This is a genomic window from Rhizobium sp. LEGMi-198b (genome assembly GCF_054114205.1).
This window is the reverse complement of the sequence record NZ_JBSYVH010000002.1, coordinates 846,004-1,069,122: the sequence shown is the minus strand read 5'-3', so window position 1 is coordinate 1,069,122 and position 223,119 is coordinate 846,004. Positions and strand designations below refer to the sequence as shown.

Below are 223,119 nucleotides of genomic sequence, written 5' to 3'. Positions count from 1 at the left end.
ATGTAGCGACAGCACCAACGGCGCCTTGCCCGTCGCGTCGGCGACCGATGTGATCGTCTCATCCACGGCGCGGTGATAGGGGCGGTGGAAGGCCTCGATGCGGTAATTCCACTCTTCCTCGGTGATCGGATGATTGCCTGGGATGATCGCCCCGTCGGAGATTTTCATGATCAGGGTCGGGTCGTCTTCGCCGCGGTTCGGGTCGATCAGCAGGCGGGAAAAGCCGCCCAGCACGGCGGGCACGCCGAGCCGCGCCGAAAGTTGGCGGCAAAGCCCCTCGATGCCGATGTCATAGGCGATATGCCGCGAAAAGGCAGTTTCGGGCAGGCCTAGCCGGCCATAGCGTTCGGGGAGGTGCCGCATCGCATGATCGCCGAGGATGACCATGCCTTTGTCACGATTGCCGGTTATGATTTCGAAAGATTTGAAGTCATTCATGTGGATTGTCGATTATCGCATTTTTCAGCCCGTTGTTTGATTGCATGCGCGGGCAGAAGGTGCAAGGCTCGGCCTCTTGATCGGGCGAGAGCGAGGCCGTAGGGCACTGCTACCATCCCGTGAAGAAAATATAATCGATTAGAGTTGCGTTGACATTCGTGGGATGGCAGCGCAAGAAGACGCAACAACGAATAACCGGGAGCCCATTGGAAGCCGTGTCCAGCCAAGTCGCGCCAAGTTTCGTTACGCGGTCAGGGCCGCTTGCCCGATTCGCATTTTTCATCCTTGCCGCCGCCGCGCCATTTTTCTTCATGCCAAATGCAGCCCATGCCGATTTCCGCGTCTGCAACGGTACGCAGAATCTCGTGGGTGTGGCGATCGGCTATCGTGCGAAGGAAGGCTGGGTGACCGAGGGATGGTGGCAGGTTCCGGCCACCACCTGCGCGACTTTGATCGAAGGGCCGCTTCAATCCCGCTATTATTACCTCTACGCAGAAGATGCAGCTCGCGGCGGCCGCTGGACGGGCGATATCGAAATGTGCGTGGCGGAAAATGAATTCAAAATCCCAGGCGTGAAGGATTGCTACGCGCGCGGTTACCAGAAAATGGGATTCAAGGAATACGACACGGGGCGTCAGGCGAGTTGGATGGTTCAGCTCTCCGATACCCCGGGCAGCCAAGAAAGCCAGAATTGATGAAACGCAACCGAAAAGTCAAAATCCTAGCGACGCTCGGCCCAGCTTCCTCCGAAGAGGAGATGATTCAGAAGCTGCATGAGGCCGGTGCCGACCTCTTCCGCATCAACATGAGCCATGCCAGCCATGACCTGATGCGCACGCTCATCCAGCGTATCCGCGCCGTCGAGGCCCGCTGTGGCCGTCCGATCGGCATTCTCGCCGACTTGCAGGGTCCCAAGCTGCGTGTCGGTAAGTTTGCCCAGGGCAAGGTCGATCTCAAGCCCGGCCAGACCTTCACGCTCGACAACAACGATACGCCTGGCGACAATACCCGCGTGTTCCTGCCGCATCCGGAAATCCTGGAGTCGGTTCAGCCCGGTCACCGGCTGTTGATCGACGACGGCAAGCTCGCGCTTCGCGCTGAAAAGTGCGACGGCAAGAGCATTGTCACGACCGTCATTTCCGGTACGAAGATTTCCGACCGCAAAGGCGTCAGCCTGCCGGATACGCTGCTTGGCGTCGGCGCGCTGACCGACAAGGATCGCACCGACCTTGACGCCGTTCTCGCCACCAACGAAGTCGACTGGGTTGCGCTCTCCTTCATCCAGCGTCCGGAAGACCTGTCCGAAGTCCGCAAGATTTCGCGCGGCCGCGTCGGCCTGATGTCGAAGATCGAGAAGCCGCAGGCTGTCGAGCGCATCGAGGAAATCATCGAGCTTTCCGACGCGCTCATGGTCGCCCGCGGCGATCTTGGTGTCGAAATGCCACTCGAAGCGGTTCCCGGCATCCAGAAGCAATTGATCCGCGCCTGCCGCCGTTCCGGTAAGCCGGTGGTCGTCGCCACGCAGATGCTGGAATCGATGATCTCGGCGCCGGTTCCGACCCGTGCCGAAGTCTCCGACGTCGCCACCGCCGTCTTCGAAGGCGCTGACGCCGTCATGCTGTCGGCCGAATCCGCTTCGGGCGACTATCCGGTCGAGGCCGTATCGACAATGGCTTCGATCGCCAGCACCATCGAGCGCGAGCCGCACTATCCGGGCATTATCTACGCTCAGCGCGCGCAGCCGGAAGCAACTGGCGCCGACGCTATCTCGCTCGCTGCCCGTCAGATCGCCGAGACGCTGAAGCTTGCCGCCATCGTCTGCTACACCTCGTCGGGCACGACCGGTCTGCGCGCTTCGCGCGAGCGCCCGCAGGTTCCGATCCTGGCGCTGTCGCCGATCATCCAGACGGCTCGCCGTCTGTCGGTGGTTTGGGGTATGCACTGTGTCGTCACGCATGACGCCACGGACCTCGACGATATGGTCAACAATGCCTGCCGCATCGTCGCCGAGGAAGGCTTCGGCAAGCCCGGCGACCGCATCATCATCTCCGCCGGCGTGCCGCTCGGCACTCCCGGTGCGACCAACATGCTCCGCATCGCCTATATAGGCTCTGACGGCCAATCAGGCGTCTGATTGCCGGTATTTACAAGTATCGAAGCCCGCTGCCTGAGAAGGCGGCGGGCTTTTGCGTTATGGGAAAGGCCAGGGCCTTCGCGCCAACCTTCATCTTGAAAAGATAACCGGTCGCTGTGGTGAGAATGGCGGCGAAAAAGGCTGCCCAAACCCGCCTTTATCTGAGATAATCGCGCGGGGAGGATTGCCTCTGCTGCATGTTCAGCGGAGAGGACAGTCGCAAATCAGTATCCCATTGAAGCATTTGATCCTGCCCCGTCCGCAGCGATGAGCCTGCTGTCGGCAAGCATCTAGCGAACATCTTCACTGTTCAGCAATCGCGAGCCAGGAGCACTTCACATGGTAACGTGGAAACCCGATCCGAGCTTTTATCCGTCACCGCGCATGGCCATGAAGGCGGCGCCGGAGACGCTTGCCTATGTCGTTGCCTTCGATCCGACGCGAGCGGTTCCCGACGAGCTCGCGGTCGTCGATGTCGATCCCAATTCAGCCTCTTACGGTCAGATCGTCACCTCCGTCGCGATGCCCAATGTCGGTGACGAGTTGCATCATTTCGGCTGGAATGCCTGCTCGTCCTGCCTTTGCCCGAATGCGCCGCATCCGCATGCGGAGCGCCGTTATCTGGTCGTGCCGGGATTGAGGTCTTCGCGCATCCACATCATCGATACCAAGCCCGATGGCCGCAAACCATCGATCGTCAAGGTCATCGAGCCCGGCGAAGTCGCCGAGCGCGCCGGATATTCCCGGCCCCACACCATTCACTGCGGACCGGAAGGGATCTATGTCGCCGCTCTTGGCAATGCCGAGGGGAAGGGACCGGGCGGGGTGTTCCTCATGGATCACGAGACCTTCGAGGTGCGCGGCCAATGGGAAATGGATCGCGGACCGCAGCAGCTTTCCTATGATGTCTGGTGGCACCTTGGTCACGATACGCTCGTCACCAGCGAGTGGGGTACGCCGGATACATTCGAAAATGGCCTGATTCCGGAAGTCCTGCTCGGCGCAAAATATGGCCGCCGTCTGCATTTCTGGGATCTGCACAAGCGCAAGCATCTGCAGACGATCGATTTCGGAGACAAGTATCAGCTCGTATTCGAACTCAGACCCGCGCATGACCCGACCAAGGCCTATGGTTTCGTCAACTGCGTTCTCAGTCTTGAGGACCTCTCCTCCTCGATATGGGTCTGGCATCGCGACGGCGAGAAGTGGGCGGTGACGAAGGTGATCGACATTCCAGCGGAGCCTGCCGATCCGGAGCAGTTACCGCCGATGCTCAAGGGTTTCGGTGCCGTGCCGCCGCTCGTTACCGACATCGATCTTTCGATGGATGACAGATTTCTCTACGTCTCCTGCTGGGGGACCGGCGATCTGCATCAGTATGATGTCTCCGATCCCTTCAAGCCGAAGCTGACGGGGAAGGTCAGGATCGGCGGCATCGTTTCGCGCGCGTCGCACCCGAAAGCGAAGAATGGCGCGCTGAATGGCGGCCCGCAAATGGTCGAGATCAGCCGCGATGGTCGCCGCGTCTATTTCACCAACTCGCTCTATGGCGCGATCGACGAGCAGTTCTATCCCGATGGCCTTTCCGGCTGGATGGTAAAGCTCGACGCGGGCGCGGACGGCGGCATTGCCTTCGACGAGAAATTCTTCGTCGAGTGGCCGAAATCGCATCGTCCGCACCAGGTCCGCTTGCAGGGTGGGGATTGCTCGTCGGATTCCTATTGCTATCCGTGAGCATAGGTCAGCCGGACGAGGCGCCCCATGAACGAACTCTGGCCCTGGATGCTGCTGGCGGGATTGGGCGCCTTTCATGGCCTCAACCCCGCGATGGGATGGTTGTTTGCCGTGGCGCTTGGCGTTCATCGGCAGAGTTCCGCAGCCGTGGTCAAGGCGGTGCCCGCCATTGCCCTTGGCCACGCCGTATCCATCGCGCTTGTTGCCGGAGCGGTGGTCGCTGTCGGTCTTTTTGTGGATCAGGGCGCCGTACGCACGGTCACGGGGCTGGGTCTCATCGCATGGGCTATCTGGCATCACTTTTATGGACACCGGCACCGCGTTCGCATCGGCATGCGTACTGGGCTTACGGGCCTCGTGCTCTGGTCGTTTTTGATGGCGACGGCCCACGGCGCCGGGCTCATGCTCCTGCCGGCCTTGATGCCGCTCTGCCTTGCGGGGTCACCATTGCATGACATCGGCGGGGATGCGTCCGCGGCGATGACGATTGCGGCCGTCGGTGTCCACACCCTTGCGATGTTAGTGGTCACAAGCCTCGTTGCCCTCGCGGTCTATCGCTGGGTCGGGCTCGAAATATTGCGCAGCGCCTGGATCAATGTGGATCTCGTATGGACGCTGGTTCTGCTTGGCACCGGTACTGTGCTGTTGGTCGTCTAGAGGTTGTGGAGATCCATCCCCATGCTTGCAAAGCGCAGCGGTGCATGCAAGTTTCCGACAGTCATGGGGAGGGAATCATGCACACTGCCACGCTGCTTGCCTTTGCCACTGTCTCCTTCATCGGCATCGCGACGCCGGGGCCGACCGTGCTCCTGGCATTGACCAACGGCTCGCGCTACGGCGTGCGCCGCGCCCTGGCGGGCATGGTCGGCGCCGTGCTGTCGGATTTCGTGCTGATCGGCGCGGTTGCCATCGGGCTCGGCGCGTTGCTGGCCGCCTCGGAATTCTGGTTTTCAGTGCTGAAATGGGCGGGTGCTGCCTATCTTGCCTTTCTCGGCATCATGATGCTGCGCTCCAAGGGAACGATCGACGGCATGCTCAAGGCCAGTGCCGGGCAGGCGAAAGGGACGATGCTGTCCATTGGAATGAAGAGCTTCATGGTCGCGGTGACCAATCCCAAGGGTTATCTGTTCTTCTCGGCCTTTTTGCCGCAGTTCATCGATCCTGCCGCACCGCAAATGCCGCAATATGCCATCCTCGCGGTGCTTTTCGCTTCGCTCGATTTCGCGATCATGTTCGGATACGCCGCTTTCGGCTCGCAAGCCGTGCGTTTCCTCAAGACGGAAGGTACGAAATGGCTGGAACGCGCCTGCGGTGGCACGCTCCTCGCCTTGGCCGGCTCGCTGGCGCTTTATCGTCGCGCGACGAATTGACGGTTAGTGGCGGTGCAGCGCCGTTTCGAAGAGGTCGGCATCGACATTGCCGCCGGAGGTGACCGCAATGACCGTGTCGCCGTCGATCTCCTTGCCATGAAAAAGGGCGGCCGCCAGCGCTACGGCGCCGCCCGGCTCGACGACGATCTTGAGGCGAGTGAAGGCGAGTGCCATGGCGTCCAGCGCTTCCTCGTCGGTCACGACAAGGCCGGGGCCGCAGAGGCGCTTCAGGATCGGAAAAGTAATATTGCCAGGCTGTGGAGTGATGATGGCGTCGCAGATCGAGCCCTGCAGAGCGGCGTTGCGTTCGATTTTGCCGGAGGCAAGAGAGCGGGTGGTGTCGTCAAAGTCCTTGGGTTCGCAGGGGCGGACCTTGAAGCCGGGCGCGCGGGCTTCCAGTGCCAGTGCAATGCCCGAGGTGAGGCCACCGCCGCCGCAGGGGACGAGCACGGTCGCGGCATCGATGCCCTCTTCGGCTGCCTGTTCGGCGATTTCCAGCCCGGTCGTTCCCTGGCCGGCGATCACCAGCGGCTCGTCGAAGGGCTTGATCAGGGTGAGGCCGCGCTCCTTGGAGAGCCGCGCACCGATCTCGTCGCGATCCTCCTTGATGCGATCGTAGAGTACGACCTCGGCGCCCAAGGCGCGGGTATTGGCGATCTTCAGTTTCGGTGCGTCCGTCGGCATGACGATGACGGCAGGGATGCCATGCAGTTGCGCGGCAAGCGCCACACCTTGGGCGTGATTGCCGGAGGAGAAGGCGATGACGCCCTTGGCGCGCACGGAGGGTTCCAGCCCGGAAACCGCCGACCAGCCGCCGCGAAACTTGAAGGAACCAGTATGCTGCAGGCATTCCGCTTTCACAAACAGCCGCCGCCCGGCGATCTCATCCAGGAATGGGGAGGAGAGAAGGGGAGTGCGTCGCGCGCGACCGTCGAGGCGATCGCGAGCGGCTTCAATCATTGCAATATCGACCATGGAAGGAACACTCTTCTGCTGCGGAAAGGCCGTTCATCCATAAAACGCCGTGGTTCTCTTTAAAACAACGACTTTGTCCCGGTGACACTTCAACCGGCATCCGACAAAGAAAGGTGGCCGACATCGTAGATCTGGACGCTAGGCCCCAAAACGTCTTTTGGCAGATCGGCAAGCAGACGGAAACGCACCTGCGTCCAACCGGCCGGCTCGAAGGCGGCGACGGAAGCAAGCGCTTCGCCGCGCGCGACCTCGCCAGCGGCTGCATCGCTTTCGCGCTGACGAATCTCGGAAAGCGGTGCGTAGGGCTCCATCTGAACGATCTCGCGGATGGCGAACCGGGCGTCGCGAATATCTGGCGAAATTGCAGTGTGCCAGACGACCCAGGTCTTCACCTGCGGCCAGCCGAAACTTTCCGTCACCCCGGCAAAGCCAGGACCGCAGATGAAATTGCTCAAGCCCTCATCCTTGTCCCAGACATAGAAGGGCGAATAGAGGTTCTCGCGGCTTCCTGTCCTGGCATCGCCTTTCCGGGCCGTGAGATAGGCCTTGAACTTCAGACCGGGAAAATTATCGAGCATAGGCCCCTTGTCGTGGATGCGGCGATCGATAATCGCCATGTCATAGTCGGCAGGCAGGGTGAAGCTGTATTGCATGGCAATCATGGTCAATCCTCCAGCCAGGTCACGGCGGCGCCGTTCTGTGCGGCCTGAATGCTGATATAGGCGAAGGTGCTGTCCGGCGTTGCGCCATGTCTGTGACGCTCGCCGGGTGCGAAGGTGATGCAGTCGCCGGCGCGCAGTTCCTCAGTCGGTTCGTCGTTACGTTGGGCAAGGCCGACACCCGACAGGACGTAGAGAATCTGGCCATGTGGATGGGTGTGCCAACGGGTCATGATGCCGGGTTCCAGCGTGCAGCGCATGGCAGTGAGCCCACCATCCTTGTTGTTTTCGACCAACATTTCGACCCAGAAGGGCGCATTGGCGATGCCCTCTGGCGAATGCTGCGTGGCGGTTCCGGCGCGATGGATCGGAAGTGGCTGTCGAATGCTTGTCTGGTTCATCGTCGTCAGGCCTGTTCGATCATCTGCGCGATGCCGTCTGCGAAGGACCAGTCCTCGCGCGTCGTCGTGATGATGTTGATCATGATATCTTCGGGCCGAATGCCCGGCGCATCCGCAAGCAGGGTGACGAGGCGGCGATAGAAGGCCTTCTTGACTTCGGTCGAGCGCGGTTTGCCGATGGTGATCTGGAAGAAAACGTAATTGTCCGAGCGCGGGCCGCCGAGATAGGTGCGGTCGAAGATCAGCTCGTTCGGCTCCAACTGATGGATTTCCTGAAAGCGATCCGTGGGCGGCACATCGAACGTTTCGACCATGGCGCGGTGGAAATTATCCGAGAGCGTCTGCAGATATTCCGGCGACTTGCCGCGGAGAAGGGAAATGCGGGTGAACGGCATGGGAAGCTCCTGTCATCTGTCCACTTGACGGGGCCACAATGCCACGGGATAATCATTCGGAAAATCAGATAATATTGGATCGATAGTCCCAAAAATGTGAATAGTTGATCATGCGGAAAGTTATCTTCGATCTCGACGTTCTGCGCAGCTTCGTGACAGGCATGGAACTTGGCAGCTTCGCCAAGGCGGCGGATCGGCTCGGGCGTTCGACGTCTGCGATCAGCGCGCAGCTCAAGAAACTGGAGGAACAGGCGGGCACGCCGATCTTCCGCAAGGCTGGGCGCGGGCTGGCGCTGACGGAAGCCGGCGAAACCATGCTCGCCTATGCGCGGCGGTTGCTGGATCTCAACGACGAGGCGGCGACTGCGCTTCAAGGCGCGGATCTGGAGGGATGGGTGCGGCTCGGCCTGCAGGAGGACTTCGGCGAGACACTCTTGCCGGAGGTGCTCGGCCGCTTTGCGCGCGCGCATCCGAAGGTGCGGATCGAGGCGCGCGTGGTCCGCAATGCCGAGCTGATCGAGCGCGTGACCTCCGGTAAGCTCGATCTGGCCCTTGCCTGGAGCGACGGGTTTCGCACTGCCCATACCGATCGGATCGCGGAGGTTCCGATGTGCTGGGTCGGGCCGGCGCATGGTGCCACCCATTGGCGTGCCGATAGCGGCGAACCGCTGCCGCTCGCGTCATTGGAAGCTCCCTGCCTGCTGCGGTCGATCGCGACCAAGGTGCTGGACCATGCGGGCATCGGCTGGCGCATTTCCTTCGTCAGCCCCAGCCTTGGCGGGCTCTGGGCTGCGACGGCGGCGGGGCTGGGCCTGACGGTGCGTACGCCGCTGGGTTTGCCGGACAAAGTGCGGCTTATGGTGTCAGGCGAAGCCGGTCTCCCGCCGCTGCCGAAGCTCGATCTCGTCTTGCATCGCGCCGAAGCGGAAGCGAGCCCGGCGACGGAGCGGCTGGCGTCGATCATGCTGCAGGCCGTGCGGCAAACGGTGGGCGCGACGCCACAGGGGCGGGTGTTTGTCGATGCGCCGGATTACGAACTCGTGACCGCCTGAGCGGCGGCGGCTTCGCTCGGTAGCACGGTCTTCAGGCGGGCGAGGCGGGCTTCCGCCTCCTGAGCGAAAGCCTGGAGGTCGCGTGACTGGCCGGCGAGGTGCTCCATCGCGGCGATGGCCACATCGGTCGCGAGATAGTCCGGCTTGTGGCCGAGATGGCGGATGGTGATGAGCTCGGCGCCCGCAATGTCGCGCGCAAGGCCTCGCGAATGCAGCTCTTCCATGACGATATCGTCACTATCGCCGGTGATGATGACGGTCGGCGCCGTGATCTCGCGGTAGCGTGGTGCTTGGGCGGAAACATAGGCGAGGAGATTGGCAACGTCGGCTGCGTTGTTGCGAAAGGCCCTTGGCCGCAACACCAGCTCCGGCGCGGTCTTCGCTATGTAATCGGCAGGCCGCTGATTGGGGCGGAAGACGCCGAGCGTACCGCTTTCGACACGGTGCAGGCCGAGCGGGATCACCAGCAGATGGGCAAAGAGCCAGCCGAAGACGGGAAAGGCGGCAAGCGTATAATACCAGTCGATTCCGCCCGGCCACGGGTGGGTCGCCGGTGCTAGGAAGAGCAGGCCAGCCGTCTTGTCGGGATGGCGCATGCCGAAGGCGGCGGCGATGGCGCCGCCGAAGGAATGGCCGACGATGATGGCGTTTTCGATGCAGCGTTTCTCCATTAATCTGGCAATCGCGTCGGCCTGGCCGGAGGGCAGGGCATTTTCCGGGCCGCCGCGTTCGGAATAGCCATGGCCGGGCCGATCAACGAAGAGCATTTCCGCCCGACCCGCGAGCGGACCGGCAAAGGCCTCGAATTGGTCGCGCAGATTGCCGCTGGCGCCGTGGATGAAGATCAGCGGCGGCAGATCGGCCGTGGCCGGGCGCGGCAAGTGCAGGGCGTTCATGCGGAATTCGCCGATATCGGTCAGCTCGCCGATATTGGGATAGGCCTGCTCGATCGCGCGTGTCTTATAGGCCGAGAATCCGGCTGCGGCGGCAAGAAGCAGAACAAGAGCACAAAATAGAACATCGATCATTGCAGTATGAAGTAGAGAATTGGACCACCAGCCTATCCGACGTTCATGACCTCTCGTCCGCCGTAGGCCTGCCCGTTGTTGTAAAACCCCAGATCATGCCGCTTACAGGTGGAATCACCAGCAAGCAGACAGATGCTCTAGGTGCGGCTGCCGGCGATTTTTTCAGAGAGGGTATTAAACTGGTCCTGGGCGGCGCGATTCGCTGGATAGATCTCAAGGAAGCGCTCCCAGGCCTTCAACGTCAGCTCGTCATTGCCGGTTTCGCTTAGGATCGCGGCCATGCCGGCAAGCGCGCCGAAGTGGCGCGGCTCTATCCGCAGCACCTGATTGATGTCTTCCATTGATTTGCGATAGTCGCCGATGGCATAATTCAGCGTCGCGCGGCGGTTCCAGCCCTCGGCATAATCCGGCTTCAGCGAGATCACCTGGTCCAAGAAATCCATGGCGGCGGCATTGCGCTTTTCCTGGATGGCCTTATCGGCCCACTGCATCAGGAGATTGATGGTGGCGCTGCCGGAATCGCTCCATTCCATGCGAATCTGGTCGGCGATAAGGCTCGCCTGGTCGGGATTGCGCTGGCGCTTCAACGCCGTGAAGAGATTATCGATCTGCTGCTTCGACGACAGGCTGCCGGACGCGGCGTTCGGATCTTTTTTCTCAACGATATTAGAATCATCCGCCATAGCGACATGCGGTGCGGCGGCGGTCAGAGCGAGGAGAATCGGCAAGGCCAGATATGACAAAGCAAAAATGCGCATGGCGGGCATAGTAGCCCGCCAATGTCGAAGATCAAAATAATTTTGATGTGATCATCTCAAGCGACCGCGAACGGTCCGCCTGGCCCATGGCCAGGCGCCACGCAAAATCAGCCCTGACGAGCCTTGTAGCGCGGGTTCAGCTTGTTGATGATGTAAATGCGGCCCTTGCGGCGGACCAGACGGTTGTCACGGTGACGCGCCTTGAGCGACTTGAGCGAATTCTTGATCTTCATTTTTCTGATCCGCGATGTTTGAGGGGGAATGTCACATTCGCCCGGTATCTTTAACAATCAAAAGCGCGCTCAGGGCGCGCTCTTTAGGGTGGGCAGCAAATACCCTGTCGCCTGGGCCCTGTCAACCATGTCAGGGGTTTTTTCCCAGGGCTGTTAGCGGCGAAGCTGCGTGACGTGGCCCATCTTGCGGCCGGGACGCGACTCCGTCTTGCCGTAGAGATGCACCAGCACGTCATCCTGGCTCAGCCAATCGGGAACCGAAAGGATATCGTCGCCGATCAGATTCTGCATCACGCAGTCGGAATGACGCGCCGGATTGCCGAGCGGCAGGCCGGCGACGGCGCGGATGTGCTGCTCGAATTGCGAGACAACGCAGGCCGCTTCCGTCCAGTGGCCTGAATTGTGCACGCGCGGGGCCATTTCGTTGGCAATCAAGCTACCGTCGGCAAGCGCGAAGAACTCAATGCCGATGACGCCGACATAGCCGAGCGCGGTCAAAATCTTCTCCGCCGCCACGCGTGCCGCCGCCGCCGTCTCCGCGGAGATTCTGGCGGGAAGGGTGGAGGTGTGGAGAATGCCGTTGCGATGGATATTTTCCGCCGGATCGTAGCAGGCGACGCTGCCGTCCAGGCCGCGGGCGGCAATGATGGAAATCTCCCGCTCGAACGCCACGAAGCTTTCGAGAATCAGCGGCACGCCGCCGAGCGCGGCATAGCCGCCTTTGGCGCTGTCGGCGGACGAGCGATAGACGCGCTGCCCCTTTCCGTCGTAGCCGAGACGGCGAGTCTTGAGCACGCCCTGGCCGCCGAAGTCGGCAAGCGCCGTTTCGAGATCGGCCTGGCTGTCGACGGCATGGAAGCGGGCGGTCGGAATGCCGCAATCGTTGATGAAGCGCTTTTCGGTCAGCCTGTCCTGCGCCATCTCCAGCGCCTTCGGCGGCGGGTAGACGGCAATATCTTTGGCAAGCCTTTCGGCGGCGGCGACCGGCACGTTTTCGAATTCATAGGTGACGACGTCGCAGCGCTTCGCCAGTTCGGCAAGCGCGATGGGATCGTCATAGGCGGCCACGATCTGGTCGTCCGCCACCTGCACGGCCGGGCAATCGGCTTGCGGCTCAAGGATGATCGTGCGGAAGTTCAGGCGAGCCGCCGCCATGGCCAGCATGCGGCCGAGCTGGCCGCCGCCGATGATGCCGATCGTTTTCGCCGTCATAGGTCGTCCATGGGATATTCTGCAACGGCAGCGCTCTGCCGGGCGCGCCATTCGTCCAGCCGCTCGGCGATATCCTCGTCGCCAAGCGCCAAGACGGCGGCGGCGAGAAGGGCGGCATTGATCGCGCCAGCCTTGCCGATCGCCAAGGTGCCAACGGGAATGCCTGCCGGCATCTGCACGATGGAAAGAAGACTGTCCTGGCCGGACAAGGCGCGGGACTGCACCGGTACACCGAAGACCGGCAGCGGCGTCATCGAGGCGGCCATGCCCGGAAGGTGGGCGGCGCCACCGGCACCCGCGATGATGACTTTAAAGCCCTCGTCGCGTGCGCCCTTGGCGAAGCTCACCAGCCGGTCCGGCGTGCGATGTGCGGAGATGATGCGCGCGTCATAGGTGATTTCCAGCGCTTCCAACGTGTCAGCGGCGTTCTTCATGGTTTCCCAGTCGGACTGGCTACCCATGATGATGGCGACGGGCGGTCTTTCTGTCATCATCGTCGCGTCTGCTCCTCAGGCGATAATGTCGGGAATGATCTGGTCTTCCAGCTTGGTGAGCTTGTCCTTGATGACGAGCTTCTTCTTTTTCATGCGCTGGATGCGGAGCGCGTCGCAGCCCGTCTGGATCATGGCGTCGATTGCGGCGTCGTAATCCTCATGTTCCTGACGCAACCGCGCCACGATCAGCCTGATTTCCGCCTGTTCCTGATCGGCCATTCCTATTTCCCCAATGCCCTGCGGACTCGTGCTCGTTCCGCCTCGTGAATTCCGCAAGCTCCTATCACCAAATGACGGTAACGGGAAGTTATCCTTCATCACGAATTTGCCGCTCATAAGCCACGTTTTGGCCTTCGACAAGGGTCCAATATTATGGCACAGTAGTAGGGTTGACACCTAGAGCTTTGGCGATGGATGGCCAAGGTTCGTAAGAGGAAGGAAGGGTCATATGACTGTTCAAGCTCATCTTGAATCGCTCGAAAAGAAACATGTCGCTCTCGAGGAGGAGCTACATTCTGCACTGACATCTCCCTCTATCAATGATAACGAAATAGCCGACATCAAGCGCAGAAAGCTGCGCCTCAAAGACGAAATCCAACGTCTGCGATCGTCAGTTCACTGACACAACGTCTTCCTGAGGACAGAAAGCCGCCGATCGTGGCAAGGAAGACAGGCGGGCCAAGAGGCCCTGAAACAATTCCTTTGTAATAGACGGTGACTACTCCAGTCGATATGGATGCGCCAACTTCAAAACGTGAGGAGTGGGAGTTGGCGCAACTTTCCTGACAAAGATCGGGAAATTGCTGCAGAGCGCGCGCAAGAGAGCCAGTCTCAGGCCCAGAACTGATCCAGCCACAAATTGAGCTTATCGAAACCGCGGCTGTTGACCGCGTAGATGCGTTTCGTGCCTTCGGTGGTGACGGAAACGAGATTGCTGTCGAGCAACGCCTTGAGATGCTGCGATACGGCAGGGCGGCTGATCGGCAGGCCCTGCGCCAGTTCGTTGACCGTTTTCGGTGCGCGGCGGAGCTCCTCCAGCAGGTGGCGCCGGTTCGGATCCGCGATGGCTGCGAAGGGGTCCATGATCGACATGGCGAGAAGCTACGTCAAACGCCAAAGAGCGGCAAGTCAATTGTGCGCCGCATGATGAATCATGTTGGTCGCGCCCTACTTTTGCTGTTGCGGAAGCAAAAGATTGGAAAAGTCGGGCATGTTCTCGTCGGATTTCTTCTTCCAGTAGGCCGCCTGCTGTGGGTCCTTGGGGACTCCTTGGCCCTGTTCGTACAGCATACTCAGCCAAAATGCGGAGAACGGTTCGCCCTGTTCCGCGGCTTTGCGAAACAATTCGGCCGCCTTGGCATAATCCTGATGTACGCCGCGGCCTGCGAGATACATCTCTCCCAATGCGAATTGTCCCTTAGCAATGCCCTGTTCCGCTAGCTTTTGAAACCAGAAGGCTGCCTGAGTGTCGTCCTGCTTAACGCCTCGCCCGTAAGCGTAGAGAGTGCCGACCATGCCTTGAGCCGTCACGTCCCCTTTCAGTGCTCTTTCGTGATAAAGCTTGAAGGCGGTGGCATAATCCGACTTCTGATAGGCTGTGAAGGCTTCATCTGGATCGGCCAGGGCGACCGTGCGAACCGCGCAAAGCGCTAGGCTCAATATTAATGCGAATATTATGCGCGCTAGTTTCATATGATTTATCACGAATCCCAACCAGTCGGCGATCAGTCCCCTAGCTTTATTTTGGTGCTGCGGCAAATATCAACTTGAGTCTTCCGTTGTCGGGCGGGCAATGCGCAGATCAGCGTCTGTTTCCCCTTGTCAGCAAGTGCTAACGGATTTACTCACAAGCATCGAATGGGTGCGCCATCCCTGATAAATGAACGCAAATATGGAAGCTTGCATGACCGTGCCCGAAGATCGCTGCCGCCTTGTTCTCATCGTTCCCGATATCGCCGATATAGAGGAGCAGGCGAAGGCGGTGGCTGACGCGTTGCGAGGCGGGGATGTGGCGTCGGTGATCATTCCGCAATATGGGCTCGACGACAGCACCTTTCAGAAGCATGCGGAAAAGCTGGTGCCGGTGGTGCAGGCGGCGGGTGCTGCGGCGTTGATTGCCGGAGATAGCCGTGTCGCGGGCCGCGCCAAGGCCGACGGGTTGCACATTACCGGCAATCTTGCCGAATTCACCGAGGCGGTCGAGAAATTCGTGCCGAAGCTGATCGTCGGCGGTGGCAGCGCCACGGACAGGCACAATGCGCTGGAGATCGGCGAACTGCGTCCCGACTATATCTTCTTCGGCAAGCTCGACGGCGACATCAAGCCGGAGGCGCATCCGAAAAACGTCGCACTCGGCGAATGGTGGGCCTCGATGATCGAGATTCCCTGCATCGTCATGGGTGGCACCGATCCGAAATCGGCGTTGGAGGTGGCTTTGTCGGGCGCCGAATTCGTGGCGCTGCGCACGGCCGTTTTTGCCGACCCTTCGGCGGCGCCGTCCATCGTTGCGGAAGTGAATGCGCTTCTCGACGAAAAAGCGCCACGGTTTGAAGATTGATAGCAATCCATGTCGCTCACGCCTCGATTCCGTCACCGTTTCTTTGTTGCTGCGCTCGCCGTTGAGCTGACGGCATTGCCGCCGCTGGCGGTGGCCCAATCGAACAACAGCGATACGTCGCTGCCCGGCATTACGACACAGCCGGAAAAGGGCAGCAGGCCCACCGATAGCGGCCAGTCCGACGATGCCGCGCAGCCGGATGAGACTGCGGCGCCGGACGATAGCGCGCCGGTGCAAAATGATAGCGTGGTGACGCGGCCATTGAATGCCACCGTCGGCACTTTCAAGACGGAGAAGGTCGGGCCCGGCGCCGAGCCGAAAGCCGACGATGCCATCAAGCCTTCCCAGGGTGTCGGCGTCTTTGATCGCATGGGCGCGAAGCTGCCCGACCTGCCGCCGGAAAAGCCCTTTACCGGCAAGGTCGACGAAGCTTATGGCGCTTTCCAGCGCGGCTATTACCTGACCGCGTTCCAGAAAGCCTTGCCGCGGGCGCAGCTCGGTGATCCCGCGGCGCAGACCCTGCTTGCAGAACTGATGTCGCAGGGCCTCGGCGTCAAACGCGACACCAAGGACGCTGCCTTCTGGTATGGCAAGGCGGCCGAGGGCGGCGATGCGACATCGATGTTCAAATACGCGTTGCTCCTAATGGAAGGGCGCGACGTGCCGCGCGACGAGAAGAAGGCGGACGAATGGATGAAGAAGGCGGCCGATGCCGGCCAGGCATCCGCCGAATTCAACTGGGGGCAGAGCCTGACGGCGGACAATCCCGGCATCAAGGGCCTGCAGATGGCGCTTCCATATTATGAAAAGGCGGCGCAGCAGGGCATTGCCGATGCGCAATATGCCGTCTCTCAGCTCTATCTCAATCTGCCCGACCTGCCGCAGGAGAAGAAGGAACAGGCCCGTGAATGGCTGTCGCGCGCCGCCAATGCGGGGTTCGACACCGCCCAGCTCGACATGGGCATTTGGCTGATCAACGGGATCGGCGGCAAGCAGGACCTGGAAAACGGTTTCAACTGGATGAAGGTCGCCGCCTATCGCGGCAATGTCGTTGCGCAGAATAAGCTGGCGCATCTCTATATCAACGCGCTCGGCACGAAGCAGGACCCGGTCGCTGCGGCTACCTGGTATGTCATCTCGCGCCGCGCCGGTCTCAAAGATCCGGAGCTCGAGGATTTTTACCAGGGCATCGAGGACTATCAGCAAAAGGCCGCGATCGACGCCGCGAACAAGTTTCGCAGGTCGCAGTAATGCTTAGAGCGCGCTGCGTTTATTTGAACGCATGGCGCTCTACGTGAAAGTGAATCCCGCTAGAACAAAGCATCCGCGAAAAGATCTTCGTCGTTTGTTTTGGCCGGCGCTGCCGCAACCGGTGCCGCGCTGACGTCCATGGCGATGATATCGCGATGGACGTTGCGTTCCTGCGCCATCGTGTAGGTCTTAAAGATGCGGGCGCTGAGCGGCGCGATGATTTCTTCCAAATCGCTGACATCGGCCATATCGCTGCCGGCCATGTCTTCGAGCGTACCGGCACAATTTGCCAAGGTTTCGCCGAGGTCGCGCTGGAAGTCGAGTTTGCCGATAGACAGCATAATCTTGTTTGCCACTTCACGGCCATGGCCCGAGAGGGTTTCCAACTCGCCATCCATGATGTTGGCGGCGGCGCGGATGGTGTCGACGGCCGAGATCAGCCTCTCGTCCAATCGATAGTCTGAGGCCTCCTGGCCCGAGGCGACGTGGCCGGCTGCCGTTTCGAGAGATGCGAGGCCGGAGACGATCGCGTCAGCGGATTCATCGAGCTTTGCCGCAAAGATACGTAGTTCGGCGGTGACGACGTTGATCGAACGGCCTTCTTCGCCCATGCGGCTGCAGCGCAGATTGGTGTTGAGCGCCATGTAGTGGATGTCGGTCTTGACGGCGCGGATGGTCTCGATGCGGTGCAACAGGTTCGAGGCCGTGCCGAGCGTCGACTGGCTGATGCCGTCGGCCTGAATGCGGGCTGTTTCGACCTGTTTGACGATCGTGTGGGCGGCGGAGACGCTCTGTTCCAGTGCGCGCAGCACATTGCCGTCGCCGCTTCTGCCGTCGGGCTTCATGGCGTCGCGCAGCTTCAGGATTTCCTGCGTGTCATGGCTGAAGCTGGCGATCGTCTTGACGACGCTACCGGACTCCCGCTGGAAGTCCGTGACCATGTCGCGCATTTGTGCCGCCGTCAGGTGATGAATGACATTTTCGAGCCGCTGGCGGGCATCGGTATCGAGCTTGCTGCCCTCGCCGCTTGCGAGAAATTCTTCCAGAAAAGCAAAGGCGCTTTGTATGTGCTCGATGCGCTGGCGGGTAATGTCGCCGATTTGCAGAGCCGAAAGGGTGGTCGCGACCTTGCTTTGCACGCCGCGGGCGATAGCGCCAACTTCGGCGGCGATCACAGCGAGTTCTTTACGGTGAGCAGCGATGGTGCGGGCATCCTTTTCCAGTGCTGCCACCACTTGCGGAACGTTGCGGTCATAGGCCTTCGCGGTGGTGGCGCCAAAGCCCATGGCGACCTTCAACTCGCGTTCGAGGGCGCCGAGCTGCTGGGCGAAGGTGTTGACTTCATCGGTGCCGGAGTGAATGCGCTCCAGAATTTCCTCGGCAAAACCGGCAAATTCGGCAATGCCCGCACCGGTGATCTTCACCGTGACGGCGAAGGTACGCAGGTAACGCATGGTCTCCTGCATATCGGTGACATGGGCATGCAGCTTGGTGCCGGCCTCAGCCAGAACGGCGAAATTCTGCTGACGCCTGACCTCAAGTCCGGGCAGGTCGGACAGGCCGCTCACCGTCTGCAACAGATCGGTGGTAGTGTCGCTGGCGCCATCGCTGTCGAGCGCCTTGGTCAACCTGTCGAGGGATGACAGGAGTTGGTTCAGAACCTCCATGACGGACAGGAGAACAGCGCCGCCGTCGAGAAAGCGTTTCTCAACCTCGCTGCGCGCCGCTTCCAGGGTGCGGCTGACATCCATGGCCTGCGGGAATCCCCGTGGGCGGTCGATGCGGCGTGCCAGCGCTGTTGCGTATGTCATGTCTGTCCCTTTACTTGGAAAAAGGCCTGTTTGACTCAACTCTTAAATGTGGGATGGAAAATTCCGGTAAATTCTCCGGACTCGTGGGCGTTGCATGCCGGACTTTCCCCGGCAGCGTTAATATTCACTCACCGGAAAGTGCGTGTTTTGATCTATTCGATTTAACCGCCTGAATCCCAATCATATTTTCATCGTAAAATTTGAGTGGTCATTTATGCCAGGTGAGAATTCACATCCCCTGAAACGACGAATTATACAACCTGTGTTTACTCCCTCTTAAGGCTGACATGAGATTCAATAGTTATTGCTCAAGTATTCGTTTGGTAGCGGGGCCAGATTTGAAATGGATGATAAATATTCCGAATCTATTTCCCTGCCGAATATCCTAAGCATCAGGAACATTTCCGAAATTTATCAAAGTATGACTTTGAAGCTTCGGGACGGCAAAATGCTTGTCCTCGAAGTCGCCGACGATGCGGAAGCCGATTTGAGCTTCGTGCAATTGGTCGAGTCGGCAAGGATGGAGGCGAAGGCCTCCGGCAAAACACTTCGTCTTTCTTCGCCGGCTAGCGGTTCTGTTTTGAAAGTCTTGCAGAGGGGCGGGTTCGTCGACGCCTTTACGGCGGAGGATGCGCAATTCTGGCTCCATAAAGAGGTACATTCATGAGTGCGAAGATTTTGACTGTCGATGATTCCGCCAGCATCCGTCTGACGACCAAGGTGACGCTGACCAATGCCGGTTACGAGGTCACCGAGGCGGAGAATGGTGCCGAAGGCCTGGATAAGGCCAAGGCCGGGCACTTCGATCTCATCGTGACCGATCTCAACATGCCCGTCATGGACGGACTGACCATGATCGAGGAGCTGCGCAAGCTGCCGGCTCACATGGGCGTTCCGATCATCTTCCTGACGACGGAATCCGATGCTGATCTCAAGGCGCGCGCCAAGGCCGCCGGCGCCACCGGCTGGCTGACCAAGCCTTTCGATCCGGAAAATCTCGTCAAAATCATCAAGAAAGTGCTGGGCAGATGAACTCGCTCGATCCAATTGCTGTCTTCCGTACCGAGGCTGCAGAATGCCTGGAGCAGATCGAGGCAGGCCTTTTGGATCTCACGCATCAGCTCGATGACAAGGCTTTGATCGATGCCGTGTTCCGGGGCCTTCATACACTGAAGGGTTCGGGCTCCATGTTCGGCTTCGATGCGCTCGCCGGCTTCACCCATCATTGCGAAACCGCCTTCGACCGCGTCCGTAAGGGCCAGGCGCCGGCAACGGCCGAGCTCGTCGCCGCCGTTCTCGACGCGCAGGACCATATGCGCGCCCTAGTCGACGATCCCAACGGCAATCACGAAGCCACCAGCCAACGTCTTCTGGCGCAATTGCATGCAGCAGTCGGCGGCGCCGGCGATGCTGCAAAGCCGGTTCAGGCCGTCGCCGTGACTGCGCCTGTTGTGACGGACAAGCGAAAGACCTGGCGCATTCGTTTCAGCCTGCCACAGAACGCGATGATCAACGGCACCAATCCGCTAGGGTTGCTGGATGAGCTGCGCGATCTCGGCGAATGCCGCATCCTCGCCAACACCTCGGCCATTCCGCCGCTGAGCGTGCTGGTGCCTACGGAATTGCATCTTTCCTGGGATGTCACTGTTACGACCGAGCAGCCGCGGTCGGCCATCGACGATGTTTTCATCTTCGTCATGGACGACATGCAGCTTGATGTCGAGGAAATCGATGGCAATGCAGTTGCTGCAACGCCGGATGAGCCCGCCGTTTCGGCTGCCCCGCAGGCGGTCGTTGCTCCCGCCGCGCCGGCGGCTGCCGAAATTGTCCCGGTCAAACGGGAAGTGGCGGCACCTGCAGCGCCGGTTGCCGACCAGCGACAGGCAAAGGCTGCCGAAAGCGTTCGCGTTCCGGCTTTGCGTCTCGATGAACTTATGGACCGTGTCGGCGAACTGGTCATCGCACAATCGCGCCTAAGCCAGTTGGCCAGTGCCAGCGCCGATATCGGGCTGAGATCGGTATCGGAAGAGATCGAGCGCTTGTCCGGCGAGTTGCGCGATACGATGATGGTGCTGCGCATGGTGCCGGTCGCAAGCCTCTTCAACCGTTTCCGCCGCCTGGTGCATGATCTGGCGCGAGAGACCGGCAAGGTCATCGAGCTCGTCACCGAAGGCGAGACGACGGAGGTCGACAAGACCGTGATCGAGCGGCTTGCGGATCCGTTGGTGCATCTGGTGCGCAATTCCATCGATCATGGCCTTGAGCCGCCGGAAGAGCGTCTTGCTGCCGGCAAGGCCGAAGCTGGAACTATTGTATTGTCGGCCCGGCAATCGGGTGGCGAAGTCATCATCTCGATCAAGGACGACGGCCGCGGTATCAATCGAGAGCGCGTTCGCGCCAAGGCGGAATCGTCCGGGTTGATCCAGCCGGGTCAGCAGCTCAGCGATGCCGAGCTCCTGCAGCTCATCTTCGCACCCGGATTTTCGACGGCGGCGCAGATCACCAATCTTTCCGGCCGCGGCGTCGGCATGGATGTGGTGAAGCAGACGGTGGAAACGCTACGCGGCACCATCGATATCGTCAGCCTGCCGGGGCAGGGGTCCGATGTATCATTGCGCATTCCGCTGACGCTCGCCATCATCGACGGTCTGCTCGTGCGCGTCGGCGCCGGGCGCTACGTCATTCCGCTGTCGGCGGTCGAGGAATGCCTGGAATTGTCGCTGGAAGAGGACCTGCGCTCGCGTGGCCGCAGTTTCATTTCGCTGCGCGACAGCCTGGTGCCTTTCCTGCGGTTGCGGGACGTATTCCGCACCGGCACCAAGCCGGACGTGCATCAGAAGGTCGTCGTCATCTCGACCGGCACGGAGCGGGTCGGCCTGGTGGTCGATCAGATCATCGGCGACCACCAGACGGTGATCAAATCCATGTCGAAGCTGCACAATGACGTCGCGCATTTCTCCGGGGCTACGATTCTTGGTGACGGCAGCGTCGCCCTCATTCTCGATGTCGTGCATCTGGTCGCGGCCGGCCAGCAACAGGAGGCGCATCTGCGTGCAGCGGGATGAGCGGAAAAGCCAGGAAATCCGACAATCTCTGGAATGGCACTCATTGGAATGAAAACGGCGAGGTCGAAGTTCTGACCTTCGATCTTGCCGGTGAAACCTTCGCCCTCGAGGCGGTCATGGTTCAGGAAATCCTGGACATTCTGCCGGAAACCGCCGTTCCCGGCAGCCAGCCCTTCGTGGGCAGCGTCATCAACTTTCGCGGCAAGGTGATACCCCTTGCCGATCTCCGTCTCGCTTTCGGCATGGAAGCGGCGGAAGCGACTATCGATAGCCGTATCATCGTTATCGAACTTGACCTGCAGGATGAACCCACGCTCGTGGGTCTGCGGACCGACAAGGTGAATGAAGTCACCACACTTGCAAAAGCTTCCAGTGAAGCACCGCCTAGCGTGGGGATGCGTTGGCGTCCCGACTACATCAACTGCCTGGTCAAGCGCGGAGGGGAATTCATCATTCTCCCCAATCTGCAGGCGATTTTTTCCGCCCGGCGAAACAAGGCGCTTTCCGCCTGAACATTGCCGCGGCCGAATTTTCGAGGGAAGCAAGACGATGCGTCTAACGATCAAAGCCAAGCTGGTGGGGGCGTTCGCCTTCATCATCCTCATGCTGATAGGCACGGCCGGCTACGGCCTCATGAGCCTCAGCGCTTTCAACGATACCATCAGCAACGTGCTCGAAGGCCCCGTGGAGCGACTGGAGTTGACACAGCAGGTCAACATCTCCCAGCTCCAGGTCATCCGTCAGCAGAAGAACCTTCTTGCGGCCCACAGCGACGATGAAGCCAAGGCTGCGCTCGCTGCCGGCGACGTGGCACGCAAGCAGCTTGCCGACACCTTGGCGGCCGTGGACAAGGTCGCTACCGAAGAAAGCCGCGCTCATTGGGACTCCGTCGAAGCCATCGCAACGAAGTTCATCCAGGCCGACGACCAGATTCGGCAACTGCTGAAGGCAGGCGACAAGGAAGGCGCAAGCAACATCTCCGTTACCGATGCCCGCCGGGCCGCCAACGAGATCGACAAGGCTCTCGAAGCTCTGCTCGCCACCGAGAAGCAGAAAATGAAGGAAGCGGACGACGGCGCCGATGTGCAATATGCCGGCACCCGCCTGACGATGCTCGTTGCCGCAGGTGTCGCACTGCTGATTGCAGCCGTGACCGCGTTTTGGATCGCAAACACGATCAGCAAGGGTCTCGCCCGCGCCAATACCGTCGTTCGAGAAGTTGCCGAGGGCGATCTGACCAAGACGGCGGAAATCACCAATCACGACGAAATCGGCGCATTGCTCGGCAACGTCAATGTCATGATCGAACGTCTGCGCGGCGTGGTTGCCGATGCGCTGGGTGCGGCTGACAACGTCTCCTCGGGCAGCCAGCAGCTTTCGGCAAGCTCGGAGCAGGTGTCGCAGGGTGCGACCGAGCAGGCGGCTTCGGCCGAAGAGGCCTCAGCTTCGATGGAGCAGATGGCGGCCAACATCAAGCAGAATGCCGACAATGCCGCCCAAACGGAAAAGATTGCCCGCCAGTCGGCCAGGGATGCGGAAGCAAGCGGCGATGCCGTCACTCGCGCCGTCAGCGCCATGCGCACGATCGCCGAAAAGATCGGCATCGTGCAGGAGATCGCCCGCCAGACCGATCTGCTCGCTTTGAACGCGGCCGTCGAAGCGGCTCGTGCCGGCGAACATGGCAAGGGCTTTGCGGTTGTCGCCTCGGAAGTGCGCAAGCTTGCCGAACGCAGCCAATCGGCTGCTGCCGAGATCAGCTCGATGTCGAGCGATACCGTCAAGGCTGCGGCGGAAGCCGGCGAGATGCTCGGCCGTCTGGTGCCGGATATCCGCAAGACCGCCGAACTCGTCTCCGAGATCAGCGCCGCCTGCCGCGAGCAGGACATCGGTGCCGCCCAGATCAACGAAGCGATCCAGCAACTCGACAAGGTGACGCAGCAGAATGCCGGTGCCTCGGAAGAGATGTCGGCCACTTCGGAAGAGCTGGCAGCGCAGGCTGAAGAGCTGCAGGCCTCTATTGCCTTCTTCAAGGTCGATACGGCAGGCAGCAAAGTCACGGCCAGGAAGTTGCCCGCCAAGGTCGGTCACAAGGCTGCCGCTGCGCCGGCTGCCAACCGCCGTGCCACGTCTGCCGCGGTAAATTCCGTGCAGACCGTCGCTGCCCAGCAGGCCCGGGCCAAGGGTTTTGCCCTCGATCTTTCCATGGGTGGCCCGGATGCCGGCGACGCGGATTTCCGCGAAAGCGCCTGAGCGCTTCTTCGAGACCTCCGCCGGGACCGTCATGGTCCCGGCGTTCTGATATCCCCAACGTGTGTATGCGTTGGCGTCGTGGTTCTTGAGATGTCCAGTGACGGGGAGGTGAATGGATCGCTTTCCCCGGTTCGACGGCTCTCTTTATCGGTACGACGCTGTCAAACGGTGACGCCGTTCCGCAATACTCATTTGCCTCTTTATCTCTGGGGATAGGACATGCGCTTTTCCATCAAACTGAAATTAGGCCTCGCCTTCGGCACCATGACGCTGCTTTTGATTGGCATAGCGGTCTATGGCAGCATCAGTCTCGGTCACCTCAACGACGCCAGCAACGAGATGACCGAGGGACCGGTCAAACGGTTGCAACTGGCGCTCGACGCCAACATTGCCGCAGTTGAAGCCGTTCGTGCGCAGAAAGATGCGCTCATATCCAGCGGTGAGGCGGAAACCGCCTTTTATAAGGAGTCCAGCACTCATCTGGACACGATGTTCTCACAAGCCCAGGAGGGTCTCGCTGCCTCGGCGGCGGAAGGCAAGCTACTTTGGGAGAAATTGATATCGCTTGGCCAGACTTTCCGCCAGCGTTCCACCGACCTGCAGGCCCTCGAGGCCAAAGGTGATCATGCCGGCGCCGAGGCGCTTTCGGACGGCGAGCTGAGCGACCTGAACAATCAGATGACCGACGTGATCAACAAGCTGGTCGACATCCAGAAAAGGGAGTTGGCGGCCACGGATGCGGGCGGCGACCTTCTCTATGAAGACACGCTGATGATCCTGGCGATCGCCTCCGCCGTCGCGTTGATCATTGCATTGAGCGCAGCCTTCTGGATTACGCTCGGGATCAATCGCGGCCTGACCAAGGTGTCCAACATCGCCAAGGCGGTGGCGCTCGGCGACCTTGATCAGAAGGTCGAGGTCAGGACCAATGACGAGATCAAGGATCTGATCGATACCGTCAATGTCATGACATCGAACCTGCGCATCACCGCTGGCGTGGCGGGCCGCATCGCCATGGGCGATCTTTCCGTTGCCGTGAAGCCGCTCTCCGACAAGGACGTTCTCGGTCTGGCAATGCAGAGCATGGTCGCCAACTTGCGCGCCACCTCCGATATCGCCACGCAGATTTCCGACGGAGACCTGACGGTGACGCCGAAGCCGCTTTCCGACAAGGATGTGCTCGGCCTGGCGCTGGAGCAGATGATCGAACGTCTGCGCGGCGTGGTTGCCGATGCGCTGGGTGCGGCGGACAACGTCTCCTCGGGCAGCCAGCAGCTTTCGGCAAGCTCGGAGCAGGTGTCGCAGGGTGCGACCGAGCAGGCGGCCTCGGCCGAAGAGGCCTCAGCTTCGATGGAGCAGATGGCGGCCAACATCAAGCAGAACGCCGACAATGCCGCCCAAACGGAAAAGATTGCCCGTCAGTCGGCCAGGGATGCGGAAGCAAGCGGCGATGCCGTCACTCGCGCCGTCAGCGCCATGCGGACGATCGCCGAGAAGATCGGCATCGTGCAGGAGATCGCCCGCCAGACTGATCTGCTCGCTTTGAACGCGGCCGTCGAAGCGGCTCGTGCCGGCGAACATGGCAAGGGCTTTGCGGTTGTCGCCTCGGAAGTGCGCAAGCTTGCCGAACGCAGCCAATCGGCCGCCGCCGAGATCAGCTCGATGTCGAGCGATACCGTCAAGGCCGCTGCGGAAGCCGGCGAGATGCTCGGCCGTCTGGTGCCGGATATCCGCAAGACCGCCGAACTCGTCTCCGAGATCAGCGCCGCCTGCCGCGAGCAGGACATCGGTGCCGCCCAGATCAATGAAGCGATCCAGCAGCTCGACAAGGTCACGCAGCAAAATGCCGGTGCCTCGGAAGAAATGTCGGCCACTTCGGAAGAACTGGCCGCCCAGGCTGAAGAGCTGCAAGCTTCGATCGCCTTCTTCAAGGTCGATACATCGGCCAATCGCCAGCGCAGTGTTGTTGCGGCCAAGACGACCGACCGGGCTCCGGCTGCGGTCGCTCGTCAGGCGAAAGCGCCGAAACCCGCCTCCGTTCAGGCGCAGCAAGCGCGTCTCAAGGGCTTTGCCCTCGATCTCTCCATGGGCGGCCCGGATGATGCCGACGCCGAATTCAAGGAAAGTGCATGACCATGGCTTCACCTGCTCTGGAAGCGCAATTCGTCACCTTCAGCCTCGGCGAGGAAGTCTTCGCCGTAGCGGTCGAAGTGGTCCGCGAAATCCTCGATTATGCCGAGGCTTTCAAGATCCCCAACGGACCGGATTACCTGCTCGGCCTGCGCGATGTGCGTGGGCAGGGTGTGCCGACCATCGATCTCCGGCTGAAGCTCGGTCTTACCAAGACCGTTCCGACCCCGCATACCCGTGTGCTGGTGCTGGATATTCCGATGGAGGCCAAGGTGCTGACGCTCGGCCTTGTCGCCGACCGCGTCTTCGAGGTGACGCCCTTTCGGCATGACCAGATCGAAGCGGCCCCCGATATCGGCGTACGCTGGCGTTCCGACTACATCGCCGGCGTCGTGCGCCGGGAGAATGGTTTCGTCGTCATCGTCGATCTCGCCCGCTTGCTGTCGCGGGAAGACACCGTCGCGCTCGATCCGCATCGCGCCGGCCATGCCGCATAAGAATTCGTAAGGGGGTGGGTGAATGGGAACGGTTGCCGTTCAGGAGAGCCAAATCATCGGTGACCGCATCAGCACGCGGAATTTCGAGAAGCTGGCGCGTTTCATCTATGACTACAGCGGCATCAAGATGCCGTCGACGAAACTGACGATGCTGGAGGGGCGGCTGCGGCGGCGGCTGCGCGCCACCAACATCACGTCGTTCGACGATTATTGCGATTTCTTGTTCAACCATGGCGGCTTGGAACAGGAGACTGTCTATCTCATCGATGCAGTGACGACCAACAAGACCGATTTCTTCCGCGAGGCCAAACATTTCGAGTTCATGCAGACTGTGGCCTTGCCGGCGCTGTTGCGCGCCGGCCATCGCCGCCTGCGCGCGTGGAGTGCTGCCTGCTCGACAGGGGCGGAGCCCTATTCGATGGCGATGGTGATGGAGGAATTTTCCGAAAGCGAAGGTCGCATCGACTATGCAATCCTGGCGACCGATCTCAGCACCGACGTGCTGCAATCGGCCAGGAGCGGCATCTACGCGGACGACATGGTGTTGCCGGTTCCGGCGGAACTGAAGCGCAAATATGTGATGACCGCCAAAGTGCCGGGTAGGCGGGAGGTGCGCATCACGCCGCGTTTGCGTTCGAAGATCGGCTTCGGCCGGTTGAACCTCATGGATGAGAAATACCAGGTGGGGGATGCCATGCACATCATCTTCTGCCGTAATGTTCTCATCTATTTTGACAAGCAGACGCAGGCCGGCGTCCTTTCGCGTCTCTGCGATTGTCTCGTGCCCGGCGGCTATATATTCATCGGCCATTCGGAATCGATCACCGGCTTTGACCTGCCGCTGAAACAGGTTTCCAACACGGTCTTCCAGCGAATCTAGGCAGGCCTTCATGCCAAAGAAAATCCGCGTCCTGATCATCGATGACTCCGCCAGCGTACGCCAAACGCTGGCGGCGCTTTTGTCTGAAGACCCCGAGATCGAGGTGATGGGGGTGGCGAACGATCCCTTCATGGCCGCCCGCCGGATCCAGGAGGAGGTACCCGATGTCATTACGCTGGATGTCGAGATGCCGCGCATGGACGGCATCACCTTCCTGCGCAAGTTGATGTCGCAGCGGCCGATCCCGGTCGTCATGTGCTCCTCGCTGACGGAGGCGGGTTCGGAAACTTTGCTGCAGGCCCTGGAAGCGGGCGCGGTGGATATCATCCTGAAACCGCGGATTGGCGCTGCCGATTATCTGGCCGACGAGGCGATGCGCATCCGCGAGGTGGTCAAGAGCGCTTCGCATGCCAGGATGCCGAATGTCCGCCGCGCTGAGGCGCGTTCGGCATCCGCTTCGGGACCGACGAAGAAGCTGACGGCCGACGCCATGCTGCCGCCGCCGACCGGCCGCGCCATGGCGAAGACGACCGAGATGGTCGTCTGTGTCGGCGCTTCGACAGGCGGCACCGAGGCACTGCGGCAAATGTTGGAGGCGCTGCCCGCCAATGCGCCGGGCATGGTCATCGTACAGCACATGCCGGAGAGGTTTACCGCCGCCTTCGCCAAGCGGCTGAACAGCCTCTGCGAAGTGGAAGTGAAGGAAGCGGCCGATGGCGATCCGGTTCTGCGCGGCCATGTGCTGATCGCCCCCGGCGACAACCACATGATGCTGGAGCGGCAGGGTGCGCGTTATCATGTGGCTATCAAGACCGGACCGCTGGTCTCGCGCCACCGTCCGTCAGTCGATGTCCTCTTCCGCTCGGCGGCGCGGGCGGCCGGATCGAATGCCATGGGCATCATCATGACCGGCATGGGCGACGACGGTGCGCGCGGCATGTTCGAGATGAAACAGGCAGGCGCCTATACCGTTGCCCAGGACGAGGCGACCTCCGTCGTTTTCGGCATGCCGAAGGAGGCGATCGCCCGCGGCGGCGTCGACCGTGTCGTGCCGCTCGAGCAGATCGCCCGCGAGATCCTGATGGCGCAGCAGAAATTCTAGGCTGGATAATCGTCGATTTGATCGGCGCGGACTGTGTTGCGAAGTCGGCCCGACGAGAAAACCAGGCCTTCCGCCTCGCTGTACTTGAAATTCCCCCGATTTTGTGGTCTTGAGGCCGCCAATCTTTATTGCGCTGCCGATCCCGCTCCGCCGGGGCCTGCTTTCGGGTCCGGTCAGTGCCTTCTATTTTACCCAAGGAAGCCCGATGGCCCGTTCTGCTCTTCTCAATGTCATGGTTCAGGCCGCCCTCAAGGCAGGCAAGTCGCTCAGCCGCGATTTCGGCGAAGTGCAGAACCTGCAGGTTTCGGTGAAGGGACCGGGCGATTTCGTCAGTCAGGCCGATCTCAAGGCGCAGAAGATCATCCATGACGAGCTGCTGAAGGCGCGGCCGACCTATGGCTTCCTCGGCGAGGAAAGCGAAGAGATCAAGGGCACGGACGGCGCGCATCGCTGGATCGTCGATCCGCTCGACGGCACGACCAATTTCCTGCACGGCATTCCGATGTTCTCCATCTCGATCGCGCTGGAGCGCAATGGTGAGATCGTCGCCGGCGTTGTTTTCAATCCGGCGACGGACGAGCTTTACACCGCCGAGCGCGGCGGTGGCGCCTTCCTCAACGATCGCCGCCTGCGCGTCGCCTCGCGTCGTGTCCTGTCGGACTGCGTCATTGGCTGCGGCGTCCCGCATCTCGGCCGCGGCAATCACGGCAAGTTCCTAGTCGAGCTGCGCCATGTGATGGGCGAAGTTGCCGGCATCCGCCGTCTCGGTTCGGCAGCACTCGATCTCGCTTATGTCGCAGCCGGCCGTTTCGACGGCTTCTGGGAATTGGGCCTGTCGCCCTGGGACATGGCGGCCGGTATCCTGCTGGTGCGCGAAGCCGGCGGTTTCGTCTTGGACTACGACGGTGGCACCGATATGCTCGGTACCGGCACGATCATCTGCGGCAACGAGCATATTCAAAAGGCGCTGGCCGAGGTCGTCAAGCGGCCTATCCCGACAAAATAAAGCTGATCTTTCAGCAATTGGCCTTCAGCAAAACAGCCTGTTGCCAATGGCTTGTTTTGTGTTTTCCGTCTCTTCAATTCGGCACAATGTTGCTCTAGTCTCCGCGGGCGGAGTATGCGGAGGCAAAGCGTGCGATGGAAAATGTGAATCTGGGGGATCTGGGGTCGACCGACAATGTGTCGGGCAGCTATACCTACAAGCTCTCCAGCCCGATGGCCTTCTTTTGGACGATGATCCTTTTCCTGGTCATCGTCGGTTTTATTGTGGCGATCCTGTTTCGCCAGGCTCAAGTCGCCTTCCTGCATAATCCCGGTCTCAACGGATTGATCCTTGGCGTGCTGGCCGTCGGCATTCTGCTGGTCTTCAATCATGTCCTGATGCTGAGGCCCGAAGTTCGCTGGTTCAATCATTTCCGCGCCGTCGGCAATGCTGCCGACAAGGTCGGCCGCAATCCGCGGCTTCTGGCGCCCATGCGGGCGCTCATCGGCAACCGTCGCGGCATGCAGTTGTCGACGGCGACGCTGCGCTCAATCCTTGATTCCATCGCCACCCGTCTCGATGAATCGCGCGATACTTCGCGCTATCTCATCGGTCTGCTCGTCTTCCTCGGCCTGCTCGGCACCTTCTGGGGTCTGATCGGCACGATCGGCTCGATCAACGATGTCATCCAGAGCCTCGATGTCGGCTCCGGCGACACCGGCGATATCCTTGGCGCCCTCAAGACCGGCCTTTCCGGCCCGCTGGTCGGTATGGGCACGGCGTTCTCGTCCTCGCTGCTCGGCCTTTCCGGCTCGCTGATCCTCGGTTTTCTCGACCTTCAGGCCGGCCGCGCGCAGAACCGCTTCTATACCGAACTGGAAAACTGGCTTTCCTCGGTTACCGATGTCGGCTCGGATATCGCTCCCGTGATCGAAGGCGCCAATGGCGCATCCTCCGAGGATGTGCGGGTGCTTTCGGAATATCTGCGCAAGATCGCGGAAGAAGGCGGCGGTGGCCAGCGCTCGGTGACGGCGATGGCGAACCTGGCCGAGGGCATCCAGGGTCTGGTGAAAAACATGCGCAACGAGCAGCAGATGCTGCGCGACTGGATCGAGGCACAGCAGGAAGAAGCGAAATCGATGCGCCGCACGCTCGACCGTCTCGCCGATCGCATCAGCCATACCGAAAAGACCGGGAGCAAGTAAATCATGGCGCTCGCGCGAAACAGTCGCCACAAGAGAACGGTCGACTATTGGCCGGGATTCGTCGATGCGCTCTCCACGCTGCTGATGGCGATCATGTTCCTGCTGACGGTGTTTGTCGTCGGCCAGTTCATCCTGAGCCGCGAGATTTCCGGCCGCGACGAGGTGCTGAATCGCCTCAATAGCCAGATTAACGAATTGACGCAGGCATTGGCGCTCGAAAAGAGCGGCAAGCAGGATCTCGAGGATTCCATCGCCAATCTGCAGGCGTCGCTTTCGGTGGCAGAGGGCGACCGCTCGCGTCTGCAGGCGCTTCTCGACGCCGGTTCCGGCAATAGCCAGGCCGCGCAGCAGAGGGTCGGCACGTTGACGCAGCAGCTTGACGATCAGAAGCAGGCGAGCGCCCGCGCTCTCAGCCAGGTCGATCTTCTCAACCAGCAGATTGCCGCGCTGCGCAGCCAGATTGCCGCTGTCGAGGCGGCCTTGCAGGCGTCGGAGGAGAAGGATCAGACATCGCAGGTGAAGATCGCTGATCTCGGCCGGCGGCTGAATGTGGCGCTGGCGCAGCGCGTGCAGGAGCTCAACCGTTATCGTTCCGACTTCTTTGGGCGCTTGCGCGAAATTCTCTCCGACCGCGACAATATTCGCATCGTTGGCGACCGCTTCGTCTTCCAGTCGGAAGTGCTGTTCCCTTCCGGTGCGGCTGATCTCAACCCGGACGGCCAGGCGGAGATGGCCAAGCTTGCGGCCGCGCTGATCGATCTTTCCAAGGAAATTCCGCCCGAGATCAACTGGGTGCTGCGCGTCGATGGGCATACGGACAACGTGCCGCTCTCCGGCAGCGGCCGCTATCCCGACAACTGGGCGCTGTCATCGGCGCGCGCCATCGCTGTCGTCAAGTTCCTGATTGCCCACGGCGTTCCTGCGGACCGGCTCGTCGCCGCCGGCTTCGGCGAGTTCCAGCCGATCGCTCCCGGCGATACGCCGGAAGCCCGCGCCACCAACCGCCGTATCGAGCTGAAGCTGACGGAGAAATAGTCGTCAGCTCCTCTCGGCCAGAATGGTATCGAGGCTTGCCTGCAGGAATTCTCGGACGGCAGAGCTGTGGCTGAGGCCGATCGCCGTGCGATAGGCCGTAACCGCGCTCTCCGTTTCTCCGGCTTCCGCAAGCAGATGGGCACGGACGGCCCAATAGGGCTGGTAGCTCAGGATATCGCTCTCAACCAATTGGTTCAGCTTCTGCAATCCCGCCATAGCCCCCTGCGCCCGGCCGATCACGGCGGCTTGACTCACGCGGGCGCCGACGGTCGGTTTCATCAGCACGAGTGCGTCATAGAGCTTTGCGAGCGCCGTCCAGTCGGTGACACCGGAGCGACGGCGTTCGGAATGGACGGACTGGATTGCCGCCTGGCATTGGAATGGGCCGAAGCGATCGAAAGTTCCCGCCTGCCACAGCAGGCTGTCGGCTTCGGCCATCATGATAGCGTTCCAGCGTGCGGTGTCCTGTTCGCCGAGCGGTACATAGCAGCCATCCGCATCCCGGCGGGCGGCACGGCGGGCTTCGCAGTAAAGCATCAGGGACAGCAATCCGATCGCCTCCGGCTCCTGCGGTAGGGTGGCAAGCAGGGCGCGGCCGAGCCAGATGGCTTCTTCTGCCAGAGCATGCAGCTTGCCGTCTTCGCCATCGAGCCCGTCCCAGCCGAGGCCGTAGGCAGCATAGATCGCCGAGAGCACGCCCGTCAGCCGCTCGGGCAGCACGGAACGATCGGGGACGCTGAAGGGAATATGCGCTTCGCGGATCTTGGTCTTGGCCCGAACCAGCCGCTGGCTCATCGTTTCCGGCGAGACGATGAAAGCCTGCGCTATGGTTCTGGCATCGATGCCAAGAACCGTCTGCAGCATCAGCGGCGTATGCACGGACCGGTCGATCGCCGGATGGGTGCAGGTAAACAGCAGCTTCAGCCGCTCGTCGGGGAAGGTGGGGCCATCCGCGTTCATGCGCTCCTCCGCTTCCTCGAAAGCGAGGATGATCGTATCGCGGGCGGCGGCCTTGACGTTTGCATGTCTTGCGGCGCCATAAAGATTGCGCCGCGCCGCGACCAATAGCCAGGCCTCGGGATTTTCGGGAATGCCGCGCGCCGGCCAAGCGCGCAATGCGGCTGCAAGAGCTTCGGACAGTGCATCCTCCGCCGCCGGCACATCGCCCGAGCGCGCCGCCAGGAAAGCGATTAACTTGCCGTAGGATTGACGCGCCACCCGTTCCGTGGCGCGTCCAACGTCATGGTCCATGGCCATGTCACATTTGCAGGCGCGGCCGCACTTCGACGGATCCCTTCTGGGAGATTGGCACGCGCACGGCCCATTCCAGGGCTGCGTCGAGATTCGGCACATCGATCAGATAGAAACCGCCGAGCTGTTCCTTGCCTTCCGGGAAAGGACCGTCCTGCACGTCATGGTCTTCGCCGCGGCGGCGGATGACCGTTGCGGTTTCCGGCTCGGTCAGCCCGGCACCGCCGGTCATGATGCCGGCCTGGACAAGCGCCTGGGTATAGGCGATCCAGCCGTTCTTATAGGCGGGATCCTCGCGCCGCTTAAAATCCTCGGCCGATTCACGGATGATCAAAGCATATTGCATGGGGAAACTCCTGCTCGCTGTGTTGGCGGTAAGCCGGACTGGACGCTGCATCTAAAGAGCAAATGCCAAGATGTGCAACGCCGCCGGCGAAACGGCTTCATGCCCGTTCCGATACTATGAGACACGAGCGAGGCTGATTTCGACAGGCCGAGCAGATTTTTTCGAAATTTTTTGATGGGCAAACGAAAACGGCCGGCGCGCCCGAAGGCTGCCGGCCGTAGAGGCTGTATAGCAGCGCTCGACGCGAAGTCTTAGGCGGCGGTCTGGTCGTCGATAGCGGCGGCGCCGACATGGGACTTGATCGATTCAATAGCGTGGAGGGCCGAAGCCTTCGCCTTATAGCCTTCGGAGGCAAACATGGTTTCGCCGTTCGAGGCCTTGAAGCGGAAGCGGAATTCGCCAGCCTTGTCCTTGTAGACTTCAAATTTATACATGGTTCCCGTCTCCTAGAATCGCGTCAGCGCGAGATAACGGGAAAAATCTAGCGCAACTTTAAAGCTATTTCCACCTGTTGTATTCGGCTTGCCCGATCCCCGTTATTTGACTGCGAGCATGCGGTCGTCGATGCCGGCGTCGAATTGCAGCCGCGCCAGCTTGGCGTAGATGCCGCCGTGATGGATCAGGCTTTGGTGCGTGCCTTCTTCGACGATGCGGCCTTGATCGAGCACAAGGATGCGGTCGGCCTTCAGAACCGTCGCCAGGCGATGCGCGATGACGAGGGTGGTGCGCGTTTCCATCAGGCCATCGAGGGCCCTTTGCACCAGCGTCTCGCTCTCCGCATCGAGCGCCGATGTCGCTTCGTCGAGCAGCAGGATCGGCGCATTCTTCAGGATGGCGCGGGCAATGGCGATGCGCTGGCGCTGTCCGCCGGAAAGGGTAATGCCGCGCTCGCCTACCTGTGTGTCGTAACCCTTGTCCAGGCGCGAGATGAATTCATCCGCCTGGGCGGCGATCGCGGCGGCGCGGACCTCGTCGCGCAAGGCTTCGGGGCGGCCGAAGGCAATATTGTCGTGGATCGAGGCGGCGAAAATGGTCGTGTCCTGAGGCACGATGGCGATGCGGTCGCGCAGGGCGTCGGGCAAAACGCGACGGGCGTCGATGCCGTCGATGGCGATGCTACCCTGCTGCGGATCGTAGAAGCGCAGCAACAGCGAGAAGACCGTGCTCTTGCCGGCACCGGAAGGACCGACGATCGCCACCGTTTCGCCCGGCTGAACGGAAAGCGACAGGCCATGCAGCGCTGATTTGCCCGGCCGGGACGGATAGGAGAAATGCACGTCGGAGAATTCCACCCGACCCTGCGGCGGCTGGGGAAGGGGCAATGGATTGGAGGGGGCGGCGATCGGCGAGACTTCGGCGAGAAGTTCGCCCAGGCGATCGGCCGCGCCTGCGGCCTGCGACAGCTCGCCCCAGACTTCCGACAGCGAGCCGAGCGACGTGCCGGCGATGACGGAGTAAAGGAGGAACTGACCGAGCGTACCCGCCGACATCGTTCCGGCGAGAACATTTTGCGCACCGACCCAAAGCACGGCGACGATGCTGCCAAAGACCATGGTGATGGCAAATCCGGTCAGCAGCGAGCGGGATTTGATCGCGGCGCGTGCCGCCTGATAGGCATCCTCGACCGCGGCGCCATAACGCTGCGCTGCCGCCGCCTCGCCGTTAAAGGCCTGGATGGTGCGGCTGGCGGCGATGGTCTCGTTGGCATAGGCGGATGCATCGGCAAGCGTATCCTGCGCGGCGCGCGAGCGCTTGCGCACGGAGCGGCCGAAGCTGACAAGCGGCAGCACGATGATCGGGATGGCAATCAGCACGATGCTCGACAGCTTCGGGCTGGTGATGATCATCATGCCCACGGCGCCAAGACAGAGAATGAGATTGCGCAGCGCCACCGAAGCCGTTGCGCCGACGGCGGACTTGATCTGCGTCGTGTCGGCCGTCAGCCGCGAGACGATCTCGCCGGATTGATTGACATCGAAGAAGGAGGGCGACAGCCGCGTCACATGATCGAAGACCTCGCGGCGCATATCCGAGACGATGCGCTCGCCGATGGTGATGACAAAATAATAGCGCAACGCGCTTGCGATCGCGAGAATGACGGCCATCGCCATGATCGCGGCGAAATAGCTGTCGATGAGACCGCGATCGGACTGATCGAAGCCATGGTCGATCATGCGCCGGACGGCCAGCGGCAGGGCGAGAGAGGTGACGGCAGCAACGACCAGGGCGATCAGCGCCCCCAGCACCATGCCGCGATAGCGCCTGAGATAGGGTGCCAGCCGTCCAAGCGGCCGAATGGATTTGCGCTTTTTGTCGTCTGCCTGGCCCGTCTCTGACAAGTCGTCTCCAATCCCCATATCAGCAAGGGACTTCGCTCTTTCGCCCCTTGTTATCCTTGCCGCCTTCATGTATAGGCACGCCATCTTAATTGGAAGCCGTGGCCTCAATCGGACTGCGGCTTCATTTATTCAATCGGTTCGGTTGCCGCAATGGCTTGCGACAAATGGACCCTGGCATGACAGGAAGATTGTTATGAAGGCCAACATCCATCCCGACTACCACACCATCAAGGTGGTCATGACCGACGGCACCGAATACGAAACCCGCTCGACCTGGGGTTCGGAAGGCGCTGTCATGAACCTCGAAATCGACAGCAAGTCTCATCCGGCTTGGACGGGCGGCAACCAGCAGCTCATGGACCGCGGCGGCCGCGTTTCCAAGTTCAACAAGCGCTTCGGCGGTCTCGGCATCTAATCGCTTCGCGATCTGGTGTTTTGAAAAGAGCCCGGCTTTGCTGGGCTTTTTTGTTGTCTTGATGCGATGCTCTTCGTAGAGCGGTCGCTTCTCAGGCTCATCGCCGCTATCATCTCAGACCGAACAAAATAAAACCGGCCGTGTGAAACACGGCCGGTTTTATTCGTCAGTTATAAGTTATTGAAACTCAGTTCGTCCCAAAAGCCGTCTGCAGCAGGGTGAGCTGTGCTTTGACGCTGTTCTGGTTGTCCGGAACGATCGGAGCTTCCGTCGGGCGATAGATTTCGCGGTCGAGCAGGGCGACGCGGTTCTGAAGGCGTAGCGAGCGCTCGACGAGATCGCGGAAGGATTCCGGAAGGTCGTTCCAGCCCGGAGCATTGCGGTCGACGTTGAAGCCGTCGAGGCGAACCTTGTTTTTTTCGGCCAGCACCTGATCGCGCGACATTTCGCCGTTGTTGACGGCGCGCTGCAGCAGCAGCCACGAGGCCATCTGCATCAAGCGGGTGGTCAGCCGCATGGATTCGGCGGCGTAGAGCACGGAGGCCATGCGCGGCAGAACCTTGGAGGCTGCCCGACCCTGGCCGTCGAGATAAGCGGCGGTTTCCTCGACCAGCGACATGCCTTCCGAATACAGCGTCCTGAACTGCGCCGACGAAGCTGCGTGGCCAGCAAAGCTGATCGTGTTCAAACCAAGTTCCGACATCGAAGAAATCCCAGCTAACGCAACACTTTTGTTCAGGAAAAGCCGGTGAAGTTCAGAAGAACTCTCGGCGTCCGTTCTTATGACTTCAAGATGGTGGTTTTAACTGAAATTCGCAAGGCGATTCTTAAGAAAGGGTTAATCTCCACAGTTTCCTCGGGAGCGCCGTGTCAAGGCGAAAAAGAAGAGCCGCAAACGCGGCTCTCAAGGTAAAACAGGGAGAAAAATCAGACCAATTCGCCAAGTGGAGGAACTGTCTGAGTCCAGAGCAAATCTGGATGGTCATAGTAATATGTCGTAAAGCTTAATATTCCGTTGAGCACGCCTCTGTCTGTACTTCAATCGCACAGGTTTCCGCCGATGGCAGGCTTACGAGCGGAACAGGTTTTCGGCCGCCTGACGGCCGGATGCCTTGGTGGCAATCTCCGCTTCCAGCCGGGCGATCTCCGCCTGCATCAGTGCGACGCGTGCCTTGAGCTCGTCGACGGAAAGCAGCGACAAATCGCTGCCGATTTCATGGGCGGACGGCTTTTTCGGGCGGTCATCATCGAAAATGCTCATTTTGTTTCCTCCTCGTCACTCCCCCGGCTCATGTGCCGTAATTTACCGTCATATCGTCCTTTTTCGAAGCCTCACTTTTCGAAGCCTCGCTGCGCGCCAACGACATGCTTTCCGGCGTGATCATCTGCGCATTCGCCGAAGGCATGTTGGTGTAGGCGTCGCGATCGCTCGCGGGCTTGGCGGCGCGCATGCGGCTGCGGAAGATCGCGTAGCTGGTGATCAGCACATGCGCGACCGCGGTGACGAAGAACAGTGCGTAGGGACCGATGGAGGACATGACCGGGCCACTCAGCGTCGGGCCGATGATCGTGCCGATGCCGTAGAGCAGCAGCAGGCCGCCGGAGACTTTGACGAAATCCTCGGGTGCTGCGAAGTCGTTGGCATGGGCGACGGTGATCGGATAGAGCGTGTTGGCGACGGCGCCATAGATGACCACCATGCCGATCAGGAAATAAGGACCGGCCGGCTGCAGCAGGAAGAGCAGCAGCCCGTCGATGGCGGCGACAGCGGCCATGCCGGCCAGCACGTAGCGGCGGTCGATGCGGTCGGAGAGGCGGCCGGCCGGAAACTGCATCACCGCCCCGGCGAAGATGGTCGAGCTCATCATCAGCGCGATATTGCTGTCCGAGAGACCGGCATTGGCGCCGAAGACGGCGCCGAGCGTGCCATAGGCACCATTGGCAATGCCGACCAAGAGGATGCCGATGGAGGCGACCGGCGAGTTGCGGTAGAGCGCCTTCAAATCCAGGCTGACGGCCTTCAGCGGCTGCGGCGAGGCAGCGGTCGAAAGCGTCGTCGGCAGCATGGCGATGCAATAGCAGATGCCGCAGCACATGAAGAGGATCGGCGTGTGGATATCCGCGAAGGGGATCATCATCTGGCCGGCAACGGCGCCGATCAAGGTAATGCCGATATAAAGCGAGAAGATCGCGCCGCGGCTTTCATTGGTGGCACGTTCATTGAGCCAGCTTTCGATGATCATCGAGGTGCCGGCGGTGCAGAAACCGGTGACGGCCCGCAGCAGCACCCACCAGGTCGCGTCGACGATGATGCCGGTCAGCAGCGCGATGATGGCGATGACGGAGATGAAGCCGGAAAAGGCGCGGACATGACCGATGCGCCGAACGAGTTTCGGCGCGGTCAGACAGCCGAGCACGAAGCCTGTCGCCCAGGTCGTGCCAAGCAGGCCGAGTGTCGTGGTGGCGTAGCCCTCGGCTGTGCCGCGCACAGGTAGAAGCAGGCTGTGCAGGCCATTGCCGGTGAATAGGAAGAGCGTACCGAAAAGCAGGGCAAGAACGGGTAAAATATTTCTCTTCATGTTCCTACTTTCATGCGGCTCCACTTAGAGAACCGATAAGGCAGGACCAAGCCCTGCCAGTTTTCACTATTGATTGTGCCCCGGATTGCCGTTATCGGCGTTAAGAAACAGTCTGTTGGCGCGGAAAAATGTCCGTCCTATGACGATTAGAGCATGATCATGAAAACTAGGCAGTGGTTTTTGATGAGGCAGTGCTCACTCTTGCGCAAACGGGGAAAAATACCGTGACAAAAGTGATCGCGGTGCTGCTATTGCTTGCCATGGCGGTGCAAATCATCAAGCCGCTCGGGCTGCCCGGCCTCAAACGGCGCGCCGATTTCTGGAAGATCGCCGTGATAGCCTTTGCAGCCTGGACGATCGCTTTGGTCATCAACGAGACGTTTTAAGGCATTGCAGGCCGGGATTGAGACCTTCGGAGGATCGTGCGGGGCGCCTTAAAGCAGGATTTCGCCGCGCATGACATGGACGCTGCTACCCGACAGCAAGACTTCGTTTACCGTGCCGGAAGATTTCCGGACTTCGACACCGATGACGCTGCGTCTTCCCATTTCCACGCCCTGCTCGATGGTGATTTTCACCTCCGCGTCCTGTGCCGGCAACAGGGAGGTCAGGTAGGCGCCGAGTGCAGCGGAGGCGCTGCCGGTCGCCGGGTCTTCCGTCACATTGTCCATGGGCGCGAACATACGGGCGCGGATGTGCCACGGATTTTCGGCGGAGCGTACGTAGAGAAAGAGCGAGAAGCCGGTCTTGTCCAGCTTGTGCCGGGCAGCCGCTTCGACAAAGATCGCCGCATTCGGCCACGCTTTTCCAAGCGTTTCCAGGCTGTCCAGTTCTGCGAAGGCGAAAGGCAGGCCGACGGAGGCGAAGGTCGGGGCGTGCGTTATCGTGCGGATCGATTGCGGACCGACCTGCACGCAGCGGGCAATCAGTTCGGGGGCAATCGTGTCGCCGACCGTCAGCTTTCCCGGCGCACGGATGCTGGCGCCTGTGATGTTGCCGCCCTTGCGCAACAGCGTCACCTCAACCAGCCCGGCATCCTCTTCGAAGATCAGCCTGTCGCCCGCGGGCTTTCCGAAGATTTCCTGTTGTTGTCCGAGAACGAAAGCGGTGCCGACATTGGGATGGCCGGCAAAGGGGATTTCGGCCGTTGGCGTGAAGATGCGGACGCGCGCGGTATGATCCGGGTTCTCCGGTGGCAGCACGAAGGTCGTTTCCGAATAGCCGAACTCGGCTGCGATCTTCTGCATGGCGTCGCTGCTCAGGCCGCGGGCATCGGGGATGACGGCCAGCGGATTGCCGACGAAGCGCTCCGATGTGAAGACGTCGACGGTGACATAAGCGACGGTATTCATGGCGGCTCCCAGAGTATTGATGGAATTGTGAGGATTTAGCCGCTGCTTGGGCGAGCCTGAAAGCGGGAACTTGTGCCGGTGACAAGTTCTTCGCTGTGGAGCAGGCCTCATCCATCATTTAAATTATTCATGAAGGCTTTCGAGCGGCGTGATGGATTCCATCGATATGCGGGATTAGCTTCGTCTGTATAAAATCACATAGCTAGAATGAAGCGGGATCTACTTCTGCGAAGTTACCGGCAATTTGAAAAGGTTTTCCATGCCTCTTCTTGACCCTAATGCAGTCCATCCAATTACTTTGCCTGATGGCACCCTCTATCGCGATACTGTCTACCTGAAGAACGTAATTGACCATCCGCGCATGGAAATCGGCGAGTTCAGCTATTATACCCATTCCGGAAGGCCGGAAGATACTGCCCAGATACTGGCGCCCTATCTCGGTGGTAGCGTTCGTGAGCGCCTGGTGATCGGCAAGTTTGTCCAAATTGCTCGGGGAAGCTACTTCATCACCAGTTCGGCTAATCATCCGATGACTGGCTTCACCACCTATCCATTTCGCATCTTTAGGCCTGAGACCTTCGGCTACACGGACCTACCGGTGAAAGATACCATCGTCGGTCACGATGTCTGGATTGGTCATAACGCGGCGATAATGCCGGGCGTGCAGATTGGGGTGGGCGCGATTGTCGCCGCTGCTTCGGTTGTCGCAAGTCATGTACCGCCTTATGCGGTTGTTGGCGGGAACCCGGCAACTATCATTCGGATGCGCTATCCGAGTGAGGTCATCAACGAACTTCTTGATATAGCCTGGTGGGATTGGCCGATAGACAAAATCGAAGCCAACTTAGCGTCTCTCAGTAGCGGTGATCTCGCTGCCCTCAAAACAGCTTGAGCGTGCTGCAATCTCATCTACCGCACAAAGCAAAAAGCCCCGACCGCATCGCGATCGGGGGCTTTCATCCATTCGAAGCGTCACCTTAGATCAGGCGGCCTTTTCGCTGTCCTTGGTCCAGCTACCCTTGGCGGCGAGGTAGTTCATCTCGGCGCGGTGGGCGAAGGCGCGCTGGCCGGCGGCGACGTTTTCCGCCTTGCCGCCCCATGCCTTCAGCGCGGCGTCCTGCAGGGCGCGGCCGTAGGAGAAGGTAACGTGCCAAGGCAGGTCATAGCCGTTGATGGCGGAGAGATGCGCGGTTGCTTCTTCCGGCGTCTGGCCGCCGGAGAGGAAGGCGATGCCGGGGACGGCGGAGGGAACGGTTTCCTTCAGCACCTTGACGGTGCGTTCGGCGACTTGCTCGACCGATGCCTTGCGCGCCTTCTTGCCGTCGATGACCATGCTCGGCTTGAGGATCATGCCTTCGAGGTTGATGCGGGCTTCTGCGAGCTCCTGGAAAACGATCTGCAGCGTCCAGCGGGTGACTTCCTCGCTGCGGGCGAGATCGTGGGTGCCGGGTTCGCCGTCCATCAAGACTTCCGGCTCGACGATCGGCACGATCTTAGCCTGCTGGCAAAGCGCGGCGTAGCGGGCGAGCGCATGAGCATTGGCCTTGATCGAGCCATGGGTCGGCAGCGTATCGGAAATGGCGATCACGCCACGCCATTTCGCGAAGCGGGCGCCGGCGTCATAATATTTCGCCAGGCGGTCAGCGAGGCCGTCCAGGCCTTCGGTGATGGTTTCGCCCGGGAAGCCGGCCATCGGCTTGGCGCCGGTATCGACCTTGATGCCGGGAATGCTGTCGGCAGCGCGGATGATGTCGACGAAAGGCGTGCCGTCGGCGGCCTTCTGAAAGAGAGTTTCCTCATAGAGGATGACCCCGGAGACGTACTTCTTCATCGCCTCTTCCGAGCGGAAGAGCATTTCGCGATAATCGCGGCGGCTCTCTTCGGTGGAAGCGAGAGCGATCGTGTCGAGACGTTTCTTGATCGTGGCGGTGGATTCGTCAGCCGCCAGCAGGCCCTTGCCACCGGCTACCATCTTTACGGCAATGTCTTCAAGTCGTTCGCTCATTTTCGTTCTCCAAGTCGATTTCAGTCAGCGACGGGGTCATATAGGTCGGCGATAACAGAAGTGTATAAAGAGGGAAATGGGCAGCTAAATTATTGAAACGATTGAAATGATTTCAACCGTTTGAAAGTTCGGACTATCATTTTAGCATCCTGTGGAAAGCTGCGAAAGTCCGGGTCGCAGCTCTCCTTTTTGTGTGAGATGCCGGTCTATTTTTCAGTATGGAGAACGGCGACGCCCGGCAGGACCTTGCCTTCCATCCATTCGAGGAAGGCACCACCTGCCGTAGAGACATAGGTGAAATCATCGGCGACGCCGGCATGGTTCAATGCGGAGACGGTATCGCCGCCGCCGGCAACCGAGGTCAGTTTGCCGGCTTTGGTGCATTCAGCGGCATATTTAGCGGCAGCCACGGTGGCGGCGTCGAAAGGCGTGATTTCGAAAGCGCCGAGGGGGCCGTTCCAGACCAGCGTCGTTGCGCGTCCGATCCAGGCCTTGACTGCTTCGACCGATTTCGGGCCGACATCGAGGACCATGGCATCGGCCGGAATGGCTTCGATCGAAACGACTTGATTGTCCGCGCCAGCCTTGAATTCGCGGGCGACAACGCCGTCTTCCGGCAGCACGATGGCGCAGCCCGACGTGGCGGCTTCGATCATGATCTGCTTGGCGGTGTCGGCCAGATCATGCTCGCACAGCGATTTGCCGACATTGGTGCCGCGGGCGGCGAGGAAGGTGTTGGCCATGCCGCCGCCGATCACCAGCGCATCGACCTTCTTCACCAGGTTCATCAGCAAGTCGATCTTGGTCGAAACCTTGGCGCCGCCGACGATGGCAACGACCGGGCGGGCCGGGTTACCAAGACCTTTTTCCAGCGCTTCCAGCTCGGCCTGCATGGTGCGGCCGGCATAGGCGGGCAGGTGATTGGCAAGGCCCTCGGTCGAGGAATGGGCGCGGTGAGCAGCGGAAAAGGCGTCGTTGACGTAGATATCGCCGTTGACGGCCAGTGCTTTCGTAAAGGCAGCGTCGTTTTTCTCTTCTTCCTTATGGAAGCGGGTGTTTTCGAGCAGCAGAATATCGCCGTTGTTCATCTTGGCGATGGCGTCGGCTGCCGGTGCGCCGACGCAATCGGAGGCGAAGAGGACGGCGTGATCGAGCACTTCTTCGATCGCGGGAATGATCAAGGAAAGCGACAGATCCGGCGACGGCCCATCCTTCGGGCGGCCGAAATGGGCAAGCAGGATGACCTTGGCGCCCTTCTTGGACAATTCCAGAATCGTCGGCGCCACGCGTTCGATGCGGGTCGCGTCGGTGACTTTGCCGTCCTTGACCGGCACATTGAGGTCGACGCGCACGAGCACGCGCTTGCCGGTGATATCGGTGAGATTGTCGAGGGTTTTGAAGGCTGCCATAGGGAGGATCCAATGTTGTTGGTGCCGCGAAGTGCGCCGACCATACTACGGATGATGCGAGACGCAAGGCGGTCAAGCGTCGTTTTTGCCGGTATTTGAATCGGTTGAAACGACCTCTTCGGCGTGCTCGCGGCGCTTGCGCAGGAAGCCGCGAATACCGTTCAAAATGTCGTGGAGATTGATGAAAATCGGCAGGATCGCCGGTGGTTCCAACGCTTCCAGCGACATGCCGACCGACTGGATATGGTCGTTTTCGTCGAGATCGCGGACGATCAGGATGATCTCGCCGAGACGAACGCGATCGGCATAATCGGCCTTGCCGCCGAGGCGTTGACGCATCAGCTCGGCGATCGTCAGACCTTTTTCCGCATCGCTCAGAAGCCCCGGACCATAGGCCGCGTCAAGATCGGCGGCGGGACGCAGCGGCGAGATCGAAAAGGCGCCGAAGAAATCCGCATCATCCGGATCAACCGGCGCGCGGCTGGCAAACAGGCGGTCGAGAAGGCGTGAATAGCTGGGCGAAATGAAGAGATAGACGAGATCGTGTTCGCGCAGGCGCCCGGCATATTGGTAGCGCATCGACTTGCCGTCCCTGACGACGAGCGATGGCATCGCCCAGCGCGGGATGCGTTCGCCGCGCAGAACCGGGCTATCCTTGACGACGCGATAGGAGAGCAGCTCGTGATTGACTGTGCCCGGCAGATCGACCTCGACTTTGTCGACGGCGCCCATGCGCGGCGGCACGATGAGGCCGAGCCGGCGCGCCATCGGCTTGATCGTCCAGCCCTGAACGAGCAACGACACCAGCACGACGATGAAGGCGACATTGAAATAGGTCTGGCTGCTCGGGAGATTGCCGAGGATCGGCATGATGGCGAGCAGGATGGAGACGGCACCGCGCAGGCCGACCCAGGCGACGAAACCCGTTTCGCGCTGCGTGTAGTCGAAAGGCAGCAGACAGAGCCAGACGGCAATTGGCCGGGCGATGAAGATCAGGAACAGCGCCAACGCCACGGCGGGGATGGCGATCGCCGGAAATTGCGACGGCGTGGCGAGCAGTCCGAGGACGAGGAACATGATGATTTGCGCCAGCCACGTCATGCCGTCCTGAAAGCGTTTGATGCTGGCCGAGGCGGGCATCTTGCGATTTCCGGCGTAAATGCCGGCCACATAGACGGCGAGAAAGCCGCTGCCACCGACGGCGCCGGTAAAGGAGAAGACGAGCAGGGCGAGCGCCAGCACGAAGATCGGCGTCAGACCGCGATCGGTCTCCAGATGGCTGACGATCAGCACGATCATCATGCCTCCGAGCAGGCCGAGAATGACGCCGAGGCCCATCTGCTGGATGAAGGTCGCCAGCATGACGAGATTGAAGCCGTGATAGCCGTCGCCGCTCGCCAGCAGCTCGACCAGCGCCAGCGTCAGGAAGATCGCCATCGGATCATTGGTGCCGGATTCGACTTCCAGCGTCGAGCGCACCTTGTCTCGGATGTTGATGCCGCCGATGCGCAGCAGGAAGAAGACAGCGGCCGCATCCGTCGACGCGACGATCGAGCCGAGGAGCAGGCCTTGCAGCCAGGTAAAGCCAAGGAGCCAGGTGGCGGCGAGGCCGAACAGTGCCGCCGTAACGAGAACGCCGATGGACGCAATGGTCAGGGCCGGGGCGGCGGCCAGTTTGAAGGCCTGGATCGGCGTGCCATAGCCGGAATCGAAGAGGATGACGGCGAGAGCGAGCGAGCCGAGGATATAGGCAAGATAGTTATTGCTGAATTCGATGCCGAGCCCGTCCGTGCCGGCCATCAGCCCGATCATCAGAAAAAGCAGCAGCAGCGGTGCGCCGAAACGAAAGGCAAGCAGACTCGAGAAGGCCGCCATCAGAATGAGGACCGTGCACACCAATACGACGACGTAAAATGCCTCCACGCCCTTCTTCCCCTTTCCCGCGCGCTCTTGCCCGGCCAAAGCCCGGGTCGTTCGCAATTCTCCCGCAACCACTATGCTGCCGCATGCTTAAAATTAGTACATACAAATATTCTTCGGAGAAGGCGCTGGTTCTATGCCCACTCCGACGATAGCGACTTCATGCTGTGATGCGTTTCGCCAGAACAGCGAAACGGCCCCGGAACGCTTTGGGAGAATTCCTGTCAAAAATTTATTTGTAAATCTGGACCATAGCAGGGCAGGGAGAGGAAAGATTTGCGGCGAATGGGAGGAATAACGTGGACCGCAGGCTGTTATCCGCGCGGCCGTATTAAACATCCACACGCTTGAAATAGATTGGATAGTCGATCACCAGCCCATCCTCGTCGACGGGCAGGTCTACGGTAAAGGTCCTGTCTTCGGCAGCATAGCGATAGAGTTTCTGCGGCGTGACGCAAGTGTAGCGCTGGCCGTCGCGCAGCGGCACGAAGCTGTCGAACGGGATATAGAGCGGACCTCGCTCATAATGTTCCGGTGATCCCTGGAGGTTCCGGAGGGTACTTCAGAAGTCCTTTGTCGACGCAGTAGTTTCTAAGTGATTCCCAGACCGCACCTCCAATAAGGTAAATGCTCAAGCAGATTTCCTTTAGCTCTTGCTTTGAGAGCACTAGCTCCTCTCCAAAAGCGAATTTGCGGCCATGCACCGCAAGTCTCACGGTAATTTTGCCCCCCTTGGGAAAGAAGACGCCCTTCAGGTCTTTTCCGTCAATGGAGGTTCCATCCGGAAAAACAGCCACTACGTCGAGGGCAACCCACTCCAGCCGGAATACTCCTGTTTCAGAATCTATATCATTCCCACCAACCACGCCTCGGCGATGTGCATAGCAATTGCGTGCCTGGTTTAACTGCCGGAGAACTCGGCGGTGATCTTCAGGAATGGGCAATATCTCGTTCAGCGCTTTTATTTGGTCAGAAATGCCTAGCTTCTCGAAGCGCGCTGAGGGAGGGCGTTGGGTCATACCCTCGGTCTGCGCAATTAAATCCAAGACCCAATAAACTTCGAGCAAATAGACGGAAAACGTCTCAAGGAGTTCACGCAGGCCGCTGGCTTGCGTCCATTTCGCATACTCTTCAGCAACATGTTTCGCTTCGTCTGGAGCAAGGTCCTCTTTGACTAATGTAATGTGGTGGAACGTATCTGGTACCAATACATGAGAGATGGGTGGATCGTGTTCCGCCGCGTTCATACCGATCCCCATAAACATGTCTGCACGCGTTATTCCGGTGTGCAGGATACGCAGTATGCCATCAAGATCGATGCGGATTGGACCATTCATATGCTCGTCCATTGGCTGTGGCGCAATATTGGTATGAACATAGAGGGATAGCGTTTGGCTTTTGGGGCCTAGTCAGCTAAATATCCTCATGGAGGCAGATAGGCTCCTCGCCAACTCTATTGCACCCCTCTAGGTCATCGCGGAAGTTATTTCGTCAAAAAGAAATAAACGCAGAATTCAAACATCCACACGCTTGAAATAGATTGAATAGTCGATCACCAGCCCATCCTCGTCGACGGGCAGGTCTACGGTAAAGGTCCTATCTTCGGCAGCATAGCGATAGAGTTTCTGCGGCGTGATGCAAGTGTAGCGCTGGCCGTCGCGTAGCGGCACGAAGCTGTCGAACGGAATATAGAGCATGGAAAGCTTTGCCGTTCCAGCTTCCGGCGTCAGCTCAAGCCGGCGGATCGGCAGGCTGTTTGTGAAAGGCGAGCCGGAGAGATCGATATCGATGCAGCCGTCGAATTGCGGCAAGGCAATGCCGTCTTCGGCGCGCCAATGTCCTTTGCCGTCGGAAAGCAAGGCAAGGCGCCGGCCATCGGTGGTTTCGATCGAGAAGGAGAGAACGGTCCAGTCGGCTGCGCAATCGATGCGGTAGAAGACGCCGTAGGGCGAGCCGCCGCGGCTGCCGATGATGGTGCCACAGGCGCGAATGGCTGCGCCCGTGGCGGTGTCGATGGGACCGATCGTCAGATGCTCCAGCCCGTCTCCTTCCAGCGGACGCCAGCGAACTGTCGTCGGAAGGAGAGGGCGGAAGGCCATGATCAGATCAGCTTGGCAAATGCAACGGCCGTGTCGGACATGCGGCTGGAGAAGCCCCATTCGTTGTCGTACCAGGACAGGACGCGCACGAAGTTGCCTTCCATGACCTTGGTCTGGTCGGTCGCGAAGATCGACGAGTGGCTGTCATGGTTGAAGTCACGGGAAACCAGCGGCTCGTCGGTGTAGCCGAGGATGCCCTTCAGCTTGCCGTTCGATGCAGCCTTGATGGCTTCGTTGATTTCGCCGACCGTCGTTGCCTTCTTGGACACGAACTTGAAGTCGACAACCGAGACGTTCGGGGTCGGAACGCGGATCGACGTGCCGTCGAGCTTGCCCTTCAGGTGCGGCAGAACGAGACCAACAGCCTTTGCGGCGCCCGTCGAGGTCGGGATCATGGACAGGGCTGCGGCACGGGCGCGGTACAGGTCCTTGTGCATGGTGTCGAGCGTCGGCTGGTCACCAGTGTAGGAGTGGATGGTCGTCATGAAGCCGTGGTCGATGCCGACGGCGTCGTCGAGAACCTTCACGACCGGCACCAGGCAGTTCGTGGTGCAGGAAGCGTTGGAGATGACCATGTGCTCCTTGGTGAGCTGGTCGTGGTTGACGCCGAAAACGACGGTCAGGTCGGCACCGTCGGCAGGAGCCGAAACGATAACGCGCTTGGCACCGGCCGTCAGGTGAGCGGCGGCCTTGTCGCGGGCAGTGAAGATGCCCGTGCATTCCATGGCGATGTCGACGCCAAGGTCCTTGTGCGGCAGCGTTGCCGGATCCTTGATCGCCGTGACCTTGATCGGCTTGCCGCCGCCAACGATGATCGTGTCGCCTTCGACCTTCACTTCGGCAGGGAACTTGCCGTGGATGGAATCGTAACGCAGCAGGTGGGCATTGGTCTCGACCGGGCCGAGGTCGTTGATGGCAACAACTTCGATGTCGGTGCGGCCGGATTCGACGATCGCGCGCAGAACGTTACGGCCGATGCGGCCGAAACCGTTGATGGCAACTTTTACAGTCATGTGTTCACTCCCGTTCACTCAGGGTATTTCTATTGAAATGGAGAGCGCCTTTCGACACCCTCAGGAAAGCTTTGCCTCAGCGGCAGCGACAACCGCCTCGGCGGTAATGCCGAAATGCTTATAAACGTCCTTGTAAGGTGCGGAAGCACCAAAGCTCTTCATGCCGATGAAGGCGCCTTCCGGACCGATGAATGCGTCCCAGCCTTCGCGAACGGCGGCTTCGACGGCGATCTTGACCGGCGAATTGCCGAGCACTTCCGAGCGGTAGGCTTCAGGCTGCTCGAAGAAGAGCTCCGTGCAGGGTACGGAAACGACGCGGGTGGAAATACCCTTGCCTTCCAGCGCCGTGCGGGCGGCGACGGCGATTTCGACTTCGGAACCCGAAGCGAAGATCGTCACCTTAGCATCGGCGTTGCCGGCGAGCGTGTAGGCGCCCTGCTCGCAGAGGTTCTTCTCGCTGTATTCGGTACGTGCAGCGAGCAGGTTCTGGCGGGTCAACGCGAGGCCGGATGGACGATTGTGCGTCTTGACCGCGATCTGCCAGCATTCCGCTGTTTCGGTGGCATCAGCCGGGCGGAACAACAGGAAGTTCGGAATGGCACGCAGCCCTGCGATCTGTTCGACCGGCTGGTGCGTCGGGCCGTCTTCGCCGACGCCGATCGAGTCATGCGTCAGAACGTGGATGGCGCGGATGCTCATCAGCGCAGCGAGACGGAGCGGCGGACGGCAATAGTCCGAGAAGATCAGGAAGCCGCCGGAATAGGGGATCAGGCCGCCATGCAGCGAAATGCCGTTCATGGCAGAGGCCATGCCGTGCTCGCGGATGCCCCAGTGGACGTACCGGCCGGAGAAATCGGTCGGGGTGATCGACTTCATCTGGCTGGTCTTGGTGTTGTTCGACGGCGTCAGGTCCGCGGAACCGCCCAGTGTTTCCGGCAGGAAGCCATTGATGACTTCGAGCGCATCTTCCGATGCCTTGCGGGTTGCGAGCGTCGGCTTGGTTTCAGCGAGCTTCTTCTTGTATTCGCTGATGGCGGCATCGAAGCCAGCCGGCAGCTCGCCGGCAAAGCGGCGATTGAATTCGGCCTTCTTGCCGGCTTCCGCAACAGCGACGCGGCCTTCCCAGGCTTCGCGGGTGCTGACGGAGCGCTCGCCGGCGGCGCGCCATTCGGTAAGAATGTCGTCCGGAATGACGAAAGCTTCGTAGGGCCAGTTCAACGCAACGCGCGTCGCTGCAATTTCCTCGGCGCCGAGCGGCGAGCCGTGAACCTTGTGGGTGCCCTGCTTGTTCGGAGCGCCGAAGCCGATAATCGTCTTGCAGGCGATCAGCGTCGGGCGGTCGGATTGGTGCGCGGCTTCGATGGCAGCGCCGATGGCGGCCTGGTCGTGGCCGTCTACTTCGATCGTGTTCCAGTGAACGGCCTTGAAGCGGGCAACCTGGTCGGTCGAATCCGACAGCGAAACGGCGCCGTCGATGGTGATCGAGTTGTTGTCCCAGAAAAGGATGAGCTTGTTCAGCTTCAGGTGGCCGGCCAGCGCGATCGCTTCATGGCTGATGCCTTCCATGAGGCAGCCGTCGCCGCACATGACATAGGTATAGTGATCCATCAGCTCGGCGCCGAATTCTTCACGCAGCTTGCGTTCGGCGATCGCCATGCCGACCGAATTGGCAATACCCTGGCCGAGCGGGCCGGTGGTGGTTTCGATGCCGGTGGCGTGACCATATTCCGGATGGCCGGCAGTCTTGGAGCCGAGCTGACGGAATTGCTTGAGGTCCTCGACCCCCATGTCAGGGTAGCCGGTCAAGTACAGCAGCGAATAGAGCAGCATGGAGCCATGGCCAGCCGAGAGCACGAAGCGGTCACGGTTCGGCCAATGCGGATGCTTCGGGTCGAAGCGTAGATATTTGCCAAAGAGAACGGTGGCGACATCCGCCATCCCCATCGGCAAACCGGGGTGACCGGAATTGGCCTTCTCGACAGCATCCATGGCAAGGAAACGGATCGCATTCGCCATCCGGTCGTGTTGTTCGCGAGAGATCATGGTTTTTCCGCAGGGTTCCGGGTTCGGGGGATGGCCACACGCTTGGGAGGCTGGGCCACCGGTTGAAAGGCGGCCGAAACGGAGGAGTACCTTACAAACTCCGTTTTCACTGCTGCCTCAGGCGGCTGAGACATAGCAGTTGGGGCGAGCAAGTCAATAAATCCGCGGGGCGATCAGGGGGTGGTGCGGCAATTTTTCGACATTTGCCCGCCGACTTATACAAAAGACGACAAGGGTAAGACAAAGGCCGCTTAAGCCATAAAGGCGACCTTCATCCACAGATTAGGTCCCCTGCCGTATGGCGGCCTTTATTGACGTTCAGTTGCCGAGTTGAATATTGTTGGGAAATCAGTCGAGTGGCCGGATATTTTGATTCGGGCCTTGCGCGGGGAATCGAAAGGCATGACGCCCTCAGGCAAAACGGTGGATGTGGCGCTCGCTCAGTTGCGCCAGGCGCTTTCGACTTTGGAGAGCGCCGTCGATGTGCGGTTCGAACGTGAACGCGCGCAAAGCGATGTTGAAGGCGAGGTTCGCCGGGTGCATGCGGATCGTTCGCGGCTCGCCCAGGAACTCGACCAGGCGGAGTTCCGAGCGAACCGGCTTGAAGAGGTCAATCGCGAAGTGTCGCGCCGGCTTGTGACGGCGATGGAAACCATAAGAGCCGTGCTCGACCGCTGATCCCTCGGGACGCAGCCGTCGCGATCAGCGGCAATGATCGGAAAGTCTCATGGCGCAGGTAACGGTAACGATCGATGGCAAGGCCTATCGCATGGCCTGCGAAGAGGGGCAGGAAGAGCATCTGACGGATCTCGCCACCCGCTTCGACCGCTATGTCATGCATCTGAAGAGCCAGTTCGGCGAAATCGGCGATCTGCGCGTCACCGTCATGGCCGGCATCATGATCATGGACGAGGTGGCGGAGCTGACACGTCGCGTTTCGGGGCTGGAGGCCGAGCTCGAAAACTTGCGCAACAACCGTGACACCGTGCTTGCGGCCAATGCCCGCAGCGAAGAGACGCTCGCAACCGTCATCGACGAAGTGACGACGCGCATTCGCGGCATCACCGAGAAGCTGACGGTTCGCCCAGGCGCCGAGCCGAACTGAGGCGTTCTTTTATTTCTCGGGACTGCACCGTAGCACCCTCTGGTACAAGGCGAGGATTCTCTTTATATAGGACTTGCGGTCTGCGCTTCCCGACAGGAACCACAATCCCTGGGGCCATACTCGATCCAAAGGGAGCTGTCCCTGACCAGGCCCGTGGGCCTGGACACACGGTGCCCACCTACGTTTGTAGGCGCCCAGGATCGTAAACATCCATCGGTCGTCGTGGATCGCTCTTCCTTTCCTGATTTTGCAAAGAAAGGCAGCGTTGCGGGATTCTTATTGTCTCGCTGACGCCGTTCCTCCTCCTCTTAACGTTTCGCGCCGAGATAGGCGCCGCGCTCGAATTCCGAGCGGTTGGCTGCGCTGCGCAGGCGCAACAGGTCCTTGCGGGCGATGAGACCGACAAGGACACCGGTCCGTTCGTCGACAACGGGAACACGGCCGGTATCGGCATGGATCATGATATCGGCGACGCGGCCAACCGTGTCTTCAGGATGTGCGACCGGAATGGACGTATCAGAGATCAAATCATAGAGCGTCTGACCGGCGAGATCGGGCTCATTCTGCCATCGTAGCGCATCCGCGCGCGAGATCATGCCGACCAAGCGGCCATCGGCCTGGACAACGGGATAGAAGCGATGGGCATCCGGCTGTTCGGTCAATTGCGCGAGAGCTCCTGCGACCGGCATGGTGGCGGGAAGCGTATTCACCTTCGCAATCATGATGTCGGCAGCGCGGGTCAATTCGAACGGATCGATGCCATATTCGCGGGTGATGTGCTGGCCGCGGCGCGCGATCTTTTCCGTCAGGATCGACCGCTTCAACAGCAACACGGTGACCGCATAAGCGGCGACGGTGGCGGCAAGCAGCGGCACGAGCGCATGCATGTCGCCGGTCAATTCAATGGCGAAGAAGGTGCCGGTCAGCGGCGCGCGCATCGTGCCGCCCATCATCGCGGCCATGCCGAGCAGCGCCCAAAAGCCGGGATCTCCGGGCAGAACGAGGCCGACAAGCCAACCGAGCGTGCCGCCGAGGATGAGCAGCGGCGCAAGCACGCCGCCCGACGTTCCCGATGACAATGCTACCAGCCAGATGCCAGCCTTGACCAAGAGAATGGCGACCACCGCAACTGCGACGACGTGGTCGTTCAGCAGATCGGAGATGATATCATAGCCGACGCCGAGCGCGCGCGGCTCGATCAGTCCGCCGAGGCCGACAACGAGGCCGCCGAGAGCGGGCCACCACATCCAGTGAATGGGGAGTTTCTCGAAGGCGTCTTCGATGCGGTAGAGCAGCGTCGTCAAGAGGCCGGATTGCAGGCCGGACACGATGCCGAGGCCGGCGGCCAGCAGGATGCTCCACCAGTTGAGCGCCATGTCGAAATGGGCCGGGAAAAGCGGGCCGCTGCCGATCAGCAGGGGCCGCCAGGTGATGGAGACGCAGGATGCGATCACGACCGGAATGAAGCTGCGCGGCTTCCATTCGAACAGCAGCAATTCGACGGCGAGCATGACGGCGGCGATGGGCGAGCCGAAGATCGCGGTCATGCCGGCGGCGGCACCTGCGACCAGCAGCGTCTTGCGCTCGGCGGCGCTCAGATGAAAGAACTGTGCGAACAGCGACCCGATGGCGCCGCCGGTCATGATGATCGGCCCTTCAGCGCCGAACGGGCCGCCCGTGCCGATCGAGATGGCGGAAGAGAGCGGCTTCAGGACCGCCACTTTCGGCGACATTCGGCTGCCGCCGATCAAGATCGCCTCGATTGCCTCCGGAATGCCGTGGCCGCGGATCTTTTCCGAACCGTAGCGTGCCATGAGGCCGATGACGAGGCCGCCGATGATGGGCGCGGCCACCATCCAGGGGGAGCGCGCGACGGTGCCCAGCGACAGCGGTTCGACGCTGATCTTGAACAGCCAGACCGCGTTGGTGACGAGCGCAATGAGGTTGATCAGCGCCCAGGCCGACAGGGCGCCGCCCGTGCCCACGACCAACGCCATGGCCGCAAGCACTAGTACGCGCTTGTCCGTTGTAAAATCCCCATTGTCTTTCCGCGAAGCGCCACCCGAGAAATCATGGGCGGGCCGATGATGTACGTTGATATCCTGCATGGAAGGCTTTCTGTGCTAAAGCGCGGCGGCAAACTAGCCGAAACTGCAATGGCAATTATATCGTAATGCGATATAAATCAACGGCTGAAAACAGAATGTATTTGTGAGGAAGATGGGATTGGCGCGGGAATTGGATGAGATGCTATCGCAGGCGGACTACGAGGCTCTGGCGACACTGCGCTACACGCTGCGGAAATTCATGGATTTCAGCACCTCCGCAGCCCATCAGGAGGGACTGCCGCCGCAGCAGCATCAGGCGCTGCTGGCGATCAAGGGCAATCCACAGAGCGAGACGATGACCATCGGCATGTTGGCGGAACGCCTGCTGATCGCGCCGCATACGGCGACTGAATTGGTCGGCCGGCTGATCGATGCCGGCTATGTCACCCGCCATCCCGATCCGGCTGACAAACGCCGGCAAACGCTGCAGCTGACGGAAAAATCGGAAGAGATACTGCGCCGGCTGACGGCCATTCACCTCAGGGAGATCCGGGACATGGCGCCGGAACTCATCGACATCCTGACGCATCTGCAGGCGGATGTCGGCGGCAAATGAAGCGCCATTGCCGACGATGACCGGCAATGGCGCGTTGCCGGTTATTGGCCGAGCCGGATGCCACCGTCGCAGATCAACGTGTGGCCGCTAACGAAGCCGTTGCCGATCAGGAAGGCGATGGCTTCGGCGATCTCTTGCGGCCGGCCGACGCGTCCGACCGGCGTGCGTGCGGCGAAGCTTGTAAAGGCCGGCGCCTTCTGTTCCTCGCCGAGGAAATCCCACCAGGGCGTGTCGACGACGCCGGGCGAGATGCAGTTCACCCGGATTGGCTTCAGCTCGACGGCAAGAACTGGCGCAAGGGCAGCGATGGCGGCGTTGACGGCTGCAAGCCCTGCTGTTCCCGGCAAGGCTGCCTGTGCCGAGACAGCGGAGACGAAGGTGATGCTGCCTTCTTTCGAGAGATAGGGAAGACAAGCCTGGGCGCAGGCAAAATGTGCCATCGTCTTCTGGTCGAAACCCTTCTTGAGATCGGCAAGGTCGACGGTTGCGAAGGGGCCACCGCCATTGCCGCCGCCGAGTGCCAGGACGAGATGATCCAAAGGTCCGATCGTCTGGAAAATCTTGGCAAGACCGGTGAGGTCGGCGGCGTCCATGGCGATCGTAGCGACATCGCCACCGAGGCTTTGTGCCGCCGCCCGGAGCTTTGTCTCATCGCGACCGGTGATCGTCACCCGATATTCTTTTTCGAGAAGATGGGCGGCGGTCGCAAGGCCAATACCGGACGAGCCGCCAATGATGACGGTGTGTTGGGACGACATGGTTGTCTCCTTGTTGGATGGCGAAGATGGAGAGGTCTGTTCAGGCGAGACCTGTGAGCTCGTCGCTGAGACTGCGCAGCCGCTTGCGCGCGGCTGCGTCATAGGCCTGGGCATTGGCGCGGGATGGGTACTGCCCGTCGTAATAGAGGCCAGAGCGTCCTTCGAGGTCGGCGCCCGCAACCAGATTAAGAATGGCGTCGGCGCCCTGATCGACTGTGCTCATGGGTGACACGCCGGCCTGGCGCACCATGGTGGTGTCCATGTAGGTTGCGGGGTGCAGGCAATTGACGATGACACCACAGCCCGCCAATTCCTTGGCGAGATCGAACGTGAACATGATCTGCGCCAGCTTGCTCTGGCAATAGGCGCGCACGCCGCTATAGCCGTGCGTCAGCATGACATCGGAGAAGTCGATCGGCTGTTGACCAACCGAGGAAACATTGACGATGCGGGCGAGGCTGCTCGCCTTCAACAGCGGCAGCAGGCAGCGTGTCAGCAGGAAGCCGGCAAGATAGTTCACCGCAAAGCGCAGTTCGTGCCCGTCGCGGCTGACCTGACGTCCCGCATCGCCGCCGCCGGTGCCGATGCCGGCATTGTTGACCAGAATGTTGAGGCGCTCATGATCGCGCTTGATAGCGTCGGCCAGGGCACGGACCTCATCCAGCGATGAAAGATCGGCGGGATAAAAGGTGGCTTTTCCGCCCGCGCCGCGAATGCTGGAAAGCAGGCTTGCAGCGCGTGCCTTGTCGCGCCCATGCAACAGCACCATGGCGCCGGACGCAGCGAGCCTTTCGGCAACCCGGCGGCCAACGCCATCGGTCGAGCCGGTGATGAGGATCGTCTTGTCGCTCATGTCCATCGCAATCACCTCTATTTTGTACATGCGGTGATATTTGGCAGTTTGCGAAAGCGACAAACAGTTCCGGTTTTATCCTAGTATTCATCCTGCTATGATGAGCGATGACCATCAATCAAAACCAAACTATTCTGGACGCCAGGCGCCGCGAGTTCGGTGCTTTCCTGCGCTCCCGCCGCGAGAAGCTGACGCCGGCAAGCGTCGGTCTGCCGGATGGATTTCGCCGGCGGACGCCGGGGTTGCGGCGCGAAGAGGTAGCGCTGCTCGCCGGAGTCGGGGCCACCTGGTACACCTGGCTGGAGCAGGGGCGGGATGTGCGTGCCTCGGCGGAAGTGCTGTCGGCGCTTGCCGATGCGTTGCGGCTCGATCCGGCGGAACGACGGCATCTCTTCACCTTGAGCGATCGGCCATCAACAGAAGTTCCCTCGCGTGGTCCGGAAGAGGTGCCTGAATCGCTGCGACGGATGCTCGCGAGCCTCACTGGGCAACCCGCCTATGTCCTCGGCCGGCGCTGGGATGTGCTTGCCTGGAACCCGGCGGCGGTGGCTCTTTTCGGCGATTACGGCTTGTTGCAGGGCGACGCGCGCAATAGCGTCCATCGGGTGTTCACCGATCCCGCGCATCGTGTGCTATTGGTCGATTGGGAGATCGTAGCGGCAAATTCGCTCGCCATGTTCCGTGCTGATAGCGCCCGCTACGCCGGCGATCCCGATTTCGAACGGCTGATCGCCACGTTGACGCAGACAAGCCCGGAATTTCGCGCCTGGTGGCCGAGACAGGAAGTGCTGCGGCCGCTCGCAGGCTGCAAGCGATTGCGCCATCCCCAAGGTGGGCTGATGACGTTCGAATATACCGCGCTTGCCGTCATCGACCGGCCGGATATGAAGCTCGTTGTCTATACGCCCCTGGAGGAGGACGGGACCGGCGGGAAACTGAAAACACTCCTGGGCGCGAAAACCTGATTGCGGTTCATACGACCGCATAGGGCCTCAGCCCTCCAGATCGCTTTTTAGCCGGTCAAGGATCGACAAGGCGTGGCCGGCATAGGCACTGATCCAACGGTCGTGAATCTGCTTGATCGGCAGGCTGTTGAGATGGTTCCAGCGCTCCCGGCCTTCCTTCTTGGCGATCACCAGATCGGCCTCCTCCAGCACCTTCAGATGCTGCATCACCGTGCAACGGTCCATATCCGCAAAGGTCTCGCAGAGCATGCCGGTCGTCCTCGGGGCTTCCTTGAGCAAGTCGAGGATTTCGCGTCGGCGACGGTGCGCCAGGGCTTTGAAAATGAGGTCGCCATCCGATTCGCTTGACATGTTATGTTTTTATAACATAAAATCCCTGATCGCAATGGAAAAGCAACCACACTCGGAAAGCGGAGGAGAAGTCATGACCTTGAATGTTCGTATTTCGGGACGCATCGGCCGCAAAGTGGATGAGGTCTTCGATGCCGTCGTCAATCCGAAGAAGCTCTCGAGCTATTTCACCACCGTCGGCGGTGCCAGCGCGCCGCTCGTGGCGGGGACGACCGTGATCTGGTGGAAGAACGCGCCGGTCGAGGTCAACGAGGTGGAAACCGACCGGCGTATCGTCTTTCATTGGGATGGTGGTACCGGCGAAGACGGCGCGCGCTACAGGACAAAAGTGGAGATGACGTTCGAACCGCTCGACGACGGCGGCACCTTGGTAACGATCGAGGAATCCGGCTGGCGTGAGGACGCAGCCGGCCGACGTGGCACCTATCTGAACTGCGAGGGCTGGACGCAGATGCTCTGCTGCATGAAGGCCTTCGTCGAATACGGCATCAATCTGCGCGAGGGTTTCTTCCTGAGTGAAATGCGCGGCGAGCCAGCGGAAGCGCCGGATCGGTAAAGTGGCGGCAGCGCTCATGCGCCGCAATCAGACATTCTTCTCGGCGGCGCGTGCCGCCAGAAGCAGCGCTGACCTGACGCCAGGTACGACGGTTGTCGCGTCGACCTGCTGATCACCATTTTTCTGGCAACCAAATTGGCGGATGTCGCCAAAAGATGTGACCTGGCCAGAATTTCCTGATAGAGGGCTGCGTTGATCGCAGGCCACACAGTTCACTTTTCTGTGTGGAAAAGCTCAAAATCCGGGTGAATGACAAATTCCTTTAAATAATAACAGATTCATTGCTGGCGGAACGGGTCCTGCGCCAAAATTGCCCAAATTCAGAATGATGGGAGCGCTCGAGAAAAAGAGCCCGTTGAAAGAAGTGCTGGCGGTAACACACACAGACGCAGATTGCCGTTACTGCATATCCGAGCAAACGGGACCGGCGAAAGCCATTTCAAACAGGTAGAGCATGTCGACCCCAATCGATCTGGAAAAAGCCGATGAGGACCTAGAGACGCGCGGCGGCATAAGTGGGTTCTTGAACCGCAATCGCACGCTGATTGTCGCTATCCTTACTGTCGCCGTCTTCGGTATCGCTGCCTATGCGATCTTCGATCTGACGAACGAGGTGCGCTATGACGATGTCGTGCACGCGCTGGCGACGACGAAAGTCTCATCCATCGTGCTTGCCCTGTTCTTCACGGGTCTCAGTTTCTTTTCGCTGATCTTTTATGATCAGAACGCGCTGGAATATATCGGCAAGCGGCTGCCGTTCCCGCATGTGGCGCTGACCTCCTTCAGCGCCTATGCCGTCGGCAATACCGCCGGCTTCGGCGCGCTCAGTGCCGGCGCCATCCGCTATCGCGCCTATACCCGGCTCGGCCTGTCCCCGGACGATATTACCCGCGTTATCGCCTTTGTGACGCTGGCCTTCGGCCTTGGCCTTGCCGCCGTCGGCGCCATCGCGCTGCTGATCATCGCCGACGAGATCGGCCCGCTGATCAATGTCGACGGCCTTTGGCTGCGCTTGATTGCCGGCGCCATCATCGCTGCGCTTGCCTTCGTTATCATCGTCGGCCGCAATGGCCGAGAGGTGCGGATCGGGCCGATCGCCATTCGCCTGCCGGATTCGCTGACCTGGTCGCGGCAATTCCTGGTGACCGCGGTCGACATCGCCGCTTCTGCGTCCGTGCTCTATGTCTTGCTCCCGGATTCGGCCATCGGCTGGCCGGGCTTCTTTGCCATCTACGCCATCGCCGTCGGCCTCGGTGTGCTGAGCCACGTTCCGGCCGGCTTCGGCGTTTTCGAGACGATCATCATCGCTTGGCTCGGCAGCTCCGTGAACGCCGACGCCGTTCTCGGTTCGCTGGTTCTCTACCGCGTCATCTACAACGTGATCCCGCTGGCGATCGCGATCCTTGCGGTCTCGGCGGCGGAACTGCGTCGTTTCGTCGATCATCCGGCCGCTTCCAGCATGCGGCGTATCGGCGGCCGGCTGATGCCGCAGTTGCTGTCGACCTTCGCGCTTCTGCTCGGCATGATGCTGGTATTTTCGAGCGTGACGCCGACGCCGGACAGGAACCTGGAATTTCTTTCCAGTTTTCTGCCGCTGTCACTTGTCGAAAGCGCGCATTTTATCTCCAGCCTTCTCGGTTTGGCGATGATCGTTGCCGCCCGTGGCCTCGGCCAACGTCTCGATGGTGCCTGGTGGGTTTCGATCATCTCGGCGGTTTTTGCGCTGTTGTTCTCGCTGCTGAAGGCCATCGCAGTGGTCGAGGCTGCGCTGCTCGCCTTCCTCGTTTTCGGCCTGATCGTCAGCCGCCGATTGTTCACGCGCCCGGCTTCGCTGCTCAATCAAGCCCTGACCGGGGGGTGGCTGACAGCAATCGCTGTGATCTGCATCGGCGCCGTCGTCATCCTGTTTTTCGTCTATCGCGACGTCGAATACAGCAACCAGCTCTGGTGGCAGTTCGAATTCACCGAAGAAGCGCCGCGCGGACTTCGTGCAGTGCTCGGCATCTCCATCGTCTCGTCGGCGATCGCGATCTTCAGCCTGCTGCGCCCGGCGACCGCGCGCCTGGAGCCGGTTTCCGACCATGCCGTCGAACGGGCCGTTGAAATCGTTCGCAAGCAAGGCATTGCCGACGCCAATCTCGTGCGCATGGGCGACAAAAGCATCATGTTCTCCGAAAAGGGCGATGCCTTCATCATGTATGGCAAGCAGGGCCGTTCCTGGATCGCCCTGTTCGATCCGATCGGGCCGCGGCACGCGCTTCCCGAGCTGGTCTGGCGCTTCGTCGAAACCGCCCGTTCGGCCGGCTGCCGTTCGGTCTTCTATCAGATATCGCCGATGCTTTTGTCCTATTGCGCCGATGCGGGTTTGCGTGCTTTCAAGCTCGGCGAACTGGCGGTGGTCAACCTTTCCAATTTCGAGCTGAAGGGCGGCAAATGGGCCAATCTTCGCCAGACGGCGAGCCGCGCTGTGCGTGACGGACTAGAATTTGCCGTTATCGAGCCGCAGCATGTGCCCGATGTTATCGATCAGCTTGCCGAGGTTTCGGAATCATGGCTTGCCGATCACAACGCCAAGGAAAAGGGTTTTTCGCTCGGCGCTTTCGATCCCGACTACGTGGTGTCGCAGCCGGTTGGCGTGTTGAAAAAGGATGGTAAGATCGTTGCTTTCGCTAACATCCTGATGACGGAGACCAAGGAGGAGGGGTCCGTCGATCTGATGCGCTTTTCACCCGATGCGCCGAAGGGATCGATGGATTTTCTGTTCGTGCAGATCCTCGAGTATCTGAAGCAGCAGGGCTTCCAGCGCTTCAACCTTGGCATGGCGCCGCTATCAGGCATGTCGAGACGGGAATCGGCGCCGGTTTGGGACAGGGTCGGCGGAACCGTCTTCGAACACGGCGAGCGCTACTATAATTTCAAAGGGCTTCGTGCCTTCAAATCCAAATTTCATCCCGAATGGCAGCCTCGTTACCTGGCCGTTTCGGGAGGTGTCAGTCCAATGATCGCGTTGATGGATGCCACATTCCTCATCGGGGGCGGACTTAAGGGGGTCGTGAGGAAATGATCTTGAAATACGCAATGTCATTGGCTTTCGCATTCATGTTGACAACGGGCCTACTGGCATCAGGCGCGGCGAGAGCGGACGAGGACGATACCAAATACGATCTCGGCATGATCTCTCCGCCGCATATCATGCGTCCGCAGGGCAAGGTGACGAGCGAGGTCGTGCTGATCTCCGACGCCGCCGGCTGGGGCGACAAGGAAAAGGGCGTCGCCGAAAAGCTTGTTGCCAACGGCACTCTGGTCATCGGCATCGATTACCCGTCCTTCCTGGCATCGCTCAATAAGTATGACGTCAATCAGAATGACGGCTGCATCTATATGGTCTCCGATCTGGAGTCGCTGAGCCAGCAGGTGCAGCGCTCCTTTGCCGACAGCACCTATCAATTGCCAGTCATCGCCGGTGTCGGCGCCGGCGGCGCCATGGCGCTGACCATCGCCGCGCAGACGCCGGACGCCACCGTTGCCGGCACGCTCGCCGCCGATCCGACCTTCGGCATCGCACTGAAACAGGAGCTTTGCACGCCGGCTGAAAAGAAGACCGATGGCGACATCGTGTCCTTCGGCCTGCAGGACGGCGCGCTACCGAATCCGATCCTTGCGACCTTCACCTCGAACGCACCCAAGGATGGACGCGAACATGTCGAGGAGATCCAGAAGGAGCATCCTGATGTTCAGGTCACCGATTCCGACGAGGATGACACCTATGCGGCGCTGAGCGCCGGGCTGGTGGATCTGATGAAGACGATCGACAGCGAAAAGTCGCCGCTCGGGCTACCGGTCGATGTCATGAACACCAAGCCGACGGAAGACACGCTGGCGATCGTCTATTCCGGCGACGGCGGCTGGCGAGATATCGACAAGGAAGTCGGCAGCTATTTGCAGGACCAGGGCATCCCGGTCGTCGGTGTCGATTCGCTGCATTACTTCTGGTCGGAGCGCGATCCACAGCAGACCGCCGACGATCTCGCCCGCATGATCCAGTACTATACCAAGCGCTTCAAGGTAAAGCATGTGGTGCTGATCGGCTATTCCTTCGGCGCCGACGTGCTGCCGGCGAGCTATAACCGGCTGAAGCAGCCGGACAAGGACAGAATCGTGCAGATGTCGCTGCTGTCGCTGTCGCGCAAGGTCGACTATGTGATCTCGGTCATGGGTTGGCTCGGCGCCGAAAGCGAAGGCAAGGGCGGCGATCCCCTCAGCGACCTGAAGTCGATCAATCCGAAGACGGTTCAATGCATCTACGGCAAGGATGACGACGAGGATGTCGCCTGCCCATCGCTGAAGGGCACAGGCGCTGAAGTCATCGCCATGGAGGGTGGCCATCATTTCGACGACGACTATGAAGCGCTGGCCAATCATATCATCGACGGCCTGAAGAGCCGGCTCGGCGAGTAATGTACCGATATGCGCGGCGGCCCGATCGTCGCGCATATCCGGCAATTGAGCTTCATGCCACGCGGAGCTCAGCGAGCGGAGCTTTTACCCGCCTGCCGCCCAGCATTCATTTGCTTCTAGCCGCCGCTATCGCTAGTCGGAGGAAGGACTACGCGAGTCAGACATGGCTTGTACCGACCAATCCCGCCAAAATGATCCCGCCAAACCGAAAGGGACTAAATCTTGTCCGTCGCATCGTCTCTCGCCTTCGACAAAAGCTATTCCGGATTCCTGTTCGACATGGACGGCACGATCATCAACTCGATCGCTGCCGCCGAGCGTGTCTGGGGCGATTGGGCGCGCAGCAAGGGGCTGGATGTCGCGGCATTCATGCCGACCATGCACGGTTCGCGCGGCGTTGATACGATCGGCCGCTTGAACCTGCCGGGTGTCGATCCGGTGGCGGAATCGCTGCTGATCATGGAAGCGGAAATCGCCGATGTCGAGGGCGTGGTGCCGCTCCCCGGCGCCATCGAATTCCTGGCCTCGCTGCCGCCGGAGCGCTGGGCGATCGTCACCTCCTCGCCGCATCGGCTGGCCCAGGCGCGCCTTGCCGCCGCCGGTGTTCCGGTCCCACGCTTCATCGTCACCGCCGAAGACGTCAAGATCGGCAAACCCGATCCGCAATGCTACATCCTCGGCGCCGAGCGTCTCGGTCTGCGGACGTCCGATTGTCTGGTCTTCGAAGACGTGATGGCCGGCATCAAGGCCGGCGAAACCGCGGGCGCCGACGTCATGGTGATTACGGCGACGCATTCCCATCCGGTCAACACCAATCATTCGACGCTGCTGAACTACGAGAATGTTCGCGCGCATATCGATGATGATGGTCGGATTTCGGTGATGCGTAGGGACGGTTGACGTCCACCCGACCAGCATGCAATCACGGCATGTCGCTTTCACGCATTGCAATGGGCCGCCGGCTCATTATGTTTTGGTGATATTGTCGAACTCCGCGAAAGCCTGATGAACCCCAAAGAGCTGAAAACCCTATATCGCAACGAGCGCCTGGCAGCGCGTGACGCCATTCCCCCAGACGAGCGGATCGAGAAAGGGTTGGCGATGCTTGCGCATGCCGGCAATGCGATCGAGCTTCAGCCTGGTGAGATCGTGTCCGGCTTCCTGCCGATCCGGTCCGAAGTGGACATACGGCCGCTGATGGCGCGGCTGCGTGAGCGGGGTGCGCGGCTTTGCGTGCCGGTCATTCTCGATAAACGCACCATCGTCTTTCGCGAACTCGTTCCCGGCGCGGAGCTGGTTTCCAGTGGTTTCGGCACGGCGGGGCCCGGACCAGAGGCTCCAGTGTTGGACCCGCATATCATGCTGGTGCCGCTTTCGGCTTTCGACAGCACTGGCCATCGTATTGGCTACGGCGCCGGCTACTATGATCGCGCCATTGATCATCTGCAGCAAAAAGGGCTGAATCCGCGGCTGATCGGCATTGCATTTGATTGCCAAGAAGTGCCATCAGTACCGGCTGAGCCGCATGATGTCCGTCTTGACGCGATTTTGACCGAGAGCGGCCTCAATTTCGTTTCCGTAGAGATTGGATAGGAAATGCGGCTGCTATTTTTAGGTGACATGGTCGGCAAGACCGGACGGGTTGCGGTATGGGATCGCCTGCCGGGCCTCATTTCCGATCTGAAGCTCGACTTCGTCATCGTCAACGGCGAGAACGCCGCCGGCGGCTTCGGCATCACCGAGGACATCTTTCTGGAAACGATCAATGCCGGCGCCGATGTGGTGACGACGGGTAATCACGTCTGGGATCAGAAGGAAGCGGTGGTGTTCTGTGGGCGCCACGACCAGTTTCTGCGCCCCGCCAATTATCCGGCCGGCACGCCCGGTCGCGGCTCCAGTATCTATTATGCCCGCAACGGCGCCCGGGTGCTCGTCGCCAACATCATGGGCCGCGTCTTCATGCATCCGGAGCTGGACGATCCTTTCAAGGCGGCGGAAGCGATCCTCGATGCCTGCCCGCTGAAAGAGCAGGCAGACGCCATCGTGTTCGATTTCCATGCGGAAGCGACAAGCGAAAAACAATGTTTCGGCCATTTCGTGGATGGCCGCGCCAGCTTTGTTGTCGGCACGCATACGCATGTGCCGACCGCGGACGCGCAGATCCTGAATGGCGGCACCGCCTACATGTCGGATGCCGGCATGTGCGGCGACTATGACTCGTCGCTCGGCATGGAGAAGGAAGAGCCGCTCAACCGCTTCATTTCGAAGATGCCGAAGGGCCGTTTCGAGGCTGCCTCCGGGCCGGCCACCATCTGCGGCGTCGGTGTCGAGATATCGGATGCGACGGGGCTTGCCGAAAAGATCGCGCCGCTCAGGATCGGGCCGCGCCTGGCGGAGACCATTCCAGAATTCTGGCGTTAGCTATTGTCCTGCCGTTGATCACGCGGCAGCGATGACGCGATTGTGAGCAATCCGATCGGATTGCGGCTGGACGCACCTCAGCTCATACCGCATCCTTCGCGGCTCTGTGGAGCTGAAGGGATGGCATGATGCTGCGATTTCCCGTCTTCGCTGTGATCTTCCTGCTGGCCGTGGCCGGTTGGAGTGCCGCAGGCGCCCAGCAGAGACCGTCCCGCCCACATGTCAGCCAATGTCAGGCGATCGCGCAGTCGCTGCCGAAAGCGACATTCGCCAGCTTTTCCGGTTCAGCCCCGCTTCCGGCCAACGATCCCGTCGGCGGCGATGTAAAAATCACCTTCCTCGGTCATGCCACCCTCTTCATAGAGACACCCGGCGGTGTGTCGATCGCGACCGATTTCAGCGGCGCCTTTGTCCCGCCTTATACGCCGACCGTCGTGACGATGAACAAGGCGCATCCAAGCCATTACACGCTGACCCCGGATCCGGCGATCAAATATGTGCTGCACGGCTGGAGCGATACGCCCGGCGAGCCGGCGAAGATCAATCTGACTGTCGGCGATACGCTGATCCGCAACGTGGTGACCGATATTCGTGGATGGTCGGGAGGTGTCGAGGCGAACGGCAATTCGATCTTCATCTTCGAAGTGGCCGGGCTCTGCATCGGCCATCTTGGGCACCTGCATTTCGAGCTCAACGACAAGCAATATGCCGAAATCGGCCGGCTCGATGTCGTCATGGTGCCGGTCGATGGCGGCCTTACCATGGGCGCGGACAGCATGAGCCGGGTGGTGAAACGGCTGCGTTCGTCGCTCATTCTGCCAATGCACCGCTGGGGGCCGCCGATACAGCAATTCCTGGCGATGTTCGGCCCGGATTTCGACATCGCCTATGCGCCCACCGCAAGCACCACCGTTTCGCTGAAAACCCTGCCGCGCAAGCCGCTGATTTACGTGCTGAGGGGGCTTTGAGCCGATCAGCACGATGCCCGGGCGGCCCTCTCCCTCCGCCCGGGCACACCTTCGAACGATATCGCTACCGGGCGCCCTGTCGTGGGCGTCCTTGCGGGCTTTTTGCTTGAATGAAAGCCACTTCGCTCTTATAAGGCGGCCCATTCCCAACAAAAGACGTGAACAGGGGTGCCATGGCTGGCCATTCACAGTTTAAAAACATCATGCATCGCAAGGGCCGTCAGGACTCGGTGCGTTCGAAAATGTTCTCGAAGCTGGCACGTGAAATCACTGTTGCCGCCAAGTCGGGTCTGCCTGATCCGAGCATGAACGCAAGTTTGCGCCTGGCGATCCAGAACGCCAAGGCGCAGTCGATGCCCAAGGACAATATCGATCGCGCCATCAAGAAAGCCTCCGGCGCAGATACCGAGAATTACGATGCGGTCCGCTATGAGGGCTACGGCCCCGGCGGCACGGCGATCATCGTCGAGGCTCTGACCGACAATCGCAACCGCACCGCGTCGAACGTCCGCTCGATCTTCACGAAGGCCGGCGGCGCGCTTGGTGAAACCGGCTCGGTCTCCTTCTCCTTCGACCATGTCGGTGAAATCACCTACAAGCCCGAGGTCGGTGATGCGGATAAGGTGATGGAAGCCGCGATCGAAGCCGGCGCCGACGATGTCGAGAGCGATGAGGAAGGCCACACCATCATCTGCGGTTTCGAAGCGATGAACGAGGTTGCCAAGGCACTCGAAGCAACGCTCGGCGAAGCCGAAACCGTCAAGGCGATCTGGCGTGCCCAGAACAATGTGCCGGTCGACGAAGAAAAGGCGCAGTCGCTGATGAAGCTAATCGACAGCCTGGAAGACGACGACGACGTGCAGAACGTCTATTCGAACTTCGAAGTCTCCGAAGAGATTCTGGCCAAGCTCTCGGCCTGATTTTTTCCTCTAAAAATAAGCCCCAGTCTCCCAGGTTTTGCCAAGGGAGACTGGGGCTTTTCTATTATTAGGCAGCCTTCTTGAATGACGGCAATTGCGCGAATAGCTCCACCGATCTCAGCCGCGCCTCGATGTCGTGGATCGGCATCGAAATGATCACTTCGTCCGCTTCCGTATCCTTGATGAACTGCGAAAGCTTGGCCTCCGCAGTCGCGGGTGAGCCGACAATGGCGTAACGCAGGGTGTGTTCGACATTCAGTTTTTCCATAGGCGTCCAGAAATCGTCCATGTCCCTGCGGGGGCGAGGGAAGGGGCCGCGGACATTGCGGCGCAGGTTGACGAATTGCTGCTGTGCCGAGGTGAAGTGATAATCCGCCTCTTCGTCGGTCTCCGCGGCCGAGCCCATGACGCCGACCATGACATAGGGTTTGTCGAGTGTTGCCGACGGCGTGAAGCGGTCGCGATAGATGGCGACGGCATCGAGCAAAGCTTCCGGCGCAAAATGCGAGGCGAAAGCATAGGGCAGGCCGAGCATGGCGGCGAGATGGGCGCTGTAGAGGCTCGATCCGAGCAGCCAGATCGGCACTTTGGCGCCGTTGCCGGGTACGGCAAGGATCGATTGGTTCTCGTCGGCCGGGCTGAACAGATGCTGCAGCTCGACAATATCATTGGGGAAGCTCTGGGCGCCGGCATCGAGGTTGCGACGCAGGGCCTGCGCCGTGCGCATATCCGTGCCCGGCGCACGACCGAGACCGAGATCGACGCGGCCGGGAAACAGGGCTTCGAGCGTGCCGAATTGCTCCGCTATCACCAGCGGCGAATGGTTCGGCAGCATGACGCCGCCCGAGCCGATGCGGATGCGCGAAGTGGCTGCTCCGACATGGCCGATAACAACCGCGGTCGCGGCGCTGGCGACGCCTGGCATGCCATGATGCTCCGCCAGCCAGAACCTGGTGTAGCCAAGCGCTTCCGCCTTCTGCGCCATGCGCTTCGAGCCTTCGAAGGATTGGCTGACTGTGCTGCCCTCGGCAACGGGCGAAAGATCGAGGATGGAAAAGGGGACCATGGCAAGAGACCTGCGTGGTGAAAGGGGAGGAGCAATTGTCTCCATGTAGGAGCGCCGACACTCCGTTCCAAACCCTGCCCGGCAATTTCGTCACCCTAATTTCAAAGCTGCAGAAAGAGGCTGGGTTTGGGAATTTGTTTTTGTTTCGTTCACATTTTGCTGGCACATCTGCAGCTCCAAAGATAGGTTGACGCATGCAGAATACGATTCGAATCATCGGCATCGATCCCGGCCTGCGCCGCACCGGCTGGGGCATTATCGACACGTTGGGCAATTCCCTGCGTTTCGTTGCCTCGGGGACGGTGACGTCGGACGGCGAGATGGATCTCGCGTCGCGCCTCTGCCAGCTTCACGATGGGCTTGCCGATATCGTCCACAGCTACAAGCCGGATGAAGCCGCTGTCGAACAGACCTTCGTCAATAAGGATGCGGTGGCGACGCTGAAGCTCGGCCAGGCGCGCGGTATCGCCATGCTCGTGCCCGCGCGTGCCGGGCTGCAGGTTGCCGAATATGCGCCGAATGCCGTCAAGAAGGCAGTGATCGGCGTGGGTCATGGCGAGAAGCAGCAGATCCACATGATGCTGAAAATCCTGATGCCGAAGGTGGAGTTCAAAGGCAACGACGCCGCCGATGCACTCGCCATCGCCATCTGCCATGCCCACAATCGTGGCGCCAGCCGGATGCGTCAGGCGGCGCTGGCGGGGTAGTTTGTTTTCGTTATCGCTCCTACTTTCCTTCACTTGACCTTATCTCTCCCGAAACCCATCCCTGACGGACATCATTCATGATCGGCAAGTTGAAAGGCACAATCGAAGAGATCGGCGAGGACTACGCGCTCGTGGATGTGCATGGCGTCTGCTACGTCGCCTATTGTTCGGCACGCACGCTGTCGAAACTCGGCTCCGTCGGCGAGGCCTGTGTTCTCTTCATCGAGACCTATGTCCGCGAGGACCAGATCCGTCTTTTCGGGTTCACGACGGTGCTTGAACGGGAGTGGTTCAATCTTCTGCAGACGGTGCAGGGTATCGGCGCGAAGGTGGCGCTGGCACTGTTGTCGACGCTGACGCCGTCGGAGCTCGCCAATGCGATCGCGCTGCAGGACCGCGGCGCCGTATCCCGGGCGCCGGGTGTCGGGCCGAAAGTGGCGATGCGCATCGTCACCGAGCTGAAGAACAAGGCGCCGGCGTTTGCGGGCGAGGCGATCAATATCGGCCTAAAGCAGGAATTGGGCGATGGCGTCGCTTCCGCCCCGGTCGCCGATGCCGTTTCTGCGCTCACCAATCTCGGCTATTCCCGCGACCAGGCCGCAAATGCGGTTGCGGCTGCGATGAAATCGGCGGGTGAGGAAGCAGACAGCGCCAAGCTGATCCGGCTGGGATTGAAGGAACTTGCACGGTGATCCTTTGCACCTTTTTCTATTCCTTACTATTGTCTCAAGGTAAGGAGATCGACTCATGGCGCTCCTCCACGGAATGGTGATCTAAGGGAGGGAGCCATGGTGACCGCCATGGTCTTCAGCATCAAAGCCGCAAAACGCATACCGGGAATGGAACGTCTGACATGAGCGAAGCCGCACGCTTGATATCGCCGGAAAAGCGGGGCGAAGACCTGGATGTGACGCTTAGGCCGCAGTCGCTGGACGAGTTTACCGGCCAGGCAGAGGCGCGCGCCAATCTCAAGGTGTTCATCGAGGCCGCAAAGGGACGCGGCGAGGCGTTGGACCATGTGCTGTTCGTCGGCCCCCCGGGTCTCGGCAAGACGACGCTGGCGCAGATCATGGCGAAGGAACTCGGCGTCAATTTCCGCTCGACGTCCGGCCCTGTCATTGCCAAGGCCGGCGATCTTGCCGCGCTTCTGACCAATCTCGAAGAGCGGGACGTGCTCTTCATCGATGAAATCCATCGCCTCAATCCGGCCGTCGAAGAAATCCTCTATCCGGCCATGGAGGATTTTCAGCTTGACCTGATTATCGGCGAAGGCCCGGCGGCGCGTTCGGTGAAGATCGATCTTGCCAAGTTCACGCTGGTCGCCGCCACCACGCGTCTCGGCCTGCTGACGACGCCGCTGCGTGACCGTTTCGGCATTCCTGTTCGCCTGAGCTTCTATACGGTTGAGGAACTGGAGCTGATCGTGCGCCGCGGAGCGCGGCTGATGGGGCTCGGGATAACCGAAGAGGGCGCGCGCGAGATTGCCAGGCGCGCCCGCGGCACGCCGCGCATCGCTGGCCGCCTGCTGCGCAGGGTACGTGATTTCGCCGAAGTGGCAAAGGCCGAGGCGGTAACCCGCGAGATCGCCGATGAGGCATTGACCCGGCTGCTGGTCGATAATGTCGGTTTCGATCAGCTCGACAAGCGCTATCTCAATATGATCGCCGTCAATTTCGGCGGCGGCCCGGTCGGCATCGAAACCATCGCCGCGGGCCTCTCCGAACCGCGCGACGCGATCGAGGATATCATCGAGCCCTATATGATACAGCAGGGTTTCATTCAGCGTACGCCGCGCGGCCGCGTACTGACGGCGATCGCCTGGCGACATCTCGGGATGCAGCCGCCAAAGGACCTGGAGGCAGCACAGTTCAGGCTGTTCCAGGAGGAAGGCGAGTGATCGGCCGTCGCGGTTTCCTGAAGCTCTTCGGCAGCAGTATCGTCGGATTGATGGCGCTCGGTGGCTATGCCTTTGGATACGAGCCCGTCTTGCGCCTCAACGTGGCCCGCTACCAGTTGACGCCGCCTGGTTGGACGCCGGGGCTGAAACTGAGGGTCGTGGCACTGGCCGATTTTCATGCGTGCAGACCGTGGATGACGGCCGATCGCATCGCCTCCATTTGCACCCGTGCCAACGATCTCGGTGGCGATATCATCGTTCTGCTCGGCGATTACACGTCGGGGACGGATTTCGTAACCGGACGCGTCGATCATCGGGTATGGGCGGCGGAGCTCGCGGCCCTGAAGGCGCCGCTCGGCGTTCACGCGATCGTCGGCAATCATGATTGGTGGCACGATGCGGCGGCGCAGAAGCGCGGCTCAGGCCCGACCTTCAGTCATAAGGCATTGGCGGATGTCGGAATTCCGGTCTATTCCAATCGTTCGGCTCGTCTCGAAAAGGATGGACACGGCTTTTGGCTGGCAGGCGTCGAGGATCAGCTTGCTTTGCGCCGGAGCGTCCGCTGGAAGCGCCAGTTCACGACGGGACTCGATGATCTCGACGGCACGCTGGCGCAGGTGAATGACTCGGCGCCGGTTATCCTGCTCGCCCATGAGCCCGATATCTTTCCGACCGTGCCGTCGCGCGTGTCGCTGACCTTGTCCGGTCATACGCATGGCGGGCAGGTCAGGGTTTTCGGCTGGTCGCCCTATCTGCCGTCGCGCTATGGCGACCGGTATGTCTATGGCCATATTGTCGAAGAGGACCGCCATATCATCGTCTCCGGCGGCCTGGGCTGTTCGGTGGCGCCGGTTCGCGTCGGCGTCCCGCCGGAAATCGTTGTGATCGATCTGGGATAGGGCGATGTCGAAACGCAGGGCCATCAGGGTGAACGCCGGTCATGCGCGATACCAGATGCGCGTGGCGGGCCTTGGTTTTCGCGAGGGGCATGTGCTCGTCCACCGCGCTGTGCATGAGCCGTTCTGGACCTTTCCGGGCGGCAGGGCGGAAATCGGCGAGACGTCGCAGGAGACGTTGCGGCGAGAGATGATGGAGGAGCTGGGCGTCGACGTTGTGGTTGGCCGGCTGCTTTGGATGGTGGAGAACTTCTTTCACTACGAGCGCCGTGATTGGCATGAGCTGGGGCTCTACTATGTGATGGATATCCCCCGGGGTTTCCCGTTTCGGCCGGAGGAGATCGTTCATCGCATCCAAGACGGCGACAATCATCTCGAATTCAAATGGGTGCCGGCCACGCGCGAGGCGCTGGTTGCACTCGATATTCCGCCCTATTTCATTGCCGACGAAATCGAAAGTCTGCCGATAACCGCGCGCCATCTGGTTTGGCGGGACGGCGATCTCGACAAAGCGTAGAGGAGGGAGTGCAGCATGTCCGGTTTCGATCCGATCCGCGTGTTCCGCAAGCTCGCTTACAACAACGCCTTGGCGAATACTCGATTGCATCGGGCTTGTGCGGCGCTTCGCCCTGGTGAGTTCGAGGCCAGGCGGGTGAGCTTCTTTCCGTCGATCAAGTTGACCCTTAATCACATCCTGACCGTCGACTGGTTTTATGTCGATGCGCTGGAGGGCGGGACGCTTGGTCTTAAGGCTTTCGACATCGAAGAGCCATTCGACACGCTCGATGCATTGACGGTGGAGCAAGGCAAAGTCGACGCGCGGCTCGTGGTTCTGTGTGAACATCTGAATCCCGAGGGGCTGGTACGGGTGATCGATCTGCATCGCGGCGACCGCATCCAGAGGGAGCGTGCGGAGGATGTGCTGAACCATCTTTTCCAGCACCAGACCCATCATCGCGGGCAGGTGCATGCCATGCTCGCCGGCAGCAGCGTCGCCCCGCCGCAACTGGATGAATTCATCGTTGCCGACGATGCGAGATTTCGGGGTGAGGACTTGGCAGCGCTTAGCTGGGACGAGACGATTCTGATGCGCTGAAACCCGCATGGCGCGGCGGCATCGTCAATTTCGCAATAGTTTCTTCCAGCAAGGCCGTGCCGCCGCCGCGCCAGCCGAGCGCGCGGATTTTCGACGTATCCATAGCGCTGACGACGCCTTGTAACGCGGGTGCGGGCAGGGGGTTCGGACAGCCGGTTGCCCGCTGCAAGTGCGCAAGGATATTGTGCGTATCGGTGAGAATATCCGAGAGGTTGAAAGCCTCGCCATTGATGCGGCTGGTCTCTGTTTCCAAGAGCAGGCGGACGGCGCGGCCGAGGTCGCGACCGTGGACTTCGGTTCCGGCGCGGGAAGGAACGGTCTTTCCCGCAAGGTAGTCCGTGAAAAGATCATCCCATTTGTTCGGGCGGAGATCGCCGTAGACCCCTGTCGCCCTTAGGCTCGCCGTCAGGAAGCTGGGCGCGGACAAGGAGAAGAGGGCGTGTTCGGCATCGCGCTTCACTTCGCCATAGAGCGTGTTCGGCGTCGGGATGGTGTCTTCCGTCAGCGTCTCGCCGGCCAGCCGATCACCATAGATGGCGCGCGACGAGAGAAAGATGCAGCGGCGGATGTCCGCGCGTTTTGCCGTCTCGAATAGCCTTATCGTGCCATCCCGATTGAACCGGCGGAAGCTCTCGGGATCATCGCCTTCGCCGCCGCGATATTTGCCGGGGACATGCGCGAAGGCCGCGTGCACGAAGAAATAGGCATCGTCGAAGACGTCGCTCTGATCTTCCGAAGGATCGAGGCTAAATGGCACGAAGGTGACGGGCTGAGAGAAGAGGCTGGATTCCGGTGCGTTGCGGCCGCCGACGGCAACCTGATATCCAGCAGCAAGCAGCTCCTCGACGATATAGCGGCCGACGAGACCTGTCCCGCCCGAGACCAGAACTTTCATGCCGCCTCTTTCGGATTGGCGAATGCGGTGATGTCTGGCACGTCACGCCCGGCATGGAAATGGTGCCACAAATCGATCAGCGGTTTCAGTTGATCGGCCTTCGGGTGGTTCTTCTCCCAAGGCTTTTCATATTGGTAATGCAGGATCGAAATGCTGTTCCAGTCCCAAAGCGTGGGCATGGTGAACCATACATATTGCAGCATATTCATGAAGACCGGCAGGCCGTGCCAATCCGGGAAGAATGTCTCGAGAAAGGTTTGGTCGGTGCGCCGCCAGAAAATGCCGGGACGATCGAGCAGCTTCAGCATGTCCTTGAAGGTCGCGAGCGACGGCTTGGCGACGAAGACGCCGGAATTCATTCGATGAAAGTCCGCAAGGCTTTCATACACGTTGGGTGCGGCGGAAAATTCCGGATAGTCGAACAGCCTGTCGACATTCTTCAGCACCAATGCATCCGCATCGATGAAGACACAGGTGTCATAGTCGATGAGCTGCCAGAGCCTGAGCTTGCAGAAATTATCGAGCGGCGAGTGGAAGGAAGGCTTACGACCCTTGGTGAAGGGAGCGTTGGCATGCAGATTGCCGCGCGCGTGGCGCTCGTTGAATTCGTCGGAGAGCGCCAGATGTTCCACCTCCACCAGCCGGCAGCCGAGCCCTTCCAGCGGCGCAAGATCCCTTTCGTCGACGCCTGCCGTGTGTAGAACCACCATATCGGCTCTGGTGCTGGTGCGCGAAATCGAATGCATCAATGCCAACGCGCCCATGGCGTAGTCGGCATTGGTGACGAGCGTGACGAAGGCTTGCCGCGCTTGCGGGGTGGAGCGCGGCCGTATCCCCTGCAGGATTTCGCTTCCGAACATCATGAGACCGACTTCAATCGCTTGCCTTCGGGATCGTGGTTGACCGTCGCCGCGAGATCCTTGGTCCAGGCGGAAACGGCCGGAACGCGCGAGCGATCGACGCGATAGGCATATTTCCTGGCGACATCGACGATTTCGCTCAAAAGACCCGCTTGCAGGGTGATCGGCGCCAGGCCGAGATCGAGGAACTTGTCGTTCTTGACGATCAGGTCGTTCTCCGGCGCTTCCTTCCGTGGGTTGGGCAGCCGGACGATTTCCGCACCGCTCAACTTGGCGATCATCTCGGCGAGATCGCGGACCCGATGCGTCTCCGTCATTTGATTGAAGATCTCGACACGCGCATTGCGCGGCGGCGGGTTCTTCAGCGCCAGCTCGATGCAGCGCACCGAATCCTGGATGTGGATGAAGGCGCGGGTCTGGCCGCCGGTGCCGTGCACGGTCAAGGGATAGCCGATCGCCGCCTGGATGAGGAAGCGGTTCAGCACCGTGCCGTAATCGCCGTCATAGTCGAATCGATTGATCAATTGTTCGTGACGGCGCGTCTGCTCCGTATGCGTGCCCCAGACGATGCCCTGATGCAGGTCGGTAATCCTGAGACCGTCGTTTTTGGCGTAGAACTGGAAGAGGAGTTGATCCAGGCATTTGGTCATATGGTAGATCGAGCCCGGATTGGCCGGATAGAGAATATCTTGATTGACGGTCCGGCCATCGACGGTCTCGATGCCCACGGGCAGGTAGCCTTCCGGAATGGCGGCGCCGACCGTGGAATAGCCATAGACACCCATGGTGCCGAGATGGACGAGATGGGCGTCAAGGTTGAGTTCGACCAGCGCATTCAGGAGATTATGCGTGGCGCTGACATTGTTGTTGACCGTGTAATTCTTGTGGCGGTCGCTCTTCATCGAATAGGGCGCGGCGCGCTGTTCGGCAAAGTGCACGATGGCGTCGGGGCGATGCTCGGCGAGCCACTTTTTCAGAAGCTCATAGTCTTTTGCGAGATCGATGAGGTGGAAGTGGATGCGGCGGCCGGTCTCCGCATGCCAGATGCGGGTGCGTTCCTGGATCGAATCCATCGGCGTCAGCGATTGCACACCGAGCTCCGTGTCGATCCAGCGGCGGGAGAGATTGTCGAGAATATGGATCTCATGACCGGCATCGGAGAGATGCAGCGAGGTTGGCCAACCAATGAAACCGTCGCCGCCCATAACCGCTATTTTCATGAGATCGTATCCTTCTGCGTCGATCGCTATCCGGCACCATTCCGGATAGTCAGTATTTATGACAATCGTTCAAAGCTTGCTTGATGGCAGAAGTTCGGCCAAAGAGGGTCCCCAGATTTTTTGGAGATGCGGCGACGATGAACAGCCCCTTTCTGATTGCCGGGGAACTGGAAGCCGGTAGCCACCGGCTGGTGCAGCGAGTCTATTATGAGGATACGGATTTTTCCGGCCTCGTCTATCATGCGCGCTACCTCCACTTCCTCGAACGCGGCCGCACGGACTATCTGCGCTGCCTCGGCGTGGAACAGCGCGAGCTCCTGAATGCCGACGAGGAGGGGCTGGTTTTCGTCGTTCACCGTATGGAGATCGACTTCAGGGGGCCGGCGCGAATGGACGACCTGTTGGTGATTCGCACGACGACCGAGAAGGCCGGTGGCGCCAAGATGGTGCTGTCCCAGGAAATCCGCCGCGGTGAGACGCTGCTGATCGCGGCCAAGGTCATTATCGCCGTGATCAACGCCAAGGGAAAACCGCGGCGGTTACCGGAAAAGCTGGCTGCGCAGATGCTGGTGGCGTCCGAGGCTGTGGTTTAGTGCCACAAGGGAGGCTGCTTAGAGCCAGCAGGCAGCCGTGTGTGGCGATGTCGGAGGCCTCGAAAAGTCTCCTTGCTAAAACTTGAGTTTTGTGTGAAGGAATTTCCGCGCGCAAGAACTGTTTTGTGCCTGCCGCCGGTTTCGTCCGGTCCGTTCTTTCCAGGAGACAGAATAACCTTCGTCACCGTCAAATCTTTCATGCTCCGACGCTAACATTCTTTTAACCATAATAGTGTCTTACTGCCGTTGTCGGAGTTTGTGCGGCGCACGCCTTCCTTTGACCAAATTTGACGGCAAGAAGGCAGTTGTAAGCTTGGAAGGCTTTGACCAGGGCGTTCAGCGGCGGCTGCCAAACATTTCTTGTGAGATCACTTTTAGCCGCCCGGTCTAGCGCCGGGCGTTTGGATTCGGGGATTTTGGATCAATGGAACAAGTAGCATTGGCAGCGGCCACCACACCGGACATCACCCTCTGGTCGCTTTTCATGCAGGCAGGCTTGGTGGTCAAGCTTGTCATGCTCGGACTGCTCGCGGCCTCCGTATGGACCTGGGCGATCGTCATCGACAAGTATCTGAGCTACGCCCGGGCACGCCGGCAGTTCGATCATTTCGAGCAGGTCTTCTGGTCGGGCCAGTCGCTCGAGGAACTCTATCGCACGCTTTCGGAGCGTACCAATACGGGACTGGGCGCCATCTTCGTCGCCGCCATGCGCGAATGGAAGAAGTCGTTCGAGCGCGGCGCACGTTCGCCGATCGGCCTGCAGATGCGTATCGATCGCGCCATGGACGTGACGTTGGCGCGTGAATCGGAACATCTGGTCGCCCGCCTCGGATCGCTTGCGACCATCGGTTCGGCCGGCCCGTTCATCGGTCTCTTCGGCACCGTCGTCGGTATCATGACCTCGTTCCAGGCGATCGCCGGTTCGAAGTCGACCAATCTCGCGGTCGTCGCCCCCGGCATCGCAGAAGCCTTGCTCGCGACCGCGATCGGCCTCGTCGCCGCTATTCCCGCGGTTATCGCCTACAACAAGTTCTCAGCCGACGCCGGCAAGCTCTCGGCGCGCATGGAAGGCTTCGCGGACGAATTCTCCGCCATCTTGTCGCGCCAGATCGATGAGAAGCTGCAGCCGCGCCAGGCTGCGCAGTAAATCGCAGACGGAACCGGAGTAAATCACATGGCAATGTCTGTTGGAGGCAAGGGTGGCGGCGGTGGCCGCCGGGGCGGGCGTCGCGGCGGTGGCCGGGGCGGTCCGATCGCCGATATCAACGTGACGCCGCTGGTCGACGTCATGCTCGTGCTGCTGATCATCTTCATGGTGGCCGCGCCGATGATGACATCCGGCGTGCCGATCGACCTGCCGCAAACGCAGGCCGGCGCATTGAACGCCCAAACCCAGCCGATCACCATTTCCATCAAGCAGGACGGCCAGGTCTTCCTGCAGGAAACGCAGATCGAAGCGGCCGACATTGCCGCCAAGCTGAAGGCGATCGCCACCACCGGCTACAACGAACGCATTTTCGTACGCGGCGACGGAAAAGCGCCCTATGGCGTCATCGCCGACGTCATGTCGCGCATCCAGGAGGCCGGCTACAAGAATATCGGCCTGGTTACGCAGCAGATAACGGACCATTGACGGATCGACATGAAGCGCAGCATCGCCACATCTGCCGTCATTCACATCTTGGTGCTGATCGGCGCCATGCTGACGCTGAGTGCGCCTGCGCCTCTGGAGACGCCGGAGAGCACGGCGATGGACGTCGATATCGTCCCCGCCGATCAACTTCAGCAGGGTGAGAAGCATGCGCCGGTGACGGATCATGCGGCGCCGAAGCAGACCAAGAAGCAGACCCAGGTCGCGAACGCGCAGAATGCCGGCGAAAACGATATCGACCTGAAGAACCCGGCCGTGCCGACGCAGCGTCCGCAAGATGAGAACGCCGCCCTCGCGCCGAAGAAGACCGACGTTCCGGTGCCGCAGAACGATCCGCGGCCGAACGATGTCAAGACGATCGAGCAGCAGGATACGGAAGCCGCGCCGAAGGAAGTGGCTGCTGTTCCGCAGCAGAAGCCGGATGTGACCCCCACACCGACACCGACGCCCACCCCCACGCCACAGAAGACGGAGCCGACGCCGCAGAAGAGCGAGGTCACGCCTGCGCCAACACCCACGCCGACCCCGACTCCGACTCCGCAAAAGGCTGATCCGAAGCCGGTGACCGAAAACCCGACCGAGCAGGCTGCGCAGCCGCCGGCGGACAAGGTTCCTGTTCCGGACGTGAAGCCGCAGCCAGTCCAGCCGCCGAAGACTGCCGAGGCGAAGCCTGATCCGAAACCCGAGCAAAAGCTTGTGGTGAAGCCACAACAGGTGGCGGAAGCCAAACCAACAGCCAAGCCAACGGACAAGACGACCACTCAAAGCACGAGCAAGAACACCTCGACCGATAACGGGCAGGGCGACAGCGACAAGAAGCGCGAGACGGCAAAAGGCTCGAATGCCGGTCTGGATAATGGCCTCGCCGATGAGATCAACAAGGTGCTCAATAACACCTCGTCCGGCGGCGGTGCCAAGCGTTCGGCGAAGTCGACTTCCGCCGGTGCACAGACCAATGTCGCTTCGACTGGCGGTATGAAGTCGCTGAGTAGCGGTAAGCTCAGCCAGAGCCAGCAGGACGGCCTGCGCGACCTCATCGCCAAGAACTGGAACATCATTCCTGGCCTGGAAGGGGCGGGCGATGTGAAGATCAAAGTGCATTTCAAGCTCGACAAGTCCGGCCAGATCGTCGGTGAACCGGAAGTCTCAGCGAGCGGCGGACCGGCGTCGACACAGGCTGCCTTGCAGGGCGGCGCCGTTCGCGCGGTGCTGCGGTCGCAGGTGGATTTCATGAAGATCCTGCCGCCGGACAAATACGACGATTGGCAAGAAGTTGTCGTCAACTTCAGCGCAGCGGACCTGGGGCTGTGATGCGGGGACCGCAACGTTTGACGAACTACTGTCCCCGTTTCGGCCTGAGCTTGCTCGTGGTTCTTGGGATCATGCTGGCAGGTTCAATGTCAGTTCAGCCTGAGCGTGCGGCTGCGGATGGCATTTACGATAAAGTAGCGGAGAACTGGAGCCTCACACCGGGTCTCAGGCTCCATCGTGGTGGACAGATCGTGGGCGAGCCAGAAGTCACGATAAGGGGCGGCCCCAAAGAGACGCAGATTGCTATTGCGGCAAGCGCTGCGCGCGCTGTCGTGAGGGCGGCACCTTTCAAGAACCTGCCGCAAACTCAATCCGACAATGAAACTAGCTCGGTCGAAGTCATACAGAACTTCGAACCCGGCGACATGGCGCTTTAATGCTGAAAGGCTTGGCACATATGATCAGAAAATCCCTCGTTCGTCTCCTGCTGGTGCTGGCGGGCCTGACGGCAGCCCTCGCCACTCCGGCTTATGCTGTGGTCGAGATCAACATCAACAAGGGCAACGTCCAGCCGATGCCGATCGCCATCACCGACCTTCTGTCGAATGATGGCCTGGGCGCACAGATTTCGGGCGTCATTGCTGCCGACCTGCAGCGCTCCGGCCTGTTTGCTCCTGTCAACAAGCAGGCCTTCATCGAGAAGATCAGCAATCCGGATGCCACGCCGCGCTTTCAGGACTGGACGGCGATCAACGCTCAGGCGCTGGTAACCGGCCGAGTGACGCAAGAGGGCGGTCGCCTTCGCGCGGAGTTCCGCCTGTGGGACACCTACGGCAGCCAGCAGATGATCGGCCAGCAGTTCTATGCGCAGCCGGACAACTGGCGTCGCGTCGCCCACATCATTGCTGACGCGATCTATGAAAAGATCACCGGCGAGAAGGGCTATTTCGACACCCGTGTCGTCTTCGTTGCCGAGAGCGGCCCAAAGACGGCCCGCAAGACGCAGCTCGGCATCATGGACCAGGACGGCTTCAATGCCCGCATGCTGACTGATGGCAGCGACCTCGTGCTGACGCCGCGCTTCTCGCCGAACCGGCAGGAAGTCACTTACATGTCCTTCGCCAACCAGCAGCCGCGCGTCTATCTGCTGCAACTGCAGACGGGCCAGCGCGAGCTGGTGGGCAACTTTCCGGGCATGACCTTTTCGCCGCGCTTCTCGCCGGATGGCCAGCGGGTGATCATGAGCCTGCAGCAGGAAGGCAACGCCAATATCTATACGATGGACCTGCGCTCGCGCACCACGACCCGCCTGACCTCGACGGCCGCCATCGATACTTCGCCTTCGTATTCGCCCGATGGCACGCAGATTGCTTTCGAAAGCGACCGCGGCGGCAAGCAGCAGATCTATGTGATGAATGCGGATGGCTCCAACCAGCACCGCATCTCCTTCGGCGACGGCTCCTATTCGACACCGGTGTGGTCGCCGCGCGGCGATCTCATCGCCTTCACCAAGCAGTCTGGTCAGACATTCTCGATCGGCGTCATGAAGACGGATGGTTCGGGCGAGCGGCTGCTGACCACGGGCTTCCACAATGAAGGCCCGACCTGGGCGCCGAACGGACGCGTCATCATGTTCTTCCGCGAACCGCAGGGCTCCAGTGGCCCGCAGCTCTATTCGATCGATCTGACGGGCTACAACGAGCAGAAGATTCCGACCCCGGGCTTCGCTTCCGACCCGGCTTGGTCGCCGCTCCTCGAATAGGGGTGGGCCAGGCATGGTCGCAAACCGACGCTTCACGCAGTCAAAAGTGCGAAGCGATATCGAGTAAGATCATGCAAGAAAACAGCTTGAGCGGGCGGCGGCTCGAAAAGTCGCTGATCCGGTCGAGCGTCACTTTGTCGCCGCAAAGTCCTGTGAGTGGACCACTTCGGGACAACTTTAGGACATCATTAACCATATTTGTTGGAATCGGATTAACCGAACCCGGTTACAGTCTGGCAACCCTGATAGAGACTTAAGGAGAGACCGGCAATGAGCCGCATCGCAACCCCGGCCGTTGGCCATATGCAGAACCTCGCCCGCAACCCGATCATGATCGCGCTTTTCGTCGGCCTTTCGCTTGCCGGCTGCGCCTCCAAGAAGGGCTTGCCGAACGATGCAAACGGCCTTGGCCTTAATGGCGCCGGCAATGCCGCTCCGGGTTCGCCGCAGGATTTCACGGTCAACGTTGGCGATCGCATCTTCTTCGATACCGACAGCTCGTCGATTCGCGCCGACGCCTCCCAGACGCTCGACCGTCAGGCTCAGTGGCTCGCTCGTTATCCGAACTACGCAATCACCGTCGAAGGCCACGCCGACGAACGCGGCACGCGCGAATACAACCTGGCTCTCGGCGCCCGTCGTGCTGCCGCCACCAAGGACTACCTCGCTTCGCGCGGCGTTCCGGCTCAGCGCATGAAGACGATTTCCTACGGTAAGGAACGTCCGGTCGCGACCTGCGACGATATTTCCTGCTGGTCGCAGAACCGTCGTGCCGTCACCGTGCTCAACGGCGCCGGCTCCTGATAGGCCGAATTTGCGGCCGAAATGCACAAAGGCGGTCCGCGTGGCCGCCTTTACTTTTTTGACCACACTTTGGCCGAACTCCGTTGCTTTTTGAGATTAATTGTAAAAATCTCCTGTTCGCGCCCTGGGGTGCGAAGAATCAATGGGCAGGATGATCCGTATGAGAAAACTTGTCGTGGCGAGCTTACTTTGTCTCGCCGCCGTCGCCGGTAGTGAGCGTGACGCCTCTGCCTTGTCGCTTTTCGGACTTCACTTAGGTGGCCGCAGTGCACCGGAACAGGCCGTTCCGAACAATGCGGCTCCCCAGAGGCAGTTCGGGCAGGCACCCGTCATCAACGTTCAAAACAGCGATGCCGAAGTCCGTTTGCAGCAGCTTGAAGACCAGATGCGCCAATTGAACGGCCGCGTCGAAGAGATGAGCTATCAGTTGCTGCAGATGCAGGAGCAGATCCGCAAGACGCAAGAGGACAATGAATTCCGCTTCCAGCAGCTTGAAAAGCGTGGCGGTGGGGGCACTGGCGGTGCGGCTGGGACTGGCGGCGGCGCGGCCCCGATGAAGAAGAGCGAAGCGGATGCCCCGGCGCAGGGCGCAGGCGGCGGTCAGCAACAGGACGACATCGCCGGTGTAATCAGCGATTCGCAAGGTGGCGACGCGCCGAATACGGCGCAACAGGGCGGCGGTTCTGGCAAGCCGCCGACGCAGCTCGGCTCGATCCAGTTCGATCAGAGCGGCAAGCAGGTCGGCGCAACGGCGACGCGCGCCAACAACGGTTCGGGTGCTGCGCCGGCCGCCGGCTCAGGCACGCAGACGGCCTCGCTCGGCAGCGAAAACGATCAGTATAAATCGGCCTATGGCCACGTCCTGTCCGGCGACTACAGTGTCGCCGAACAGGAGTTCCGCCAGTATATCGACAGCTACCCGAATAGCGCCCGGGCGCCCGATGCCAACTTCTGGCTTGGCGAAGCGCTTTATTCGCAAGGCAAATATAATGATGCGGCCAAGACTTTCCTGAATGCGCATCAGAAATACGGCACCTCCGAAAAGGCACCGGAAATGCTCTTGAAGCTTGGCATGTCGCTCGCTGCCCTCGATAACAAGGATACGGCCTGCGCAACGCTGCGCGAAGTAACCAAGCGCTATCCGAAGGCTTCGAAGGCCGTTACCAACAAGGTAGCCAGCGAACAAAAGCGTCTTGCCTGCTGATTGCGATGTCCGGTGACGCTGTGACTGTTGCTGCCACGGCCCAGATGCCAGACGCTGCAGCGGCCGATTTTATTTATTCCCTTTTCAAGCCTGCCCATATTCTGGTCGCCATTTCCGGCGGCAGCGATTCCACCGGTCTGCTGGTTGCCATTTCTGAGCAGTTGAGGGCCTTCCCGGATTCAAACATCAGCCTTTCCGCCGCCACGGTCGATCATGGTTTGCGGTCGGAGTCTGCCGATGAAGCAAGCGATGTCGCCGCTCTCTGTGCATCGCTTGGCGTGCCCCACATCATTCGTCGCTGGGAGGGCGAGAAGCCGAAGAGCGGTGTCATGGCTGCAGCCCGCGAGGCGCGCTATGGGCTGCTTGCCGATATTGCGGCGGATATTTCTGCCAACGTGGTCGTTACCGCGCATACGCTCGATGACCAGCGCGAGACCTTGGCCATGCGCGCGGAACGTTTAAGCGAAGGTGAGGGCGTTGCCGGCACCGGCATTGCCGACGCCATGCTCTTCGATCGGCGCCTCTGGATCGTCAGGCCGTTTCTCGCCTGCCGGCGGGCCGATATCCGCGCCTATCTCACGCGGCGGGGCATGTCCTGGTTGGATGATCCGAGCAATGAGGATGTCCGCTATGAGCGCGTACGCATGCGCAAACGCCTGGCGCAGGATGCCGTGCCGCTCTCTGTGCTTGATGATGGCGCGGCTCGCGTGGCGCTCTCGAAGGAAGCCGCCGCCTGGCTGGATAGATATGTGACTGTTCATGCGAGCGTGCTTTGCGTCGTCAGCCGCGATGGGCTGGCGGTCGATGAGATCGTGCTCTCCTATGCGCTCTCCTATCTCGCCGCCGCATTCGGCGGTGAGCCCTATGGTCCGGGCCGCGAGCGGATGCGTCGTATCCTGGATTTCATCGGCGAGGACAAGCCGGGGCGGCGCACGGCGGGCGGCGTCGTCTTCGACCTGCGCCGGGACGGGCTTTATCTCATGCGCGAAAGCCGCGACATCCAGCCGCTTGTGCTTGCGCCGGGAGCCAATGGCATATGGGATGGCCGCTTTCAGATCGTCAATCACGATCCGGCCACTATCTGTATCGAAGCGGCGGGGGAGAGGGGCGCGGTGGAGTTTCCGGAGAGGCTGCCGAAGGGCGCTGTGCAGCGTGCTCGGGCCGTGTTGCCACGGGTGGCCGCCGGCGCTGGCGGGAGCGCCGTATCAGCCACGATTACACCCCATCTTGCGCCTTTCGACCGCTTTTTGACACGATTCGATCTCACATTTGCGGATCGGTTGGCGACTTGCTTTGGCCGTGAACCCTATACTCGGCCGCCACTTTGAGAGTTATTGACGGAAAAAACATGTGGCGATGCGGTTTGCCTTGGCAAGGGCTTGGCGCAACCCTATGTTAGGGATCAAGTAATGCCGCCGCTCAGCGGCGGAAGTTTCAGTGCTGGGGAGTTCGATGAACCCTAATTTTCGTAATTTCGCTCTGTGGGCAATCATAGCTTTGCTGCTGATTGCTCTGTTCAGTATGTTCCAGAACGCGCCGGCACAAACAGGCTCCAGGGAAATTCCGTATTCGCAGTTCCTTCGGGAAGTTGATTCAGGCCGCGTCCGTGACGTCACCGTCACTGGCAATCGCGTGGTCGGCAGCTATGTCGAAAACGGTACAACCTTCCAGACCTATGCCCCGGTCGTGGACGACAGCCTGCTTGATCGCCTGCAAAGCAAGAACGTCAACATTGTCGGCCGTCCGGAATCGGATGGCTCCTCGAGCTTCCTGAGCTATCTCGGCACGCTGTTGCCGATGCTCCTGATCCTCGGTGTCTGGCTGTTCTTCATGCGGCAGATGCAGGGTGGCTCGCGCGGTGCAATGGGCTTCGGCAAGTCCAAGGCAAAGCTTTTGACGGAGGCGCATGGTCGCGTCACCTTCGATGATGTCGCCGGTGTCGACGAAGCCAAGCAGGATCTGGAAGAAATCGTGGAATTCCTGCGCGATCCGCAGAAGTTCCAGCGTCTGGGTGGCCGTATTCCGCGCGGCGTTCTGCTTGTCGGCCCTCCCGGTACGGGTAAGACGCTTCTGGCGCGCGCCATTGCCGGCGAGGCCAATGTGCCGTTCTTCACCATTTCCGGTTCCGACTTCGTTGAAATGTTCGTCGGTGTCGGCGCAAGCCGCGTCCGCGACATGTTCGAACAGGCGAAGAAGAACGCGCCCTGCATCATCTTCATCGACGAAATCGACGCCGTCGGCCGCCATCGTGGCGCCGGTCTCGGAGGCGGTAACGACGAACGCGAGCAGACGCTGAACCAGTTGCTGGTCGAGATGGACGGTTTCGAAGCCAATGAGGGCATCATCCTCATCGCCGCCACCAACCGCCCTGACGTTCTCGATCCGGCGCTGCTGCGTCCCGGCCGCTTCGACCGCCAGGTCGTCGTGCCGAACCCGGACATTGTCGGCCGTGAACGCATCCTGAAGGTACACGCCCGCAACGTTCCGCTGGCTCCGAACGTCGATCTGAAGACGCTTGCCCGCGGTACGCCCGGCTTCTCCGGTGCCGACCTGATGAACCTCGTCAACGAAGCCGCCCTGATGGCCGCCCGCCGCAACAAGCGCCTGGTCACCATGCAGGAATTCGAAGACGCCAAGGACAAGATCATGATGGGCGCCGAGCGCCGTTCTTCCGCGATGACCGAGGCGGAAAAGAAGCTTACGGCCTATCACGAAGCCGGCCATGCGATTACGGCGCTCAATGTCGCCATCGCCGATCCGCTGCACAAGGCGACCATCATTCCGCGCGGTCGTGCGCTCGGCATGGTCATGCAGCTTCCCGAGGGCGACCGCTACTCGATGAGCTACAAGTGGATGGTGTCGCGCCTCTGCATCATGATGGGCGGCCGCGTTGCAGAAGAGCTGACCTTCGGCAAGGAGAATATCACCTCCGGCGCGTCCTCGGACATCGAGCAGGCGACCAAGCTTGCCCGCGCCATGGTCACGCAATGGGGCTTCTCCGATGAGCTCGGCCAGGTTGCCTATGGTGAAAACCAGCAGGAGGTTTTCCTCGGCCACTCCGTTTCGCAATCGAAGAATGTCTCCGAGGCGACCGCTCAGAAGATCGACAACGAAGTTCGTCGCCTGATCGACCAGGCTTACAAACAGGCTATGGACATCATCACTACCAAGCACGACGAGTTCGTGGCACTGGCCGAAGGCCTGCTCGAATACGAAACGCTGACTGGCGAAGAGATCAAGGCGCTCATTCGCGGCGAAAAGCCCGCCCGCGATCTCGGTGACGATACGCCTCCGAGTCGCGGCTCGGCGGTCCCGAAGACCGGTGCAAAGAAGGACGGCCCGCTTGGCACCAAGGGCGATGAGCCCGAGGGCGGTTTCGAACCGCAGCCACGCTGACGCACAGAGCCGATTGAACATGTAGACGAAGAGGCCAGTTCCTTTTTTAACGGGGAACTGGCCTTTTTCTTGATAGCCGGGGGTGATGAACGGAGACGGTTCGATACCGGTGATGACCCGAACGTCGAAATTCAAGCGGGAAAGCGGGTTGCTGCGTGTGACTCGAGGTGTCGACAGCGAACAGCGCATCGCCCTGTCTGCATTCATGTCGCGGAGGCATCGATACTGAGCGTGCGCCAGGTGTGTAACCCGTACCCTGGCGGTCTCATCACCGGTGTTGCCCTAATGACGATTGGATATCTTTATGCGTGAAGTATCCGTGATCCTCAGCTCAACGATTACCTGTCCAATCTGCGGCTTCAAAGCGTCAGAAACAATGCCAACTGACGCGTGCCAATATTTCTACGAGTGCAAAAGCTGCGGTGCCGTTCTTCGACCGAGGGCGGGCGATTGTTGCGTGTTCTGTTCGTCTGGAACAGTTCCTTGCCCGCCTGTTCAGGCTCAAGGCAAACAGGGCCGTTGCTGTTGATCGGTGTGACGTCGGGCTGTCAGTGCGGTTCAGTCGTCTGGCTTCCAACCGCTGCCGTCCCAACGGCCACCCGATTTACGCCGATAGACTAGGAGGCCGGTCTGTTTCAGTGGAGAACTGACCTTTTTTAGTGCTTATTAACAGTAACGCGTTGTAATACGTTTTCTTGGTAATTTAAGTGCCGAGGTTTGCAATCTATGGCATGAGCCTCAAGCATCGATGTTCGCGCCGCCCATGGAATTCCGGGGAGGAGAACGGGATGCCGCAGTCCCTCAAAGGGACGCTGCAATCACGGGAGTGCATATGAAACGTCGCTATTTCGGAACGGACGGAATCCGCGGACAATCCAATATCTATCCGATGACGCCGGATCTCGCCATGCGCGTGGGTATCGCCGCCGGCACGATTTTCCATCGGGGGAGTCATCGCCATCGAGTGGTCATCGGCAAGGATACGCGTCTCTCCGGCTACATGCTGGAAAACGCCATGGTGGCGGGTTTCACCGCAGCCGGTGTCGACGCCTTCGTTCTCGGTCCGATTCCGACGCCTGCCGTCGCCATGCTGACGCGGTCACTGCGCGCCGATATCGGTGTGATGATCTCTGCTTCGCACAATCCTTACGAAGACAACGGCATCAAGCTTTTCGGCCCCGATGGCTACAAGCTGTCCGACGATCTCGAAACGAAGATCGAGGATCTGCTGGAAAAGGACATGACGGCGCATCTCGCCAAGTCGGAAAACATCGGCCGTGCCAAGCGCGTCGACGGCGTGCATGACCGTTATATCGAACATGCCAAGCGCACGCTGCCGCGCGATGTGACACTGCAGGGCCTGCGCATTGCCATCGATTGCGCCAATGGCGCCGCCTACAAGGTAGCGCCCGCCGTACTGTGGGAACTCGGCGCCGATGTCGTTACCATCGGTAACGAGCCGAACGGCACCAATATCAATCTCAATTGCGGCTCCACCAGCCCGGTCGCGCTGCAGAAGAAGGTGGACGAAGTGCGTGCCGATATCGGCATCGCGCTCGATGGCGACGCCGATCGCGTCATCATCGTCGACGAAACCGGGACGATTGTTGACGGTGACCAACTGATGGCCGTCATCGCCGAGAGCTGGGCCGAGAGCCAGTTGCTGCGCGGCAATGGCATCGTCGCGACCGTCATGTCTAATCTCGGTCTGGAACGCTTCCTGGAAGACAAGGGCATGGCGCTTGCCCGCACCGCGGTCGGCGACCGTTATGTCGTCGAGCATATGCGCCAGCACAATTACAATGTCGGCGGCGAGCAGTCCGGCCATATCGTGCTCTCCGACTATGGCACGACCGGCGACGGCCTTGTGGCGGCGTTGCAGATCCTGGCTGCGGTCAAGCGCACCGGCAAGCCGGTCAGCGAAGTCTGCCGCCGCTTCGAACCGGTGCCGCAGCTTCTGCGCAATGTCCGCATTTCCGGCGGCAAGCCGCTGGAAGACATGCAGGTGCGCAAGGCGATCGCCGATGCCGAAAGTGAGCTTGCCCGCAACGGCCGCCTCGTTATCCGCCCCTCCGGCACTGAGCCGCTGATCCGCGTCATGGCGGAAGGCGACGACCGTGGTCAGATCGAGCGCATCGTCGGCGGTCTGATCGATGTGATCTCGAGCGTTCGCAACGCTGCCTGATTAAGCTGTGGGTTATTCAGATATCGGCAAGAAATCCGCGGCCGCCTGATGGGGCGGCCGTTGATATTGCTCGCGGCAAGAGGATCACCGGAACATTTCGCCGGGATAAGCACCCCAGAGCATGTTCTGCCTGACATAGCCGCTCGCGGAATGCTTCCGCACGGAGACGCTACACCAAGCGCCGGTACAGGAGCGTAGCGACAGCAAGACGCCGGGCTGCAGTTCAGCGATGAGTGTGGCCGTCGTTTCCGGGCTTCCGCGCAGCATCGCGTTTGTCTTCAGCCATGGCCCGACGACCGCCGTGCGCAGCCCCGAAAGAAGGGCGCTATGCATCCATCCGGTCGTGCCGATATCATCGCGCACCTGTCGCCAATGGCCGTATTCGTCGATGATCTCCAGCGGCAGGCCGGGTTTCATATAGATCCATTTGGTTGGATAAATCGTCGATGGCCCAGCGCGCATAAGCGCCTTGTATGCTTTCAGCGACACATAGCGAGGGATGGGTAATCCCGTCTCTCGTCCCTTGTTCCAGCTCGTCGCTGCGGCCGGCAGTGTGGGAACTGGGCCGGCGAGGGCGGCGGTCGCCAGAAAGCTAAATGCAAGGCACAGGCCGGCACCCAGATTGCGAAAGTAAGTCAACGACTTCCTCCATACTTGCGCCCCCGGCTGCGGTCATGGTAGCGGCCCGATTATTGCCAATTGGTTTAAAAGCTGGGAAACATCTTGATGCCCGGGGCAGCTACCTCACTTGGGTGGAGGCCAATCCGAAAGCAAGGTTATGCCAAGCCTTGGCGAAGCCTGCGGAGAGGCTCGATCTCCGCGGCCGTCGGCGGTCCGACAGCGACGATCAACGCCGTGATGCGCCGGGTCCGTATCATCCACGGATTGCGTTTCGCATCTCCATGGAGCAAGTCCTGGGCGAATAATTCTGAACCAGATATGCGATATAAGAATGGCCGGGTGCGCGCTCTCTGGCTTTTCCTGCGGCGCGAGGTGTCCTATTCCTGTAACGGGAAAAGCCAAGTCAATCAAAGACATTGCGGTTTCGTACGCCTAGTTTTACGAATCGCTAATGTACAGAGTCAAGTATATCCGCCGACTGAATAGAGTAAATATTCGTAGTTAATTGGGTTTTAACCCTTATCATTCATTATCCATATCATGTCTTTCGGTTGGCAGGCTTTTGCCGTGCCAATGGCAATAAATTTGGAGCCAAAGCCATGATGAAAACTTTGATTGGGGCCGCTGCTGCTCTCTTTGTCGGCACATCCGCTTTTTCGGCCGATCTCTATACGCCGGAACCGGCTCAGCCGGCGCCGGAAGTTGCCGTCAGCCAATCCAGCGGCTGGTATCTGCGCGGCGATGTCGGTTATGCCTTCACCGATCTGCGCGGCGCCAATTATTTCCAGGGCTCCAATTCCAGCCTTGTCGATTTCGACAGCGCAAAGCTTGATGACAATTTCACGCTGGGTGGCGGTGTCGGTTACCAGATCAACAACTACCTGCGCACGGACGTGACGCTGGATTATCTCTTCAAGTCGGATTTCAAGGGCTCGACAAGTGGCGATTGCGGAGCCTGCGGCCCTGGTTTCACCGCCGTGCCCGCGACCTCCCGAGATGTGGCGTCGCTGACGGCCTATAGCTTGCTTGCCAACGCCTATGTCGATATCGGCACCTACGGCATCTTCACCCCCTATGTGGGCGGTGGTCTCGGCGGCACTTACGTTAAATGGAGCAACCTGAAGAATACCTCCTGCTCCAACGCCGATTCGAGCTCCTGCGACGAAACCGTTACCCACAATGGTCGCGGTAGCTGGCGCTTCACCTATGCGCTGATGGCCGGTACTTCGATCGATCTCTCGTGCAATCTCAAGGCCGATGTCGGCTATCGTTACCGCCACATCGAAGGCGGCGATATGTTCGGCTATGCGGAAAACGGCGGTCCGGGCTACGACAAGGGCCTCAACCTGCATGAAGCCCGCCTCGGTGCCCGCTATACGTTTGGCGGCTGCCAGACAGCCAGCTACATGCCGCCGGCTGATATCCCTGTCCAGTCGCAGCCGGTCTACAAGTAAGCCTTTCTACGGCCAAGCCTTTGAAAAGCCGCCCGGTTCGTCCGGGCGGCTTTTTACTTTTTTCTGTCGCCGTTAAGCAATTCAACCGCGTTTTAAACCTTCGTTAACCATGAATTCCCTATGGTTAATGAAATGACAATGGCTGTGGCTCAGCCCGGTCTCTCCTCTCGGAGAGCCAGAATGGCGGGCACGACAAGGGCAGGCCGGCTTGAAAGCGGGGACCGGCCCGAGGTTGGAAGGCGAGGGGTAATGATCCGTTTCGACGCTTTTGCGCTGGCCGCGATGATGGCGAGCGCGGTTGCGGGCACTGCTTTTGCGGGTGATCTGCCGCCGGAGATCAAGATGCCCGAAGTCAGCGTCAAGGATGCTAGGGGCTGGTACGTGCGGGGCGATCTCGGCTATGCGGTCAACGCCAGCCACAACGACACAACCTTCCGCGCTTATGACCCCACCAGCGGCGATTACAGCTCCAGCCGCTTTGATTCCGACCGCTTCAGCGGCGATTTTTCGGGTGGCCTCGGCGTTGGTTATCAATTCAACGACTTGCTTCGTGCTGATATCACCGGCGACTATTTCAGCGGCGATTTCGATGGCCGGATTTCGAGCGCGTCGCCCTGCGCAGGCGGCGCAGCCGGTACGGGTTGCTCCACCAAAGCGCGCTCTTCTTTCAAGGCGGGCAGCCTGATGGTGAACGGCTATGTCGATCTCGGCACGCTGGCCGGCTTTACGCCCTATGTCGGTGCCGGTCTCGGCGCGACGAGGGTTTCCTGGAACAGCGTCAATGCTGTCGGCTCCTGTGTCGACGGTGTCTCCGGCTGCGGTGGTGCTGCTTCGGTCAGCGCGCGTTATCCCGGCGAAAGCGATTGGCGCATGACCTATGCTTTGATGGCCGGAGTCGCCTATGAAGTGGCCCCAAATGTGAAACTCGATCTCGGCTATCGCTTCTCGCATATCGCCGGCGGCGATATGTTCGGTTATTCGGCAGCGGATGCGTCAGCCGGCGCCGGCGGCACGATGGGCCGCGATGGCGCTTTGTCGCGACACGAGATTCGTATCGGGTTGCGAATCACCACCTGGTAGGGTCGCTGCCTACGGCGTCGTGAGCACGTAGGCGATGCGGCGGAAGAAATCCAACGTGCGGAAGAGATGCGCGGGAACGCGCCGCCAGGCAGCGGATTTCGCGGCACGATAGTCACGACGCCAGCCAATCATCGTGCTCCGCTGCAGCGGGCTGAAGCCGACGATGTTGGCGCGCGTCGTGAAGATGGATGTGCGCATATCCCAGCCGCGTTCCACAGCGACATCCCAGGGCAGGGACATGACCGCGAGCGCCTTGACGATCTTTTCAGCGCCACTGCGCGTTACAAGGTAGCATGCCGTCGAGCCCTGTGGGCCGAAAAGGCAGCGGCCGATCAAGTCTCCCGTGCGGCTTTGGGCCGCGGCGCGGAAGCCGCCCCAGCGATGGTTCACGAGCTTGATGACCTCGGCGTTCGGGATAGCTTCCTTTGCCGCCATGGCACGGGCGAGGAAATCGCCGTCCAGCGCTATGTCGTCTTCAATGATGACAGCCGCTTCGCTGCCGTCGGCAAGAAATTGGCGCAACGCCATCAGATGACTGCGGTAGCAGCCATATTCGCCGGGCAGAATGACCCTGCCGTGCCGACGTCGGAAACGGTCGTGATCGACGTCGATCCATTGCTCCCGCGGCAAAAGAGCGCCGTCGACGCCGTCGACGCGCTCGATCCTGATGCCGAATTCATCGCTCTGCCGCTTAATTTCCGCCAGTCTGTCCGTCGCTCGATCAATATTGATGAGGTAAACGGGTAGCGGCTGCGCGGGCGTGCGAGGGCTTTCGGACAGTGCGGCTTGGTACATTAAAGACATTTGTTCTTCATCTGTTGGCGCAGAGCCATTCAACGCCGATACATATGGGTGTGTCTCCGCAAAGAAGCCAGCTTTTCTGTGACTAACCTAGCGTGATTTTGCTGTGCGAAGCTTATCCCATCGGCATCATTGCTGCACGAATGCGTGAAGCATTGTCCATCCGCCCAATTTACCTATTGCACCGGCAGGCCGCTTCCAATATATCCGACGGCGGGACACTCCTCCCCAACGAGGAGCTTTCTATCTGAGAGGATAGCATCATGACTAAGCTCGCCAAGCCGGACATCCGTCCGAACAACACCCATTTCTCTTCTGGCCCCTGCTCGAAGCGCCCTGGTTGGACGCTCGATGGTCTTTCCGACGCGGCTCTTGGCCGTTCGCACCGCGCGAAAGTCGGCAAGGCCAAGCTGAAGCAGGCCATCGATCTTACCCGTGACATTCTGGAAGTGCCCGCGGACTACCGCATCGGCATCGTTCCGGCTTCCGATACCGGCGCCGTCGAAATGGCGCTCTGGTCGCTGCTCGGAGAACGTGGTGTCGACATGCTCGCCTGGGAAAGCTTTGGCGCTGGCTGGGTCACCGACGTCGTCAAGCAGCTTAAGCTCAAGGATGTCCGCAAGCTTGAGGCCGGTTACGGCGAGCTGCCCGATCTTTCCGCCGTCGATTTCGACCGCGACGTGGTCTTCACCTGGAACGGCACCACTTCTGGTGTCCGTGTTCCGAACGCCGATTTCATTCCGGCCGATCGTAAGGGCCTGACGATCTGCGACGCCACCTCGGCCGCTTTCGCTCAGAACCTCGATTTTGCCAAGCTCGACGTCGTCACATTCTCCTGGCAGAAGGTTCTGGGCGGCGAGGGCGCACATGGCGTCATCATCCTGTCGCCGCGCGCCGTCGAGCGCCTAACCACCTATGTACCGGCCTGGCCGTTGCCGAAGATCTTCCGCATGACCAGCGGCGGCAAGCTGATCGAAGGCATCTTCACCGGCGAGACGATTAACACGCCGTCGATGCTTTGCGTCGAGGACTATATCGACGCTCTCCTCTGGGCCAAGGAGCTCGGCGGTCTCAAGGCGCTGATCGGCCGTGCCGATGCCAACGCCAAGGTCATCCATGACTTCGTTGCCGCTAACGACTGGATCGCCAATCTCGCCGTCAAGGCCGAGACGGAGTCCAACACCTCCGTCTGCCTGAAGATCGTCGACAAGGACGTTACGGCTCTCGATGAGGACGGCCAGGCGAATTTTGCCAAGGGCCTCGTCGCGCTGCTCGAAAAGGAAGGCGTCGCCTATGACGTCGGCCATTACCGCGACGCGCCTTCGGGCCTGCGCATCTGGGCGGGTGCGACGATCGAAGCTGCCGACATGCAGAAGCTGATGCCCTGGCTCTCCTGGGCTTTCGAAACGCAGAAGGCGACGCTCTCCCAGGCTGCTGCCTGAGATCATGGCGTCCACAGGCTCCGCCAGGAAGGCGGAGCCCAGCATTCGCATTTCAATCACAGTTGACCCTTTCAGGAGGCCTCCATGGCACCCCGCGTTCTCGTATCCGACGAACTGTCGGAAACCGCCGTCCAGATCTTTCGCGATCGCGGCGTCGAAGTCGATTTCCAGCCGCAGCTCGGCAAGGATAAAGACAAGCTGCTCGAAATCATCGGCAATTATGATGGCCTCGCCATCCGCTCCGCCACCAAGGTGACGGAGAAGATCATCGAAGCAGCGAAGAACCTCAAGGTCGTCGGCCGCGCCGGCATCGGCGTCGACAATGTCGATATCCCGGCCGCTTCGCGTCGCGGTATCATCGTCATGAACACGCCCTTCGGCAATTCGATCACGACCGCCGAACACGCCATCGCGCTGATGTTCGCCGTTGCCCGACAGCTTCCTTCCGCCGATGCCTCGACCCAGGCCGGCAAGTGGGAAAAGTCGAAATTCATGGGTGTCGAAATCACCGGCAAGACGCTCGGCGTCATCGGCGCCGGCAATATCGGTTCCATCGTCATCGCCCGCGCCATCGGCCTGAAGATGCATGTCGTTGCCTATGACCCGTTCCTTTCCAAGGAACGTGCCGAGGAAATGGGTGTCGTCAAGGTGGAACTCGACGAACTCTTCGCTCGCGCCGATTTCATCACGCTGCACGTGCCGCTCACCGACAAGACGCGCAACATCATCGACGCTGACGCACTCGGCAAGACGAAGCCGGGCGTGCGTATCATCAACTGCGCTCGCGGCGGTTTGGTGGATGAGGCAGCCCTTGCCGCCGCCATCAAGTCTGGCCATGTCGCCGGCGCCGCCTTCGACGTCTTCGAAGTCGAACCCGCCAAGGAAAGCCCGCTATTTGGCCTGCCGAACGTCGTCTGCACGCCGCATCTCGGCGCATCCACTACCGAAGCGCAGGAGAATGTCGCCCTGCAGGTGGCCGAGCAGATGTCGGATTATCTCGTCAAGGGCGCGGTTTCCAACGCCATCAACATGCCCTCGATCACCGCTGAGGAAGCGCCGATCCTGAAGCCGTTCATCAAGCTTGCCGACGTTCTCGGCGCTTTCGTCGGCCAGGTGACGGACGATCCGATCAAGGAAATCGAGATTCTCTACGACGGCGTTACCGCGGGCATGAACACCAAGGCGCTGACGAGTGCGCTGCTGGCCGGCCTCATCCGCAATCAGGTTGCCGACGTCAACATGGTTTCGGCGCCGATCATGATCAAGGAAAAGGGCATCGTGCTCGCCGAAGTCAAGCGCGACAAGACCGGCGTCTATGACGGCTACATCAAGCTGACCGTCACCACCGACAGCATGACGCGCTCGATCGCCGGCACCGTCTTCTCCGACGGCAAGCCGCGCTTCATCCAGATCAAGGGCATCAATCTCGACGCCGATGTAGGCAACCACATGATCTATATCGCCAACACCGACGTTCCCGGCATGATCGGCTTCATCGGCACGACGCTCGGCGCGGCCAATGTCAACATCGCCAACTTCCAGCTCGGCCGCGACAAGCAGGGCGGCGATGCCATCGCGCTGCTTTATGTCGACGGCGCGATCAACGATGAGGTTCTGGCCAAGCTGGCCGCCCATCAGGCGATCCGTCAGGCAAAGCCGTTGGTGTTCAACGTCGACTAAGTCAAGCTCCTCCCAAGAGCGACACGAAGGCCCGGCGCAACGTGAGTTGCACCGGGTTTTTCATGATTGCAAACGGGTTGTGGATAAGTTTGCGCAAGAGACTATCGGCACCCGTGGAACGCGCCTATCTCTTAGTCATGGGGGCGTCACAACGGAATATTTTCGAAAATATCACGGGTAGGCCGGAGACGGCCTGGCTTGCGAAACCGGCCGCGGTAGCGATCGTGCTATTTGCGCGCGCTATTACTGCCGTGCGGGCGATCTGGTGGGAAAGTGGCGTGCCCACAGGCCGCTGCGTCTATTTCGCCAATCACTCCAGCCATGGCGATTTCATCCTCATCTGGGCGGTGCTGCCGCCACGGCTCAGGCGGCGAACACGCCCAGTCGCCGGCGCCGATTACTGGCTGAAATCGAAGCTGAACAGCTTCATTGGCCGCGACGTCTTCAAAGCCGTGCTGATCGAACGGGACCGGGAGGCGCGGACGGAAGATCCGATCGAGCAGATGGCTGCCGCTATCGACGAAGGCTCTTCGCTGATCCTGTTTCCCGAGGGCACGCGAAACCTGACCGACGCACCCCTGCAACCCTTCAAGAGTGGGCTATTTCATCTGGCGAGGATGCGCCCCGATATCGATCTTGTTCCCGTCTGGATCAACAATCTCAATCGTGTCATGCCCAAGGGCGAGTTCGTGCCCATTCCGTTGATCTGCACCGTGACCTTTGGCGAGGCGCTGCGCATCGGCGCAGACGAAGAGAAGGCGGATTTTCTGGCGCGTGCGCAAGCGGCGCTGCTGGCCCTCTCGCCCAAACAAATGGGGAGCGGTGAATGAGCGCAGCAAGCTCCGATCTCATCCACCTTATCCTCGGTATCCTCGGCGTTCTGATCGTCGCATCCGTCGTCGGCTATGTGCTGCAGCGGCGCCTGTCGCCCGATGGTTCCAACGCGGCGATCGAAAACCTCAATGCCCGCATCAAGGCCTGGTGGGCGATGGTGATCCTGATCGGCATCGCCTTTCTGGCGGGCCGCGCCGGCGTCATCCTGCTCTTTGCCTTCTGCTCCTTCGCGGCACTGCGCGAATTCATCACGCTGATCAACACCAGACGCGCCGACCATTGGGCGCTCGCCGCCGCCTTCTTTGTCGCGCTACCTGTGCAATATTATCTGCTCTGGGCCGAGCAATACGGCATCTTTTCCATCTTCATCCCGGTCTATGCCTTTCTCTTCATGCCTATTATCGCGGTCTTGCGCGGCGATACCGAGCGCTTCCTGATCCGCATTGCCGAGGTGCAATGGGCACTGATGATCTGCGTCTTCTGCGCTTCGCATGTGCCCGCTCTGTTGACCCTGCACATACCGGGCTATGAGGGCCGCAATGTCCTTTTGATCGCGTTCCTCGTCATCGTCGTGCAGCTCAGCGATGTCCTGCAATATGTCTGGGGCAAACTGTTCGGTCGCCGTAAGATCGCGCCGAAACTATCGCCATCCAAAACGGTCGAAGGCTTTGTCGGAGGCGTCGTCAGCGCCACGCTGATCGGGGCGGCGCTTTGGTGGATCACGCCGTTCACGCCGCTGCAGGCAGGCTTGCTTGCCTTCGTGATTACCCTGATGGGCTTCTTCGGCGGGCTGGTGATGTCGGCGATCAAGAGGGATCGCGGCGTCAAGGACTGGGGGCATCTGATCGAAGGCCATGGCGGGCTGATCGACCGGCTCGATTCCGTCGTCTTCTCAGCACCGATCTTTTTTCATCTCGTGCGCTATTGGTGGTCGGTGTCATGACGGCGCGGGTGAGGGCGCTGGCCGGTAGCAGCATCGTGCACGTGCTTTTCGCTTTCCTTGCCATGGGTGGATGGGCCGTCTTTGCCAACCGTCTGCATCCAATGCCGCAGCCGGTGATCTCCGGTCTCGTCCAGGGCATTCTTTCCGGCTGCCTGACGCTGTTTTTGAAATCGGTGGTGGAAGCCCTGTCCAAACGGTTCCGTGGCTTCACTGTTCTATGGGCGCCGCCATTGATCGCCTGTCTCGGGTCAACGGCCATATTGGTGACGATCCACGCGCTCAGCGGCACGCCGGAGATATTGAAGACCATCGCGGTGCCGCTGCTGGTTTCGACCAGCTATGCGGCGATCTACAATTATTCGATTTCCGGCGGGAGGCGTTAGGTCCATGGCGGGCGAGGGAATGGGCGACAGGCGGCCATTGGCAAGCCGCAACACGCGCTGGGCGCAGGGGCTGGCGCGGCGGATGACGAATTTGTCGGTGACACCGAACCAGATATCGCAGGCGAGCATCGTCATGGCGGCACTGGCCGGCGGTTCTTTCTGGCTGTCGGGGCAGGGCAGTGGCGGGGTGCGCGCCCTATCCCTGATCCTTGCGGCACTCTTCTGCCAACTTCGCCTGCTCTGCAATTTGCTGGATGGCATGGTCGCCGTCGAGGGCGGCAAGGGCGCGGCGGATGGGCCGTTCTGGAATGAATTCCCGGATCGCGTCGCCGATATCCTGATCTTCGCTGGCGTCGGCTATGGCATTGGCGCTTCCGGCCTTGGCTGGGCTGCCGCCGCCTTCGCCGTTCTCACCGCCTATGTCCGCGAGCTTGGCCGTGCTACCAGCAATCCCAGCGATTTCGGCGGGCCGATGGCCAAACAGCATCGCATGGCAACGATGACCGCGGCCGCTCTGCTCTCGGTCGTCGAAGTGCTCTGGAGCGGCGGCTCCTGGATACTGACCATCGCGCTCTGGATCGTCGCGGTCGGCGCAGCGGTGACGGCTCTTCGCCGCAGTCTCTATCTTATCGAGCGGCTAAAAGCCAAGGGTTGATTGGCGGCCTCGTCCGCTGTCGCGAAGCCGGTGATTCGCCGCCCCTTGCGCCGGGCAGCAATCCTTTCTATATCCCTGATCCATCAAGGCCGGGCGGCCAAGCCGCCGCGTGCCGCAGACGATACAAATCCGCCGCTTTTGCATGGCAACCGGTGGACAGAAGACAGCACCGAAGATCGACTGAGATTGGCGGCAAGACCGTGAACACACTGGATTTTGACAAGAGGCCGGAAGATACGCGCGTTGTCGTCGCCATGTCTGGCGGCGTCGATAGTTCCGTCGTCGCCGGCATTCTGACGCGTCAGGGCTATGATGTGCTTGGGATCACGTTGCAGCTCTACGATCATGGCGCCGCCGTGCACCGCGCCGGCTCCTGCTGTGCGGGCCAGGATATCGATGATGCCCGCCGCGTCTGCGAGACGCTTGGCATCCCGCATTATGTGCTCGACTACGAAAAGCGCTTCCGCGAGACGGTGATCAATCCCTTCGCCGAAAGCTATGTTGCTGGCGAGACCCCGATCCCCTGCGTAGCCTGCAACCAGACCGTCAAATTCGCCGATCTCCTGGCGACGGCCAAGGAACTCGGCGCCGATGCGCTGGCGACCGGCCACTATATCCGCTCCCGCCCGAACCCGTCGGCCGATCATCCCGGCCGGCGCGCACTCTATCGCCCGGCCGATGCAGATCGCGACCAGAGCTATTTCCTCTTCGCCACCACGCAGGAGCAGATCGACTATCTGCGCTTTCCGCTTGGCGGCATGCCGAAATCGGAGACGCGTGCGCTTGCCGGGGAGATGGGCCTCGTCGTTGCCAAGAAGGCCGACAGCCAGGACATCTGTTTCGTGCCGCAGGGCAAATATTCTGACGTGATCGCCAAGCTGAAGCCGAATGCGGCGCTCGCCGGCGAGATCGTCCATCTCGACGGCCGCGTGCTCGGCCATCACGAGGGCATCCTGCACTATACGATTGGCCAGCGCCGCGGCATCGGCATCGCGACCGGCGAGCCGCTTTATGTCGTCTATCTCGACGCCCGCTCGCGCCGCGTCATCGTCGGCCCGAAGGAGGCGCTGGAAACGCACCGCGTCTATCTCCGTGACGTCAACTGGCTGGGCGACGAACCGCTGGCGCAGGCGGCTTCCGGCGAGGGTTTTGCCTGCTACGCCAAGGTCCGCTCGACCCGTGCGCCGGCCCCTGCCGTGCTGCATGCCGATGCGACTGGCATCTATGTCGACCTGACGATCGGCGAGGCAGGTGTCGCTCCGGGCCAGGCCTGCGCTCTCTATTCCGCCCCGGGTGATGACGCCCGCGTCTACGGCGGCGGCTTCATCGAACGCTCAGAGCGCGAACCGATGGCAGAAGCCTCGCTGAAGGCATTGCTGGCCAGCCCCGTCGCGGCCTGAAGGCGGCGGTGCGGGGCGTGGGGGAAAGCATTGATTTTTCCAAATCATCCGCTTGACACAAAGCCGAACCGCACCTTATAAGCCGCTCAACCGACGAGCCAACGCTCCTCGAGCGGCGGTTTCGTTTGGCCCTTGTGTATAGTCCAGGTGACTATGCGCTGAAGTGGCGGAGTAGCTCAGTAGGTCAGAGCAGAGGAATCATAATCCTTGTGTCGGGGGTTCAAATCCCTCCTCCGCTACCAAAATTTCTCCAATGAAATCAGTAGGTTGGCCGGTCAGCGTTGGAAGATGGCTGATACGCTCGGCTTCTACGCAAATTTAGTCTGGGACACTGCCTTCAAATACCCGAAATCGCAGCAATCTGAGCAATCAGGGTGGCATAGGTTTCGATATGTCGGCGGTACTCCGCCTCGGTTACCTCCCAGCTCCATTATCCTCTTTGCGAAAATGGCTGATGTCTGGCTCTTCCATCGACTGAAGATGTTCTTGATGCTCTGCAATCTTCTGCTCTTAGCTTTTCAGAGGTTCATGCAAACCCATCGCATTCGCGATCATTTGCGAAGATAGCTCTTTCGGCCGTCATCGGTAAGACAATAGTGGCCGCCACGGGGGCCGACGCAATACGATCCGCCTCGGCAGGAGCAATCTGTTGAAGTCGTCGGTTCCATTTCTCCAGGTGCTGATCCGAAAAGGGATGCGCCGCCCATATAAGACTCGCACGATTGCTTGCTCGCGCTGACAGATCCGTCACTGCAGATGAAAGTTGACCCTTGGCAGTGATCAATGCCGCCTTTTTGGCCACTGCAGGGAGTGTTTGCCGCCACGCAATAAGCCGGCAGCAAGATCAAAGTCGCTCCGCAAATTGCAATCCATGCTCGCATCAAGTCCCCTATGTGCGAGAACTATCCGATCGCTGCGGTGAGAGGCGAAGATGGAGCCGCCGCCTATAAGAGGCCACTTCGCCCTAAACTATGACGACTTTATCCGGAATGGCGCGAAAATCGAGTGCGAGAATTCGCCGACAAGTCGCGAACGTCGGCGCAACGTCTTAGAAGTCAATGAAGAAGCTGCACCACCATGAGCGCTATCGTGGTTATGCCCGCACACACCGTCATGGCCGTCAAAATTGAAGTCGACATCATCTCGCTCCTCAATCGAATTTTCGGAATTGATTACAGAAGCGAGAGCGGGATGTCGCGTGACAGATCGCGTGACGGTAGCGAGAGGAACGAGAAGACTTCGCAGCCTTCATTTGTTCAGCCCCGCACGAAACCAAGCAGGAACGACGGCACTTTAAAAAAAAGCCCCCGCCTACTTGCGTTTCGGCGGGGGGAGGAAATATGGCAGAACTCTTATATTAGAATGATCGAATTCTATATCAAAGGCGAAAGCGGATTCAAAAAACCCCATTCGACCAGTTTGGGTAACTTTTTGTTTCTGCAATGGCTCAAGAGACTGGCTGCGATCGCAACAGCGCAGCGAGTGACGCCTACTTAGGTCTTCGATGCCGACGAGACGAGGCCAGCTCAGCTTTTACCCTTATCGATGCGGCGTCTCAAATCCTCGGCGAAATATTTGTAGTTCTCCAGCATATCCTCATAGTGAGTGAGGACTATTGCCGTAATATCCTCCCAGGGGCCGTCACCGAATTTGGCTTGATGCTGGATCTCTCCTGCCTGAATACGAGAGATGCGCTGCGAGAACTCCTCGATCTGCCCGACGCAGTCGGCCAAACGTTCGACAAGCGATTTATCCATCTTCCCCTCCATCGTGCTGGCATCATGATTGTTTGGAAGTCAACAATGATAGACGCGGAAAGACAAGCTCTCCAAGAGGGCATAAGCCCGTCAGCCAGCCTTTGGGCAACGACGACGGGACGCTGATAGGTCTTGCGCGGCGTCATTGGCAGCGGTCAGCGAGTCTCGCGTGTCCTCACATATTGCCGCGATTGTGCCGTCCCCCGAACGCAATGTCGCCTTGAAGCTATGAGACGTCCCGCGGCGATGGTTGCCGGAGCCCGGCCGCTTTTATCAGGAATTATGAGGCCAGCGATGCTTTGGGATCTAATAACAATCGCAGCAATTTTTGCTCTATTTGCCGCCGTCCGCGAGGGCCGACTTATTATTGCCAAGGCAAGAGCTTCGCATTGGAATAACTTCCAACTTCGATAGAGCGGTTCGGCTTTTCACGGAAGCGCGCAACCGCTCTATCTCTGTATTCTCGTAATTTCCGGACCGAAAGCCGCTGCGCATTTTTCCTGGAATTGCTTTAGCCGCTGACGATCCCCGAAACGCTTCACGATAACGGCATGAGTCCAGGCGACAGAAAAAGTGCGCGAAGCGTTCTTTCTTGCGTCTTTTTTGTGACCATTATGACTCCTTGACCGCGTTGGTGCGGAAAGGGGGTGCAATATGGATTACTACGTGACACTCGCAGTCTGCGTTACCGCTGGGTCGTTCGTCTTTGCCGTCATGAATATTCGCTAGACTGGCGCGCAGAAGCACGGCCGACACCGTACGGGCGCGGGTCAAGACGAAACGCGCACCTGTATCGGTCGAGAGATGCCTGAGCTTCCAGCGTCGGGCGGACTAAAGTCGGGAAGAGCTCAGTGCATCATAGGCGTTGATCAAGCGATCCACGTCCAGCCCGTGTTCCTGCGGTCCGAAGCTGAGGTGGCTGACGGTAAAATCCGCATAGATTGCGGTGGGCCGATCGAGGAAGGTCGGCAGGTCGACCGTCAGCGCATATTCATCGTCGCCTTTCGGAAGAGCCATATGCAGGAGGTCCTTTCCGAGCCAGGATATGAAGTTGATCGACTGGCGCTCCGTCCATTCGATGACCTTGTTCGGCAAAGGCAGATGCTTCTCGTCCTTTTCCAGGAAGTAATCGTGAAGCCGGGTTGCGCGCTCGGCGCTTTGCCACAGGCTTCCCCCGAACCCTCCAGGCGGGCGCTCGAAATGACCGAGGTCATCTGGAAGTCCGCCCCCTTGTTGCTGCCAATAGGCGCATACGCCGTTGTTCACGACATTTGCGGAGACGACGAAGTAATTCGGGTTGGCCCTTCTAAACTCGATGAATTCATTGAGTTTTTCTATGTCCAGATAGACGATGTCATCGTCACACTTCAGAAATACCGCGCTGGAAAACCTCTCCAGCCGCTTCGCGTAGTAGTCATAGGCCTGCCAATAGGGCAGTTTTTCATTTGGGTTTCCGACATAGCGTCGTACGGGGGCATTTACATCGCAAAGTTCCAAATCGGCGCCCCATCCGCCGCGCACCATCACCGATGCGCCGGAGCCCAGGTTCAGCTCAGGCCACTTGCCGATCGTCACGCCATTGACCTGAAGTGAGGGAGCACCCGCCGAGTCGATGCTGAGCACGACCTGGTTCGGCAGGCTTGGCGAAAGAACGCTGGGTGTCGATTTGCTCCAGATGGTCGTTGTTTCACCCCGGCTCCCAAAGTTATTCAGTTCGCTGCGCTTGACGCTGCGAAGAGCGGAATGGGTGTTCTGCCAGCCACCGACAACAATTTCGAAGCAATTATCATCGTCACCATTCGGAAGAACGGCGATATGCAGATCGTGGTCTATCTTGGCATTCGCGCGGAAGGAGGAACGCGGCGTGACCGCACCCTTCAACTGGTACGGCGCTTCGGACCCCATATATCGCGCCGGGCCGAATTCGCGCGTGACCCACTCGTTATCTTCAGAGGAACGCGTGAAATCCCATATGTGCCATTCATCAATGATGCCATCATTGATGGCCTTGCGGATGTATTTGGTCAGAATCTCCATTCGCTTTTGCCGCCCGGCGAATGTCACAAGAATAACAGGAGTCATAATATCCTCTTCGCTTGCAGCCGTTGCCGCAATTCAACTTCAAAGTGATTCCGGCTCTCTCAGCAGACGGCTGTCGCGCGCAAGCGGCGCGTAATCGTTCCATTGGGCCAGCTTCTCGAGATAGCGGCGCCGGTAGGCTTGATCATCCTCGAATTCGATATTCTCCAGAACGATTTCGGCGCCGACCTCGTAGTAGACATCAAGATTGCGCATGTCCGGCGCCGGCGTTTCTCCGCGCTCGATTTCGCCCTGCATCTGCCAAAACAGATGTTCGAGGCGCCGTGCGAGGCCTGGAATATCACGTAGCGCGCTCGTCTCGCGCTGGCGCTGCAAGGAGTCCCTGATCGCGGTCAGGCTCTCGCGGTCCTGCGCGAAGGCGATGGCCCGGCTTACATAATCCTCCGGCCCGCTGCAGATCAGTTCCGGAACGCCGGCGGCTGCGACGATGCTGCTGCAGAAGCGCGAGGCAAAGCTTTTTCCGGGCATAGTCAGGACCGGCAGCCCGACGGTGATCGCGTCCGCCGCGGTGGAGTGCGCCCCATAGGGGAAGGTGTCCAGGAAGAGATCGGCCAGCGCCATTCGCGCCAGATGGTTCGGATTGGCCGCCTTGGACGCGAAAATGAGGCGCTCGGGCGCGACGCCGGCTTGCGCGGCCAACTGGCGCAGGCGCTCGTTGACATCCGGGGCCTCCGCAAGCAGCCACAGCACGCTGCCGGGTGTCGCAGAAAGGATCTGCATCCAGCGCGCAAAGCAGTTGGCGGTGATCTTCTGCATCCCGTTGAGGCAAGCGTAGACGAAGGCGTCCTCCGGCAGGCCGGCTTCCGCGCGAGTCGGCCGTGCGGCGATCAGCCGTTTGCGATCGATAGGCTGGTTGCAGGCAATCCGCAGTACCTTTTCCGTATAGTAGATTTCGTTCTCCGGCGGGATGATGTGCTCGTCCGCGATGACGTATTGATGAAACGGGCTGGCCGTCGTGCCGGGATAGCCGCAGAAATTGACGATGACCGGCGCAGGCCGGTAGGCGAAGATCTTCGCCCGCGCATGCTTGGTGTAGCCGTTGACGTCGACGAGAATGTCGATCTCGTCAGCACGGATTTGCTTTGCTGCGTCGATATCGCTGAGCGTGGAGATTTCCCGCCAGCAATCCACCGCGTTCTTGATCCGCGTTTGCGTCGCGTCGTTGGAGCGCGGCTCGCCGCAGTAATAGGCGAAAACCTCGACGCTGCTCTTGTCATGCAGCTCCAGCACTTCCCTGAGCGCAAAACCGACCGCATGGTCGCGCAGATCCGATGAGACGTAGCCGACGCGCAAACGCTCTCCGGTCCCCGATTTCTGTTTCGGCGGAAGGCGTGGGAAGTCACGGAGATCGGGCCGGCCGATCAGCGATTTGTGATAGCGATAGGCCTTGCCGAGCTGGAATAGGGGATCGTCGCTATAGCAGCCGAGGATCAAGGGCGACATTGCATCCAGCAAGTGCCGGGCCGAGACATGTTCGGACGTGATCAGAGTCGGCCACTTGCACTGGTGCTGGCGCAACGACGTCCAATGCTGGCCTGCCTCGGTCTTGCTGGGCTGCAGCTCGATCGCTTGCCATAAAGCTGCTTCCGCCTCTTCCAGCAAGCCGCCGGCTTCGAGAACGCGGCCAATGTGCTGGAGCGCCATCAGGCGATAGCCAATCTTGTCGGCCGTGATCTCGGCGGTCGCTTTTGCGAAGTCTCGCCATTGTTCGACGGCCCGGCCGGTCAGGCCGCTGTCTTCCAGAAGGCGGCCGAGGTTGATGTGCGCTGGTCCGAACTCTGGAGACAGCTTCAAACAGGCGCGAAGCGCGTGGATCGCCGCGGCCGCATCGCCAGTTTGGTTGGCGGCGACAGCGTAGTTGAAATAAGCGAGATGCAGCAGGGGGTTAGCGTCGTTGAACGCGATCCAGGTCTTGTAAAGCTCGACCGCTTGCGACTGTTTTCCTATGCGACCTAAAACTTCAGCGATCTGAAATAGCTCGGCAAGCGGCAATTGCTGATTCCGGGCCCTCTCCGATGCGCTGACGAGCGGCGAGGCTTGGGTCGAGACAGGTGCAATATTGACGGTCATGGACATCCTGCGGCAAGGCGGCCTTGCGGCCGAGGGAAACTGACGAGCGAAAGCGTCATCCCTTCTAGTGCAGCTAGCTTGCGTCGGACTGATTGTTTTCTGAAGGAGGCACAGGGCAGGGAGCGTAGTGTTTTCCGGCCATGAGAGTGGCGAACGGTTAAAAAATGGGGAGTGGCGGCCGCTGTGCCGCTCTGCCGCTCGCCGTCATGACGGTCGAATCGCAAACGAACCCGGATTCTCGGAGTGTCTCGCAAAAGAATAGCGCCGCGCAATTTCTCGCGCGGCGCCGAGGTCTTTTGCGGCGCGGGTGAAACCGCGCCGCAATCCGTCAGATTTTAGTTGTAGGCCGCGTAGGCAGAGATGACCGCCGCGACTTGTCCTTCATCTAGTGCCTGCACCTGTGTCGTGGTGAGGGCATAGAGCTGGGCGCTGGAGAGCGAAGCGATGTCATCGGTGGACAGTCCGCCCAGACCCGCCGTGCTGATCGCCGCAATCTCGTCGGTGGAGAAGGTTGCGATGTCGGCGGTGGAGAGGGCGCCGACTTCGGTTGCCGTCAGAGCACCGATCTGCGAGCTCGTCAGAGCGGCGACCTGATCGGTGGAGAGCGCTTCGATCTGCGAAGAGCTCAAGGCGGCGACCTGCGTGGTCTTCAGGACACCGATCTGAGTGGTGGACAGAGCGGCGACGTCATCGGTGGAGAGCGCACCGATCTGGGTCGAGGACAGAGCCGCAACTTGGTCGGTGGTCAGAACCTTAGCCTGATCGGTGGAGAGCGCGCCGATCTGGCTGGTGCTCAACTTGGCGATCTGGCTGGTCTTCAGAGCGGCCACCTGATCCGTGGAGAGCGCTGCAACCTTTTCGGAGGAGAGACCGGAGAGGGCTGCAGTGCTGATCGCTGCGATCTCGTCCGTCGAGAAGGTCGCGAGGTCGGCGGTAGAGAGCGCGCCGACTTCGGTTGCCGACAGGGCACCGATTTGCGTCGAGCTCAGAGCGGCAGCCTGATCCGTGGAGAGGGCTTCGATCTGCGAGGAGCTCAGGGCGGCGACCTGGCCAGTCTTCAGCACACCGATTTGAGCGGTGGAGAGAGCGGCGACGTCGTCGGTGGAGAGCGCACCGATCTGCGAGCTTGTCAGAGCGCTGACCTGGTCGGTGGTCAGAACCTTGGCCTGGTCGGTGGAGAGTGCGCCGATCTGAGTGGTGCTCAGCTTGGCGATCTGACCGGTGGTCAGAGCGGCCACTTGGTCAGTCGAGAGCGCTGCAACCTTATCGGATGTCAGGCCCGACAGAGCCGAGGTGCTGATCGCTGCAATCTCGTCGGTGGAGAAGGTTGCAAGGTCGGCGGTGGAGAGGGCGCCGACTTCGGAGGCCGTCAGGGCACCGATTTGCGAGCTCGTCAGAGCGGCAGCCTGATCCGTGGAGAGAGCTGCGATCTGCGAGGACTTGAGAGCGGCGACCTGTGCAGTCTTCAGGACACCGATCTGAGTGGTGGACAGAGCGGCGACGTCGTCGGTGGACAAGGCTGCGATCTGGGTCGAGCTCAGAGCGGCAACCTGATCGGTGGTCAGAACCTTGGCCTGGTCGGTCGAAAGAGCGCCGATCTGGCTCGTGCTCAGCTTGGCGATCTGGCTGGTCTTCAGAGCGGCAACCTGATCCGTGGAGAGGGCGGCAACCTTTTCAGAGGACAGGCCGGAGAGGGCTGCGGTCGAGAGAGCTGCAATCTCGTCGGTGGAGAAGGTTGCGAGGTCAGCGGTAGAAAGGGCGCCAACTTCGGTTGCCGTCAGGGCTGCGACCTGGGTCGAGCTCAGAGCGGCAGCCTGATCCGTGGAGAGAGCGGCGATCTGCGAGGAGCTCAGCGCGGCGACCTGGCCGGTCTTCAGCACACCGATCTGAGCGGTGGAGAGGACGGCGACGTCGTCGGTGGAGAGCGCACCGATCTGCGTCGAGGACAGAGCCGCAACTTGGTCGGTGGTCAGAACCTTAGCCTGGTCGGTGGAGAGTGCGCCGATCTGGGTGGTGCTGAGCTTGGCGATCTGGCTGGTCTTCAGAGCGGCAACCTGATCCGTGGACAGCGCTGCAACCTTATCGGAGGAGAGACCGGAGAGGGCTGCAGTCGAGAGGGCTGCAATCTCGTCGGTGGAGAAGGTTGCGAGGTCAGCGGTGGAGAGAGCACCGACTTCGGTCGCCGTCAGAGCACCGATCTGCGAGCTCGTCAGAGCGGCAGCCTGATCAGTAGACAGGGCTTCGATCTGCGAGGACTTCAGGGCGGCGACTTGGCCGGTCGTCAGGACACCGATCTGAGCGGTAGAGAGGGCGGCGACGTCATCGGTTGAGAGCGCACCGATCTGGGTCGAGGTCAGAGCAGCGACCTGGTCGGTGGTGAGAACCTTGGCCTGGTCGGTCGAAAGCGCGCCGATCTGGCTGGTGCTGAGCTTGGCGATCTGGCTGGTCTTCAGAGCGGCAACCTGATCCGTGGAGAGCGCTGCAACCTTTTCGGAGGAGAGACCGGAGAGGGCTGCAGTGCTGATCGCTGCGATCTCGTCGGTCGAGAAGGTTGCGAGGTCGGCGGTGGAGAGGGCGCCAACTTCGGTTGCCGACAGGGCTGCGACCTGGGTCGAGCTCAGAGCGGCAGCCTGATCCGTGGAGAGGGCGGCGATCTGCGAAGAGCTCAGCGCGGCGACCTGGCCAGTCTTCAGCACACCAATCTGAGCGGTGGAGAGGACGGCGACGTCGTCGGTCGAGAGCGCACCGATCTGGGTCGAGGACAGAGCCGCGACCTGGTCGGTGGTCAGAACCTTAGCCTGGTCGGTGGAGAGAGCGCCGATCTGGCTGGTGCTCAGCTTGGCGATCTGGGTGGTCTTGAGAGCAGCAACCTGATCCGTGGAGAGAGCAGCAACCTTTTCAGAGGACAGGCCGGAGAGGGCTGCAGTCGAGAGGGCTGCAATCTCGTCGGTGGAGAAGGTTGCGAGGTCGGCGGTGGAGAGAGCGCCAACTTCGGTAGCCGTCAGGGCCGCGACTTGCGAGCTCGTCAGAGCGGCAGCCTGGTCGGTGGAGAGTGCTGCGATCTGCGAGGACTTGAGGGCTGCGACCTGAGCGGTCTTCAGCACACCGATTTGAGCGGTGGAGAGAGCGGCGACGTCGTCGGTGGAGAGCGCACCGATCTGCGAGCTTGTCAGAGCGCTGACCTGGTCGGTGGTCAGAACCTTGGCCTGGTCGGTGGAGAGTGCGCCGATCTGAGTGGTGCTCAGCTTGGCGATCTGACCGGTGGTCAGAGCGGCCACTTGGTCAGTCGAGAGCGCTGCAACCTTATCGGATGTCAGGCCCGACAGAGCCGAGGTGCTGATCGCTGCAATCTCGTCGGTGGAGAAGGTTGCGAGGTCGGCGGTGGAGAGGGCGCCGACTTCGGAGGCCGTCAGGGCACCGATTTGCGAGCTCGTCAGAGCGGCAGCCTGATCGGTGGAGAGAGCTGCGATCTGCGAGGACTTGAGGGCTGCGACCTGAGCGGTCTTCAGCGCACCAATCTGAGTGGTGGAGAGGACGGCGACGTCATCGGTTGAGAGCGCACCGATCTGGGTCGAGCTCAGAGCGGCGACCTGGTCAGTGGTCAGAACTTTGGCCTGATCGGTCGAAAGAGCGCCGATCTGGCTGGTGCTGAGCTTGGCGATCTGGGTGGTCTTGAGAGCGGCCACCTGATCCGTGGACAGCGCTGCAACCTTTTCGGAGGACAGGCCGGAGAGGGCTGCGGTCGAGAGGGCTGCAATCTCGTCGGTGGAGAAGGTTGCGAGGTCGGCGGTGGAAAGTGCACCAACTTCGGTTGCCGACAGGGCTGCGATCTGGGTCGAGCTCAGCGCGGCAGCCTGGTCGGTCGAGAGGGCTGCGATCTGCGAAGAGCTCAGCGCGGCGACCTGGCCGGTCTTCAGCACACCGATCTGAGCGGTGGAGAGAGCGGCGACGTCGTCGGTGGAGAGCGCACCGATCTGCGTCGAGGACAGAGCCGCGACCTGGTCGGTGGTCAGAACCTTGGCCTGGTCGGTTGAGAGTGCGCCGATCTGGCTCGTGCTGAGCTTGGCGATCTGGATGGTCTTCAGAGCAGCAACCTGATCCGTGGAGAGCGCTGCAACCTTATCGGATGTCAGGCCCGACAGAGCCGAGGTGCTGATTGCCGCGATTTCGTCGGTGGAGAAGGTTGCGAGGTCAGCGGTGGAGAGAGCACCAACTTCGGAAGCCGTCAGGGCACCGATTTGCGAGCTCGTCAGAGCGGCGGCCTGGTCGGTGGAGAGTGCTGCGATCTGCGAGGACTTGAGAGCTGCGACCTGAGCGGTCTTCAGCGCACCGATCTGAGCGGTAGAGAGGACAGCGACGTCGTCGGTGGAGAGCGCACCGATCTGCGTCGAACTCAGAGAGGCAACCTGGTCAGTGGTGAGAACCTTGGCCTGGTCGGTCGAAAGTGCGCCGATCTGGCTGGTGCTGAGCTTAGCGATCTGGCTGGTCTTCAGTGCAGCAACCTGATCCGTGGAGAGCGCTGCGACCTTATCGGAGGACAGGCCCGACAGAGCTGCGGTGCTGATTGCTGCGATCTCGTCGGTGGAGAAGGTTGCGAGGTCAGCGGTGGAGAGCGCGCCGACTTCGGAGGCCGTCAGGGCAGCGACTTGCGAGCTCGTCAGAGCAGCAGCCTGGTCCGTGGAGAGAGCTGCGATCTGCGAGGACTTGAGGGCTGCGACCTGAGCGGTCTTCAGCGCACCGATCTGGGCAGTGGAGAGGACAGCGACGTCATCGGTGGAAAGAGCGGCGATCTGGGTCGAGCTCAGAGCGGCGACCTGGTCGGTGGTCAGGACCTTGGCCTGGTCGGTCGAAAGAGCGCCGATCTGGGTGGTGCTCAGCTTGGCAATCTGGCTGGTCTTCAGAGCGGCCACCTGATCGGTGGAGAGGGCGGCAACCTTTTCAGAGGACAGGCCGGAGAGGGCTGCGGTCGAGAGGGCTGCGATCTCGTCGGTGGAGAAGGTTGCGAGGTCAGCGGTGGAGAGGGCGCCAACTTCAGTAGCTGTCAGGGCAGCGACTTGCGAGCTCGTCAGAGCGGCAGCCTGGTCGGTGGAGAGTGCTGCGATCTGCGTGGACTTCAGAGCTGCGACCTGAGCGGTCTTCAGCGCACCGATCTGAGCGGTGGAGAGGACGGCGACGTCGTCGGTTGAGAGCGCACCGATCTGCGTCGAACTCAGAGAGGCAACCTGGTCAGTGGTCAGAGCCTTGGCCTGGTCGGTCGAAAGAGCGCCGATCTGGGTGGTGCTGAGCTTGGCAATCTGGCTGGTCTTCAGAGCGGCAACCTGGTCGGTGGAGAGCGCTGCGACCTTATCAGAGGTCAGGCCGGAGATGGCCGCGGTGCTGATTGCTGCGATTTCGTCGGTGGAGAAGGTTGCGAGATCAGCGGTGGAGAGGGCGCCAACTTCGGAGGCCGTCAGGGCTGCGACCTGGGTCGAGCTCAGAGCGGCAGCCTGGTCGGTGGAGAGAGCGGCGATCTGCGAGGACTTGAGAGCAGCGATCTGTGCAGTCTTCAGGACACCGATCTGAGTGGTGGAGAGAGCGGCAACATCGTCAGTGGAGAGGGCGCCGATCTGCGAGCTTGTCAGAGCGCCGATCTGGTCGGTGGTCAGGACCTTCGCCTGGTCAGTGGAGAGCGCAGCGATCTGGCTGGTGCTGAGCTTAGCGATCTGGCTGGTCTTCAGAGCGGCAACCTGATCCGTGGAGAGCGCTGCGACCTTATCGGAGGACAGGCCCGACAGAGCTGCGGTGTTGATTGCCGCGATCTCGTCAGTGGAGAAGGTTGCGAGGTCAGCCGTGGAAAGGGCGCCAACTTCGGAGGCCGTCAGGGCTGCGACCTGGGTCGAGCTCAGAGCGGCCGCCTGATCCGTGGAGAGGGCTGCGATCTGCGAGGACTTGAGGGCTGCGATCTGCGCGGTCTTCAGCGCACCAATCTGAGTGGTGGAGAGGACGGCGACGTCATCGGTGGAAAGCGCACCAATCTGGGTCGAGCTCAGAGAGGCAACCTGGTCAGTGGTCAGAACCTTGGCCTGGTCGGTGGAGAGTGCGCCAATCTGGCTGGTGCTGAGCTTGGCGATCTGGGTGGTCTTGAGAGCAGCAACCTGATCCGTAGAGAGCGCTGCGACCTGATCGGTGGTCAGGCCGGAGAGGGCTGCGGTGGAGAGGGCTGCGACTTCGTCGGTGGAGAAGGTTGCGAGGTCAGCAGTGGAAAGGGCGCCAACTTCGGAGGCCGTCAGGGCTGCGATCTGGGTCGAGCTCAGCGCGGCAGCCTGATCCGTGGAGAGGGCTGCGATCTGCGTGGACTTGAGGGCTGCGACCTGTGCGGTCTTCAGGACACCGATCTGATCGGTGGAGAGAGCGGCAACGTCGTCAGTGGAGAGGACTGCAACCTGCTTCGAGGTGAGAGCGGCAACTTGGGTGGTGGTCAGACCCTTGGTCTGATCGGTGGAGAGGCCTGCAACATCGGCTGTGGTAAGCGCGGCGACCTGCTCGCCGGAAAGGCCACCCAACTGGGTCGTGGAGAGAACTGCCAGTTGGTCCAGGCTCAAACCGAGAATGGCGCTCGTCGATACGGCGCCCATCTGCGTGGAGGTGAAGGTGGAGATATCCTGCGTTTCAAAAGCGGAAATCTGCGTCGAGCTTAGCGCCTTGATCTGGGTGGTGCTCAGTGCCGCGACGTCGTCGGTCGTCAACTGCTTAATCGTTGAGGTGGTAAGAGCTTTAATCTGATTGATGCTCAGAGAAGAAATAACTGAAGTCATGGACGCGCCCCTAGTGTGTTAGCTGACTGCGAGTATCATTCCTCTGCCGTCGGCCGCGCGCGAAGACCAGCAAAGTCCTTTTACGGCGCCCCCGGGCGCACGTTTGCTGGCAGCTTACCCTCGTAATCAGACACCAATACCGGCGTCGACAATTCGGGCGTCCTGTCGGAAGAGAATGAAGTTACACGGAACATGGCTCGGACGAGCCGGCGCGTTGGAAGGGCATCATGCTTCCAGAGCCATGCATGGCCCTGATCCCTACGCCATTGGACGCTGACGTCCTGCCTGCAAATTCCGGTTCGCCCAGATCTGTCGTTTACTCATGGGCGAATCGCGTTTTTCAGCAGAATTCTAGCGACCCAAGAACGCTTTTATTCGGTTGCTTTTAATTTTGAATTAACGACCGGCAAGCTCAGGTTTTTTCCAGCAACGGATTTAGCCCAATACTTGTTCGCACCTCGAAGGCGGCCTTTCGGTATTACGCGCTTATCAGAGCATTCGCCTCGCGACAGGCGGCGACGAAAGCCACGCGTGTTTCGTTCGCGGTCGTATAGCCTTCGAAACAATCAATGCAGGCCCGCAAGGCCGCCTCGTAGGCGTTTCCGTGGCGTACCGGCCAATCCGCGGTCAAGCAATCCGTGGCCTCGGCTGCCGTCCGGATGATGCGGATATTTTTCGGCAGGCGTACGACGACAGGCTTTCTCCAGGCGGTTTGAAACATCGCGCTCCTCGTTTGGCATTTTAAAACGGGATAGCGACGGTTTCGTTCCAAGCATTGTTGCGGACAGCGGCACGAAGCCAAGGCGCGAGAGGAGGATCGGGGGACGCAGGCGACTTATTCGACCATTGTGGCTTCGATCGGTACGCCAGCTTCCCTGGCCGCGGCGACGAAGCTGTTGCGCGCGTCCAGCGGCTGCCTGATCCCGCTTTCAACATCCGCACATATCTGCAGGGCCATCATGAACGCCTTGCCTTTGGCAACGGGCCATGCATTCAGCAGCATGTCCAATGCCTCTTTCGTGGTGCCAACGGTATAGATTTTCCCCGTTCGCTTGCAGATGACCATCACCGGGAAATTCCAATGTCTATTGCTCATCGTACAAGCTCCGACCCCACGCACTCACGTTAACGCTGCGGATGGCAAGGGCACAAGCAAAATTAGATAAGGTGTCTGGCGCGCGTTTGAGACGCTGCGATCGTTGTAAAAAGGGCTTGAGAAACGCTGTAGACTCAGGGCTCAGAGTCCGGCTTCTGCCCGAACTCCGTACCCCCGCAAAAACATATCTACGGCTTGTTCCGCCGATCCCCGAATCTCTGCCTCCGTCGGCGTTTGACCAAAGAGTGTGGTCATCTGCAGGTCGGCGTTGATCAGCGCGCTGAATTGGCGAGCGGCGAGGTCGCAGTCGGGAATGTTAAGGAGGCCCTGGTGGTGGAGGCGGGCGAAGATGGCGCCCAATGCCTTGCCGATCCTGCAAGGGCCGTGTTCGCGCCAGGCTTCGAAAAGGTGCGGATAGCGGGGGCCTTCGGACTGGACGAGCTTACGCAAGAATTTTCCGTCCTGATTATAAAGACAATTATTGTTGATATCGACAGCGAAGGCGATCAGATCCTCCCGAAGGTTTTCCGGTCTGTCAGGGAAGGCGGCCAGCGCGGAGAACAGAGCCGTATTGGCGCGCCCGCTCACGTCAGCGATGACGGCGATGAACAATGCCTCTTTTTCACGGTAGTGATTGTAAATGGTCTGCCGGGAGACGCAGGCTTCCTCGGCGATCTCGTCGATGCTCGCGCCGGAAAAACCCTCGCGACAAAAAACTTCCGCCGCAGCGTCGAGGATGGAAATACGCTTCAGGCATTGGGCGGGTCTTACGGTCTTTGCCTGCGAGGCGGCGGTGCTTCGGCTTTTCATGGGATCAAGATAATCCGCATTGACGATTTGGACAATAGTGTCTATTTTTACAGTCATGTCCAAAACGATGGGCATGCTTGTAAAGCATATCTCAGGCCCGCGCTTTCCTCCCAAGACCGTGCGGCGTTCTTAAAACCCAACCCAAGAATTCGTTGAGCATTCCGTCGATTTTCGGGTGGTTTGCTCTTCGAAGAAAAGGCAGTTGAGCCTTTGTCGGGCTCGATTGGCGGATGCAGCATTTTGTTTTCAACGTCTCCCGCGGGAGACGCGGCGCGAAGGCAATCCGGTCTTCACGCTCAAATTTTCTGAAAGATCATCATCATGACGACGTCTTTCCTTCGCTATGCGATCATCCTTGGCCTGCTTTCGGCCATCGGTCCCTTCGCGATCGACATGTATCTTCCCGCTTTGCCATCGATCGGCAAGGATCTTGCGGCGGAGAACAGTGTCGTTCAGTTGAGCCTGTTGTTCTTCTTCATTCCCTTCGCCATCTTTCAATTGCTCTATGGGCCGCTTTCGGACATGTGGGGACGCAAGGCGCCACTTTATCTCGGCATCGGCCTGTTCGCAGTGGCGAGCATAGGTGCGGCCACGGCGGGCAATATCGAGACGCTGATCGCTTTCCGCTTCCTGCAGGGCATCGGCGGCGCGGCCGGCATGGTGGTGCCGCGCGCCGTCGTGCGCGACATGCATACTGGCGTTCAGGCGGCGCGGCTGATGTCGCTGCTGATGCTCGTCTTCAGCATTTCGCCGATCCTCGCGCCGCTGACGGGCAGTGCCGTCATCGCCTTCTACGGTTGGCGCGGTGTGTTCTGGGCGGTGACAATCGCGGCGGTGATCGGGCTGATCCTGCTGTCTACCCAACTCGAGGAGACCCGGGCGAAGGCGGAGCGCTCGCAAAGCGGCCTGCGCAGCGCGATGGCGGCCTATCGTCTGCTGCTGAGTGACCGTAATTTCTTGACGCTCACTTTCATTGGCGGCCTCGGCATATCGAGCTTTCTCGTCTACCTCGCCAATTCGCCCTTTGTGCTGATCGACCATTACGGCCTGACGCCGACGCAATACAGCTTTGCTTTCTCGATCAATGCCGTCTCCTTCTTCTCGGTGTCGCAGCTCACCGGCTGGCTCGGCGAGCGTTTCGGTCTGGTGCGGGTGATGCGCGTCGCGGTTGCCGCTTTTGCCACGACCATGGCACTGCTGGCGGTGGTCATGAGCCTCGGCTTCAACCAGTTGCCGGTTCTCATCGTGTTTCTCTTTATCGGTTTCGGTTTTCTGGGTTTGGTCATTCCCACGACCGGCGTGCTGGCGTTGGAAGATCATGGCGAGATTGCCGGTACGGCCTCGGCGCTGATGGGCACGCTGCAATTCGCTGCCGCCGCCGTCGCGATGATCATTGCCGGCCTGTTTTTCGATGGCTCGGCGCTGCCCATGGTCGGCTGCGTCGCACTCTGCGCCGTCGCCGCACTCCTGCTGACGCAGGCGACTATCGCCCGCCGGCCGGCTGCGGAAGCGGCCGCGGAATAGCGACTATCTCCCACGTGGGTTTAAAAGGCCGGGCTTTGCCCCGGCCTTTTGCGTTCCGGCTGTCGCGCATCATCTTGTGCGCAAGCACAAGATCGTAAAAGACTTTGAGCGGTCATCGAAGGGGAGAGAAAGGTGGGCAGCTTCACGGAAATTCTGGAGCGGGCGCAAAAGCGCAAGGGTGGGGCGGAAGCTCTGAAGGCACTCATGCCAAAAGCGCCCGATCACGATGCCTTGCGCGCCGTGCCGGACGACAGGTTGCTGTCGGAAATGACGCGCTACGTTTTCTATGCCGGCTTCGTGCGCAATGTCATTGATTCCAAATGGCCGGGTTTCGAGGCGGCTTTCTCCGGCTTCGACCCGGCTTTCCTCAACCTCGCACCCGACGACTACTGGCATGATCTGACCTCCGACGCGCGCATCGTGCGCAACGGCGCCAAGATCATGTCCGTGCGGGACAATGCCCATTTCATTCGCCAACTTGCCGAGGAGCATGGCAGCGCCGGGCGCTTCTTTGCCGATTGGCCGGTGGAAGATCATATCGGCTTGCTCGCCGTGCTCGATAAGCGCGCCAACCGGCTTGGGGGCATGAGCGGCCAATATTTCCTGCGCGCCATCGGGCGCGATAGTTTCGTCATGAGCCACGATGTACTCGTCTGCCTGCGTCTTTCCGGCCTGCCGATCTCGGAGCCGAAGCCGGCCAAGAAGGAGCTGCGCCTGATCCAGGATCAGTTCAATGCCTGGGGCGCCGAAACGGGCCTGCCGCAAACCTATCTCTCGCGCATCTGCGCCTTCTCTGTGGGCATGCCGGGGGAAGAGGAAGAGCTCTGATTGATTTGGCTGGTCGGATGATATTGGATCGTCTTTGGGAATAGGGAGAGACTTCTATGTCGACCGACAACAGGCCTTTGGCCATCAGTGCGCCTGAGCCGCGTTCGCTTGAGCTCATCTTCACCAAGGATGCGCTGTCGCTCCTTCATTCGAAATACCGGATCGTCGAGGCTGATCCGGAGAATATTGCTGGGCTTGGCGACGACGTACTCGGCGAGGCGCGCTATATCATCGGCCAGCCGCCGCTTTCGAAGGATACGCTCGACCGCATGCCGCACCTGCGCTGCATTTTGAATGTCGAAAGCAATCTCATCAACAACATGCCCTATGATGTGCTGTTCGAGCGCGGCATCCATGTCGTTACCACCGGACAAGTCTTCGCCGAGCCGGTGGCGGAGATCGGGCTTGGATTTGCGCTCAGCCTGGCGCGCGGCATCGTCGACGCCGATCTCGATTTTCGCGGGGGCAGGGAGCTTTGGGGCGGTGACGGCAATGCCAGGGCCCGTCTGCTCTCTGGCAGCGATATCGGTATCGTCGGGTTCGGCGACCTCGGCAAGGCGCTGAACCGGGTGCTGTCGGGCTTTCGCGCGACGATCAGGGTGTTCGATCCCTGGATGCCGCCTTCGATCCTCAGGGAACATGGCGTCCAGCCGGCCAGCCTCGACGAGGTGCTTTTGGGCAGCGATTTCGTTTTCGTCGTCGCCTCCGTCACCAGCGAAAACAAGGGCTTCCTCGGCGCAGAAGCTTTTGCACGCATGCGCAAGGGCGCGGCCTTCATCCTGCTTAGCCGCGCCGATGTCGTGGATTTCGACGCATTGATGGCTGCGGTCGCCTCCGGCCATATCGTTGCGGCGAGCGATGTCTATCCGGAGGAGCCGCTTGGCAAGGATCATCCGGTGCGCGGCCTCAAAGGCTTCATCCGCTCGGCGCATCGCGCCGGTGCCCTCGACAGCGCCTTCAAGAAAATGGGCGACATGGTGCTGGAAGATATGGCCCTGATGGACCGGGGCCTGCCGCCGATGCGCTGCAAGCGGGCGGAGCGCGAAACGGTGTCACGGATGCGCTCGAAGCCGGTCACCCGAAACTGAAGTTGCAGGTTGCCACGCAGACGGCAGCGGGTGAATTCGCGCAGACGCCTATGAGCCGGCGACGTTGCAGGAGAAGTTGTTCATCCAAGCTGATGGGCGGCTGCCGTCGAACCATCCGGCAGCCGCATTCCGTCATCGGATTTGACCGATGAGTATCAGCGATGATCGAGCTTTGCGACCAGGCGGTCGCCAAGCCATTGCATGCCGCAGACGAGGATGATCAGCACGATGACGACGGCGATCATTACGTCGGTCTCAAAGCGCTGGTAGCCGTAGCGGATCGCGAGGTCGCCGAGGCCGCCGCCGCCGATGGTGCCGGCCATGGCCGAGGCACCGATCAGGGTGACCAGCGTCACCGTAAAGCCTGCGACAATCCCGGGCAGTGCTTCCGGCACCAGCACTTCCCGGATGATGGTCCAGCGGTTGCCACCCATGGCGCGTACGGCATCGATCAGGCCGCGATCGACCTCGCGCAGCGAAACTTCGGCGATGCGGGCGTAATAGGGTATCGCCGCGATGGTAAGCGGCACGATTGCCGCAGTCGTGCCAAGCGCGGTGCCGACGAGCAGCCGCGTCAGCGGGATCAATGCGATCAACAGGATGATGAACGGCACGGCGCGGAAGCCGTTGACCAACGCCGCGAGGATGCGGTTGACGGTGAGCTGTTCGGCGATGCCGTCACGGCCGGTGATGACCAGCGCGAGGCCGAGCGGCAGGCCGATGACGAGCGAGATCAGGCCGGATGCTCCAGTCATCCAGATCGTTTCCCAGAAGGAGCGCCAGAGCAGGCCGAGGATGATGTCAGTTGTCATAGCCTAGAACCTCCACCCGGGCGGTCCGGGCCGTCAGAAAATCAGTCACCTGCGCTGGCAGCGTTGCATCGCGGGTCGGCACAGCGATGAAGAAGCGGGCGACGGGCTGGTTCTGAATATGGTCGATGCCGCCATGCACCAGGCGGAAGGAATGCGGCAGCGCTGCCGAAAGCTCGGCGAAGAGCGCGCCTTGCGCGGCCGGGCCGGCGAGATCGACGCTTAAAATCGCCTCGGTGCCCGGTGCCTGCGACAGTCGCTCGGCGATATGTTCCGGAAGCTGCGGGCGGATGGTGCTGAGCAGGCTTGCGGTGATCTCAGTCTGCGGATTGGCGAAAATCTGCCAGACCGGGCCTTTCTCAACGATGCGGCCCGCATCGATGACGGCCACACGATCGGCAATCGCGCGCACCACTTCCATCTCGTGGGTGATGAGCAGGATCGTCAGGCCAAGCTTGCGGTTGATATCCTTCAGCAGCGTCAGGATCGAGCGTGTCGTCTCGGGATCGAGGGCGGAGGTCGCTTCGTCGGAAAGGAGAAGGGCGGGGCGGGCGGCCAGTGCCCGGGCGATGCCGACGCGCTGCTTCTGCCCGCCAGAGAGAGCCGAGGGATAGGCCTTCGCCTTGTCGGCAAGACCGACGAGTTCGAGCAACTCGCGGGCACGCGCCAGCCGCTCCGCCTTGGCGATACCTTCGATCTTCAGTGGAAGGGCGACATTGTCTTCGACGGTCTTTGCCGAAAGCAGATTGAAATGCTGGAAAATCATGCCGATGCGGCGGCGCAGCGGCTGCAGTTCGTTTTCCGACAGGCCGACGATATTGCGTCCTTCGATATGGATTTCGCCGCTGTCGGCACGTTCCAGCCCGTTCAGGCAGCGGATCAGCGTTGACTTGCCGGCACCGCTGCGGCCGATGATGCCGACGATCTCGCCACGGCGGGCCGTGAGCGAAATACCGTCGAGCGCAGGGTTCGTGCCAAACCGGCGCCTGACATCAACGAGGCGGACGATCTCATCGCCCTGCGACGTGCCGGGCGGGGCATGTCCTTTGATGGCAGTGGCGGAAACGAAGGAATTCATATCAATCTTCTTTCGGCTTTGCGTCGTCGGGCATTGATATCCTGGAACACCGAAGGCGGCCCGAGCAAAAAATGCCCCAGCCGCCTTGGTGCTCAGCGCTGCCCCCGGCGCCGAATTGGTGTTAGTAGGCGCTGAGGCCGGTGCCTTTGTAGACCTTGTCGAACTCAGTCTTGACCGTATCGTTCTGATAGGAGGCGACCAGCGTCTTCACCCAGGACTCATTCTCGCTGCCCTGCTTGACGGCGATGAAGTTGCGGTAAGGGTTGCCATCGATCGGCTCCTGCGCAATGCGGTCCTTCGGCGAAAGCCCGCTCTTCAGCGCCCAGTCGGTGTTGACGACGGCGGCATCGAGATCGTCGATCGAGCGACCGACGATGCCGGCGTCGAGCTCCTTGATTTCGACATTTTTCGGGTTCTCGATGATGTCGGCGGTGGTGGCGAGAATGCCGGTGCCGTCCTTGAGCTTGATGACGCCCTCATTCTGCAGCACGCGCAAAGCGCGGCCCTCGTTGGACGGATCGTTCGGCACGCCGATGACCGCGCCCTTCGGCAGGTCGGCAACCGCCTTGTATTTTTTGGTGTAGAGGCCGATGGGCCAGACGCCGGTATAGCCGACGCGGACGATATGATAGCCGTGTTGCTTGATCTGGTTGTCGAGATAAGGCTGGTGCTGGAAGGCATTGGCGTCGACTTCGCCGCGCTCCAGTGCTTCGTTTGGCTGGGTATAGTCGTTGAAGGCCACGGTTTCGATCTTCAGGCCCTTCTTGGCGGCTTCCGCAGTGACCACGCGCCAGACATCTTCATCTTCGCCGCTCATGATGCCGACCTTGATCGTCTTGTCGGCGGCAAAGGAGGGGGCGGCTGCCGTCAGGCCGAAAACGGCGACAGCGGAGGCAATGAGAGCCGCAAGGCCGGTCCGGCGCGAGAAGCGCAAGGCAGCGAGACCTTCAGAAGACTTTTTCGTCATGGGAAATCCTGTTCCATGTGATTGAGACGCCATCGTCTCGTTGACCGCATGGATCATCTCAGACGGTTGTGGGTCACGCGAAGCAGGATCATTTGTTGTGCGCCGCACTTCTGAAAAACTCTTTTTGGCGTACCGCAGATCTAGAACTAATTTTCTATAGAGATAGTCGATTTTTGTGCCGCGACGATTCCAACTGCATCGAAATTGTGCAAATCAGCGATGGATTGGATCTTTCCAGAGCACTTCTTCCGGCTTTTCCACCGGTTCGATATCGAGATTGACGACGACGGGCTCCTGTCCGGAGCGGACAAGCACGCATTCCAGCGTTTCGTCGCGGCTGGCGTTGATCTCCTGATGCGGCACGAAGGGCGGCACGTAGATGAAGTCGCCGGGGCCGGCTTCGGCGACGAATTCCAGGTTTTCGCCCCAACGCATCCGCGCCTTGCCCTTGACGACATAGATGATGCTTTCGAGATCGCCGTGATGATGGGCGCCGGTCTTGGCGTTGGCGTGGATCGTCACCGTTCCGGCCCAGATCTTCTCGGCGCCCGCGCGGGCATGATTGATAGCGGTGGCCCGGTTCATGCCCGGCGTCTGCGCCGTATTCGGATCGAGCGCATTTCCGGGGATGATCTTGACACCATGTTCGCGCCAATCGACAGGTTCGTGGTGGTGGCCGTGATCGTGTCCATGATCGTTGCTCATGGCTGTCCTTTCGCTACGGAAGGGGCGAGTCGAGCCTCTTCCAAAGGTGAAGTATTCTACCAGCCTACGGCGAAACCCTTCAAAAATATAGGGAATCACAGAAACTTTCGAAAGAGGCTTTTCAAGTCGAGATTAATCTATAGACTCTATCAAGTTAAATGACCGGTGGGAACATTTCGTGTTATCCCGCGTTGCGCCGGTCGGAAAATGGTTTGCCGCGCCGCTCGTCCGATCAAATGCATTCGGGGCGCGCCAGATTCAGAAGCAGCGCGTAGGCCTCTCCGCGAGAGACCGGATAGTTTTTCAAATTATGCGCCGGACTTCCACTTGAAAGGAGACAGACATGAGCAATGCCTTGCCGCCCCTTCATGAGGGTCATGCCCCCATTACTTTGCAGCAGCTCTTCAGGGAAGCGCTCTATGCTTTCGAGGAATGGGACACAGAAGTCACTGAACCGATCGTGATGTTCGAAGGGAAGGTCGTTCCCGTGAGCGTCGTTTTCGAAGCCATGCGTGAATGCACCGATATCGTGCCCAACAACATCGTTTCGGCCGTCACCGAACGGTTGACCAAGCCCTGGGAGGGCGAAGGTCCTCTCGATACAATGACCTTTTCGACCGCAGCCCGGGTCATGGGCGTTCTCGTTCGCAAGCGCCTTCTGGTCGTCAACAATGGTGTCGATGTCGCCGCCGTTGTTGCTGCCGAGACCCAGGCGGCGGAACAGTCAGACCGGTAAGAAATAGCGCATGATTTATTGAGGAACCCGCTGGTTCGCGCCAGCGGGTTCTTTTATGCGATATCAGCGGCGGCTGACGTCAAATTCCGGATCGACGGGGATCTGCATTGCCGTCACCAGATGGTTCGTCTGTCCGGCAAGGCCGATGACGGCCAGCAATTCGCCATGCTGTGCGTCTGTCATGCCCTTTGCCCTGGCGGCAGCGGTATGGGAATGAACGCAGTAGGTGCAGCCGTTGGCGGTGGACACGGCGATATAGATCATCTCGCGAACCAACGGATCGAGTGCGCCGTCAGCCATCATCACCGCCTTAAGCCCCTCCCAGGTGCGCTTCAAAAGTGCCGGATCATTGGCGAGGCCACGCCAGAAATTATTGACGAAATCGGATTTTCTGACGGCGCGGATGTCATCGAAAACGGCCTTCACCGCCGGGATCGCCTCGGCTTCCGCATCGTCGAGCAATTTGACTGTCGTCATTCCAAAATCTCCTTCCAACAATCCGCATGGGTGCGAAAGCTATAGCGCATTTTCGCGTGGGCTTCGCTGAAGGATCGCGTGATCACGGCAACTCTTTTCATTTGCAAAAGTCATCCATATGTGAAAATACTATTCACATAAGAAAAATGCGGTGCGGGACGCAGGGGATTCGGCGGGGGAAATCTCTGTCGAAGCGGAGGTCGGCGACCGGATTGATGCGAGGGAAGCGGAAATAGTCATGGTGGTGGAGAAGGAATTGCCGCTGGCCGGCCTGGTGGTCGTAGATATGAGCCAGTTCCTGTCCGGCCCCTATTGCACCCTGAGACTGATGGATCTCGGCGCGAGAGTCATCAAGATCGAGCGGCCGGAGGCAGGCGATCTCTCGCGACGGCTTTATCTGAGCGATAGCGAGAGCGGCGATTCGACCATTTTCCACGCGATCAACCGTTCGAAGGAAAGCCTGGCGGTCGACTTGAAAAACGAGCGCGACATACAGGCGCTGCGCAAGCTGATCGCCAAGGCCGACGTCCTGGTACAGAATTTCCGGCCGGGCGTCATCGAGCGGCTTGGGCTGGATTATGAGGCTGCGCAGAAGCTCAATCCGCGGCTCGTCTATTGCTCGATCAGCGGCTACGGCGACGAGGGTCCCTGGGTGTCGCGCCCGGGGCAGGATTTGCTGGCGCAATCTCGCTCTGGTGTCATGTGGCTGAATGGCGATGAGGGGCAGGGGCCGGTGCCGTTCGGCTTGGCGATCGGCGATATGCTGGCGGGTGCGGCCGCCGCCCAGGGTATTCTGGCGGCGCTGGTGCGCCGTGGCGTCACCGGCAAGGGCGGGCTGGTGGAGACGAGCCTGCTGGAGGCACTGGTCGATCTGCAGGTGGAGGTGCTGACTGTCCACATGAACAGCGGCAACAAGCTGCCCCAGCGCTCCGGGTTCCGCAGTGCGCATGCCTATCTTTCCGCGCCATACGGCGTTTATCCCGCCACCGACGGCTATCTCGCCATCGCCATGACGCCGATTTCGAAGCTAGCCGACCTTCTCGGCATGGAAGAGCTTGCGCCCTACCGCGACGATCCGAAAAGCTGGTTTACGGCGCGCGACGACATAAAGGCGCTGATCTCGGCGCGCATAGCCACCCGCACCGTGGATGAATGGCTGGCCATTCTGGAACCGGCAGACATTTGGTGTGCCAAGGTGCTGAACTGGCCGGAACTGTTGCAGAGCGAGGGATTTGGCGTGCTGGACATGCTGCAGACGGTTGCCCGCGACGACGGCGTTTCCGTACGCACCACGCGCTCGCCGGTTCGTATTGACGGGCAACGGCCAAAATTCGAACGTGCAGCCCCGCATGTCGGCGAGCATAATGCGGCGATCTGGGAAGAGTTCGGCCTCGGGTGAGTGTCGGAGAGATCGCCCGACGGAATTAGAAGGAGTTTTCCCATGACGCGCATCACCAATCTCCGCGTATTCGATCTGCGCTTTCCGACTTCGCAGAGCCTCGACGGCTCCGATGCGATGAATCCCGATCCGGATTATTCGGCGGCCTACGTCATTCTTGATACCGACAAGCCGGGCCTCGAAGGCCACGGCTTGACCTTTACCATCGGTCGCGGCAACGACATCTGCTGCATGGCGATCGAGGCGATGCGCCATCTGGTCGTCGGCACGGAGCTTGCCGGCGTGTTGGAAAATCCCGGTAAATACTGGCGGCATCTGACCAGCGACAGCCAGCTCCGCTGGATCGGCCCGGAGAAGGGCGCGATGCATCTGGCCACTGGTGCCGTCGTCAACGCTGTCTGGGACCTGCTCGCCAAGGAGGCTGGCAAGCCGGTCTGGCGGCTGGTGGCGGAGATGGATGCGGAGCACATTGCCGATATCGTCGATTACCGCTACCTGACCGACGTATTAACCCGCGACGAAGCCGTGGCAATCCTGAAGAAGGCTGAGGCGGGCAAGGCGGAGCGCATCGCCACCCTCGAGCGTGAAGGTTATGCCTGCTACACGACCTCGGCCGGCTGGCTCGGCTATGATGATGCCAAGCTGCGCCGTCTTTGCCAGGAGGCAATCGATGCCGGTTTCAATCATGTGAAGATGAAGGTTGGCCGCGATCTTGCGGACGATATCCGCCGTCTCACCATCGCCCGCGAAGTGATCGGTCCCGATCGCTATTTGATGATCGATGCCAACCAGGTCTGGGAGGTGGGCCAGGCGATCGATTGGGTGCAAAAGCTCGCTTTTGCGAAGCCCTTCTTCATCGAGGAGCCGACCAGCCCCGATGATGTTGCCGGCCATCGCAAGATCCGCCAGGCGATCGGGCCGGTAAAGGTCGCGACCGGCGAGATGTGCCAGAACCGCATCATGTTCAAGCAGTTCATCGCCGAAGGCGCCATCGACATCGTGCAGATCGATTCTTGCCGCATGGGCGGGCTGAACGAAGTCCTGTCAGTGCTTCTCGTTGCCGCGAAATATGGCCTGCCTGTCTGGCCGCATGCCGGCGGCGTCGGCCTCTGCGAATATGTGCAGCACCTGTCGATGATCGACTACGTCGCCGTCTCCGGCACCAAGGATGGTCGCGTGATCGAATATGTCGACCACCTGCATGAACATTTCATCGACCCTTGCGTGATCCGCGACGCCGCCTACATGCCGCCAAGTCTGCCTGGCTTCTCGATCGAGATGAAGCCTGAGTCGATCGCCGCCTATACGTTCAAGGGGTGATCCGTCACCTGAAGGTTCCAATTACAAGAGTTGAAGCGCTCAGTTCGAGCGCTTCAACCATGCCTGGATGATCGGCACATCCGCGTCTGTCAATTCGTGGCCGTAGGGGATCGTTTGCTGGTTCATCGTCGCGCCGCCGGCATTAAGCCGTTCGGCGAGCGGTTGCGCGTGGTGTCCATAGTCGTCCTTCTCGCCAGCGATGATCAGTACATCGGCGTTCGACATGTCCGCCGGCGGCGGATCGGTCAGCGCGGCCATGGAGCGTAGCAGTACAGCGCGGCGGATGAGATGCGGCTGCAGCGACAGCATGGCATTGATGAGGTTCGCGCCGTTCGAATAGCCGATATAGACGATACGCTCGGGATCGAGGTCGTAGGTGCGGATCGCGCCATCGATGAAGGCGGCGAAGGCTTCGGCTTCGCTGGCGATGTCGGCCTGATCGAAGGAGAAGGGCGTGATGCGGCGGAACCAGCGCGGCGAGCCTTCCTCGAGCGCGCGGCCACGCACGCCGAGCAACGTTGCCCGCGGGTCGATCTTATGGGCAATCGGCATCAGTGATGTTTCGCTGGCGCCCGAGCCATGCAGCAAGATGAAGACGGTACCGTCCGGCTCCTCCGGCGTGAAGAAGCGATGCACGAACGGCAGATCGCGATAGATGACGCGCGGCTCGCCGGGCATTGAGAATTGCGGCAGGATCACGCTCAGCTCCGCCAGCCGTTCCGGTTTGTCATCGGGGGCGAACAGGCGCGTGCCGAGTGTTGCCTCGTCTTCGTCGATCAGCATGCCCGGCGCATCGGTTGCGAGTTCGAACAGGATGCGGCCGGGTTCCCGGACATAGAGCGAGCGGAAATATTTGCGATCATGCATCGCTGTCGGCCAGGAATTGATCGCCTGCAGCGCCGTACGCACCGCTTGCAGTTCGGCATCGTCGGAGGCACGAAACGCCACGTGGTCGACCGTGCCGGTTCCCGGCGCACTTGCCCAGAAACCACGGGCATCGCGGATGTCGATGATATCACCGGGTTCGGAAATGAGGCGGCTGATCGCCCCATCGACCGCTTGCAGCCGGTAGCCGAAATGCTCCAAGAGAAGCTTTTGCGTCTCCTCGGGCGTCTCGCTGAACAGCGTCGCGCCGCGAATGCGCCGGATGGCATGTTCTGGCGGGATTTTGTCGCTTGCCCAAGGTGCGGCCGATTGTAATTCACCTACGCCGACAAGTTTGATGATAACGCCATCTGGGTCTTTCAGCCGTAGAACCGGTTCGCCGAATTCCTCGGAAGGGCCTTCGGGTTTCAGCCCTGCGCTCAAGGCGCGCGTCAGCCAGAAACCGATGCTCATGGGATCGATGGCCAGCGAGATTTCGCCGACTTGTCCGACGCCGGGACGTCCCGGAGAGCCGTCCTCCCAGACAAGGAAGGTCACCAGCGAGCCCGGCGATCCGATCGCGTCGCCATAGATGAGGTGCAACTGCGTGGCGTCTTCGAAGCCGCCGGTGCGTTTGACCAGCCGTAGGCCGAGAAAGCCGGCGTAGAAATCGACATTCGCCTGCACCTTGCGGGTGATGAGCGTGATGTGGTGAATGCCGGCGACCATGACGATGCTCCAGATGGATTGTGCAATTGGTCGCTATTTAGGGCGGAAGCATCCGCCAGTTCAATGCGCGGTCCGTGGAGGCTGTGTTCACCAAAAGCGCAACGTCCGCCTCTGAACCGTGCCAGGCACGGATCAAGTTTTGCCTATTTGACTGCCTTGGCCGTCTTTCGTTTGGCCTTTGTCTTCGGCTCTGGTGGCGGCTGCAGCGCCTCTTTCTCGAGGCGCAGTTCCCTCAGGCGCGCCGTTTTGCGTTCGCGGGTCATCTGTTCGCTGGCGATGATTTCCTTGACGGTGGAGTCGAGCTGGCTGGACTTGACCAGCGCTGCCTCTCTCTTGGATCCGAAAAGATTGTCTTTATTGGGCGGCGCCATCTTGGCCTCCAGGGTTTGTGTCGGCGTTGGCGTTTCCTGTGGATTTGAGCGGGTAAGCATCCGCGCCCACAAGGAGGGAGATCCATCCTGTATCGGGTGGCATTCGTATTGCTGGGAATTCCAGCGCTCCCCGGAAATAAGGCGGAATTGCCGCAATGAAGCCGGGGGGACGTAAAAAGAAAAGTGCCGATGAATCTTATATAGGACGACGCAAAAAACTCGGAAATAGCTACAAAAAGACTATTCGAATTTGATCCTCGATAAACGATAGTTTTATGTCACGCGAGTCGATTTATGCGAAATATCTAGTCATTTTCGATATTTCTGATATTTCGCCTTGTGGGGTATCCAGCCCTCAGCTATAAGCTGCGCATCGATATTGGTGAACGAACTTTGCCTCGACGCACTCTGCGCGACATTGACGAACTTCCCTCTCAAAATCGGTCTACTGCACCAGACGGTTGTCTGGATGCGATCTCTACATGAGTGATTGAAAGGTCATTGTTATGAGCACAGGTACTGTAAAGTGGTTCAATGCTACCAAGGGTTTTGGTTTCATTCAGCCTGATGACGGCGCGACGGACGTCTTCGTGCATATTTCCGCGGTTGAGCGCGCTGGAATGAGCACTCTTCGTGACGGCCAGAAGATTTCCTACGAGCTTGTCAAGGACAAGCGCTCGGGCAAGATGTCGGCTGATCAGCTCGAATCCCTGTAAGGCATTTGCTTCCGATCTTTGACCATGGATGTACTGGCAAAGATCGTTGAGACGATGAAGGAAGAGGTCGGGTTAGCCCGGCCTTTTTTGTATCTTGTGTTCCTGGCGAGCTTTTCGACACTCGGGGAATCAGTGTCCCCCGAGTGAATCCTCGGGCGACTTCTTGCGGTGGCCGCTGATCTCCGTGCCGGCGGTGCGCGAAAAGCTGGCGTTCCAGATCACTGCGAGCAGCGCAATGGCCGTGACGACGATGAAGGCGACGGAGAAGTCGATCATCTCGGCCTTCGCATGGCCGCCGAACTGCATCGAGCCATGCAGGGCAAGAGCGGCGACGCAGATGCCGAGCGAGAGCATCAACTGCTGGAAGGTCGAATAAAAGCTGGTCGCGATGCTCATCCGGTCACGTTCGATCTCGTCATAAGCGATCGTGTTGTAGGCTGTGAACTGGAACGACATGAAGAAGCCGCAGAAGAACAGGATCACGAAGATGACAGGCAACGGCCAATTCGGCTGGAAAATGGCGCACATTCCATAGCCGAGCGTGCCAATCAGACCGAAGACGATAAGGGCGGTGCGGAAGCCGAGCGTGCGCAGGATGCGGACCTGAAAAGGCTTCATGGCCATGGAGCCGAGCGCGGTCGCAATGGCGATCTGGCCGGCTGTAGCGGCCGAAAGACCGAAGCCGAGCTGCAGCATCAGCGGGATAAGGAAGGGATGGGCGCCCTGGCTGATGCGCGTCAGCGAGCCGGCGATGACCGAGGTGCGGAACGTCGGCACCTTCATCAGCGAGAAATCCATGATCGGCGACGGATGCTTGCGGGCATGTCGCAGATAGGCGATGCCGAACAGTAGGCCAATCGAGATCAGGAAGACGGCCAGATAGCCTTCGCCTTCGCGGCTCGACATTTCGAAACCGAAGAGCAGCGAGCCAAGCGAGATGCCTGACAGGATGAAGCCGGAAAGGTCGAAGCGGCCATTGCGCGGCCCTTTTACCTCTTCGATGAACATCGACACCAAGATGAAGCCGATAACGCCGATCGGCACGTTGATGTAGAAGATCCAGCGCCAGTCGAGATAGGTCACGAACATGCCGCCGACGGGCGGGCCGAGGATGGGGCCGACAAGCGCCGGGATCAGTAGCCAGGACATGGCGTTGACCATGTCCTTGCGGGCGACGCTGCGCATCAACACGAGACGTCCCACAGGCAGCATCATCGCTCCGCCGAGACCCTGCAGCAATCGCGCGATCACGAGGAAGAACAGGTTCGGCGCCTGCGCGCACAGAAGCGAGCCGACGACGAAAACCGCGATGGCGGACCGGAAGACGGTGCGCGATCCGAAGCGGTCTGCAATGGCGCCGCTGGCGGGAATGAAGATCGCCAGGCTCAGAAGATAGGACGTGAGCGAGATACTCATCGCTGGCGCGCTGACGCCGAAGTCTCTCGCCATGGTCGGCAGCGCTGTGGCGAGCACGGTCGCGTCAAGCTGCTCCATGAACATGGCGCTTGCTACGATAAGCGCGATTACACGAAAATTAGGTACGGCCCGCCGGGTTGGGGCGGCCTGGAAAATCTGGTCCGACATTGTCGGGGATCGCTCTCGATGGCGCGGTGGGGTCCAAAGACAGAACCGCGAGTCTGGTGACGGCGCAAAGGCCGATTGGAACGGGGCCCGGTATACTCCCGCTCACGCGGGATGACTATATCCGAATTTGCAAATCTTATTGATCGAAATGGAAAAAACGTCGCAGCCGGGCAGGAATGTCACAACCGATGAATGCCAGATGAACAGGTGACGGCGGCAGCGGCGGTTGCATCGATCACAGTCTGTTTTCCCGCGTAAGATGGTGTGTCTCGATTGTTGATTCTTTGTCATGAATAAGCTGACATAACGGCACTTAAGTCATGAGCTATCCCGTTGCATAATGTTTACGAAGCCAAAGCGGGGCCTGCCATGAACATCCTCAGGAAGTGTTGCATTCGTCGCCGCGCCGCGTGATGCGGGCGATTTTTGACGGCGTACCGGCCCGCCTGACTTCCAAAACCTAACCACATCTTCAAGGAGAAGATCATGTTTGCAATCACTGCCGTCACAGGCAAGGTCGGTGGCACGACAGCACGCGCACTCATTAACGCTGGGCACAAGGTCCGGGCCGTCCTTCGCGACCGGGCGAAGGGCGCGGAATGGGAAAAGCTCGGCGCTGAAGTGGCCGTCGCCACCTTCGATGATGCCGATGCGCTTGCGCAGGCTTTCGACGGTGCCGAAGGCGTCTTCGTCATGGCCTCGCCGAATTTCGCGCCCGATCCGGGCTTCCCTAGCGCCCGCAAGGATGCGGCGGCGCAGGCGGCCGCCATCCAGCGCGCGCAGCCGGGCAAGGTCGTGATGTTGTCGTCGATCGGTGGCCAGCGTACCTCCGGCCTCGGGCTCATCACTCAGGTTCACATGCTGGAAGAGGCGCTGGCGCCACTGACCATGCCGGTTGCCACTCTGCGGCCGACCTGGTTCATGGAGAATTCATTGTGGGATATAGCGCCGGCGCGCGCGACCGGTGAAATGCCAAGCTATCTGGCACCGCTCGACAAGCCCTATCCAATGGTCGCCACCGCCGATATCGGCGCCATCGCCGCCAGGACAATGACCGAGAACTGGACCGACCGCCGGGTGATCGAGATCGAAGGGCCGAAGCGCTATAGCCAGATCGAAATCGCAACCCTGATCGGCCAGGCCATCGGTCGTCCGGTCGTTGCCAAGCCTGTCCCGCGCGCCGAGTGGGAAGAGCGTTTCAGGGCACAGGGGGCTGCCTGGCCGGAGCCGCGCATCGAGATGATCGAAAGCTTCAACTCCGGCTGGATTGACTTCGAGCCAGCAGGCGTCAACGAACATGTGGTTGCGCCGACGCCCTTTGAAACTGTCCTGGCCGAACTCGCCAAGATCGCCTGAAGATCAGTACCCTTCAGCCAAGCCCGAGCCGGCGCGGCTATCCATTGCTCCGTTATAGCGCGCGCCGCCTCCCTCGGCGATTTGACCGAGGCTCTTGCCGCCGACGAGGATGCCGGCGGCCTGACCCCAGACCGGCCAATCGCCGCCGACCTGGACATTATAGCCCATGCCGGTCAGCAGTTTGATCGTGTCGGGAGACAGCGTGTAGGGCTCGGTATAAACCTTATCCGGCAGCCACTGATGATGTATCCGCGGTGCGTCGATCGCCTGCTGAATATCCATGCCGAAATCGATAACGTTGATGATCGCTTCGAGCGTAATGGTGATGATGCGCGCGCCGCCGGGGCTGCCGATCACCATGAAGGGCTTGCCGTCCTTGGCGACGATCGTCGGGCTCATGGAGGAAAGCGGTGTCTTCTTCGGCTGGACGGCGTTGGCCTCGCCTTGAACCAGACCGTAGAGGTTCGGTACGCCCGGTTTGGCGGTGAAATCGTCCATCTCGTTGTTGAGCAGGATGCCGGTGCCGGGTGCGACCACGCCGGCCCCGAAGGAGCCGTTCAGCGTATAGGTGACGGCAACCGCATTGCCGTCATTGTCGATGATCGAATAATGCGTCGTCTCATGGCTCTCGCCGAGGCCCTTCGGCATCAGATCCTTGGAGACGCCGGCGCGATAGGGATCGATGCTGTCGCGGATCTTCTTTGCGTAGTCCTTATCCAGCAGCTTGCTGACGGGATTGTTGACGAAATCGGGATCGCCGAGCGCGGAATTGCGATCGACATAGGCATGGCGCATGGCCTCGACCATGAGATGCACGGTGTCAGCCGAAGCGTAGCCGGTAAAGGAAAGCGGATAGCCTTCCAACACGTTGAGAATCTCGCAGATGATCACGCCGCCGGAAGAGGGCGGTGGTGAGGAGATGATCTCATAGCCCCGGTAATTGCACTTCACCGGGTCGAGTTCGCGGACCTTGTATTGCTCGAAATCCTCCTTGGCCAGGATGCCACCCTTGTCGTGGCTGGCCTTGACGATCGCATCGGCGGTCGAGCCCTTATAGAAGCCATCAGGGCCTTGTTCCGAAACGCTGGAGAGGGCCGCGCCAAGCTGCGGCTGGGTCAGTGTATCGCCGGTGGCGAAGGGTTTGCCGTCCCCTTTGACGAAGATTGCGGCGGTGGCCGGATCGCGCGCCAGCCATTTCTTGCCGTGGTTCAACTCGGCGGCATCGGCCTGGTTCAGGGTAAAACCTTCCTTGGCGTAGCGGATTGCGGGCGCCATCAGTTCCTGGCGGGATTTCGTGCCGTATTTCTCACGCGCGGTCTCGAAGCCCATGACGGAACCCGGCACGCCGACGGCGAGATAGCCATCCGTGCTTGCGCCTTTGACGACGTTGCCTTTGTCGTCGAGATACATGGTCTTGGTTGCAGCGAGTGGCGCGCGCTCGCGGAAATCGAGAAAGGCCGTCTTGCCGTCCTTCAGCCGGATGGTCATGAAGCCACCGCCGCCGATATTGCCTGCGACCGGATAGACCACGGCCAAGGCATAGCCGACCGCAACTGCGGCATCCACGGCATTGCCGCCGCTCTTCAGTACGTTGACGCCGACATCGGTCGCGAGATGCTGGGCAGTCACCACCATCCCATGCTCGGCTTCGACCGGCTGCGGTGCTGCGGCTTGAACGGTAGTGATGGAAAAGAGCCCGAAGGCAAAGATAGTGGCCGCGGATATTATCCGCTGGCGGAAATGGTACATGATGGTCCCTCCAAAATCATATTTTAGGTAAGAGAGCCTTTCGCTGCGTCTAGTGCCGCAGAAATAATTTCTGCTGCCGAATCTCGGCAGGGTCGCAGCTCCGAAATCCGAAGCGGGCGAAGGAAGACAATCCGTATCGGGACGAGGAACTCGTCCTTCAGTCGATCGGGGCTAATCCGAAAGGATTAGAGTGAAGCTGTTTGTTCGATCTTTCGTATTAGCACTTTGAAAATGTGCGGGATAAGTGCCTTGTCACGCTCGCAATAATTCTTTCATAAGGGCAGTCTACTTTAGGTAAGTCATAATCGAGGCGGAAAGTAATGAGTTGGGGGAAAATGATGGCCGTCACGAAGCTTGAGCAATGGAAGAACGAGCGCAACAGTAAACCTAAGCCGTTCGTCATTGCCCAAAAAACGCATGTCGTCGAAATCGAATGCGTCCATTGTCATAGGCATTTCTTTCGGTGGACATCGACAGCGCCGGCCTACTGGCGCTGTGAGGATTGCCCCACCAATCACTGATATCGTCCGATCCTTTCGATCAAGCGATCAGGATGGCTCGGAAATCATTGACATTCGTTCCCGTTGGGCCGGGTACGAAGAGGTCACCGATTGCGTTGAAGGCCGACCAAGCGTCGTTGTTTCTCAGCATTTCGGCGGGTACCAGCCCAGCCTTGCGCAGCCGCGCCACTGTGCTTGCGTCGGCAAAGGCGCCGGCATTGTCTTCGCTACCGTCGATGCCATCGGTATCGGCGGCCATGGCGTGAATGCCGGTGTGACTGTCGATGTCGATCGCGAGCGATAGCAGGAATTCAGAGTTTCGACCGCCCTTGCCCTTGCCGGTCAGTGTTACCGTCGTCTCACCACCCGACAGCAACACGATCGGCTTGGTGAAAGGCCGGTTGCGATGCAGGATCTCGCGGGCGACGGCGGCATGTACATGCGCTGCCTCCCGCGCTTCACCTTCGATCGCATCGGACAGGATCGCTGCCTCGATGCCGGCCTCGCGCGCCGCTTTGGCCGCGGCTTCCAGCGAGACACCGGCCGAGGCGATGACATGCACCTCGTTGGCTGCAAAGCGCGGGTCATCTGGCCGCGGTGCATCAGCTTCCGGCTTTTCGATATGCGCCAGAACGGCGGCGGGCAGCTCGATGCGGTAGAGGCGGATGAGGTCGAGCGCTTCGGCGCGCGTGCCGGCGCCGGGAACCGTCGGACCGGAGGCGACGAGGGCCGGATCGTCGCCCGGAATGTCTGAGACCACCAGCGAGACGACCTTTGCCGGATAGGCCGATGCCGCGAGGCGGCCGCCCTTGATGGTCGATAGATGCTTGCGGATGATGTTCATCGCCGAAATCGGCGCGCCGGAGGCGAGCAGTGCCTTGTTGACGGCGATCTCGTCGGCAAGGGTAAGGGCGCCGGCCGGGGAGGGCAGCAGCGCCGAACCGCCGCCGGAGATCAGCGCAATCACCAGGTCATCCTCGGTCAATCCTTGGACCAGTTTCAACAGTCGACCGGAGGCGACGAGGCCGGCCTCGTCAGGCACGGGATGAGCGGCTTCGACGATTTCGATGTGGCGGCACGGGGTGGCGAAGCCATAACGCGTCACCACCAGCCCTTCCAGCGGACCGTCCCAGCATTGCTCCAGAGCGGCTGCCATCTGCGCCGAACCCTTGCCGGCGCCGATGACGATCGTCCGCCCTTTCGGCTTTGCCGGCAGATGGGCGCGGATGCCGGTCAAAGGATCGGCAGCGCGGACGGCGGCATTGAAGAGGGAGGTGAGGAAGGCGCGGGGATCGGAAACGGTCATGTCGAAATCTGCCTGTCTGCGATGGGCTAGTAACCATTTGGTGACTCAACTGACGCGAACACGCAAGGGCAGGGAACGCCAATTGTGTCTTGTGAGGGGAATCCCTATGTTTTGGGGAGCAGTTTCAACGATTGTATCCGAGGGATTTTCAAGATGGCCGAACTGAAGGTGAAGACGAGACAGACCGGCGCGACGGCGACGGTCGGCCGCACCGGCCTTCCGCATGTGACGACGGTGACAGGCGGCGAGATCGATATCGTCACCTCGCCGTCGCATCCGGGCTTCAATCCGCTCGACCTGCTTTATTCCTCATTGTCCGCCTGCCTCGTGCTCAGCGCCCGTATGGCTGCGAGCAGCCTCGGCGTGCTCGATAAGCTGACGGAGGTCACCGCCGTGGTGACCGGCGAAAAGGCGACGGAAGGGCTGTCGCGCGTCGAAAAATTCAACATCGCCTTCACCATCAAGGGCGACTTCGGCGACGAGATACGCAATGCCATCGCGCATGCCGCCGAGGACGAGATCTGCACGGTCAGCAATACGATCCGCGGAAATCCGAAGTTCGAGACGGTGATTTCGGGGTGAGATTGGATTGAGTGGCTTTTCGTTACTTCGAGGGCAGCTCAAACCCTTCCAGATACGGCCCAAGCTCCGGATCGATATCCACCTTCACCACATTGTTGTAGATCGCGGTGGCAATCATGATGCCGGCGAAAGCGACGAGGTTTGCGAGCGTGGGTTCGTCATAACGCGCCTTCAGCCGGTCCCATAATTCTTCCGGCACGGCGTTGGAATCCCTGACGATGGCCTTGCCGAAATCGATCAACAATGCCTCGTCTTCGGTGGGTACGATGGTTTCCGGCGCCAGGCCGGCATTGATCAGCGCACGGCGGAAAAAGCCGACCGGGATGATCGAGCGGCTTTCCAGCGAAATCGCATGGCAGAAAAGCCAGACCGCGCGGTCGTCCAGCGCCGGGCGGAGCTCTTCGCGCAGCGTGAACCATTCGGCATAGATGCGGTGTGCCACCGGCGAATGCAGCAGCGTCCGCTTCATATTGGTCATGCGGCCGCGCAGTTGCACTTCGCGGTCATGTTCGGCGCGGACGGCGTCGGAGGCGGTATCGTAATCGATTGGTGTGATATGGCTCATCGGCTGTTGTCTTTCACTGCGCCGCTTTGGAGAAGAACCGGTTCTGCGGGCGCGGCAAGCCGAGATGATCACGCAATGTCGTGCCCTCGTATTCGCGACGGAAGATACCGCGGCGCTGCAGTTCCGGAACGACACGCGTGGTTACGTCCTGCAGGCCCTGCGGCAGGAAGGGGAAGACGACATTGAAGCCGTCGGAGCCTTCCTCGTGCAGCCATTGTTCCATCTCGTCGGCGATCGCCTGCGGCGTGCCGATGAAGGCGAGGCCGGCATAGCCGCCAAGGCGCTGGGCAAGCTGGCGCACGGTCAGCTTCTCCTCCTCCGCCAATGCAATGACGCGCTCCCTGCCACTCTTGCTGGCATTGGTTTCCGGGATTTTTGGCAGCGGGCCGTCAGGGTCGAAACCAGAGGCGTCGTGGCCCAGAGCGATCGACAGCGAGGCGATGGCGCTTTCGTAATGGACGAGGCTGTCGAGCTTGGCACGCTTGGCCTTCGCCTCCTCGACGGTATCGCCGACGACGATGAAGGCGGCAGGAAGGATTTTCAGGTGATCCGGGTTGCGGCCGATCGCCTTCATCCGACCCTTGATGTCGGCGAAGATCGCCTTGCCGTCGGCGAGATTGCGAGGAGCGGCGAAAACCGCTTCCGCCGTTTCGGCGGCAAGCTGGCGGCCGGCATCCGATTGTCCGGCCTGGACGATCACCGGCCAGCCCTGCGGCGGGCGGGCAATGTTGAGCGGCCCGCGGACGCTCAGCTCCTCACCCTTGTGGGCAAGCACATGCATCTTTTGCGGGTCGAAGAAGATACCGCTTTCGGCATCACGGAGGAAAGCATCGTCGGCAAAGCTGTCCCAGAGGCCGGTGACGACATCGTAGAATTCGCGGGCGCGGTGATAGCGCTCGCCATGCTCCATATGCTCGTCAAGGCCGAAATTCAGCGCCGCGTCCGGATTGGATGTGGTGACGATATTCCAGCCGGCGCGACCGCCGCTGATATGGTCGAGAGAGGCGAAACGGCGGGCGATGTGATAGGGCTGGTCGAAGGTGGTGGAAGCCGTGGCGACGAGGCCGATCTTTTCGGTGACGGCGGCAAGCGCAGACAGCAGCGTGAAGGGCTCGAAGGACGTCACGGTATGGCTGCGCTTCAACGCCTCGACGGGCATGTTCAGCACGGCAAGATGATCGGCCATGAAGAAGGCATCGAATTTTGCCTGTTCCAGCGCCTGCGCAAAACTCTTGATGTGCTTGAAATTGAAATTCGCATCCGGATAGGAGCCGGGATAGCGCCATGCGCCCGTATGCAGGCTGACGGGGCGCATGAAGGCCCCAAGCTTCAGTTGCTTCTGTTCAGTCATGGGGTCCATCCCTCTCGAACATCACTGGTTCCTGGCGGCCTGGCGCCGGCGAGAATATCCCTTCCGACGTAGGAGCCCTGTCGGCGCATTCAAAGAGCCGATTTCATTTATTTGATCGGTTCGAGGGAATATTCATCCGACCCCGCTTTCCGTGTCGCTCTGTCTGGCAAAAACCTTGACGAGCCAGTCGATGAAGACACGTACGCGTGGGGAGAGTTGGCGGCTGCGGGGATAGAGCATGGAGACGGGTGTCTTCGTGAGTGGAAAGTCTTTGAGGACATGAACCAGCTCGCCGGATTTCAAGGCATGTTCGGCGTGATAGCGCGGCACCTGGATCAGGCCCAGGCCGAGCTTGGCCGCTGAAAAATAACTTTCGGCGGCATTGACCGAGACCGTTGCGGGCAGGGTAATGCCGCGCACCGCCCCGTCGACGATGAATTCCAGCGGCAGCAATCCACCCGTCGCCGAGGAGCGGAAGCCGACCATGCGGTGGCCGTCGAGAGCTTCTGGATGCAGAGGCATGCCGAAGCGCTCGATATAGGCAGGCGCGGCCAGGGTGATTTCCTCCAGCATGGCGACGCGGCGCGCGATCATGTCGCTGTCCTGCGGTGTACCGACGCGCAGCACGCAATCGATGCCTTCGCGAACGAGGTCAACGAAGCGGTCGCCCTCCGTCATGTAGAGCTCGATTTCCGGATAGGTCGCAAGGAAAGACGGCAGGTTCGGCAATACGAAATGCCGAGCCAGCGTGCCATGCACATCGACGCGCAGGAGGCCCTTCGGCTTGGCGCCCGCAAAGGCACCCTCGGCATCTTCAATATCGGATAGAATGCGCAGGCAGCGTTGATAATAGGCCTCGCCATCGAGCGTGGGGCTGACATGCCGCGTGGTCCGCTGCAGCAGGCGAACGCCGAGCCGAGCCTCCAGTTGTTTGACGGCATCCGTAACGGTGGAGCGCGGCAGACCGGTGTCTTCGGCCGCCAGAGTGAAGCTGCGCCGCTCTACGACGCGGGAAAACACCCGCATGGCATCGAATCTGTCCATTTTTCTTTGTTCGGCAATTTCGGATAGTGATGCCGAATAATGGCTGATTATCCGTCGACTGAAAAGAGGCATCTTCCTCTCATCGAAACGCGCTGCGGCGCACTCACAGCAAAGGATGAAGACAATGACCAATAATTCCAACAAGGTAGCGATCGTTACCGGCGCGTCACGCGGCATCGGCGCCGCGATTGCGGAACGCCTCGCAAAGGACGGCTTCACCGTCGTCATCAACTACTCCGGCAGCGAAGCCGCCGCCGAGGAGCTGGCCCGCAAAATCGAGGAGAAGGGCGGTAAGGCGCTGACCGCCAAGGCCGATGTTTCCGATGCCGAAGCCGTGCGTCGCATGTTCGATGCCGCCGAAGCCGCTTTTGGTGGTGTCGACGTCCTCGTCAACAACGCCGGCATCATGCAGCTCGCCAAGATCGCCGATGCCGACGATGGCCATTTCGACCGGCATATCGCCATCAATCTGAAGGGCACGTTCAACACGCTGCGGGAAGCCGGCAAGCGTCTGCGCGACGGCGGCCGCATCATCAATCTTTCCACCAGCATCGTCGGGCTCAAGCTCGAGACTTACGGTGTCTACGCCGCCACCAAGGCCGCCGTCGAGACGCTGACCGGCATCATGTCCAAGGAACTGCGCGGCCGCTCGATCACGGTCAACGCCGTCGCTCCCGGCCCGACGGCCACCGACCTCTTCCTCAACGGCAAGAGTGACGAGCTGATCGACCGCATGGCCAAGATGAACCCGCTGGAGCGCTTGGGCACACCGCAAGACATTGCCGCTGCCGTCGCCTTCCTTGCCGGCCCGGATGGCGCATGGATCAACGGCCAGACGTTGCGCGCCAACGGCGGCATGATCTGAGCCTCCCCCAGTCGCAGCATAGCCACCTCGAAAGGAACAGGATCATGAGCAAGCAAGTTATCGTCATCACCGGTGCATCGAGCGGCTTCGGCGCGCTCACTGCCCGTTCCCTCGCCAAGGCTGGCCACACCGTCTATGCCAGTATGCGCGAAACAGAAGGGCGCTACGCGCCGCGAGTGGCCGAGGTCGCCGCCTTCGCCAAGGAGAATGGCATGGACCTCAAGGCGGTCGAACTCGACGTCGCCTCGGATGCCTCCGTCGAAGCCGGTATCGCTGGGGTTATTGAGCAAGAAGGCCGTATCGACGTCATCATTCACAATGCCGGCCATATGTCCTTCGGTCCAGCGGAAGCCTTCACGCCGGAACAGTTCGCCCAGCTCTACGACATCAATGTCCTGAGCACTCAGCGCGTCAATCGTGCGGCACTTCCCCATCTGCGCAAGCAGGGCAAGGGCCTGGTGGTTTGGGTATCGTCGTCCAGCGCCCGCGGCGGCACTCCGCCGTATCTTTCGCCCTATTTCGCCGCCAAGGCCGCCATGGATTCGCTTGCCGTCTCCTACGCCTCCGAACTGACCCGCTGGGGCATCGAGACCGCCATCATCGTACCCGGCGCCTTTACCAAGGGCACCAATCACTTTGCCCATTCCGGCGCCCCCGCCGACAAGGCTCGCGCAGCCGAATACGACAATGGTCCCTATGCCGGCGTTCCGGACCGCGCGCTGAGGGGTCTGGCTTCGCTGGAGCCCGCCGATGCGGATGCCGCCTCGGTCGCCACCGCCATCGTCGATGTCGTCAACATGCCCTTCGGGACGCGTCCGTTCCGCACCCATATCGATCCCTCTGAAGACGGCGCGGAAATCGTCAACGGCGTCGCCGACCGCGTCCGCGCCGAACTCTTCCGCCGCATCGGATTGGAAGACTTGCTGAAGCCGGCCGCGAGAGCCTAAAAACCACGGGCCGCATAAATCCTACGCGTCAAATCGCCGCTTCTGTTCCGCAGGAGCGGCGATCATTGTTTTCGGATGGACTATTTTGCGTTGTGCATCATTCCAAGCCTGCCTATTTGGTATTAAAGCGAATCCTTCTGGGGTCGGGAGAAATATCCATGAACGACAAGGACATTGGCGAAATCGCCTCCTGGCTCATGCAGAGCGGCCTTAAAGGCATGGGGGAAGCCGACATCCTGGCAGGTTTCTGCGAGGGATGCCGCGAGCGTGGCCTCAACGTCGACCGGGCCATGGCGCTGATGGATACGCTGCACCCGGTCTATGAAGGCCGCGCCTTCCGCTGGGACGGCAACCAGGTGGTCGAACGCGAGTTCGAATATGGCCCGTCGCATCAGGGGATCGCCGCCGAGAATTGGCTGCGTTCCTCTTTCTATCATTTGCTGACGACAGGCGGGGATGAGGTGCGTCGCCGCATCGGCTTCGGCGACCCGATCGATTTCTTCGGACTCGATACGCTGAAGACCGATGGTCATACCGACTACCTCGCTCTGGTGCACCGGTTCGAGGAAGGGGGCACCATCGGTGAGATGGATTGTTTCTATTCTCATTTCGCCACTACCGCCGGAGTGGGTTTCCCTGACGAGGACCTGCGCGTTCTGCGCAAGCTTACACCCGCGCTGGCATTGGCGATCAAATGCACCGCCATGGGACGCATCGCCCGCACCATCGCCGAGGTCTATCTGGGCGAGGATGCCGCTCGGCATGTTCTCGAAGGCAAGATCACACGCGGTAAGGCCGAGCGCATCTCGGCGGCGCTATGGTTCTCCGACCTCGCGAACTATACCCGCATTTCGGACACGGCCGAGCCCGACGAAATCATTCCGATGCTGAATGCGTATGCAGACGCCGTGATTTCCTCGATCCACGAGGCTGGAGGCAATGTGCTGAAACTGATCGGCGATGGCACGCTGGCGATCTTCAAGGCGCGCGATTCAGCCGATGCCTGCGCTGCGGCGCTGATGGCAGAATCGCTGCTGCGCCAGCGGCTGCGTGATCTCAATGCCCAGCGGCAGATTGAGGGCAGGCCGGTAACCGACGTCTATCTCGGCTTGCATATCGGCGATGTCTTCTACGGCAATATCGGCAGCATGGACCGGCTGGATTTCACCGTCATCGGCCCCGCCGTCAACGAGGTCAGCCGCATCGCCTCCATGTGCCGTTCGGCCGACCGCAACATCCTGATGTCGTCGAATTTCGTTGAGGCGCTGTCATCCAGCCAGAGCAACGATCTCGTTTCCGTCGGCCGCTACGCGCTGCGCGGCGTCAACCGGCCGCAGGAGTTGTTCACGCTGCTGTCGTCGGCTGCTTGAGGCGGCTCAGGGCCTGTTTTTCCGCTTGGCCGATCGCAGTTCGTCGGGCAATTCATCACCTGGATCTGGCGCCACATCCGGTGCGCGGTCGAGGATCGCGAGAGCTGCCGCCGTATTCCCTCGTGCGGCCCTATCTTTCAGGCTCATGATTGCGCGTCGATGGCCGATACCATCGGCAATGAATGCTGAAAGCAATTGGTTTAACGACACATTGTCCTCGGCGGCCGCTTGCTTCGCTTCTTCCATCACATGGTCGGCCAATCTCAACGGATAGGTGCTCATCTAGGTTGTCTCCTTCTCGTCAATTCCGCATAGAATTCGCCTGCTCTGAGAACGGATAATCCAAACATGCCGACCGCCGGATGATGAAAATGCCGATCGCTGCTGACTATGATTGTCGCGCCGGCCGCGAGAGCACATTCAATGTAGATGTCATCCTTGGGATCATCCAGGAAAGGTCGAAATCGAAACCATGGCTCAACCAACTTGGCGCGGCTTAATAAAGCGTCGAGGATGGTATCGATCTCTTCTCGTGTTACCCACGGTCTCTCCCCGAGAATTCCCGGTCGTGACAAGACGTCCTCGTATTCCAATGCGACTGCAGGCGAAACAGCAAATGAAATGTCTCCGGCGACCATCTCCCGAAAAATGATATGTGAAGTTCCGTTGGACGATCTGAGTCCGGACAGCAAGACATTTACATCCACCACGATCATAGCGTCAGTATGATATCTCATATGATGTCATGTCAAGTTGTCGATAACGCTCACTTCCGGCCAGCCGCGAACATCGGGCCGCCCTTGTGTGGCGGAAAGCCGTAGCCGTTGATCATCACCAGATCGATATCGCTGGCGCGGGCGGCGATGCCCTCGGCTAGGAGCGCATCGCCCTCATCGGCCATGGCCCTCAACAGCCGGGTGACGATCTCGTCTGCGGTAAAGCTCTTTGGTGTTATGTCCTTTTCCGCGCGGGCGGCTTTGATCAGCGCCGTGACTTCGGGGTCAGTCGTGCGCCTGCCATCCGGATAGCTGTACCAGCCCCGCCCAGCCTTTTGGCCGAAGCGGCCGGCTTCGCAGAGGCGATCGGCGATGACGACATAGCGGGCGGCGGGATCGCGTGTTGCCGCTTGGCGTTTGCGCCGCGCCCAGGCGATTTCGAGGCCCGCCATATCGTAGACGGCAAAGAGGCCCATGGGGAAGCCAAAGGCCTCAAGCGCCGCATCGATTTCATGCGGCAGTGCGCCGTCTTCGACCATGAATTCGGCCTCTCGGCGATAGGCGGAAAAAATGCGATTGCCGATGAAGCCTTCGCTGACGCCGCAGACGATGGGAAGTTTGCCAAGCCGTTTGGCGAAGGCCAGCGCGCTGGCGAGCACATCCGGCGCAGTCTTTTTGCAGTTCACGACCTCCAGCAACCGCATGATGTTGGCGGGCGAGAAGAAGTGCAGGCCGACGACCCGCTCGGGATGGGCGGTTGCGGCGGCGATGGCATCGGGATCGAGATAGCTTGTGTTGGTTGCAAAGATGGCGTCGGCGCGAAGGACACCGTCGAGGCGTTGGAAAAGCTCGGTCTTGACGGTCAGATCATCGAAGACGGCCTCGATGACGAGATCGGCTTGCGCGAGTTCCTGCGCATTGGCGGCGACCGTCAGCCGGCTCAGGCGATCGTCCCGGCCTGGCATATCGAGGCGGCCTGATTGCACGGCCTTGTCGAGGATGCCGGCTATGCGCTCACGGCCCTTTTCGGCGGCTTCGCGGGTTTGCTCGATACCGATGACGCTATAGCCGGCGTTCAGCGCGGCCACCGCAATGCCGGACCCCATCAGGCCGGTACCGACGATACCGACGGTTTTGATTTTGCGCGGCGAGACCTTTTCCAGGCCGTCGACCTTGCCGGCGGCGCGTTCCGCAAAGAAGACGTGGCGTAGCGCCGCTGCCTCATCGCTATCGCGAAGGGTGACGAACGTGCGGCGTTCTTCGGCTAGCCCTTCTGCAAGAGAGGCCGTCGCGGCGAGGCGAACAAGGCGCACGGCTTCGGCGGGCGCTCGCTGACCACGCGCCTTGCGAAGGGCTTCCGCGGCAGCTTTGTCGACGGCTTCCTGAGAGCCTGGCGGGACGGGCAATGTACCGGTACGTCTCAAAGGGACATCGGCTGCGCTTCTGGCGCTGACAATAGCTGAGTCGATCAGCGAGTTTTCGATCAGGCTATCGATGATACCGAGCTTGTCCGCTTCATTGGCCAAGACAATGCGGCCGTTGGCGATCAGTTCGATGGCTGCGACGGTGCCGATCAGGCGTGGCAGGCGTTGCGTACCGCCGGCACCGGGAACGATGCCGAGCTTGACTTCCGGCAGGCCGATTTTCGCGGAAGGGCTGGCAATACGCTCATGGCAGGCAAGCGCCACTTCCAGGCCGCCCCCCAAGGCTGCACCGTTGATGGCGGCGACAACGGGTTTGGCAAACTTTTCGACGCGGGCGATAACCAGCGGCAGCAGCGGCTCGATCGGCGGCTTGCCGAACTCCTTGATGTCGGCGCCGCCGATGAAGGTGTTTCCGGTCCCCGTCAATATGACGGCAACGACTGCACTATCCTTTTCGGCATGATCGAGTGCCGCCATCAAACCGGCGCGGACATCGGCCGAGAGCGCGTTGACGGGCGGATTGTCGATGGTGACGACGAGAACGTCATCGGTCAGCGTCGCCGAAACAGTATCCGAAAAGCGCGATGCCGACATGGTGAGCCCACCCTATTCCGGAATAACGGCGGTCGCCTGGATCTCGATCTTGGCGCGGTCCTCTACGAGGGCGACGACCTGCACGGCGGCCATGGCCGGAAAATGCCGGCCGATGATCTCGCGATAGACCTGGCCGATGCCCTTGAGATTGGCGAGATATTCGCTCTTATCGGTGAAATACCAGGTCATCGAGGTGATGTGCTGCGGCTTGGCGCCGCCCTCGGCGAGAATGGCGACGACATTCTTCAGCGTCTGGCGCACCTGCTCGACGAAATCGTCACTTTCGAATTCGCACGCGGCGTTCCAGCCGACTTGGCCGCCGACGAACACCATGCGACCGGTCGCTGCCATGCCATTGGCATAGCCGATCGGCTTGGCCCAGCCTTCAGGTTGCAGGATGGTGTGCATCGGTCATCTCCAGATGAGAGGTCAGCGCAGCGCGGATATCGTCCGGCCACGCAAGCGATTGATGAGTGTCGAGGGAGGTGGAAACGACACGATGGCGGGCGGTCCATAGGACTTGACCATTCGCCGAAACCTGATGTTCCAGATCGAGCGAGGAACGACCGATGCCGCGCACCGCCACCATGAAATCAAGCTCATCGCCCTGAAAGCCAGGGCGCACGAAGGTCAAGTCGAGCCGTACGGTCGGCACGCCGATGCGGCGGTCGTTGACCAGCGCCTTCCAGGGAAAACCCAACGAGCCGAAAAAATCCTCCAGCACCCCGACGAGGATGTTCAGATACGACGGGAAATAGGCGATCCCCGAGGGATCGCAGTCTCCGAAGCGCAGGGGTCTGGTGGTTTTGAATGCCAAGGCCGGCCTCAGTTCGAAAAAGCGGCGATGCCGGTGATGGCACGGCCGAGGATGAGGGCGTGGATGTCGTGCGTGCCTTCGTAGGTGTTGACGACTTCGAGGTTGACGAGATGGCGGGCGATACCGAACTCGTCGGAAATGCCGTTGCCGCCGAGCATGTCGCGGGCGGCGCGGGCGATCTCGAGCGCCTTGCCACAGCTATTGCGCTTCAGGATCGAGGTTAGCTCCACCGGCGGATGGCCGTCTTCCTTCAAGCGGCCGAGCCTCAGGCAACCCTGCAGGCCGAGGGTGATCTCGGTCACCATGTCGGCAAGCTTCTTCTGGATGAGCTGGTTGGCAGCGAGCGGCCGGCCGAACTGTTTGCGGTCGAGCACATATTGCCGCGCCTTGGCGTAGCAATCCTCGGCCGCGCCGAGAGCGCCCCAGGCAATGCCGAAGCGGGCCGAGTTCAGGCAGGTGAAGGGGCCTTTGAGGCCGGAAACGTTCGGCAGCAGGTTTTCTTCCGGCACGAAGACATTGTCCATGACGACTTCGCCGGTGATGGAGGCGCGCAGGCCTACCTTGCCGTGGATGGCGGGGGCTGACAGGCCTTTCCAGCCCTTTTCCAGGATGAAACCTCTGATAACGCCGTCTTCGGTCTTGGCCCAGACGACGAAGACGTCGGCGATCGGTGCATTGGAAATCCAGGTCTTGGCACCGGTCAGGCTATAGCCGCCATCGACCTTCTTGGCGCGGGTTACCATCGAGCCGGGATCGGAGCCGTGGTTAGGTTCCGTGAGGCCGAAGCAGCCGATCCATTCGCCGGTGGCAAGCTTCGGCAGATATTTCTGCTTCTGCTCTTCTGAACCGAAGGCATTGATCGGCACCATGACGAGCGAGGATTGCACGCTCATCATCGAGCGGTAGCCGCTGTCGACGCGCTCGACCTCACGGGCGATCAGGCCATAGGCGACATAGCCAAGGCCGGCGCCGCCGTACTCCGGCGCGATCGTCGGACCGAGCAGGCCGAGTTCGCCCATTTCACGGAAGATCGACGGGTCGGTCTTCTCATGGCGGAAGGCTTCGAGGACGCGGGGCGCCAGTTTCTCCTGCGCGTAGGAATGTGCGGTATCAAGCACCATGCGTTCATCGTCGCTCAACTGCTCCGTCAGCCGGAACGGGTCGGCCCAGTCGAAAATCTCGCGGCTCATGCTCTCAATCTCCATCAATTTGTCTTCAGAAGTTCGCGCGCAACGATCAGTTTCTGAACCTCCGTCGCACCTTCGTAAATACGAAGTGCGCGTATCTCCCGATAGAGTTTTTCCGTTATTTCTCCTGCCTTGACGCCGCGTCCGCCGAAAAGCTGGACGGCGCGGTCGATGACGGCTTGCGCGGTTTCCGTGGCCGCCATCTTGGCCATGGCCGCCTCGCGCGTCGTCGGCAGATGCTGCACGTCGCGACGCCAGGCCGCCCGATAGGTGAGCAAGGCCGCCGCGTCGATGCCGGTCGCCATATCGCCGAGGGCTGCTTGCGTCAACTGAAGGTCGCCGAGCGTCGCGCCGAACATCGGTCGCGTGCGGACATGCGCCAGCGATTCATCCAGCGCCCGCCGCGCAAAGCCAAGGCTGGCGGCGGCAACGGAGGCGCGAAAGATATCGAGCGTGCGCATGGCAATCTTGAAGCCTTCGCCCGGCGCGCCGAGACGCCGCGAGGCGGGAATGCGGCAATTCTCGAACCGGATCGTCGCCAGCGGATGCGGCGCGATCACTTCGATGCGTTCGGCGATCGAGAAGCCCGGATCGTCAGCGAAGATAACGAAGGCGGAAATGCCGCGCGTGCCCGGCGCCTCGCCGGTGCGGGCAAACACGGTGTAGACGTCGGCGATGCCGCCATTGGAAATCCAGGTCTTTTCACCGTCGAGGACGTAGTGATCGCCATCGGCGCGGGCCGCGCAGTTCATCGCCGCAACATCCGAGCCGGCATCCTTTTCCGACAATGCGAAGGCGGAAAGCCAGTCGCCGGCGCGAACTTTCGGAAGCACGGCGGCACGCAGTTCCGGCGAGCCGGAAAGGCCGATCGCTCCGGTGCCGAGGCCCTGCATGGCGAAGGCGAAATCAGCAAGACCGTCATGCCAGGCAAGCGTTTCGCGAGCGAGGCAGACGAGGCGGGAATCGACCAGCGGATCACTATCTGAGGTGCCGGTTGCTGCCGCGAGGAGGCCGGCACTGCCAAGCGCCTTGACCAGCTTGCGGCAGGCGCCGTCGACATCCGTGTGGTCGATGGCGGCCATAACCGGAGATTTGGCGAAAGTGTCCACTTCAGCCGCGAATTCACGGTGGCGTTCATCGAAGAACGGCCAATCCAGATGATCGCGGCTCGGACCGGGGAGGCTTGATATCGCGGACATCGCCTCAATTCCCCTGGAATTCAGGCTTGCGCTTGGCAGCGAAGGCCTCGAAGGCGCGGCGGAAATCGTGGGTCGCCATGCAAACGGCCTGGGCCTGTGCCTCGGATTCGATTATCTCGTCGATGCCCATCGCCCATTCCTGGTTCAGCATGGTCTTGGTCATGCCATGGGCGAACCATGGCCCATCGGCCAGCGAGCGGGCCAGCTTGACGGCTTCCTGCTCCAGATCGGCGCTGACATGCAGGCTGTTGTAGAAACCCCAGGCATGGCCTTCGGCCGATGTCATCGAACGGCCGGTGAACAGCAGTTCGGCGGCACGGCCTTGGCCGATGATACGGGGCAGGATGCCGCATGCGCCCATATCGGCGCCGGCGAGGCCGACGCGGGTGAAGAGGAAAGCCGTCTTGGCTTCGAACGTCGCCAGGCGCAAGTCGGAGGCCATGGCGAGGATAGCGCCTGCGCCTGCGCATATGCCGTCCACTGCCGAGATAATCGGCTGCGGGCATTTGCGCATGGCTCTGACAAGATCGCCGGTCATGCGGGTGAAGGCGAGAAGCTCGGGCATCGCCATGCGGGTGAGCGGCTCGATGATCTCAAAGACATCGCCGCCGGAAGAGAAATTGCCGCCCGCTCCGGTCAACACCACGGCACGGATGTCAGAGGCGTAGGCAAGATCGCGGAAGAGATCGCGCAATTCGGCATAGCTGTCGAAGGTCAGCGGGTTCTTGCGTTCCGGCCGGTTCAGCCGGATCGTGGCGACGCGACCATCTTCGCTGACCTCCCAGAGGAAATGTTGTGGCTTGTAGTCCTTGAAGGGCTTGAGATGGCCCTGCATCGTCATGTCCCGATCGCTCATCCCGCTAAAACCTCCCCACCGGCAACCGCGATTGCCTGTCCATTGATCGATGCCGCCGCCGGCGATGCCAGCCATAGAACGGTGTCCGCAACCTCCTCGGGTTTGACGAGCCGTCCCTGCGGATTGGATTTGGTGAATTCCGCAAGCGCCTGTTCCGCCGTGCGTCCCGTCTTGGCGACGATGGTGGCGATCGAGCGTTCGATGATCGGCGTATCGGTGAAACCGGGGCAGACGGCATTGACGGTGATGCCAGTCTTTGCAAGCTCCAGCGCCAGTGACCGCGTCAGGCCGACGACGCCGTGCTTAGCGGCAACATAGGCGGAAACGTAGCCGTAGCCGGTCAGGCCCGCCGTCGAGGCAATGTTGATGATGCGCGCGCCGGCGCCATGCGCTTTGAGGTCCGGTAGGGCGGCCTGCGTCACCAGGAAAACGCCGGTGAGATCGACCGTCAGGACGTGGTTCCACATATCCAGGCTGGTTTTTTCGAAAGGCGCAGTCGGTGCTTGGCCGGCATTGTTGACGAGAATATCGACAGGACCGAATTTTTCGCGCGCAATGTTCAGCCTGCTGGCGATCGCTTCGACGCTGGTGATGTCGAAACCGTCGACGACGATGGCATTCGCGCCGATCTCTGCTGCGACGGCCTCCAGCGGTTCTCTTCTTCGCCCAGCGAGCGTCACGCGGGCACCCTCGGCCGCAAGCGCTCGCGCGATTGCCGCACCGATGCCGCTGCCGGCGCCGGTGACGAGGGCGTGACGGTTCGCGAGTTTGCCAGACGTCGTCATGCGTGCCTCACTTCGCCGGCGCGGCGGCGGCCGCGCGGGCAAGATTGGTTTCGTATTGCGTCTTGCCGGAGAGATATTGCTTCGGCCAGGGGATCGAGGTCAGGCCGATCTTGGCGGCTTCGTGCAGCGACCAGGCGGGATCGGCCAGATGCGCACGGGCGACGGCGCAGAGATCGGCGCGGCCGGCCGCGATGATCGAATTTGCGTGGTCGGCCTCCGAGATCGCGCCGACGGCAATGGTCGGAATGCCGATTTCATTGCGGATCTTGTCGGAGAACGGCGTCTGGAACAGGCGGCCATAGACCGGCTTTTCCTCCTTCGACACCTGACCGGATGAGCAATCGATCAGGTCGGCGCCCGCATCCTTGAACATGGCCGCGAAGATCGCCGCATCCTCCGGCGTGTTGCCGCCATCGGTCCAGTCATGGCAGGAAAGACGGACGGACATGGGCTTGTCCTCCGGCCAAATTGCACGCATGGCCCGGAAGATTTCCAGGGGGTAACGGGCGCGGTTTTCATGGCTGCCGCCATATTCATCTTCCCGCAGATTGGTGAGCGGCGACAGGAAGCTCGACAGGAGATAGCCGTGGGCGCAGTGCAGCTCCAGCCAGTCAGCGCCAGTGGTGATCGCTAGCTCCGTCGCGCGGACGAAATCGGCCTTGACGCGATCCATGTCGGCACGGTCCATGGCCTTCGGTGTCTGACTGTTCTTGAGGTAGGGGACAGCGGAGGCTGAGATCAGCGGCCATTCGTCTTCGGCGACCGGCTGATCGATCCCTTCCCAAGCCACTTTCGTTGCGCCTTTACGGCCGGCATGGCCGAGCTGGATGCCGATTTTGGCGGCGCTGTTTGAATGCACGAAATCGACAAGCCGCTTCCATTGTGCCGCCTGTTCTTCGTTCCAGAGGCCAAGGCAGCCGGGGGTGATGCGGGCATCCGGCGTGACGCAGGTCATTTCCGCAAAAACGAGGCCGGCGCCGCCGAGCGCCCGGGAGCCGAGATGGATGATGTGGAAATCGTTCATGACGCCGTTTTCCGCCGAATACATCGCCATCGGCGAGACGACGATGCGGTTGATGAGCGTCACGTCGCGTAGCTGATAGGGCGTGAACATCGGCGGCAGGCAGCGGTCGTTGCCGACGGGAAGGCCGGATTTCCTGGCGAACCAACGCTCGTAGCCTTCCAGCCAGCCCTTATCGCGCAGGCGCAGATTCTCGTGGCTGATGCGCTGGGAGCGGGTCAGCATCGAATACATGAACTGCTCCGGTTCGAGCCTATCGGCATAGCGCCGTCCGACCACTTCGAACCATTCCATCGCGTTGCGCGCCGCATTCTGGATGCGGGCGACATCGACGTGGCGGATCTCCTCATAGGTTTCGAGAACAGCCGGTATCTTGTCTTTGCTATGCCCGTGAATCTGGAATTGCCGGGTCAGCTCGATCGCGTCGTCAATGGCGAGTTTCGTGCCGGAGCCGATGGCGAAATGGGCGGTGTGGGCGGCGTCGCCCATTAGCACGACATGCGAATTGCCGTTGAAATGGCTCCACTTGCCGCAGATCAGACGGTTGAAGTTCAGCCAGGCCGAGCCGCGGATATGGCGGGCATTGGTCATCAGCGACGCGCCGTCGAGCACTTCGGAAAACAGATTTTCGCAGAAGGCGATCGAGCCGTCCTGCTCCATCTTGTCGAGACCGTGGGCGAGATAGGCTTCCTCGGTGGTTTCGACGATGAAGGTCGAGGTCTTGTCGTCGAATTTGTAGATATGCGCCTGGAACCAGCCATGCTCGCTCTTGCGGAAATCGAAGGTGAAGGCGTCGAAGAGCTTGTTGGTGCCGAGCCAGATATAGCGGTTCGGACGGGTGATCATGTCCGGCTGGAAAACGTCGGGATAGTGGTTGCGGATCTTCGAGTTCAGGCCGTCCGAACCAATGATCAGATCGGCGTCGGGGAAATCGAGGTCGGAGGTGACCTCCGTTTCGAAGATCAGCTCGACGCCCAGCGCTTCGCAGCGTTTCTGCAGGATATTCAACAGCTTCTTGCGGCCGATGCCGACGAAGCCGTGGCCGGAGGTGCGCTGGCGCGTGCCCTTGAACCAGACCTCGATATCGTCCCAATGATTGAAGGCGTCCTCGATTTCGGTGGCGCTTTCCGGATCCCATTCGCGCATCGACACCATGGTGGCATCGGAGAAGACGACGCCCCAGCCAAAGGTGTCGTAAGGACGGTTGCGCTCGACGACCTTGATCGAATGTTCGGGATGCAGCTTCTTCATCAGAAGCCCGAAATAGAGCCCCGCGGGTCCGCCGCCGATACAGACGATTTGCATCGCTTATCCCTCCTGTGACGCCGAAGTCGGGTCACTCGAATTATTTAAGTTTAAAATATCTTGTCGCCATCATTCGTCAAGAGTTGTCTTGCGGGATTTCCCGCACGAAATCCGATCCCGACGGTGCAATAAGATCGAAATATGCTTTGGAATCAATGCTCATTAGAAATTATTTTAGGCTTAAAATTTCTTGCTTGAACATTTGTGTCTTCGGTGCAATCATTTTCGACAATGCCGCACGCGCTGCCGGGAGATTGGGTGTTGGGTGGCAATTGGGTCGAGAGGAATGCGGGAGCGAACCATGCTTGGACCGACCGGTCATGCCGATACATTCACGCGGGACAACCTGCCGCCGGCGGGGGAATGGCCGGAGCTGTTGCTGGATGGTTTCGACTATCCCGACTGGTTGAATGCGGGTGTCGAGCTCAGCGACCGCATGGTCGAGCGCGGCTTCGGCGATCACGTCGCGCTGATCGGCAACGGCCGCCGGCGTACCTACAAGGAACTGGCGGACTGGACCAATCGCATCGCTCATGCGCTCGTCGAGAATTTCGGTATCAAGCCCGGCAATCGCGTTCTGATCCGCTCGGGCAACAATCCGGCGATGATTGCCTGCTGGCTGGCGGTGACTAAGGTCGGCGCTGTCGCGGTCAATACCATGCCGATGCTGAGAGCAGGCGAACTCTCGAAGATCATCGACAAGGCGGAAATCTCCTTCGCTCTCTGCGACACGAGGCTGCTGGAAGAACTCGTTGCAGCGGCGAAGGAAAGCCGGTTTCTGAAGCAGGTCGTCGGCTTCGACGGCACCGCCAATCACGATGCCGAGCTTGACCGTATCGCGCTCAACAAACCGGTGCGTTTCGAGGCGGCAAGGACAGGGCGGGACGATGTCGCACTGCTCGGTTTCACCTCGGGGTCGACGGGCGTTCCCAAGGCCACCATGCATTTCCATCGGGATATCCTCATCATCGCCGACGCCTATGCCAAGGAAGTCCTGCAGGTCACGCCAGAGGATGTTTTCATCGGCTCGCCGCCGATCGCCTTTACCTTCGGGCTTGGGGGTCTCGTCGTGTTCCCGTTGCGGTTCGGAGCGTCGACGGCGCTTCTCGAAAACGCCTCGCCGAAGAATATGATCGAGATTATTCAGGAATATGGCGCGACGATCAGCTTTACCGCGCCGACCGCCTATCGCGCCATGCTGACGGCGATGGAGGAGGGGGCGGACCTTTCCTCCCTCCGCATTGCGGTTTCCGCCGGCGAGACGCTGCCGGGGCCGATCTTCGAAGAATGGACGCGAAAGACCGGCAAGCCGATCCTCGACGGCATCGGCTCGACCGAGCTGCTGCATATTTTCATTTCCAACCGGGTCGAGGACGCAAAGCCCAACTGCACCGGCAAGCCGCTCGCCGGCTATGAGGCGCGCGTCGTCGATGATGACATGAACGAGGTTCCGCGCGGCACGATCGGCAAGCTCGCGGTTCGTGGCCCGATCGGGTGCCGCTATCTCGCCGACGACCGGCAGGCCAATTATGTCAGGGATGGCTGGAACCTGACCGGCGACAGCTTCATCGAGGATGAAGGTGGCTATTTCCATTTCGCCGCACGCTCCGACGATATTATTCTTTCCGCCGGCTATAATATCGCCGGGCCGGAAGTGGAGGCGGCACTTCTATCGCATGCCGACGTGCTGGAATGCGCCGTCATCGGTAAGCCGGACGAAGATCGTGGCCATATCGTTCAGGCACATGTGGTATTGATGCCCGGCATCGCCGGCTCGGATTTGCTGGTGAAGACGCTGCAGAATCACGTCAAAGCAGTGATCGCGCCCTACAAATATCCACGGTCGATCGTCTTCGTGGACGCTTTACCGAAAACGGAATCGGGCAAGATCCAGCGCTTCCGACTTAAATAGCTGGCTTACGCCGCATCCTCCTGCGCGGTTGCGCGGCCGAGCCAGGTCGGGTCGATCTCCGGCAATGGTATGGCGTCGAGCAGCATGCGGGTGTAGCCAGAGGCTGGCGCCGCAAAGACACGTTCGCAATCTCCTTCCTCTACGACGCGGCCGCGGCGCATCACATAGACGCGATCGCAAACAGCGCGAATGACGGAGAGGTCGTGGCTGATAAAGGCCATGGACAGGCCGAGGTCGCGGGAAAGCTCCTTCAGCAAATTCAGCACCTGCGCCTGCGTCGAGACATCGAGGCCTGAGACGATTTCGTCGGCAAGCACGAAATCCGGCTCGAGCAGGGCGGCGCGGGCGATCCCTATGCGCTGGCGCTGGCCCCCGGAAAGTTCATGCGGATTACGGTCGAGGCAGGTATGCGGCAGCGTCACCCGGTCGAGGATCGCAGCGACGCGGCGTTCGGCGGCCTGCCGGTCGGTCGCCAGACCATGCAGCAGCAGCGGCTCGACAAGGATACGGCGGATCGTATGGCGCGGATTGAGCGAGGCCATCGGGTCCTGAAAGATCATCTGTATGCGCCGGCGTAGCGGCCGCATCTCGGCGTCCGACAGATGGGTAATATCCTTGCCGTCGAAATGGATCTTGCCGGCGGAAACGTTGACCAGCCGCAGCAACGCTCGGCCCAGCGTCGTCTTGCCGGAACCGCTTTCGCCGACGATGCCGACGGTTTCGCCGCGGCGGATCTCGATATCGACGCCGTGCAATACCTTGTTGCCGCCGTCGGCCGGGCCAAACAGATGGCGTTTGGCGCCGTAGGTGACGTCGAGGCCTTTTGCGGAAAGGAGGATGTCTGGCTGACTCATCTTCCGCTCTCCCGAATGCCGATCTCGCGGCGCAATTGTTCGAAGACTGCTTGCGGCACCGGCGTCAGCCCGGCATCGGGCCGATCATAGCGCGGGCCGGCGGCGATGAGGGATTTCGTATAGACGTGCTGCGGATTGCCGAGCACGTCGGCGGTGCGGCCTTCCTCGATGACCTTGCCAGCGTAAAGCAGGGTGACGGTATCGCAGATCTGCGCGACGACACCGAGATCATGGGTGACGAAGATGACGGCGGTGCCGTGTGCCTCCTGCAGGCCACGGATCAGCCGCAGGATCTGTTTCTGCACCGTGACATCGAGGGCGGTGGTCGGCTCGTCGGCGACCACCAATTTCGGCTCCAGCGCGAAGGCGGCGGCGATCAATATGCGCTGGCGCATGCCGCCGGAAAGTTCGTGCGGATAGGCGCGCAACACGCGTTCGGGATCACGGATATGGACTTCCTCCAGCAACTTTAGAGCCTTCAGCCTGGCATCGCGCGAAGACAGGCCGCGCTTCAGCCGCAAGCCGTCGGTCAGTTGCGCCTCGATGTGGCGGCCGGGATTGAGGGCGGTTTGAGGGTCCTGCGGGATCAGGGAAATCTCGTTGCCCATGATGTCGCGAAGGTCCCTTGCTGGCAGCTTCAGCAGATCGCGGCTTTCGAACAGAATGGAGCCGTGGGTAACGCGCACGGTGCGCGGCAGGATGCCGAGCAGGGCCTTGGCGATGGTGGATTTGCCCGCACCGCTTTCGCCGACGAGGCCGCGGACTTCGCCGCGCTCCAATGTCAACGAGACATTGCGCAGGATCGGTGCGCCGCTGTCGCGGTCCGAGATTGCATTCAAGCCGGTGATAGAGAGAAGCGGTTCGGTCATCGGCGCATCACCGGATCAAGGGCGCGGCGCAGGCCGTCGCCGAGCTGGTTGAAGGCGAGCACCGTGGCGAAGAGGGCAATGAGCGGCACGACGAGCACCCACCAGCCGTCATAGATGATCTGCCTCCCTTGGGCGATCATGCCACCCCAGGTCGGCGTGTCTGACGAAACCGACAGGCCGACGAAGGAAAGGATGGCTTCGACGATGACGGCGATGCCCATTTCCAGACTGACGAGGGCGATCAGCACCGGCGCGACATTCGGCAGGATTTCGCTGAAGAGGATTTTTGCACGCGAGAAGCCGATCGTGCGGGCGGCGGTGACATAATCCATCTGCGCCTGCGCCTGGGTTTCGGAGCGTACGACGCGGCAGAAGCGCGTCCAGTCGATGATGACGATGGCGGCGATGACCGAATGAACGCCGGAGCCGAAAACGGCGACCAAGAGGATCGACAACAATACCGGCGGAAAGGCCATCCAGATATCGACGAGGCGGGAAATCACCTTGTCGATCCAGCCGCCATACCAGCCGGCGACGAGGCCGAGCAGCGTGCCGATTAGGGCTGCCGAGCCCGCCGCAACGAAAGCGACGATAAGGGCGACGCGCGAACCGAAGATGGCACGAGACAGCACGTCGCGGCCGAGATCGTCCGTGCCAAGGAGAAAGCCCGGATCGGAGTCATTGAGCCAAACGGGCGGCAGGGTGCCGGACATCAGGTCCTGCTCCAGCGGGTCTTTCGGCGCGATATAGGGCGCGAAGATCGCAAGGATGATCAGGATCAGGATGAAGCCGCCGCCGAAGATCACCTTCGGTTCCGACAGCAGCGCGCGCAGCCGCATGGCGGTGCGCGACGGTTTGGGGGAGGCGGTCGCGGCGACATCAGCCATGGGCGAGCCTCGGATTGAACGCAGCCACCAACAGGTCGACGGCCAGATTGATGAGAATGAATAGGGCGCCGAAGACCAGCACAAGACCTTGGATCAGCGGCAGGTCGCGATTGATGACGGCGTCGATCGCCATATTGCCCGTGCCGGGATAGGCGAAGATGCGCTCGACGATGACGGTGCCGCCGATCAGGAAGGTGAATTGCACGCCGGTGAGTGCGATCGTCGGACCGACAGCGTTGCGAAGCGCTTCTTGCAGCACCAGGCGCAGGTTCGACATGCCTTTGAGTTTGGCGAGCAGGATATAGTCCTGCACCATTGCCTCCGAGAGCGTTGCCTTCAACACGCGGGCGATAATGGCGGCCAGCGGCAGGCCGAGCGCCAGCACCGGCATGACCATATGGGACGCGATATCGGCTGATATCTGGAAGCGGAAAGTCACCAGGCTTTCGATGAGATAGAAAGGTGTCGCGAATTGCGCATCGATACTCGGATCGATGCGGCCGGAGAGCGGGAAAAGCGGAAAGAGAACGCCGAGGACCAGCACGAGGGCGAGTGCCCAGACGAAATCCGGCACGGCGAGAAAGAGCCCGTTGAGGCTGTCGATGACGGGTTCGAGCGGCGTGCGCCGGACAAGTGTGCCTGTTATCGCCACGGCACCACCTAAGAGAACAGCAAGGATGAGGGCTGCAAAGGCAAGTTCCAGCGTCGCCGGCAGGCGTTCGCCGAGCAAGGAGAGAACGTCACGCTTCAAGGAGATCGAGGTGCCGAAATCGCCCGTCAGAACCGATTTCAGCCAGATGCCGAACTGCACCGGCAGGCTGGCGTCGAGGCCGTAATGGGCACGCAGGGCGGCGATATCGGCGGGACTTGCCCCCGGCGATATCATCATCGCAATCGGATCGCCCGGAACGACGCGCAGCAGTACGAAGACGATCAACGCCACGCCAAATAGCGTAGCTGCGGCCATGAGCAGGCGATTGAGAATGGAGACTGCTATCATGTGTTCAGGATTCCGATGGCATCCGCTGGTGGTGATGAGAGCCCTAAGCCCCTCATCCGCCCTGTCGGCACCTTCTCCCCGTTCTGACGGGGAGAAGGGGAAGGAGGCACCCGCAGCCTACCCCCTAACGACGTGTTCACGCGAGGGAACCGGGGTCGTTCCCTGTCCCCGTCACAACGGGGAGAGGGCTAGGGTGAGGGGCAGCGCCGCAAAAGCGGAGCCAAACATCAAGCCTTTGATACCAGCGTCGGCTGCAAGGCGCCGGAAACATTCGGCGTGACCTTCAGGCTCGACTTGTAGACGATCGGCTGGACATATTGCAGCAGCGGGATCACATAGCCCTGTTCGGCGATGTATTTGATCGCGGCCTTCCAGCCGGCGATGCGTTTGGCCTCATCCTTTTCCACCCAGAGCGGCCCCAGCATGTCGTCGACATCCTTGGTCTTCCAGGCCGAGTGCGGCGAGGGACCGAACATGGCGAAACCGGTCGAGGTCGTGGGATCGCCGATGGCATTGCCCCAATTATAGAAGGCGGCCGGGCCGAGCTTGTGGGCGGCACGTAGCTCGTAGTGCTTGGCGATTTCGTAGACTTCGATGTCGGCTTCGATGCCGACCTTGCGCCACATGCCGACGATCGCCTGGATCATCTCGTAATCCTTCGGCTTGAAGCCACGGGTGGTCTTGATGCCAAATTTGACGGGCTTTTCCGGCGAATAGCCGCTGGCTGCCAAGAGTTTCTTGGCCTGCGCAGGGTCATAGGGGATTTTGATGGAAGGATCGTAGGCGTCATATTCCGGCGCTTCCAGCGTCGAGAGCGGCTTGCCGTAGCCGCGCAGTAGTCGTTTGATGATCGCTTCCTTGTCGATCGCCATGTTGGCGGCAAGGCGGACATTTTTGTCCAACATCGGATCGACATTGCTGATGAAGATCATGCCGATATCGGAGATCGGCGTGGCGACGCCGGCAAGGCCGGATTTCTTTTTCAGGCGATCGAAATCCTCATAGGGGATTTCGAGCGTCACGTCGGAGGAGCCGGACTCGATCTCGGCGACCCGGCTAGTCGTATCGGGCACGAATTTAAAGATGACGGTATCGAAGGCCGGCTTGCCGCCGAAATAGTTCGGGTTTGCCTTCAGCCGCAGGTAGGAATTGCCTTCATAGGCGTCGACCATGTAGGGGCCGGTGCCGACAGGCTTCTTTTCGAAGCCTTCCGCGCCAACTTTGCTGTAGTAGTCCTTGGGCAGGACATAGCCAGTCAGGAAGGCCATCCATTTGAAATAGGTCGGCTCGAAACGGACGACATCGCCGGTGATGCGATTGCCCTCCACCTTGTAATTGTTGGCCGTCGACCAGATGAACTGGATCGGATTGCCGGTTTCCTGTTTGGCGGCGCGCTCCAGCGACCAGACGATGTCGTCGGGCGTGAATTTAGAGCCGTCGTGCCAGGTGACGCCTTCGCGAACATCCATCCAGACCTTGGTCTTGTCGTCGTTCCAGCCCCAGGCGGTGAGCAAGCCCGGCTGGAATTTCAGATCCGGGCCCTGGCCGATATATTGGTCGAAGACCGAGCGATAGATCGCCTGGATTGTGGGGTTGACCGCCGATGGACCGGTGGTCGGGTCGAAAGAGGGCAAATTGACGTTGAAGGCAATGGTCAGCGTGCCGGCTTCGGCGGCTTCCACGCTCGTCCTGCCCGCGAGAATTCCAGCAATAAAAGCGGCCGCGCCGAGGCTCAATGCCTCGCGCCGAGTAAGCGTTGTCATGGTCACTCCGTTCCCCTGTTAAGCGGCAGAAAAGCGTGACGCCCGCCTGCCGCTGGCGATTTATTTTCGGAATGTTTTAATCTTAAAATAAGCCTCCCGAACCGGCAAGCGCTTTCTCTGGGCATTCCGCAGATTCCGGCTCAGCTTTTTGAGCGATGATTTAGGCGGTGAAGCTCATAATTTATGCATACACATATATGTACGTTCGTCATTTATGACTCAAAATAGTATTTTTCCGAACCTCAACCCTATGTATGGCTCTGGCAATTAGGCGGGTTTTGGGGTTTCCCATTTGTTCATTGACAGCCAGACGGCGTTCAAAATATGATTTTGCAAATGATTTAAGAGCAAGCCCGATAGGGCAAAGGGGTAGCTTCGATGGCCGAACGGTCGTTTGCGCGCGAAGTCGAGGATCTGAAGCTCGGAGAAGGCGATATTTTCCGCGGCGAAGGCATTCTCGCGATCACCAAGGCGCTGTTGCAATCCGGTGTTTCCTATGTTGGTGGCTACCAGGGATCGCCGATCTCCCATCTCATGGATGTGCTGGCGGATGCCAAGGACGTGATGGAGGACCTGGGCGTCCATTTCGAGACGTCCGCCTCGGAAGCTGCTGCTGCCGCCATGCTGTCGGCTTCGGTCATGTATCCGGTGCGCGGCGCCGTTACCTGGAAATCGACGGCGGGCACCAACGTTGCCTCCGATGCGCTCTCCAACCTCTCATCCGGCGGTGTCACCGGCGGCGCGCTGATCATCATCGGCGAAGACTATGGCGAAGGCTCCTCGATCATGCAGGAGCGCAGCCATGCCTATGCGATGAAGTCGCAGATGTGGCTGCTCAATCCGCGTCCAAACCTGCCGTCGATCGTGCAGGCGGTCGAGGAGGGCTTCGAACTGTCGGAAGCCTCCAACACGCCGGTCATGCTGCAGGTCGGCATCCGTAGCTGCCATGTTCACGGCCAGTTTGAAGCCAAGGACAACAAGCGGCCGAACTATACGCTCAAGCAGGCGCTGGAAAATCCGGTACGCGACGTCAACCGCATCGTGCTGCCGCCGGCTTCATTCCTGCATGAGAAGGAGAAGCTGGAAAAGCGCTGGCCGGCCGCTGTCGACTTCATCAAGAAGCGCCAGCTCAACGAGTATTTCGGCCCGTCCGAGGGCGAAGTCGGCATCATCCTGCTGGGCGGCATGTATAATGGCGTCATGCGCGCGCTGCAGCAGCTAGGCCTTGCCGATGTCTACGGCAACTCCTCGGTGCCGCTTTATGTCCTCAATGTCGCCTATCCGCTGGTTGACGATCAGATGGCCGAATTCTGCGCGAACAAGAAGGCCGTGTTGATGGTCGAGGAGGGCGCGCCGGAATATATCGAGCAATCGCTCAACACCATCCTGCGCCGTCGCGACATTCAGACCAAGGTCTCTGGCAAGGATGTGTTGCCGATGGGCGGTGAATATACCCCGCCTGTGCTGGTGAAAGGCATCAAGAATTTCCTGGAAACGCATCAGCGCATCTTGCTCGGCAACCAGCCGCCATTGCCGGACCCGACGCCTGTTCTCAACGACCCGAAGGTCAAGGCGCTAACCGAAGTCGTGCCGCCGCGCCCGCCGGGTTTCTGCATCGGCTGTCCCGAGCGGCCGATTTTCGCGGCGATGAAGCTGGTCGAGAACGAACTCGGCCAACATCACATCTCCGGCGATATCGGCTGTCACCTGTTCTCGATCCTGCCGCCGTTCAATATCGGCAGCACCACAATGGGTTACGGCCTCGGCCCGGCGGCCGCCTCCGCCTTCAATGTCGCCGCCGATAAGCGCGCCATTTCCGTGATGGGCGACGGCGGTTTCTGGCATAACGGCCTGGCGACGTCGGTCGGCAATGCCGTTTTCAACAAACAGGATGGCGTCATCCTCGTCGTCGACAACTATTATTCGGCGGCGACCGGTGGCCAGGACATTCCATCTTCGCGCGCGCTGAACCCGCGCCGCAAGACCAACAATTCGATCGTCAACGCGGTCAAGGGCATCGGCGCCACCTGGGTCCGCCAAATCGACCGGACCTATGACGTCGGCAAGATGCGCGACACGTTGCGCGAGGCGCTGACGTCGAAGGAGCCAGGACCGAAGATTATCGTCGCCTCGTCGGAATGCATGCTGAATAAGCAGCGGCGCGTAAAGCCGCAATTCGCCAAGGCGGTGAAGGACGGCAAGCGTATGGTCAAGGAGCGCTTTGGCGTCGATGAGGATGTGTGCACGGGCGATCACGCTTGCATCCGTCTTTCCGGCTGTCCGTCACTGTCGGTCAAGCATACCGATGATCCACTGAAGGACGATCCGGTGGCGGCAGTCGACAATAATTGCGTCGGCTGTGGCAATTGCGGCGAAGTGGCGGAGGCGGCGGTGCTCTGTCCCTCCTTCTACCGCGCCGATATCATCCATAATCCAACCGGCTGGGATCGGTTCCTCGCCCGCATGCGTGCCGCCGTCATCGGCTGGCTGCAGGCCCGCCGCCAGGCCGGCCGCATCGTCTTTGCGGATTGAGGGATCGATATGAACGAGCATGTCAGCATGACCGACATAGGCACCCAACGTCTGTCGACCGACAAGCCGCTGTCGCTGGCCGTCCTTGCCATGGGCGGGCAGGGCGGCGGGGTCTTGGCGGACTGGATCGTCGGGCTTGCCGAAGCCGAAGGCTGGATGGCGCAGACTACCTCCGTTCCCGGCGTGGCGCAGCGCACGGGCGCGACGATCTACTATATCGAGATGTTGCCGGCCCGGGATGGTCACGCGCCGATCTTTTCGCTGATGCCGACGCCGGGCGATGTCGATGTCGTTATGGCTGCCGAGCTGATGGAAGCCGGCCGGTCCGTGCTGCGGGGTCTCGTCACGCCCGACAAGACCGTGCTGATCGCCTCGACGCATCGTTCCTTCGCTGTCGGCGAAAAGGAGAAGCCGGGCGACGGCATCGGCAATCCGGAAGTGGTGGTCGACGCCACGGATTTTGCCGCCAAGCGCACCATCGCCTTCGATATGGAGGCGCTGGCGGTGAAGAACGGCAGCGTGATTTCCGCCTCGATGTTCGGTGCACTGGCAGCTTCCGGAGCATTGCCTTTCGCCAAACAGGCTTTCGAGGCGATGATCCGCGCCGGGGGCAAAGGTATCGAACCCAGCCTGAAGGCCTTCAACGCCGCTTTCGATCGCGCCAAGGACAAGCCGCGCGATGCTGTTTCCGCGACGCCAACAAAGCATTTCGATGCCTTGCCGGAAACGGCCGGTCACCCGGCGCTCGACGGTCTGGTGCATCGCATCCGTTCCGAGTTTCCGGAGGAAGCCTGGCCGCTGTTGTTTGCCGGCATCAAGAAACTCACAGACTATCAGGACCCGGCCTATGCCGATGAATATCTGACCCGGGTTGCAGCGCTCTACGCGTTCGATCGTAAAGCCGGCGGTGAGGCGAAGGGTTTCGCTTTCACGGTGCAGGCGGCGAAATACACCGCGGTCGCCATGGCCTATGACGATGTCATCCGCGTCGCCGATTTGAAGGTGCGCGCTTCGCGCTTCGATCGCGTGCGCAAGGAAGTGGGCGCCAAGGATGACCAGATCGTCTACATGACCGAATATATGCATCCGCGCATGGAAGAGGTCTGCGGCACCTTGCCGAAAAGTCTCGGCCTCTGGATCGAGAGCCGGCCCAAGCTTTTCGGTCGTCTCGATCGCATCGTCAACAAGGGCCGCCGTGTGCAGACGGGCACGCTGTTTTGGTTCCTCGGTCTTTATGTCGTTTCAGCGCTGCGCCGCACGCGTCGAGGTACGCTTCGGCATGCGCGCGAAGTCGAGCATCGGGAGGCCTGGCTTTCCGTTGCCACCAATCTCCTCGGCACCAACTATGATCTCGCTGTCGAAGTGCTGAACAATCGCCGTCTGGTAAAGGGCTATTCGGACACGCATGCGCGCGGTCTGTCGAAATTCGATCGCGTGATGTCGGCGCTATCGATGCTGCGCGATCGTGACGACGGAGCTGCGTGGATGCGTCGGCTGAGACAGGCGGCGCTGATGGACGAGAAGGGGATTGCGTTGGACGGTGCGCTGAAGACGGTGGCGACGCTGTGATAGGTGTGTTTCAGCCACCCGCCCTCGTGTCGAGGCTCCGAGCCTTCGGTCCTCCGCACCTCACCATGAGGGCTAGCCTTCGCGCCAATTGCGAATTTCGCTCCGCCTCATCCTGAGGTGCATCTTAACGTGTAGCGGAAAGATGCCTCGAAGGACGGGGCGGCCACAGGCGTCACCCCTGCCTTGCCTCAAATCTCATGCTTGCGGATATTGTGCAGTACCTTGTGCAGCGTCGAGATGAACGCCCGGTATTCCGTTTCTTCCACGCCATCGAACATCTGCAGAAACAGATCGTACATGGTCGGCCAGACCTTTTCGAAGGCGGCGCGGCCTTCTTCGGTGATGGAGACGTCACGGATGCGCATGTCCTCGGTGCGGGGCTGGCGGCGAATGAAGCCCTGTTGCTCCAGGGAGTCCAGCGTGCGGCTCATTGTCGATTGTTCGGTAACGGCAAAGACGGAGAGTTCGTTGATGGTGACCGAGGAGGAGACGCTGAGAACGGCGAGCGCCCGCATTTTTGCGGTCGTCATGTCGTATTCGCGCAGCTCTTCCGACATGTTGATGTTCCAGCGGGCCATCAGCCGGTTCATCAGATAGGGGGCGAAATGATTGAGCCCTATTTCGCCCATGGTCGGACGCTTCTCGGTATTCTCTTGGCTACGCCGCAAAACGGTGCCTGAAAACCGCTCCTCCATTAGACGATATCTCCCTGTGGAATCCTGTTATCTTAATGATGACGCGAGCAGGAAACCCGAGCCGCCGCCAAGACCCGGGCCGGGATGCGTCGAAGCACCAATGTGGTATAAACCTGCTACGTGCGTGCGGTGGTTAACAGACGACTTGAAGGGGCGCCAGAGGAAAAACTGGTCGATGCCGCAGTAGCCGCCATAGGGGTCGCCGCCGACGAGATTCATGTTCATGGCTTCGAGATCGGCGGGTGAATAGGAGCGCCGGGCGAGCTTTATGCCGGCGAAATTCTCGATGTGGCTTTCGAGCAGCGCCTCGATGCGGTCGGCATAGCGCTCTCGTACTTCCTCTGTCCAGCGGCCGTCCGGCGGTATGGCGATCTCGCCAGCCGCATCGCCCTTGATGTGCCGCGGCGCTTCGGGAAGCTGCAGCCAGAGGATCGATTTACCCTCCGGCGCACGGCTGGGATCAAAGGAAACCGGCTGGCCGATGCAGACGGTTGGTTCAGCCGGCAGCAGCCCGCGTTCGCATTCGTTGGCGGCGCGCGAAACGCCGTCGAGGCCGGGTGTCAAATGAAGAAGAGCGACCTTGCCAAGTTCGTCATCAGCCTTCCAGCGTGGCGGTTCGGATAGGGCGTAGTGTATCTGCATATTGCCTTTGCCGTAACGATAGCGGGCAACGCTGGTTTTGACGTCCGGAGGGAGGGGCGACGGCCAGTCCTTTATCAGCCGCTCGTAGAGCTGGTTTGGTGTCACGGAGCAGATGACGCCGGCATTGGCGTTCAGGGTTTCGCCACTGGCAAGCTTGACGCTGCCGGCGCGTCCGCCAGGACCGGGGGTGACACTTTCGACATCGGCGCCGGTACGGATCTCGCCGCCATTGTCCTTGATCAGCCGTTCGAAGGCTGTCAGCAGCGCGCCCGCGCCGCCTTTGACGACGGGAGCGCCCGCGAGCTCTATGGCAAAGCCGATGACCTTCAGCATCTCGGCCGAATAGGCGCTTTCCGGCCCGAGGCCGCAGTGCAGCACCCAGGGCGCCCAAAGCGCATGAATATCTTCCGAGCGATAGGTGGTTTCCAGATAGCCGCGGGCCGGCATCAGGGCGTTGCCGAACCAGGCGGCGAGTTTGCGCAAACCGCGGCCCCAGCCTTGTTTTGCGACGGTCTTCAAAGTGGATCCCGACCAAAGTGCTCCACCGAGCAGCGCAAACAGGAAGGGAGCGTCGGCGGCAAGCGCATCCATCTCGCGCAAGAAAGTCTGGCCATCGCCGAGCGACAGCTCGTCGAAGGTGGCGATGTTGCGGCGTCGGTCCTTCGAGAAGATGACGTGCGAACCATCCGGCCTCAGCACGCCGGTCGGCAGATCGGCGTGGGCGAATTCGAGGCCGCTGGCCTCCAGATCCTTTCCGATGGCGCCATAGGCCGGCGACGTCAGGAACAGCACCATCGTCGTTGCCATGACATCATGGATGAAGCCCGGTTCGGTGATCTCCTCGCTGCGCAGGCAACCGCCGATGCGATCGTTGCGCTCGAGGACGAGCACCTTGTGTCCCTTCTTGCCTAGCATGGCGGCCGCGACCAGCGCGTTGATGCCGCTGCCGACGATAATGTAGTCATGGTCGCTCATGCCGCCGCCCCAGGCAAAGAGGAGTTTCAAAGAAGAGGGTCAAAACATCCCCACGCTTCGACCCTCCCAGTCCATCATGCCACCAGCGCCAGCGCCCGCACCGGAGAGCCCGTGCCCTTGACGAATTTCAGCGGCGCGGCAATCAGCACGGCGCCCTTGGGCGGAAGCTGATCGAGGTTGGAGAGGCTGGCGAGGCCGTAGCGATTGTTCTTGTGCATCAGGTTATGAGCCGGGAAGGGCGGGTTCATGCCGCCCGCGGAGCCGGCGTCGGTGCCGATCGTTTCCGAACCCCAGCCGATGATGCCCTTCGTCAGCAGATATTCGATCGCCTCGGCGGTCGGGCCCGGAGAATGCGGGCCGTTTTCATCGGCATTGAGAAAGGCTTCGGTTGAGCCGTTGCGCTTGTACCAATCGGTGCGCAGGACCACCCAGGTGCCGGCTTCGATAGCGCCATGCTCGGCTTCCCATTCCTTGATGCTGTCGACCGTCAGCAGATAGTCTGGATTGGCCGCGGCTTCCTTCGAGCGGTCTATGACGTTGACGGGGGCAACGAAGTTCTGCGGCGGGATGGTGTCGGTCGTATTGTTCGGATTGTCCTTGCCGGTGATCCAATGGCAGGGCGCGTCGAAATGCGTGCCGGTGTGCTCGCCGAGTTCCAGCCAGTTCCAGGCCCAGAACGGACCGTCCTGATTATATTCGGAAATCTTGTGCACTTTCACCGACGGCGTGTTCTTGCCGAACTGCGGCGGCAGGTAAAGCACCGGCGTTTCGGGGCCGAGCGGCGCGGTCAGATCGACGACCTTGATGGAGCCAGAAACGAGAGCCGTGGCTAAGCTGGCAAGAGTATTGGTGGTCATGTTGGGTTCCCCTTGGTTTGGTATGGTCTTGTCCGAGAACCCCGCCGGAGCCTTCGGTTCAGGACCAAGCTCGAAAGCCGTTGCCGCCGAGCGCGCGGCCGCGTTCCTCACGACGCAAAGGCCGTCCAGCGGCGGCTGGATGATGGCGAGCCTATGTTACAATATATGATATTGCAAGCATTCCGCCGGTGGCTCGGGGATCAAAAATGGCATAGGTGAGCCGTCATCTGCAACACATGCAATCGCCGGAAAATAAAGGCTATTTATGCGTTATTTTCCTGCGGAAACGACATTTGGTTGTGGTCGTTCACGGCAATTTTCCGCCGCCGGTACTTGAAGCTTAAAGCTCAAAATGTATGCATATGCCAATAATAATCACGACATAAGAGGGATCAAATCAATGAGCTATGATGCGATCATTGTGGGTGCCGGTCATAATGGCTTGGCGGCAGCGGTGCATCTGGCGGCGAAAGGCTGGAAAGTCGCCGTCATCGAGGGCAATGCCGAGCCGGGCGGTGCCGTGAAAACCCGCGAGGTGACGCTGCCGGGCTTTCGGCATGACCTCTGCGCCATGAATCTCTCGATGTTCGCCGGCTCCGCCTTTTTCGCGCTGTACAAGAACGAGTTGACCGCCGAGGGTCTCGGCTTTGCGCCGGCGGCCGATTGTTTTGCCAGCGTCTTCCGCGACGGCACCTATCTCGGTGTCAGCACCGATCTGGAAAAGACCGCGGGTGCGATCGCCGATATTTCGCCGCAGGATGCTGCTGCCTGGCGGGCCATGCTGTCGGAATTCGGTTCGGATGCGCCGCATATTTTCGGCCTGCTCGGTGCACCGATGCCGTCGGCGGCTGCGGCAGGAGTCGTCTGGAAGGCGTGGCGGGCAAAGGGGGCCGGCTGGCTCTATGACACCGCGAGGATGCTGTTTGCCTCGCCGCGCGATTTTCTCGATGCGCGATTCCAGAATGCCAAGCTGAAGACGATGATGGCCGCCTGGGGGCTGCATCTCGATTTCGCTCCCGATGTCGCCGGCGGTGCGCTTTTTCCCTATCTTGAATCGATGGCCAACCAAGCCTTTGGCATGGTGATCGGCAAAGGGGGCGCCGATACGATTGTCAAGGCGATGGTCGGCGTGCTCAAGGCCAAAGGCGGCGAGCTGATGTTAGGCACGCGCGTCGACAAGATCGTCACCAGCGGCGGCAAGGCGACTGGTGTCGTGCTCGCCGACGGGCGCCGTTATGAAGCCAAGCGCGCTGTCATCGCCAATGTCCATCCGCAGATCCTGTTCGGAAAGCTTCTCGATCAGGATGCTTTGCGTCAGGAGTTCGACCGCAGGCTTGCCCGCTTCCGCGCCGGACCCGGTACGATGATGATCCATCTGGCGCTCTCTGGTCTGCCGGATTGGACGGCTGGCAAGGAGCTCAAGACATTCGCCTATGTCCACATTGCGCCGGATCTCGAGATGATGTCGCGTGTCTATGCCGAGGCAATGGGCGGGCTTTTACCGGTCGAGCCGGCATTGGTGGTGGGCCAGCCGACGGCGATCGACCCGTCGCGTGCGCCGGATGGACAGCATGTGCTCTGGGTACAGGTGCGTGTTCTGCCGGCGGAGTTCAGTCGCGATGCGGCTGGTGAGATCAATGGAGGAAGTTGGGACGAGGTGAAAGACGCCTATGCCGAGCGTGTGCTCGACATCATCGAGCGGTACGCGCCGGGTTTGCGGACGAAGATATTGGGCCGGTCGGTGTTTTCGCCCCTCGATCTCGAACGTGAAAATCCCAATCTGATTGGTGGCGATAATCTTTCCGGCAGCCACCACCTCGACCAGAATTTCCTGTTTCGCCCGGTCGCCGGCTATTCGCGCTACAAGACGCCTGTCGGCTCGCTCTATATGTGCGGCGCGTCTACCTGGCCGGGCGCGGGTACGGGCGCCGGCTCCGGCTTCATGCTGGGCAAAATGCTGGCGAAATGACTGTCTTCGAGCTTGACGCGTAAACCTTTGACATTTGAAATATTGCTCCGTAGACCGTTCGTGTATGAAATTGCAACGCGGTGATTTGAGCTGACATCATGGCTGAGTCCGAAAGTGAAACCGTCGATCTGGAAATCATCGTCCAGGGGACGCAAGAGGGCAAAAAGCAGGAGCTGCGGCTCTGGCTGCGCATGCTGTCGACCACAAAGCTGATATCGCAGGAAATCCGCCGCCGCCTTCGCAACGAGTTCGGCGCGACCTTGCCGCAATTCGACCTAATGGCCCAGCTCTATCGTGAGCGCGAGGGCCTGCGGCTTGGCGAACTTTCCAAGCGTACGATGGTCACCAACGGCAATGTGACGGGATTGGTCGAGCGCCTGGAAACAGATGGCTTGGTGCTGCGTGCGACGCCCGACGGTGACCGGCGGGTGACGGTCGCCAGGCTGACGAAGAAGGGCGAGGAGCTGTTCACCGCCATGGCCGCCGCCCATGAGGGCTGGTTGCGGGACATGATGGCCGATGTCGATCCCGCCATCATCGCCGAACTCTGGAAGGATATTGGCGGGGTGAAATCGTCCGTCAACAATCACCTTTCCGGTGCTGCCTTCGATTGATGGCTGTTACGCCTACCGGTTCAGCTTTTCACGGAATCGCAGAACCGCTCTATCTCTTTGTTCTTTCGCAATTCCGGACGGAAAACCGCTACGCACTTTTCTTGGAATTGCTCTACCGCGCCTTCTCGCTCTTGAATCTCTTTTCGAGCACGCTCACAAGCCGCACCATCGGCCAGAGCAGGATGATATAGATCAGCGCGGCCATGATCAGCGGCGAGGGGTTAGCATAGAAGCCCTGCGCATTCTGTCCCTCCTTCAAGAGTTCCGGCAAAGCCACGGTCGAGGCGAGCGACGTATCCTTGAACATCGAGACGCAATTGCTGGTGGTCGGTGGAATGACGATGCGGATCGCCTGCGGCAGCACGACCTTATAGAGCGTTACCAGGAAGGGAATGCCGAGAGCGGCGGCGGCTTCGAACTGACCGCGCGGCACGCTTTCGATGCCGGACCGGAAGACTTCCGCGGAATAGGCGGCCAGCACGATCGAGAATCCCAGGATCGCGGACCACCAGGCCGAGAAGCTGATGCCGACAAAGGGCAGGGCGTAGTAGATCAGGATCAGCACCACCAGCATCGGCATGGCGCGCATGATGTCGATATAGGCGACCGTCAGCAGCCGGAGGGGCTTCGGCGCATAAAGGCGGATCAGGCTGATGACGAGCCCGCCGGAAACGCCGATGAGGATGCTGACGATGCCGAGTGCCAGCGTCATCCAGAGACCGCGCAGCAATTGGGGGAAGGCCGAAATCATGACGTCGGAATTGAAGAAAGTATCGACGAGCGACATTGGCACTCCCATCAGGCGAACAGAATGAAGGTCTAGCACAATTACGCCGGCCGAGAGGGCCGGCGTAGAGATTTCAACGAAAATGATCTTTTGATCACGCCTTGGGGATAGGCATTTCGGTGACGGTGGAGGAGCCGGCGGGTGCCTTGCTGCCAAACCACTTTTCGTGGATCTTTTCGAGCGTACCGTCCTTCTTCATCGCAGTGATGGCGTCGTTGATCTTGGCGACGAGCGGCGAATCCTTGGTCATCATCAGGCCGTATTGTTCGCCGGTCTTGATGCGATCCTTGATGGCAAAGCCCTTGGTCTTGACGAAGAGATATTGCATGCCGGGAATGTCGCTGACGACGGCATCGATGCGGCCGGCGCCGAGATCGAGGAACATATCTTGCTGGGCGTTGTAACCCTTGACGTCGGCAAAACCGTTGGCGGCCTTGTTGTCGTTTACCCACTTCTCGCCGGTCGAGCCGGAAAGGACGCCGATGGTCTTGCCCTTGAGATCGGCGAGCCCTTTGATCGCGCTAACGTCCTTGGTGGCGATACCCATGTCGGAATCGTAATAGGGCTGGGTGAAGGACTGGGACTTCAGGCGTTCCGGCGTGATGGTGATCGAAGAGATCGCCACATCGATGCGCTTGGAGCTGGTCGCGGCGAACAGGGCCTGGAAGCCGTAGTCGGCAATATTGGTGGTCATGCCGGCGCGCTTGGCGGCTTCGTTGACGATATCGACCTCGAAGCCCTCGAAGGTCCCGCTGTCAGTCTTGTATTCGAATGGCGGGTTGTTCGGATAGGAGCCGACATTCAGCACGTCGGCGGCATAGGCGAAGTGGCTGCCGCCGGCCATGCCGACAACGGTCGCCAGGACCAGTAGATTACGACGGGTAAAATTCATTTGATTGTCTCCCTCTGGTTATGACCGCCGGCGCCATCTGCCCGCGGGTATTGCCGGTCCGCCGCTATGGGCGGGGCCGTCATTTCATCGCGTCGACCATGCGATCGAGTGCGACACGCATCTGTTCGGTGTCCCGGAATGTGCACATGCGTAGAAATGCGCGCGAGGATTCCCCGAAGTGATAGCCGGGCGCGAGGCCAACGCGCGCCGTTTCGAGAATGCGCTCGCAGACTGCCGTCGCATCGGCTTCGCCTTCAAGCGCGAAGAAAGCATACATGCCGCCGCGCGGCTTTTCCGGCAGGATGATGCCAGGTATCTGCGGCAGCTTTTCATAGGCGAGATCGAGGCCGGCTTTGATCCTGGCGCGGATTTCGGCGATCAGCGGCTCGCCCTCGCGTATCGCCGCGACGCCGCCCGCCTGGACCATCGCCGATGTGCCGCTGTTCACATACTGCGTCATGGCGCCGAGCTGATCGGCAATGGCCGAGGGGTGGGTCAGCCAGCCGATGCGCCAACCGGTCATTGCCCAGGCCTTGGAGAAACTGTTGACGGCAATCACCCGGTCGCCATCTTCGGCCACCTGGAGGATCGACGGTGCGATCTCTCCGTGGAAATAGAGGCGGGCATAGACTTCGTCGGAGATGATCCAGACGCCGGTGCGGCGGCTGAAATCGAGCAGCGCCTGCATCTCCTCGCGTGTTGCCGTCCATCCGGTTGGATTGGCCGGTGTGGACAGGAAGATGGCGCGGGTGCGGGCATCGCAGCGTGCGAAGAGCTTGTCGAGGTCGAGCCGCCAATCAGTGTCGAAATCGAGCGACACGGGGCGTGGCTCACCGCCGATCAGATGGATGGCATTGTGGATATTCGGCCATTGCGGCGCGACATAGACGACATTGGTGCCGACATCGACCAGCAGCTCCAGGGCCATGTAGAGCGCCTGCATGCCGCCGGGTGCGACGGTGGTGCGCTCGATCGGGATGGGGCGGCCATGCCATTGGGTCTGATAGTCGCAGAGGGCTTCGTTCAGGGCCGGAAGGCCGCGCATGTTCGGCACGTAGAAGGTCTGGCCCTCGTCCAGCGCCTTCTTGGCTGCGTCGCGGATGAAGGCTGGTGTCACCATGTCGCCTTCGCCGAACCATAGCGGAATAACACCGCCGAGCTCGCGAGCGCGCTTGGCAAGCACGGCGATATTGTCGGTTCGCAGATCACGGATCTGGGCGCGAATGCCTTCGAAGGCGTTTCGGTTGCGTGCGGTTTCGGACAAGCTGTGCGATGGCGGAGGAGACAAAGAACTTTTCCTGAAATCCTGATGTCAACGGGTCGTTCCGTCGCGAATGACGGCGCTCGGATTTGCCCTTCATCGTGGGATGGTTATCCAAAACGAGACGTATTTCAAGGAAAAAGTTTTAAGCTTAAAAAATCTGTCAGAATGTCGAAAACAGCCCGTGACAGGCTGTTTTCGACAAGGATTTCACGTCGATGGATATTTCTGAGGCATTCAAAGAATGCCTCTCTCGACCGCGCGGCGCAGCGGTTTGCGAGACTTGTCATCCGAAGCCATGATGCGGCGCTCGAGGAAGCGATCCGCGGAGAGTGTGCCGGCACCCGTCGTGACCAGAACGAACATGCCGCCGGCGATGGCTAGGTCCTTTTCGAAATGCAGGATTTCGTTGTGGTTGGCGAAATCCGTATGGAACATCAGCGCTGTCGACAGGCAGAACAGCCCGAGCGACAAGGCGCCGAGGCGAGTCAGCAAACCGAGCGCGATCGAAAGGCCCGCGCCAAGCTGCAACGCGATTACGGCAACCACCAGCAGCTCGAAAACACCAAGCTTCGCCATGGCGATGACAGCGGCGTCGAAATTGAGCGCCAGCGTCATGCCCTCATGTAGGAATATCCAGGCCATCAACAGCCGTCCGGCCAGCAGCGTCATGTCCATTGGATGTATGACATTTGCATTTTCCAAATGGTCCATCTCATCACCTCCAAATAGGCCTGCGAGGCATCGTTCGGCTTCGCAGGCACTGTTTTCTCGGGGTTAGTTGACAGTCTTGGTGTCGATCGCCTTTTGCAGGTCCTCGAGCTCCTCGCAGCCGCTTGGGCAAAGTTGCTTCAGCGTCGCTAGTTGTTCCTTTGCTTTGTCCATATTGCCGGTCTCGACATAGAGTTCGCCGAGATATTCGCGGGCGCCCTTGTGATTGGGCTGCAGTTCCAGCGCCTTGGTGTAGTAGGTCAGCGAGGTCTGGAAATCGCCGGTCTTTCTGAGCGTGAAGCCCAGAAGATTGTAGACGTCCGCCTGCTGATGATCCTCGGCCAAGCCGCGGAGTTCGGCCAATGCGCCGGTATAGTCCTTTGCGTCGATCTTGGCGCGAACGGAGGTCAGGTCGGGTGCATCCGTGGTTTCCATGTTGTCGACGGCGAAAGCCGGGAGCGCGATGGCTGCGGGAAGGATGATGGCGGCGCAAAGGCTGGCGGCGCCGAAGATTGCGTATTTGAACATGATAGGTCTCCTTGAGTGTTCAGGCCTGTGTTGTCGGGGTAAAGCCGTAGGCGTCGCCGTCCTTCACGAAGGTGCCGGAGCCCGGGAAGGGGAAATGCGAACCGCAGATCTTGATGTTGTCGGCGATGACGCGATCGACCAGCTTGCGCCGCGTGACGACGGCTGCCGGCCCGTCCTGATCGTAGCTCCCCTCCCATTCCGGGTGGGGAGCGAGCAGCGCCGGCACGTACATGACGTCGGCGGAGACGAGTAGCTGTTCCTTGCCCGAGGCGACAAGGAAGGTGGAATGGCCGGGCGTATGGCCGGGTGCGGCGACGAGGTGAACGCCGGGAGCCACTTCTGCGCCATCGCCGACCAGTTTCCAGTTGTTCCATTTCGGAAAGACGGCGCCTATGCGTTTTCCGGCGTCCTTGCGGCCTGGGGCTAGTTTGTCGACACGGTCGGGCGCCGTCCACCAATTGAATTCGTCGGCATTGGTGACGAGTTCGGCGTGGGCGAAAACCGGTTCATTCGTGCCTTTTTCCATCAGGCCCCAGACATGATCGGGATGGAAATGCGAGATGATCACCGTATCGATATTCTTGTAGTCGATACCGGCCGCGGCCATGTTGGCGGGCAGATGGGTCGCATTGGCCTGCCATTGGCCGACGCCGGAGCCCGCATCCATCATGACCAGCCGGTCGCCGATCTTCAGGACGACGACTGTGAGTGGGATAGGCATGAATTCTGTCGTTTGGCCGGCGGCGGCCAGTGCTTGCTTGGTATCCTCGACCGAGGCGTTCTTGATGAAGGCGGGATCATGAGGCTTGCGCCATATGCCGTCATAAATGGCGGTGACTTCGACATCCCCGACCTTGTAGCGATAGAAACCGACCTCCGGTTCAAGCGGTGTTGCGGCCTTGGCCAGCGACGGGATGAATTCCAGCTTCGCCGACAGGCCGAAAGCGGCTGCTGCCGCGGCCGAGCTCAAAACAGTGCGGCGCGTCATGTTGAACATTGTCTTGTCTCCTCTTTGAGTGGCATCGCCACGCGAAGCGGAGGACAAGGGTCAATCAATGCCTCCGCTGTCGAAGGAGATCGCCGGTCTTGGCGGATTATTCTCGGCTAATGGCATCTTTCTGATAAGGTTTTGATATGATTTATCTAATTCTGCTGGTGCGGCGGAATAGGCGGGTGCAGAGTGGGGCAGGCTGCTGCAGGGCATTGTCGCCGACGAAAAATATTTGCGAGCGGCGAGAATAAAATGCCGCCCGAAACGATCTGGAGAGTGAAGAGCAATATTCGCATCAGGGACTAGCCCGACCGAAACCGACGCTGGAGCAATGCAGGGATCATGACGACGGATATCCATTTTGCCTTCTTCGCATTCGGCGACCGGCCCCCGTCGGGTTTCGTTTCTGTATTGACCCGGATGCGTGCCGTTGCCGCCTTTGTCGGCCAATCCCTGGTGTCATTCGCGAAATTGCGCCCAGCCGTCGCCATCGATGCGGTTGGTCCGATGCTGCAATCGATGCACCGCGAAAATGTCGGGAGCCTTTCGCCGGCATCGCGCGATCTGATGTTACGGTTTCAGAATACGATCGTTCCGCATCTGGATGCCGCCTATAATTTCGCACGCTTTCTCAGCCGGGATGCCGATGCGGCGCAGGACATCGTGCAGGAAGCGTTCCTGCGTGCCTATCGCAATTTCGAGAGCTACCGGGGCGGCGAGCCTCGGGCCTGGATGTTTGCCATCGTCCGGAACTGTTACTACGTCTGGCTGAGCGAAGGCCGGCGCAAGGCTCGTTTCGAGACGCCGATGACGGCAAACGATGTGGGGGACGAAGATCTGTCACACGGCGGTGCCCACGACGTTGCCTCTGAGGAGGACTCGCCCGAGGCCGCCTTGATCCGCAAGTCGGAGTCGCAGCGGGTCCGGCAAGTTATCAGCTCTCTTGCGGACCTGTCGCGGGAAGTGCTGGTGCTGCGGGAGCTGGAAAATCTGTCTTATCGCCAGATCGCCGATATAACCAACGTGCCGATCGGAACCGTGATGTCGCGGCTTGCCAGGGCGAGGCGTGAATTCTGCGAGGCATGGCAATTGGGCGAGAAAGGCGGGGCCGCATGATGAGCGAGAAAACCCCGGAAAGCTGCCCCGAATGGGAATCGATCCTTCATTGCTACGTGGATGATGAACTCGATGCGGTTCACACGATACAATTCGAACAGCATCTTGCGACATGCCCGCAATGCACCGCCGCCTTGGAAGGGCTCAAAGATATGAAGCGGGTCGTCGGCCGGGATGGTGTCAAATGGAAAGCGCCCGATGAGGTTCGCGCACGTATTATGACGGCCATTTCTCTTGAGGAGGCTCAGCGGCAGGCGCAGGCTCCGGGGACACGGCGCCGCGAAACCGTATGGTGGTGGCGTGGTCTGCAAATGTTTGGGCAATGGAGCTTCATACCGTCACTGGCGGCCCTAGCGGCTAGTCTTATGCTTGTGCTTGGCAATCCGCAGGTGAGTGCGCCCATTCAGAACGAGTTGCTGGCAAGCCATGTGCGCTCGATGCTCGCCAATCATCTCGTCGACGTGCAGACATCCGACCAGCATACGGTCAAGCCGTGGTTCAACGGCAAGATCGACTTTTCGCCGCCGGTGGTCGATCTTGCCGCGGACGGTTTTCCGCTGATCGGCGGTCGGGTGGATTATATCAATGGCCGGGTCGTAGCGGCGCTCGTCTACCGCCGCCACGGCCATGTCATCAATCTCTTCGTCTGGCCGGGCGCAAAGGTCGTGCAGAGCGCGACGATGCATGATGGCTATAACCTCACCGAATGGTCCGGCGGCGGGCTGGTCTTCTGGGCGGTTTCGGATGTCAGCGCGCCCGACCTTGCTGCTTTCCGCGATAATTTTTCACGAGCAGCCGGTCTCTAGAGCCCTTGGCACTTCTATGATTTGGCCGCGCCCTGTTGACGTGCCTGGGCAACCCCATCAGCAATGCCAGCGCCCAGAAACATGGTGTCGCTGGCGAGTAGGAAGAAGCTAATGCCGGCAGAAAGCCAGGCGCCGATATCGTCTGGAGACGGTCGGAAGATGCCGACCGTGCGGTCGGCGGCGAGCGCGGTTTTCGTGATGGTTTCGATCGCGGCGTTGAGCTTGTCTTTCCCTGCAGGACCCATGGCATCGATCGAGACGGAGAGGTCGCCGGGGCCGATGAAGATGACGTCGACGCCATCGACGGCGGCGATCTCCGCAATATTGGCGAGCCCTTCCGCCGTCTCCACCTGAACGGCAAGCACGAGTTCGGCATTGGCCTTGGCGAGATAATCCGGAATGCGATAGCCGTAAGCGGCCGCCCGACCGGGACCGACGCCGCGTTCGCCGATCGGCGGATACCGCGTCGCCAGCACGGCAGCTTTTGCCTGCGCCGCCGTTGACACGCGCGGCACGAGAACGCCCGCCGCGCCTGCATCCAGCGCCGAGGCGATGGAATCCGGCGCATGGCCGGGCACGCGGACCATGGCGGGAACACGATGGACATCAGCGGCGCGGATCAGGTCCTCGATGCGCTCGCGGCCGATCTGCGAATGTTCCCAATCGATGCAGAGGAAATCGACGCCGGCCGCTGCCGTAACCTCGATGGCGACGGGATGCGGAATGGCGGCGAAGGTGCCGATGAGCAGGTTTTTCTCGATGCAGTTCTTGCGGAAATTGCCCATGGTTTTTCTGCCTCTCCAACGATCTCTGCGAAGAGGGATAGCCTCAAATCAAATCTCTGCGAAGCGACTATTTGTACCGCGCCATGACCTCTGTAAGCACTTTCTCGAACCGGGCGATTTCCTCGACCTTATTGTAATGCACGAGAGATACGCGGATGGCACCGGTTTCCATGGAGAGGCCGAGGCGTTTCATCAGGCGCGGGGCAAACATATGGCCGTCGCGCAGCCCGATACCCGCTTCGCCCATGTCCGCAGCGAATTCCTGCGGCGTAATCCCCGGCATGTTGAAGCAGATGGTCGGCACGCGCTGTTCGAGGCGGGCGTCGTCGGAAATACCATAGATGACGGCGCCGTGACGCTTCAGAACGGCGATCATCTCGCGCGAAAGCATCAGCTCGTATTCGCGGATGGCACCCATGGCAGCGGCAAGCGCCTCGCGGCGGGTGTGTTGGCCCGCCGGCAGGAAGCGGAGGCCGAGGGCTTCGAGATATTTGACAGCGGCGTTCATGCCCGCGACGTTTTCATAGGTGAAAGTGCCGACCTCGATCTTGTAGGGCGGCACGTCCGGTATGAAATCTTCCTTGAAGGTCGGCAGCTTGACCAGCGCGTCGTAGCGGCCCCAGAGGAAGCCCATGTGCGGCGAGAAATTCTTGTAGCCCGAGCAGACGAGATAGTCGCAATTCCAGGCTTGCACGTCCATCAGGCCATGCGGGCCATAGTGGACGCAATCGAGGAAGACTTCGGCGCCGGCCGCATGCGCCAGCTTGCCCACCGTGGCGACATCAACGATCGTGCCGATGGAGTGGGCAGTCACGGTGCAGGCGACGAGGCGGGTCTTGTCGTTCAGCAGCGGCTTCAGGTCTTCGGTGTGCAGCGTGCCGTCTTCGCGCATGCGCCACCAGACGATTTTGGCGCCATCGGCCTCCAGCGCCAGCCAGGTGGCGATGTTGGCGTCATGGTCCATATCGGTAATGACGATCTCGTTGCGCTCGCCGAGCAGCTTGGCGATGCCGAGGCTTACCAGGCGGATGAACGACGTGGCATTTTGGCCGAAGGAGATTTCTTCGGGACGATAGGCGTTGACCAACATGGCAACGCTCTCGCGCGCCTCATCCAGATTGCGGTCGACGCCCTGGCTGTGCTGGTATTTCGCCATGCGCTGGACGTTGTAGTCGATCAGATGATTGGCCACCGCATCGACCACCGTCTGCGGCACTTGCGAGCCTCCGGCATTGTCGAGAAACACGAAATCGCCGGCCTTCTGAACAGCCGGAAACATGGCGCGGATTTCATCGACCGGAAAGCTGTTATGGCCGGAAAATTTCGATGGCGAAGGGGAGGCGCTCATGAGGATCTCGCTCACAGAAAGGGATTGAAAATGTCGTTATGATCATTTGATCACAAAATATTTGAGGGTTCAACTAAATTTCTCGCCCAATATCGAACGGTTCACCGCCGCAGCGCTGAGGCCGGTCCCTTGGCGCGGGGTTCGTCTTCTGTAGGGCAATAGTCGCGCAGGATCTCATGGGTGCGACGGATATCAGCGACGACACCATCCCGGGCGCGGGCGAAATCGCCGGCCTTTAGCGCTTCGATGATCGGGAAATGCGGGCCTGCGGGATCGATCTCGCCGCTGCGCATCAGCGGCTCGACGGAGGCCGACAACATTCGCATATAGGGGCCGAAACGCAGCCACAGGGTTTCGATCAGTTGCAGCAGCACCTCCGAACCGGAGGCGCGGTAGATGGTGAAATGGAACTGCTGGTTCCTCGCCATGAGTTCGTAGACATTGCTGCTACGGCCGATGGCGTGCTGTTCGGCGGCGATGCGCTCCAATGTCTGGATATCGGTGGCCGTCAGACGGGGAATGCCAAGCTCGGCGGCCAATCCTTCAACGGCAATGCGGGCGCGGCAGAGATCGTCGAGGCGGGCAAGCGTCACGATTGGGATGCGGGCAGAGCCATTCGGCGCGACCTCCAGCGCATTTTCCGCCGCAAGCCTCCGCAAGGCTTCGCGCACGGGCATGTTGCTGGTGCCGAATGTTTCGGCGAGCGAGGCGATGGTCAATGTCTGGCCGGGATCGAAATTGCCGGCCATCAGCGCGTTGCGCAACTGTTGATAAACGCCCTCCTGGATGGTCGTTCTCGAAGACACCGGTTCCAAGGCTATGCGCACGCTCGTTTCCTTCTTGCTCGGGCGACTCCCGTCGCATCGTTCATCGTAGAACGAAGGACGGCCCGATGAAAAGAGTTTCGACGCGAAGACCGGGCTGTCAGACTTCCTCCGTCTCCCAAGCAGCCTGATCCGCGCCCGGCTCTGTCTCGCCCTTGGCGATCTTCGCCTGCCGGAGGCCAAGTCCGACGCCGATGAGAGCGAGCGCGCCGCCAATAGCGTGATAGGCGTATAGCTGCTCGTGTAGGATTGCCCAGGCGAGGACCGCCACGATGATCGGCAGGAGATTGATGAGCAGTGAGGTGCGGGCGGCTCCAAGTTTCTGGATGCCGATCATCCAGCAGAGCGGTGCGACCAGCGATGTCGGAATGGCCGCATAGAGGACCAGCGGCAGATTGGCCGATGTGATCGGCGAAATATCGCCCATCAGGAAAACCGGAATCAACAGAATGGTCGAAAAGCCGATCTGCCAGAATAATTGCTGCCACATGGAAATTGGCATCGCCCAGCGTTTCAACATCACGCCATAGAGCGAATTGGAGAGCACGGCAACGATCATGAGGCCGTCGCCGATATGGAAGCCGCCACTTAGCAGGGTCGTCGGGTGGCCTTGGGATGTCAGATAGATCAGGCCGATCAGCGAGATGGCTCCGCCTGCGAGATTGGTGGCCGTCAGCTTTTCGCCGGCGAGTGCACTGGCAAGCAGCGTCGACAGCAGTGGCATCAGTGCCAGCATGACGCCCATGTTGACCGCCGAGGTGGTCCTGGCGGCCTCATAGGCAAGGCTTTGATAGATGACCATCCCGAGTGCGCCGAGGGTGGCGAGCTTCAGCCAGTATTGCTTGAGGACGGTACGGTTCCGCCATGCGGCCCGGCCAACGAAGGGCAGGAGAACGAGAAAGGCCAGCAGCCAGCGATAGAAGGAGATCGAACCGGGCGAGATGACGCCGGATGCTGCCTTGGTGACGATGGTATTGCCGGACCAGATGAGCACGGTGCAAAGCGGCGCAAGCGCGGCGCTCGTCATGATGGAGGTCGTGCTATTGGCCGGAGGGGTCGTGCTACTGCTCATGGCGGTCCTCCTGTCGGATGGTCGGCCTGGCCGGATCGGTCGAGATTATGGTGAAGCCACTTTTATGCTCTGTCTGATTACTGGTATATAGCGAGTTTCAGACATCGGTAGCGGATTACGGACATGAGTGCGCGCGAACCACGTATCCAGGGAGACCCGCCGCAGCCGGTCTCCTTCCGGACGGAGAATTACAAGGGCGGCACGATCTTTCCCGCCAAACGCCAGACCTGGGGCGAGCTGAATTATGCGCTCGCCGGCGTCGTCGATTTCGATATTCAGGGCGTGCGCTATCTGTCGCCGCCGCATTATGCCATCTGGATTCCGCCTGATGTGCTGCATGAGGCATGGAACCAGTACGATGTTCGCTATGTCACCGTTTATGTCGAGCGCTCGCTCTGCGCCAATCTTCCGGCGGCACCGGCAACGCTTGGCCTCAGCCCGCTTCTGAAGGCAATCCTTGCCGACTTCGCCACTCGTGACATCACCGTGCCGAAGAGCGAGGAGGACCTGCGGCTGGCCGAGGTGCTGGTCGATCAGATACGCCTGGCGCCGCGCAGCGAGAGCTATTTGCCGCTATCAGACGACGCGTTGCTCGGACCGGTTCTGAGGGCACTGCAGGCCGATCCTGGCGACCGCCATTCCCTGGCGGAATGGGCGCATCGGATGAAAACGACCGAGCGGACGCTTTCCCGCCGCTGTCACGATCAACTCGGCATTTCCTTCAACGAGTGGCGCCAGCGGCTGAAGCTGGTTGCGGCGCTGGCGATGATCGAGGCCGGCCAGCCGGTGCAGCGGATCGCGGCGCAACTGGGTTACGGCAACGCCTCCGCTTTCATCGCGATGTTCCGCCGGCTGACGGGGACGAGCCCGACGCAGATGCGCTGACACCGTCACCGATCGATGACCAGCACATCGAGATTACGCAGTTGCTCGGGATCGGCCATCGCCTCGATGCTGACAATACGGCCGCCGTCGGCAACGGCAAAACGGAGCGCGATGCGCAATTTTCCGCCGAGGACGACGACGGCGCCAACGGCGCCATCGATGACGGCGGGCAGGGCTCCTTGGGCACGGCCGCGGAAGGTTTCGGCCACCGCCGTCCGGCCACGGATTTCCGCCCGCGAGCCCATTTTTGTTGCCACGGCATCGGCGCGGAAGATGACGTCGGGATCGAGAGCGGCAAGAAGTGCATTCAGGTCGCCGCTGCGCGAGGCCGTCAGGAAGGCGTCGACCACATGGCGCTGGCGGCTGAGATCTGCTTCCGCAGCGACCGGCGCTCCCTGCACTCGGCGGCGGGCACGGCTGGCGAGCTGGCGTGTGGCGATCGTCGTGCGTCCAACGATCAGCGCGATGTCGTCGAAGGGCATGTCGAACATGTCGTGCAGCACAAAGGCCAGCCGCTCGGCCGGGGTCAGCTTTTCCAGTACCACCAGCAGTGCCAGGCCGACGGAATCGGCGAGCAGCGCGTCCTGCTCCGGGTCGCTCCCTGTACCGGCTTCATGGCTGACGACCGGTTCGGGGACGCGGATGGTCAACGGTTCCTCGCGCCGGGATTTACGGGAGCGCAGCCAGTCGAGACAAATGCGGGCGGTCACCGTCGTCAGCCAGCCGCTGAGATTTTCGACGTCAGAAATATCTGCACGGCTGAGTCGCAGCCAAGCCTCCTGCACCGCGTCCTCCGCCTCTGCCCGCGAGCCGAGCATGCGGTAGGCGACCGCACGCAAATGCGGCCGGTTGGCCTCGAATTTTTCTGCCTGCCACTTTTTTTCGTCCATCGGTCACATTCCTTGTGTGTGCTCCGTCATGCCCATGACGAACGAAACCCAGCCGATGTGACAAAGGATCGACATGGAGCCGCGTCGTCAAGATCGGGCCCATGTTGGGCTCACCTGAAAACACCTCAAGGAGAGAATGATGCAAGCCCGCATGAAGAACCCCGCCGTCATCCTGCCGGAAACCCTGCAAGCCCTCTTGGCGGTCAGCGCCTCGATCAAGGATCGCGGTGTGTCTGAGAACACCATGGATCTCGTGCATCTGCGTGTCAGCCAGATCAATGGCTGCAGCGTCTGCACCGACATGGGTTTCCGTAAGCTGCAGAAGGAAGGCGAAAAGATCGAGCGCATCGTCGGCGTCTCCGCCTGGCGCGAAATGCCCTATTTCACCGACGCTGAACGTGCCGCCCTTGCGCTTGGCGAAGCGATGACACGGCTTGCCGACCGGCCGGACGCGGTGAGCGATGAAGTCTGGAATGAAGCAGCCAAATATTATGACGAAAAAGCGCTCTCCGCTTTGATCATCTCGGTTGCCGTGGACAATGTCTGGAACCGGCTGAACGCGACGGTCCGGCATCCGGCAGGAGCCTCCTGGAGCTGATAGCACCAGCATCACCTTCTCCCCGCCGGGGAGAAGGTCTTAAACCGCTCCAACCTTCGACGTCACCAGCAGTTTTGCCAGCCAGTCGACGAACACGCGCACCTTGTTGCTGAGATGCCGGTTCGGAGGATAGACGATGTGCAACGGCACAGGGGTGTGGGTCCAGCCGGGAAGGATGGGGATGAGATCGCCCTTGGCGAGCGCGTCACGAACCATGAAGGCCGGCGCCTGGGCGATACCGAGACCGGTCAGTGCGGCGTTGATGTAGCTGCGGCTATCATTGACCGACAGGATGTAGCGTGGGCTGATCTCCAGCGATTCGTTGCCGCGTTGGAATTCGAACGGAACCGTTCGACCGGTCTGTGCACGGAAATAGCTGACGGCATAGTGGTTGCTTTCCAGCTCTTCCGGCCGTTCGGGCATGCCGAATTTTTCGATGTAGCGAGGAGCAGCACAGGTGACGAGATGTATCTCTCCGACGCGCCGGGCAATCAGCGACTGATCGCTCGGCATGCCCGCACGCAGGGCACAGTCCACATTCTCCGCCAGATAATCCACCAGCCGGTCGCCGACGCCGAGATCGATGCGGATGTCCGGATAGCGCTGATGAAAATCGCAAAGCGCCGGCATGACGATGTTGTCAGCGAAAGCCCCCGCCATTTCGACGCGCAGGCGGCCGCTCGGCAGGCTTTGCGAATTGCTGATGCTGCCATCCAGTTCCTCGATTTCGGAGAGGATCTGAATGGCGCGCTCGTAATAGAGTGCTCCGTCTGTCGTAACCATGACGCGACGGGTCGTGCGGTTCAAAAGCTTGGTGTGCAAATGCGCCTCTAGCGACTGGATGAGCGTCGTTACCGTCGCCTTCGGCATAGAGAGGGTCGTGGCGGCGCGGGTGAAATTGCCCGTCTCCACCACGCGTGCGAAAGCCCGCATCGCTGATAGCTGGTCCATCTTAAGGCGCCCTTCGACCAAAAACGAAAAAGGTCGATTGTTTGTTCTGGTGAATAGTCTGATCGAATATAGGCCACTTATTCTCAGAACGGAATAACAATATGTTGTGGATGTGATTGTTGCAACGCGGCATGGGGCGCTTGGGCCGCGTAACTCAGAACGTGATCCTGGAACGTGTGACACGGTTTTCGGAAAAATCATGTTCAATCGAACAGATGAGGATATGGGTCCATGAGCGCGCCGTGGAAAGATGTGATGCTGGAAAACGTGCCCACCGGGCCGGTCGCAGCGCGGATCTACAACGGCGAAGGTATGAAGAAGGCGGCACCCATCGTGCTTTACCTGCATGGTGGCGCCTTTATCGATACCGAGCATGCGATTGACCGACCGGTGGCTGCAAGTCTTGCTGAAGCCGGTGCGATCGTGGTTGCTGCCGATTACACCAGCGGCAATCAAAATGCCTTTCCGCAGGTGCTGGAGTGCGCCTACGGGATTCTCGCCTATCTCGGCAATAAGCGGAACATGCTTGCGCTGGGCGGGGCGAAAAAATCGCTGCTCTTTGTCGCCGGTGAAGAATCGGGTGGCAATGTTGCAGCGGGAGTGGCTTTAAAGGCGCGCGACCAGATGCCCGGTTCGCTGGACGGACAGGTGCTGATATCGCCGCTGCTTGATCCCTTCATGGGATCGAAATCTTTCCTCCAGGCGGAGGAAAGCGGCATGCGCGAGCGTTGGACTGAGGGTTGGAACCGTTACCTGGGTTTTCTGGGCGGCGTCTGTCACCCCTATGCGGCGCCTCGATACTGTTCGCGGCTTTCGGGCCTCGCGCCGGCATTGGTGCTCACGGCCGAGGACGACCCGCTCCGCGACGAGGGCATGGAATACGGCAGCCGCCTGAAAGGGGCCGGCGTCCGTGTTCGCCAGCAAGTCCTTCCCGCCGGGACGGGCTGGCCCACCATCTATGGCGGGCAGTCTAAGGATAAGCCGTCATGGCAGCAGGATGTCTGCTGTAGTTTCAGGCAGTTTGTCGAGGATGTGCAGACTTGATCGACTAAGTCTGATGATGTCGAGACGATAGGCATTTTCGATCCCGTGCCCCAAGCCGGGATCAACAGGAGAGACTAACATGAAGTCCAACGGTAAGCGCTGGGCCCTATGGGGCGCCGGCATGGGTATTGCTGCGGCCGTTGCAGGCGCGGCGTTCTATCTGGATTTGCCCCGCGGCGCTCAGGCGACCGAGACGGCCGCCCCGGCTGCAAAGCCTGCGATCCCCGTCACCGTCGCCGCCGTCGAGGCACGCGACATCACGACCTGGCAGGAGTTTTCCGGCCGGCTCGAAGCTATCGACCGTGTGGAAGTCCGTCCGCGTGTGGCCGGCGCCATCCAGTCCGTGCATTTCCGCGAAGGCGCATTGGTCAAGCAGGGCGACCTGCTGGTGACGATCGACCAGGCACCCTATGAGGCGGCCGTCGCCCAGGCGCAGGCGGAAGTTGGCGCAGCCAAGGCCAAGCTGGATCTCGCCAAGGTCGAGGTCGACCGTGGCCAGAAGCTCTCCGATAACAAGACGATCTCGCAGAGCGACATGGACACGCGCGCCAGCAACTACGCCGAGGCCGACGCTAATCTGAAGGCGGCGCAAGCCGCGCTGCAGACTGCGCAGTTGAACCTCGACTATACCGAGGTTCGCGCTCCGATCGCCGGTCGCGTCGGTAAGATAGAAGTGACCGTCGGCAACCTCGTTGCTGCCGGCTCCGCTTCGCCGGCGCTGACGACGCTCGTCTCTGTCGATCCGATCTACGCCAGCTTCAATGCGAGCGAACAGACTGTTACCCAGGCGCTCGCACAGCTCCCAACGACGAATGGCGCGGTTCCGCCGGTCGAACAGATCCCCGTGCAGATCGGCACCGCCAACGACAGCGGCACGCCGATCAACGGCAAGCTGCAACTGATCGACAATGAAGTCGATGCGGCAAGCGGCACTGTCACCGTACGCGCTGTCTTCGACAATCCCGGCGGGCGTCTCATCCCGGGTCAGTTCGTGCGCGTGCGCATGGGCCAGCCGAAGGCCGAGAGCAAGCTGGTCGTCAGCGAGCGGGCGATCGGCACCGATCAGGACAAGAAGTTCGTCTTCGTGGTCGATGGCGACAACAAGGTGGTCTATCGCCAGATCAGCCTCGGCGACACGGCCGATGGCCAGCGCATCGTCGAATCTGGGCTGAATGCCGGTGATCGGGTCATCGTCAACGGCCTGCAACGGGTTCGCCCGGGCGCCGTGGTCGATCCGAAGCCGGAAGAAAAAGTCGCCGCCGCTCAGTAATCGATTTCGCCGGGAGGCCGAGTCTCCCGGCGATCATGCAATGCCCTGATTTTGAAATGCTCGCGGCATATCGCCGACGGGCCTGGACTTCGTGTCCTTGCGTTTACCCCTGGAGAGGGTTCTGCCATGAACATCTCAAGATTTTTCGTCGACCGTCCGGTGTTTGCCGGAGTTCTGTCGGTCCTTATTCTGGTCGCCGGCCTGATCGGCATGAAGCTGCTGCCGATTTCGGAATATCCGGAAGTCGTGCCGCCGTCGATCGTCGTCACCGCGCAATATCCGGGCGCCAACCCGAAGGTCATTGCCGAAACCGTGGCAACGCCATTGGAAGAGCAGATCAACGGCGTCGACGGCATGCTCTATATGAACAGCCAGGCGACATCGGACGGTCTTCTGACGCTGACCGTCACCTTCAAGCTCGGCACCGATCCGGATAAGGCGCAGCAACTGGTGCAAAACCGCGTCTCGCAGGCCGAGCCACGATTGCCGCAGGACGTCCGCGACCTCGGCATCACCACGGTCAAGAGCTCGCCGGATTTGATGATGGTGGTCAACCTCATCTCGCCGGACAATCGCTATGACATCACCTACCTGCGCAACTACGCCACGCTGAACATCAAGGACCGGCTTGCCCGTATCGAAGGCGTCGGTCAGGTCCAGGTATTCGGTTCGGGCGACTATTCGATGCGCGTCTGGGTCGATCCGCAAAAGGCCGCCGAACGTGGTCTGGCTGCGAGCGACATCGCCACCGCCATCCGCCAGCAGAACGTCCAGGCCGCAGCCGGCATCATCGGTGCTTCGCCCAGCGTTCCGGGTCTCGACGTCCAGCTCTCCGTCAACGCCCAGGGCCGCCTGACGACGCCGGAAGAATTCGGCAACATCATCGTCAAGAGCGGCACCAATGGTGAAATCACGCGTCTGCGTGATGTCGCCCGTGTCGAGCTTGGTGCATCGGATTATTCGCTGCGCTCGCTGCTCGACGGCAAGCCCGCGGTTGCCGTGCCGGTCTTCCAGGCGCCGGGCTCGAACGCCATCACCATCTCGGACGAGGTCGTCAAGACCATGAACGAGCTGCAGACGGCGATGCCCGATGGCGTCAAATATGAGATCGTCTACGATACCACGCAGTTCGTGCGCGCTTCGATCGACAAGGTCGTTCATACGCTGCTCGAAGCCATCGCGCTGGTCGTCGTCGTCGTCATTCTGTTCCTGCAGACCTGGCGCGCTTCGATCATTCCGCTGATCGCCGTTCCCGTCTCGATCATCGGCACCTTCGCGGTGATGTATGTCTTCGGCTTTTCGATCAACGCGCTCAGCCTCTTCGGCCTGGTGCTGGCGATCGGTATTGTCGTGGACGATGCCATCGTGGTCGTCGAAAACGTCGAACGAAATATCGAAAACGGCCTCAGTCCGCGCGATGCGACCTATCGTGCCATGAAGGAAGTCTCCGGCCCGATCATTGCGATTGCCTTGGTGCTGGTCGCCGTCTTCGTGCCGCTCGCCTTCATCTCCGGTCTGTCGGGCCAGTTCTATCGCCAGTTCGCGCTGACGATCGCCATCTCGACCGTGATTTCCGCCTTCAACTCGCTGACGCTGTCTCCGGCGTTGGCGGCCATGCTGTTGAAGGATCATCATGCGCCGAAGGATCTGCTGACGCGCGTGATGGATGTGTTGTTCGGCTGGTTCTTCCGCGGCTTCAATAAGGTGTTCCACCGCGGATCGAATGCCTACGGCAAGGGCGTCGGCGGCATCCTGTCGCTGAAGAGCCTGGTGATGGTGGTCTATATCGCGCTGATCGGCGCGACCTACTATCTGTTCCAGGCCGTTCCCGGCGGCTTCGTGCCACAGCAGGACAAGCAGTACCTCATCGGCTTTGCGCAGTTGCCTGACGGTGCCACCCTCGACCGCACGGATGACGTCATTCACCGGATGAGCGACATCGCCATGCAGCAGCCGGGCGTCGAACATGCGATCGCCTTCCCCGGCCTGTCGATCAACGGCTTCACCAACTCGTCCAACGCCGGCATCGTCTTCGTGACCTTGAAGGCTTTCGAGGAGCGTACGACGCCGAACCTGTCGGGCGGCGCCATCGCCATGCAGTTGAACCAGAAGTTCGGCGCGATCCAGGATGCCTTCATCGCCATGTTCCCGCCGCCGCCCGTCCAGGGCCTCGGCACGACCGGCGGTTTCAAGATGCAGATCGAGGATCGAGCTGGTCTCGGCTACCAGGCGCTCGATGAGGCCAACAAGGCGTTCCTCGCCAAGGCCTATCAGGCGCCGGAACTTACCGGGCTGTTCTCCAGCTACCAGATCAACGTGCCGCAGCTCTTTGCCGATCTCGATCGCGCCAAGGCTGAGCAACTGGGTGTCTCGGTGACCGATGTCTTCGACACGCTGCAGATCTATCTGGGTTCGCTCTATGTCAACGACTTCAATGCTTTCGGCCGTACTTATAGCGTGCGCGTCCAGGCGGACGCCAAGTTCCGCGCTCACGCAAGCGATATCGGCCAGTTGAAGGTTCGTTCGGCATCGGGCCAGATGATCCCGCTGTCGGCGCTGTTGAAGGTCGAGGCCAGCACCGGTCCGGAGCGGACGACGCGTTACAACGGCTTCCTTGCCGCCGATATCAATGGCGGTCCGGCGCCGGGCTTCTCGTCCGGCCAGGCTCAGGCTGCCGTGGAGCGCATCGCCAACGAAACGCTGCCCAAGGGCATTGGCTTCGAATGGACGGACCTGACCTACCAGCAGATCCTGGCCGGCAGCTCGGGCGTCATCATCTTCCCGCTGGCTCTGTTGCTCGTTTATCTCGTGCTGGCAGCCCAGTATGAAAGCGTCAGTCTGCCGCTCGCGATCGTCATGATCGTGCCGATGGGTGTGCTCGCCGCGTTGACGGGTGTCTGGCTGATCGGGGGCGACAATAACATCTTCACGCAGATCGGCTTGATGGTGTTGGTGGGCTTGTCGGCGAAGAACGCGATCCTGATCGTGGAATTCGCCCGCGAGCTGGAATTCGAGGGCCGCACCCCGGTTCAGGCCGCTGTCGAAGCCAGCCGTCTGCGTCTGCGCCCGATCCTGATGACCTCCATGGCCTTCATCATGGGTGTCGTGCCGTTGGTCACCTCGACGGGCGCCGGCGCCGAGATGCGCGCTGCTATGGGGGTTGCGGTGTTCTCAGGCATGATCGGCGTCACGTTCTTCGGCATCTTCATGACGCCGGTGTTTTACGTGCTGATCCGCAGGCTGACGGGCAACCGTCCGCTGAAGCAGCATCACCATAACGACAACAACCATTCGGCAGAGGTTCTCCCGATCGCCGCCGAATAGGAATATCGTGTCGGGCAGTACCCCCAGTGCCCGATATGTCGTGGGCGAGACCGCAAGGTCTCGCCCCTTATTCTATTTCACGTCGGTTCGATATTTTCCATTTCGGCCAATTTGTTTTTCGAAGATTTAGTTCCGGCCTGCCAATTTCGTTTGCATGCGGATGCCATGGGTCTATCAAACAGTCAGGCAAAGTGAAGGACGCCTTGCATGACCGATCGGAAGATAGCTTTTCTCGGGACCGGATTGATGGGAGCCCCGATGGCGCGACGGCTGCTCGCTGCCGGTTTTGCCGTCACCGTCTGGAACCGTGACCGAAGCAAGGCGGACGCATTGGCGGCCGATGGTGCGACAGTCGCCGCGACGGCGGTGGAGGCGGCCAAGGGTGCCACTGTCTTGTTCACCATGCTGACCAATGCCGGCGCGGTCAGTGAGGTCCTGTTCGGAAGCGGTGTCGCCGACGCATTGGAGCCCGGCGCCGTCGTGGTCGACAATAGCTCCATCCCGCCGCCGCTCGCCCGCGAGAATGCCGCAAAGCTGGCTGAGCGCGGCGTTCATCATATCGACGCCCCGGTCTCCGGCGGCGTGGTCGGCGCGGCCGCCGGGACGCTGGCGATCATGGCGGGCGGTGACGCCGACGTCATGGATAGCGTCCGCGATGTGCTGGCCCCGCTCGGCCGCGTCACCCGTGTGGGACCCAGCGGCGCCGGCCAGCTTGCCAAGCTCGGTAACCAGCAGATCGTTGCGGTCACCATCGGCGCGATTGCGGAAGCCATGCTGCTGGTCGAAGCCGGCGGCGGTTCGCCCGAGGCGTTTCGCACCGCCATTCGCGGCGGCTTTGCCGAAAGCCGGATTCTGGAGCTGCACGGCCAGCGCATGATCGAGCGTAATTTCATACCCGGCGGCACGTCGCGCAACCAACTGAAAGACCTCGATGCCGTTCTCGCCGCCGCTCAAAGCTTGTCGCTGCATCTGCCGTTGACCGAAGCCGTCAGGGCGGAGTTTGCCGAATTCGTGGAGCAGGGTGGCGGCGAAAGCGATCACAGCGGCTTGCTAAAGCATCTGGAAGACAAGAATGCTCGAGGAAAGACTTGAGGAAGACATGACCGACAAGGGTACATCCAAACGCCGCCTGCGTTCGCAGGACTGGTTCGACAATCCGGATCATATCGACATGACCGCGCTCTATCTCGAGCGCTTCATGAATTATGGCATCACGCCCGAGGAGCTACGCTCCGGCAAGCCGATCATCGGCATCGCCCAGAGCGGTAGCGACTTGACGCCTTGCAACCGTCATCACCTCGATCTCGCTAAGCGTGTCCGCGACGGCATTCGCGATGCCGGCGGCATTCCGATCGAATTCCCGACCCATCCGATCTTCGAGAATTGCAAGCGCCCGACCGCGGCGCTTGATCGCAATCTCGCCTATCTCGGCCTTGTTGAGGTGCTCTATGGCTACCCGCTCGATGGCGTCGTGCTGACGACCGGCTGCGACAAGACCACACCGTCAGCGCTGATGGCGGCTTCGACCGTCAATATTCCGGCAATCGTCCTGTCCGGCGGCCCGATGCTCGATGGCTGGCATGAGGGCGAGCTTGCGGGCTCCGGCACGGTGATCTGGCGCTCGCGCCGCAAGCTGGCGGCGGGCGAGATCGACGAAGAGGAATTCATGGAGGCGTCGCTCGCCTCGGCGCCCTCGATCGGCCATTGCAATACCATGGGAACTGCTTCGACCATGAATGCCATGGCGGAAGCGCTTGGGATGTCGCTGACCGGCTGTGCCGCCATTCCCGGCGCCTACCGCGAGCGCGGCCAGATGGCTTACCGCACCGGAAGGCGTGCGGTCGAGCTGGTTCTCGCCGACATCAAGCCTTCGGACGTGCTGACGCGTCAGGCCTTCCTCAATGCCATCCGCGTGAATTCTGCCATCGGCGGCTCGACCAATGCGCAACCGCATCTTGCGGCTATGGCGAGGCATGCGGGCGTCGAGCTTCATCCCGAGGACTGGCAGGTGCACGGCTTCGACATTCCGCTGCTGGCCAATGTGCAGCCGGCAGGCGCCTACCTGGGCGAGCGCTTTCATCGCGCCGGCGGCGTGCCGGCGATCATGTGGGAGTTGCTGCAGGCGGGCAAGCTCGATGGCGACTGTCCGACCGTCACCGGTAAGACCATGGCGGAGAACCTGAAGGGTAGGGAAGCGACGGACCGCGAGGTTATCCGTCCTTTCGCCGAGCCACTGAAGGAGCGGGCGGGCTTCCTGGTGCTGAAGGGCAATCTTTTCGATTTTGCCATCATGAAGATGAGCGTCGTTTCGGAGGATTTCCGCCGCCGCTATCTGCAGGAGCCGGGCAGAGAGGGCGTGTTCGAAGGCAGGGCGGTGGTGTTCGATGGATCGGAGGATTATCACAAGCGCATCAACGATGCTGATCTCGGTATCGATGAGAATACGATCCTCGTCATTCGCGGGGCAGGGCCGATCGGCTGGCCGGGCTCTGCCGAGGTGGTCAACATGCAGCCGCCGGATGCGTTGCTGAAGCGGGGCATCCGCAGCCTGCCGACGATCGGTGACGGTCGCCAATCGGGTACCGCCGACAGTCCGTCGATCCTGAACGCCTCACCGGAAAGTGCCGCCGGCGGTGGCCTGGCTTGGCTCAGGACCGGCGACACCATCCGCATCGATTTCAATCACGGCCGCTGTGATATGCTGGTGGATGAGGCGGAAATCGAACGACGCAAGGGTGACGGCATTCCGGCGGTTCCGCCGGATGCAACGCCTTGGCAGCGCATCTATCGCCGTTCGGTCACGCAACTTTCCGATGGCGCGGTGCTCGACGGCGCTGCCGATTTCCGCGATCTTGCGGCCAATCCGCCGCGCCACAATCATTAACCACAAATGGATTGCGCCGAGAGTTGCGGGCAAAAGCCCGCAACTATTGAGGGCCTATTAAATATCGCTAAAGGCACTGGTGCAAAGATGCCGCCGAAATCATGCAAACTTTCCACATATCAGGAGGGGTTCGAACTCGGTGGAAGAGACGGTGTCAGGGCGATCCGAACAGGAGTTCCAAGACCTCTTGAGGAGGCTGGAATTGGCACTGGAGACGTCTCAAATCGGCGTCTGGCAGCATAGCCTGAACCAGGAGGAAATCCTCTGGGATCTGCAGATGCACAAGCTCTACCAGACTGGCGGTACCGATCGCAAAGTGTCCTCGGCGGTCTGGCTGAACGCTCTTCATCCCGACGATGTCGAGCGGGCAATCGCCGAGTTCGAGGCAGCCACTGCGGAAAAGGGTTTCTACAACTCGCAATTTCGCATCATCCTGCCCGAAGGAGAGATACGTTATCTGCGCTCGCGCGCCCATTTCTATGAGGGGCCTGACGGCGAGCCGTCCTTCATCGGCGCAGAGTGGGATGTCACGGCCGATGTCCTGCTTAACCGCGAGCTTACCAATCAGAAGGCGGTCGCGGAAGCCCGCGCAATCGCGCTGGAGCAGAGCCGCGCCCGCATCGAACATGCCGCCGACCACGACTATCTTACCGGCCTCCCCAACCGTCGCTACTTCGATCGCCGCTTGGCGGAGCTGCGCGCCGATCCGGCGGTCAAGACGCTGGCCGTCCTCCACATCGATCTCGACTGCTTCAAGCAGATCAATGACAAATGGGGGCACGCAGCCGGTGACGTGACGCTGCAGAATGCGGCGGTACGGATTTCCGGGTCGATTACGGCTAAAGACATGGTCGCCCGCATTGGCGGCGATGAATTCGTCGTGGTGCTGGTCGACATCGATGGTGCCGACGACCTCAAAACCATTGCCGAGGATATTTTATGGCGGCTGCGGCGCGACATCCGCTTCCATCATGAGATGCTGCCGGTGGGCGCCTCGATAGGCGCAGCCTGGAGCGTCGTTGGCGAGGCCGGCAATCTACTGGCGGAATCCGACATCGCCCTCTATCAAGCCAAGAAATCTGGCCGCAACCGCGTCGAATTCTTCACGCCGAAACTGCAATCCGATCTGCAGGCCGAACGGCAATTGGCAGAGGAATTGCGACTGGCGCTGATACGGCACGAAATCGTGCCCTTCTATCAAATCCAGGTGGACGCGCGCAGCCGACGGATCGTGGGGCTGGAAGCTCTGGCCCGATGGTGGCACCCGGAGAAGGGGCTGCTGGCGCCGGCAGGTTTCCTCAAAGTGGCCGAGGAATATGGGCTGACGGCCGAGATCGATGCGGCCATCCTGAACCGCGTATTGTTCGACCGCGCCAACTGGGCCATGCAGAGCCTGACGCCGCCGCGCATTGCCGTTAACATCTCGGGGAGCCGCCTGGCCGATCCAAGCCTGATCGAACGGCTGCGGGCTCTGAACATACCGCCTCACACCATCACCTTCGAGCTGATCGAAACGATCTTCCTCGACGATCCCGACGACAAAACGCTCGCCAATATCGACGCGATCAAACAGATGGGCATCGAGATCGAGATCGACGATTTCGGCTCTGGCCATGCTTCACTGATTGGCCTCGTGAAGCTGAAACCGAAGCGGCTGAAGATCGACCGGCAGTTGGTGACCGCAATTACCGTCTCGGACGAACAGCGCCGCCTGGTGGGTTCGATCGTGGAAATAGCGAGGGCGCTCAGCGTCGAGGTCATCGCCGAGGGGGTCGAAACCGAGGACCATGCGCGGCTCCTGGCGCGTGCCGGTTGTGACGGACTTCAGGGGTATGCGATCGGTTATCCCTCGCCGGGCAACGAGATCGCGGTGCTGTTGACATCGGTACAGAGGCCAGATCAGCACCCGGCTTCTGGCAATTCCCAAGGCAATGCCGGGCCTACTGGATTTGCAGGGCGGCAATCAGCCCATAGCTGATGACACCGAGCGTCAGTAGCGACAGCGTAGCTGCCGTGATCACCCGGCCGCCGGCATGCGCAACGGAGCGGATGTTCACCGACAGGCCAAGTGCGGCCATCGCAATCACCGTCAGGATGTTGGAGGTCAGGGCCATCGGCGCGACCAGGGCGCCCGGAATCAGGCCGAAAGAGCGTAGGGCCATCAGTCCCAGAAAGCCGCAGATGAACCAGGGAACCAGCGAGTGGCGGTGGCCTGTGCGGCCGTCCATCCCCGCCGTTTCGGTCTTGGTGATGATGCCGAGCAAGAAGATGACGGGCCCGAGCATCAATACGCGCACCAGCTTGACCAGGGTGCCGGTCTGCACAGCAAGCATGCTGACAGGTGCGGTGGCGGCAAGCACCTGCGGCACGGCATAGACGGTCAATCCCGCCAGCACGCCGTACTGCGGCACGCTCATGCCGGCGTGGAAATAGAGAAGCGGCAGCAGGAAGACGGCGGCGATGCCGAGCACGGCAGTAAAGGCGAGGGCGGCGGCGATCTCTTCAGAGCCGGCCTCGATGACCGGGGCAACGGCGACGATGGCCGAGTTGCCGCAGATGGAGTTGCCGCAGGCAATCAGCGTCGCCAGTTTCGGCGGCAGGCCAAGCAGCCGGCCGATCGCATAGGTCGCTACGATCGACAGCACGACGACGATGGCGATGCCGGCGATCAACCAGACACCGGCGCCGCTGATCGCCGAGAGGCTGATCGAGGCGCCGAGCAGGACAATGGCGATTTCCAGCAGGATCTTGGCGCTGAAATCGATCCCGGGGCGCAAGGTGGGTTTCAGTGGCTTTACGGTGCAGACGACGATACCGAGCGCAATGGCGAGCACCAGGCTCTCGATCCATCTGCCGCCGAGAATACCGATCTCGATGCGCTCGCCGGCATAGGCGAGAAGGGCGACGGTACTCGTCAGGGCAAGGCCCGGGAGGATCATATTGGCTCGGTGGAAAAGGGGCATGCAGAACCGCCATTCGGATAAAGAGACTTTGCTATGACGAGAAAGTCTCACCTCCTGACGTCGACATCCATCGAATATTATCCTATGTTTCATTCGATAAATTAGAATGATTTCCTATGACTTTCGAGCAACTCGCTATCTTCGTCGCCGTCGCTGAGCGGGAGCATCTGACCCATGCGGCAGAGGCTATTCATCTGACGCCGTCTGCCGTCAGTGCGGCCATCAAGAACCTCGAAGCCTATTACGGCGTCGAGCTGTTTCATCGTGTCGGCCGGCGGATCGAGCTTACGGAAACCGGCCGGACCTTTCTCGGCGAAGCGAAGGCGACGCTGGCCCGCGTGCGTTCGGCAGAGCTCATGCTTTCCGAACTCGGCGGACTGCAGCGCGGCCGGCTCAGCCTGCGCGCCAGCCAGACCATCGCTAGCTATTGGCTGCCGCCCGTGCTGATGCGCTTTCACCGCGACTATCCCGGCATCGAGCTCGATTTGACCATCGGCAACACGCGCACGGTCACCGAGGCGGTCATCGAAGGCACCGCCGAATTGGGCTTTGTCGAAGGGGAGGTGGATGCGCCGGTTCTGTCGATGAAAGTCGTGGCGCAGGATGCGCTTGTCATCGTCGTGCCGCCAAGTCATCCCTGGGCAGACGGCCGGAAGCTGACCGTTGCCGAGCTTGCCACCGGTACATCGTGGGTGATGCGGGAGGAAGGTTCGGGTACGCGGTCCGAATTCGAAAACGCCATCATCAAGCTCGGTACTTCACCGCATGATCTCAGTGTGGCGCTGGTGCTGCCGTCGAACGAGGCCGTGCTGTCGGCGGTCTGCTCCGGGCAGAGCGCGGCGGCTATTTCCAGCGCGGCGGCCATGGCTTATCTACAGCAGGGATTGCTGGTGCGCGCGGCCTTCGACCTGCCGGTCCGCAGCTTCCGTCTGCTGCGCCACAAAGAGCGCCATGCCAGCAAGGCGGCGCTGACCCTGGAGGCCATGTGCCGGAGCTGAAGCAATAACACGAATAGTGGAAGCGCTTTTCCATTGGGAATCGCGAAGGCTGAACCGCTCTCGTCAGAACTGCTCCATCCGGCGCTGGCTGGCGACGACGAGGTCGATCTCGTTGCGGTCGAGCATGGCACGGATATCGGGAGGCGGCAGCTCGTCGGTGACCATCATGTCATAGATGCCGGGATCATCGATGACGATCGGGGCGCTGCGCCCAAATTTGGCGCTGTCGGCGACGATGATACGGTTTTCGGCCCGCCGCGCCGCTTCGCGGGAATATTCCGCTTCCTCCAGATCGTGCAGCATGAAGCCGGAGACGGCGTTGACGGCGCCCACGGACAATATGGCATGGCGAACATTGAAGCGGCGCAGGAAGTTGGTCGCTTCCATGCCAAAGGCGCCGCCGTCGTGGCTGCGCAGTTCGCCGCCGGCAAAGAAAACGCGATTGCCGTTGCGGGTCGCGAGCGCATGGGCGACCGAGACGGCATTGGTGACGATGAACAGGTTTTGATGCTTCTGCAGCGCTACGGCGATGAAGGCGGTCGTGGAACCTATGTCGAGGAAGAGCGTATCGCCGTTCTGGATCATTGCCGCGACGCGGGCCGCGATCATGCGTTTGGCCTCGGCATTCTCGTTCATCCGGAAATGCAGCGGCTGTTCTATGATGGAGTCCTTGATATGGACACCGCCATGAACCTTGGTGACGAGACCATTGGCCTCCAAGCTGCGGATATTGCGGCGGATGGTCTCCTCTGAAACCGCCAGCCGCTCGGCGAGAAACTGAATGCGGCTCGCGCCGCCCGCAAGCCGAAGCTCCTCCAGGATCTCGCGTTCCCGATGGTTCGAATGAAGCGGCACCTGCGAGATGTCCGACATGGTATCGATCCTATCTAAGGCATGGTCCCAAAACGTGCGAAGCGGCTTGCGGATAAGACCATGCCTGATCAAACATCTAGAGCGGGATAACGACTCAAACGCAAGTCATCTCGTTCCAATCACCTCGAGATTGAATTTTTAAGTCAAATCTCACTTACGGTGAAGCTTTCTGTTGCAAATATCCATAGCCCAATACGGATTAGACCTTATTCCCCGCATAATCCAACAAAAAACCAAATGGGCGTTTCATTTTGTGGGTAGTTCTTGACAGTTCTCCTTTTGTGAGGAACCTTTTGCATCTAAAAGACGCGCGATTATTGCGCTGGAGGAGGGATGGTCGTCACGCCCGAAGACAAGATCCAGGCTCTTGGTATCTGGCGCGGATCGATCGAGATCGCTCCGCTCGTGGGCGGCATCACCAATCGTAATTATCTGGTCACCGATAGCGGCCGACGTTTCGTCGTCCGGCTCGGGACGGACATTCCGGTGCACCATATCAGCCGCGCCAACGAACTGGCCGCGAGCAAGGCCGCGCATGCGGCGGGGTTGTCGCCTGCTGTCATTCACCATGAACCAGGCATCCTTGTGCTGGACTACATCGATGGAAAACCGCTTGCAGCGGAGGATATTCGCGGCCCTTTGATGCTGGAGCGCATTGTACCGCTTGTCCGTTCCTGCCACCAGAATGTCGCGAAACATTTTCGTGGCGCCGCGATGATCTTCTGGGTTTTTCATGTCGTGCGCGACTATGCCGCCGTTCTCAAAGAAGGCGGCAGCCGGCATGAAGCATTGCTGCCTTCCTTCCTCGAAATTGCCGAGCGATTGGAGCAGGCTGCTGGGCCTTTTGACATCGCTTTCGGCCACAATGATCTGCTGGCCGGCAATTTTCTCGACGATGGGACAAGGCTCTGGCTGATCGATTGGGATTATGCGGGATTCAACACGCCGCTCTTCGATCTCGGGGGGCTTGCCTCCAACAATGAATTCTCCGAACGCCAGGAAACGGCGATGTTGGAGGCCTATTTCGAGGCGCCGGTGAGCGAGGATCTGTGTCGGCGCTACCAGGCGATGAAATGCGCTTCGCTGTTGCGCGAGACGATGTGGAGCATGGTTTCCGAAATCCATTCCCATATCGATTTCGATTATTCAGCCTATACGAGCGAAAATCTGGCGCGATTTCAACGTGCCTATCAATCATTCCGGAATTCTTGAGGTGATGCGATGAGGGAACTGCCACATACAGCAAAGGCGGTCGTCATCGGCGGAGGGATCGTCGGCTGTTCAACAGCCTATCACCTTGCCAAGCTCGGCTTGACAGACACGGTCTTGCTGGAGCGAAAGAAGCTGACCTCGGGAACTACGTTCCATGCGGCCGGTCTTGTCGGACAATTGCGGACCAGCGCCAATATCACGCAGATGCTCGGCTATTCCGTCGATCTTTACAGGAGGCTGGAGGCCGAGACCGGGCTTGCTACCGGCTGGAAGATGAACGGCGGCCTGCGCCTCGCCTGCAATGAGGAACGCTGGACGGAGGTGAAGCGGCAGGCAACGACGGCGCAATCCTTCGGGCTGCAGATGCATCTGCTGACGCCTAAGGAGGCCTTCGATCTCTGGCCGCTGATGGATACAGACGATCTCGTCGGTGCCGCCTATCTGCCGACCGACGGGCAGGCCAATCCCTCCGATATCACCCAGGCGCTGGCGAAGGGCGCCCGCATGGCCGGCGTTTCGATTTTCGAGGATACCGAAGTTCTCGATCTGGAGATCGATAAGGGCAGGATTCGTGCCGTTATCACCGACAAGGGCCGCATCGAATGCGAGCGCGTCGTGGTCTGCGCCGGGCAGTGGACGCGGAGCTTTGCGGCGCGCTTCGGTGTCAACGTGCCGCTCGTCTCCGTCGAGCACCAGTATCTCATCACCGAATCCTTCGGGGTCCCCTCCAACCTGCCGACGCTGCGCGATCCCGACAGGTTGACCTATTACAAGGAAGAGGTCGGCGGGTTGGTGATGGGTGGTTATGAACCCAATCCGATCCCCTGGGCGGTCGACGGCATTCCCAAGGAGTTTCACTACACGCTGCTCGACAGCAACTTCAATCACTTCGAGCAGATCATGGAGCAGGCCCTGATGCGTGTGCCGGCGCTGCAGACGGCGGGCATCAAGCAGCTTCTGAACGGGCCCGAGAGCTTTACGCCCGACGGCAATTTCATCCTCGGCGAGGCGCCGGAACTCCGGAACTTCTTCGTCGGCGCCGGCTTCAACGCCTTCGGCATCGCGTCGGCCGGCGGGGCCGGCATGGCGCTCGCCGAGTGGGTCGCGAAGGGCGAGCCGCCCTACGATCTCTGGCCCGTCGACATCAGGCGCTTCGGCCGCCCGCATTTCGATACGGATTGGGTGCGCACCCGCACGCTCGAGGCCTATGGCAAGCATTACACCATGGCCTGGCCGTTCGAAGAGCATTCAAGCGGTCGCCCTTGCCGCAAGTCGCCGCTCTACGACCGGCTGAAGGCGCAAGGCGCCTGTTTCGGCGAAAAGCTCGGCTGGGAACGGCCAAACTGGTTCGCCGATCTTTTTGCCGGCGAGGAGCCGAAGGATATCTATACCTATGGCCGCCAGAACTGGTTCGATGCGGTCGGTCGCGAGCACCGAGCGGTGCGCGAGGCAGCCGTGATCTTCGATCAGACGTCTTTTGCAAAATTCGTGCTGAAGGGACGAGACGCCGAAGCGGCGATCTCGTGGATCGCCTCCAACGACGTCGCCAAGCCGGTCGGCGCCCTGACCTATACGCAGATGCTGAATGACAAGGGCGGCATCGAATGCGATGTCACCGTGGCGCGCGTCGCCGAGAACGAATTCTACATCACGACAGGCACAGGCTTTGCGACGCATGATTTCGACTGGATCGCCCGGAATATTCCGGCCGAGATGCATGCCGAACTGGTGGATATCACTTCCGCCTATTCCGTGTTGTCGTTGATGGGACCGCATTCGCGCAGAGTGCTGGAATCCGTCACCTCGGACGATGTTTCGAACGCCGCGTTTCCCTTCCTGCGGGTAAAGACCATCGGTATTGCCGGCTGCCCGGTGCGAGCGCTGCGCATGACCTATGTTGGCGAGCTTGGTTATGAGCTGCATGTGCCGGTGGAATATGCGGCCACGGTCTACGATACGCTGATGGCCGCCGGTCGCAACCATGGGCTCGTCAATGCCGGCTACCGCGCGATCGAAAGCTGCCGGCTGGAAAAGGGCTATCGCGCCTGGGGCTCCGACATCGGCCCCGACCACACACCGGTCGAGGCCGGGTTGAGCTGGGCGGTGAAGATGAAAAAGAATATCGCCTTCCGCGGCCGGGAGGCAATCGAGCGGCAGTTGGTTTCTGGGGTGAAGAAGCTGTTTGCCTGCTTCGTGCCTGATGATCCGGAAATCGTGCTGCTTGGCCGCGAAACGATCTATCGTGACGGCCAGCGTGTCGGTTGGTTGTCGAGCGGCGGCTATGGCCACACGATCGGCAAGCCGATCGGCTACGGCTATATCCGCGATCCCGATGGCGTGACCGAGGATTTCGTGCTTGGCGGCCGATATGAGCTGGACGTTGCCCAACGCCGTGTGCCTTGCCAGGTTTCATTGGAGCCGCTCTATGATCCGCAGATGGCGCGGGTTAAGGGGTGATTACGGAAAGATTGAGTGCCATCTCTTGATGGCGATAGCTGGTGGCTTTATGACCCTTACAGAAGTCGCGACAAGGGCCGAAGTGCGGTGAAAAGCTTTTTCGATGCGGTCAGGCTGCTGCTCGCCGATTTGGCCTCCAGCCTATTTTTCGTCGTTCTGCTTTCCCTCACGCATAATGCGGCCCTTTCGGCTTGCTCGGCGATAGCGTTTGGCCTTGTCCAAATCGGGATTCAATATCTCCGACGGAAGCCAATCGATACCATGGAGTGGCTGAGCCTCCTTCTGGTCATTGCTGCAGGCGCGGCAACGCTGCTGACGGGCGATCCGCGTTTCGCGCTATTCAAGCCGAGCATTATCTACTCGATTGTCGGCGTGGTGATGCTTAAGCCGGGCTGGATGAATCGGTATCTGCCGGCTATCGCCCGCACAGTCGCGCCCGATGTCGCTATTTATGTGGGCTTTGCCTGGGCTGGCCTGATGTTCCTGTCCGCTGCGCTCAATGTGTTCGTTGCCATCGCCTTTGATCTATCCATATGGGCGGTCGTCATGCCGGCCTTCGGTATCGGCAGCAAAGTGGTGCTGATGCTGGCCGGATTTGCTGCGATCCGCCTCACGGTGAGGCGACGAGTACGTGCCATGCCTGAGGCCGAACGCGAAGCCTTGCTGATCTCGACGGGGGAGAGAGTGCAATCGCCGTCTCTGGCGACGTCCACCGCCGGAAAGCTGTGATCTGCCTGCCGTAATGGAAGTCCTTTCCTTGACACGCCGTCCCTTTCATCCTCAATCGACATGCTGACAAAGGATGGAGGCAAGGGACGATGGCGGAAGCGGGCATCAAGCTGGAGGAAAGCTGGAAAGAGGCGCTGTCGCAGGAATTTGTCAGCCCCTATATGCAGCAGCTCAAATCCTTTCTCGTCGAAGAGAAACAGCGCGGCAAGGTGATCTTTCCGCGGGGCAGCGAATATTTTCGAGCCTTAGACCTGACACCGCTCGATGAAGTGCAGGTCGTGATCCTTGGGCAGGACCCCTATCATGGCATCGGCCAGGCGCATGGGCTTTGCTTCAGCGTTCGCCCCGGCGTACGTATCCCGCCGTCGCTGGTCAATATCTACAAGGAACTGGAGACCGATCTCGGCATCCCGCCGGCGCGTCATGGCTTTCTCGAAAGCTGGGCGAAGCAGGGCGTGCTTCTGCTCAACAGCGTGCTCACGGTCGAGGAATCCCAAGCCGCCTCACATCAGGGCAAGGGCTGGGAGCGCTTCACCGATGCCGTCATCCGCCGCGTCAACGACGAATGCGACGGCGTGGTCTTCATGCTCTGGGGCTCCTATGCGCAGAAGAAGGCTGCCTTCGTCGATACTGAGCGGCATCTCGTGCTGAAAGCCGCCCATCCATCGCCGCTTTCGGCCCATAACGGCTTCCTCGGCTGCCGGCATTTCTCCAAGGCGAATGCCTATCTTGCCGAGCATGGCAAGGATGCGATCGAATGGGCTTTGCCGAGTGATCCGAGCCATCAGTAAGATGCCTGATCCCAAGGATTGATCACCGACACGCCGGTATCGTCAAAATCGCTGACATTGCGCGTAACGACAATCAGATCATGGACGATTGCAGTGGCCGCGATCAGCCCGTCGGCATCGCCGCGAGGACGTAGCGCGGCGATGCGGCCCCATTCGACGGCGATTTGGTCCGTGATGGGCAGGATGCGGCCGCTGTGATCGTGGCGAAGCTTGCGCAGCCATTCTTCCAGATGTGCGGCGGCGCGTGGATCGGTCCTTCGCTTAAGGGCGATCCCGCGCATGACTTCGCCGAGTGTGATGACGCTGAGATAGACGGTCGATGGGTCGGCTGTGCGCAGCCAGGATATTGCTTCGATAGTGCCGCGACGCGCTTCAGAAATGATATTGGTATCGATCAGATACATCAGAAGGCGACATCCCGGCTTGGGGTCTTGTCTCGCGTTGTCACCGCGTCGGCCAGCTCATCATCCCAGGCTGGCCCCGATAGCAGATCGTCCACTAGGCTCGGCTTTCCCGCGCGCAAGGCGTCATAGTCTTCCGCGGAGAGAACAACGGCCGCGCGCTCGCCGCGCAGTGTCACAGTTTGCGGACCTTCGCTGCGTGCCTTCTGCACGACTTTCGAGAATTGATTCTTGGCGTCTTGCAATGGCCAATCCATCGACCGATCTCCTGGCTAGACTGTCTAGATTAAGTTAGTATGCGTGCTCGCTTTAGGCAATAGGCTACAGGCTGGACATTGAGTAAAGCGGCTTCATTGAACGATCGCAATTTATCGTTCAACAATCGGAGACAATCCGTTTGGCTATTGGGGGCTATCGAAAAGCGGCCTCTGGGACCATCTTCTGCTCATGAGAAACGCCTGCCGTTGCGGGCGAGACAAGGGGTTAGAGATGCTCAATCAGATCAAGGGTCTTCACCACGTTACCTCGATGGCCGAAGATGCCCGCACCAACAACAAGTTCTTTACGGATACGCTCGGTCTGCGCCGCGTCAAGAAGACGGTCAATTTCGACGCACCCGATGTCTATCACCTGTATTACGGTGACGAGATCGGCACGCCCGGTACGATCATGACCTATTTCCCGTTCCCGAAGATGGCTCGCGGCCGTCCGGGCACCGGCGAAGTCGGCAATACGGTTTTCTCCGTTCCGGAAGGCGCGATCGGCTATTGGACGGACCGGCTTGGCAAGCAGGGCGTCGAGGCTCTGAAGGTCGATGAGTCCTTCGGCCAGAAGCGCCTCCATTTCGCCGGCCCGGATGGCGACGGTTTCGCGCTTGTCGAGGTCAAGGACGATCGTCGTGAGCCGTGGACGCATGGCGGCGTCGATGTCGAGCATGCCATCAGGGGCTTTCATTCCGTCGCCATGCGGCTGCGGGACGAGGGTGCTACGGCTGAGCTGTTGAAATATATGGGCTATGAAGTGGTCGACACGCATGAAGGCGTCAAGCGGCTCGCCATTCCCGGCGGCAATGGTGCCGATTTTGTCGATCTTGAAACCATGCCGAACATCGGCCGCGCGCTTCCCGGTGCGGGCTCGGTCCACCACGTTGCCTTTGCCGTCGAAAACCGCGCAAAGCAGCTCGAAGTGCGCAAGGCGCTGTTGGACACTGGATATCAGGTGACGCCCGTCATCGATCGTGACTACTTCTGGGCGATCTATTTTCGCACGCCAGGCGGCGTGCTATTCGAGGTCGCCACGAACGAACCTGGTTTCAATCGTGACGAAGATACGGCCCATCTTGGCGAGGCACTGAAGCTGCCGGAACAGCACGCTCATCTGCGGGCGCTGCTCGAGCAGCATCTCGAACCGCTGGATGCTTAATGCGGGGGGAATCATGACGGATACGACTTATGTGCACCGGGTAAAGCCCGGTGCACCTGGCAAACCCATTCTATTCACCTTCCACGGTACGGGCGGTGACGAGAACCAGTTCTTCGATTTCGGCAGCCGCCTGCTGCCGGAAGCGACCATCGTCTCGCCGCGTGGCGATGTTTCGGAACATGGTGCGGCGCGCTTTTTCCGGCGCACGGGCGAGGGCGTCTACGACATGGCGGACCTTGCCCGCGCAACGGAAAAGATGGCGGCCTATGTCAAAAGCCTGGCGGTCGACCACGGCGCCTCGCAGGTGCTTGGCCTCGGCTTCTCCAATGGCGCGAATATTCTCGCCAACGTGCTGATCGAGCATGGCGATCTCTTCGACGCCGCCGTGCTGATGCATCCGCTCATTCCGTTCCAGCCGCGCGACAATGCCAGGCTCGAGGGGAGCCGGGTGTTGATCACCGCCGGTGAACGCGACCCGATCTCGCCAGCGCCAGTGACCAAAGCGCTGGCGGATTATTTCACGCGGCAGAAGGCCGAGGTGACGCTCGATTGGCATCTAGGCGGCCATGATATCCGCCAGAACGAGATCGAGGCGATCCGAGGTTTCTTCGCGCCATATGCTGAAATGTGAATGAAATCGGGCGCGTGGCAACTATCGGCCGCTACGCGCCCAGTCCTTTTCCGATGAATTCCAGCATTGTCTGCGCCTGAGCTTCGGCTGCTTGCCGTCCGGCGTGATCGACATAAGCGGGCCCGCAGAACTGCTTGAGATTCACGGTGTCGGTGTTGTCCAGTTCCGCGTGTCTCGAATTCATGATGACGATGCGCCAGGCGCAGCCGAGCACCTTATCGGGCTGGATGGCATTGTCACAGCCTGTGCTCAGGCAGAACGCGACATTTCGCTGGTCCTGATATTGTCCGGCGGTCGCGGCGTCATATTCGGTCTTCCACGCATCCCGCGTGTGCCGGCAATTGCCTGGATCGGTGCTTCGGCTGCATTCCATCGCCGTATCGATGTAGCTTTCGGCACGCGGCCATAGCGGGCCGTCGACCAAGCTCACACAGCCGCATGCAAACAAGCCTGCCAGCAGTAGCTGCATTGATTCTCCCTCTGCCGAATATTTGGTACCCTAAACGCATCCGGAATATCTGCAAGACTGGGAAGCTGGTTTGGGCTGGGCAGGCGTGGCGGTTCTGCAACTTCTTGCACCAACGACATCATGCGCCGCTGGCTTCGCTTGTAGGCTCTCCCGGCGCTCGCTAATAGTCGAAGCCTAAAAGGTTGGGGGAGGATTCGTCGTGACGCTGGCGGAGCAGCAGCAATATCGGCTGGGTGTGATCTATGTGGCGTTTTCGGCGCTGGCCTGGTCGACGTCCGGTCTGTTCGTGCGCTTGATTCACGCCGATCTGATGACCATCCTCTTCTGTCGGGGCATCGTCTCCGGCCTCGGCGTCTTTACGCTGTTTTTCTATATCGAGCGCGGCAGGGCCTGGCGCATTCTTCGCTCCATGCGTTGGCCGTCGCTGGCAGCAACGGTGTTTTCCACCGCCTCCATGATCAGCGGCATCGGCTCGATCTATTACACCTCCGTCGCCGATGCGATGGTCATCTATGCGACGGTGCCCTTCGTCACCGCCGGCGTCGCCTATGTCTTCATCAAGGAGCGTCCAAGCATGGCGACGCTCGTCGCCAGCGCCGTGGCACTCCTTGGCGTGATCGTCATGCTCTCCGGTGAGGCGGTTGGCAGCGGCGGTTGGCTCGGCAAGGTCCTGGCCGGCGTCATGACGTTCACAGTTGCCGGTCTCGCCGTCGTCATGCGCCAGCACCGGGACGTGCCGATGCTGCCGGCGATGGCCTTGTCTGCCTGGCTCTGCTCCTTCATCACCTTCTGGTTCGCGTCGCCAACGATGGTGTCGGGACATGATCTTGGCCTGATCATCGCCTTCGGCATCGTCCAGAACGCCATGGGTCTTAGCCTTTATACCTTCGGTTCGCGGTTGATACCGGCAGCCGATGCCAGCCTGCTGACATCGCTCGAAGTGCCGCTGACGCCGCTGTGGGTCTGGATGTTCCTCGCCGAGCGGCCGTCGCAGGCGACGCTGATCGGCGGCCCGATCGTGCTTGCCGCGCTCTTCGGACATATCCTGCTGGAAGTGCGGCGAAACCGGGCGGTAGAGCCGGCGCAAGCGCTCTAAAGCGCGTGTCGTTATCGCAGCCGCTGCACACTTTTGCGCGACATGCTTTACGCGGCTTGCCCGGCTGACGGTGAAATGCTGAAATCGGCGTGACCATAGGGAACCGATGCCGATGAAGAAAACATTCAACCCGCCCTCCGTTCGCCGCCCCTTCGGCAACTACAATCACGGGCTGCTCGTACCGCCGGGCGCAAGCCTGCTGGTCACCTCCGGCCAACTCGGCATCGGCCTCGACGACAGCATTCCATCAGATATCACCAGCCAGGCGGAACTCTGCTTCGAGGCGATCAAGGCGATCCTCGATGAGGCGGGCATGAGCTTCGCCGACGTCATCCGCATTTCAGGCTTCGTTACCAAACGCGAGGATTTCCCAGCCTATATGGCCGTGCGCGACCGCTACACGCTTGATCCGAAGCCGGCCTCCACGCTGATCATCGTCAACGGGTTTACGCGGCCGGAGTTTCTGGTGGAGGTCGAGGTGACCGCGGCGAAGGTGATGTGAGTGGTGTCTTCGCTGCGAAGCGTGGCTCTGTCGACTGCGCCGGTCAGAACCGCTCCATTTCCCGTTTCACCCTTTCCAGAAACCGCTTTCTCGTCTCATCCGTGGAGCGGTTCATGTCGTAATGGGCGAGGAAGACCACCGGGGCGAAAGGTTTGATCATGGCGCGGAGCATGCGCTTGACGATTTTCTTCGGCGGGTTGCCGACGATGAAGGCGCGGAAGGGATCGGCGCCGTAGGTCATCACAGCCCCGAGCTTGCGGATATGCCGCAGTTTCGAGGTCACCTTGCCGTTCACCAGCTCGAAGGTGACGCCCGGCAGCCAGACGCGGTCGAAATAGCCTTTCAGGATCGCGGGAAAGCCGAAGTTCCAGACCGGCGTGACGATGACAAGCGCTTCTGCCCATTGCAGGCGATCGACATAGGGTTTCACGGCCTCGGTGTTCTCCGGATAGTCGTGATAGATCATCCTATCGTGGCGCGACATTACGGGGTCGAAGCCCTCTGCGTAGAGATTGCAGTCGTCGACCTCATGGCCGGCCGCTTTCAGGCTCTCGATCGTCTGCCGATGTAGGGCTGCGCCGTAGCTTTCCTCGACCGGATGCGAATGGAGGACGAGAACCCTCATGAGGCCTCCATCAGCGCCGCAAGACCGGGGAAGAGATAGTTCTGGCCGGCCGTGAAATCGAAGTCGGGATTGTCCCAGGCGATCATCTTGCCGGGGTTCAGCAGGCCTTTCGGATCGGTCTCCTTCTTGAAGGCGAGCTGGACGGTATCCGTCTGCTTCATGCCGCCTTCTTCCAGCGTGTAGCGATGCGGATTGAAGATCGGGCAGCCGTGATCCTGATGGATGCGGATGATCTCTTCCAGCCGCGCCTCCGAGGTGTAACGCACCAGCGGCAGGCCGGAGCACTGGATCTGGCCGTCGAACTTGATGAATTCGAGATGGCCCGGCACTTCGTCGCCGAAGATCTCGACCATCTTCTGGACCTTGGCGACGTGATCCGGGCTGGGATACTGTACCTGTAGATAGGTTATGGTCGGGTCGATCTTGATGGCGCGCAACGTCGTGTGGTTCCAGGCGAGTTCATAGGCATGCGGAATGCCCTTCATGCTCTCGACTTTGTCGGAGCGGAAGGTGATCTCGCCCTTCTGCTGGCTAGCGAAGGCCAGGAACGGGTCCATGGAATGCGGCGCGATCATCAGCGCCACGATCGATTGGCCCTGGCGGATATAGGGCTTGTGGCGGGCGAAATATTCGTAAGGGATGGGTGCCGCAATCGGCGCGATCTCCTTGACCAGGATGCCGTTGCATTTGGCGAGCGCGTCCGAGAAGCGCACGGCATCCATGAAATCGTCGTAGCCGACCAGCACGTCCACCCAGTCATAGGCCGGGGCGAGCGGCATTTCGATCTCGGTGATGATGCCGTTGGTGCCGTAGGCGTGGCTGACCTTAGTCAGGTCCCAGCCGGTGAGGTCGAGCACGCGCGGCTCGGCTTCCATGGTGACGACGCGTAGTCGCAGGATATTGCCGATATCGCGCAATCCACCCCAGGTGATCGAGCCGACGCCGCCGGAGCCGCCGGCGATGAAGCCGCCGATGGTCGCCGTCTGCGCGGTGGAGGGGTGGAAGCGCAGCTCCTGGCCGGAATGCGCCTTGGTTTGGCGGTCGAGTTCGGCGATGACGATGCCCGGTTCGCAGATAACGCGGCCCGGATGGATTTCCTTGATCTTGTTCATGGCCGCGAGGTTCAGCACGATGCCGCCGGAGAGCGGCATGGCCTGGCCGTAATTGCCAGTGCCGGCGCCGCGCGGGGTGACCGGCACATCATGGGCATAGGCGACCTTCAGCGTTCGGATAACCTCTTCCTCGGTCTTCGGTGTGACAACGAGGTCGGCGATGACATTGTCGAGCTGTGCCTTCAGGATTGGCGAATACCAGTAGAAATCGCGGCTCTTCTGGCGCACCAGCGCCGGATTGTCTTCGACGGCGATGCCTTCGAGTTCTTTCTTGATGAGCTGATAATCCGGCATGTCACGCTCCAATAACGGTATCGAGTTCGCGGTAGTCCGGCAGGCTGCGGTCGATCACTTTGCCTTTGCGAAGGACGACGCGGTCGGACTGCGGACGGGAGAGGAATTCGCTCCAGCGTCTGGCGCTGAAGAGGACGAGATCGGCAGGGCCGCCCACGACGATACGGCCGATATCGGGGCGGCCGAGAATATCGGCAGGCGAGGTGGTGACGACGCGGGCAGCCGTATCCAGCGGATGATCGAGATGCAGGATGCGGACTGCCTCGCGGAAGACTTCGACGGGGTCGAGGTCGCCGTAGGCGTAGAAGGGATCGCGTGTGTTGTCGGAGGCAACGGCGGTTGGCACGCCGGCGGCTGCCAGCTCATGGAATAGGGTGACTCCGCGCCAGCGGGGCGTACGGCCCGCATGCCGGTCCTGCAAATACATATTGCACATCGGCAAGGAAACGACGGAGATCCCGGCTTTGGCGACAAGGTCGATGGTGGCGGCGGCAACATCCTCATCCTGGCGGGAAAGCGAGCAGCAATGGCCGGCGGTGACCTTGCCGGTGAAGCCGTTGCGCAGTACGGCCTCGGCAATCGCCTTCAGCGTCAGCACCTGCTTGTCTTCTGTTTCATCGACATGCAGGTCGATATCGAGGCCGCTGTCCATCGCGGCTCGGATCAGCTTGTCAAGCTGACGATCGATATCGGGCCTCATCTGCGTGACGCCGCCGATGAGGCCGCCGGCATCGCGGATGACCATCAGGAGATCGGCGAAGAACGCGTCCTCCGCCATGGCATCGAGTGGGAAAAGGGCGACGGCCTGCAGCGCGATCTTGTCTTTCCAGGCCTCTCGCACCTCGGAGAACACCTCGAAGGAAATGCGGTGCTGCGGCGCCAGCGAGTCGAGATGCGTGCGGATCAGGCTGGTGCCGTGGGCATAGGCCGAGCGCAGCGAAAATTCCATGCGCTTCCTGACATCGTCAGCCGACCAGTTGGCCTCGCGATCGGCGCGCACGGCGTCGAGAGCGCCCGCGAAACTGCCGTCCGGATTGGCGCGGCGCTCCCAGATATGGCCCTTGTCGATATGGGTGTGCATATCGGCGAAGGTCGGCCAGACCATGCCGTCCCTCACGTCGGCCTTAGCGAGTTCCGCCGGCGCGCTGCCCGCCGGCAGGATGTCCTTGATGAGGCCGTCCGCAACGACGATGTCGGCTTTTACAAGGCCCTCGCTTGATGGGCCGGTGAAACCAGCAAGTGTCACGGCGGGGACGGTGGCGTTGCTCAGCACGAAGCGCGCCGCATTCGGCGGGGACATGAAGGAATAGGACATCAGTTTTCCCGCTTGAGGCTGCTTTCGTGCCAGCGATGCAGGCTCAGCCATGAGATGAACGAGGTGAGGGCGAAGATGGCGACGCCGAGTGCCGAAAGCAGCAGCAGGGCTGCGAACAGGCGCGGCATGTTCTGACGATATTGCGCTTCGAGCAGGCGGAAGGCGAGGCCGGAATTGGGACCGCCGGAGCCTGCGGCGAATTCCGCGACCACGGAGGCGATCAGCGACAGGCCGCCACCGATCCTGAGGCCCGTCATGAAATAGGGCTGGGCTGCCGGCAGCTTCAGATGCAACAGCGTCTGCCAGCGCGAGGCGCCGTAGAGATCGAAGAGGTTCAGGAGGTTATGGTCAACACTCTTCAGTCCCTGCACCATGTTGGAGAGGATTGGAAAGAAGGCGACGAGGAAGCCGCAGATCAGCAGCGCGGCTTCGCGGGTCGGCGCATAGATCAGGATCAGCGGCGCGATCGCCACGATCGGCGTTACCTGTAGGATAACGGCCAGCGGATAGAAGGCGAGTTCGATCCAGCGCGATTGCACGAGGAAGATCGCAATGCCGACGCCGCCGATCAGCGCCAGCGCCAGCGAGATGAAGGTGATCTCGGTCGTTACCCAGAGCGCTGGCGAGAGGATGCCCCAGTCGGACACCAGCGCTTTCGCGACGGCGAGCGGGCTTGGCAGAATATATTGCGGAATGCTGGCGCCGACGACGAGAAGCTGCCAGAGGACGACCAAGACGAACACGGTCAGCAGCGGTACGAAAATGCCGAGGAGTCGCTCGGTAATTCCCGCGCGCACGGCCGATTCCGCCGGCTTTTCGGTCGTCTCTGTGGAGAGGTTGGCGGGCAGGCTGGTGCTGTCGCTCATCAATGGGCCTCCAGCCAGCCAATGGCCTCGATCAGGGAACGGGACACCTTTTCACACACCTGTCGGTATTCCTCGGAAGACCGGTAGAGAATGTCGCGTTCGCTGCGGGTATCCAGTGAAAAATCGGCGTGTACACGGCCAGGGCGCGCCTTCATCACGACGATGCGGTTTGAGAGATAGGCGGACTCGTAGACGGAATGGGTGACGAAGATCACCGTGATACCGGTGGACTTCCACAGCCGCAGCACATCGTCGTTGAGCTTCTGGCGAGTGATCTCGTCGAGGGCCGCAAAGGGCTCGTCCATCAGCAGCAGCTTCGGCTTGGTGACCAGCGCGCGGGCGATGGAGACGCGCATCTTCATGCCGCCGGACAATTCGCGTGGATAGGCGTCGGCGAAATCCTGCAGACCGACGGTCGCCAATGTTCCCATGATCTGGTCGTAGGCCGCCACTTTGGAAACGCCGCGCAGTTTCAATGGCAGGTGGACATTGCCGAAGGCCGTCTTCCAGGGCAGGAGTGTCGGCTCCTGGAAGACGAAACCGATATCGCCCTCCGGCAGGCCCTTGGAGTTGATGCGTGAACTCGGCCAGTCGATCGTGCCGCTGGAAGCTCCGCCGAGGCCCGCGATGATGCGCAGCGCCGTCGACTTGCCGCAGCCGGAGGGACCGAGCAGGCTGATGAACTCGCCGCTTTGAACGTTGATCGACATGCCGGAGAGCGCCAGCGTGCCGTTGGAAAAGACTTTGGAGACTTGCTCCATGACGACCAGCGGCCGCTTGTGCGCTTCTGTCGAGGAGACAGCGGTTGCATTGGGTATGCTCATAGTTCGGCTCTCTGTCGATGTCAGCAATCGGCTTTGGAGCAAGAATTGCCCCTCACCCTAACCCTCTCCCGCAAGCGGGGAGAGGGCTGCTCTGCTTGCCGTCACTTCTTCAGTGTCATCCCGACGCCCTTGCAAGCGAATTGTGGGTCAAAAGCTTTCTTGTAGTCCGTATCGGCGGTAAACACCTTGATCTGCACCATTTCGTCGAAGAATTTCTTATAGTGCGCGTCGGTGATGCAGCCGATGCCCTTGTCCAGCGCGTCGCCGGATTCGACGATGCCGTATTCCTTCATCTTGGCGATGGAATAGGCGATCTGGCCATCCGTCATATCGGGATTGTCTTTCTTGATCAGATCGTTGGCCGCTTTGTTGTCGCCGTAGAGATAGTTGTACCAGCCTTCGATCGAGGCGCTGACGAAACGCTGCACGAGGTCGGGGTTCTTTTGAACGAGCGATGTCTGCGTGGTTATCATCGTCGAATAGGGTGAATAGCCGTTGTCAGCGAGGAGGAAGACCTTCGGTTCCCAGCCGGTCTGCTTCTGGATTTCATAGGGTTCCGAGGTCAAATAGCCTTGCTGCGCCGATTGCTTGTCGGCCAGGAACGGCGCCGGGCTGAAATTGTAAGGCTTGTATTGCTCGTCCTTGAAGCCCGGGAAATTCGCTTTCATCCATTCGAAGAACGTGACGTAGCCGTCCTTGCCGAGGAAGATCGTCGGCAGCTTGGCGAGGTCCTCGAATTTGTCGACGCCGGCGTCCGGATGGGCGATCAGCACCTGCGGGTCCTTCTGGAAGATGGCGGCAACGTCGACAATCGGGATGCCTTGTTTGACCGCATCGATTTCCTGCTGCGGGCTGCCCATATAGAAGTCGATCTTGCCGGAAATCAGCAGCGCCTGGTTGGCAGCGTTCGGGCCACCCTGGACGATTTCAACATCCAGGCCGTATTTTTTGTAGGTTCCGTCGGCGATCGCCTGATAGAAGCCGCCATGTTCCGCCTCGGCCAGCCAGTTGGTTCCATAGGTCACTTTGTCGAGGGCGTTTGCCGGCTGAGCAGCGGCGACGGCGGCCACCAAGCCCATGACGGCGAGAAATGCTTTGGTCTTCAATGCATTGGACATGGCCGGTTGTTCCCCTTATCTGCCATGGGACGCCACCAGCGACGCCCATTTTCCGCATTTGAGCGATTGCGTTGCGCTTTGAAAAGCATCAAAATTCGTGCGCATTGATGCCTTTTAGGCATCTCAGCCTGCGCCCGTGCCTAAATTGTGCGGCCTGGGCAAAATTTATGCAATGGGGATGCGAATGCTGCACTCGAGGCGACTTCTTTATATCAACGAGATCGCCCGCTGCGGTTCGATCCGCAAGGCGGCGGCGAGGCTCAATGTGGCATCCTCGGCGATCAACAGGCAGATCCTGGCGCTGGAAGAAGAGATGGGAGCGCCGCTGTTCGAACGGTTGCCGCGCGGGCTCAGGCTGACGGCGGCAGGCGAGCTCTGCATCGAGCATATCCGCGAGGTGCTGAAGAACTACGAGCGGCTGGAGGGGCGCATCCGCAGTCTCAAGATGCAGCAGGCCGGCAAGGTCAGGATCGTTACGACGGTCGGGCTCGCCTCCGGACCTTTGCCGGAGATCATCGCGCGTTTCCTGTCGGAACATCCACGCGTCTTCATCCAATTGCGCAACGATGCCGGCTCCACGACCATGGCGCCGGTGCTGTCAGGCGAAGTCGATATCGGCCTGGGCTTCAACATCCCGGCGACACCCGGCATCCGTTCGCTCGGCAATTTCGACATTCCGATCGGCGTCGTGCTGCCGCCGGGGCATCCGCTGATCGGACCTGGGCCGATCAATCTCGCCGATGTCGTGGAAGAGCGGCTGCTGCTGGCGCAGCCGGGCACCAGCCTGCGCGAGATCATCAATCTGACGCTGGCGCGGCTATCGGTGCAGGTCGAGCCGGTGCTGGAAAGCAACGCGTCGGAGATGCTGAAGCAACTGGTCAAATGCGGGGCAGGGCTGACGCTGTTGAACCCGCTCGACGTCATCGCCGAATGCCGGCGCGGCGAACTGGTGTTCCGGCCGATCGCCGAGCCGCATTCGCGGCATCAGCCGATGAAGCTCTTTGCCCGCACGCGCGCGCCGCTCGATGCGGCGACCAGCCTGTTCGTGGAATATCTGCTCGCCGAACTGGCCGGCCTGGTGGAGGAACTGCAGGCCAAGGGACATATTCTGGCGGTGCCGGAACGCCGCCGGCCGGACGCCTATTTCGAATAGAGGTTCGACAGGGGATAGTCCCGGAGATCGCGCAGCAATTCAATGAAGCCCTGCACCTGATGACGGCAGATGAGGGAGCCCTTTTCCGCCGTGCCGTTGGCGGCATTGCCGACGACGCCGTTCGGATTGAGATCGTGGGCGATCCAGGCGAGCGAATGCGGCGGCAGCGGCTGCAGATAGTTGGACTGCTCCTTCATCCATTCCGCCTTGGAGACGAAATTCTCGGCCTTGTCCATGCGGACCAGTTCGGGGCGGAAATGCAGCATCAGCGAGGTCTCTACGTCGCCGCCATGGATGCCATAGCGCTGTTCATGGTCGCTGATCATGCCGTCCGGCGTGCCGAAGCGCGTCCATTGCGTGGCAACGACCGCCATCTGGTGGCGTACGCGCAATTCGCGCGCAACGATGCCCATGATATCGAGATTGCCGCCATGGGAATTGACGATAACCATCTTGCGGAGGCCGGCTTCGGCAACCTTGGCGCCGATCGCCGTCCAGACGGGGATCAGCAGTTCCGCGCCGAGTGAGAGCGTGCCGGGGCCGTAGATATGTTCGTTGGCCTTGCCGATTTCCTGGGTCGGCAACACCAGGAAGTCGAGATCGTCAGGACGCTGCGCCTTCAGTTCAGCCAGCATGCCGTTGGCAATAGCCACGTCGGTGGCGATCGGCAGATGCGGGCCGTGCTGCTCGGTCGAGGCGATCGGCAGAACGGCAATGGTGGTGTCGGGCGAGAGACCGGCGAAATCGTAGGTCGTCAGTTCGTTCCAATAGAAGGGCTTCGCCATCGCCATTTCCTCTCATGCGCTTCTCTTCCGTAACGGATAAGGCAAGGATGATAGCGGGGGAAAGCATCAATTTGCGGGCGTGCCGCTGCCTTTTTGTGTGCACCTGCGATGATGGCCGCCGTGCGTGGCGAACCTGGCGTGCGGTGGGAGGAGAGAGGCGCGAAACGCAGGGAGGAATTGTTTTTCTTTTTGTATATAGATTTTATAGAGAACTTATTGCTCCCTAAGTAGGGTTTCCGAGAAACATCCTTGCTTGAGGCAAACGTCTCGACCCACTAGGTTTGCCAGGGTCCGGCACAAACGGTGGGGATGATGGGAATGAACATGAAAACGTCCGTGGCGATCGAGAAGGCGGTACCCGTCGCCGATCCCGATGTGGTCAAATCCGAGTTCCGCAACGCCATGGCGCGGATGGCGGCGGCCGTCAGCATCGTGACGACCGATGGGCCGGCGGGACTTGCCGGTTTTGCCGCGACCGCCGTCTGCAGCGTCTCCGACAGTCCGCCGACGCTGCTTGTCTGCCTCAATCGCACCGCTTCGGTTCATCCTGCTGTCACGCAAAACGGCGTGCTTTGCGTCAATGTGCTTTCCGAGGGGCATCAGGACCTGTCGCGTCTCTTCGGCGGCAAGACGCCGGTAGCGGAGCGTTTTGCCGCCGCCGCATGGTCGGAACTGTCGACCGGCTCGCCGGCATTGGAGGATGCGCTCGTCTCGTTCGACTGCCGCATCGTGCACCGCGCCAATGGCGGCACGCACGATATTCTGATGTGCGAAGTCGATGCCATCCGTCTGCGCGACGGAGGGCAGGGGCTCATTTATTTCGACCGGGCCTATCATCCGGCCGGATAGGCCGGATCAGCAAGAGGTCTTCGATTACCTTGATGACCAGGGCGGGATGTTCACGATGCGGCGAATGTCCGGTGTCCGGCAAAATATGGAATGATCCGCGCCCAGCCGCGATCCGACGTGGATGGGCAAGTGAACCATATTCATCCCGGTCGCCGTGAATGGCAATCACCGGACAACCCAGTTTCTCAAGTGCGGCATCGAGGTTCCATTCGGCGAATTCCGGAGCCAACCAGGTTTCGATCCACGCGCGCAGCACCCAATCAGCTTTCTCACCGTGATATTTGGCGAGCCGGGCAATATTGTCGACCGACGCAAATTCCTGTTGCGAGGTCCTAATACCCTGCACGGTTCTATCTTCCACGAAAGCCTGGGCGGCGATGGTAATCACGGCATTGCAGCCGGCAAACCTGGCCCCCGTTTCCACCGCCATGCCGCCACCCACGCTATGCCCACAGGCGATAAATTCCCCAACCGCCAATTGCTCGCACAGGAGGGGAACGAAGCGTTCCGCTTCCTGGGCAATGAAGTCTCGCTCCAAAATGTCCGTACGAGCATCGGAACGACCAAAGCCCAATCGATCATAGGCGATCACACGTCGGCCGAGAGAACGAGCCAATAACTGCGGGAAATCTTTCCAGAGTGCGACGCATCCGAGAGAGTCGTGAAACAGGATGATCGGAGATTTGGAATTCAGATCGCGCGGCGCCCATGATTTGGCATAGAGGCGCCCGGCGGGGCTCTCTATCCAGTACTCTGCTTCCACGATTTCTGTCATTTTTCCAGCCTACCTGGAGAGTAGGGATTCAAGCCAGAATGTGGCGCAGAACACCAGCCGAAGCGATTGCGATCAGCACCGTGGGAAGCACCGGTAGTCGGGTCGCCGCCAACATCGTGAGCGCGAGGGTGATGAGATCGGCTGGCCGTCCGGTGGCGAAGCCTGGCGCGATGACCGTGATCAATACGCAACCCGGGGCGTTCTCCATTACAGTCCGCAAACGGGGACTTAGCGTGCGGTTGCGCAAGAAGACGTATCCTCCGATACGCGTCAGATAGGTGACCGCCGCCATGCAGATGATGGCAATAACAAATGAAGGATCAAACATCGGTCCGTGCCAGCAGAAATGCAGAGAATACACCGGAGACAGCCCCGGCGGGAACATACCAAGCCCCAGGAAACACCAGGTATGTGGTTGCTGCGACAAGCAAACTGACCAGCCAGGGAAGTGCCGCCTTTGCGCCTTTCCACATTCCGGCCAGCATTACGAAAAATACCGCGGGGAATGCCATGTCAAAGCCATATCGTGTGACATCGCCAAGAACAGGTCCGACGAATGCTCCTATCGTCGTGAAGATGACCCAACTGAAATAGAGGCCGAGAGCGACGCCGAAGAAATAACCGAGACTCAAGGTCGTATTCGACTTCTTTGCGTCGGCGAGACCTATTGCCCAGCTTTCATCACACATGAAGAACAGCGCCATGAACGCCTTTTTCTTCGACAGATGCAGAATAAAGGGAGCTAGCGCCGCGCCCATCAGGAGGTGGCGGCTGTTGACCAGAAACGTGATGGCGACAATGAGGAGAACGTGCGGAGGAGACGTCCAAAGCTCGACAGCCGCGAACTCCGATCCGCCACCGAAGTTCAGCCCCGTCATCAAGGGCACTTCCCCGAGACTGAACCCTTTAGCGGTCGCCCTTGCCCCGAGCACCAGTGCAAAAGGCACGAAGCCCAACATCACCGGTATCGAATCCTTGAGGCCTCGCCATCCTTCCGAGCGTGCCTGCGACCGGACGCTGACATCACCTGAAACGCAGTCCGTCACCTGCACAACCTCTTCTCGTCTTAAATTGCCAACACCTTGCGCGACACAGGAGGGAGATAATAGCGCAGTCGTCTGCGATTTTGGTTGCGTTTTGCGGCTGAAATCGTCAAAAATTGGCATGTTATGCCAAGAATTGCGTATTTCCCGGCGGAAAACTCCAATGAAACTTGATTCCCTAGATCGCGCGATACTCCGCGTCCTGCAGCAGGATGGGAAAATCCAGAACACCGAGTTGGCTGCAAAGGTGGGACTGTCTCCGTCTCCATGTCTAAGGCGAGTCAAATTGTTGGAAGAGGCCGGTATCATCAAGCAATATGTCGCCATCCTGGACCCCGCAAAGCTCGATATGGGCTTTACGGTTTTTGTGCGAATATGGCTTTCAAGTCAGGACGAAGAGACAACGACAGCTTTCTATGAGGCGGCCGAAAAGCTTCCGCAGGTGGTCGAGTGCCACCTCATGGCGGGCGACTGCGATTTCCTCCTTCGGGTCGTAGCATCGGATTTGGAGGGATACAGACGGTTCCAGATGGAGCATCTTGGCCGCATCAAGGGGGTCAGAAACATCAAGACCGAAATTCCGATGCAGAAAATCAAGCAGTCGTGGCAAGTGCCAATCTGATGCCGCGGTATCGATTTCCGGCAAGAAGCCGCCTATGGCGGCATCGGCTCAATAGTTTTCCTGATACCATTCGACGAAGCGGCGCACCCCTTCTTCGACTTCGATCTGCGGCTTGAAGCCGGTCAGCGCCACCAGCAGGTCCGGCACGGCATAGGTATTGTGCACGTCGCCGGGCTGCATCGGCAGCATGTGCCGGATCGCCTTCTTGCCGAGCATCGCTTCGATGGTCTCAACAAAGGTCATCAGCCCGACCGGCTGGCCGCCACCGATATTGACGACGCGGAAGGGCGCGTGTTTCGACAGCGTATCGGTGACCGTTTCGGAAACGACGCGGTTTTCCTCTGAGGGTACGACGCCGATAAGGCGGACGATGCCTTCGACGAGATCGTCAATATAGGTGAAATCGCGGCTCATCTTGCCTTCGCCGTAGATCTCGATCGGCCGGTCGTTCCTGATGGCATCGACGAACTTGAACAATGCCATATCGGGACGGCCCCAGGGACCGTAGACGGTGAAGAAACGGAAGGCGGTCGTCGGAATGCGGAAGAGGTGGGCATAGCTATGCGCCATCAGCTCCATGCTCTTCTTCGTCGCCGCGTAGATCGTCATCTGCTCGTCGGCCTTGTCGCTTTCCGCGAAGGGGATCTTCTCGTTGGCGCCGTAGACCGAGGAGGTGGAGGCAAGCAGCAGGTGTTTCGGCTGCAGGCTTTTCGCCAGCTCCAACACATTGAACGAACCGGTGACGTTGGAATCCACGTAGGATCGCGGATTTTCCAGGCTGTAACGCACGCCCGCCTGAGCGGCGAGATGGACGATGACGTCAGGTTCCGCCAGTTCCGCCGCGTGATCCAGCGCCGCCTTGTCTTCCAGCATGCCCGTGACCGCCTTGAAGCCATTGGAGCGGGCGAGAATCGCGGTCCGCTTCTCCTTGAGCTTGACGTCGTAATAGGGCGTCATGCCGTCGAAGCCGACAACGAAATGACCCTCGTCGAGCAGGCGCTTGGCAAGATGGAATCCGATGAAGCCGGCGGTGCCGGTGATGAGATAACGCATTGATCGGCCTTTGCTTAAAGCATTTCCAGGAAAAGTGCGTAGCGGTTTTCCGTTCGGAATGCGTAAACGCTCTAAAGTGTGTCGTCGCTGGTGGGTCTGCCGACGCTTGTATAGGCAAAGCCGTGCTTTGTGACCTCGTCATGGCGATAGATGTTTCTGAGGTCGACGAGAACCGGGGCATTCATAACGGATTTGAGCCGGCCGAAATCGAGTGCGCGGAACTGGTTCCATTCCGTGATGATAACGAGCGCGTCGGCGCCGCGTGCGGCGCTATAGGCATCGTCTGCATAGGTGATGTTGTCGATCAACTGGCGAGCATTATCCATACCCTCCGGATCGTAGCCCGCCACCGAGGCACCGGCATCCTGCAGCGCCTGGATGATCGAGATCGAAGGGCTGTCGCGCATGTCGTCGGTATTCGGCTTGAAGGTCAGGCCAAGGACGGCAATGGTCTTGCCCCTGATATCGCCGCCCATGGCCGCGATCACCTTGCGGCCCATGGCGCGCTTGCGGTTGTCGTTGATCGAAACCGTCGTCTCGATCAGGCGCACGGGGCTGTCGTAATCCTGTGCGGTTTTGGCGAGCGCCAGCGTGTCCTTCGGGAAGCAGGAGCCGCCATAGCCGGGGCCGGCATGGAGGAATTTCGAGCCGATGCGGCCGTCGAGACCGATGCCGCGCGAGACTTCCTGCACATTGGCGCCGACCTTCTCGCAGAGATCGGCCATCTCGTTGATGAAAGTGATCTTCATCGCAAGGAAGGCATTGGCGGCGTATTTGATCAGCTCCGACGTGCGGCGGGAGGTAAAGAGCAGCGGCGCCTGGTTGAGGTAGAGCGGCCGATAGACTTCGGTCATGACGCCGCGGGCGCGCTCGTCGTTGAGGCCGATGACGATGCGGTCGGGACGCTTGAAGTCTTCGATGGCAGCGCCTTCGCGCAGGAATTCTGGATTGGAGACGACTGCGACATCGGCATCCGGATTGGTCTCGCGCACGATACGCTCGACTTCGTCGCCGGTACCGACGGGCACGGTCGATTTGGTGACGATGACGGTAAAGCCCTTGACGTGCTGGGCGATCTCGCGGGCGGCGGCATAGACGTAGGAGAGATCGGCGTGGCCGTCGCCGCGGCGCGACGGCGTGCCGACGGCGATAAAGACGACGTCACTTGCGGCAACGCTGCTTTCAACCTCGGTCGAAAAGGAGAGGCGACCGGCGCGGACATTGTCGGCAACCAATTGTTCAAGGCCGGGTTCGAAGATCGGGATTTCACCCCTGCGCAACGCCTCGATCTTGCCGGCGTCCTTGTCGACACAAATCACGTCATGACCGAAATCGGCAAAGCAGACGCCGGACACCAAACCCACATAACCGGAACCGATCATCGTGATGTGCATGAAACTTCAATCCTTTTGCTAGCGCAGGGCTCAGCGTCGGAACGCACGCCCGTCTTTGGCGGCCATCTGCGCTTATATACACAGGATCGTCGGTGACTCCTATACGTTGCGGTGCTTATCCAGGCGGTTGAGACAGAAGTGTCATAAAGACGGTACCACGCCGGCGCACCGGACGAGCGGCTTGCCTGCCCACCGTGTCATGCTAGACATTCCGGATAGACCTTCCAATCCAAAGGCAACTCCCATGGTGCTCGATCTCATCGTCCGCAATGCCAGCCTTCCCGATGGCCGCGAGGGGCAGGACATCGCCATTGCCGGCGGCAAGATCGTGGCTGTTCAGCCGGGCATGGAAGGGGAGGCGGAGCGCGTGATCGATGCCGATGGGCAACTGGTTTCGCCGCCGTTCATCGACTGCCATTTTCACATGGATGCGACGCTGTCGCTTGGCCTGCCGCGGCTGAATACATCGGGGACGCTGCTCGAAGGTATCGGGCTCTGGGGGGAGTTGAAGCCGCTGCTGACGCATGAGGCGGTGGCAGAGCGGGCATTGCGTTATTGCGATCTTGCCGTGTCGCAAGGGTTGCTCGCCGTGCGGACCCACGTCGATATCTGCGACGACCGGTTGCTTGCCGTCGAAGCGCTGCTGGATGTGAAGAGAAAAGTCGCACCTTATCTTGATCTGCAGCTCGTCGCCTTTCCGCAGGACGGCTATTACCGCTCGCCGACGGCGGCGCAGAACCTGGAACGCGCGCTGGATCTCGGTGTCGATATTGTTGGCGGTATCCCGCATTTCGAGCGGACGATGGACGAGGGCGCGCATTCGGTGCGTGCGCTCTGCGAGATCGCCGAAAAGCGCGGTTTGATGGTCGACATGCATTGCGACGAGACCGACGATCCGCTGTCGCGCCACATCGAGACGCTGGCCGCCGAGACGGTGAGGCTCGGGCTTCAGGGCAGGGTGGCCGGCTCGCATCTGACGTCGATGCATTCGATGGACAATTATTATGTCTCCAAGCTCCTGCCGCTGATTGCTGAGGCGGGCGTGCACGCGATCCCCAATCCGTTGATCAACATCGTGCTTCAGGGCCGGCACGATACCTATCCGAAGCGGCGCGGACTGACCCGGGTCAAGGAGATGCGCGAATTCGGCATCAATATCGCCTTCGGTCAGGATTGCTGCATGGACCCATGGTATTCGCTCGGCGGCGCCGACATGCTGGATGTCGCCCATATGGGGCTGCATGTCGGTCAATTGACGTCGCGCGAAGCGATGCGGTTCTGTTTCGACGTAGTCACCGTCAATCCGGCCAAAGTGATGGGGCTCGACGGTTACGGGCTGGAGGTTGGCTGCAACGGCGATCTCGTCGTGCTGCAGGCGCGCGATCCGATCGAAGCGGTGCGATTGCGTGCGGCGAGGCTTTTTGTTGTCCGGCGCGGCAAGGTGATCAGCGAGACGCCGGCGCGGATCGCGAAACTGTCGCTCGAAGGCCGGCCGCAATCGGTCGATCCGGCCGCCTACGCGCCAATGCCACCAAGAATTTAACCCATTAGGCATAGCATCGCTTATCGCTTGTGATTGCTATCGCGTTGCAGCATGATGAATTGGGTGCAGTCGTTCCGGCGGGGACGATGCATAAGGGGCGGTTCAGGGCTGGTGCATGAAGTCAAATTTTGCCGTGCGTACAATGCGGGCTGGGGAATTGGAGCTCGCTCTCGAATGGGCGCGGCAGGAGGGATGGAATCCCGGTGTCGATGATGCCCTGGCGTTTTGGGAGGCCGATCCTTCCGGCTTCTTTATGGGCGCGATCGGCGAAGTGCCGGTTGGCTGTATTTCCGTCGTGCGTTATGGCGAAAGCTTCGCCTTTCTCGGCCTTTACATCGTCCACCCCGAATTTCGCGGCAAGGGTTATGGCAAGGCGCTGTGGAAGAAGGGCATGGCGTTTGCGGGCAATCGTACCATCGGTCTCGACGGCGTCGTCGCGCAGCAGGAAAACTACCGCAGCAGCGGCTTTGAAATGGCCTATCGTACCGTGCGCTATGGCGGTGTCCCGAAAATGCCTGAGATAGGCGAAGCGAAGGTGGACGTCGTTCCGGTCACGCAGGACAAGCTCGAAGGCTTGCTGCGATATGATGCCGCCATCTTTCCAGGGCTGCGCTACTCCTTCCTCACGGCCTGGTGCGGCGCGCCGGAAAAACGAAAATCCGTCATGGTCGGCAGCGGCAGCAAGATTCGCGGCTACGGCACGATCCGGCGCTGTTTCGAGGGGTACAAGGTCGGTCCGCTGTTTGCAAACAGTTCCGATGTGGCATCGGCCTTGCTGGCCAAGTTGCTGCCGGAGGCCAAGGGCCGGCCTGTATATATGGACGTGCCTACGGACAACATCGACGCGATCAGGCTTGCCGAAGCGGCCGGATTGTCGCCGGTGTTCGAAACGGCGCGAATGTATCGCGGCGAACCACCCAAAATGCCACTCGACCGCGTCTTTGCCGTCACCACGCTTGAGCTTGGCTAGTTCCATGTCCTCTCGCGTAGGGTGGGCGAGCGATTTTCTTCGCGTACCCAGCTCCAATATTTCGCATGTGGATATGCGCCGACGGGAAAAATCCTGTTAGGCGCGCTGATTCGTCACGTAAAAAGCCGAATCTCCTGAGACAACAGGGTCGCTTTCCCAAAAACAAAGTTTTATAGATGCGCGGGTTTGAGCAAGGCGCACCGCTGTGCGCAGGAAGCGGGAATGGATAAATGACGAACGTTGTAGTGATCGGCTCGCAATGGGGTGACGAAGGCAAGGGCAAGATTGTCGACTGGCTTTCGGAACGCGCAGATGTGATTGTACGCTTTCAGGGCGGTCATAATGCCGGTCATACGCTTGTTGTCGACGGTGTCAGCTACAAGCTTGCGCTGCTTCCCTCGGGCCTCGTGCGCGGCAAGCTCAGCGTCATCGGCAACGGCGTCGTCGTTGATCCCCATCATTTCGTCGCTGAAGTCGAAAAGCTGCGCGCCCAGGGCATCGCGGTTACGCCCGACGTTCTGCGTATTGCCGAGAACGCCCCGCTGATTCTGTCGCTGCACCGCGATCTCGACGCTCTGCGCGAAGATGCCGCTTCCAACAGCGGCACGAAGATCGGCACGACCCGTCGCGGCATCGGCCCGGCCTATGAAGACAAGGTCGGCCGCCGTGCGATCCGCGTCATCGATCTTGCCGAACCGGATACGCTGCCGGGCAAGATCGACCGGCTGCTGACGCATCACAATGCGCTCCGCCGCGGCATGGGCCTCGATGAAATCTCGTTCGATGCTTTGCACAACGAACTCACCTCTGTTGCAGAGCATATCCTTCCCTATATTGATCAGGTCTGGCGATTGCTCGACGAGCAGCGCAAGGCTGGCGCCCGTATCCTTTTCGAAGGTGCGCAGGGCGCTTTGTTGGATAATGACCACGGCACCTATCCGTTCGTGACGTCGTCCAACACGGTCGCGGGCCAGGCAGCAGCCGGTTCCGGCCTCGGCCCGACGGCGCTCGGCTATGTGCTCGGCATCACCAAGGCCTATACGACGCGCGTCGGCGAAGGGCCGTTCCCGTGTGAACTGCATGACGAGATCGGCAAACACCTGTCGACGGTCGGCCGAGAGGTCGGCGTCAACACCGGCCGTCCGCGCCGCTGCGGCTGGTTCGATGCGGTGCTGGTTCGCCAGACGGTGAAGACGTCCGGCATTACCGGCATTGCCTTGACCAAGCTCGACGTGCTCGACGGTCTCGACGAACTGAAGATCTGCGTCGGCTACAAACTGGATGGCAAGGAGATTGACTATCTGCCGGCCAGCCAGGCGGCGCAGGCCCGCGTCGAGCCGATCTACATCACGCTCGAAGGCTGGAAGGAATCGACCGTCGGCGCCCGCAAATGGGCCGATTTGCCGGCACAGGCGATCAAATATGTCCGGCAGGTGGAGGAGCTGATCGGCGCTCCGGTGGCGCTGCTTTCGACCAGCCCGGAGCGCGAAGACACTATACTTGTGACCGATCCGTTTGAGGGCTAATGTCGCGGATCAATGACGAATCCCG

213 protein-coding genes, 1 tRNA gene, 1 other RNA gene and 1 pseudogene (1 of these 216 only partly in view) are annotated in these 223,119 nt (G+C 60.5%); 108 read left to right on the top strand and 108 right to left on the bottom strand.

Features of this window, described 5'->3' with window-relative positions; all coding sequences use genetic code 11:
• Positions 1-438: the 5' portion of an N-formylglutamate amidohydrolase gene (locus ACXHXG_RS11865; protein ID WP_457899372.1), read on the bottom strand. Its footprint begins 360 nt before the window's first position; only the first 438 of its 798 coding nucleotides appear in the window; it begins with the start codon at positions 436-438; its stop codon lies off the left edge, out of view.
• Positions 439-644: 206 nt separating this feature from the next.
• Between ACXHXG_RS11865 and ACXHXG_RS11860 the strand changes: the two genes are divergently transcribed.
• The 5 genes from ACXHXG_RS11860 (at position 645) to ACXHXG_RS11840 (ending at position 5,676) form a co-directional block, all read left to right on the top strand.
• On the top strand, positions 645-1,133 hold the full coding sequence (locus ACXHXG_RS11860) for a DUF1036 domain-containing protein (RefSeq protein ID WP_028752900.1): 489 nt from the start codon (positions 645-647) through the stop codon (positions 1,131-1,133).
• On the top strand, positions 1,133-2,572 hold the full coding sequence (gene pyk / locus ACXHXG_RS11855) for a pyruvate kinase (protein ID WP_104824223.1): 1,440 nt from the start codon (positions 1,133-1,135) through the stop codon (positions 2,570-2,572). Before ACXHXG_RS11860 ends, pyk begins: the two co-directional genes overlap by 1 nt.
• A gap of 339 nt (positions 2,573-2,911) precedes the next feature.
• Positions 2,912-4,306 carry a selenium-binding family protein gene (locus ACXHXG_RS11850; protein WP_104824222.1) on the top strand — a complete coding sequence of 465 codons (1,395 nt, stop codon included), beginning with the start codon at positions 2,912-2,914 and terminating at the stop codon, positions 4,304-4,306.
• Positions 4,307-4,333: 27 nt separating this feature from the next.
• A complete protein-coding gene (locus ACXHXG_RS11845; RefSeq protein WP_283047328.1) occupies positions 4,334-4,963 on the top strand; it encodes a hypothetical protein in 630 nt (209 codons plus the stop codon).
• 77 nt (positions 4,964-5,040) lie between these two features.
• Positions 5,041-5,676: a LysE family translocator gene (locus ACXHXG_RS11840; RefSeq protein ID WP_457899371.1), complete on the top strand. Its 636-nt coding sequence runs from the start codon at positions 5,041-5,043 to the stop codon at positions 5,674-5,676.
• A 3-nt stretch (positions 5,677-5,679) separates the two neighbouring features.
• Here ACXHXG_RS11840 and ACXHXG_RS11835 read toward each other — a convergent pair whose 3' ends face one another.
• From ACXHXG_RS11835 to ACXHXG_RS11820, 4 genes are all read right to left on the bottom strand, one after another.
• The gene (locus tag ACXHXG_RS11835; RefSeq protein WP_457899370.1) at positions 5,680-6,651 is read right to left on the bottom strand and encodes a threonine ammonia-lyase; all 972 of its coding nucleotides are present in this window, start codon (positions 6,649-6,651) and stop codon (positions 5,680-5,682) included.
• Positions 6,652-6,740: 89 nt separating this feature from the next.
• Positions 6,741-7,313 carry a DUF4865 family protein gene (locus ACXHXG_RS11830; protein ID WP_457899369.1) on the bottom strand — a complete coding sequence of 191 codons (573 nt, stop codon included), beginning with the start codon at positions 7,311-7,313 and terminating at the stop codon, positions 6,741-6,743.
• Positions 7,314-7,315: 2 nt separating this feature from the next.
• Positions 7,316-7,711 (bottom strand): cupin domain-containing protein, encoded by a 396-nt coding sequence (locus tag ACXHXG_RS11825; protein ID WP_457899368.1) that lies wholly within the window; start codon positions 7,709-7,711, stop codon positions 7,316-7,318.
• Between the two features lie 5 nt (positions 7,712-7,716).
• Positions 7,717-8,106 carry a tautomerase family protein gene (locus tag ACXHXG_RS11820; RefSeq protein WP_104824217.1) on the bottom strand — a complete coding sequence of 130 codons (390 nt, stop codon included), beginning with the start codon at positions 8,104-8,106 and terminating at the stop codon, positions 7,717-7,719.
• 110 nt (positions 8,107-8,216) lie between these two features.
• Between ACXHXG_RS11820 and ACXHXG_RS11815 the strand changes: the two genes are divergently transcribed.
• On the top strand, positions 8,217-9,158 hold the full coding sequence (locus ACXHXG_RS11815) for a LysR substrate-binding domain-containing protein (protein WP_457899367.1): 942 nt from the start codon (positions 8,217-8,219) through the stop codon (positions 9,156-9,158).
• Here the strand turns inward: ACXHXG_RS11815 and ACXHXG_RS11810 are convergent.
• The 6 genes from ACXHXG_RS11810 to ACXHXG_RS11785 form a co-directional block, all read right to left on the bottom strand.
• The gene (locus tag ACXHXG_RS11810) at positions 9,137-10,186 is read right to left on the bottom strand and encodes an alpha/beta fold hydrolase (protein ID WP_457899366.1); all 1,050 of its coding nucleotides are present in this window, start codon (positions 10,184-10,186) and stop codon (positions 9,137-9,139) included. The two genes, ACXHXG_RS11815 and ACXHXG_RS11810, sit on opposite strands and share 22 nt — an antisense overlap.
• A 137-nt stretch (positions 10,187-10,323) precedes the next feature.
• Positions 10,324-10,953: a tetratricopeptide repeat protein gene (locus ACXHXG_RS11805; protein ID WP_457899365.1), complete on the bottom strand. Its 630-nt coding sequence runs from the start codon at positions 10,951-10,953 to the stop codon at positions 10,324-10,326.
• Between the two features lie 98 nt (positions 10,954-11,051).
• Entirely contained in the window at positions 11,052-11,177 is a 126-nt protein-coding gene (gene ykgO, locus ACXHXG_RS11800; protein ID WP_003582204.1) for a type B 50S ribosomal protein L36, read from the bottom strand.
• A 153-nt stretch (positions 11,178-11,330) separates the two neighbouring features.
• Positions 11,331-12,389 (bottom strand): 5-(carboxyamino)imidazole ribonucleotide synthase, encoded by a 1,059-nt coding sequence (locus ACXHXG_RS11795; RefSeq protein WP_457899364.1) that lies wholly within the window; start codon positions 12,387-12,389, stop codon positions 11,331-11,333.
• On the bottom strand, positions 12,386-12,880 hold the full coding sequence (gene purE, locus ACXHXG_RS11790) for a 5-(carboxyamino)imidazole ribonucleotide mutase (protein WP_028752912.1): 495 nt from the start codon (positions 12,878-12,880) through the stop codon (positions 12,386-12,388). The genes ACXHXG_RS11795 and purE overlap by 4 nt, the downstream gene beginning before the upstream one ends.
• A gap of 18 nt (positions 12,881-12,898) precedes the next feature.
• On the bottom strand, positions 12,899-13,102 hold the full coding sequence (locus ACXHXG_RS11785; protein ID WP_028752913.1) for a YdcH family protein: 204 nt from the start codon (positions 13,100-13,102) through the stop codon (positions 12,899-12,901).
• 229 nt (positions 13,103-13,331) lie between these two features.
• Between ACXHXG_RS11785 and ACXHXG_RS11780 the strand changes: the two genes are divergently transcribed.
• Entirely contained in the window at positions 13,332-13,505 is a 174-nt protein-coding gene (locus tag ACXHXG_RS11780) for a YdcH family protein (RefSeq protein ID WP_457899363.1), read from the top strand.
• A 209-nt stretch (positions 13,506-13,714) separates the two neighbouring features.
• On the opposite strand, the gene ACXHXG_RS11775 is transcribed toward ACXHXG_RS11780, so the two are convergent.
• Together ACXHXG_RS11775 and ACXHXG_RS11770 are read right to left on the bottom strand one after the other, a co-directional pair.
• On the bottom strand, positions 13,715-13,975 hold the full coding sequence (locus tag ACXHXG_RS11775) for an ArsR/SmtB family transcription factor (protein WP_104824212.1): 261 nt from the start codon (positions 13,973-13,975) through the stop codon (positions 13,715-13,717).
• A 75-nt stretch (positions 13,976-14,050) separates the two neighbouring features.
• Complete coding sequence (locus ACXHXG_RS11770; protein ID WP_457899362.1) at positions 14,051-14,575, bottom strand: tetratricopeptide repeat protein; 525 nt, start codon at positions 14,573-14,575, stop codon at positions 14,051-14,053.
• Positions 14,576-14,786: 211 nt separating this feature from the next.
• Here ACXHXG_RS11770 and ACXHXG_RS11765 point away from each other — a divergent pair, with 211 nt between their 5' ends.
• Together ACXHXG_RS11765 and ACXHXG_RS11760 are read left to right on the top strand one after the other, a co-directional pair.
• On the top strand, positions 14,787-15,440 hold the full coding sequence (locus tag ACXHXG_RS11765) for a thiamine phosphate synthase (protein ID WP_457899361.1): 654 nt from the start codon (positions 14,787-14,789) through the stop codon (positions 15,438-15,440).
• Between the two features lie 9 nt (positions 15,441-15,449).
• Positions 15,450-16,691: a tetratricopeptide repeat protein gene (locus tag ACXHXG_RS11760; protein WP_457899360.1), complete on the top strand. Its 1,242-nt coding sequence runs from the start codon at positions 15,450-15,452 to the stop codon at positions 16,689-16,691.
• Between the two features lie 59 nt (positions 16,692-16,750).
• Here ACXHXG_RS11760 and ACXHXG_RS11755 read toward each other — a convergent pair whose 3' ends face one another.
• Positions 16,751-18,502, bottom strand: a complete 1,752-nt coding sequence (locus ACXHXG_RS11755) for a coiled-coil domain-containing protein (protein WP_457899359.1) — start codon at positions 18,500-18,502, stop codon at positions 16,751-16,753.
• A 343-nt stretch (positions 18,503-18,845) separates the two neighbouring features.
• Here ACXHXG_RS11755 and ACXHXG_RS11750 point away from each other — a divergent pair, with 343 nt between their 5' ends.
• The 12 genes from ACXHXG_RS11750 (at position 18,846) to ACXHXG_RS11695 (ending at position 31,651) form a co-directional block, all read left to right on the top strand.
• The gene (locus ACXHXG_RS11750) at positions 18,846-19,169 is read left to right on the top strand and encodes an STAS domain-containing protein (protein WP_283047307.1); all 324 of its coding nucleotides are present in this window, start codon (positions 18,846-18,848) and stop codon (positions 19,167-19,169) included.
• Positions 19,166-19,534: a response regulator gene (locus tag ACXHXG_RS11745; protein WP_457899358.1), complete on the top strand. Its 369-nt coding sequence runs from the start codon at positions 19,166-19,168 to the stop codon at positions 19,532-19,534. The genes ACXHXG_RS11750 and ACXHXG_RS11745 overlap by 4 nt, the downstream gene beginning before the upstream one ends.
• Positions 19,531-21,567: a chemotaxis protein CheA gene (locus ACXHXG_RS11740; protein ID WP_457899357.1), complete on the top strand. Its 2,037-nt coding sequence runs from the start codon at positions 19,531-19,533 to the stop codon at positions 21,565-21,567. Before ACXHXG_RS11745 ends, ACXHXG_RS11740 begins: the two co-directional genes overlap by 4 nt.
• Positions 21,564-22,079 (top strand): chemotaxis protein CheW, encoded by a 516-nt coding sequence (locus ACXHXG_RS11735; protein WP_245463893.1) that lies wholly within the window; start codon positions 21,564-21,566, stop codon positions 22,077-22,079. The genes ACXHXG_RS11740 and ACXHXG_RS11735 overlap by 4 nt, the downstream gene beginning before the upstream one ends.
• A 37-nt stretch (positions 22,080-22,116) precedes the next feature.
• Entirely contained in the window at positions 22,117-23,817 is a 1,701-nt protein-coding gene (locus ACXHXG_RS11730) for a methyl-accepting chemotaxis protein (RefSeq protein ID WP_283047303.1), read from the top strand.
• 219 nt (positions 23,818-24,036) lie between these two features.
• Positions 24,037-25,950, top strand: a complete 1,914-nt coding sequence (locus tag ACXHXG_RS11725) for a HAMP domain-containing methyl-accepting chemotaxis protein (protein WP_457899356.1) — start codon at positions 24,037-24,039, stop codon at positions 25,948-25,950.
• Positions 25,947-26,444 carry a chemotaxis protein CheW gene (locus ACXHXG_RS11720; protein ID WP_457899355.1) on the top strand — a complete coding sequence of 166 codons (498 nt, stop codon included), beginning with the start codon at positions 25,947-25,949 and terminating at the stop codon, positions 26,442-26,444. The genes ACXHXG_RS11725 and ACXHXG_RS11720 overlap by 4 nt, the downstream gene beginning before the upstream one ends.
• 22 nt (positions 26,445-26,466) lie before the next feature.
• A complete protein-coding gene (locus ACXHXG_RS11715; protein WP_457899354.1) occupies positions 26,467-27,324 on the top strand; it encodes a CheR family methyltransferase in 858 nt (285 codons plus the stop codon).
• A 10-nt stretch (positions 27,325-27,334) separates the two neighbouring features.
• Entirely contained in the window at positions 27,335-28,426 is a 1,092-nt protein-coding gene (locus ACXHXG_RS11710) for a protein-glutamate methylesterase/protein-glutamine glutaminase (RefSeq protein WP_104824203.1), read from the top strand.
• Positions 28,427-28,631: 205 nt separating this feature from the next.
• On the top strand, positions 28,632-29,432 hold the full coding sequence (locus tag ACXHXG_RS11705) for an inositol monophosphatase family protein (RefSeq protein WP_283047296.1): 801 nt from the start codon (positions 28,632-28,634) through the stop codon (positions 29,430-29,432).
• A gap of 134 nt (positions 29,433-29,566) precedes the next feature.
• Positions 29,567-30,616 carry a flagellar motor protein MotA gene (locus ACXHXG_RS11700; protein ID WP_283047294.1) on the top strand — a complete coding sequence of 350 codons (1,050 nt, stop codon included), beginning with the start codon at positions 29,567-29,569 and terminating at the stop codon, positions 30,614-30,616.
• Between the two features lie 3 nt (positions 30,617-30,619).
• Positions 30,620-31,651, top strand: a complete 1,032-nt coding sequence (locus tag ACXHXG_RS11695) for a peptidoglycan -binding protein (RefSeq protein ID WP_104824200.1) — start codon at positions 30,620-30,622, stop codon at positions 31,649-31,651.
• A 3-nt stretch (positions 31,652-31,654) separates the two neighbouring features.
• Here ACXHXG_RS11695 and ACXHXG_RS11690 read toward each other — a convergent pair whose 3' ends face one another.
• The 4 genes from ACXHXG_RS11690 to ACXHXG_RS11675 all read right to left on the bottom strand — a co-directional run bounded on the left by ACXHXG_RS11690 (position 31,655) and on the right by ACXHXG_RS11675 (position 35,605).
• Complete coding sequence (locus ACXHXG_RS11690) at positions 31,655-32,902, bottom strand: RNA polymerase sigma factor (protein ID WP_457899353.1); 1,248 nt, start codon at positions 32,900-32,902, stop codon at positions 31,655-31,657.
• Positions 32,903-32,909: 7 nt separating this feature from the next.
• Complete coding sequence (locus ACXHXG_RS11685; RefSeq protein ID WP_104824199.1) at positions 32,910-33,248, bottom strand: YciI family protein; 339 nt, start codon at positions 33,246-33,248, stop codon at positions 32,910-32,912.
• A gap of 251 nt (positions 33,249-33,499) precedes the next feature.
• Positions 33,500-33,682, bottom strand: a complete 183-nt coding sequence (locus tag ACXHXG_RS11680; RefSeq protein WP_104824198.1) for a YegP family protein — start codon at positions 33,680-33,682, stop codon at positions 33,500-33,502.
• Between the two features lie 102 nt (positions 33,683-33,784).
• Positions 33,785-35,605 carry an ABC transporter transmembrane domain-containing protein gene (locus ACXHXG_RS11675; protein ID WP_445944959.1) on the bottom strand — a complete coding sequence of 607 codons (1,821 nt, stop codon included), beginning with the start codon at positions 35,603-35,605 and terminating at the stop codon, positions 33,785-33,787.
• Between the two features lie 175 nt (positions 35,606-35,780).
• Here ACXHXG_RS11675 and rpmE point away from each other — a divergent pair, with 175 nt between their 5' ends.
• Entirely contained in the window at positions 35,781-36,002 is a 222-nt protein-coding gene (gene rpmE, locus ACXHXG_RS11670; RefSeq protein WP_104824196.1) for a 50S ribosomal protein L31, read from the top strand.
• Between the two features lie 187 nt (positions 36,003-36,189).
• Here the strand turns inward: rpmE and rcdA are convergent, their stop codons facing one another.
• The 3 genes from rcdA to ACXHXG_RS11655 form a co-directional block, all read right to left on the bottom strand.
• Positions 36,190-36,705, bottom strand: coding sequence for a protease adaptor protein RcdA (rcdA, locus tag ACXHXG_RS11665; protein ID WP_104824195.1), 516 nt, complete (start codon positions 36,703-36,705; stop codon positions 36,190-36,192).
• Between the two features lie 366 nt (positions 36,706-37,071).
• Positions 37,072-37,263 carry a DUF1192 domain-containing protein gene (locus ACXHXG_RS11660; RefSeq protein WP_104824194.1) on the bottom strand — a complete coding sequence of 64 codons (192 nt, stop codon included), beginning with the start codon at positions 37,261-37,263 and terminating at the stop codon, positions 37,072-37,074.
• Between the two features lie 28 nt (positions 37,264-37,291).
• A complete protein-coding gene (locus ACXHXG_RS11655) occupies positions 37,292-38,581 on the bottom strand; it encodes an MFS transporter (protein ID WP_104824193.1) in 1,290 nt (429 codons plus the stop codon).
• Between the two features lie 224 nt (positions 38,582-38,805).
• Here ACXHXG_RS11655 and ACXHXG_RS11650 point away from each other — a divergent pair, with 224 nt between their 5' ends.
• The gene (locus ACXHXG_RS11650; protein WP_199773484.1) at positions 38,806-38,967 is read left to right on the top strand and encodes a hypothetical protein; all 162 of its coding nucleotides are present in this window, start codon (positions 38,806-38,808) and stop codon (positions 38,965-38,967) included.
• Between the two features lie 48 nt (positions 38,968-39,015).
• Here the strand turns inward: ACXHXG_RS11650 and ACXHXG_RS11645 are convergent, their stop codons facing one another.
• Entirely contained in the window at positions 39,016-39,933 is a 918-nt protein-coding gene (locus ACXHXG_RS11645; protein WP_457899352.1) for a PhzF family phenazine biosynthesis protein, read from the bottom strand.
• 259 nt (positions 39,934-40,192) lie between these two features.
• Here ACXHXG_RS11645 and ACXHXG_RS11640 point away from each other — a divergent pair, with 259 nt between their 5' ends.
• Complete coding sequence (locus ACXHXG_RS11640; protein WP_457899351.1) at positions 40,193-40,825, top strand: CatB-related O-acetyltransferase; 633 nt, start codon at positions 40,193-40,195, stop codon at positions 40,823-40,825.
• Positions 40,826-40,915: 90 nt separating this feature from the next.
• On the opposite strand, the gene ACXHXG_RS11635 is transcribed toward ACXHXG_RS11640, so the two are convergent.
• The 8 genes and pseudogenes from ACXHXG_RS11635 to tkt form a co-directional block, all read right to left on the bottom strand.
• Positions 40,916-41,938 carry a class I fructose-bisphosphate aldolase gene (locus ACXHXG_RS11635; RefSeq protein WP_283047283.1) on the bottom strand — a complete coding sequence of 341 codons (1,023 nt, stop codon included), beginning with the start codon at positions 41,936-41,938 and terminating at the stop codon, positions 40,916-40,918.
• A gap of 206 nt (positions 41,939-42,144) precedes the next feature.
• Complete coding sequence (locus tag ACXHXG_RS11630; RefSeq protein ID WP_457899350.1) at positions 42,145-43,347, bottom strand: phosphoglycerate kinase; 1,203 nt, start codon at positions 43,345-43,347, stop codon at positions 42,145-42,147.
• A gap of 72 nt (positions 43,348-43,419) precedes the next feature.
• Positions 43,420-45,270 carry a potassium/proton antiporter gene (locus tag ACXHXG_RS11625; protein WP_457899349.1) on the bottom strand — a complete coding sequence of 617 codons (1,851 nt, stop codon included), beginning with the start codon at positions 45,268-45,270 and terminating at the stop codon, positions 43,420-43,422.
• A gap of 328 nt (positions 45,271-45,598) precedes the next feature.
• A pseudogene (locus tag ACXHXG_RS11620) lies at positions 45,599-45,778 on the bottom strand (putative glycolipid-binding domain-containing protein); the annotation flags it as partial.
• Positions 45,779-45,788: 10 nt separating this feature from the next.
• Entirely contained in the window at positions 45,789-46,604 is an 816-nt protein-coding gene (locus tag ACXHXG_RS11615; protein WP_457899348.1) for a hypothetical protein, read from the bottom strand.
• A gap of 177 nt (positions 46,605-46,781) precedes the next feature.
• Positions 46,782-47,366, bottom strand: coding sequence for a putative glycolipid-binding domain-containing protein (locus tag ACXHXG_RS11610; RefSeq protein WP_457899347.1), 585 nt, complete (start codon positions 47,364-47,366; stop codon positions 46,782-46,784).
• A 2-nt stretch (positions 47,367-47,368) separates the two neighbouring features.
• Positions 47,369-48,379: a type I glyceraldehyde-3-phosphate dehydrogenase gene (gene gap, locus ACXHXG_RS11605; protein ID WP_104824185.1), complete on the bottom strand. Its 1,011-nt coding sequence runs from the start codon at positions 48,377-48,379 to the stop codon at positions 47,369-47,371.
• A gap of 60 nt (positions 48,380-48,439) precedes the next feature.
• Positions 48,440-50,422, bottom strand: coding sequence for a transketolase (gene tkt / locus ACXHXG_RS11600; protein WP_457899346.1), 1,983 nt, complete (start codon positions 50,420-50,422; stop codon positions 48,440-48,442).
• 402 nt (positions 50,423-50,824) lie between these two features.
• On the opposite strand from tkt, the gene ACXHXG_RS11595 reads away from it, so the two are divergent.
• The 3 genes from ACXHXG_RS11595 (at position 50,825) to ssrS (ending at position 51,760) form a co-directional block, all read left to right on the top strand.
• Entirely contained in the window at positions 50,825-51,100 is a 276-nt protein-coding gene (locus ACXHXG_RS11595; RefSeq protein ID WP_104825195.1) for a DUF4164 domain-containing protein, read from the top strand.
• Between the two features lie 49 nt (positions 51,101-51,149).
• A complete protein-coding gene (locus tag ACXHXG_RS11590) occupies positions 51,150-51,527 on the top strand; it encodes a cell division protein ZapA (protein ID WP_104824183.1) in 378 nt (125 codons plus the stop codon).
• Positions 51,528-51,601: 74 nt separating this feature from the next.
• A non-coding RNA gene (gene ssrS / locus ACXHXG_RS11585) (6S RNA) lies at positions 51,602-51,760 on the top strand.
• A 75-nt stretch (positions 51,761-51,835) separates the two neighbouring features.
• On the opposite strand, the gene ACXHXG_RS11580 is transcribed toward ssrS, so the two are convergent.
• Positions 51,836-53,635: a chloride channel protein gene (locus ACXHXG_RS11580; RefSeq protein ID WP_457899345.1), complete on the bottom strand. Its 1,800-nt coding sequence runs from the start codon at positions 53,633-53,635 to the stop codon at positions 51,836-51,838.
• Between the two features lie 139 nt (positions 53,636-53,774).
• Here ACXHXG_RS11580 and ACXHXG_RS11575 point away from each other — a divergent pair, with 139 nt between their 5' ends.
• On the top strand, positions 53,775-54,191 hold the full coding sequence (locus ACXHXG_RS11575) for a MarR family winged helix-turn-helix transcriptional regulator (RefSeq protein WP_445945008.1): 417 nt from the start codon (positions 53,775-53,777) through the stop codon (positions 54,189-54,191).
• A gap of 41 nt (positions 54,192-54,232) precedes the next feature.
• On the opposite strand, the gene ACXHXG_RS11570 is transcribed toward ACXHXG_RS11575, so the two are convergent.
• Together ACXHXG_RS11570 and ACXHXG_RS11565 are read right to left on the bottom strand one after the other, a co-directional pair.
• Positions 54,233-54,949 (bottom strand): SDR family oxidoreductase, encoded by a 717-nt coding sequence (locus ACXHXG_RS11570; protein ID WP_104824167.1) that lies wholly within the window; start codon positions 54,947-54,949, stop codon positions 54,233-54,235.
• Between the two features lie 40 nt (positions 54,950-54,989).
• Entirely contained in the window at positions 54,990-55,808 is an 819-nt protein-coding gene (locus ACXHXG_RS11565) for an SDR family NAD(P)-dependent oxidoreductase (RefSeq protein ID WP_104825193.1), read from the bottom strand.
• Positions 55,809-55,909: 101 nt separating this feature from the next.
• Here ACXHXG_RS11565 and ACXHXG_RS11560 point away from each other — a divergent pair, with 101 nt between their 5' ends.
• Complete coding sequence (locus ACXHXG_RS11560) at positions 55,910-56,767, top strand: helix-turn-helix transcriptional regulator (protein WP_104824166.1); 858 nt, start codon at positions 55,910-55,912, stop codon at positions 56,765-56,767.
• Between the two features lie 27 nt (positions 56,768-56,794).
• On the opposite strand, the gene ACXHXG_RS11555 is transcribed toward ACXHXG_RS11560, so the two are convergent.
• Entirely contained in the window at positions 56,795-57,118 is a 324-nt protein-coding gene (locus ACXHXG_RS11555; protein ID WP_457899344.1) for an ArsR/SmtB family transcription factor, read from the bottom strand.
• 73 nt (positions 57,119-57,191) lie between these two features.
• On the opposite strand from ACXHXG_RS11555, the gene ACXHXG_RS11550 reads away from it, so the two are divergent.
• The 8 genes from ACXHXG_RS11550 (at position 57,192) to ACXHXG_RS11515 (ending at position 66,441) form a co-directional block, all read left to right on the top strand.
• Positions 57,192-57,674 (top strand): SRPBCC domain-containing protein, encoded by a 483-nt coding sequence (locus ACXHXG_RS11550; protein ID WP_283047228.1) that lies wholly within the window; start codon positions 57,192-57,194, stop codon positions 57,672-57,674.
• A 454-nt stretch (positions 57,675-58,128) separates the two neighbouring features.
• Positions 58,129-60,738 carry a bifunctional lysylphosphatidylglycerol flippase/synthetase MprF gene (mprF, locus tag ACXHXG_RS11545; protein ID WP_283047227.1) on the top strand — a complete coding sequence of 870 codons (2,610 nt, stop codon included), beginning with the start codon at positions 58,129-58,131 and terminating at the stop codon, positions 60,736-60,738.
• Positions 60,735-62,132 (top strand): virulence factor, encoded by a 1,398-nt coding sequence (locus tag ACXHXG_RS11540; protein ID WP_457899343.1) that lies wholly within the window; start codon positions 60,735-60,737, stop codon positions 62,130-62,132. The genes mprF and ACXHXG_RS11540 overlap by 4 nt, the downstream gene beginning before the upstream one ends.
• A gap of 222 nt (positions 62,133-62,354) precedes the next feature.
• On the top strand, positions 62,355-63,032 hold the full coding sequence (locus ACXHXG_RS11535) for an HAD-IA family hydrolase (protein WP_457899342.1): 678 nt from the start codon (positions 62,355-62,357) through the stop codon (positions 63,030-63,032).
• A gap of 105 nt (positions 63,033-63,137) precedes the next feature.
• On the top strand, positions 63,138-63,725 hold the full coding sequence (locus ACXHXG_RS11530; RefSeq protein WP_104824161.1) for a 5-formyltetrahydrofolate cyclo-ligase: 588 nt from the start codon (positions 63,138-63,140) through the stop codon (positions 63,723-63,725).
• Between the two features lie 3 nt (positions 63,726-63,728).
• Positions 63,729-64,553 (top strand): TIGR00282 family metallophosphoesterase, encoded by an 825-nt coding sequence (locus ACXHXG_RS11525; protein WP_104824160.1) that lies wholly within the window; start codon positions 63,729-63,731, stop codon positions 64,551-64,553.
• Between the two features lie 125 nt (positions 64,554-64,678).
• Complete coding sequence (locus ACXHXG_RS11520) at positions 64,679-65,521, top strand: MBL fold metallo-hydrolase (RefSeq protein ID WP_104824159.1); 843 nt, start codon at positions 64,679-64,681, stop codon at positions 65,519-65,521.
• Between the two features lie 173 nt (positions 65,522-65,694).
• Positions 65,695-66,441 (top strand): YebC/PmpR family DNA-binding transcriptional regulator, encoded by a 747-nt coding sequence (locus ACXHXG_RS11515; RefSeq protein ID WP_104824158.1) that lies wholly within the window; start codon positions 65,695-65,697, stop codon positions 66,439-66,441.
• 67 nt (positions 66,442-66,508) lie between these two features.
• Here ACXHXG_RS11515 and ACXHXG_RS11510 read toward each other — a convergent pair whose 3' ends face one another.
• Positions 66,509-67,507, bottom strand: coding sequence for an LLM class flavin-dependent oxidoreductase (locus tag ACXHXG_RS11510; RefSeq protein WP_104824157.1), 999 nt, complete (start codon positions 67,505-67,507; stop codon positions 66,509-66,511).
• 194 nt (positions 67,508-67,701) lie between these two features.
• Between ACXHXG_RS11510 and ruvC the strand changes: the two genes are divergently transcribed.
• From ruvC to ACXHXG_RS11480, 6 genes are all read left to right on the top strand, one after another.
• Complete coding sequence (ruvC, locus tag ACXHXG_RS11505) at positions 67,702-68,214, top strand: crossover junction endodeoxyribonuclease RuvC (protein WP_028754576.1); 513 nt, start codon at positions 67,702-67,704, stop codon at positions 68,212-68,214.
• A 77-nt stretch (positions 68,215-68,291) separates the two neighbouring features.
• A complete protein-coding gene (ruvA, locus tag ACXHXG_RS11500; protein WP_104824156.1) occupies positions 68,292-68,906 on the top strand; it encodes a Holliday junction branch migration protein RuvA in 615 nt (204 codons plus the stop codon).
• Positions 68,907-69,067: 161 nt separating this feature from the next.
• Positions 69,068-70,111, top strand: coding sequence for a Holliday junction branch migration DNA helicase RuvB (gene ruvB, locus ACXHXG_RS11495; protein WP_028754570.1), 1,044 nt, complete (start codon positions 69,068-69,070; stop codon positions 70,109-70,111).
• The gene (locus ACXHXG_RS11490) at positions 70,108-71,010 is read left to right on the top strand and encodes a metallophosphoesterase (protein ID WP_104824155.1); all 903 of its coding nucleotides are present in this window, start codon (positions 70,108-70,110) and stop codon (positions 71,008-71,010) included. The genes ruvB and ACXHXG_RS11490 overlap by 4 nt, the downstream gene beginning before the upstream one ends.
• 4 nt (positions 71,011-71,014) lie before the next feature.
• Positions 71,015-71,524, top strand: a complete 510-nt coding sequence (locus tag ACXHXG_RS11485) for an NUDIX hydrolase (protein ID WP_285167695.1) — start codon at positions 71,015-71,017, stop codon at positions 71,522-71,524.
• A gap of 15 nt (positions 71,525-71,539) precedes the next feature.
• Entirely contained in the window at positions 71,540-72,103 is a 564-nt protein-coding gene (locus ACXHXG_RS11480; RefSeq protein WP_285167696.1) for a DinB family protein, read from the top strand.
• Here ACXHXG_RS11480 and ACXHXG_RS11475 read toward each other — a convergent pair.
• The 3 genes from ACXHXG_RS11475 to ACXHXG_RS11465 are packed head-to-tail and all read right to left on the bottom strand — an operon-like array spanning position 72,072 to position 75,078.
• The gene (locus tag ACXHXG_RS11475) at positions 72,072-72,998 is read right to left on the bottom strand and encodes an NAD-dependent epimerase/dehydratase family protein (RefSeq protein ID WP_457899341.1); all 927 of its coding nucleotides are present in this window, start codon (positions 72,996-72,998) and stop codon (positions 72,072-72,074) included. The genes ACXHXG_RS11480 and ACXHXG_RS11475 overlap by 32 nt on opposite strands.
• Entirely contained in the window at positions 72,995-73,858 is an 864-nt protein-coding gene (locus tag ACXHXG_RS11470; RefSeq protein ID WP_457899513.1) for a glycosyltransferase, read from the bottom strand. The genes ACXHXG_RS11475 and ACXHXG_RS11470 overlap by 4 nt, the downstream gene beginning before the upstream one ends.
• The gene (locus ACXHXG_RS11465) at positions 73,858-75,078 is read right to left on the bottom strand and encodes an NAD-dependent epimerase/dehydratase family protein (protein ID WP_104824150.1); all 1,221 of its coding nucleotides are present in this window, start codon (positions 75,076-75,078) and stop codon (positions 73,858-73,860) included. Before ACXHXG_RS11465 ends, ACXHXG_RS11470 begins: the two co-directional genes overlap by 1 nt.
• Before the next feature lie 137 nt (positions 75,079-75,215).
• Between ACXHXG_RS11465 and ybgC the strand changes: the two genes are divergently transcribed.
• The 12 genes from ybgC to glmM all read left to right on the top strand — a co-directional run bounded on the left by ybgC (position 75,216) and on the right by glmM (position 87,924).
• Positions 75,216-75,671 (top strand): tol-pal system-associated acyl-CoA thioesterase, encoded by a 456-nt coding sequence (ybgC, locus tag ACXHXG_RS11460; RefSeq protein ID WP_104824149.1) that lies wholly within the window; start codon positions 75,216-75,218, stop codon positions 75,669-75,671.
• A gap of 424 nt (positions 75,672-76,095) precedes the next feature.
• The gene (gene tolQ / locus ACXHXG_RS11455; protein WP_104824148.1) at positions 76,096-76,818 is read left to right on the top strand and encodes a protein TolQ; all 723 of its coding nucleotides are present in this window, start codon (positions 76,096-76,098) and stop codon (positions 76,816-76,818) included.
• A gap of 27 nt (positions 76,819-76,845) precedes the next feature.
• Positions 76,846-77,304 (top strand): protein TolR, encoded by a 459-nt coding sequence (gene tolR, locus ACXHXG_RS11450; RefSeq protein WP_028754561.1) that lies wholly within the window; start codon positions 76,846-76,848, stop codon positions 77,302-77,304.
• Positions 77,305-77,313: 9 nt separating this feature from the next.
• Entirely contained in the window at positions 77,314-78,633 is a 1,320-nt protein-coding gene (locus ACXHXG_RS11445) for a hypothetical protein (RefSeq protein ID WP_457899340.1), read from the top strand.
• Between the two features lie 86 nt (positions 78,634-78,719).
• Positions 78,720-79,010 (top strand): hypothetical protein, encoded by a 291-nt coding sequence (locus ACXHXG_RS11440; protein ID WP_457899339.1) that lies wholly within the window; start codon positions 78,720-78,722, stop codon positions 79,008-79,010.
• Positions 79,011-79,030: 20 nt separating this feature from the next.
• Positions 79,031-80,335, top strand: coding sequence for a Tol-Pal system beta propeller repeat protein TolB (tolB, locus tag ACXHXG_RS11435; RefSeq protein WP_457899338.1), 1,305 nt, complete (start codon positions 79,031-79,033; stop codon positions 80,333-80,335).
• Positions 80,336-80,605: 270 nt separating this feature from the next.
• Positions 80,606-81,139, top strand: a complete 534-nt coding sequence (gene pal, locus ACXHXG_RS11430; RefSeq protein WP_104824144.1) for a peptidoglycan-associated lipoprotein Pal — start codon at positions 80,606-80,608, stop codon at positions 81,137-81,139.
• Between the two features lie 160 nt (positions 81,140-81,299).
• The gene (gene ybgF, locus ACXHXG_RS11425; RefSeq protein ID WP_104824143.1) at positions 81,300-82,343 is read left to right on the top strand and encodes a tol-pal system protein YbgF; all 1,044 of its coding nucleotides are present in this window, start codon (positions 81,300-81,302) and stop codon (positions 82,341-82,343) included.
• Positions 82,344-82,348: 5 nt separating this feature from the next.
• Positions 82,349-83,671, top strand: a complete 1,323-nt coding sequence (gene tilS / locus ACXHXG_RS11420; RefSeq protein WP_457899337.1) for a tRNA lysidine(34) synthetase TilS — start codon at positions 82,349-82,351, stop codon at positions 83,669-83,671.
• A 124-nt stretch (positions 83,672-83,795) separates the two neighbouring features.
• Complete coding sequence (gene ftsH / locus ACXHXG_RS11415) at positions 83,796-85,739, top strand: ATP-dependent zinc metalloprotease FtsH (protein WP_104824141.1); 1,944 nt, start codon at positions 83,796-83,798, stop codon at positions 85,737-85,739.
• A 319-nt stretch (positions 85,740-86,058) separates the two neighbouring features.
• Positions 86,059-86,268, top strand: a complete 210-nt coding sequence (locus tag ACXHXG_RS11410) for a GDCCVxC domain-containing (seleno)protein (protein ID WP_457899512.1) — start codon at positions 86,059-86,061, stop codon at positions 86,266-86,268.
• A 303-nt stretch (positions 86,269-86,571) separates the two neighbouring features.
• A complete protein-coding gene (gene glmM, locus ACXHXG_RS11405; RefSeq protein WP_104824139.1) occupies positions 86,572-87,924 on the top strand; it encodes a phosphoglucosamine mutase in 1,353 nt (450 codons plus the stop codon).
• Between the two features lie 84 nt (positions 87,925-88,008).
• On the opposite strand, the gene ACXHXG_RS11400 is transcribed toward glmM, so the two are convergent.
• A complete protein-coding gene (locus tag ACXHXG_RS11400; protein ID WP_457899336.1) occupies positions 88,009-88,563 on the bottom strand; it encodes an SH3 domain-containing protein in 555 nt (184 codons plus the stop codon).
• A 581-nt stretch (positions 88,564-89,144) separates the two neighbouring features.
• Between ACXHXG_RS11400 and ACXHXG_RS11395 the strand changes: the two genes are divergently transcribed.
• Together ACXHXG_RS11395 and ACXHXG_RS11390 are read left to right on the top strand one after the other, a co-directional pair.
• Entirely contained in the window at positions 89,145-89,999 is an 855-nt protein-coding gene (locus ACXHXG_RS11395) for an outer membrane protein (protein ID WP_457899335.1), read from the top strand.
• 249 nt (positions 90,000-90,248) lie between these two features.
• Entirely contained in the window at positions 90,249-91,079 is an 831-nt protein-coding gene (locus tag ACXHXG_RS11390; protein WP_285167711.1) for an outer membrane protein, read from the top strand.
• Positions 91,080-91,088: 9 nt separating this feature from the next.
• Here ACXHXG_RS11390 and ACXHXG_RS11385 read toward each other — a convergent pair whose 3' ends face one another.
• Positions 91,089-91,883, bottom strand: a complete 795-nt coding sequence (locus ACXHXG_RS11385) for a glycosyltransferase family 25 protein (RefSeq protein ID WP_457899334.1) — start codon at positions 91,881-91,883, stop codon at positions 91,089-91,091.
• A gap of 260 nt (positions 91,884-92,143) precedes the next feature.
• Between ACXHXG_RS11385 and ACXHXG_RS11380 the strand changes: the two genes are divergently transcribed.
• The 9 genes from ACXHXG_RS11380 (at position 92,144) to ACXHXG_RS11340 (ending at position 100,714) form a co-directional block, all read left to right on the top strand.
• Positions 92,144-93,322: a phosphoserine transaminase gene (locus tag ACXHXG_RS11380; protein WP_457899333.1), complete on the top strand. Its 1,179-nt coding sequence runs from the start codon at positions 92,144-92,146 to the stop codon at positions 93,320-93,322.
• Between the two features lie 84 nt (positions 93,323-93,406).
• On the top strand, positions 93,407-95,002 hold the full coding sequence (gene serA / locus ACXHXG_RS11375) for a phosphoglycerate dehydrogenase (RefSeq protein ID WP_104824132.1): 1,596 nt from the start codon (positions 93,407-93,409) through the stop codon (positions 95,000-95,002).
• Positions 95,003-95,139: 137 nt separating this feature from the next.
• On the top strand, positions 95,140-95,832 hold the full coding sequence (locus tag ACXHXG_RS11370; RefSeq protein WP_457899511.1) for a lysophospholipid acyltransferase family protein: 693 nt from the start codon (positions 95,140-95,142) through the stop codon (positions 95,830-95,832).
• Positions 95,829-96,779, top strand: coding sequence for a phosphatidate cytidylyltransferase (locus ACXHXG_RS11365; protein ID WP_104824130.1), 951 nt, complete (start codon positions 95,829-95,831; stop codon positions 96,777-96,779). The genes ACXHXG_RS11370 and ACXHXG_RS11365 overlap by 4 nt, the downstream gene beginning before the upstream one ends.
• Entirely contained in the window at positions 96,776-97,162 is a 387-nt protein-coding gene (locus tag ACXHXG_RS11360; protein WP_283047190.1) for a hypothetical protein, read from the top strand. Before ACXHXG_RS11365 ends, ACXHXG_RS11360 begins: the two co-directional genes overlap by 4 nt.
• A 4-nt stretch (positions 97,163-97,166) precedes the next feature.
• Positions 97,167-97,817 carry a CDP-alcohol phosphatidyltransferase family protein gene (locus tag ACXHXG_RS11355; RefSeq protein WP_457899332.1) on the top strand — a complete coding sequence of 217 codons (651 nt, stop codon included), beginning with the start codon at positions 97,167-97,169 and terminating at the stop codon, positions 97,815-97,817.
• Positions 97,818-98,017: 200 nt separating this feature from the next.
• Positions 98,018-99,217 (top strand): tRNA 2-thiouridine(34) synthase MnmA, encoded by a 1,200-nt coding sequence (gene mnmA / locus ACXHXG_RS11350; RefSeq protein ID WP_457899331.1) that lies wholly within the window; start codon positions 98,018-98,020, stop codon positions 99,215-99,217.
• Positions 99,218-99,382: 165 nt separating this feature from the next.
• A tRNA-Met gene (locus ACXHXG_RS11345) sits at positions 99,383-99,459 on the top strand.
• An 835-nt stretch (positions 99,460-100,294) separates the two neighbouring features.
• Positions 100,295-100,714: a hypothetical protein gene (locus ACXHXG_RS11340; protein WP_457899330.1), complete on the top strand. Its 420-nt coding sequence runs from the start codon at positions 100,295-100,297 to the stop codon at positions 100,712-100,714.
• A 29-nt stretch (positions 100,715-100,743) separates the two neighbouring features.
• Here the strand turns inward: ACXHXG_RS11340 and ACXHXG_RS11335 are convergent, their stop codons facing one another.
• The 7 genes from ACXHXG_RS11335 to ACXHXG_RS11305 all read right to left on the bottom strand — a co-directional run bounded on the left by ACXHXG_RS11335 (position 100,744) and on the right by ACXHXG_RS11305 (position 113,919).
• Positions 100,744-100,974: a hypothetical protein gene (locus ACXHXG_RS11335; protein WP_457899329.1), complete on the bottom strand. Its 231-nt coding sequence runs from the start codon at positions 100,972-100,974 to the stop codon at positions 100,744-100,746.
• Between the two features lie 831 nt (positions 100,975-101,805).
• Positions 101,806-103,056 (bottom strand): DUF6250 domain-containing protein, encoded by a 1,251-nt coding sequence (locus ACXHXG_RS11330; RefSeq protein ID WP_457899328.1) that lies wholly within the window; start codon positions 103,054-103,056, stop codon positions 101,806-101,808.
• Positions 103,057-103,095: 39 nt separating this feature from the next.
• A complete protein-coding gene (locus tag ACXHXG_RS11325; RefSeq protein ID WP_457899327.1) occupies positions 103,096-105,144 on the bottom strand; it encodes an O-linked N-acetylglucosamine transferase, SPINDLY family protein in 2,049 nt (682 codons plus the stop codon).
• Positions 105,145-105,479: 335 nt separating this feature from the next.
• Complete coding sequence (locus ACXHXG_RS11320) at positions 105,480-111,938, bottom strand: beta strand repeat-containing protein (RefSeq protein WP_457899326.1); 6,459 nt, start codon at positions 111,936-111,938, stop codon at positions 105,480-105,482.
• 478 nt (positions 111,939-112,416) lie between these two features.
• Complete coding sequence (locus ACXHXG_RS11315; protein WP_104824123.1) at positions 112,417-112,659, bottom strand: DUF982 domain-containing protein; 243 nt, start codon at positions 112,657-112,659, stop codon at positions 112,417-112,419.
• A 114-nt stretch (positions 112,660-112,773) separates the two neighbouring features.
• Positions 112,774-113,034 carry a DUF982 domain-containing protein gene (locus tag ACXHXG_RS11310; RefSeq protein WP_457899325.1) on the bottom strand — a complete coding sequence of 87 codons (261 nt, stop codon included), beginning with the start codon at positions 113,032-113,034 and terminating at the stop codon, positions 112,774-112,776.
• A 141-nt stretch (positions 113,035-113,175) separates the two neighbouring features.
• On the bottom strand, positions 113,176-113,919 hold the full coding sequence (locus tag ACXHXG_RS11305; protein ID WP_457899324.1) for a TetR/AcrR family transcriptional regulator: 744 nt from the start codon (positions 113,917-113,919) through the stop codon (positions 113,176-113,178).
• A gap of 246 nt (positions 113,920-114,165) precedes the next feature.
• Here ACXHXG_RS11305 and ACXHXG_RS11300 point away from each other — a divergent pair, with 246 nt between their 5' ends.
• The 3 genes from ACXHXG_RS11300 (at position 114,166) to ACXHXG_RS11290 (ending at position 117,284) form a co-directional block, all read left to right on the top strand.
• On the top strand, positions 114,166-115,368 hold the full coding sequence (locus ACXHXG_RS11300; RefSeq protein WP_457899323.1) for a multidrug effflux MFS transporter: 1,203 nt from the start codon (positions 114,166-114,168) through the stop codon (positions 115,366-115,368).
• Between the two features lie 132 nt (positions 115,369-115,500).
• Positions 115,501-116,196 carry a DNA-3-methyladenine glycosylase I gene (locus tag ACXHXG_RS11295; protein ID WP_457899322.1) on the top strand — a complete coding sequence of 232 codons (696 nt, stop codon included), beginning with the start codon at positions 115,501-115,503 and terminating at the stop codon, positions 116,194-116,196.
• A 56-nt stretch (positions 116,197-116,252) separates the two neighbouring features.
• Positions 116,253-117,284, top strand: a complete 1,032-nt coding sequence (locus ACXHXG_RS11290; RefSeq protein WP_457899321.1) for a hydroxyacid dehydrogenase — start codon at positions 116,253-116,255, stop codon at positions 117,282-117,284.
• A 155-nt stretch (positions 117,285-117,439) separates the two neighbouring features.
• Here ACXHXG_RS11290 and ACXHXG_RS11285 read toward each other — a convergent pair whose 3' ends face one another.
• The 4 genes from ACXHXG_RS11285 to ACXHXG_RS11270 form a co-directional block, all read right to left on the bottom strand.
• Positions 117,440-118,096, bottom strand: a complete 657-nt coding sequence (locus ACXHXG_RS11285; protein ID WP_457899320.1) for a methionine ABC transporter permease — start codon at positions 118,094-118,096, stop codon at positions 117,440-117,442.
• Entirely contained in the window at positions 118,086-119,171 is a 1,086-nt protein-coding gene (locus ACXHXG_RS11280) for a methionine ABC transporter ATP-binding protein (RefSeq protein WP_457899319.1), read from the bottom strand. Before ACXHXG_RS11280 ends, ACXHXG_RS11285 begins: the two co-directional genes overlap by 11 nt.
• 121 nt (positions 119,172-119,292) lie before the next feature.
• Positions 119,293-120,138, bottom strand: a complete 846-nt coding sequence (locus ACXHXG_RS11275) for a MetQ/NlpA family lipoprotein (RefSeq protein ID WP_457899318.1) — start codon at positions 120,136-120,138, stop codon at positions 119,293-119,295.
• A gap of 213 nt (positions 120,139-120,351) precedes the next feature.
• Positions 120,352-120,843 carry a cupin domain-containing protein gene (locus ACXHXG_RS11270; RefSeq protein WP_104824115.1) on the bottom strand — a complete coding sequence of 164 codons (492 nt, stop codon included), beginning with the start codon at positions 120,841-120,843 and terminating at the stop codon, positions 120,352-120,354.
• 343 nt (positions 120,844-121,186) lie between these two features.
• Here ACXHXG_RS11270 and ACXHXG_RS11265 point away from each other — a divergent pair, with 343 nt between their 5' ends.
• Complete coding sequence (locus tag ACXHXG_RS11265) at positions 121,187-121,579, top strand: BRA0787 family protein (RefSeq protein ID WP_104824114.1); 393 nt, start codon at positions 121,187-121,189, stop codon at positions 121,577-121,579.
• A gap of 63 nt (positions 121,580-121,642) precedes the next feature.
• Here ACXHXG_RS11265 and ACXHXG_RS11260 read toward each other — a convergent pair whose 3' ends face one another.
• Positions 121,643-122,056, bottom strand: a complete 414-nt coding sequence (locus ACXHXG_RS11260; RefSeq protein WP_104824113.1) for a carboxymuconolactone decarboxylase family protein — start codon at positions 122,054-122,056, stop codon at positions 121,643-121,645.
• 238 nt (positions 122,057-122,294) lie between these two features.
• On the opposite strand from ACXHXG_RS11260, the gene ACXHXG_RS11255 reads away from it, so the two are divergent.
• Together ACXHXG_RS11255 and ACXHXG_RS11250 are read left to right on the top strand one after the other, a co-directional pair.
• On the top strand, positions 122,295-123,455 hold the full coding sequence (locus ACXHXG_RS11255) for a CaiB/BaiF CoA transferase family protein (RefSeq protein ID WP_457899510.1): 1,161 nt from the start codon (positions 122,295-122,297) through the stop codon (positions 123,453-123,455).
• A 42-nt stretch (positions 123,456-123,497) separates the two neighbouring features.
• Positions 123,498-124,775 (top strand): L-fuconate dehydratase, encoded by a 1,278-nt coding sequence (locus tag ACXHXG_RS11250; RefSeq protein ID WP_104824111.1) that lies wholly within the window; start codon positions 123,498-123,500, stop codon positions 124,773-124,775.
• Positions 124,776-124,814: 39 nt separating this feature from the next.
• Here ACXHXG_RS11250 and ACXHXG_RS11245 read toward each other — a convergent pair whose 3' ends face one another.
• Together ACXHXG_RS11245 and ACXHXG_RS11240 are read right to left on the bottom strand one after the other, a co-directional pair.
• A complete protein-coding gene (locus tag ACXHXG_RS11245; protein ID WP_457899317.1) occupies positions 124,815-126,368 on the bottom strand; it encodes a VOC family protein in 1,554 nt (517 codons plus the stop codon).
• Positions 126,369-126,511: 143 nt separating this feature from the next.
• Entirely contained in the window at positions 126,512-126,739 is a 228-nt protein-coding gene (locus ACXHXG_RS11240) for a hypothetical protein (RefSeq protein ID WP_457899316.1), read from the bottom strand.
• Positions 126,740-127,245: 506 nt separating this feature from the next.
• Between ACXHXG_RS11240 and ACXHXG_RS11235 the strand changes: the two genes are divergently transcribed.
• Entirely contained in the window at positions 127,246-127,455 is a 210-nt protein-coding gene (locus tag ACXHXG_RS11235) for a cold-shock protein (RefSeq protein WP_104824108.1), read from the top strand.
• A gap of 129 nt (positions 127,456-127,584) precedes the next feature.
• Here the strand turns inward: ACXHXG_RS11235 and ACXHXG_RS11230 are convergent, their stop codons facing one another.
• Positions 127,585-129,039: an MFS transporter gene (locus tag ACXHXG_RS11230; RefSeq protein WP_457899315.1), complete on the bottom strand. Its 1,455-nt coding sequence runs from the start codon at positions 129,037-129,039 to the stop codon at positions 127,585-127,587.
• A gap of 486 nt (positions 129,040-129,525) precedes the next feature.
• On the opposite strand from ACXHXG_RS11230, the gene ACXHXG_RS11225 reads away from it, so the two are divergent.
• Positions 129,526-130,395: an NmrA family NAD(P)-binding protein gene (locus ACXHXG_RS11225; protein WP_457899314.1), complete on the top strand. Its 870-nt coding sequence runs from the start codon at positions 129,526-129,528 to the stop codon at positions 130,393-130,395.
• A 3-nt stretch (positions 130,396-130,398) separates the two neighbouring features.
• On the opposite strand, the gene ggt is transcribed toward ACXHXG_RS11225, so the two are convergent.
• Entirely contained in the window at positions 130,399-132,144 is a 1,746-nt protein-coding gene (ggt, locus tag ACXHXG_RS11220) for a gamma-glutamyltransferase (protein ID WP_457899313.1), read from the bottom strand.
• A 540-nt stretch (positions 132,145-132,684) separates the two neighbouring features.
• Positions 132,685-133,950, bottom strand: a complete 1,266-nt coding sequence (locus ACXHXG_RS11215; RefSeq protein ID WP_457899312.1) for a glycerate kinase type-2 family protein — start codon at positions 133,948-133,950, stop codon at positions 132,685-132,687.
• A 153-nt stretch (positions 133,951-134,103) separates the two neighbouring features.
• Here ACXHXG_RS11215 and ACXHXG_RS11210 point away from each other — a divergent pair, with 153 nt between their 5' ends.
• Positions 134,104-134,532 (top strand): OsmC family protein, encoded by a 429-nt coding sequence (locus ACXHXG_RS11210; RefSeq protein ID WP_457899311.1) that lies wholly within the window; start codon positions 134,104-134,106, stop codon positions 134,530-134,532.
• A gap of 22 nt (positions 134,533-134,554) precedes the next feature.
• Here ACXHXG_RS11210 and ACXHXG_RS11205 read toward each other — a convergent pair whose 3' ends face one another.
• The 3 genes from ACXHXG_RS11205 to ACXHXG_RS11195 all read right to left on the bottom strand — a co-directional run bounded on the left by ACXHXG_RS11205 (position 134,555) and on the right by ACXHXG_RS11195 (position 137,492).
• Complete coding sequence (locus tag ACXHXG_RS11205; protein WP_104824102.1) at positions 134,555-135,097, bottom strand: carboxymuconolactone decarboxylase family protein; 543 nt, start codon at positions 135,095-135,097, stop codon at positions 134,555-134,557.
• 13 nt (positions 135,098-135,110) lie between these two features.
• Positions 135,111-136,448 (bottom strand): LLM class flavin-dependent oxidoreductase, encoded by a 1,338-nt coding sequence (locus tag ACXHXG_RS11200; RefSeq protein WP_457899310.1) that lies wholly within the window; start codon positions 136,446-136,448, stop codon positions 135,111-135,113.
• A gap of 132 nt (positions 136,449-136,580) precedes the next feature.
• The gene (locus ACXHXG_RS11195) at positions 136,581-137,492 is read right to left on the bottom strand and encodes a LysR family transcriptional regulator (protein ID WP_457899309.1); all 912 of its coding nucleotides are present in this window, start codon (positions 137,490-137,492) and stop codon (positions 136,581-136,583) included.
• Positions 137,493-137,616: 124 nt separating this feature from the next.
• On the opposite strand from ACXHXG_RS11195, the gene ACXHXG_RS11190 reads away from it, so the two are divergent.
• The 3 genes from ACXHXG_RS11190 (at position 137,617) to ACXHXG_RS11180 (ending at position 140,674) form a co-directional block, all read left to right on the top strand.
• Positions 137,617-138,357, top strand: a complete 741-nt coding sequence (locus ACXHXG_RS11190; RefSeq protein ID WP_457899308.1) for an SDR family oxidoreductase — start codon at positions 137,617-137,619, stop codon at positions 138,355-138,357.
• A gap of 44 nt (positions 138,358-138,401) precedes the next feature.
• Positions 138,402-139,304, top strand: coding sequence for an SDR family oxidoreductase (locus tag ACXHXG_RS11185; protein ID WP_457899307.1), 903 nt, complete (start codon positions 138,402-138,404; stop codon positions 139,302-139,304).
• Positions 139,305-139,462: 158 nt separating this feature from the next.
• On the top strand, positions 139,463-140,674 hold the full coding sequence (locus tag ACXHXG_RS11180) for an adenylate/guanylate cyclase domain-containing protein (protein WP_457899306.1): 1,212 nt from the start codon (positions 139,463-139,465) through the stop codon (positions 140,672-140,674).
• 6 nt (positions 140,675-140,680) lie between these two features.
• On the opposite strand, the gene ACXHXG_RS11175 is transcribed toward ACXHXG_RS11180, so the two are convergent.
• From ACXHXG_RS11175 to ACXHXG_RS11130, 10 genes are read right to left on the bottom strand one after another with little or no spacing between them, the layout of a single operon-like run.
• Positions 140,681-140,956: a hypothetical protein gene (locus ACXHXG_RS11175; RefSeq protein ID WP_457899305.1), complete on the bottom strand. Its 276-nt coding sequence runs from the start codon at positions 140,954-140,956 to the stop codon at positions 140,681-140,683.
• Positions 140,953-141,411, bottom strand: coding sequence for a putative toxin-antitoxin system toxin component, PIN family (locus ACXHXG_RS11170; protein WP_457899304.1), 459 nt, complete (start codon positions 141,409-141,411; stop codon positions 140,953-140,955). Before ACXHXG_RS11170 ends, ACXHXG_RS11175 begins: the two co-directional genes overlap by 4 nt.
• A gap of 29 nt (positions 141,412-141,440) precedes the next feature.
• Positions 141,441-143,408, bottom strand: a complete 1,968-nt coding sequence (locus ACXHXG_RS11165) for a 3-hydroxyacyl-CoA dehydrogenase NAD-binding domain-containing protein (protein ID WP_457899303.1) — start codon at positions 143,406-143,408, stop codon at positions 141,441-141,443.
• Positions 143,409-143,420: 12 nt separating this feature from the next.
• Positions 143,421-143,816 (bottom strand): RidA family protein, encoded by a 396-nt coding sequence (locus ACXHXG_RS11160; protein ID WP_104824096.1) that lies wholly within the window; start codon positions 143,814-143,816, stop codon positions 143,421-143,423.
• Positions 143,794-144,225 (bottom strand): acyl-CoA thioesterase, encoded by a 432-nt coding sequence (locus tag ACXHXG_RS11155; RefSeq protein WP_104824095.1) that lies wholly within the window; start codon positions 144,223-144,225, stop codon positions 143,794-143,796. The genes ACXHXG_RS11160 and ACXHXG_RS11155 overlap by 23 nt, the downstream gene beginning before the upstream one ends.
• 8 nt (positions 144,226-144,233) lie before the next feature.
• A complete protein-coding gene (locus ACXHXG_RS11150) occupies positions 144,234-145,415 on the bottom strand; it encodes an acyl-CoA dehydrogenase (RefSeq protein ID WP_107109450.1) in 1,182 nt (393 codons plus the stop codon).
• A gap of 14 nt (positions 145,416-145,429) precedes the next feature.
• Positions 145,430-146,611, bottom strand: a complete 1,182-nt coding sequence (locus ACXHXG_RS11145) for an acyl-CoA dehydrogenase family protein (protein ID WP_457899302.1) — start codon at positions 146,609-146,611, stop codon at positions 145,430-145,432.
• A 4-nt stretch (positions 146,612-146,615) separates the two neighbouring features.
• Positions 146,616-147,467 carry an enoyl-CoA hydratase family protein gene (locus tag ACXHXG_RS11140; protein WP_457899301.1) on the bottom strand — a complete coding sequence of 284 codons (852 nt, stop codon included), beginning with the start codon at positions 147,465-147,467 and terminating at the stop codon, positions 146,616-146,618.
• Complete coding sequence (locus tag ACXHXG_RS11135) at positions 147,464-148,252, bottom strand: SDR family NAD(P)-dependent oxidoreductase (RefSeq protein ID WP_457899300.1); 789 nt, start codon at positions 148,250-148,252, stop codon at positions 147,464-147,466. The genes ACXHXG_RS11140 and ACXHXG_RS11135 overlap by 4 nt, the downstream gene beginning before the upstream one ends.
• A 7-nt stretch (positions 148,253-148,259) precedes the next feature.
• A complete protein-coding gene (locus ACXHXG_RS11130; RefSeq protein WP_457899299.1) occupies positions 148,260-150,578 on the bottom strand; it encodes a bifunctional salicylyl-CoA 5-hydroxylase/oxidoreductase in 2,319 nt (772 codons plus the stop codon).
• A 301-nt stretch (positions 150,579-150,879) separates the two neighbouring features.
• On the opposite strand from ACXHXG_RS11130, the gene ACXHXG_RS11125 reads away from it, so the two are divergent.
• Positions 150,880-152,490 carry an AMP-binding protein gene (locus tag ACXHXG_RS11125; RefSeq protein ID WP_457899298.1) on the top strand — a complete coding sequence of 537 codons (1,611 nt, stop codon included), beginning with the start codon at positions 150,880-150,882 and terminating at the stop codon, positions 152,488-152,490.
• Positions 152,491-152,495: 5 nt separating this feature from the next.
• Here ACXHXG_RS11125 and ACXHXG_RS11120 read toward each other — a convergent pair whose 3' ends face one another.
• The 5 genes from ACXHXG_RS11120 to ACXHXG_RS11100 all read right to left on the bottom strand — a co-directional run bounded on the left by ACXHXG_RS11120 (position 152,496) and on the right by ACXHXG_RS11100 (position 157,863).
• Entirely contained in the window at positions 152,496-153,344 is an 849-nt protein-coding gene (locus ACXHXG_RS11120) for an ATP-binding cassette domain-containing protein (RefSeq protein ID WP_457899297.1), read from the bottom strand.
• A complete protein-coding gene (locus ACXHXG_RS11115) occupies positions 153,341-154,213 on the bottom strand; it encodes an ABC transporter ATP-binding protein (protein ID WP_457899296.1) in 873 nt (290 codons plus the stop codon). Before ACXHXG_RS11115 ends, ACXHXG_RS11120 begins: the two co-directional genes overlap by 4 nt.
• Positions 154,210-155,100 (bottom strand): ABC transporter permease, encoded by an 891-nt coding sequence (locus tag ACXHXG_RS11110; RefSeq protein ID WP_457899295.1) that lies wholly within the window; start codon positions 155,098-155,100, stop codon positions 154,210-154,212. Before ACXHXG_RS11110 ends, ACXHXG_RS11115 begins: the two co-directional genes overlap by 4 nt.
• Positions 155,093-156,100, bottom strand: coding sequence for an ABC transporter permease (locus ACXHXG_RS11105; RefSeq protein WP_457899294.1), 1,008 nt, complete (start codon positions 156,098-156,100; stop codon positions 155,093-155,095). The genes ACXHXG_RS11110 and ACXHXG_RS11105 overlap by 8 nt, the downstream gene beginning before the upstream one ends.
• Before the next feature lie 227 nt (positions 156,101-156,327).
• A complete protein-coding gene (locus ACXHXG_RS11100; protein ID WP_104824085.1) occupies positions 156,328-157,863 on the bottom strand; it encodes an ABC transporter substrate-binding protein in 1,536 nt (511 codons plus the stop codon).
• A gap of 378 nt (positions 157,864-158,241) precedes the next feature.
• Here ACXHXG_RS11100 and ACXHXG_RS11095 point away from each other — a divergent pair, with 378 nt between their 5' ends.
• Complete coding sequence (locus tag ACXHXG_RS11095) at positions 158,242-160,395, top strand: thiamine pyrophosphate-dependent enzyme (protein WP_457899293.1); 2,154 nt, start codon at positions 158,242-158,244, stop codon at positions 160,393-160,395.
• 9 nt (positions 160,396-160,404) lie between these two features.
• Positions 160,405-161,964: an indolepyruvate oxidoreductase subunit beta family protein gene (locus ACXHXG_RS11090; protein ID WP_457899292.1), complete on the top strand. Its 1,560-nt coding sequence runs from the start codon at positions 160,405-160,407 to the stop codon at positions 161,962-161,964.
• A 188-nt stretch (positions 161,965-162,152) separates the two neighbouring features.
• Here ACXHXG_RS11090 and ACXHXG_RS11085 read toward each other — a convergent pair whose 3' ends face one another.
• From ACXHXG_RS11085 to ACXHXG_RS11075, 3 genes are all read right to left on the bottom strand, one after another.
• The gene (locus ACXHXG_RS11085) at positions 162,153-162,659 is read right to left on the bottom strand and encodes a MarR family winged helix-turn-helix transcriptional regulator (protein WP_285167737.1); all 507 of its coding nucleotides are present in this window, start codon (positions 162,657-162,659) and stop codon (positions 162,153-162,155) included.
• 27 nt (positions 162,660-162,686) lie between these two features.
• Positions 162,687-164,276, bottom strand: coding sequence for a phytoene desaturase family protein (locus tag ACXHXG_RS11080; protein ID WP_457899291.1), 1,590 nt, complete (start codon positions 164,274-164,276; stop codon positions 162,687-162,689).
• A gap of 74 nt (positions 164,277-164,350) precedes the next feature.
• Complete coding sequence (locus ACXHXG_RS11075) at positions 164,351-165,133, bottom strand: cyclase family protein (protein WP_457899290.1); 783 nt, start codon at positions 165,131-165,133, stop codon at positions 164,351-164,353.
• Between the two features lie 400 nt (positions 165,134-165,533).
• On the opposite strand from ACXHXG_RS11075, the gene ACXHXG_RS11070 reads away from it, so the two are divergent.
• Together ACXHXG_RS11070 and ACXHXG_RS11065 are read left to right on the top strand one after the other, a co-directional pair.
• Positions 165,534-167,102, top strand: coding sequence for a phytoene desaturase family protein (locus tag ACXHXG_RS11070; protein ID WP_457899289.1), 1,569 nt, complete (start codon positions 165,534-165,536; stop codon positions 167,100-167,102).
• 98 nt (positions 167,103-167,200) lie between these two features.
• Positions 167,201-167,716, top strand: a complete 516-nt coding sequence (locus ACXHXG_RS11065) for a MarR family winged helix-turn-helix transcriptional regulator (RefSeq protein WP_457899288.1) — start codon at positions 167,201-167,203, stop codon at positions 167,714-167,716.
• Positions 167,717-167,828: 112 nt separating this feature from the next.
• Here ACXHXG_RS11065 and ACXHXG_RS11060 read toward each other — a convergent pair whose 3' ends face one another.
• The 7 genes from ACXHXG_RS11060 to ACXHXG_RS11030 form a co-directional block, all read right to left on the bottom strand.
• A complete protein-coding gene (locus ACXHXG_RS11060) occupies positions 167,829-168,503 on the bottom strand; it encodes an amino acid ABC transporter permease (protein WP_457899287.1) in 675 nt (224 codons plus the stop codon).
• A gap of 94 nt (positions 168,504-168,597) precedes the next feature.
• Positions 168,598-169,395 (bottom strand): ABC transporter substrate-binding protein, encoded by a 798-nt coding sequence (locus tag ACXHXG_RS11055; RefSeq protein ID WP_457899286.1) that lies wholly within the window; start codon positions 169,393-169,395, stop codon positions 168,598-168,600.
• A 79-nt stretch (positions 169,396-169,474) separates the two neighbouring features.
• Positions 169,475-170,683, bottom strand: a complete 1,209-nt coding sequence (locus ACXHXG_RS11050) for a pyridoxal phosphate-dependent aminotransferase (protein ID WP_457899285.1) — start codon at positions 170,681-170,683, stop codon at positions 169,475-169,477.
• A 210-nt stretch (positions 170,684-170,893) separates the two neighbouring features.
• Positions 170,894-171,370: a DoxX family protein gene (locus ACXHXG_RS11045; RefSeq protein WP_457899284.1), complete on the bottom strand. Its 477-nt coding sequence runs from the start codon at positions 171,368-171,370 to the stop codon at positions 170,894-170,896.
• Positions 171,371-171,433: 63 nt separating this feature from the next.
• Positions 171,434-171,895 carry a tetratricopeptide repeat protein gene (locus tag ACXHXG_RS11040; protein WP_457899283.1) on the bottom strand — a complete coding sequence of 154 codons (462 nt, stop codon included), beginning with the start codon at positions 171,893-171,895 and terminating at the stop codon, positions 171,434-171,436.
• 19 nt (positions 171,896-171,914) lie between these two features.
• Positions 171,915-172,892 carry an MBL fold metallo-hydrolase gene (locus ACXHXG_RS11035; RefSeq protein ID WP_283047111.1) on the bottom strand — a complete coding sequence of 326 codons (978 nt, stop codon included), beginning with the start codon at positions 172,890-172,892 and terminating at the stop codon, positions 171,915-171,917.
• A gap of 51 nt (positions 172,893-172,943) precedes the next feature.
• Positions 172,944-173,246, bottom strand: a complete 303-nt coding sequence (locus ACXHXG_RS11030) for a hypothetical protein (protein ID WP_158704488.1) — start codon at positions 173,244-173,246, stop codon at positions 172,944-172,946.
• Positions 173,247-173,306: 60 nt separating this feature from the next.
• Between ACXHXG_RS11030 and ACXHXG_RS11025 the strand changes: the two genes are divergently transcribed.
• Complete coding sequence (locus tag ACXHXG_RS11025; RefSeq protein WP_457899509.1) at positions 173,307-174,002, top strand: sigma-70 family RNA polymerase sigma factor; 696 nt, start codon at positions 173,307-173,309, stop codon at positions 174,000-174,002.
• Positions 174,002-174,808, top strand: coding sequence for an anti-sigma factor family protein (locus ACXHXG_RS11020; protein WP_457899508.1), 807 nt, complete (start codon positions 174,002-174,004; stop codon positions 174,806-174,808). The genes ACXHXG_RS11025 and ACXHXG_RS11020 overlap by 1 nt, the downstream gene beginning before the upstream one ends.
• 14 nt (positions 174,809-174,822) lie before the next feature.
• On the opposite strand, the gene ACXHXG_RS11015 is transcribed toward ACXHXG_RS11020, so the two are convergent.
• The 4 genes from ACXHXG_RS11015 to ACXHXG_RS11000 form a co-directional block, all read right to left on the bottom strand.
• A complete protein-coding gene (locus ACXHXG_RS11015; RefSeq protein WP_283047109.1) occupies positions 174,823-175,593 on the bottom strand; it encodes an HpcH/HpaI aldolase family protein in 771 nt (256 codons plus the stop codon).
• A 67-nt stretch (positions 175,594-175,660) separates the two neighbouring features.
• The gene (locus tag ACXHXG_RS11010; protein WP_457899282.1) at positions 175,661-176,941 is read right to left on the bottom strand and encodes a cysteine desulfurase-like protein; all 1,281 of its coding nucleotides are present in this window, start codon (positions 176,939-176,941) and stop codon (positions 175,661-175,663) included.
• 101 nt (positions 176,942-177,042) lie between these two features.
• Positions 177,043-177,768 (bottom strand): GntR family transcriptional regulator, encoded by a 726-nt coding sequence (locus tag ACXHXG_RS11005; RefSeq protein WP_283047105.1) that lies wholly within the window; start codon positions 177,766-177,768, stop codon positions 177,043-177,045.
• Between the two features lie 97 nt (positions 177,769-177,865).
• Positions 177,866-178,837 carry a DMT family transporter gene (locus ACXHXG_RS11000; RefSeq protein ID WP_457899281.1) on the bottom strand — a complete coding sequence of 324 codons (972 nt, stop codon included), beginning with the start codon at positions 178,835-178,837 and terminating at the stop codon, positions 177,866-177,868.
• 123 nt (positions 178,838-178,960) lie between these two features.
• Between ACXHXG_RS11000 and ACXHXG_RS10995 the strand changes: the two genes are divergently transcribed.
• Positions 178,961-179,722 carry an AraC family transcriptional regulator gene (locus ACXHXG_RS10995; protein ID WP_283047102.1) on the top strand — a complete coding sequence of 254 codons (762 nt, stop codon included), beginning with the start codon at positions 178,961-178,963 and terminating at the stop codon, positions 179,720-179,722.
• 5 nt (positions 179,723-179,727) lie between these two features.
• Here ACXHXG_RS10995 and ACXHXG_RS10990 read toward each other — a convergent pair whose 3' ends face one another.
• On the bottom strand, positions 179,728-180,612 hold the full coding sequence (locus ACXHXG_RS10990) for a sigma-70 family RNA polymerase sigma factor (RefSeq protein ID WP_457899280.1): 885 nt from the start codon (positions 180,610-180,612) through the stop codon (positions 179,728-179,730).
• 139 nt (positions 180,613-180,751) lie between these two features.
• Here ACXHXG_RS10990 and ACXHXG_RS10985 point away from each other — a divergent pair, with 139 nt between their 5' ends.
• Positions 180,752-181,210 (top strand): carboxymuconolactone decarboxylase family protein, encoded by a 459-nt coding sequence (locus ACXHXG_RS10985; protein WP_104824065.1) that lies wholly within the window; start codon positions 180,752-180,754, stop codon positions 181,208-181,210.
• A 39-nt stretch (positions 181,211-181,249) separates the two neighbouring features.
• On the opposite strand, the gene ACXHXG_RS10980 is transcribed toward ACXHXG_RS10985, so the two are convergent.
• On the bottom strand, positions 181,250-182,161 hold the full coding sequence (locus ACXHXG_RS10980; protein WP_457899279.1) for a LysR family transcriptional regulator: 912 nt from the start codon (positions 182,159-182,161) through the stop codon (positions 181,250-181,252).
• 231 nt (positions 182,162-182,392) lie between these two features.
• Here ACXHXG_RS10980 and ACXHXG_RS10975 point away from each other — a divergent pair, with 231 nt between their 5' ends.
• The 6 genes from ACXHXG_RS10975 (at position 182,393) to ACXHXG_RS10950 (ending at position 192,661) form a co-directional block, all read left to right on the top strand.
• Positions 182,393-183,205: an alpha/beta hydrolase fold domain-containing protein gene (locus ACXHXG_RS10975; RefSeq protein ID WP_104824063.1), complete on the top strand. Its 813-nt coding sequence runs from the start codon at positions 182,393-182,395 to the stop codon at positions 183,203-183,205.
• A gap of 79 nt (positions 183,206-183,284) precedes the next feature.
• Entirely contained in the window at positions 183,285-184,475 is a 1,191-nt protein-coding gene (locus ACXHXG_RS10970; RefSeq protein WP_457899278.1) for an efflux RND transporter periplasmic adaptor subunit, read from the top strand.
• A 126-nt stretch (positions 184,476-184,601) separates the two neighbouring features.
• Entirely contained in the window at positions 184,602-187,799 is a 3,198-nt protein-coding gene (locus ACXHXG_RS10965) for an efflux RND transporter permease subunit (RefSeq protein ID WP_457899277.1), read from the top strand.
• A 207-nt stretch (positions 187,800-188,006) separates the two neighbouring features.
• A complete protein-coding gene (locus ACXHXG_RS10960; RefSeq protein ID WP_457899276.1) occupies positions 188,007-188,891 on the top strand; it encodes an NAD(P)-dependent oxidoreductase in 885 nt (294 codons plus the stop codon).
• A 7-nt stretch (positions 188,892-188,898) separates the two neighbouring features.
• Positions 188,899-190,683 (top strand): IlvD/Edd family dehydratase, encoded by a 1,785-nt coding sequence (locus tag ACXHXG_RS10955; protein ID WP_457899507.1) that lies wholly within the window; start codon positions 188,899-188,901, stop codon positions 190,681-190,683.
• Positions 190,684-190,822: 139 nt separating this feature from the next.
• A complete protein-coding gene (locus tag ACXHXG_RS10950; RefSeq protein ID WP_457899275.1) occupies positions 190,823-192,661 on the top strand; it encodes a putative bifunctional diguanylate cyclase/phosphodiesterase in 1,839 nt (612 codons plus the stop codon).
• On the opposite strand, the gene ACXHXG_RS10945 is transcribed toward ACXHXG_RS10950, so the two are convergent.
• Positions 192,624-193,646: a YeiH family protein gene (locus ACXHXG_RS10945; RefSeq protein ID WP_283047089.1), complete on the bottom strand. Its 1,023-nt coding sequence runs from the start codon at positions 193,644-193,646 to the stop codon at positions 192,624-192,626. The two genes, ACXHXG_RS10950 and ACXHXG_RS10945, sit on opposite strands and share 38 nt — an antisense overlap.
• A gap of 116 nt (positions 193,647-193,762) precedes the next feature.
• Between ACXHXG_RS10945 and ACXHXG_RS10940 the strand changes: the two genes are divergently transcribed.
• On the top strand, positions 193,763-194,644 hold the full coding sequence (locus ACXHXG_RS10940) for a LysR substrate-binding domain-containing protein (protein ID WP_283047087.1): 882 nt from the start codon (positions 193,763-193,765) through the stop codon (positions 194,642-194,644).
• 63 nt (positions 194,645-194,707) lie between these two features.
• Here ACXHXG_RS10940 and ACXHXG_RS10935 read toward each other — a convergent pair whose 3' ends face one another.
• Complete coding sequence (locus tag ACXHXG_RS10935; RefSeq protein WP_104824056.1) at positions 194,708-195,517, bottom strand: DeoR/GlpR family DNA-binding transcription regulator; 810 nt, start codon at positions 195,515-195,517, stop codon at positions 194,708-194,710.
• Positions 195,518-195,850: 333 nt separating this feature from the next.
• Here ACXHXG_RS10935 and ACXHXG_RS10930 point away from each other — a divergent pair, with 333 nt between their 5' ends.
• From ACXHXG_RS10930 to ung, 4 genes are all read left to right on the top strand, one after another.
• The gene (locus ACXHXG_RS10930) at positions 195,851-196,729 is read left to right on the top strand and encodes a choline kinase family protein (RefSeq protein WP_104824055.1); all 879 of its coding nucleotides are present in this window, start codon (positions 195,851-195,853) and stop codon (positions 196,727-196,729) included.
• Between the two features lie 9 nt (positions 196,730-196,738).
• Positions 196,739-199,186 (top strand): GcvT family protein, encoded by a 2,448-nt coding sequence (locus tag ACXHXG_RS10925; protein ID WP_457899274.1) that lies wholly within the window; start codon positions 196,739-196,741, stop codon positions 199,184-199,186.
• Between the two features lie 15 nt (positions 199,187-199,201).
• A complete protein-coding gene (locus ACXHXG_RS10920) occupies positions 199,202-199,915 on the top strand; it encodes an inner membrane-spanning protein YciB (RefSeq protein WP_457899273.1) in 714 nt (237 codons plus the stop codon).
• A gap of 89 nt (positions 199,916-200,004) precedes the next feature.
• Positions 200,005-200,706: a uracil-DNA glycosylase gene (gene ung, locus ACXHXG_RS10915; RefSeq protein WP_283047081.1), complete on the top strand. Its 702-nt coding sequence runs from the start codon at positions 200,005-200,007 to the stop codon at positions 200,704-200,706.
• Here the strand turns inward: ung and ACXHXG_RS10910 are convergent.
• Both ACXHXG_RS10910 and ACXHXG_RS10905 read right to left on the bottom strand, forming a co-directional pair.
• Positions 200,700-201,110: a type II toxin-antitoxin system VapC family toxin gene (locus ACXHXG_RS10910; RefSeq protein WP_104824051.1), complete on the bottom strand. Its 411-nt coding sequence runs from the start codon at positions 201,108-201,110 to the stop codon at positions 200,700-200,702. The genes ung and ACXHXG_RS10910 overlap by 7 nt on opposite strands.
• On the bottom strand, positions 201,110-201,364 hold the full coding sequence (locus ACXHXG_RS10905) for a type II toxin-antitoxin system Phd/YefM family antitoxin (RefSeq protein ID WP_457899272.1): 255 nt from the start codon (positions 201,362-201,364) through the stop codon (positions 201,110-201,112). The genes ACXHXG_RS10910 and ACXHXG_RS10905 overlap by 1 nt, the downstream gene beginning before the upstream one ends.
• Before the next feature lie 232 nt (positions 201,365-201,596).
• On the opposite strand from ACXHXG_RS10905, the gene ACXHXG_RS10900 reads away from it, so the two are divergent.
• Together ACXHXG_RS10900 and ACXHXG_RS10895 are read left to right on the top strand one after the other, a co-directional pair.
• A complete protein-coding gene (locus ACXHXG_RS10900) occupies positions 201,597-202,529 on the top strand; it encodes a VOC family protein (RefSeq protein ID WP_457899271.1) in 933 nt (310 codons plus the stop codon).
• A 13-nt stretch (positions 202,530-202,542) separates the two neighbouring features.
• Complete coding sequence (locus tag ACXHXG_RS10895; protein ID WP_457899270.1) at positions 202,543-203,160, top strand: alpha/beta hydrolase; 618 nt, start codon at positions 202,543-202,545, stop codon at positions 203,158-203,160.
• 31 nt (positions 203,161-203,191) lie between these two features.
• Here the strand turns inward: ACXHXG_RS10895 and ACXHXG_RS10890 are convergent, their stop codons facing one another.
• Positions 203,192-203,629, bottom strand: coding sequence for a hypothetical protein (locus tag ACXHXG_RS10890; RefSeq protein ID WP_457899269.1), 438 nt, complete (start codon positions 203,627-203,629; stop codon positions 203,192-203,194).
• 199 nt (positions 203,630-203,828) lie between these two features.
• On the opposite strand from ACXHXG_RS10890, the gene ACXHXG_RS10885 reads away from it, so the two are divergent.
• The gene (locus ACXHXG_RS10885) at positions 203,829-204,725 is read left to right on the top strand and encodes a DMT family transporter (protein WP_104824046.1); all 897 of its coding nucleotides are present in this window, start codon (positions 203,829-203,831) and stop codon (positions 204,723-204,725) included.
• Between the two features lie 112 nt (positions 204,726-204,837).
• The gene (locus tag ACXHXG_RS10880) at positions 204,838-205,227 is read left to right on the top strand and encodes a RidA family protein (protein WP_457899268.1); all 390 of its coding nucleotides are present in this window, start codon (positions 204,838-204,840) and stop codon (positions 205,225-205,227) included.
• Positions 205,228-205,270: 43 nt separating this feature from the next.
• Here ACXHXG_RS10880 and ACXHXG_RS10875 read toward each other — a convergent pair whose 3' ends face one another.
• From ACXHXG_RS10875 to ACXHXG_RS10850, 6 genes are all read right to left on the bottom strand, one after another.
• Positions 205,271-205,852 (bottom strand): NAD(P)H-dependent oxidoreductase, encoded by a 582-nt coding sequence (locus tag ACXHXG_RS10875; RefSeq protein WP_283047072.1) that lies wholly within the window; start codon positions 205,850-205,852, stop codon positions 205,271-205,273.
• Positions 205,849-207,258: an FAD-binding oxidoreductase gene (locus tag ACXHXG_RS10870; RefSeq protein WP_283047069.1), complete on the bottom strand. Its 1,410-nt coding sequence runs from the start codon at positions 207,256-207,258 to the stop codon at positions 205,849-205,851. The genes ACXHXG_RS10875 and ACXHXG_RS10870 overlap by 4 nt, the downstream gene beginning before the upstream one ends.
• Position 207,259: 1 nt before the next feature.
• Complete coding sequence (locus ACXHXG_RS10865; RefSeq protein WP_457899267.1) at positions 207,260-208,573, bottom strand: cytosine deaminase; 1,314 nt, start codon at positions 208,571-208,573, stop codon at positions 207,260-207,262.
• The gene (locus tag ACXHXG_RS10860) at positions 208,573-209,439 is read right to left on the bottom strand and encodes an ABC transporter permease (RefSeq protein ID WP_457899266.1); all 867 of its coding nucleotides are present in this window, start codon (positions 209,437-209,439) and stop codon (positions 208,573-208,575) included. Before ACXHXG_RS10860 ends, ACXHXG_RS10865 begins: the two co-directional genes overlap by 1 nt.
• Positions 209,439-210,263, bottom strand: coding sequence for an ABC transporter ATP-binding protein (locus ACXHXG_RS10855; RefSeq protein WP_457899265.1), 825 nt, complete (start codon positions 210,261-210,263; stop codon positions 209,439-209,441). The genes ACXHXG_RS10860 and ACXHXG_RS10855 overlap by 1 nt, the downstream gene beginning before the upstream one ends.
• 101 nt (positions 210,264-210,364) lie before the next feature.
• A complete protein-coding gene (locus tag ACXHXG_RS10850; protein WP_104824040.1) occupies positions 210,365-211,381 on the bottom strand; it encodes an ABC transporter substrate-binding protein in 1,017 nt (338 codons plus the stop codon).
• A gap of 184 nt (positions 211,382-211,565) precedes the next feature.
• Between ACXHXG_RS10850 and ACXHXG_RS10845 the strand changes: the two genes are divergently transcribed.
• The gene (locus ACXHXG_RS10845) at positions 211,566-212,534 is read left to right on the top strand and encodes a LysR family transcriptional regulator (RefSeq protein WP_457899264.1); all 969 of its coding nucleotides are present in this window, start codon (positions 211,566-211,568) and stop codon (positions 212,532-212,534) included.
• On the opposite strand, the gene ACXHXG_RS10840 is transcribed toward ACXHXG_RS10845, so the two are convergent.
• Positions 212,522-213,319, bottom strand: coding sequence for a creatininase family protein (locus tag ACXHXG_RS10840; RefSeq protein WP_104824038.1), 798 nt, complete (start codon positions 213,317-213,319; stop codon positions 212,522-212,524). The genes ACXHXG_RS10845 and ACXHXG_RS10840 overlap by 13 nt on opposite strands.
• 318 nt (positions 213,320-213,637) lie before the next feature.
• On the opposite strand from ACXHXG_RS10840, the gene ACXHXG_RS10835 reads away from it, so the two are divergent.
• Positions 213,638-214,168 carry a flavin reductase gene (locus tag ACXHXG_RS10835; protein WP_104824037.1) on the top strand — a complete coding sequence of 177 codons (531 nt, stop codon included), beginning with the start codon at positions 213,638-213,640 and terminating at the stop codon, positions 214,166-214,168.
• On the opposite strand, the gene ACXHXG_RS10830 is transcribed toward ACXHXG_RS10835, so the two are convergent.
• From ACXHXG_RS10830 to ACXHXG_RS10820, 3 genes are read right to left on the bottom strand one after another with little or no spacing between them, the layout of a single operon-like run.
• Complete coding sequence (locus ACXHXG_RS10830) at positions 214,131-214,943, bottom strand: alpha/beta fold hydrolase (RefSeq protein ID WP_457899263.1); 813 nt, start codon at positions 214,941-214,943, stop codon at positions 214,131-214,133. The genes ACXHXG_RS10835 and ACXHXG_RS10830 overlap by 38 nt on opposite strands.
• Before the next feature lie 28 nt (positions 214,944-214,971).
• Positions 214,972-215,271: an AzlD family protein gene (locus ACXHXG_RS10825; RefSeq protein WP_457899262.1), complete on the bottom strand. Its 300-nt coding sequence runs from the start codon at positions 215,269-215,271 to the stop codon at positions 214,972-214,974.
• Complete coding sequence (locus tag ACXHXG_RS10820; protein ID WP_457899261.1) at positions 215,264-216,109, bottom strand: AzlC family ABC transporter permease; 846 nt, start codon at positions 216,107-216,109, stop codon at positions 215,264-215,266. Before ACXHXG_RS10820 ends, ACXHXG_RS10825 begins: the two co-directional genes overlap by 8 nt.
• On the opposite strand from ACXHXG_RS10820, the gene ACXHXG_RS10815 reads away from it, so the two are divergent.
• On the top strand, positions 216,108-216,608 hold the full coding sequence (locus ACXHXG_RS10815) for an Lrp/AsnC family transcriptional regulator (protein ID WP_457899260.1): 501 nt from the start codon (positions 216,108-216,110) through the stop codon (positions 216,606-216,608). The genes ACXHXG_RS10820 and ACXHXG_RS10815 overlap by 2 nt on opposite strands.
• 48 nt (positions 216,609-216,656) lie before the next feature.
• Here ACXHXG_RS10815 and ACXHXG_RS10810 read toward each other — a convergent pair whose 3' ends face one another.
• Positions 216,657-217,661: an NAD-dependent epimerase gene (locus tag ACXHXG_RS10810; protein WP_283047059.1), complete on the bottom strand. Its 1,005-nt coding sequence runs from the start codon at positions 217,659-217,661 to the stop codon at positions 216,657-216,659.
• A gap of 71 nt (positions 217,662-217,732) precedes the next feature.
• Positions 217,733-219,055: a UDP-glucose dehydrogenase family protein gene (locus ACXHXG_RS10805; protein ID WP_457899259.1), complete on the bottom strand. Its 1,323-nt coding sequence runs from the start codon at positions 219,053-219,055 to the stop codon at positions 217,733-217,735.
• 244 nt (positions 219,056-219,299) lie between these two features.
• Between ACXHXG_RS10805 and ACXHXG_RS10800 the strand changes: the two genes are divergently transcribed.
• The 3 genes from ACXHXG_RS10800 (at position 219,300) to ACXHXG_RS10790 (ending at position 223,094) form a co-directional block, all read left to right on the top strand.
• On the top strand, positions 219,300-220,598 hold the full coding sequence (locus ACXHXG_RS10800; RefSeq protein WP_457899258.1) for an amidohydrolase family protein: 1,299 nt from the start codon (positions 219,300-219,302) through the stop codon (positions 220,596-220,598).
• A gap of 115 nt (positions 220,599-220,713) precedes the next feature.
• Positions 220,714-221,568: a GNAT family N-acetyltransferase gene (locus tag ACXHXG_RS10795; RefSeq protein ID WP_457899257.1), complete on the top strand. Its 855-nt coding sequence runs from the start codon at positions 220,714-220,716 to the stop codon at positions 221,566-221,568.
• A 230-nt stretch (positions 221,569-221,798) separates the two neighbouring features.
• Positions 221,799-223,094, top strand: coding sequence for an adenylosuccinate synthase (locus ACXHXG_RS10790; RefSeq protein ID WP_104824028.1), 1,296 nt, complete (start codon positions 221,799-221,801; stop codon positions 223,092-223,094).
• Positions 223,095-223,119 lie beyond the last annotated feature (25 nt).

What these genes read in the sequence shown, in the direction of transcription:
- ACXHXG_RS11550 (WP_283047228.1), top strand. Translation starts at nt 57,192, where the DNA reads ATGACCTTGAATGTTCGTATTTCGGGACGCATCGGCCGCAAAGTGGAT.
- ACXHXG_RS11640 (WP_457899351.1), top strand. Translation starts at nt 40,193, where the DNA reads ATGCCTCTTCTTGACCCTAATGCAGTCCATCCAATTACTTTGCCTGAT.
- ACXHXG_RS11595 (WP_104825195.1), top strand. Translation starts at nt 50,825, where the DNA reads ATGACGCCCTCAGGCAAAACGGTGGATGTGGCGCTCGCTCAGTTGCGC.
- ACXHXG_RS11120 (WP_457899297.1), bottom strand. Translation starts at nt 153,344, where the DNA reads ATGAGTCAGCCAGACATCCTCCTTTCCGCAAAAGGCCTCGACGTCACC.
- rcdA (WP_104824195.1), bottom strand. Translation starts at nt 36,705, where the DNA reads ATGTCGGAACTTGGTTTGAACACGATCAGCTTTGCTGGCCACGCAGCT.
- ACXHXG_RS10935 (WP_104824056.1), bottom strand. Translation starts at nt 195,517, where the DNA reads ATGTCGGACATCTCGCAGGTGCCGCTTCATTCGAACCATCGGGAACGC.
- ACXHXG_RS11130 (WP_457899299.1), bottom strand. Translation starts at nt 150,578, where the DNA reads ATGCAAATCGTCTGTATCGGCGGCGGACCCGCGGGGCTCTATTTCGGG.
- ACXHXG_RS11010 (WP_457899282.1), bottom strand. Translation starts at nt 176,941, where the DNA reads ATGAGCGCCTCCCCTTCGCCATCGAAATTTTCCGGCCATAACAGCTTT.
- ACXHXG_RS11040 (WP_457899283.1), bottom strand. Translation starts at nt 171,895, where the DNA reads ATGTTCAAATACGCAATCTTCGGCGCCGCCAGCCTTTGCGCCGCCATC.
- ACXHXG_RS10985 (WP_104824065.1), top strand. Translation starts at nt 180,752, where the DNA reads ATGCAAGCCCGCATGAAGAACCCCGCCGTCATCCTGCCGGAAACCCTG.
- ACXHXG_RS11115 (WP_457899296.1), bottom strand. Translation starts at nt 154,213, where the DNA reads ATGACCGAACCGCTTCTCTCTATCACCGGCTTGAATGCAATCTCGGAC.
- ACXHXG_RS10945 (WP_283047089.1), bottom strand. Translation starts at nt 193,646, where the DNA reads ATGCCCCTTTTCCACCGAGCCAATATGATCCTCCCGGGCCTTGCCCTG.
- ACXHXG_RS10810 (WP_283047059.1), bottom strand. Translation starts at nt 217,661, where the DNA reads ATGCGTTATCTCATCACCGGCACCGCCGGCTTCATCGGATTCCATCTT.
- ACXHXG_RS11195 (WP_457899309.1), bottom strand. Translation starts at nt 137,492, where the DNA reads ATGGACAGATTCGATGCCATGCGGGTGTTTTCCCGCGTCGTAGAGCGG.
- ACXHXG_RS10940 (WP_283047087.1), top strand. Translation starts at nt 193,763, where the DNA reads ATGACTTTCGAGCAACTCGCTATCTTCGTCGCCGTCGCTGAGCGGGAG.
- ACXHXG_RS11170 (WP_457899304.1), bottom strand. Translation starts at nt 141,411, where the DNA reads ATGAGATATCATACTGACGCTATGATCGTGGTGGATGTAAATGTCTTG.
- ACXHXG_RS11805 (WP_457899365.1), bottom strand. Translation starts at nt 10,953, where the DNA reads ATGCCCGCCATGCGCATTTTTGCTTTGTCATATCTGGCCTTGCCGATT.
- ACXHXG_RS11675 (WP_445944959.1), bottom strand. Translation starts at nt 35,605, where the DNA reads ATGGGGATTGGAGACGACTTGTCAGAGACGGGCCAGGCAGACGACAAA.
- mprF (WP_283047227.1), top strand. Translation starts at nt 58,129, where the DNA reads ATGTCGACCCCAATCGATCTGGAAAAAGCCGATGAGGACCTAGAGACG.
- tkt (WP_457899346.1), bottom strand. Translation starts at nt 50,422, where the DNA reads ATGATCTCTCGCGAACAACACGACCGGATGGCGAATGCGATCCGTTTC.
- ACXHXG_RS11055 (WP_457899286.1), bottom strand. Translation starts at nt 169,395, where the DNA reads ATGAATTTTACCCGTCGTAATCTACTGGTCCTGGCGACCGTTGTCGGC.
- ACXHXG_RS10820 (WP_457899261.1), bottom strand. Translation starts at nt 216,109, where the DNA reads ATGCCAATTTTTGACGATTTCAGCCGCAAAACGCAACCAAAATCGCAG.
- ACXHXG_RS11465 (WP_104824150.1), bottom strand. Translation starts at nt 75,078, where the DNA reads ATGAAAATAGCGGTTATGGGCGGCGACGGTTTCATTGGTTGGCCAACC.
- ACXHXG_RS11245 (WP_457899317.1), bottom strand. Translation starts at nt 126,368, where the DNA reads ATGGTCGCCGGCATTCACCACATCACGCTCATCACCCGCAAGGTGCAG.
- ACXHXG_RS11560 (WP_104824166.1), top strand. Translation starts at nt 55,910, where the DNA reads ATGACCATCAATCAAAACCAAACTATTCTGGACGCCAGGCGCCGCGAG.
- ACXHXG_RS11730 (WP_283047303.1), top strand. Translation starts at nt 22,117, where the DNA reads ATGCGTCTAACGATCAAAGCCAAGCTGGTGGGGGCGTTCGCCTTCATC.
- ACXHXG_RS10865 (WP_457899267.1), bottom strand. Translation starts at nt 208,573, where the DNA reads ATGTCCTATTCCTTCATGTCCCCGCCGAATGCGGCGCGCTTCGTGCTG.
- ACXHXG_RS11185 (WP_457899307.1), top strand. Translation starts at nt 138,402, where the DNA reads ATGAGCAAGCAAGTTATCGTCATCACCGGTGCATCGAGCGGCTTCGGC.
- ACXHXG_RS10830 (WP_457899263.1), bottom strand. Translation starts at nt 214,943, where the DNA reads ATGACAGAAATCGTGGAAGCAGAGTACTGGATAGAGAGCCCCGCCGGG.
- ACXHXG_RS10815 (WP_457899260.1), top strand. Translation starts at nt 216,108, where the DNA reads ATGTTATGCCAAGAATTGCGTATTTCCCGGCGGAAAACTCCAATGAAA.
- ACXHXG_RS10905 (WP_457899272.1), bottom strand. Translation starts at nt 201,364, where the DNA reads ATGGATTGGCCATTGCAAGACGCCAAGAATCAATTCTCGAAAGTCGTG.
- ACXHXG_RS11795 (WP_457899364.1), bottom strand. Translation starts at nt 12,389, where the DNA reads ATGACGGCGAAAACGATCGGCATCATCGGCGGCGGCCAGCTCGGCCGC.
- ACXHXG_RS11845 (WP_283047328.1), top strand. Translation starts at nt 4,334, where the DNA reads ATGAACGAACTCTGGCCCTGGATGCTGCTGGCGGGATTGGGCGCCTTT.
- ACXHXG_RS11820 (WP_104824217.1), bottom strand. Translation starts at nt 8,106, where the DNA reads ATGCCGTTCACCCGCATTTCCCTTCTCCGCGGCAAGTCGCCGGAATAT.
- ACXHXG_RS11180 (WP_457899306.1), top strand. Translation starts at nt 139,463, where the DNA reads ATGAACGACAAGGACATTGGCGAAATCGCCTCCTGGCTCATGCAGAGC.
- ACXHXG_RS11385 (WP_457899334.1), bottom strand. Translation starts at nt 91,883, where the DNA reads ATGTCTTTAATGTACCAAGCCGCACTGTCCGAAAGCCCTCGCACGCCC.
- pyk (WP_104824223.1), top strand. Translation starts at nt 1,133, where the DNA reads ATGAAACGCAACCGAAAAGTCAAAATCCTAGCGACGCTCGGCCCAGCT.
- ACXHXG_RS10900 (WP_457899271.1), top strand. Translation starts at nt 201,597, where the DNA reads ATGCTCAATCAGATCAAGGGTCTTCACCACGTTACCTCGATGGCCGAA.
- ruvC (WP_028754576.1), top strand. Translation starts at nt 67,702, where the DNA reads ATGCAGAATACGATTCGAATCATCGGCATCGATCCCGGCCTGCGCCGC.
- ACXHXG_RS11305 (WP_457899324.1), bottom strand. Translation starts at nt 113,919, where the DNA reads ATGCCCATCGTTTTGGACATGACTGTAAAAATAGACACTATTGTCCAA.
- ACXHXG_RS11680 (WP_104824198.1), bottom strand. Translation starts at nt 33,682, where the DNA reads ATGTATAAATTTGAAGTCTACAAGGACAAGGCTGGCGAATTCCGCTTC.
- ACXHXG_RS10970 (WP_457899278.1), top strand. Translation starts at nt 183,285, where the DNA reads ATGAAGTCCAACGGTAAGCGCTGGGCCCTATGGGGCGCCGGCATGGGT.
- ACXHXG_RS10835 (WP_104824037.1), top strand. Translation starts at nt 213,638, where the DNA reads ATGAACATGAAAACGTCCGTGGCGATCGAGAAGGCGGTACCCGTCGCC.
- ACXHXG_RS11060 (WP_457899287.1), bottom strand. Translation starts at nt 168,503, where the DNA reads ATGTCGCTCGTCGATACTTTCTTCAATTCCGACGTCATGATTTCGGCC.
- tolQ (WP_104824148.1), top strand. Translation starts at nt 76,096, where the DNA reads ATGGAACAAGTAGCATTGGCAGCGGCCACCACACCGGACATCACCCTC.
- tolB (WP_457899338.1), top strand. Translation starts at nt 79,031, where the DNA reads ATGATCAGAAAATCCCTCGTTCGTCTCCTGCTGGTGCTGGCGGGCCTG.
- ACXHXG_RS11630 (WP_457899350.1), bottom strand. Translation starts at nt 43,347, where the DNA reads ATGGCAGCCTTCAAAACCCTCGACAATCTCACCGATATCACCGGCAAG.
- ACXHXG_RS11235 (WP_104824108.1), top strand. Translation starts at nt 127,246, where the DNA reads ATGAGCACAGGTACTGTAAAGTGGTTCAATGCTACCAAGGGTTTTGGT.
- ACXHXG_RS11260 (WP_104824113.1), bottom strand. Translation starts at nt 122,056, where the DNA reads ATGACGACAGTCAAATTGCTCGACGATGCGGAAGCCGAGGCGATCCCG.
- ACXHXG_RS10890 (WP_457899269.1), bottom strand. Translation starts at nt 203,629, where the DNA reads ATGCAGCTACTGCTGGCAGGCTTGTTTGCATGCGGCTGTGTGAGCTTG.
- ggt (WP_457899313.1), bottom strand. Translation starts at nt 132,144, where the DNA reads ATGTACCATTTCCGCCAGCGGATAATATCCGCGGCCACTATCTTTGCC.
- ACXHXG_RS10855 (WP_457899265.1), bottom strand. Translation starts at nt 210,263, where the DNA reads ATGAGCATACCCAATGCAACCGCTGTCTCCTCGACAGAAGCGCACAAG.
- ACXHXG_RS11705 (WP_283047296.1), top strand. Translation starts at nt 28,632, where the DNA reads ATGGCCCGTTCTGCTCTTCTCAATGTCATGGTTCAGGCCGCCCTCAAG.
- ACXHXG_RS11250 (WP_104824111.1), top strand. Translation starts at nt 123,498, where the DNA reads ATGACGCGCATCACCAATCTCCGCGTATTCGATCTGCGCTTTCCGACT.
- ACXHXG_RS11660 (WP_104824194.1), bottom strand. Translation starts at nt 37,263, where the DNA reads ATGAGCATTTTCGATGATGACCGCCCGAAAAAGCCGTCCGCCCATGAA.
- purE (WP_028752912.1), bottom strand. Translation starts at nt 12,880, where the DNA reads ATGACAGAAAGACCGCCCGTCGCCATCATCATGGGTAGCCAGTCCGAC.
- ACXHXG_RS11145 (WP_457899302.1), bottom strand. Translation starts at nt 146,611, where the DNA reads ATGTCCGCGATATCAAGCCTCCCCGGTCCGAGCCGCGATCATCTGGAT.
- ACXHXG_RS10980 (WP_457899279.1), bottom strand. Translation starts at nt 182,161, where the DNA reads ATGGACCAGCTATCAGCGATGCGGGCTTTCGCACGCGTGGTGGAGACG.
- ACXHXG_RS11045 (WP_457899284.1), bottom strand. Translation starts at nt 171,370, where the DNA reads ATGGACCATTTGGAAAATGCAAATGTCATACATCCAATGGACATGACG.
- ACXHXG_RS10880 (WP_457899268.1), top strand. Translation starts at nt 204,838, where the DNA reads ATGAAGAAAACATTCAACCCGCCCTCCGTTCGCCGCCCCTTCGGCAAC.
- ACXHXG_RS11725 (WP_457899356.1), top strand. Translation starts at nt 24,037, where the DNA reads ATGCGCTTTTCCATCAAACTGAAATTAGGCCTCGCCTTCGGCACCATG.
- ACXHXG_RS11025 (WP_457899509.1), top strand. Translation starts at nt 173,307, where the DNA reads ATGCGTGCCGTTGCCGCCTTTGTCGGCCAATCCCTGGTGTCATTCGCG.
- ACXHXG_RS11340 (WP_457899330.1), top strand. Translation starts at nt 100,295, where the DNA reads ATGAGCGCTATCGTGGTTATGCCCGCACACACCGTCATGGCCGTCAAA.
- rpmE (WP_104824196.1), top strand. Translation starts at nt 35,781, where the DNA reads ATGAAGGCCAACATCCATCCCGACTACCACACCATCAAGGTGGTCATG.
- ACXHXG_RS11755 (WP_457899359.1), bottom strand. Translation starts at nt 18,502, where the DNA reads ATGACATACGCAACAGCGCTGGCACGCCGCATCGACCGCCCACGGGGA.
- ACXHXG_RS11580 (WP_457899345.1), bottom strand. Translation starts at nt 53,635, where the DNA reads ATGCAGGATATCAACGTACATCATCGGCCCGCCCATGATTTCTCGGGT.
- ACXHXG_RS11810 (WP_457899366.1), bottom strand. Translation starts at nt 10,186, where the DNA reads ATGATCGATGTTCTATTTTGTGCTCTTGTTCTGCTTCTTGCCGCCGCA.
- ACXHXG_RS11325 (WP_457899327.1), bottom strand. Translation starts at nt 105,144, where the DNA reads ATGACCGTCAATATTGCACCTGTCTCGACCCAAGCCTCGCCGCTCGTC.
- ACXHXG_RS10955 (WP_457899507.1), top strand. Translation starts at nt 188,899, where the DNA reads ATGACCGACAAGGGTACATCCAAACGCCGCCTGCGTTCGCAGGACTGG.
- ACXHXG_RS11615 (WP_457899348.1), bottom strand. Translation starts at nt 46,604, where the DNA reads ATGAATGGTCCAATCCGCATCGATCTTGATGGCATACTGCGTATCCTG.
- ACXHXG_RS11365 (WP_104824130.1), top strand. Translation starts at nt 95,829, where the DNA reads ATGAGCGCAGCAAGCTCCGATCTCATCCACCTTATCCTCGGTATCCTC.
- ACXHXG_RS11590 (WP_104824183.1), top strand. Translation starts at nt 51,150, where the DNA reads ATGGCGCAGGTAACGGTAACGATCGATGGCAAGGCCTATCGCATGGCC.
- ACXHXG_RS11360 (WP_283047190.1), top strand. Translation starts at nt 96,776, where the DNA reads ATGACGGCGCGGGTGAGGGCGCTGGCCGGTAGCAGCATCGTGCACGTG.
- ACXHXG_RS10845 (WP_457899264.1), top strand. Translation starts at nt 211,566, where the DNA reads ATGCTGCACTCGAGGCGACTTCTTTATATCAACGAGATCGCCCGCTGC.
- ACXHXG_RS10875 (WP_283047072.1), bottom strand. Translation starts at nt 205,852, where the DNA reads ATGAGGGTTCTCGTCCTCCATTCGCATCCGGTCGAGGAAAGCTACGGC.
- ACXHXG_RS10795 (WP_457899257.1), top strand. Translation starts at nt 220,714, where the DNA reads ATGAAGTCAAATTTTGCCGTGCGTACAATGCGGGCTGGGGAATTGGAG.
- ACXHXG_RS11470 (WP_457899513.1), bottom strand. Translation starts at nt 73,858, where the DNA reads ATGTTCGGAAGCGAAATCCTGCAGGGGATACGGCCGCGCTCCACCCCG.
- ACXHXG_RS11000 (WP_457899281.1), bottom strand. Translation starts at nt 178,837, where the DNA reads ATGAGCAGTAGCACGACCCCTCCGGCCAATAGCACGACCTCCATCATG.
- ACXHXG_RS10870 (WP_283047069.1), bottom strand. Translation starts at nt 207,258, where the DNA reads ATGCCGGATTATCAGCTCATCAAGAAAGAACTCGAAGGCATCGCCGTC.
- ACXHXG_RS11780 (WP_457899363.1), top strand. Translation starts at nt 13,332, where the DNA reads ATGACTGTTCAAGCTCATCTTGAATCGCTCGAAAAGAAACATGTCGCT.
- ACXHXG_RS11140 (WP_457899301.1), bottom strand. Translation starts at nt 147,467, where the DNA reads ATGAGCGATCGGGACATGACGATGCAGGGCCATCTCAAGCCCTTCAAG.
- ACXHXG_RS11190 (WP_457899308.1), top strand. Translation starts at nt 137,617, where the DNA reads ATGACCAATAATTCCAACAAGGTAGCGATCGTTACCGGCGCGTCACGC.
- serA (WP_104824132.1), top strand. Translation starts at nt 93,407, where the DNA reads ATGGCACCCCGCGTTCTCGTATCCGACGAACTGTCGGAAACCGCCGTC.
- ACXHXG_RS11215 (WP_457899312.1), bottom strand. Translation starts at nt 133,950, where the DNA reads ATGACCGTTTCCGATCCCCGCGCCTTCCTCACCTCCCTCTTCAATGCC.
- ACXHXG_RS11645 (WP_457899352.1), bottom strand. Translation starts at nt 39,933, where the DNA reads ATGAATACCGTCGCTTATGTCACCGTCGACGTCTTCACATCGGAGCGC.
- ACXHXG_RS11570 (WP_104824167.1), bottom strand. Translation starts at nt 54,949, where the DNA reads ATGTCGTCCCAACACACCGTCATCATTGGCGGCTCGTCCGGTATTGGC.
- ACXHXG_RS11390 (WP_285167711.1), top strand. Translation starts at nt 90,249, where the DNA reads ATGATCCGTTTCGACGCTTTTGCGCTGGCCGCGATGATGGCGAGCGCG.
- ACXHXG_RS11300 (WP_457899323.1), top strand. Translation starts at nt 114,166, where the DNA reads ATGACGACGTCTTTCCTTCGCTATGCGATCATCCTTGGCCTGCTTTCG.
- ACXHXG_RS11370 (WP_457899511.1), top strand. Translation starts at nt 95,140, where the DNA reads ATGGGGGCGTCACAACGGAATATTTTCGAAAATATCACGGGTAGGCCG.
- ACXHXG_RS11520 (WP_104824159.1), top strand. Translation starts at nt 64,679, where the DNA reads ATGATGCTGCGATTTCCCGTCTTCGCTGTGATCTTCCTGCTGGCCGTG.
- ACXHXG_RS11135 (WP_457899300.1), bottom strand. Translation starts at nt 148,252, where the DNA reads ATGACGACGTCTGGCAAACTCGCGAACCGTCACGCCCTCGTCACCGGC.
- ACXHXG_RS11715 (WP_457899354.1), top strand. Translation starts at nt 26,467, where the DNA reads ATGGGAACGGTTGCCGTTCAGGAGAGCCAAATCATCGGTGACCGCATC.
- ACXHXG_RS11840 (WP_457899371.1), top strand. Translation starts at nt 5,041, where the DNA reads ATGCACACTGCCACGCTGCTTGCCTTTGCCACTGTCTCCTTCATCGGC.
- ACXHXG_RS10995 (WP_283047102.1), top strand. Translation starts at nt 178,961, where the DNA reads ATGAGTGCGCGCGAACCACGTATCCAGGGAGACCCGCCGCAGCCGGTC.
- ACXHXG_RS10800 (WP_457899258.1), top strand. Translation starts at nt 219,300, where the DNA reads ATGGTGCTCGATCTCATCGTCCGCAATGCCAGCCTTCCCGATGGCCGC.
- ACXHXG_RS11105 (WP_457899294.1), bottom strand. Translation starts at nt 156,100, where the DNA reads ATGATAGCAGTCTCCATTCTCAATCGCCTGCTCATGGCCGCAGCTACG.
- ACXHXG_RS10825 (WP_457899262.1), bottom strand. Translation starts at nt 215,271, where the DNA reads ATGTTTGATCCTTCATTTGTTATTGCCATCATCTGCATGGCGGCGGTC.
- ACXHXG_RS10860 (WP_457899266.1), bottom strand. Translation starts at nt 209,439, where the DNA reads ATGAGCGACAGCACCAGCCTGCCCGCCAACCTCTCCACAGAGACGACC.
- ACXHXG_RS11065 (WP_457899288.1), top strand. Translation starts at nt 167,201, where the DNA reads ATGGCTGAGTCCGAAAGTGAAACCGTCGATCTGGAAATCATCGTCCAG.
- ybgF (WP_104824143.1), top strand. Translation starts at nt 81,300, where the DNA reads ATGAGAAAACTTGTCGTGGCGAGCTTACTTTGTCTCGCCGCCGTCGCC.
- ACXHXG_RS10790 (WP_104824028.1), top strand. Translation starts at nt 221,799, where the DNA reads ATGACGAACGTTGTAGTGATCGGCTCGCAATGGGGTGACGAAGGCAAG.
- ACXHXG_RS11475 (WP_457899341.1), bottom strand. Translation starts at nt 72,998, where the DNA reads ATGAAAGTTCTGGTCTCGGGCGGGACAGGTCTCGTCGGCCGCTATATC.
- ACXHXG_RS10910 (WP_104824051.1), bottom strand. Translation starts at nt 201,110, where the DNA reads ATGTATCTGATCGATACCAATATCATTTCTGAAGCGCGTCGCGGCACT.
- ACXHXG_RS11445 (WP_457899340.1), top strand. Translation starts at nt 77,314, where the DNA reads ATGAAGCGCAGCATCGCCACATCTGCCGTCATTCACATCTTGGTGCTG.
- ACXHXG_RS11280 (WP_457899319.1), bottom strand. Translation starts at nt 119,171, where the DNA reads ATGAATTCCTTCGTTTCCGCCACTGCCATCAAAGGACATGCCCCGCCC.
- ACXHXG_RS11690 (WP_457899353.1), bottom strand. Translation starts at nt 32,902, where the DNA reads ATGGACCATGACGTTGGACGCGCCACGGAACGGGTGGCGCGTCAATCC.
- ACXHXG_RS11440 (WP_457899339.1), top strand. Translation starts at nt 78,720, where the DNA reads ATGTCAGTTCAGCCTGAGCGTGCGGCTGCGGATGGCATTTACGATAAA.
- ung (WP_283047081.1), top strand. Translation starts at nt 200,005, where the DNA reads ATGGCGGAAGCGGGCATCAAGCTGGAGGAAAGCTGGAAAGAGGCGCTG.
- ACXHXG_RS10805 (WP_457899259.1), bottom strand. Translation starts at nt 219,055, where the DNA reads ATGCACATCACGATGATCGGTTCCGGTTATGTGGGTTTGGTGTCCGGC.
- ACXHXG_RS11825 (WP_457899368.1), bottom strand. Translation starts at nt 7,711, where the DNA reads ATGAACCAGACAAGCATTCGACAGCCACTTCCGATCCATCGCGCCGGA.
- ACXHXG_RS11270 (WP_104824115.1), bottom strand. Translation starts at nt 120,843, where the DNA reads ATGAGCAACGATCATGGACACGATCACGGCCACCACCACGAACCTGTC.
- ACXHXG_RS11035 (WP_283047111.1), bottom strand. Translation starts at nt 172,892, where the DNA reads ATGTTCAACATGACGCGCCGCACTGTTTTGAGCTCGGCCGCGGCAGCA.
- ACXHXG_RS11335 (WP_457899329.1), bottom strand. Translation starts at nt 100,974, where the DNA reads ATGGATAAATCGCTTGTCGAACGTTTGGCCGACTGCGTCGGGCAGATC.
- ACXHXG_RS11125 (WP_457899298.1), top strand. Translation starts at nt 150,880, where the DNA reads ATGCTTGGACCGACCGGTCATGCCGATACATTCACGCGGGACAACCTG.
- ruvA (WP_104824156.1), top strand. Translation starts at nt 68,292, where the DNA reads ATGATCGGCAAGTTGAAAGGCACAATCGAAGAGATCGGCGAGGACTAC.
- ACXHXG_RS11765 (WP_457899361.1), top strand. Translation starts at nt 14,787, where the DNA reads ATGACCGTGCCCGAAGATCGCTGCCGCCTTGTTCTCATCGTTCCCGAT.
- ACXHXG_RS11760 (WP_457899360.1), top strand. Translation starts at nt 15,450, where the DNA reads ATGTCGCTCACGCCTCGATTCCGTCACCGTTTCTTTGTTGCTGCGCTC.
- ACXHXG_RS11525 (WP_104824160.1), top strand. Translation starts at nt 63,729, where the DNA reads ATGCGGCTGCTATTTTTAGGTGACATGGTCGGCAAGACCGGACGGGTT.
- ACXHXG_RS11150 (WP_107109450.1), bottom strand. Translation starts at nt 145,415, where the DNA reads ATGAGCCGCGAGATTTTCGACTGGGCCGACCCGTTCCGGCTGACGGAG.
- ACXHXG_RS11225 (WP_457899314.1), top strand. Translation starts at nt 129,526, where the DNA reads ATGTTTGCAATCACTGCCGTCACAGGCAAGGTCGGTGGCACGACAGCA.
- ACXHXG_RS11075 (WP_457899290.1), bottom strand. Translation starts at nt 165,133, where the DNA reads ATGACCACCAATACTCTTGCCAGCTTAGCCACGGCTCTCGTTTCTGGC.
- ACXHXG_RS11090 (WP_457899292.1), top strand. Translation starts at nt 160,405, where the DNA reads ATGAACGAGCATGTCAGCATGACCGACATAGGCACCCAACGTCTGTCG.
- ACXHXG_RS11565 (WP_104825193.1), bottom strand. Translation starts at nt 55,808, where the DNA reads ATGGACATGAGCGACAAGACGATCCTCATCACCGGCTCGACCGATGGC.
- ACXHXG_RS11395 (WP_457899335.1), top strand. Translation starts at nt 89,145, where the DNA reads ATGATGAAAACTTTGATTGGGGCCGCTGCTGCTCTCTTTGTCGGCACA.
- ACXHXG_RS10925 (WP_457899274.1), top strand. Translation starts at nt 196,739, where the DNA reads ATGAGGGAACTGCCACATACAGCAAAGGCGGTCGTCATCGGCGGAGGG.
- ACXHXG_RS11610 (WP_457899347.1), bottom strand. Translation starts at nt 47,366, where the DNA reads ATGGCCTTCCGCCCTCTCCTTCCGACGACAGTTCGCTGGCGTCCGCTG.
- tilS (WP_457899337.1), top strand. Translation starts at nt 82,349, where the DNA reads ATGTCCGGTGACGCTGTGACTGTTGCTGCCACGGCCCAGATGCCAGAC.
- ACXHXG_RS11285 (WP_457899320.1), bottom strand. Translation starts at nt 118,096, where the DNA reads ATGACAACTGACATCATCCTCGGCCTGCTCTGGCGCTCCTTCTGGGAA.
- ACXHXG_RS11835 (WP_457899370.1), bottom strand. Translation starts at nt 6,651, where the DNA reads ATGGTCGATATTGCAATGATTGAAGCCGCTCGCGATCGCCTCGACGGT.
- ACXHXG_RS11020 (WP_457899508.1), top strand. Translation starts at nt 174,002, where the DNA reads ATGAGCGAGAAAACCCCGGAAAGCTGCCCCGAATGGGAATCGATCCTT.
- ACXHXG_RS11830 (WP_457899369.1), bottom strand. Translation starts at nt 7,313, where the DNA reads ATGATTGCCATGCAATACAGCTTCACCCTGCCTGCCGACTATGACATG.
- ACXHXG_RS11850 (WP_104824222.1), top strand. Translation starts at nt 2,912, where the DNA reads ATGGTAACGTGGAAACCCGATCCGAGCTTTTATCCGTCACCGCGCATG.
- ACXHXG_RS11785 (WP_028752913.1), bottom strand. Translation starts at nt 13,102, where the DNA reads ATGGCCGATCAGGAACAGGCGGAAATCAGGCTGATCGTGGCGCGGTTG.
- ACXHXG_RS11160 (WP_104824096.1), bottom strand. Translation starts at nt 143,816, where the DNA reads ATGCACACCATCCTGCAACCTGAAGGCTGGGCCAAGCCGATCGGCTAT.
- ACXHXG_RS11750 (WP_283047307.1), top strand. Translation starts at nt 18,846, where the DNA reads ATGGATGATAAATATTCCGAATCTATTTCCCTGCCGAATATCCTAAGC.
- ACXHXG_RS11110 (WP_457899295.1), bottom strand. Translation starts at nt 155,100, where the DNA reads ATGGCTGATGTCGCCGCGACCGCCTCCCCCAAACCGTCGCGCACCGCC.
- ACXHXG_RS11735 (WP_245463893.1), top strand. Translation starts at nt 21,564, where the DNA reads ATGAGCGGAAAAGCCAGGAAATCCGACAATCTCTGGAATGGCACTCAT.
- ACXHXG_RS11080 (WP_457899291.1), bottom strand. Translation starts at nt 164,276, where the DNA reads ATGAGCGACCATGACTACATTATCGTCGGCAGCGGCATCAACGCGCTG.
- ACXHXG_RS11555 (WP_457899344.1), bottom strand. Translation starts at nt 57,118, where the DNA reads ATGTCAAGCGAATCGGATGGCGACCTCATTTTCAAAGCCCTGGCGCAC.
- ACXHXG_RS11740 (WP_457899357.1), top strand. Translation starts at nt 19,531, where the DNA reads ATGAACTCGCTCGATCCAATTGCTGTCTTCCGTACCGAGGCTGCAGAA.
- ACXHXG_RS11275 (WP_457899318.1), bottom strand. Translation starts at nt 120,138, where the DNA reads ATGACGAAAAAGTCTTCTGAAGGTCTCGCTGCCTTGCGCTTCTCGCGC.
- ACXHXG_RS11575 (WP_445945008.1), top strand. Translation starts at nt 53,775, where the DNA reads ATGCTATCGCAGGCGGACTACGAGGCTCTGGCGACACTGCGCTACACG.
- ACXHXG_RS11745 (WP_457899358.1), top strand. Translation starts at nt 19,166, where the DNA reads ATGAGTGCGAAGATTTTGACTGTCGATGATTCCGCCAGCATCCGTCTG.
- ACXHXG_RS10840 (WP_104824038.1), bottom strand. Translation starts at nt 213,319, where the DNA reads ATGGCGAAGCCCTTCTATTGGAACGAACTGACGACCTACGATTTCGCC.
- tolR (WP_028754561.1), top strand. Translation starts at nt 76,846, where the DNA reads ATGGCAATGTCTGTTGGAGGCAAGGGTGGCGGCGGTGGCCGCCGGGGC.
- ACXHXG_RS11205 (WP_104824102.1), bottom strand. Translation starts at nt 135,097, where the DNA reads ATGAGCCATATCACACCAATCGATTACGATACCGCCTCCGACGCCGTC.
- ACXHXG_RS11200 (WP_457899310.1), bottom strand. Translation starts at nt 136,448, where the DNA reads ATGACTGAACAGAAGCAACTGAAGCTTGGGGCCTTCATGCGCCCCGTC.
- ACXHXG_RS11210 (WP_457899311.1), top strand. Translation starts at nt 134,104, where the DNA reads ATGGCCGAACTGAAGGTGAAGACGAGACAGACCGGCGCGACGGCGACG.
- ACXHXG_RS11265 (WP_104824114.1), top strand. Translation starts at nt 121,187, where the DNA reads ATGAGCAATGCCTTGCCGCCCCTTCATGAGGGTCATGCCCCCATTACT.
- ACXHXG_RS11175 (WP_457899305.1), bottom strand. Translation starts at nt 140,956, where the DNA reads ATGAGCACCTATCCGTTGAGATTGGCCGACCATGTGATGGAAGAAGCG.
- ACXHXG_RS10990 (WP_457899280.1), bottom strand. Translation starts at nt 180,612, where the DNA reads ATGGACGAAAAAAAGTGGCAGGCAGAAAAATTCGAGGCCAACCGGCCG.
- ACXHXG_RS11100 (WP_104824085.1), bottom strand. Translation starts at nt 157,863, where the DNA reads ATGACAACGCTTACTCGGCGCGAGGCATTGAGCCTCGGCGCGGCCGCT.
- ACXHXG_RS11635 (WP_283047283.1), bottom strand. Translation starts at nt 41,938, where the DNA reads ATGAGCGAACGACTTGAAGACATTGCCGTAAAGATGGTAGCCGGTGGC.
- ACXHXG_RS11290 (WP_457899321.1), top strand. Translation starts at nt 116,253, where the DNA reads ATGTCGACCGACAACAGGCCTTTGGCCATCAGTGCGCCTGAGCCGCGT.
- ACXHXG_RS11165 (WP_457899303.1), bottom strand. Translation starts at nt 143,408, where the DNA reads ATGTCGGCATCGCGCTTTTCGGATACTGTTTCGGCGACGCTGACCGAT.
- ACXHXG_RS11710 (WP_104824203.1), top strand. Translation starts at nt 27,335, where the DNA reads ATGCCAAAGAAAATCCGCGTCCTGATCATCGATGACTCCGCCAGCGTA.
- ACXHXG_RS11530 (WP_104824161.1), top strand. Translation starts at nt 63,138, where the DNA reads ATGAACCCCAAAGAGCTGAAAACCCTATATCGCAACGAGCGCCTGGCA.
- gap (WP_104824185.1), bottom strand. Translation starts at nt 48,379, where the DNA reads ATGACTGTAAAAGTTGCCATCAACGGTTTCGGCCGCATCGGCCGTAAC.
- ACXHXG_RS10960 (WP_457899276.1), top strand. Translation starts at nt 188,007, where the DNA reads ATGACCGATCGGAAGATAGCTTTTCTCGGGACCGGATTGATGGGAGCC.
- ACXHXG_RS11015 (WP_283047109.1), bottom strand. Translation starts at nt 175,593, where the DNA reads ATGGGCAATTTCCGCAAGAACTGCATCGAGAAAAACCTGCTCATCGGC.
- ACXHXG_RS11695 (WP_104824200.1), top strand. Translation starts at nt 30,620, where the DNA reads ATGGCGCTCGCGCGAAACAGTCGCCACAAGAGAACGGTCGACTATTGG.
- ACXHXG_RS10965 (WP_457899277.1), top strand. Translation starts at nt 184,602, where the DNA reads ATGAACATCTCAAGATTTTTCGTCGACCGTCCGGTGTTTGCCGGAGTT.
- ACXHXG_RS11815 (WP_457899367.1), top strand. Translation starts at nt 8,217, where the DNA reads ATGCGGAAAGTTATCTTCGATCTCGACGTTCTGCGCAGCTTCGTGACA.
- ftsH (WP_104824141.1), top strand. Translation starts at nt 83,796, where the DNA reads ATGAACCCTAATTTTCGTAATTTCGCTCTGTGGGCAATCATAGCTTTG.
- pal (WP_104824144.1), top strand. Translation starts at nt 80,606, where the DNA reads ATGAGCCGCATCGCAACCCCGGCCGTTGGCCATATGCAGAACCTCGCC.
- ACXHXG_RS11655 (WP_104824193.1), bottom strand. Translation starts at nt 38,581, where the DNA reads ATGAAGAGAAATATTTTACCCGTTCTTGCCCTGCTTTTCGGTACGCTC.
- ACXHXG_RS11485 (WP_285167695.1), top strand. Translation starts at nt 71,015, where the DNA reads ATGTCGAAACGCAGGGCCATCAGGGTGAACGCCGGTCATGCGCGATAC.
- ACXHXG_RS11700 (WP_283047294.1), top strand. Translation starts at nt 29,567, where the DNA reads ATGGAAAATGTGAATCTGGGGGATCTGGGGTCGACCGACAATGTGTCG.
- ACXHXG_RS11070 (WP_457899289.1), top strand. Translation starts at nt 165,534, where the DNA reads ATGAGCTATGATGCGATCATTGTGGGTGCCGGTCATAATGGCTTGGCG.
- ACXHXG_RS10930 (WP_104824055.1), top strand. Translation starts at nt 195,851, where the DNA reads ATGGTCGTCACGCCCGAAGACAAGATCCAGGCTCTTGGTATCTGGCGC.
- ACXHXG_RS11085 (WP_285167737.1), bottom strand. Translation starts at nt 162,659, where the DNA reads ATGGAGGAGCGGTTTTCAGGCACCGTTTTGCGGCGTAGCCAAGAGAAT.
- ACXHXG_RS11320 (WP_457899326.1), bottom strand. Translation starts at nt 111,938, where the DNA reads ATGACTTCAGTTATTTCTTCTCTGAGCATCAATCAGATTAAAGCTCTT.
- ACXHXG_RS11230 (WP_457899315.1), bottom strand. Translation starts at nt 129,039, where the DNA reads ATGTCGGACCAGATTTTCCAGGCCGCCCCAACCCGGCGGGCCGTACCT.
- ACXHXG_RS11720 (WP_457899355.1), top strand. Translation starts at nt 25,947, where the DNA reads ATGACCATGGCTTCACCTGCTCTGGAAGCGCAATTCGTCACCTTCAGC.
- ACXHXG_RS10895 (WP_457899270.1), top strand. Translation starts at nt 202,543, where the DNA reads ATGACGGATACGACTTATGTGCACCGGGTAAAGCCCGGTGCACCTGGC.
- ACXHXG_RS11255 (WP_457899510.1), top strand. Translation starts at nt 122,295, where the DNA reads ATGGTGGTGGAGAAGGAATTGCCGCTGGCCGGCCTGGTGGTCGTAGAT.
- ACXHXG_RS11380 (WP_457899333.1), top strand. Translation starts at nt 92,144, where the DNA reads ATGACTAAGCTCGCCAAGCCGGACATCCGTCCGAACAACACCCATTTC.
- ybgC (WP_104824149.1), top strand. Translation starts at nt 75,216, where the DNA reads ATGAACAGCCCCTTTCTGATTGCCGGGGAACTGGAAGCCGGTAGCCAC.
- ACXHXG_RS11510 (WP_104824157.1), bottom strand. Translation starts at nt 67,507, where the DNA reads ATGGTCCCCTTTTCCATCCTCGATCTTTCGCCCGTTGCCGAGGGCAGC.
- ACXHXG_RS11515 (WP_104824158.1), top strand. Translation starts at nt 65,695, where the DNA reads ATGGCTGGCCATTCACAGTTTAAAAACATCATGCATCGCAAGGGCCGT.
- ACXHXG_RS11030 (WP_158704488.1), bottom strand. Translation starts at nt 173,246, where the DNA reads ATGGATATCCGTCGTCATGATCCCTGCATTGCTCCAGCGTCGGTTTCG.
- ykgO (WP_003582204.1), bottom strand. Translation starts at nt 11,177, where the DNA reads ATGAAGATCAAGAATTCGCTCAAGTCGCTCAAGGCGCGTCACCGTGAC.
- ACXHXG_RS11315 (WP_104824123.1), bottom strand. Translation starts at nt 112,659, where the DNA reads ATGTTTCAAACCGCCTGGAGAAAGCCTGTCGTCGTACGCCTGCCGAAA.
- ACXHXG_RS11775 (WP_104824212.1), bottom strand. Translation starts at nt 13,975, where the DNA reads ATGTCGATCATGGACCCCTTCGCAGCCATCGCGGATCCGAACCGGCGC.
- ACXHXG_RS11770 (WP_457899362.1), bottom strand. Translation starts at nt 14,575, where the DNA reads ATGAAACTAGCGCGCATAATATTCGCATTAATATTGAGCCTAGCGCTT.
- ACXHXG_RS10975 (WP_104824063.1), top strand. Translation starts at nt 182,393, where the DNA reads ATGAGCGCGCCGTGGAAAGATGTGATGCTGGAAAACGTGCCCACCGGG.
- ACXHXG_RS11310 (WP_457899325.1), bottom strand. Translation starts at nt 113,034, where the DNA reads ATGAGCAATAGACATTGGAATTTCCCGGTGATGGTCATCTGCAAGCGA.
- ACXHXG_RS11355 (WP_457899332.1), top strand. Translation starts at nt 97,167, where the DNA reads ATGGCGGGCGAGGGAATGGGCGACAGGCGGCCATTGGCAAGCCGCAAC.
- ACXHXG_RS11480 (WP_285167696.1), top strand. Translation starts at nt 71,540, where the DNA reads ATGTCCGGTTTCGATCCGATCCGCGTGTTCCGCAAGCTCGCTTACAAC.
- glmM (WP_104824139.1), top strand. Translation starts at nt 86,572, where the DNA reads ATGAAACGTCGCTATTTCGGAACGGACGGAATCCGCGGACAATCCAAT.
- ruvB (WP_028754570.1), top strand. Translation starts at nt 69,068, where the DNA reads ATGAGCGAAGCCGCACGCTTGATATCGCCGGAAAAGCGGGGCGAAGAC.
- ACXHXG_RS10850 (WP_104824040.1), bottom strand. Translation starts at nt 211,381, where the DNA reads ATGTCCAATGCATTGAAGACCAAAGCATTTCTCGCCGTCATGGGCTTG.
- ACXHXG_RS11240 (WP_457899316.1), bottom strand. Translation starts at nt 126,739, where the DNA reads ATGGCGCCGCCCAATAAAGACAATCTTTTCGGATCCAAGAGAGAGGCA.
- ACXHXG_RS11330 (WP_457899328.1), bottom strand. Translation starts at nt 103,056, where the DNA reads ATGACTCCTGTTATTCTTGTGACATTCGCCGGGCGGCAAAAGCGAATG.
- ACXHXG_RS11095 (WP_457899293.1), top strand. Translation starts at nt 158,242, where the DNA reads ATGGCCGAACGGTCGTTTGCGCGCGAAGTCGAGGATCTGAAGCTCGGA.
- ACXHXG_RS11685 (WP_104824199.1), bottom strand. Translation starts at nt 33,248, where the DNA reads ATGCAATATGCTTTGATCATCCGTGAATCGGCCGAGGATTTTAAGCGG.
- ACXHXG_RS11540 (WP_457899343.1), top strand. Translation starts at nt 60,735, where the DNA reads ATGATCTTGAAATACGCAATGTCATTGGCTTTCGCATTCATGTTGACA.